This is a genomic window from Emergencia timonensis, from assembly GCF_900086585.1.
GTDB classification, from domain to species: Bacteria; Bacillota; Clostridia; order Peptostreptococcales; family Anaerovoracaceae; genus Senimuribacter; species Senimuribacter timonensis.
Genome location: NZ_FLKM01000008.1, coordinates 230,687 through 461,372 on the forward strand (window position 1 = coordinate 230,687; position 230,686 = coordinate 461,372).

The window sequence follows — 230,686 nt, forward strand, 5'->3', positions numbered from 1 at the left end:
TAATTTGCACATCAGTTTTCCGAACAAAACGCCGGCGGCTGTACCAAAGCAGAAGGCGGCAAGTCCCAAGATGACGATTTTAATCGTAGACCAATTGAGGAATGCCTCTGCACTGGTAGTAGCGCCAACGGAGGTTCCCAAAAGAATGACGACGATGTACATCAGCGCATTGGATGCAGTTTCTGTCAGCTGCCTTACGACGCCGCTTTCTCGAAAGAGATTGCCCAACATCAGCATGCCTACCAGTGGCGTGGTCGATGGCAGCAGACCGCAGACGATAATCGTGACAATGATGGGAAAAAGAATTCTTTCTCTCTTGGAAACCGCCCGCAGTTGCTCCATTTTTATCTGCCGCTCTTCCTTCGTAGTCAGCGCTTTCATAATAGGGGGCTGAATAATCGGTACCAGCGACATATAGGAGTAGGCCGCTACGGCGATAGGCCCCATGATGTCGGTCTGATGTAATTTCATAGCCAGATAAATAGATGTTGGTCCGTCGGCTCCGCCGATGATAGCAATCGCTGCTGCCGCCATGTCATTAAAACCAATTAACATGGCAATGATGTAAGCGCCAAAAATGCCAAACTGAGCGGCGGCTCCCAGGAGAAAGCTTTTGGGGTTAGCAATCAGGGGACCAAAGTCAGTCAACGCGCCGACTCCCAGAAAAATCAGAGAAGGCAGAATCGTCCATTCGTCTAACAGATAGAAATAATAGAGCAGACCACCGTCTTCCATAATGGGCGGGTATACGTTGACAAGGAGCATGCCAAAAGATATCGGCAAAAGCAGGAGCGGTTCATACTGCTTGCCAATTGCCAGATACAAAAAACCGCAGGCTACAACAATCATAATTAAATTGCCCAGGCTCAGATTAAAAAAGGCTGTCTGTTTCAACAAATTTTCAATGGTATTTACAACGTATTCCATTCTCTTCCCCCGTTAAGCTGTAGCTAGCTTTCCCTCACAGGCGACAACAGCTACCGGCTGACCTGCTTCTACACTGTCGCCTTCGGCAGCCAGTATGGTTTCTATGGTTCCATCAAAGGGAGAAATGATCGGAATTTCCATCTTCATGGCCTCCAAGATCATGATGGTGCCGCCCTTTTTCACCTGCGCGCCCTCTGTCTGTACAACTTTCCAAATTTTGCCCGATGTACCGCAGGTAACCTCCTGTCCCGATGCCATCTTCGATGGCGACGAGTTTTTTACCGGTTTGATGCTCTGCACCGCCTGCTCGCCTTGCTTCTCTACTTCTACTTCATAGGTCTTGCCGTTCACCTTAACAATATAAGTCTCCATTCTACGCCTCCTTTACCTGCGTTTAATTGATCTGACAACATACGGATACGCCTCGTCTTCTTCTGCCTCTTTCTTTGAAGCCGCCAGCACCGCCGCGATGATTGCCGGAATCAGTTCCGCATCAGCCGCCTGCGCTTCCCTTTCTGGCGCGGAAGCAGTCTCCTTAGGAATATACTTAAATAAAAATATGATTGCGCTGATTAGAATCAGCATGACGAAAACCGTTCCCATACCCAAACAAGTATTGACTGCCGCTCTTGATAAGATTTCACCGAAGGTCATTGCCGCACCTCCCTTGTATTTGCAAATGTCTCAAAAGCCCCAAGAATGAATTTCCTACTGTCTTCTGGTTTGATAATTTTGTCGACATAACCATGCCTGGCCAAAGCCATTGGACTGCAATGGGTTTTCCGGTAGTCCTCTGCCCTCTTTTGCAGGAATGCCAGTTCCGCTTGGGGATAAAGAATTTCTGCAGCCTGCAGGGGATCAATTAGACTCACCGCTCCACAATCCCATATGAATACATAATCTGCCCCCACGCCTTTACTGTTTAATATGCTATACCCACTTCCGAGTATTTCCCCGGCAATGAGGTTGATCTTTGGTACAGAAGCTGCGGTCAGCGCTTTTACCAGTCTCCCTGCCTGCTGTGATCCTTCAAAGCGCTTGGCGTCTGTCACCGTCAAAAGTGGGATGTGCAGCTTTCCACAAAGGTCAATAAAAGCTGCCGCTTTTTCAAAGCCCTCTGGCGAAATCTTACCCCCGCTGTCAATCGCCTGGGTTGCAATGCCGCCTACAGCTGTACCGTTGAGACGCATAAAGCCAATTATCATATCTCTGCCGCAGCTCTGTTTTAATTCAAAGAAAAAATTCATATCTGATAACGCTCTGAGAATCTCTCTGCCATCTCCCCGTTTTTTTTCCAGTCCCGATAACTGCCGATTTAAATCATCGCTGCAAGGTCCTTGTTCTGGATACTGGCTGGCATTTGCCGGCAGGAGATCTATCAAGGTGCGGATTTGATCTGATAGATGCTCCGAATCAGAGAGAACAATATCGGCCATATCAGCTACTACCGTCATTCCGCCGCTACAGCTTCCACAAATCGCCATAATCTGCAGGATCTGCCGGGAGGCCTCCGCCTCCAGGGCATACAATTGACCAAACGCGTCCAGGGAATCCAGCCCCTCTTCTACTCTGAGACCACTGCTGTCTAAAAAGCCGATCACCGGCGCCTTGGCTTTGATAGCTAACCGATAAAGACGATTAATCTTGCGGCCATGCATTTCGCCAAAGGAACCTCCCATCACTTCACCGTCCTGGCTAAAGACATATACCAGATGCCCGCCTATGGTGCCATATCCGGTAATGACACCATCCGAGGCCTCAACCTTTTCAGGCGTATAAAAATCTGTCAGCCGTGCTGTAATATGTTCGCCGATTTCCATGAAGCTGCCCGAATCTAAGATTTGGCGAATTCTTCGAAGTGCTTTAGTTGTAGAATTCCGTTCCGTTACGATCATCTTCTGTCCCCCATTCTTAAATTTTGCTATCATTTTAAGCGGCAGGGGCGCAGAGTACAAGAGCAGGCGATAAGTTGCTAATTATTTAAAGATTTTTTATGCTTCACTTTATATATAAAAAAATACAATGTCAAATTATTTTATTTCAAAACTGTATTTCAGCCAGAAAACAGCAAAACGGCTTTCCTCTTTTTGGAAAACCGTTTTACTTTTACTTTTTAATTTATTTTGATAAAGGATGGTTCGTGCTGTCTGAAGACAGCATAGTAGGAGAGACCATAGCTTTTTACCATCTGGCTGACTTCCTCAAAACCCTCGCCCAGACGCTCCGATATGTGAGCGTCAGATCCGAAGGTAATGATTTCGCCGCCTAGTTCCGCATATCTTTTGATGATCTCCTTGTTCGGATTGATCATGTTCTTCGCTTTATACTTGGAGGTGTTGCATTCGATGCCGCGGCCAGTCGTGATCAGCTCCTTCAATATCTCGTCTATGATATCGCCGTATTTTGAATAGGAGAAGGTCTCCCTTGCGCCGGGACCGTATCTGAGGACAAAGTCCATATGCCCTGCCACATCAAAGTGACGGAATCCTTTTACGTTTTTCAGTTCCTCTTCAAAATACTGCCTGACTGCCGTCTCAATATCCACGTCTTCATAGTGACGCTTATCTTCGGCATCCATCTTATGAAAAGTATGGGTGGAGCCGATGATAAAGTCAAATGGATACTTCGATGCATACTCGTTGAGTTTCTCTGTGATGTGCGGCTGAATGCCCAGCTCGATGCCAATCAGCAGTTCAATCTTGTCCTGGTACTTTTCTTTCAGTGCCGTCAAATCCGCTACATAGGCCGCCGTAGTATCATCGTCTCCCACATCGTTCAGAAGAAATTTGAAATAGTCCGGCGGAAACGGTGGTGCGTCAAAATCCTGGTGGTCTGTGATGCACAGACTCTTCATGCCCAGGTCGATGGCTCTCTCTATCTGCGCCTCCACAGGTGTCTTTGAGTCGCTTGACCATCTCGTATGTACGTGCATATCAGGTATCATTTATTTTGCCTCCTCCAATGGAGTTTCTTCAGCAGTTTCTTTTTCTAATGGCTTGATGCAGATGCCAGTTGCAGCATATACATAAGCGAGCACCCATACTGCGTAGCTCATGAAGCAGTACGGCAGATATTGAATGATAGGTACCCCCAGAACGGAAGGGTAGTAAACGCCGGATCCGGACCAAGGAATAAATCCAGCCAAACCAGTTCCAAAGTCTTCCATAGTTCTTGACAGGTTCAGTGTGGAAAGACCCATCTCTTTGTATTTCTCGCTGTACATTTCGCCGGTGAGGATCAAAGCCAGTGAAGAGCTTCCTCCGATAGCGACCAGCACGATAACGGAAATTGAGGTTGCAAAGATCAAGCCGAATCTCGTCTTTACAGAGGTCAGCAACTTACCAAGCAGCACTTCGATTGCGCCGATCTGTTCCATGATACCAGCAAAGTAGAAGCAGATGTAGATCAGGATAAAGGACTTGAGCATAGATGCCAGACCGCCTCTGTTCAGAAGAGCCATTGCATCGTCTCCTGCATTGGTTGCAGCAAAACCTTCTCTTGCATTTTCAACCATCTCCAAATTAAAACCATTGTAGAGGGCGGATACACCGTCCTGCAGGTCAAATCCCTGATAGAAGATACCGATGAGCAATGCTACCATAGCGGAAAGCATCATGACGACTGTGGACGGTTTCTTTGTAACAGCGCCGTAAACGACGATCACCAGCGGAATCAATACGATGATGTTCCAGTTAAAAGCTGTATCCAGCGTATTCAGGAGCTGCAGAGTATTTTCCGGCAGTCCTGCTCCTGTCGTCGTCGTGCTGATTCCCATGATGACATAGATAATCACGCCGACAGCTGCGGCAGGGACAACAGTCCTTGACATATGTCTGATGTGGTCAAAAATATCGTTTTTCGTGGATAAAGCAGCCAAAATTGTCGTGTCAGAAAGTGGTGACAGCTTGTCTCCAAAGATGGCTCCAGTGTAGCATGCGCCTGCTACAGCTGCGATATTGACATTCGGCATCGCGGTGGCAATACCCATCATGGCAATGCCCGCTGTTGCCGCAGAGCCCCACGAAGTACCTGTGCAGGTTGAAAAGATTGCACAGAGGGCAAAGGCTGATACTAAGATCCATTTTTCACTTACCAGCTGCACGCCATAGTAAATGAACATCGGAATGGTTCCGGAATACATCCAGGAACCCAGTAGGAAGCCTACCGCGATCAATACTGACATGGCAGGCGCTGCAGATTTGATCTTGTCGGCAGTATACTCTTCCATCTCAGCCCAGCTGTATCCGCAGCGCCATCCGATGAAGACGACCCAGCAAACCGCGACGCCGATCAGCGCTGGCGCCGACAGGTCTGCCAGAGAGCCAAAGAAGAAGATAACTAATAGTACGATGACAGCCGAAAGCGCCTCTAACATATTGGGCTTTCTTTTTACTCTTGTTGGTTTTTCCTTTTTTTTCATTTGCGTTCTCCTTAAAAGTGGAATAAATAAGTCCTGTGTCCTAGGATAGCTAAATTGTAGCAATTTTCTCTCATTTGATGTTTTGATAAAACTCAAAATTTAGGCCGCATTTTTTGTATTATTTGAAAATTTATATATTTTACAAAAAAAAATCCAGAAATTGAGTAATGCTACAAATCAAAAAAGAACGCGCAGCCTATATAATTTTGTTAAACACATGAAAGGTTAGGAATAATGATATGTTTTATTTTATGATAGGCATCGGCCTGATCTTCGCTTATATAAACGGTATGCATGACGGCGGCACTGTGGTCGCTACAACCATTTCTTCCAGGCTGATTTCTCCGGGAAGAGCAGTCTTTATTGCCGGCATTGCTAACTTTTTAGGCGCTATCGCCTTGGGAACTGCCGTCGCATATACTATCTCTGAAAACATCATCGATATATCTCCCGTCCTGGCAGGAAAGCCCGACGTCTGCTACACCTTTGTCGCTGCTGCCTTTGTCGGAAGTCTGGTATGGAATGTCTTTACCTGGATCGTCAAGCTGCCCTCCAGCGCCTCACATTCTATGATTGGGTCTATGATTGGAAGCGGCATTGCCGCCTATGGTTTTGCATATATAGAATGGTATGCCATTTTTATCAAAGTCATCCTGGCGATGCTGATTTCTCCGTTGGTCGGCTTTCTCTTCGGTTATCTCTTTCTTAAACTGCAAAATCGTCTGCTGAAGAATGCCACCATCGTTTGGAACAAGCGGATAATGATCCTTCATAAGCTGAGCAGCTTTTTTCTCGCCTTCAGTTATGGCAGCAACGACTCGCAGAAGGTCATGGGTCTCATCGCCATCGGACTTGCCGGTTTTTATTCCGCTGACATCATAATTCCGTTGTGGCTCATTCTCGCTTGTTCTATCGCCCTGGCTGTTGGCACCATAACCGGCGGATATAACATGATCAAAACTGTGGGGATGGATATCTGCAAGATCGATATTCACAATTCTTTTGCCTCTCAAATGGCAACCATCTTTGTCGTGACCATCGCGAACCTGACGGGACTTCCAATCAGCGCGACACAAGTCATCACTTCCTCTGTCATGGGCGTGGGTACCAGCGACACCCCAAAAGCCGTGAACTGGGGCATTACAAAGAAAATTATCTTAGCATGGTTGATTACGATTCCTGCTTCTGCCGTCATCGGCGCCGGAATCTTCTTCATCCTAAAGCAACTATAAAGGAAGGTAAGAAAATGAAAAAGACTCGTAAGAAAAATTTCTTTAAGAAAAAAGAACGTCCCGATTTTTACCACATGCTGACGAGACAGTGTGAAATCACCTCAAGGAGCATCTCCCTCCTGTTAAAATACATAAGCACCGGTGATATGCAGTTGGCAGAACAGATAGAAAGCTGTGAAAAGAATGCAGATAAGGTCCGGCGAGATTTGATTGATTACGTAGAAAACTCTTTCATTACACCCCTGGATCGCCACGACCTCTTCTCTGTTTCCCGAGACATTGACGATATCACTGACAAGATCAAGGATCTAAAAGATTTTTTGATCTTCTTCAACTACACGCCTACTGAAAAAAACATTGAAATGGCGAAGCTGATCGACTCCTCCATCTATTCCCTCACCTGCGCCATGAGCGAATGGTCGGAGGACAGCATCGAAAATTTCTGGGATTACCTGGTCAAGGCAAAGAAAAATGAAAATCAGATCAAGCGGCTCTACTGGGAGAACATCAACGACTTGGACAGATACAAAGCTTCTCTTCGGGACATCATCATCATCAGAGAGTTTTCCAAAGACTTGAATAAGCTGGCTAACAAGGTTGGCCAGGCCGCGGACAGTATCAGCGATATTAAAATCAAATCAATTAAATGAAAAAGCAGCCTTTAAAGGGCTGCTCGTTTTTTAAGCAGGTAGATTCTGACTGCTGTAGAAAGCTCAGCATAAAATTCAAATTCTGTTTTTTTACCGGCGCCAATCAACTCTCTGACCTTTGACAACCGGTAGCGAATGGTATTTTGATGACAGTTGCATTCCAATGCCGTGCTGGTAATGTCCCCATTGTTAATAACCAAGGTGATAACAGTATTGAGATACTCCTCCTTATCCAGTATTGGCAGCAGAATGCTTTCCGTGAACTCGTTCAGTGCATAACTGTCCTTCAGCGGAATCAGATATTTAAACGATCCGATGTTATTAAAATGCCCATAATCCCTGCAGTCTGTCACGCTGGCTGCAAAGGTATGGTAGGCCTCTCTCAGGCAGCGATCCAATTCCTCATATGGATGATAAATGTTCCCTCTCGCGATATATACTTTTTTTTCATTGATCGAAAGGCTCTCCATCGCTTCATTGAGAATTAACTCAAATTTCTCGTCCTCCTCATAAGCGCTGGTCAATATGATAAATAGCCCCTTATTATACTTACATAACATGGCTTTATTTTTCAAGCTTTTGTTGAGATAGAAATTTCGAAAGATCCTGGACATATCCAGCTTCGTCCCCGTCGCAAAGGGCTTTAAGTATATAGCCATAGCGTTTTTCTTGAAAAGAAGAGAAATACTCTTACTGATTCGCAAAACCTCTTCCTTTGGCAATTCATTCTCTATCATTTTCTTAATATTTGCTTCGGCCAGGATCTGTGTATCGTCCCGCTGTACAGCCTCCATAATTTCATAGATGATATTTTCAAAATACAGCTCTGGACCAAAGGAAAAGATTGGCAGATTATTTTCGTTAGAAAAAGCGAGGACTTCTGCCGGTAATTCATTATAAATCACGCTCTTATAAGCAAAGGCGGATATTCCCAATTCGTATAAATTCCGTACCGCATCCAAAATCCGGCTGCTGTCATTCTGTGCAAAGAGCAAGCTGGAAATCACAAAGCTGTCCTTGTCAAAGGCGTTATCATTGTGGTAATTCACATCTGGAGCGAACTCATAATCTGCAATCCCCGCTGAGCAGACAGCCTTATCCAAGCCTTTGTCTCCTGAAACCAGCTTAAACCCCTGTAGGCTCTGTAATTGTAGTAATTCTTTTACTTTCAGTGCCATATAGACCTACCTTTCTAAACTTATTGTGCCATGACGTTCCCTTGTCTATTATTATATCACTTATATAGAAAAAAACATCCGCGAATGTTCCTATCGCGGATGTCTTAATTATTTATCTTACAATTTATCGATTCCCTGTTTTAGCTCTTCCAGGCTGTCTGTCAGTTCCTTTGGAAGTTGTTCAAACTTGCTGTAGAAATTTTCAATATCCTGAATTTCGTGCTTCCAGGCATCTTTATCAACTCTCAGCAGTTTTTCCAAAGTCTCCGGCGTGATATTCAGTTCCTCAACATCGATATCTTCCGGCTTCGGCTCGTAGCCAAGGGGCGTTTCCACCGCGCCGACAGTGCCTTTGCATCTGTGGAGCATCCAAAGAATGACTCTCAAGTTGTCTCCGAATCCAGGCCACAAGAACTCGTCATTTTCATCTGTTCTAAACCAGTTTACGTGAAAGATCCTCGGCGGATTGGTCATTTTTTTGCCCATGTCAATCCAGTGCTGAAAGTATTCAGCCATGTTATATCCGCAGAACGGCAGCATTGCCATCGGATCGTGTCTTACTACGCCTACCTGGCCGTTGGCTGCAGCCGTGGTCTCAGAAGCCATAGCAGAACCGATAAATACGCCGTGATTCCAGTCCTTTGCCTCATATACCAGAGGTTCCGCTTTTGCTCTTCTGCCGCCAAAGATGATGGCCGAAATAGGCACACCCTCTCCCGTAAAGAACTCGTCAGCAATGGTAGGGCAATTCTCCGCCGGCGCAGTGAATCTGGAATTTGGATGTGCGCCCTTTTCGCTAGAAGTCTTACCGTTCCAAGGGTTTCCTAACCAGTCTTCTCCATTTTCTGGTGGATTTTTATCCAGCTTCTCCCACCAGACTGTATTATCATCAAGATTCCTTGCTACATTGGTAAAGATGGTTCCTTTTTTCGTAGTCTGCAGTGCGTTGGGGTTAGACTTTTGATTTGTTCCAGGTGCAACACCAAAGAATCCATTCTCAGGATTCACTGCATAAAGTTTGCCGTCTTTTCCGATACGCAGCCATGCGATATCGTCGCCGACTGTGGAAATCTTGTATCCTTTTTTCTTAAAATAATCAGGAGGCGTCAGCATAGCCAGATTGGTTTTGCCGCAAGCGCTCGGAAATGCACCGCAGACATACTTACTCTCTCCCGCTTCGTTTTCTATCTTCAGAATCAGCATGTGTTCCGCCATCCATCCTTCTTGTTTACCAAGATAGGAGCCGATTCGAAGTGCCAAACACTTCTTTCCCAGCAAAACGTTACCGCCGTAAGCTGAGTTGATAGACCAGATTGTATTATCCTCTGGAAAATGTGCAATATATTTTTCCTGCTCATTAATCTGCGCTTTAGAATGAAGGCATTTCGTAAAGTCAGCGCCGTGATTGAGCTGTTCGATAACCTCCTGACCAACACGAGTCATGATTGCCATACTCAGTACCACATAGATGGAGTCCGTAAGCTCAATACCGATTTTCGCAAATTCAGTACCGACAACTCCCATAGAAAAGGGAATGGCATACATCGTCCTTCCCTTCATAGAATCTTTGAAAAGCTTGCGCATCTTCGCATACATTTCATCAGGGCTGACCCAGTTATTCGTCGGTCCCGCATCCTCTCTTCTGCTGGTACAGATTACCGTTCGTTTTTCGTCTCTTGCAACATCTTTTGGGTTTGTGCGGTAGTACAGACACCCTGGCAGTTTCTCCTGGTTCAGTTCCAACATCTCACCAGTTTCCAAAGCAATCTGCTTGATCAGATCAAGCTGCTTTTCACTGCCGTCAATCCAGACAATTTCGTCCGGGTTGGTCATTTCCGCCATTTCTTTCACCCAATCGTTAACGGATTGGTTTGTTACCATTGTCATAAATTTTTCTCCTTTTCTCCTTTTTATAACAATTTCAGGCCGCTTCGGCGGAAGCAGTCTCCTATATGATTTTCATACAAGCACCATTCTATACCACTTTTCAGCTTTTGTCACGGAAATTTTTTGACCTATTACAGTTCCATATATTTACTCATCATACACACGCCGTATGCTCCCGCAACGATGCATTGCCAAGCGTTTTCTTCATTAATCCCTCCGATAGCATAGACGGGTACAGAAACGCTGCCACAAATTGAGCGTAACATAGCAAGGCCCCGCGGTGGAACACCTTTTTTACAGTCTGTCGCAAAAATATGCCCATATATAATATATGCTGCACCCATTTTTTGTGCCTCGACAGCTTCTTTTTTTGAATGTACGGAAATTCCCAAGCAAGGCAGTCTCATTCTATCCTCGCAGCTCATAGAGGCCGCCATCTTCAAGGGCAGATGGATGCCCTGCGCGTTTAATTTCACAGCCAGCTGCGGCTGTGAATGGAAATAACAGGCTACATCTGCCTCTCTGCAAATTGCCAAAACCTGCACAGCAAGCTCCTCATATGCTTCTTGTGTCAAATCCTTTTCTCTTAAAATAAGAGCTGTTGGCTTTGCAGCGGTTACCCTTTCTATTTGCCTAAGAAAGTCACCCTGAGCCAGATGGCGATTGGTAACACAGATTTTTCTATACATAGATATAGTCATTGATGACAGGCTGCAGCCCCTCTTCTTCTATATCTCTGTACATCTGTGCAAAGCTTCTGTCATCAGCAATTTCGAACTGCTCATCACCAGCGTCATCAATCTCCTTTCCTTTGTATTTGCCCTCATGATCCCCAATCCCAGTTGAAACACCGGCGGAAATCTTTGTCGCAGCAATTTTGACAATGCCGTTTCGAAAGGATTCCTTTTCTCTGGAAGAAACGGTAATCCCCACATATGGCAGGAAGATGCGATAAGCGCATAGAACCTGACAGAGCTGACGTTCACCTACGTCCATGGGACTGATTTGCTCGTTGTTGATAATTGGGCGCAGTCTGGGGCAGGAAAGAGAGAATTCGCCGTGGGGATATCTGCGCTGTAGATAGTACACATGAAGCGCAGTAGCCAGAGCATCCTTTCTGAAGTCAGACAGACCAAGCAGTGCTGAAAAGCCAACACCTCTGACACCGCCCATAAGCGCCCTTTCTTGGGCGTCAAAACGATAGGGGAAGACTCGCTTATGGCCCATCAAGTGCAGTGTTTCGTATTTGTCGGCATCGTAGGTCTCTTGAAATACGGTAACATAATCCACCCCGCATTCATGGAGAAACTGGTATTCGTCCACATTGACTGGGTAAATTTCCACCCCGATATTTCGAAAGTATTTGCGTGCGATCTTGCAAGCCTGACCGATGTATTCCACACTGCTGACCTTACGGCTCTCTCCTGTTAGAAGCAAAATCTCTTCCATTCCGGAGTCAGCAATGATTTTCATTTCTTTTTCCATTTCTTCATAAGTCAGCTTTTTCCTGTTGATATCGTTGTAGCAATTGAAGCCACAATAAATACAGTAATTTTCGCAATAATTTGCAATGTACAGAGGGGTAAAGATGTATACGGTGTTCCCAAAATGTCTGCTGGTTTCAGCCTTTGCTCTGTCCGCCATCTGTTCTAAGAACGGCAGGGCCGCCGGCGACAGCAGAACTTTAAAATCCGTGATTCCGCAACTTTCTTTGGCGAGAGCCCTTTTGACATCGTCAGCCGTATAATGGTTATAATCGTAGTCGTTCATCTCCGTCAGAACTTTGTCCATGATGTCAGAATGAATCTGTTCCATACCCTCCATATATTCCATATGGTTCGTTCTCGAGGAAGGATCATTTTCAATTCGATGTTTTTTCTTGAGTGCCTCGGCGCTTAGTTTTTTTGAATCGACAAAAAATAAATTATTTTCCATTCTTATTCCCCCTAATCTCTCAAGAAGCCTGTTAGCGGGTCTGAAGCGGATGCGCCTCTCTCTAAAACACGACCCAGCCCGGACAGATAAGCGTTTCTTCCAGCCTCAATGGCTTTGCGAAAAGCTGATGCCATGGCCGGAATATCACCAGCAGTAGCAATGGCAGTATTAGCCATGACGGCGGCTGCGCCCATCTCCATGACTTCACAAGCTTGTGACGGCTTTCCGATGCCAGCATCGACGATAATTGGCAGATCTATCTCGTCAATCAAAATCTGCAGAAAGGCTTTTGTCGCCAGACCTTTGTTCGATCCGATGGGGGCAGCCAGGGGCATAACGGCCGCTGCACCGGCATTGGCTAAGTCTCTCGCGGTGTAAAGATCCGGATACATATACGGCAACACTATAAAGCCCTCTTTTGCAAGTATTTCTGTCGCCTTTACGGTTTCTGCATTATCCGGCAGCAAATACTTGCTGTCCTTCATAATCTCTATTTTGACGAAATCTCCGCATCCCAGTTCTCTGGACATTCTGGCGATTCTAACGGCTTCCTCTGCACTTCTGGCTCCAGAGGTGTTAGGCAGCAGCGTTGCATTCTCTGGTATGTAATCCAAAATATTTTCACTTTCCCTGGTGTTGGTTCTTCTTACCGCTAAAGTTATGATTTCTGCACCGGCCTGCTCCACAGCCGCTTTGATCAGTTCCATAGAATATTTGCCTGAACCTAAAATAAATCGTGAAGAAAATTCTTTTCCTCCCAATAGAAACGTATCTCTTTTCATCTTTAATTTTCCTTTCCTAAGATTAATCCTATTACCGTGTTGGCCTGATGGGCTGCACAGATCATAACTCTTGGCGCCATCAGTCCGTATTCACTACATATTTCAGACCTTCCGTCGCCACACAGATAATAGGTGGACAGAATCTTCCTCGTCTGAATCGAATTGCTATCTCCGTATCCCGCCATGCCAGAGGCTCCGACTAGATATTTCCCGGGCAGTTTCTCTAAAATACAGTTGGTCAGCATAGCTTTTTCTTCTGCCGCGTCAAAGGCTTCACAGATATATTCGTCCTCTGACAAAAGGGAAGGAATGTTCTCCTCTGTCAATTTGACAAAATCTGTACGGATTTTGCAGTAAGGAGAAAACCGCAAAATCTCATCTCGCAGCGCTTCTGGCTTTGGCCTGTCTAAATCGCAGACGGCATATTGCTGGCGATTTAGATTTGCCAGATCCACCCGATCAAAGTCAATCAGATGCAGCTGACCTATGCCGGTTCTTGCAAGCGCAATTGCAATGGCAGAACCCAACCCGCCTAAACCGCAGACCGCAGCTTTAGCCGCAGACAGTTTGTCCTGCACTGTTTTCGTATGACGCTGCTCCAAGGTTCTTTGTATCTCTTCTTTTGTCGGTATCACAATCAACCACCTCCTACAAAGCTAACGATTTCAATTTTATCGCCATCACAGAGAACTTTTATCCCATACTGCGACTTAGGAACAATTAACCCATTGCATTCCACTGCAATCCGTTTAAGAGGATAATTACACTCTTGCAGATACTCTATCAGTATTTTCCCTGCAGCTTGGACTTCTTCGCCGTTAATTTTCACCACAATGCAAACCTCCAGTCAAATATTATTATAAATTTAAAAAGCCACACAAAGTTTCGCACCCGTGGTGGTACGCCCCTTCGTGTGGCTCAAAAGTCAACACTCTTTTATCATTTTATGATTCCTTTGACGGAAAGTCAAGTATCTTCTATTTTTATGATACCAATTCTCCCGCATCGGCCTTGGCTTGTTCCTCCGGCGTCATTTTCGTCACCGTGATGCCGATAAATGCCATCAATAGTGTAACGATTGGCATCGAATAGTTAAACACTGCCCATGGCAGATATGTACCGGCTGTAACACCTAAGGTTGCTGCAATGTACATTCCGCATGTGTTCCAAGGGATCAGACAGGAGGTTACTGTTCCAGCAGATTCCAATGCGTTGGATAATGACTTCGGATGAATGCCCGCTTTTCTATAAGCACCTGCATACATTCTTCCTGGGATCAGAATGGAGATGTACTGTTCCGGCATGACAGCATTAGATGCAATACAGGTGGCCTCTGTTGCTGCAATAAGTCCCGGTCCGCTTTTGACAACCTTCGTAATCTTGTTGATGATGACTTCCAGCTGCTTGGTTCCTTCCATAATTCCGCCAAACATCATAGCTATGATCGTCATTAAGATAGAAGAGGCCATATTCATCAGACCGCCTGTTGTCAACAGACTGTCTAAAGCCTCCAGTCCGGTGTTACAAGTAAATCCGTTTCTTGCTACAGAAAGGATATCTCCAAACGTTGCACCAGCGTGATCTATTACAAGAGCACCTGCATCATTTTCTACAAAGATATTTACATTGCCCTGAAAGATAGGTGCCAGAATTGCGCCTACGATAACGCCCAGGGTGATGCCCGGTATTGCAGGTACCTTGAATGCGATAGCAAGGATTACGACAACTGGCGGCAGCAGCAGAATTGGATTAATATTAAAGGTATCCTGCAGGCCGTTCATCAATTCAGTTACTTGTGATGTGTCCACATCAGAAGACGCAGCATGTTTAAACCCATAGATACCGAAGAAAATGAGAGCAATCGCATAAGCGACGATGGTCGCTTTAATCATGTATTTAACATGGGTAAATACGTCTGTGCCTGCCATGGCCGGCGCCAGATTTGTAGTATCTGACAGTGGCGATAGTTTATCGCCAAAATATGCACCCGCCAGGATTGCTCCTGCTGTCGGACCTATCGGCATGCCCAAACCTGACGCAATGCCCATCAGTGCAAGACCCATAGTTCCCATGGTTCCCCACGAAGTACCAGTAGCCAGGGATGTGATTGAGCAGATTAGGACGCTGGCAATCAAGAAAATAGATGGTGATAATAATTTGAGTCCGTAATAAATCATTGTAGGGATGGTACCTGACAGCAGCCATACGCCTACCATCATGCCGACAATTGCTAAGATTAAGATTGCCTGCATAGCACGGGAGATACCCGTAACCATCATTTCTTCAATCGCCTCCCACTTATAGCCTAGCTTAAGTGAAATCAATGCCGCAATAATGACGCCGACAAACATTGGGATATGCGGGTCAACTTTAAAAATAATAATACCGATGGACATTACGACAATAAGGCCCAGGAACGACACAATCGCTTCCCAGAAATGTGGTGCGCGAGGCTGTTTCGTTTTTGTTTCTTTTTCCATTATCTCTCTCCTTTTTTTATTTTGATGATGGATTCATCACCATTCATGATTATAGACTATTCGAAAAATTAATACAATAAAAATTATATATGTTTTCTAATAAATACATTTTTATGCACTATTGTATATACACTGTTATATAACTCTTAAAATTCTGTATCTTATATATTGTAAACAAAACCACGAATCATCAGCTTTTCAGCGATTTTCGTGGTTTTTATAATCATGCACTATTTTCTGAACTCTCTTCTTCCTTTGTGACCTTTTCATATCACTGAGTTACATTGTCTTTATCTTTTTTAACTTTTCACTGTGTTCACCGACAACCTTCTTGAGCAACTGTACATCCTCACAAACTACATCAACTTTATCTGCAGATTCCTGATAACGAATCGATGTGTCCAGATAGCAGGCCTCAATGTTGGACAATCTTGGAATCAATTTTGTTTCTTGGCAGACTCTCACCTGCTTTACATCACGCTTAATGAGTGCTAATTCAGAATGAAGAGATTTGGCATCCAACTCCAATTTGCTAACTCTGGTCTCTAAATTATTAACCTTTATTTCCAAATTATCTACCTTGGTCTCTAAATTATCTACCTTTATTTCCAGATTGTCTACCTTGGTTTCTAAATTATCTACCTTTATTTCCAGATTGTCTACCTTGGTTTCTAAATTATTAACCTTTATTTCCAAATTATCTACCTTGGTCTCTAAATCGTCCATCTTAGTCTCAACCCTTGTCAGTCTGTCCTCTATTCTGACAAGGTGTTTTTCGATAGGCTGCAGCTTTATATCCATCATCTGCGAAAGCGCTAATAAATCCTCATTAGTCAAAGTCATGGTATCCTCCCTTCCAAATGGCAGCACAACTATTTACGTTTACTTGAAAAAAGCATAGCACAATTGTAAGGGGAAATCCAGTTGTTTTTCGTCTCACAGAGAAGTAATACTATTTCGAAATTCCCCTTATAAAATCACCTATTTCTCAATGCACTGCAAAAGCAAAACCAGCTAAGTTTTACAAACTTAGCTGGTTTGTTTGCTTTCCTATTTTGAGAACTCTTTGTAAAAGTAGTCAGATTTCGTAATTGTCGTCCTCGGCGCAGGATCTAATTTTTCCCCCTCAATTCCTAGAATAACCTCTGGTTGTACCCAAGGTCTGTTTTGAATACCGCTGGTCTCCTCGTGAGTAAGGTAACCTTTATAAGCAGTCAGGCTTCTTCGCAGAAAACCGTTCTTCGCACAAGCGATCTCCAGTCCCTCATTCATAATAGACTGGAAGTGAGGCAGTACAGAAGCCGCATAAGCAACCGATGCGGAACCTGCAATAGCCCCTGGAATATTGCTTACGCAGTAGTGGACTACACCTTCATCAATATAGATCGGATCGTCATGAGTGGTTTCATGGAACGTTTCAATGCAGCCGTAATCGTTGCTTACGTCTACGATGACAGAACCCCTGCGCATAGATGCGACCATCTGGCGGTCAATCATAAAGTCTGATGCGTTTTTCGGCCACCTGACACAGTTGACGACCAAGTCTGTGGTTGGCAGTTCCTTTGCAATATTGTATCTGTTGGAAATGACAGTGTTTACTTTGCCATCATATTTTGTTGAAATTTCTCGCAGAGCCCCGATGTTTACATCTGCCACAGTAACCCAGGCTCCCATAGTCTGGAGCACTTCAATGGCCCCCTTTCCTACAGTTCCACAGCCGCACACTAACGCTTTGATGCCAGGTGCCGCTCCAAGCCCACTGACAAATTTACCGCTGCCCCCATTCGTGCTCATCATAGACCACAGGCCCATAAAGGCTCCAGCCTTGCCGGCTGCCTCACAATTAGGCGAACCATACCGATGGGAATCTTCCGCGGTGATTGCAATCACTTTTTTTTCTAATAGAGCATCGACCTCTGCCTTATGGGCTGCTGGATGAATACAGCAATAGATAATCTGTCCCTCTCTCATCAAATCGTATTCACTCTCTTCAATTTCTTTCACCTTTGCAACAAAATCGCAGTTCTGCCAAATTTCTTCATTTGATGCCGTCATTGTTGCACCTGCTTGTTCGTATTCTTCGTCATCAAAACCGGCAGCATAGCCAGCTTTCCTTGCTACATATACGTCGTGTCCGTCTTCTGTCAAAATGCTGACTTCAGCGGGTGTTGCTACAACGCGGTACTCTCCGTTTTTAATGTCTTTTAATACACCAAATTTCATTTCTTTCTACTTCCTTTCCGCTTGCTCCCGGTATGCAAGAAATGCTGCCGAAAGCGACAATAGACAAGATAATATCCAATTTTATATATTAACTGCAAGAGCTGTGCCATCGTAAAAAGGTTGAATCGTCAGCCATATTTTGATTATCATTCCGCATATACGCCAGTTTATGAGCGATTCAAGCCAACAAATGAGCGGTTAAATAATATCTCATTCCTTTGCCTTTCGGCTCAAGTTCTGTCTTGGAACTCCTAATACAGCTGCTGCCCTGGCAATATTGCCATCTGTCTTTTTGAAGGCCGATTTGATGAGACAGCGCGCATAACCAGAAAACCTCTCGGTCAGAGGCCGATCCATATTCTTAAAATATTTGCCTCCTTTTTACAACATTTGCAGTTTGTTTTCAATATGACCCAGCTCCAAAATGTCTGCATCGTCTTCCGCCATACCGACACCATATGCTATGGTATTCTCTAATTCCATTACATTCCCCTTCCATTGCAATTCGCTGAGTTCCTGGTAAAGCTTCTTAGAAACTTTATGAGTTTTCTCGCCATATAACTTATTATACAAGAAAAGTGTTCCCCCGTCGGCAAGCTCCAAAAGTCCCATATTATCTACTGCACCTGTAAATGCCCCTTTTGATGTGCCAAAAAGGATGCTTTCCATCAAGTTCGCCGGGATAGACGCGCAATTTTGAATTATAAAAGGTCCGTGCTGCCGTTTACTCGCATTGTGAAGAGAATGGGCTGCCAATTCTTTGCCCTTACCTGTCTCTCCGTAAATCAACACAGGCATGTCCGTCTGGGCCAGCCTCTCTCATACGAAGTGTCCTTCTTATTTCATTGTACTTCCTCTTAGGAAACGAGTCAAACAAAAGATGGAAGAGTCTGTATTCTCAGATTGCTTTTGCAGACATTAATTGATATAATGTGAACAAGCTTAAAAAATTGAAGAATGGTGAATCAATCATGGAAAATACATATATAAAACAGATAAACAAATGCCCAACCGCCGTTGACAGCCTCAATGTCAGCGTTATCTGCTGTTCGCTGGACAAAGATTTGACCATACGCTGGCATAACTCTTGTTTTTTTGAAAGCACTGGTTATTCCAGGGAAGACTTTGTTGCTCTTTTCAGCAGTCTGCGGCAGTTTTATGCAGAGTACCCCGCCGATTTTGAAACAATAACGGAACAAATATCCCACGCCGCAAGCCATGCTGCCGAAGCCTTCGCGGCCGTACGGCTGCCAAAAAAAGGCGGCGATTTCTTCTGGACACGCCTTTCATATACGATTACAGACAATACTGCCGAAGGGGAATCACTCCTACAGGTCGTCTTTACGGATATCGATGCTTTGATACAGGAAAACGAGCACCTATCGGCTTTACATACGCAAAAACTGCAGTACTTTTATTGGATGATGGACTTGTACACAGGAAATATCTATATCTCCGATATGGAGACTTATGAGCTGCTGTATCTGAATGAAACGTCCTGCCACACGTTAGGCTGTAAAAAAAATGAACTTTTAGGGAAAAAATGCTACGAAGTAATTCAAGGGCGATCATCCCCCTGTCCATTCTGCACTAATAAATATCTGACAGCCGATGCATTTTATGAGTGGGAATATGACAATCCAGTTTTAAGACGAACCTTTATGATAAAAAACCGTATGATTAATTGGAAGGGGCGAGCAGCCAGAATTGAACTTTCGCATGATATGTACAGCACCGAATATAAGCTGGCAAAGAAAGACCGTGAACGGGAAGCTTTACTGGCCTCAATATCCGGCGGTTTTGCACGTCTGGATGCCAGAGACTATTCTACAATCCTCTGGTATGGTTCAGAATTTCTTAATTTAATCGGTTACACCGCAGAGCAGTTTGAAAAGGAATTGCATTCTCAATGCAGTTACGTACATCCCGATGATCTAATGCGTATCCTTCCGATGATGCAGGCAGTTGATGAGACCGGGACAAACCTCATCACAGAAGCCAGAATTATCACTCGCAGCGGAAAAATAAAAATTTTTACGTTGACATTGTATTATATCAACGCAGAGGATAGTTGGGACGGAATCCCTTCTTTTTACAGTATCGGCATTGATGTAACCAAGGATAGAGAAGAACAGATGCGACAGCGCCAAGCATTAGAAGATGCCTACCAAGCTGCTCGTGTTGCAAACAATGCAAAGAGTAACTTCTTATCTGCCATGTCTCACGATATCCGCACACCTATGAACGCTATCATGGGCATGACCTCCATCGCACAGGCAAATCTGCATAGTCCGGAGAAAGTAGGTTCTTGTCTGGATAAGATCAACGTTGCCAGCCAACATCTTCTGACTCTGCTCAATGAGGTCTTAGACATGTCTAAAATTGAAAGCGGTAAAATTGATTTATCTGCCGAGGTAATCAGTCTGCCAGAATTGGTTCAGAATTTGATAGATATGTGCCAGCCACTCATTGCAGAGAAAAAGCAGGAATTGAAAGTAATTGCAAATCAAGTGCAGCATGAGACGGTCATTGCTGACGGCGGCCGTTTGCAGCAGGCCTTCATGAATTTGCTGACAAACGCGATGAAGTACACCCCTGAAGGAGGCAGTATCACGATAAAAATTCGAGAGCTACCATCCGTAATCAAAGGTAAAGGACAATATGAGTTCGACTTTCAGGATAACGGCATCGGTATGTCAGAAGATTTTATCACGCATATTTTCGAGCCCTTCACTAGAGCGGAGGATACGAGGATCAGTAAAATACCAGGCACCGGCCTTGGTATGGCCATCACAGAAAACATCATCAGCATGATGAATGGAACCATTCAAGTAAAGAGTCAATTGGGGAGAGGAAGTGAATTTACAGTAGCCGTTCCTCTGGAACTTCCTTTGGAAGAGGATGCATATGACGAAACGTTAGCAGGTCTTAGAGTCCTCATCGTTGACGACGATCAAACTGTATGTGAAAGTGTTGCTTCTCTTTTAAGTGAGCTGGGTCTGTGCGCCGATTGGGTGTTAAGTGGTGCAGAAGCCGTAGATCACATCATAGCGACCCACGGCGCAGGCAGCGATTACTATGCAATCATGCTGGACTGGCGGATGCCGGATATGAGCGGTCTCGAAACGCTGAAAGAAATTCGCAGGCGGCTAGACAGTCACATCCCCGTCATCGTTATTTCCTCCTATAATTACTCTTATATCGAGGAAGAATTTGTAGAAGCAGGTGCGGATGGATTTATAACAAAGCCGCTGTTCAAATCAAAACTGCACCATGTTCTGCAGGCCTTTTGTAAGCAGATGCCAGGACAGCCGCCTATCGGGCGAGAAGCGGAAGTAACCCCTATCTTAGCCGGTAAGCGGATTTTGCTGGTGGAAGACAACGATCTGAATCGTGAGATCGCCGTTGAACTGCTGCAAATGCATGGCGTTCTTGTAGATGCGGTGAGAAACGGACAAGAGGCAGTCAATAGGTTTTTAGACACGCCGTCTGGAACCTACGATTGTATCCTGATGGATATTCAAATGCCCATTATGAACGGCTATGAGGCGACACAAGCAATTCGTGCGCTAAATCGTAATGACGCCAAAAGAATTCCTATTCTTGCACTATCGGCCAATACCTTTACCTCCGACTTAGGCAAGGCCTTCAATGTCGGAATGAACGATCATATAGCCAAGCCAATTGACATTCAGCATTTAATTGAAGTTCTTCAAAAGTGGATGTAAAATGGAGTCTATGACGAAAGAAAATACCGATTCTGAAGGCTGATGCCATTAAGGAAGTATTGAGGAACCTTCTGATCGGGCAGTCGGCAAGCGGAATGTGACAACAGAAGACGGGCGGGGCTGTAAGCGCCGCTCATCTTGACCGTTGACTGGCTCGGCTTGCTTTGCTATTTCCCCAGTTATGCAGCTACGGCGTATCCCCCTACGCCCAATTATGATAAACATTTCACCAAAGTGGTTATTTGCCATTCCCTTTCCGCAATGACCGCTTCTTTGTTGTCTGGTTGCAGGATATTAACAACCTTGACTGCATAGTCAGAGGCCACCATCGCGTGTTCTCTCATATGACCAGTACCGACAGCCTGCCCAATAACTCTTAAAATAGCTATATGCAACACATCTTCAGTTGCTTTGCTTAATGCGTGAATTTTGAAACCGGCTTGTCTCACATCGTGCATTCGCGCTTGCCCATTCTGCCAAGCCTCATTGACGTCAAAACCGTTGAGGATCGTTTCGTTTTCTGCATCGGCAAACCCTGCAATATCCATGATGTGCTTTGCTAAAAGTATCGACCATTTTGCCAGTATTGTTTGTGAAGCAGTGTCATAAATTCCATCCAGTTTTTGACGCAATTCCACCGCGTCGTCTATTTTAATCTTTGTTTGTGTCGGCATACAACTCTCCTATTTCATCAGATGAAAGCCGTACTAATTAATTCTGTTGGCATTTTCTTGGCTCGCCATCTTAGTCAGCTTACGTTTTTTTCATTCTACCACAAAACCGAGTGCGTGGAAATAGTGTGTTTTAGCCGGATTTTCAACCTTTTGGATATACGGGACGGGCGATCAAAAAGTATAGACTTGTGTTAGTTTATCAATGGACAAGCAGAGTGAATGATCGTCCGAAAAAGATATCGCCGGATGGGGAAGTACCGCCATAAGGCCGCCACTTGTGGATAAAATGTCCAGCAGGCACTTTGGGTCCCCTTGGCCCGAAGCAGGTCAGCGTACTAACGCCGCAATACGGCGCAGGAATGGGGATGGATCGGCTTTCAGGGGGGAACGGGTGCAGCAGGTAGAAATCAGCTATAACTGTGTCGGCGTGATTGAACTACCGGGCATCAACAAAACGGCATAGCCAAAACTGACTATGCCGCTCGCTGTAATAATACTTCTTTTCAGATCTCATGCTACTTTTTTTATACCCTTGTCAAGTAAAATTCTCCTCTGCTTACTTGATGTAATCCTTCTCCACATATGGGCTGGTAGCCGTCTTCAGCATGCCGCCGTATCCCAGTTCGAACTCGACGATATCGCCTACCTTGTATTCTCTGTCACAGTGAGTCACGTCGAGGATGATATGGTCGGAACTGCCGCCCATGATTTCCACCTGGGGATCGCATGGCGTCATGCTGCCCAGATCTGTGTCCTGCTTACCGATGCCGATGATGGCCCTCTTCATGATTCCTCTGTCCTCATAGTATGGCTTTTCACCGAAGGCATCGACACCGACTTCTCCAATCGGGAGGGATGGTTTTTCTTTCAGTTCGATAATCTGTGCCTGCAGAATCAATCCGTCACTGACTGTTCCCGGCAGCTTTGTCTCGTAGGCCGTATCGTTACCCAGAAGGAAAGATTCTCCTAGACGCAGGTTATTGATACCTTCTGGCAGCTCACCTTTGTCGACTAGATAAATAGAGCTGGAATTTCCGCCAGACACCATTTCCAGTTTGATGCCGTACTTCGTTTCCAAATCCCTGGCGATGGCAACCAGCTGGGATAGGTTCTCGTTTTTCGGAATGATGGCGCCATAGCAGGTCAGATTGACACCGATGCCATAGAGATTGACGTTCTCCATCTTGAGGATTTCTTCCACTGCCTCATAAATCAACTCCTGATTCTGAAAGAAGATTCCTTCGCGCAGGTCGCCCAGGTCGATCATCAGCAAAATATCGTGTACTTTTCCAGCCTTGGCCGCCTCTTCATTGAGCAGTCTGATGGTGGACAGTTCTGAGTTAAAAGAAAGATCCACATATTTTACTACCTCTGCGACTTCACAGTGCATAGGAATGCGCAGCAAAACCGTCTTTTTGCCATTTGCTCTTGCTGTATCCGCAAAGCCAGCAATATTCTTCACTCTGGAGTCGGCAATAAAATCCACATTTGGATTCTCCGCTACCATCTTTACCATTTCTTTGTCTGCACAAAGGCCTTTGGTGACGATCATCAGAGAACACTTGCCGTGATTCTTTGTAATCGTCGCACAGGCGTTTAGGTTGTCTTCCAGTTTCTTTAAATTGATAATTAGTTTTGGATACATCATTTCTCTCCTTTTTATCTCTTTCTATTCTACTCTGTTTGGACAATTTCTTCTAGTACAGTGCTTGCAGTCGTGAGTGCAGTCTCCCATATACTGACCGCCGTTTTCCGTCTGTGCTGCCCATTTGCCTTTGATGCCGCCGCCTTTACGCATTGCAGTCTTTTCATCCGCTTCCGCCATCGCCGCCTTTCTTGCGGCTTCCAGTTCTTCTGCACTGGCGCCGCCGATTGCTTCCTCCTCTTTAAAGGCAGTCATATCGTAGCCCATGGCCTCACATTCTTCAATGTGTTTCCTGTACTCTTCTTCTTTTGCTTTTGCTTCTGCCAGTTCACGGTCTACATCAGCCATAAATTTAGCGTTGACCGCAATCTCCTGCTCTTTCTTTTCCGGGAACTGGAAGTCCAGGCTCTTTTCCAGAAGTCTGATCGCTGCTTCTCTGTATCTCTTCGATAAAACACCCAGGGAGGCCATGATATAATCGTTATCTACCAAAATCCTGGCGTGCTCTGTCGGGAACAGCATCATGCCTGTTTCGTTATGCTTCGCAATCCCCTCCATCAATTCGATTCTATGCGGCAGTCTTGTCAAAGCGCCTCCCGTACCAACGATGTATTTCACCTGTGTCAAGTCTTTTCCTTCTGCCACTGTGCTTCTGCCAGAAGGCCCATAGATGTATCTGATGATGCCGGCATGGCGTTCCACTGCTTTGAGAACCGCTTCTTTCGTCAGACGTTCTACCAGCTTAAATTCATCCTCTGTTTTCGGAATCGCCACATAGCTTTCCAAGGTTTTTTCTAAGTCGATGCCCATCTTCTCACAGTCTTTTTTCATCTGCTCTTCTCCGATGGACTCGATGACTTTCATCCTGTTGACATAGACGCCCAGATCCCCTTCCACCGTCCGCTTGGCCTTCGGTTCTGGTGCAATCATAATCCGGGCGATTTTATCGGACTCCGTTGCCACAGAATGCAGATCTGTAGTGGCTCCGCCCACGTCAAGAACGATCAAATCGCCTAGACAGTCGTACAAAAGCTTGGTACACTCCATGACTGCGCCTGGTGTCGGAATAATCGGTCCGTTGACCATATCTCTTACGTGCTCCATGCCCGGTGCATGGATGATATGTTCTTCAAAGGCATCTTGAATCACCTTTCTGCACGGTTCCACGTTAAGATCGTCAATCTTTGGATATACGTTCTCTACATTATATAACTTCTGTCCGCTTTCCTCATCGAAAATCAGCTTCATCTCTTCCTGGTTTTCGATATTTCCTGCGTAGATAATCGGGGTATTCAGCCCCAGAGCACGAATCTTTTCAGCATTATCCAGGGCCGTGTCTCTTTCTCCGTAATCGACACCGCCGGCAATCAAAATCAAATTCGGCTTGATTTCTTTAATCTTGGCTAAGTCTGTCCTTCTCAATTTACCCGCTGTAATGTAATGGATAATGCCGCCTGCGCCCAGGGCAGCTTCCTTGGCTGCTTTGGCAGTCATATCATATACGAGACCGTGTACCGTCATCTTTAGTCCACCTGCTGCCGAAGAGGTGGCTAGCATTTCGTCATATTCCAGACTATCGATATTCATCTTCTTGCAGAGATCGTCAACAGCGCCCTGCAGACCAATCCTCACATCTCCGTCAAGGACCGATGTTGGCGCCTGACCCTGTGCCCAAAATATGGGATTGTCGGTATTTAAATCTTTAAAAGCGTTAACAACTGTGGTTGTCGAGCCGATTTCGGCTACTAATACGTCTACTTTCATCTTATCACCTCTATTTATTGCATATTTTCTATGTTATAACTACAAAGGGAACCAGCTTCCAGTCGCAGTCGCGACCAGCTTTCCACTTTCTTCACAAATCATTTCTCCCCGCAGTCTGATGATACTCCGCCCATTCTTTACAATATAGGTATGTATGATGGCGTGAGAATCACCGTCAAGGGGCCGCAGAAAGGACACGTTCAGATCTATCGTAGTGGCTTCACGCCATCCGGCCGCAAAGATGGCCGTCAATCCGATAGCTGAATCAAACATGCTGCTGATAATGCCTCCATGCACGTCACCTCTCTCATTCTTTTGCCAGGGCTGGGCCGCAAATCGATGGGAAATTCTCTGTTCCTCGAAATTACATCCGTAAAATACCCGTTCCAGTTTTCTGTCAAAAGGACTGTCATCTTCATATTCTGCTTCAAATCTGAGAACTTCCTGTTCCCATTGTTCTTTGTTCATAGTTAACCTCTTCTAAAAATACTTCACATAAAAATACATCTCCGCCGGAGCGTATCCCACTGCCGTGTAAAACTCCCTCGCATTGGGGTTGGTTGCCTCGGAATGAAACTGAATCCGCTTGCATCCCAGTTCTTTGGCAAACGCTTCTATATATGCTAAGGCTTTTTTGCCATATCCTTTCCCACGATGCTCCTCTCTGATAAACAGGTCATCCAGGTAAAGGGCTTTGCCGTGAGACCAAACGCTGAAGATCGTCATCAGGTTGGCAAAACCAACGGGCGCTCCATCTTCTTCAAAAATCAGCAGACTGATCAGTTCCGGCGAGGAGAGGGCTTCTTCAAAAGTCTGGGCAAACCGCTGGTCGCTGACCCTGCTGACTCCGTTCCACAAACCATCATCCTGACTCTCATAGACGATGAATTCTCGGTTTAATTTAATCCACAGACTTGCATCCTTTTGCACACACTTCCTGTAGGTAAACATCTCACACCTCCGCAACGATTCTGCACGGCAGACCTGTCATTCCCTCGTAATTCATCGGATAGGTGTGAATGACAAACTCAGCACCCTTTGGCAAATCCTCCAAGTGGTCCATATTCTCAATGACAAAAGTGCCTTTTTCAGCGCACTTTTGATCCGTCGGGGTGTGTTCCGTCCCCCTTCGCACCCCAGCGAAGTCGATTCCGATCATCGAAACGCCCTTTGCCAGCAGCTGATCGATCAAATTCATTGAAAGCTGCGGATGCTCTGTAAAGTAGGTTCTGGAACCATATCCTTCTTTTCTCATATACCCGGAATAAAAGCAGACGAACATCTCTTTTTTTACCAAGGACAAATCCACAGCCTCTTCACCGATTTCTCTGCTCGCAGGGATATCACTCACATCAAAACAGAGCCCCCTGCGTCTAGTATAATCTAAAGGGAATTCTTTGTCCATCACATCAAAATGGGTTCCCAGATGACCGACCAGCGCTTTCTTCTCGTTGCCCTGGGCGTCAGTTGCCATTTTAGGCGTGATCTTTAGGGTTACATCAATTAACATGCTCCTGCTCCTTTCAAACAATCAATTTACACAATGGCCAAAAGCCCCTCTGTAAATCGATTAGAAAAGTGGCTTCGCCACTCCGCTAGGGAATCCTAACGCTCACTGTATTCGCTCCTCCAGTCGCAGCGCTCCTTTCGCTGTCCGTTTCGCCTAGCCAGCTGAAGCTGGGGCAAAAAGGCAGGTTCCCTTCGGTGCCTGCTACGCAGGCTGAACACCCTCCTGAAGACGGCGAGGGGAATCCCCTCTGCACACCCCCTTTTTAATATAATAGTAAATCGATATTTTCTATTATATTAAAAAGGGGCGGGCTTACTGCCCGCCCCAATTAGGCTTTTATGTTTTCTATGAAGTGATTGCTCGCTTCTGCCTAGTAAAAACGACGACTCCAGGCAAAAAGTCTGCAAAGCACTGTGGCGCAAATTACGCGAGCACCCATTGTATAAGCGCAAAAGACAAGCTTAAGCTTACTCTTCGCCGCGACGTCTCTTAGCCTCTTCACAGAGGAAAGTAGCTACGTCGATACCGTGGGAGTCTCTTCCAAATCCAGCGTCGATACCAGTCTTAACAGCGTCTTCAGGGATTACCTGCGTTCCGCCAGCACAGATGATAACCTTATCTCTGATACCTTTTTCTACTGCCAGATCGTTGATTCTCTTCATGTTCTTATAGTGGATGTTGTCGTGAGAGATGATCGTTGAAGCGAGGATTGCATCAGCGTTCAATTCTACAGCAGCGTCAACCAGCTTTTCTACTGGAACAGAAGTGCCGAGGTAATTAACCTTGATACCCCATTTTTCAATTCCGCCGTGCTTGATGTTGATGATCTCACGAAGTCCTACGGAGTGTTCGTCTTCGCCGACAGTTCCGCAAACGACTACCATGTCATGATTCTGGAATTCATCATACAGAGTCTTGTCGTCCAGGTGATGTGGTTCAGGTGGAATCTCCAGGTTGGAAGGATCTACGTCGAAGGTCAGTTTGCCCTTCATTTCGATTCTAGTTCCTTCTGCTTCCTGCATCACTTCTTTGCTTGTTACTACAGGCTCTTCCAGTCCTAACTTCTTACCGATTTCAACAGCGGCAGCTTCCGCAGTTCTTGCATTAGCCGGGATCATCATGGTAATCATGATGGTTCCGTCTGCACACCATTCCATTTCTGGCTTGATTGCTTCGCCGTCCAGGTATTTCTTAACTTTTTCAAGTCTTGTAGCTACATTGTCTTCATCATCCAGTTCGTCGATGAATACGATCTTGCTTCTGTCTTCGAAAGTACATCCGCCGATCAGAGCTGCCGGATCCGCAGGATCTCCGCCGTACTGCTCTACGTTGTTATATCCAAAGTGAGCTGTTACAGGAGCCATGTAGTCTTCTTCTCTCTCAAAGATGTATCCATAGCCGATACCGCCTTCTGGATTTCTAGCGATACCGTCGCCGTTTCTTTCCGGATATTTAGCGGAGTCAACGAAGAATCCTTCTTTGACAGCCTGGAAGTATCCGCCGACTTCGATGATTTCTTCCATGAACAGGCAAGCTCTCTCTTTGATGTCTCTGGCGTTTTCTCTCAGAGGACCATCTTTCTTCAGCTCGATCATTTCCATCAGACCGTCCATACCGATGAGAGCCTGTTTTGCATTGTCGCAGGCTTCCATGTTATAGATGTGCCAAGGAACGTTTCTTCCTTCGTCTGGTGTGATTGTGGACTGGATGTCAGCGCTGGTCAGTTTGGAGATGAACATGTTCATTACATGTGTAACGGTAGCTTCTCTTACTGATGAGCAGATATATTTTGTGTTCTGCTGTGCTCTCATCTTATATCTTCCGCAGATATCTCTCAGAGCTACTGCGTAAGGCAGATCCAGGTACATGCAAGGTGCCGGAGTAGCTGAAGGAGGTACTGTTGATAATGCGATGTTTTCTGGCTTGATGCCGACTTTTTCTGAGAACAAGGAGTTGATAGCATGCTGAACGATCAGTTCAGGCATTACCTTCCATGCTTCTCTTGCAGTTGCGTTAGCGTTATGTGCGCCGTCAATCTGCAGAATGTCAGCCCATGCTAAGATCTTCTTTGATTCGCAGGCGTCTACGAAAGATCTTACGCAGTTGATGTCTCTGTAAAGTACGTTGTACTGAGGGTCCTGGTGGGCGCCGTTGATGCCTTCTTCAGCAAACATAACAGCAACGTCAGGTCCTGCAACGCCAGAAACGTAGGAATGATAATTGATTGGACGGCCAACTTCATCTTCGATGATGTCCAGAGCTTTTCTCTGTGCTCTGACCTGTTTTCTAGTTACAGGAATACCGCCGATACCCTGTGGAGTACCTTCCATCAGTCCGTCGATATGGGACTGTCCCATATGTCTGATAACCATGATATGGTCAGCGCCGTGCCATGCTGCCATTCTCATTCTTCTGATATCGTCTTCAAATCTGCCGGAAGCGATTTCAGTGGTGATGACTGGAAGCGGCTGCGGGTCGATGTTCTCAAAGAACTTTGCAGGCGGCAGGCCAACACTGTTCTTCAGAGGTTCTGAAACATCATGGAACTCGAAAGGTCCCATCTTTAGATTTGGTGCAGGTTTTCTCCAAACCCATCCTTTTCTTCTCGGTTCATACTTGTCGAGGTCTTTCAAGATGTTACGAACATCCAATTTTTCATTTGGTTTTAAAATCATGTCTGCCATCTTTATTTACCTCCTTTGAACATTGCAGTTACTTCATCCCAGCATTCGCCTTTAGCCAGCAATTCACTTGCTTCTCTGATGGAGATGTTCTTCTCTTTTGATAATTTGTATACGACATGGCCAGTTCCGTGACCCATGAGTCCTCTGTCCATGCAGCCTTCTACGATTTTCTGTGTATCTAATGAGGATACGCCCATTCTCAGCAATACTGCTCTTTCTACGGAAGGAGTTGTGTTCTTTCTTCCGAGGTCAAGAAGCGGTTCAACAACCTGTTCTGTCAGTTCCCAGAATCTGTTGTAAAGTTCTTCGTCAGAAAGATTAGCAATATGCTTTCTTCTTTCTTGGAAATCGTCTGCTCTTTTCATTCTTTTTCTCCTTTATATCCTTTATGCGTATTAAAGTCCTAAAGTTTTCTTTACGAAATCTGCATTTGTCTTTGTTTCTTCAGCTAAGAACTGGATATCGGAATCGCTTGGGTTCGTGATGCCAGCTCTCTTGCAAGCCTTGTTAATCAAAGATCTTCTGAAGCGGTCGATATCAGCATCTTCGCACTTGATGAAGCTTGGGTCCTTAGGGAATACGATGTTTTCACCTGGTTTGTCTTCCTTCTGTGGATCACCGAATTTGAACTCGATTCCGTTCTCTCTTGCGAAGGAAAGCTGTGGCTGAATGTGCTTGCCAGCTCCTGTGTATTCCGTTTCACTGATTACGAGAACTGCATCTTCAGGAAGTTCCTGTGCCAGTGAGAATGCTGCTGCAAGTGCTGTATTTCCTGCAGGTCCTCTTTCGATACCTTCCAGGTTAGCCAGCGCTTCTGTCATGTACATAACTTCACCCTGTTTTACTGTAACGTAACGGTCCATGTAACGAAGCGGTCTTGCTGCTGAACGAGGAACGTCTGAGTGGTCAGGATCAGTTGCGTAAGGAACACCGAATCCAGTGTGTCCTGTTGTGCAGGATTTCTTGTTGAACTGTTCGTCAGAAGCCATATGTAATCCAGTCAGGTCGATAGAAGCAGAAACCATCTGTGTATCAACACAGCCTGCTTTCAGAAGTCCACGAGCTGTACCAGTCATCATACCGCCGCCAGCGTTTGTGCAGACAACCATATCCGGATCTTTGCCGACGATTTCACGGCACTGCATTGCGATTTCATATCCCAGTGTTTCAACACCTGCGATACCGAATGGTGAGTAAAGGGAAGCGTTGAAGTATCCTGTGTCTTCCAAAACGGAGAGGAAGGAGTAGAATAATTCAGGTCCTACAGTCAGCTGCAGAACTTCTGCACCGTAAGCTTCGCATTTTCTTGCCTTTTCAACGATTTCCGGCTGTCCAACTCCCTTGGAGTCGTAGCATTCCTGTACGATGATGCATTCCAGTCCCTGCATTGCTGCCTGGGATGCAACTGCTGCACCATAGTTGCCGGAAGTTGCAGCCATAACGCCTTTGTATCCTAACTTCTTCGCATGAGCAACTGCACAGGCAGCTCTTCTAGCCTTGAAGCTTCCAGAAGCGTTTGCAGCTTCGTCCTTTGCAAAAATTCTCGCACCATATCCCGGCTTTGCATACTTTCTGGAAAGTGCGGATAAATTTCTCAGCTCGATCAGCGGTGTGTTACCTACTGCTGTTCTGGACTGAATCTTTGCAACCTCTTCCAAAGTGTAACCAGTGGATTTCATCAGTGCTTCGTAATCGAATGCGATGGTACCGGATTCAAACTCGTTGTAGTCCAGTCCCAGTGCCTTTTTCATGATATCATTTGATCTCGCCATTACGGAATCGTAATCTTTTGCTAATGCCATTATTTGTCACCTCCAAACATAATCTCTCTCAGCTGCTTGTCGATCTCGATGATCTCAGGGACAAATTTGCCATAGCTATGAGTATAATAAGGACCAACTTCGATCAGAGTTCCTTTTTCAGTACGGTTCGCTGCAGTTACTACAGTTACTTCATCTCCGATTTCTGCATCTTCCTGCAGAGTGCCTTTGGTCCACATTTCTAAGTCACATTTCTGTGTATCTTCAGGGATTTTAGCAGTTCTTTCTGCAGCCTTTAAAACTACAGAGTGAATGCGCACCCAATCGCCTTTTTTTGCCATTTCTACCTCCAAATTTTATGGTTAGATTAGCAGGGCACCCCCAGCCTAAACCAAGCGTGCCCTGTTATCTTCTTAAAATACGTTCGTTATTATTTTACGATTTTCTTGTCTGGGCAGATTCTGTCTCTTACGTCACCCATTAAAGCTCTTGGAATAGGAAGAGTAATCATAGTGTGAAGTCCTGGTTCTGCGTTGATAACCTGCGGAATCATGTTTGCACACATAGCGATTGTTCCCAATCCGCCTTCAACCTCTGGGCTGTTAACCATGTTAACTGCTGGAGTTCCTTCGATGATGACATAGTCTCCAGTCTGAACGCCAACCTGCTCTGGTTCGATCTGCTGTGGATGCTCCATACGGATTTCCATACCATTGCAAAGTTTAGCGTCTGCAGTCATGGAAACGCCTGCGCATGATCCTGCAGCAGCAAATCCATAAGGGGATTTTCTGTCAACATCTGTTGCAATCGGATTCATATCCTGGGAGAAATCTTCAACGCAAAGGCCAAGACCTTCAGCCATCATGCCTACGGATTCAGCAAATCCAACGTGTCCAGCCATAGATCCGTCAGCTTTTCTCTTCATGAATTCATCAACGCTGATGCCGATTCCCTGTTCTTCCATTACAGCTGGTCCGAACGGTGACAGTGAGTTAACTCTTCTTGAAAGGATGTGTTTCACGTCTGTCATGCATCCTGTCATAACTAATACTAACAGATCCATGATGTGTCCTGGGTTGATACCAGTTCCAAGGCAAGATACGCCGTTTGCTTTTGCAATCTTGTCTAATTCTTCAGCCAGATCCGGGTTCTGTGCAGCAGGGTAAGCCATCTCTTCAGCAGAAGTGATTACGTTGATACCCTGTTCCATGATGAACTTCAGTCTAGGGAATGCGTTCTTTGTGAAGGAGTCTGTGCAAAGGATAACGATGTCAGCAGCACCTGGTTTGATTACATCTTCAGCAGCCTGAATTAAAACGTCTTCTCTGTCGCCTTTTTCAGTCTTTATGTAGTCATACATGGAAGTGCCAATTTTCTTGCCTCTTCCAGCAACGCCGACAATGTCAACACCTTTCTTAGTCAGAAGCATGTCTGCAACTCCGCCGCCCATTGCGCCAAGTCCCCAAATAATTACTTTTACATTTTCCATAAGTTTTCTCTCCTTTTTACATAAAAATTAATAAACATTAACCATTAGTTTTAAATTCTGCGTGGCTTTCACGCGATGCTCATATATAAAGCAACTTCCATGCCAACGCTTTTCCTGTATACAACATACTTAAATTCCCAGTTTTTAATAGAAAAACGCTAACTTTTAGTCCATTTTTTGGTAAAATTCACTAGATAACCAAAAAGTAATCACATAACTTTTTAGAATGCAAATTCTGGCATGGCTTAAACGCAAAATTATTTGCATTTTATGTGCCAAAATATTTGCATTTAATCTTTAATTCCGTACTTTTTTAGCTTATGCTGCAGCGTTTGCCTCTTTATCTTGAGAACTTCTGCAGTTTTAGAAATATTCCCCCCCTCTGTAATCATGACTTCACGAATGATTTCCTTTTCTAAGTTGGCCAAATACTGGTCCAGAGGTCCTTTCCTGTCCCATTTTTCAACGTCTGCACCAATGGCTTTTACCTGCATTGGCATCTGCAGTAATTTCTCCGTCAATACGTGTTCTGTATCTGCCATTGCGACAGACTGCATGATGACATTTTCCAATTCCCTGACATTTCCAGGGTAATCATACTCGCAGAGCCTGTCCATCGCTCCCTCAGACACCATCCAAACTTCTTTTCCAAACCGTTCATTGTGTTTTTCCAAAAGCTTCTCTGTTAGAAGCGGAATATCGTCCAGTCTGCTCCGTAAAGGTGGAATTGCAATGCTTACAACGTTTAAGCGATAATAGAGGTCCTTCCGCAGCTTTCCTTCGTCAATCAATTTTTCCGGAAATTCATTCACTGTACCGATGATTCTCACATCGATGGGAATATCCGTTGTACCGCCTACACGCCGGATATAATCCTCCTGCAGCACGCGAAGAAGCTTACTTTGCAGCTCATAAGGCATGGCGCTAATCTCATCCAGTAAGAGAGTACCTCCGTTTGCCTGTTCAAACAGGCCTGCACGATCTACCGCGCCAGTAAAGCCCCCCTTTGATGTCCCGAACAATATACCTTCCAGTAATGATTCCGGCAGAGCTGCGCAGTTCTGCGCGAGAAAAGGCTTGTTCTGCCTTCTGCTGGCGTAATGAATGCTCTGTGCAAACAGCTCTTTTCCAGTTCCCGTCTCACCATAAATGAAGACGGAAGCGTCGTTGTCAGCGGCCCGCTTTGCTCGCTCCAAAACGGAGACAAACTGGGGGTTGTTACCTATTATATTATCAAAGGTGTACTGTCTGATTTTCGGCTTTACTTTATGAGGTTCTATTTTCTTTTCCTGCAGTTTTAAAATCGTGTCGCTCATAGACCGGATATTTGTGATGTCCTTTGCTACCTCCACTGCCGCAATAGTCCTGCCGCCCTCTACAACAGGTACAGTACTGTTAATTGTGGTAATTTCTTTACCGTACAAGTTCTTATAGGACTGCTGCTTGTTCTTGGTAGCGACGTTTTTTTTGAGCGCCTGATACATGGTGCTTTCAGCTAATTTTACGCCTGGAAAGGCCTTGTGAAACTCTTTCCCTACTACGTCTTCTATGTTGATCTGCTCCATATCCGCCATGGCCCCGTTATAAAACATACCGATACCATCTTGGTCCACTACATATACACCTGCGTCGATTAGTTTGATCAATTCTTCAATGATTTTCTTATATCCTTCTGCATCCAATTGCTTGTACCTCCTGATGGTTCTGCACCAAGTCTTTGTTTGTATACCAAATTCTATTTTACACTATTTCTTCGTTATATGCAAATTTTTTTGCATCTACATTTTCATTGAAAAAATGACAAATTTATTGTATATTGGTATTTGACTATTTATTGTAATGGGAGGAATACTATGAGAATAAGAAAAGATCAAGAATTATTCGAAGAAAAAGACATAGAATTGATTGCAAGAGTTTCTGATGCCCTGGCCCACCCTGTCCGCTTGAAACTCTTCAGATATATTATGCAATGTAATAAGTCAATGGAAACAGTATGTAACAAAGATTTAGTAGCCAACTTCGATTATGCCCAGGCCACCATTTCTCAGCACGTCAAAAAACTTGTCGACGCGGGTCTGATCGAGGTGAAAAAGCAGGACAAATTTTCTTACTATTACGCAAATTTAGGAGTTTTGATGCAATATATTGACATTACAAAAAAATATTCTATAATAGGGTGAATACAACAATTCATACAGAAATTCGGAGGTACTTATGTCAAGACACATAAGATTATTTCCGGTTCAAATTCTGGCAATCGGTTTCGGCCTGATTATCTTAATCGGAAGCTTCATGCTCTCTTCGCCCCTGTGCAATAAGAGCGGAGAAAGCATTCCCTTTATCAACGGCTTGTTTACATCGACGTCGGCCACATGTGTAACCGGACTGGCAGTTTATGACACGTATACACAGTTCAACTTTTTAGGACAATTCATAATCATACTGCTCATACAAATTGGCGGCCTTGGATTTATGGGTATGGCGATGACCTTTTCCTTCCTGATTGGAAGCAAGATCACCATATTTCAGCGTTCCCTTTTGATGGAATCCATAGGCACACTCCATATTGGAGGCGTAGTAAAAACCATAAGGAGAATGCTCTTTGGTACTTTATTTTTTGAAGGACTGGGAGCATTAATTATTTCCTTCAAATTCATTCCCAAGGTGGGATTTTGGCAAGGGTTATGGTACGGCATCTTTCATTCCGTATCCTCTTTCTGCAACGCCGGGTTTGATTTACTTGGAAGATTTGATCCCGGAAGTTCTCTGACACGTTTTTCAGATGATCCGGTTCTGCTCATCACCGTCATGACACTGATTGCCACTGGCGGCATTGGCTTCATCGTCTGGGGTGACATTGTGGATCACAAATTTCACTTTAGGAAATACGCCCTTCACTCCAAGATCATGTTGTGCTTTACCTTCTTGATGATTTTGCTGGGCGCTGTGGCCTTCTATTTTATAGAAGGGCCTAACTCCTTTGGACAGATGCCAACGGATGAAAAGATTCTCAATTCATTCTTCGCATCTGTTTCACCGAGAACGGCAGGCTTTGCTTCTGTGGATTACGCAGATATGTCTACTGCCGGCAGATTTTTGACCATGTTTTTGATGTTTGTGGGAGCCGGTCCCGGATCTACAGGCGGTGGTATCAAACTGACCACCTTTGCGACATTGTTGCTTTCCATGTACTCTTATGCAAAGCATTATCAGGATTTGAGCATCTTTCGGCGCAGACTGCCTGCTGAAGCGCAGCGAAAAGCGTTCTCCAGCATTGCCTCTTACGTCATGGCAGTCTTGTTATGCACGTTCTGCCTGTTAGTTGCAAATCCGGCGATTACCGCGGAAAGCTGTCTCTTTGAGTCGTTGTCAGCCATGGGAACGGTGGGGCTGACGATGGGAATTACCTCTGATTTGGGCACCTTTTCAAAGCTTTGCCTCATCATTCTGATGTATTGCGGCAGACTTGGCAGTATCGCAGTCGCTATGGCTATCGCCAGAAGAAAGATTATACCGAAGATCAGTTATCCGGAAGAGAAGATCACAATCGGTTAATGATATAAAGGAGAGAATAAAATGCGTTCCATATTAATTATCGGCCTTGGACGTTTCGGCCGCCATCTGGCAACGAGCCTGGCAGATTTAGGCAATGAACTGATGGTTATCGATAAAAACGAAGCGGTAGTAAACAAAATAGCGCCTTATGTGACGTCAGCCCAAATCGGCGATTGTACAGATGAAATAGTACTCAAGGACTTAGGTGTTGCCAACTTTGATCTATGTTTCGTCTGCATCAGCAACGACCTGGAATCGTCATTGGTCATCACCATGACCTTAAAGGAATTAGGCGCTCACAAGGTGGTAACAAAGGTCAATCAAGATCTTCACGCTAAGTTTCTTTTACAGAATGGGGCCGACGACGTCATCTATCCAGAACGGGATATGGCGATTAGAACGGCTATGAAGTACAGCGCTCAAAATGCCTTTGACTATATTGAGCTGAGCAAGCATTATGGTATCTTTGAGATAGCCGCCCCAAAATCTTGGATTGGCCGTTCGCTGACTGAGATCAATGTAAGAAAAAAATACCACGTTAATGTCATCGCCTATAAGTGCCGCGATCAAATCATGCCCCTTGACAAAGAGGAGTATTACTTTTCGGAGGATCAGCACTTAATTGTAGCGGGAGACAAGAAAAATTTTCACGAGCTGATAGCAAAAAAATTGTAATGCCAAAGATAAATAAGGATAGCCATGGTAGTGACAATCACATGGCTATTTTTATTATAATAAAACTTTATTGATTTATCATTTTTTATAATTTTACATTATCATATTGTTGTTTTATAATGCTCTTACGATCAATTTTAGAAAGGAACAAAACACAATATGAATTTACTACGAAAGAACGGACCAGGCATTTCACTTTGCCTCGCCATCGCTGTGCCTTCATGGTTTCTAGGCGATGTGTTTCCAATCATCGGCGGCGCCGTCATCGCCATTCTCGCCGGCATGCTTGCCGCCTTATTTTTTAAGGATAAGGCCTCATACGAGCCAGGCATCAAAATCGTATCAAAAAAAGTTCTGCAATGGGCAGTCATTTTATTAGGCTTCGGGATGGACCTCAATATTGTTCTCCAAACGGGAAAACAATCTCTGCCGATTATCATATGCACGATATCAATTTCGCTGCTTATCGCTTATATTCTTCATAAGGCGATGAAGATTCCCACAAAAACCTCTGCCTTGATCGGCGTCGGTTCCTCCATCTGCGGCGGATCTGCTATCGCAGCGACAGCTCCCGTCATTGAAGCCGACGAAGAGGAGGTGGCCCAGGCGATTTCAGTCATCTTCTTTTTTAATGTCCTGGCTGCCCTGCTCTTTCCCACTTTTGGAAAGCTAGTCGGCTTCGACACCGGATCAGGTGAAGCCTTCGGCATCTTTGCCGGAACTGCTGTCAATGACACTTCGTCCGTCACAGCCACTGCTGCGACCTGGGACAGTATGTGGAACCTGGGGTCAGCTACCTTAGACAAAGCCGTAACTGTAAAGCTGACCAGAACGCTGGCCATCATTCCCATTACCCTGCTGCTAGGCTACCTGCGTGCGAGGAATGAGGAGAGTGAAAACAAAATAGATTTTAAACAGATTTTCCCATTCTTTATTTTGTTTTTTATCGGTGCGTCGATTATCACTACTGTCGCCATTCACTTTGGCGTTCCAGCCGCCTTCTTTACACCAATCAAAGAATTGAGCAAGTTTTTCATCGTGCTGGCTATGGCTGCAATCGGTTTGAATACTAACATCGTCAAGCTGGTTAAAAACGGCGGTAAACCCATTACCATGGGGGCCTGCTGCTGGGCTGGCATCACAATCGTCAGCCTCGGTCTGCAAAATTTTCTTGGACTCGTGTAAGATAAAGTTTTCATTATCTTTGTCAATAGAACATACCTTGCAAAGCGTCGCTCCTTGCTGGCGACATGAGTGCAGAGGCGCGACGCGACCTCATGCACTCTTTTTTTGCAATATCACTTTAAGTCGTATACCTGCGGCACACGATTCTCGTAGACGGCCAGCTCTCTTCTGATTTCAGATTGATAGGACTTATCGATGTACGAAAAGATCACATCCTCTTTATCTGATGCCTGTGCCAGCGGCAAACCGCAGGGATCTATAATCTGACTTCTGCCGAAACAATATTTGTTGTACTGGTTGGCAGCTGCCACGTAAAGCTGATGGTTCAGCGCTGCCCCTCTGACCAGAAGATCCCATTGATCCTGCCGCGGTCTATAAAACATGGCTGGAATCGCCAGCAGGTCGATGTCTTTCAAGGCCAAGGTCCTCAGATACTCACAAAACCGCACCTCATAACAGATTGCCACGCCCACCTTGCAGCAGTCAAACTGGAAAATGCCAAAATCTCTTCCGGCGGTCAGATAGTCGGATTCCTTTCGATCCGGAACATCGAACAGATGGACTTTGTCATACGTCCCTACCAAATTTCCCTGTCTGTCTATGGCGAGGCAGGTGTTGTAGAGCCTGCCCTCCTTCCTCTGCGGAAAGGTCCCTGTTACGATGTTGACTCCGTGTTCCCGAGCACAATGGGAAAAGGTTTGGCAGAAAGAACCCTCGAGAGGTTCGCCAACTGTATCCCTGTTTTTATATGTTGGGCTTTCGTAGAAAAACTCCGGCAGACAGATGAGATCTGCCTGGCCGTACTGCCGAATTCCCCTTTCAATGAGATCAATTGCCCGTCTCAGATTATCTTCTTTATCCGGCGTCCATCCAACCTGGACAGACATCACTCTGACCATACTCATTTTACATCTCCTCTGTTCCTACTCTATTTGCATCAGTGATACTTTTTCCGCTAAGGCTTTGTAGTTGCTGACCCGCATCCGGCCGCGTTCTCTATCAATCCAGCCGGCCTCGTCAAAGTGTTTGATGACGCGGGACAGATGGCGGTAACTGGTTCCCAGATACTGGGCGAGATCTGTCAAAGACACTCTGACCCAATTTCCTCTGCCCACTTCCCCCTCCTTTTCAAGGAGATAGGCCGCCATTCTGTTTTCCAACGGATAAGTCTGTGTCGCCACAAGCTTGCTCACACTGCGGAGCATTTTTTCTGCAATCAGCTTGCTCAGATTTCGCAGGAACACTGCATCAGAAAGAATCAAACTGCCGTGCTCTTGAAAAGACAATGCCAGGCAGACGGACGGTTCTACAGCCTGGATGGATTGAGACTGGGTGCGGATACCGAGAAATTCCAGTTCTCCCAGGATGTCTCCTGCCTCGTAATATTGAGCGAGAGAAACATTGCCGTCCTGATGAATCATATACAGTTTCACCTTCCCTTTTACCAGAAAATACAGCCGTTCAGGAGGCATCAATTCTTCACAGATGTATTCCCCTTTTTCAAAGACATGTACTTCCAGAAACTCTTCTATCGGCGCGGAAAACAACTGTTGAATGGGATATTTCGCAATATACTGCCGTCTCACCATCTCATCGTTGATCTTCATCTCTTTTGCCCCTTCCTATCTTTCTGTTCTCATTATGCCATATGTCCTATTTTTTCGCAATCCTCTTTGCTATACTAAGGACAAGAAAGGCGCCCCATCGGCCGCCTGTACAGGAGGATTTTATATGAACGCAAAACCTTACGTCGTCGGCGTGGGCGCTGTCAATGTGGATGTCATGGGACGGAGCAAAAGGTCTCTGGTATCCGAGGACTCCAATCCGGGACAGATCAAAATTTCCATCGGCGGCGCAACCCATAACGCCAGCGAAAATGCATGCCGCCTGGGTCTTCCAGTCAATTTCATCACCGCGACGGGAGATGATTATTTTGGCACGCTGATTCGCACGGCCTGCGAAAGTGCGGGTCTGTCTACAGAACATTTCTTTGCTTTTCCCGGACAGATCAGCTCCACCTATATGTCGATTCACGAGCCAGATGGTGAGATGAATATCGCAGTATCGGACATGAATGTACTGCAAAGTCTTTCGCCGGCTCATCTGAAGCAAAAAGGTGAATTGCTGGAAAATGCGGCAGCGATCACCTTTGATACTGGTCTTCCTCAAGAGACCATCAACTATCTCCTTCAGACATACTGCAGCAAAACGGCCGTCTTTGCTGATCCTGTATCCACCACCTATGCCGAAAAACTGGTCGGCCGCCTTGAAGGCATCCATACGCTGAAGCCCAACCTGCTGGAAGCGGAAGTGTTGTCAGGTGTGAAGATTCGCACCTTCGGCGACCTGCAGGAGGCTGCAGACCGCATCATCGACTGTGGAGTCAGACGTGTCTTTATCAGTCTGGGCAAAAACGGGGTCTATTACCGGGATCATTCAGGTACAGCAAAACATCGTCAGCCACGGCCTTTGGATCAGATTGCCAACGCAACAGGCGCTGGCGATGCTTTCCTGGGAGGACTTCTCTATGCCTACTTGCACGATCTCAATATCGATGAGACCCTGACGGCCGCTATGACCGTTTCGACGCTGGCCATACTCAGTGAGCAGACCATCAATCCACAGATGTCTGAATCACTGCTAAAAGAGACTATTTTACAAAATATATAAAGAGAGGTAAATGAAATGAACGAATATTTATGTATCACGGAAGAAGTGAAAGCTGCTCTGGAAGCAAAAAGACCGGTGGTAGCACTGGAGTCCACCATTCTTTCCCACGGCATGCCCTACCCGGAAAATCTGGAGTTTTCTCATAAAGTTGAGGAGATCATCCGTGCAGAAGGCGCCATTCCGGCAACCACTGCAATCATCGGCGGAAAACTACGGGTGGGTCTGACAGCAGAAGAACTGGAAATCATGTGCCGGGCAGAAAACGTCGCCAAGGTCAGCCGCCGAGATGTAGCGATCTGTCTGGCAACGGGCCAGACTGGCGCCACCACCGTAGCAACCACCATGATGCTGGCAGAAATGGCGGGCATCCGCTTCTTCGCTACAGGCGGCATCGGCGGCGTTCACCGCGGAGCGGAAACCACCATGGATATCTCTGCCGATCTGCAGGAACTGGCAAATACACCAGTAGCAGTTATCTGCGCCGGCGCGAAAAGTCTCTTAGACATCGGTCTGACGCTAGAATACTTAGAGACCATGGGTGTGCCTGTCATCGGTCTGAGGACAGATGACTTCCCTGCCTTCTACTGCAGGAAGAGCGGCTACAGCGTGGACTACAATGCCCCTGACGAAGAAACTGTAGCAAAAGTTATGAAGGCCAAATGGGATCTGGGTCTGAAAGGCGGCTCCGTGATTGCCAACCCGATTCCAAAAGAATACGAACTGGACTACGATGAAATGGAAGCGGTTATCAATAAGGCGCTGAAAGCCGCCCAGGAAGAAGGCATCCACGGCAAAGCGACGACACCGTTCCTTCTCGCTCACATTAAAGAATTTACAGACGGCGTGTCCCTGGCTTCTAACCTGCAGCTAGCCTATCACAATGCAAAAGAGGCGGCAAAAATTGCTGTGGCTTACAGTAAGATGTAACACGTGTTTATTTACACCAAATAACAGAAAGCGTAAAGGCAGAGTATAGAAACCCTATCTTTACGCTTTTTGTGTTTTCTGCGGTTTATTGGCTAATTCTGGTAATAGGCCTACTGTTTACTTATGCTGAAGTAATCTTTTTTTAGAGGCTTTAAACTTATATAAATACCGGTTCGTATATATTACTGCTATAATCAGTATACCGAAAGATCCACCACAGCAAAAGGATGCTATCGCTTCTGCAGTCCCACTATCGGCCAACCCCGAAGTTTCTAGCACAATAAAAATAGTAAATGTTACTACACCTATCCACGAAAAGAAGTGAGAAAAGTATTTTTTGCCATGATTAGACACGCCGTGTCTACCTGATAATTTTTAATTTACCGGACGCACCTCAGATCAGCAAACTTCTAATCTATGCTTTACTGGTGCTGCCGATTTCAAGCAAGTTTCCCTCCGGGTGCAACATAAAAGTTGCGGATGCCGAAAAAGAAAGTCATAGGTTCTCCTTCTGAAGTTTACACTCGACTTTGATAGTCGCGCATATTCTGCATCCACATCGGCAAAAGAGGGCGCTTGCCGTCTCAAACTCAGCAAAATTGCCGTTAGCCCACACCGTATGAAAGTCTAGGGTGTCTCTGTAAAGATGAACCATATGATCTATACCACCCACAATTATAATTTATTAAAGTTATTATACAGTGGTTTAATATTGTTGGCAGCCCAAACCCGTTTCCCTTTTATAGTCTTCTGCGTTTCAAGTACTGTAAGCCTGCTGCTGTAATCTCTGTGCCCCGGCGGCCTTTATTGACTTCCACTAGTCCCATCCCTTCTAAATTCTTCAATATAAAACGGATATCCTGTTCTGCAATTTTGCAACCATTTGTCAGCAGGTTGTCATGGAGATTTTTTCGTCCTGCCGGCTGACCGTCGCTATTAAATTTTGCCACAGCTGCAAGCACCGTCTCCTTTCTTTTGTCTAAGGAGAAGTCAATCCTCGGGTTAACTGCTCCAAAGTCACGAATATGCTCCGGTACGTCTTTCAGCATAATCTTTTCATCAGAGAGCTGGTACATGTATTCAATACAATTGTGCAATTCGCGAATATTCCCCGGCCAGGAATAAGCCTTGAGCACCTTGAGAATTTTCGGCGTTAATTGCTTTTCCCCGCCAAAATCCTGCAGAAAAGCCTCGACTAAAAGGGGAATATCCTCTTTCCTCTCTCTTAGGGGCGGCAATGGCAAGGGCAACACGTTAATTCGATAATACAAATCCTCACGAAATAGCCCTTCGCAGGCTAGCTGCAGCAGATTTTTATTGGTGGCAGCAATAACACGTACATCCACTTTAATCACATTGACACCACCGATGCGCATGACCTCCCGTTCCATCAATACGCGGAGCAGCTTTGCCTGCAGTTCGTAGGGCATTTCGCCAATTTCATCTAAAAAAATCGTGCCTTTCTCTGCTATTTCAAAGAGTCCCAGCTTGCCCCCCTTTTTCGCTCCGGTAAAGGCCCCCTCTTCATAACCGAACAGTTCCGATTCCAGCAAAGAAGCCGCTAGTGCGGAACAGTTAACTGCAATAAAGGCTTCCTTTGCTCTGCTAGAACCGTTGTGAATCGCCTGCGCAAAGACTTCTTTCCCTGTACCGCTTTCTCCCGTTATCAACACTGTGCTAGCGCTCCCAGCCATCTTTGCTGCGACTTTCTTCAGATCCTGAATGACTTTGCTGTCACCGAGAATGCTTTCCATCGTGTATTTGGCCACATGGCCGCGAGGAATTAATTTTGATTTTAATTGGTTTCGTTCATTCTCCAGCTCCATATACTTCTGACCAAAAATGACGATACCGACGAGCAGTCCCTCGTCACTATAGATGCCATACTTGTTGATTACGTAGGTAATATGGCGGATTGTAACCAGTTCGTTCGTCACAGCTTCTTTCCGCTCTATGATATCCTGAATGTGAATTTCTGGAAAAATTTCACTGATGTTTTTTCCAAGAACCGCCTTTTTCTTTATTCCAAAGTTTCGTTCACTTGCACCGTTATATTCTGTAATATAACCTGTGAGGTCGGTAGCAATGATGCTGTCGTTGGTAAAGTGTAAGATAGTTCGCAGTTGTTTTTTTATATCGCTGGAATCACTGAGCATCTGGCTAATACCATAATCAGCATAGACGATTTCTTTTTTATACGCATCTAATATCTGATAGAGTTTTCGGCTGGACAGTCCTAATATTGCTCCGATATCCGCAATTGTTGAAAGGTCGATGATTCTGTCACCAATATCGATGATCTCTTTAATAAATGCAGGAATACGCTCCGTTTTTCCAGCAATCACCGCGGTCTTAATTCCAGAGGGGCCTTCATCGTAAGGAGAATACGTGTTGTAAGGAATCAGTTTCAAATTTTTAATGCCCAGTTCGTATAGCTTTGACACACACTCCACAGCAATTTCATGAAAATTACTGACAAAGAAAATTTCACGTTCCTTGTCGATTCGTTTTAACTTCTCAAATCCTTCTTTTGTAAAGGTTCGCCTCATAACGATCGTCTCTACCTGGTGTCTGTTCAGCCGCTTCACGTGCTCGTATAAAATGTTAGAGGAAGTCACAATCAAATCGCCATCAAAATTCAGCTCCTGAGAATTGTTTTCAATATAATAATTTTCTATTTCCGCTAAACCTTCAAATATTCCCTTCAGATATTCACAATAATACTCGCTGATTCCCTTGTATAGCGCTACTACCATAATTCTCTTCATCGTTTTTCCCTTTCCACACTTTTCTTATATAATTACAATCGGATGTCGTGATTCAATGGTCCCTTCCCTGCGATGAAATCGTAAGATCGTGGAACCATTATACAACAAAGACGGCCGCCAGGGAAAGTTTCTGACGGCCGTCCCGTATGTTTTTTTCATACAGCCTTTTCTTTGACTGCTGTTTTTTCTTTAAAGATGGCAATCCCAGTGCAAGCATAAAAGATAGCGATTAATGGACAGAGAATTGCCAGAAACGCATAAGGTGCGTATTGTAAGACCTCCACACCCAGCACCCCGGAAACAAAAATACCGGTAGTAGACCACGGAATTAGGAAAGTAAATATGGTCCCGCCGTCCTCCAATGTTCGTGACAGAACTCTTTTCTCCACGCCCTGCTTGGTATAAGCTTCTTTCATCACTTGTCCAGGCAGCAGAATTGCAATATACTGACTAGCTGTCAACACGGTTGTGACCAAACAGGTCGCAAGAGTCGTCAGCACCAACGACCTTGGACTCCTGATAAAGATTTCCATTTTGCTGAGAATAACAGATAACACGCCCATTCTCTGCAGAATTTCGCCCAGTCCCAGAGCCAGCAGCGCTAGCGAAGATGTACTCATCATCCCCATAATACCTCCTCTATTCAGAAGCCGATCCACGTCTGCGTTGCCGCTTTCCAGGGAAAACCCATTGCCTAATGCATTGAGAATTACCTGATAATCGTAGTGTCCCATCTGAAAAATAAAGGCTGCAACAGTTCCAGCAACAGCACCCAGAAGCAAGGCAATCAGCGGCGGCATCTTCTTAATTGCCAGAACAATCGTAAGTAGCGGTACGATGAGAAGCAACGGATTAATATTAAAATGCATACGCAATGTATCGTTAATTGCGTCAATAGCTGATGTATCCATGGCTGCACCGCCGATTTGGATGCCGATGACGGTGTAGATAATAGCAGCAATAACTGTTGCAGGCACTGTCGTGTAGAGCATGGAGTTGATATGCTTAAAAATATCTGTTCCCGCAACTGCAGGCGCTAAATTCGTCGTATCAGAGAAAGGCGACATCTTATCACCGAAGATTGCCCCCGACACCACCATTCCCGCCGTCAAACCGGGATTAATATGCAGCCCCAGACCGATTCCCATAAAAGCGACCCCCAGAGTCGCAATGGCTGAATAAGAGCTGCCTACAAAGAAGGAAATGATACAGCAGATAAAAAAACCTACTACTAAAAATACCTTTGGCGACAGAATTTCCAAGCCATAATAGATAATTGTCGGCACAATTCCCGATACAATCCAGGAACCAATTACCGTTCCTACTGTCATCAGAATCAAGGCGACTAATACTGCATTTTTACAGCCTTCTATGAAGAAATCCTGTAAGTCCTCTTTGGTAAATCCACTGATTAATGCAATGATGCCCATTGCCAGGATTGCCAGCAGAAAAACCACATGGGTAGAAATCTGCAGGACGATGAATCCGCCTATCAGCACCAGGGCTAAAGCAATCATCGCTACCGCCGCCATGGCTACAGAAACTTTCTTTTCTTTTGTATTTTCCATTTTAGTTCCTCCCCTATTCAAGGTAATATACATCATTCATCTTTGCAATCTTCTTTTCAAAAGACATGATTTCTGTCAAAGGAAGATTCCTTTCAAATCCCGCCTTGTCAATTTCGTTGTATTGCTCATAGGTTTCAGCCAGCAAAATCAGCTTATCAGCAAAGTCATAGGGAATGACAACGATACCGTCGCCATTGGCCAAAATTAAATCACCGGGGCAGACCACCGTGCCGCCGCAGCAAATTGGCACATTGACGTCACCTTTGAACCCGCAAATCTTCGTTGTCAGATTGGACTGCCCTTTAGAGAACACGGGGAATCCGCAGGCTTTGATTTCTTCTGAATCTGTATTCGGTCCGTCCACAACGACAGCCGCTAAACCGAAACGTTTTGCTGTCAGGGTGGTCATTTCTCCCCAACAGGCGTGGCGCTTCTCTCCCTGCATGTCAATAACCAGTACGTCCCCCGGCTTAGAATAAGTCATGGCTTTATATACCATGGTCGAATCTGTAGCTGGAATGCGTGCGGTAATTGCCGTACCTACAACGTACATGCACTTTTCCTTATTCAAGGGAACAATGTCGTTATTCATAAAGCCGAATTCCAGGGCATGTCCCAGTTCACTAGGACTGATCTTTTTAAACCGGTCTATCAAAGTTTTGTCCAGCCGCCTTACTTTGGTGTTTATAATATTCATCTGTCAGCCTCCATCTTACCTGTAATATTCTTCTATAAATTGAACGATTCTATCGACGCTGCGCTCAACAATGATTTTTCCCTTTTCAGCAGTTCCCTTTGTCCCATCGCCCAACGTGCCCGTGTCCGTATATTTATCAAATTTAATATACTGCTTAAATTCCGGAAACTTGTCTTCAAAGAGTTCCGCAGTGTAAACAGCTTCTTCGTCGTGGACCAGCTCAGGGGTCAGATACTTCAGCACTGAAGTGCCCGCTTCGCTGGCATGGCCATGAGCCATCATGCCGCTATATTCGCACACCCCTTCACAGTAGGGCTGAATAAACCGCCACCAATCCATAGATGCACAGCGAATCTGGTACTTGTCTTCCAACTCCCAGCCCAGCTGTGTAATCATAAAGACATTGCTGACATGAGTATTGAGGAAGAAGAGTTTCTTAAAGTCCCAGCGTATCAGACTCAGGCAGACATCCTCCAGATAACCCTTAAAATGCTCCGGTTTTATGACCATCGTACCGGGAAATTCCGGGGTCAGCAGTGAAAGGGAGTCTCCCATCTCAATGGTTGGTGTCACTAGAAGATCCAGTTTCTCGCCGACCATGTCCGCTACTTTGTCGGCCACGATGGCGTCGCCGCCCATGGGCAGATGGGGTCCGTAAACCTCAATCGCGCCTGTGGGTATGATAACCGGTTTTTCTTTATCCAGCTCTTTAAATTGTTTCCAGCTCAGGTTTTTTAGCCTCATTTTATGCCTCCTTTACTTCACTTCATAGAGTTCAGGCCGCCTGTTTTGGTAGGTCGGCACCTGGCTTCTGACCGTCTGCTGATAGTTCATATCCAAGATGCCGTACATAATGCCTTCCTGGTCCGAAACCTTCGAAACTATCAGACCGCAAGGGTCAGCAATGCAGCTTCGTCCAAAAAAGTGTTCGTTATATTGGTTCAGTGCTACCACATAGAGCAGATTGTCAAGGGCCGCAGACTGCACCAAAACGTCCCATTGATCGTGGCGCGGCGTATAGAAGGCGGATGGCACAAACAGCACCTCGATGCCCTTTAGCGCAAGCGTACGTAAGTAGTCCGGAAAACGCAGCTCGTAGCAGATAGCGATTCCAGCTTTTCCAAAATCAAAATCAACAATGCCAATATCCGCCCCAGCATCTACAGTGTCCGACTCCTTTGATGTAAAGGCATCAAAAAGATGCGTTTTGCTGTAGTCACCAATCAACTGTCCCTCTCTGTCAATGCACAGACAGGTATTCAGCAGCTTATCCCCTTTTATCAGGGGATAACTTCCGGTGATGATATTCACATGATGCTTTTTTGCACATTTGGAAAACTCGTTAAAAAACTCTGAATCCAGCACTTCGCCAATATAGCTGCGATTCTCTTTTGTCGGATTGGAATAGTAAAGCTCCGGCAGGCAGATTACGTCAATCTTCTTGTATCTTTCAAAACCCTCTTCAATTAACTCCAAAGCCCGTCTCAAGTTGTCGTGTTTGTCCTCGGTCATCCCTATCTGGATGCCCATTACACTGATTTCTCTTTTCATCTCGACCTCCTCGTTGGTGAACTACTAATACTAATAGCAATCCTCGTGCCAAGATGAAAACAAAAGTCCGAAACGGCTGATTTGCAACAGTAATAGCAAGTAGCAACTTATGCAGACGCCAGCAGTTTTCTAGTTATTGAATACATTTAAGACAAATCTTGAAATTTCAACATTTATATTGGGTACATTTTATACAATTTGAACGCAGCAGCAAAAAAGGAGCTGTCCCATTAACGAAAGAACGGCGCAAAGCATTGTTTTTTAAGTGCTTTACGCCGTTTGAAATTAGATTCAGGAGTCAAATTCATCGTTTTTAATAGAATCTCAGGATTTATGGACGGTATTTTACTTCTAGAATGTCATCCTCTAAAGGTATCATTCATTATTTTTCTAATGTGTATAGTATAGTAAATTGCTTCGATTAAAATCGTTTTCATCAGCAAAAAAACGGCGTAACGGTCTCCAAAAATAGACGTTTACGCCGTTTAGGCTGATCCATCTGGTCTTTAAGGGCAGTTCACCTGGCTTTGTGCAACAATCTCTTTGATATCAATGTACTTTTATTTTAGTTGTCTTCTCCTTTCAGCAGCATTTTGATCGCCGCATCCAGTATATGAGGCGTTCTCTCGTAGAGGTCTTCTTTGTAGACTCTCTCTGTCAGCTTGTGGAAGTCCTTGCCCCACGGCCCGATGTTGATGCCCGCCATGGAGATCTCTTTGATTTCCTCAAATGGGATATCGTAGTATTGACCCAGCAGCGGCATGGAATCGGCCACAGAAGCCCTCTGCTTCTGTGGGTCGTCTATATTAATGTAGCTCAAGTCGCAGATGCCGGTATAGAAGTATTCTTTGGTGTATTCCTGATGATATACTTCCTGCGCATAGACTGACAGCTTTTCACTCATGCCGCGCGCTGCCGGCGCGATACCATCAAAATAGATGTTTGACACGTTAGGATAGTATGGAGGCAGCAAGCCGTAGACCACCCTCGGCGAAATATCCTCAATATAGTCGTAGATTTTTTCAATGAGACAGAAGTTCCCCTCTATCATATTGATTTTACCGGCTTCCATGTCTTTGAGAATTTCCTGCAACGCTGTCTCGTATTCTCTGACAAGGGACTCTCCGCCGTTTGCCTTCGCCTCTTCGTACAGCTCCTTAAAGTTGACCACTTTGGCAGACCATGGCAGTGGTTTCACCGTCTGCCCTGTCTTCTGGCAGAAGGCAGCATAATTGCGGTTCATCCTGTCGATGACTGTGCTGAATCCCTCCTGGCAGACTCTCTTCACCTCAGACAGCAGCTCAGAAGGCGTCTGCTTCAAGGTGAGAACGCTGAAGCAGCCGCGTGCTGTCAGCGGCATGGACACGTCGTAGCGGTCTTTACTGTCTTTCATGTAAAGCCAGGTCGGCGGGGGCGCCGCTTCCCCGTTTACTGCATCAGCAAAGTCCATGTTGATTTCTGTACGAGTCACGATTTCAGACAGAACTGATACCGGATTGAGGCCTTCGAAAACCTTGCCCGCATGGGAGAGAAATCCCCTCACATATACAAAGGGCATCATCTTGCCAACAGTTCCCTCAGAGAAAACGCCTTTGCTAAAGTCCTTTCTCTGATGAGGTTCAGAGTTTATCATCATGATATATTCTAAATCATATTTCTTTTTCAATTCTGCAAGCAGCTTTGCAGCAGCCCTCATTCCTGCAGAGAGGTTTTCCTCATCGGGTACGCCGATGACGATGACATTGCCGTCAAAGTCCGCAAGTTCGCTGTAGCTTTCCAATAAAGCATACTGAATGGAGCCCCCGGCTTTCATGTCGCAGCCTCCACGGCAGAACAAAAAAGTATCTTCCTCCAGATCCTTTTGTGCATCTTCAGGCAGCATATCCTTGTGGAGAAGCAGTTCTTTCCTGAGCTGGTCAGGGGAAAAGGCGAACGATTTAAGTGTTTTAAAATCTTCGATATCCACGATATCGTAATGATGAACGAGAGTTACTGTTCTTTTCCCTTTTCCCTTTACCATGGCCCAGCATACATTTCTTTTGAGAGGATCATTTTCAAGGGGATAGGTTCCCCAGAATTCATGATGTTCTCTGAAATAGGTAACTTGGTTAAAATGATTTTCGAAAAAGTTTTCTATTTCTCTTTCTTTTTCTGTATTTGTAAAGCTTTGAATTTTGACATATTCATAAAGTATTTCCTTAATTCTGCCGCCCAATACGGCAAAATCGATGTCGTGGTTTTTCATCGCATTACCTCGTATTCTTATTTTCTGCACACAGGACAAGTCAGGCAGGTCGGTCCGCCAGTTCCCCTATATGAGAGTTCTTTTCCTTCATATGTATATACGATAACACCAGCATCCTCGATTTTCTTTTGGATGTCGGGACAGCCCTCGATCAAAATGCACTTTCCGGGTTCCAACGCCAATAAGTTGGTGCCTAGGTAATCATATTCATCATCGTTGCACTCAATCAGCTGAATACCTCTGTCGATCAAGTATTCTCTGAAAAATACCGGCATGTATTTAGAATAGACTACCGCCTTATCAGTATCCACAAAGCTGATGATGCTCATCAAGTGCAGGCAGGCTTCTTCTCCGTCTCCATGAGGCATCGGCACGACAATGTATTCGTCGATAAAATCCTTCGTCAATTCTTTAAACTGTCTGATTCCTTCATCATTAGTTCTGTAACCGCGTCCGATCGCCACAGTCTTTTCGTCAATCCAGAGAACGTCGCCGCCTTCCATCTTTCCAGGAGCGGAGATATATCCGAGAGTCGGTACTCCGTTAGCTGTGAGAAATTCTTCTGTCGCCAGGCGTTCTTTGCTTCTCAACTCTTTGCCCATCGGAAAATAGATAGCGCCTTTGCTGGTCACCTTCAGAGAGTCGTGGGTATAGATGGAATCGAGACCCGTCCTCTCATCATAAGGCAGGTAGTATACATTTTCTACGTTGTCCTTGATGATTTTTTCAAACTCCGCGTATTCTTCTAATACTTTCTCATAATCAGGGCAGCCGTAATATTTAAATTTTTCCCAAGTCGCGTTTAGATTTTCCTGGCTGACAAAAGCAGCGTCCGGGCGTTTAATCATAATCGTATCGATTTTCTTTACCATACTCTGACATCCATAATTCATAATTCATATACCTCCATAATTTGTTTTTGATACGCAATCAAGGAATGCATTTCTACACTCCCTGATTATCACATGTGAACATGTTCTTTTCTATTTTAATAGCCTCGATAGGCCTTGTGGTCCGCCTTGATCTGCTGGAGCAGCTGCGGGTTGCCGTACATTTTTGCGGTCATGCAAAGGAGCAGAGACGCAGAGTTTTTGATGGCATCATGAGCGCCTTGTGTGGTCATCGCATCAGCAAACTCCTGGGTGTGGCAGTTTTCTTCTATACCGATTCCCATCATAGGATGAAATGCAGGACATCTGTAGTCCACATTTCCGATATCGGAGGAGCCTTTCATTCCCGACTGATTTGCACACGGAATCCCCAGTTCGTCATAGCTTTCACGCATCAGTTTTTCTCCCAATTTACTGATATACAGCTCGTGGAAGGGTTCCCCAACAGGAAACATCTCCACTTCTGTCCGTGTCGCCAAGGCTGCCGCTCTGGCACAGTCCTTCACCCAAGCCGTGATATCATTGAGGTCTTCTCTGCGGGGAGCTCTGGTTAAAAATTCAACTTCTGCAAACTCCGGCACGATATTGGACGCTTCGCCGCCGTTTTTGATAAAGCCGTGCATGCGCGCTTCTTCAATGACATGCTGCCGCATCATATCAGTTGCATCCAGGAATAACCTGGCGGCGTTGAGGGCGTTTCTGCCCTTTTCCGGCGCCGCGGCTGCATGAGCCGGCTGTCCATGCCATTTGAAGCCCAAGCCATCGAGAGCAATGAACTCTGACGTCGCTGTACTGAATGGTCCCATATGGACCATGGCGGCAAAATCATATCCGTCAAAGACGCCTTTGTCCGCCATCAAACACTTGGTACCGTTGATTTCTTCATCAGGTGTGCCGATGATGTCTACTCCAAAATCTAACTGGTCTCTCACCTCATTCAAGGCCAGAGCTGCGAGGACGCTGGAACTGCCGCTGGCACAGTGGCCGCAGGCATGCCCCAGACCTCTCAGTGCATCATACTCTGCAAGAAGCGCCATCCTTTCTTTTTTCTCTGGGTTGATAACACCCTTAAAGGCCGTATCAAATCCAGCAAAAGGATATTCTGTCTCTATACCGTGCTTTCTCAACAGGTCTACGATGGCGGCGGAGCTGTGAAACTCCGCGCTTCCGATTTCCGGGTTTTCCGCCATATAGTCGTTTAATGCATTGATCTCTTCTCTATAGCTGTCAATTTTCGGCAGCAACAGCTCCTTTAATTGCTTCTCGTCTAACATTTCCTCTATACCTTTCTATTAATGATACCCGATGAATACAGCCAGAATCACGAAGAACGACTGCAGCAGGAACATAATTCCAAAGATCGGCAGGAAGAATTTATACCATTTGCCCATTGGAATCTTAGCAATTCCGCACATGATGGCACAGGCGCCTGTAGGCCACAGAAGATTGGAGAATCCGTCTCCGAACTGATATGCCAGGACGGCAATCTGTCTGTTCAGCTCCGTCAAGTCTGCCAGCGGTATCATAATCGGCATAATGGCTGCGGCCTGACCGCTGCCCGAAGGAATGAAGAAGTTCAAGATGTTCTGAACTACCAGCATCATCTCGCCAGTTGCCCATGTAGGCAGTCCCTGCATCATTGAGTTCATTCCGTGGATAACGGTATCGATAATAACGCCGTTCTGCATGATGACCAGTATGGTTCTCGAAAGGCCAACCACTACCATTGCTACGGTCATTTCCGATATGGATGTTATGAGATCTGTGGCAATGCCTTCCGGTCTTTTTCCTCCGATAACGGATGATAAGATTCCCGAGATGATGAACACGCCGCTCATCTCGTTTATGTACCAGCCAAGTTTCAGTGAGCCGTATACGATGGTTATGACCGTTACAACCATACCGAGCATCAAAAGCTTGTGTTTTGCAGTAAACTCCATGTTTGCATCAGTCTCAACTTTGAATGCGGAATAGTCTTCCCCATAGACCAGACTCTTGGTCGGATCTTTTTTGACTTTCATCGCGTATCTCATGACCAGTGCCATGGAAACTAGGTAGAATACGCCAAAGATCACCCATCTGTAACCCAGCCCTGAAAACATCGGCAGATCACCGAAGGTCTGTGCAATACCGATGGTAAACGGATTTGTCGTTGCAGAGGCAAAACCGACTGCAACCGCCACACCAGACATGCACATGCCCACCAGGGCATCATAGCCTAAAGCAATTGCCAAGGCGACAAAGATTGGAATTAAACCGTAAACAGTTTCGAACTCGCCATATGTAGATCCTGCCAGTGAGAATACCAGCATTACAATCGGGATAAACAGCTTGCTGTCTCTCGCTTTGCTGCCGAGCAGTCTGTTAATCATCGCCGTAAAGGCGCCTGTCTGCATAACAGAATATACCCAGAAGTAGCCGAACAGAATCAGAAAGATAATCTGTGCGCCGTTGAGGAAGCCTTCCTGAATCGCTACGAAAACGCGAAACGGATTTACTGGGTTTTGCTCCACATACTGAAAACTGCTGCCGTCTACGACCTGAGTACCGCCCTGGTCTACGTAGGCGTACTGCCCTGCGGGCACAATATATGTCAGAATTGCGATGATGACGATGATACTGAACAGCATCAATGTACTGCTCGGAAACTTGAACTTTTTCTTTTTGTCATTAAGGGTTGGCATTTTGTGGTCCTCTCTTTCTTCATTTTATTGAAGCGACCTCTCCATTCTCTTTATGGAGTCTAATCGTGTTTTCCTAAAATCTCAGTGATAAGCAGCTTAAACCACCATCAAGTTTTCTATATTCCGATGTGTCAACTAAGATGGTCTTATAACCCAGGTCCTGTACCGCTTTCAGCACTGCAGGATAACCTTCCGGTACGATGACCGTGTCGTTGACCCAGATGCAGTTCGCTGCGTATGCTTCGTCCTCCGGAATCTGCACGCAGTTGTACTTCTGGAACTCCGGCTTCGTCACGAACTCGCCGGATACCAGCATGTTGTTGTCCTCCAGGTAGTTGACGCCCGTCTTCAGGTGGAGCACCTCTTCCAGCTTCACCTCGGAGCAGGTCATGTCGTACTTGGCCAGGATCTCTGTCAGCTGTCTGATGCCTTCCTCGTTGGTCCTTGCGGATCTTCCAACATAGAAGTGGTCGCCAACCATCATGACGTCGCCGCCTTCCAGAGTGCCAGGGGCCTTGATGTATTCGATCTGGTCGTCAGAGAAGAACTTCTTCACCGCGCCGATGATCTCGTCCTTCTCACCGTTTCTGGACTCTGCGCCCGGGTTGGTGATGATGGCGCACTTCCTTGTAATCAGGGCAGGGTCCTCGACGAAGCAGGAATCGGGATATCTCTCGTCAGCCTCTAATACGGTAACGTCTACATCGCACTGCTTCAGTGCCTCTATGTAAGTATCGTGCTGCTTCAGTGCCAGCTCAAAATCAGGCTTTCCCGGATACAGTCCGCTTGTGATGCCTTCTACCATTGCTTTGCACGGTCTTCTTACGATTACGTGATTAAACTTTTTCATTTTTCCTTACCTCCAAAGTATGTTTAAAATTTAAAATATAATATATCATTCCTTGTTTAAATATATTTTATATAATATATGCGCCATTGTCAATATAATTTTGATTTTTCTGCCAACTTTTTTAACGATAGGATCACCTGAGGAATTCACGTAAAAAGGACTGCCCATTGATGGCAGTCCTTTTATCACTCATATTTTTTACGATGTTTAAAACAGATAAGGTTCTTCCCATAAATTCAGTTTTGTACCGATTTCCATTTTAATGGCATTCTCATAAACAGTTTTACCCCATGCCACGTCCTCTACGGGCATGCCGCCGATGGAGTAAATAATAACCTGCTGATCGTTATCACGGCCCGGTAGTTTTCCATTTAAGATTGCTCCCAGATTCTCCATCCGCTGAAAGTCCAATTTTTTATCATGAATCATGTCTGTAAATTTACTTCCGATCAGAAACCAAGTGTCAAAGGTGGGATAAGGGTATTCCTCTGCCCACGTTTCGTATAAGCCAGTATAATCTACTACCAGCTTGGTGGCAGGGTCCATGACCATTTCGTCAGGTACGTTCAGCGCTCCCATACCACAGAGCAGGCAGCCAGGCTTAATCCATTCTCTCTCTACAAAAGGATAATTCTTTTGTCCTCCCGTCGGTGTTGAGGTGGCAAAGCTGAGAATATCTGCATCTCTTACACAGTCTTCTAAAGTATCACATACGATAAAGTCTTTAAACTGCGGGCATCTCTTCTTGACGTATTCGATGCATCTGTCAATAGAAGTCTTGCTGCGTCCATATATCTTTAGGGTTTCCAAACTTGGACGCATCGAAGCAAAGGTTTCGATCGTAATCGAATTGATTACACCCGGCCCTACCACGCCGAGGACTTTCGCGTTTTTGACTGCCAGATGCCTGACACCGACGCCGGGAACAGCTGCCGTTCTGTACGCACTGAGCAAGTTAGCCGACATATACGCAAGAGGCGCACCTGTTTGTTTATCGTTCAAGATAACCATCAAAATGGAACGAGGCAGACCGGCCGCCTTGTTTTCCACATTGGAGCCGTACCACTTTACGCCTGCAATATCAAACTGGCCTCCGAGATAGGCAGGCATAGCCATGAAACGTCTGTCCGGTCCATCCTTGGGCATATTAGGAAATTCAGGTTCTTCGGGAAAGCTGATCATAGAGCCGTGAGAGTTCGCATCTTCTCCTCCCATTCTGTAGTCTCCTTTGTCCAGCAGTTTCAGGACTTCTTCCATGCAGTCTGTACACTTTGCCACATCGTTTACCCCTGCGGCCAGCATGTCCTTCTCACTTAGATATAAAAAATCGATTCTTGGATATGCCATTGATTTTTCTCCTTCCCATATACCAATCTTTGTTAAGATTGTAATCCATAGTAATTACATAGTTGTATTATATATAACTTGCATATAATTGTCAATTAAGCCGAAAATTCTTCTGACAATCTTCATAAAGTGTAAATATCAGGTTGACGAATGTCGATTTTTTGTTCTATTATAATAAGTAATAGTCCGAGGGGAGAAAAGAATATGGAAAAGTTTAAAACACTGAAAGATCACGTATATGAATATATCGCAGACCAGATACGTGACGGTTCCCTGCTGCCGGAGCAGAGAGTCAACGAAAACGTCATCTGCGAAAGTCTCAATATCAGCCGCACTCCTGTGCGCGAAGCTTTAATTCAGCTGACTGCCGAAGGCGTTTTAGAGAATCGTGCGCGAAAAGGGTTCGTCATTAAATCCATATCCGAAAAAGATGTGGGAGAAATCTATGCAGTGATAGGCGTCCTCGATGGTTACGCCGCTAAATCTTCTTGCGATCACTTGACAAAACAGGATCTGGCGGATATGGCCTTTTATATTGAAACCATGGATCTGGCAATCAAAGCCGGTAACTTCGAAATGTATCACAAACAGCAAGTGGCTTTTCATCAGACCTATATAGATCAATGCGGCAATGACGCCCTCATCGATTCAATTGATAAGCTGAAGAATAAGCTGCTGAAGAAAAGCTATACCGAAGACGTAAGCGGAAGCACGCAAAAGGTTCTCTATGCTACCAATGACGAGCATCGTGAGATTCTGGAACTGTTTAAAGCTACGGATAAAGAAGGACTATTCCGTTATTTGTCAGAAAAGCACTGGACGCCGGCTTACGCGGCCTTCGATGCCATTATTTAATGAAGGAGGGGCTGATGCCCAATGTCATTAAGTTAGTGGAAAGTAAAAAAAGACTTCATACTAAAAAAAGTATGGGGTCTTTTTTTCTTTAGGCTATTGACAAACCTCGCAAAATGTGCGGCCGCTTTTACCAGCAAAGAAACGATGGTAAAAGCGGCCCTTGTAATTAGTAGATCATTCAAATCAAACAAAATTACAAGGAGGTTACATTATGAAAATCGATAGTATTTACCAGAAAATCGGGTCTTGCATCAAACAAATTGACGCAAGCAAAGAAAACCATGTGCATTGTCCTGCAAAGGACTTTACCCGCAGCAGAAAAATTTCTTTTTCTGACTGTATGATGTCCGTTGTCTGTATGCACGGCGGAACCCCCTTCTCTGAGATTTTGGAATATTTTCCCCGTAATATGGATGTGCCCACTGTGTCTGCATATTTGCAGCAACGGGCAAAGATTAAACAAAGTGCTTTCGAGGAACTGTTTAACGCCACCATAACCCTGCATCAGGAGGCAAAATCTTATCGGGGGTACAGGCTTTTAGCCGCTGACGGAAGTGATGTGCAAATCCCTACAAATCCTAATGATACGGACACATTTTTCCCCGGCACCAATGGGCAGAAACCATATAACCTTGTCCATCTTAATGCCCTTTACGATATTTTATCCAATACTTATCAGGACGCCGTGGTACAGGACAGACTCAAATTTGCCGAACATGAAGCGTTGAATCAAATGGTGGACCGCTCTCGGATAACGCGGGCCATTTTAACTGCAGACCGTGGATATGAGTCCTACAATATAATGGCACATCTGCAGGAAAAGCGCTGGCTCTACCTGATACGGGTGCGGGACATCGATAAAGGCGGAATCATCAGCAGACTTGATCTTCCTGGCGATGAAGAATTTGATCTCGATATCGATCTGCAGATGACAAGGAAAGCCTCGAAGAAGACGAAAGAACTTTTTGAGGATAGAAATCATTATCGGTATATACCGCCTAATTCAAGACTGGATTATCTTCCCCTACGCTCAGAATATACCCAGGATGCCGCTTTTTACCGGATTCCTTTTAGGGTGGTGAGATTTAAAATTACACATGGCCAATACGAAACCGTAGTAACAAACCTCTCGGCAAGTGAATTTCCAGCATTGGAACTGAAAAAGCTTTATGCTATGCGCTGGGGAATTGAAACCTCATTTAGAACATTGAAATACAATGTGGGGATGATTTACTTCCATTCTGTCAGAAAAGACCTGGTGCTGCAGGAACTTTTTTCAAGATTGGCTTTTTTCAATATTGTGGCGGTTGTATCAGAAGGACTTTGCAGCACGCACTCAAGCAGGAAATATCCATATAAGGTCAATGCGGCAAAAGCGGTCCTAATATGCAGAAAGCTATTCCTAAATCAGATTTCCCCACATTCCGCTTATCGGTTATTGTTAAAATCCGTAATACCAATACGGAAAGACCGCAGCTTTGAGAGAAAATCACATTCAAGAATAGCAATCAACTTCATTTACAGGATATCATAAATCCGGGCATCTGCATACTGGTTTTTCTGCCATCTGTGTGGCTTTTTTGGCATGCCGTAAAACGAGTATGCGGATTTGATTTTGCTAAAGTAAAAAGACCCCATACTTTTTTTAGTATGAAGTCTTTTTTTACTTTCCACTAACTTAATGACATTGGGCTGATGCCCCTCTTTTCTATCGCACCGCAATTATGGCTCCCTTATTTTTTACTTTTTGAAACCTCCAGAAATCCTGACGGTTGTGTTTTGTAGGTGACCAGGCTCACGCATACTAACGCGACAGCGCAGGCAATGGCACCGGGAACAGTCGCGCCCAGTCCAAATGGCAGTCCCGCCAGCTTCCAGCCGACGCAAACTGCAAAGCCGCTGACCATGCCTGCAATAATACCAGCTTTTGTCGCCTTCCGCCAGTATAGCGCCGCAAAGGCAGGCAATCCCGCCGCAGCCGCATAAAAGCTCCAGGCAAACATCAGAATGGAATAGGCATTTTTTATGTACAAAGCGATTACCAAAGCACCCAGAGGAAGGACGATTGCAAAAATACGAGAAAGGCGAATCTCGTTTTTCTCTCTTAGTCCCGGCTTGAAGGTTTTGACAATGTCGTGAACACAGGTCTGCACAGACACGAGCAAATAGCTGTCTGCCGTGGACATGATGACTGATAAAATTCCTGCCAGGGCCAGGCCCGTAAGTCCGACAGGCAGAACGGTAATAGCAAGAGCTGGAACGGTGGCATCTGTGGACCCGTACTGCGCTAGGATATCATCACCGATAATCTGGTGAGCGATGACACCCATGAAAAATACGAGAAAGATAGTGACTCCGTAGACAAGGGTGCCTAAGAACATGCCTCGCTTGGCCGATTTTCCGTCTTTGGCAGCAAAAGCCCGCTGCCACATTTCCGCACCTGCCAGAGTGAAGACCAGATAGGTTACAATGTCACCAAGAATATCACCGTCAATATACGGTTTAGCTAATGCAGGGTCCAGGTTGGCTGTGAAATTCGAAAAGCCCCCTACAGTATACAGAGAGGCAATCGGTATCAGGATATATACGAAAATCAGCAGCATAAAGAACTGCACTACATCTGTATATACCACGCCAAAGAGTCCCGATGTGGCAGTATAGATCATAAACACAATACAGGCAATCAACGCGCCCACCTCGTAGGAAAGTCCGATTTCTCCGCCTAGCATGCTGATAATCGTTGCCGTTGCCGTGACCTGAGACGCTACTGTCCCCATCATGGTGAAGGCAATCATGGCTCCCAAAATGATCTTTGCTGTCTTACCAAAACGTCGTTCGAACAGATCGGGCATAGAGGACACATTGTGCTGAAATCCTATGGCGGATATTCTGCCGGAGATGCCGGAGAAGATGAACATGCCTAATAAGTAAGGGAGGGCTGTCATGACAGCCTTAAACCCGTCAGAGTAAGCGACGCCTGCTCTCCCCATCAATCCGCTGCCGCCGATAATTGTTGCGCAGACGGTGGCCATCATAACAATAGGTCCAAAGGTACGACCGGCAATATAGTAATCGCCGATGTTTTTTACTTTTTTCATAAAATGCACGCCGATTAAAACAAGCGCGATTAAATAGGCGCCTATAATGACGAGGTCAATGGTCTGTAACTGATCGTGTGCCATAATGATATCCTCCTATCTTTATATCAGATGTGTCTAACAGTCTTCCGGATTAAGGAATGCTTTTACTTTATCTACTACATCAGGGGCGCCTACAAAGATTACATAGTCTCCTCCGTACAATTCGGCATGGGGCCCTGGTGAAATCATCGTATTGTAGCCGCGTCTAATCGCTACAATCGTTGCGCCAGTTGCCTGCCAGAACTGCAGAGAGGCCAGGCTTCTGCCGATTTTATCTGAGTCTTCGGATATGCGGACCTGATAATTAGGGAGTCTCTGCTCGGCTACTGTAGAAAAGGTCTCACTTTCCAGAACCTCCGTACAAACCTCCAAAATCCGCCGTCCAGTCTCATCATGTTCTTCCAGCAGATGTCTGAGTTTCGCAGCCTTCTCGCGGCGATCTAATTGTTCCTCCAAATTTTCAGCGCAGCGTCTTGCGTTGTCTGTAGACAGTACATAAACACCGCTCTGTCCCTTGACCTCTACTACCTTCATATCGGCAAGGATCTGCAATGCTCTGCGCATGGTTTCCGGAGAGACCTGATATTCTGATGATAACTTGGAGCGCCCCGACAATCTTTTGCCGATGGGAAAATCGCCTTCTGCGATTCGTGACGCTAAGAAGTATGCAATTCTTATGTATTGTGGAAAGGTATCGGCGCTCATGCTCGCACACTCCTATTCAGAATATTCTATATATTAATATTTTACAACTGACAACTTTATTTGTCAACAAGTATGTTAGTTACGAACGACCGAGTACCGTAAATAAAAAAAGCAGTCTGTACAAAGATGAACCCTTTGTTCAGACTACCCCTTTTATTTATTCCTAATCTTCTTCTACCCACTCTGCTTCGTCAGTGTAGACCACAAAACGGTCTTTGATATCTACATGACCGCCCTTGATGTCGATGATCTTCAAGTCCTTTGCGCCGGTCTCGCGAATCTTGACTCTGCCCTTCTCGGCAAGAAGCTTTACACACCAAACGTGGTGGGCCATAAAGCCTTCTTCCCCATCGGTGGTCGGCACGACGACCATTTCCACCTGGCCGGAGTAGAACATCTCTCTCGGCGTGATGACTTCAAGCAAAACGCCTTTGTCTGCATCAGTCATGAGCCTGCTCCTTAGATTCTTCGTACTTTGCCACCACATCGTCGATGCCGCCCGCAAAGAGGAAGAAAGACTCTGGAATGTCATCGTGCTTTCCTTCCAAAATCTCTTTGAAGCCACGTACCGTCTCGGCAATCGGAACATATTTACCTTTCATGCCAGTAAATTGTTCCGCTACGCTGAACGGCTGGGAAAGGAATCTCTGAATCTTTCTAGCTCTTGCAACCGTCTCTTTGTCTTCTTCAGAAAGTTCATCCATGCCCAGAATGGCTATGATATCCTGCAGATCTCTATATTTCTGCAGCACCTTCTGTACACCTCTGGCAACCTCATAATGCTCTTCGCCTAAAATCAACGGGTCGAGGATTCTGGAATTGGATGCCAGAGGATCGACTGCCGGATAGATGCCCAGTTCAGTAATGGAGCGGGAAAGAACAGTGGTCGCATCCAAGTGGGCGAAGGTCGTAGCTGGCGCTGGGTCTGTCAAGTCGTCGGCAGGCACATAGACCGCCTGAACAGAAGTAATAGACCCCTCTTTTGTAGAGGTAATTCGCTCCTGCAAGGCCCCCATCTCCGTAGCCAGCGTCGGCTGGTATCCAACGGCCGACGGCACACGGCCCAGCAAGGCAGAAACCTCTGATCCAGCCTGTGTAAATCTAAAAATATTATCGATAAACAGAAGTACATCCTGCTTCTCTTTGTCTCTGAAATATTCGGCCATTGTAAGACCCGTCAGTGCGACCCTCATTCTGGCTCCCGGCGGTTCGTTCATCTGACCGAACACCATGGCGGTCTTCTTCAGTACTCCCGATTCTGTCATTTCGTTGTAGAGGTCGTTTCCTTCTCTGGTCCTCTCTCCAACGCCGGCAAATACGGAAATGCCGCCGTGCTCTGTGGCGATGTTGTTGATCAGTTCCTGAATCAAAACCGTCTTTCCTACGCCAGCGCCGCCAAAGAGACCGACCTTTCCGCCTTTTGTATAAGGAGCGATTAAGTCGATAACCTTAATTCCTGTCTCAAAGATATGGGATGTCGTATCCTGATCTTCAAACTTCGGCGCCTGCCTGTGAATCGAACTCTTCACCTCTGTTGCAACTGGTCCCTTTTCATCGATGGGATCGCCTAAAACGTTGAACAGTCTCCCCAGGACTTCCTTGCCTACAGGGACTTTAATCGGTTCTCCGGTATCAATTGCTTCCATTCCTCTCGAAAGACCGTCTGTAGATGATAAAGCAACGCATCTGGCTTCATCATCCCCGATATGCTGATGAACCTCTGCCACAATGTTTTTCCCATCAACGGGTATTTCAATGGCATTGAGAAGTTCCGGCATTTCGTCGGGATGGAATCGGATATCTATAACAGGCCCAATAATCTGATGTATTGTTCCTTTATTCAATGATTTTCACCTCCTAATGGTTCTGCCCCGCAAGCAAAGCGAGCGGCTAGGCAGACCTTATGCTTTAAATCCCCAAGAGAACGAGCCTCTGGCGATGTTTGATTGGGTGGATTTTGTCGTACTAATGGTTCTGCCCCGCAAGCAGAGCGAGCGGCTAGGCAGACCTTATGCTGCGATTGCCTGGCTTCAGTCAGTTCGCAATCGATCATATTATTTTTATCTCTGGGCCTCTGCGCCTGCAACGATTTCTATAATTTCGTCCGTAATTGCAGACTGTCTTGCATGGTTATATTCAAGCTGCAAATCTGCCAAGATATCCTTAGCGTTATCGTTGGCGTTCTCCATGGCCGTTCGTCTTGCCGCATACTCACATGTGGCGGACTCAATACATGTGCTGAAAATCATCAGCTCAATATATTTCGGTATGAGATAACTGAAGACTGCTTCTGCAGACGGACCATATTCGATAGGATTCGTATAATCACCCACTTCGCCTTTACTGTGAATGTCGATAGGAAGCAATTTCTTTATGATCACTTCCTGCTTCAGTGTATTGATATAAGAGGTATATACGATGTCGATTTCGTCAATTTCTCCCTTTGCGTACAGCTCCATCAGCGGTCTGCTGATTTCTTTTGTCTCCTCAAAGGTCACCGTATCTGCCGGTGCGTCGTGCTCCATCAAAATCTCTACTCCATGATGCGCAAAGTATTCCCGCCCCTTAGAGCCGATGGTCACCATCCTCACATTGCTGTAGTCATTACCGTACTCAGAAAGTCTCTCCGTCATGGTTCTGATTACATTGCCGTTGAAGCTGCCGCAGAGACCGTTGCTGCTGGTAATCAAAACATAGCACTTGTTCTTAACGTCTCTGCTTCCTGCCAAAAAGCGCTGCGGTACATCTTCTACGTCATCCAAAGTCTCCTGAATGGATTCAAGCAGTCTGCCCAAATAGAGTCTGGAACTCTCAAAAGCAGACTTTGCTTTACGCAGTTTTGCTGCAGAAACCAGCTTCATAGCATTGGTAATTCTCTCTGTACTGCCAATGCTCTTGATTCTTCTCTGGATATTCTGCATTTGCTCAGCCATCGATAAAACCTACCTTCTTAAACTCCTTGATTCCTTTAATCAGAAGTTTTTCAGCGTCTGCGCTGTAGTCTCCCGTCGTGCGGATTTCTTTGCCGATTTCTGGGAAATGATCATCCATATATGGATAAAATTGTTTTTCAAATGACTTAATCTTATCGACGTCGATGTCGTCCAGGTATCCGTTAGAGGCCGCATAGAGAATCATCACCTGGTGCACTACGTCTACCGGTCCATACTGTCCCTGCTTAAGAATCTCCATGAGAATTTTTCCATGATCCAGCTGGCGTTTTGTATTGGCGTCTACGTCTGAACCGAATTGGGAGAAAGTCTGCAGTTCCCTGTACTGGGCCAGCATCAGCTTAATCTTGTTGGATACCTTCTTCATGGCTTTGATCTGCGCATTTCCGCCTACTCGAGAGACAGAGATTCCTGCGTTGATAGCTGGTCTCTGGCCGGAGAAGAACAGTTCTGTCTCCAGGAAGATCTGCCCGTCTGTAATGGAAATTACATTGGTCGGAATATAGGCGGATACGTCCCCTGCCTGTGTTTCAATCAGCGGAAGAGCAGTAATAGAGCCGCCGCCCAATTCATCTGACAGCTTTGCCGCTCTTTCGAGCAGACGGCTGTGAAGATAGAACACGTCACCCGGATATGCTTCTCTTCCTGGCGGTCTTCTCAGAAGCAGCGACATCGCTCTGTAGGCGACGGCGTGCTTTGATAAATCGTCGTAAATAATCAGAACATCTCTGCCTTTGTACATAAAATATTCTGCAATCGCACAGCCAGAATACGGTGCGACGTATTGCAGCGGCGCTACCTCACTGGCAGTTGCGGATACTACAATAGAGTATTTCATTGCGCCTTGATTCTCCAGGTTCTGCACCAGCTGCGCCACTGTCGATTTTTTCTGACCGATTGCTACATAAATACAAATGACATCTTTGTCTTTTTGATTTAATATCGTGTCAACTGCAATGGCTGTCTTACCAGTTTGTCTGTCGCCGATAATCAATTCACGCTGCCCTTTGCCAATCGGCATCATGGCGTCGATGGCCTTGATGCCCGTCTGCAGCGGCTCATTAACTGATTTTCTCTGCAGAACCCCTGGCGCCGGATATTCTACCGGTCTGTGTTCCGTAGTCTCGATGGCGCCTTTGCCGTCAATGGGCTGGCCTAAAGCGTCTACGACACGACCGATCATAGCGTCTCCAACGGGAACGTCTACCACGGTACCTGTAGGTTTTACAATATCGCCCTCACCGATTTCTCTATCGGAACCGAGAATAACCGCACCTACATTATCCTCTTCCAAGTTCAGAGCCATTCCATAGGTTTCGCCTGGAAATTCCAAAAGTTCTCCAGACATGCAGCGGTTCAGCCCATAAACTCTGGCAATGCCGTCTCCGACCTGCATAACCGTACCAAAATCAGAGATTTCCAGCTGCTTGCTGTAGTTTTTTATCTGTTCTTTTATCAGACCACTTATTTCGTCTGGTCTTAAATTCATAGAGGTTCCCCTCCCTTCTTATAGCTTTTTCAGTTTATAGTCCAAATCATTGAGGCAGGCGCGCAGAGACGCGTCTATCAGTTTTCCATCTACCAAAACCTTGACGCCGCCTAATAAGCTGCGGTCAATTTTATTTCTGAGTTTGACCTTTTCCCGGAGAAGCTTCCCTGCCTCAGCCTCAAATTTCACAAGTTGCTCTGGACTCAGTGGTACAGCGGAATAAATTTTGCCATAGGCCTCACCTCTGTACTCATCCATCAGCTTCAAATATTCCTTCACGATTCTGTGATAGTGGAACATTCTATCTTTATCTATCAGGATATAAAGAAAGGATAGTACTTCTTTACTGACCCTGCCTTTAAATACATTCCTGATCATGGCTTTCTTTTTTATAACAGGAATTGCTGGATTACACAGCAAGCTGACGTAGTCCTGTTCCTTTTTTAATATTCCATCAATCTGATCGATTTCTTCTTTTATTTCATCAATCTTATCAAGTTCAACTGCCGCGTCAAAGAGTGCCCTGCCATAGGTCATTGCTATCATTAACTCCATGGTTTTTCGTCAGCCTCCTCGATAATCTTGTTGATAATCTCTTCATGGGTCTCAGGGGAAAGTTCTTTCTCCAGAATCTGTTCTGCAGCCATCATTGCCAGGTTGCCGACTTCTTCTTTCAACTCTTTCCTTGCGTTATACTGCTCACGCCTAATTTCTTTCTGAGAGTGATCAATAAGATTTCTTGCTTTTTCATTGGCGCTGTCGACGATTTCCTTTGCTTGCACTTTCGCTTCGTCTCTGGCGGCTTTGAGCATCTGTCTGCTTTCCATCTCAACATTGGCTATCTTTGCTTCATAATTCTGCAGCTTCTCGTCTGCCAGCTTATTGACATTGTCAGCATTTTCAATTGAACTCCTAATCTCATTTTCTCTGTCCATCATAAATTTGTGAACTTTTTCAAAGAAGAATACCTTCAGGATGATGAATAAAACGATGATTGTTACGGCTGTGAACAACAGGTTCCAGTTGATCGTTAACAGCGGTTGATACATTTCCATGTCTTATCCGCCTCCTTCCTGCTCTCAATCTATTTAAAGCTTACTTACCAGCATAATCGCGATGACAAAGGCTAATACGCCGATGGTCTCCATGATGGCCATACCTACGATCATCGTCGTTCTGATGATACCACTGGCTTCCGGCTGTCTTGAAATCCCTTCCAGGCCGCCTCTCAGTCCAAAACCCTGACCGATACCGATACCTAATGCTGCCAGGCCGATTGCGATGCCTGCTCCTATTGCTATAATACCCATTTTTTTACCTCCATTTATTAATTATCATTTTTACTAACTCTTGATGACACGCCTTCCATGGCGGTAGTTAAGAATACCATGGTCAGCATGGTGAAGATGTAGGTCTGAATCGCCGGCTCAAACATATCGAAGAAACCGTTCAACGGCAATACAGTGATTGCCCGCAAAAACGGGACGTCCGTCAGCAAGCTGCTCAAAAACTCCATCAGGCTCATCCACAGGTCTACTACGATAACGCCTCCCAGAATATTTCCGAAAAGTCGCAGAGAGAGCGAAATTGGCAATGTCACATCTTCTAAAATCTTCAGCGGGAACATGAACGGATATGGATCACACATCTCCCGCAGTCTTCCTCTTACTCCGAGTTTCCTTATGCTGTTGGCCTGAATTAAAATAAAGGTCAGCCCGGATAAGGCAAAGGTCACATTCAAGTCTGCCGTAATCGGCCTCAGACCCAATAGGCCCAAAGAACTGCCGCAGACGATAAACGCAAAGATTGTTCCGATGTAAGGGGCAAAATGTTCATTTTCCTCTCCCATATTTTCACGGGTGTACTTGTAGATCCACCCGACGATGGTCTCTGCTACGATCTGCTTCCCTTTGGGGACAGTTTTGAGTCCGCTTCCCAGCCAGATTCCTACTGCCGCTAATATTACGGCAAGAATGAGGCCAAAGAGCGTGCTCTCTGTAATCAGCAGTTTCCCATCTGCGAGACTGAGGATAATACGAGATCCCAGCTCGTCAATGTTTATCATTCTATCCCTCCTTCACATATGTAATCACTGAAGCTACGGTCAGACCCAATACGCCGATTCCATATGCGGCTAATGCAATGATGTCAATCCTGTAACAAAGATAGCCAGTTACCCCAAAAAGTAAAAACCTCCCCATGTGAAGCAGGAAGGCCAACCATATTTGTTTTCCATCTATAGCACAATCAACAACTTTTTCCAAAGCCGTTAGATTAACGGTCACTGCACATATTCCCATTATTAAGCCAAAGGTAAATCTCCAGTCAAATCCAAAAACAAACAGGGAAAAGGCCTCACAAAGCAAACTGTAAACCACCATATAGAAGAAAATCTTCCATTTTTCTCTTGTAAACTTTTCCCTGTTCATTTTGAACTACACCTCATTATATGCTTTTTTTTTAAAATGTAAATAGTACTTTAGTATATTATTTGTGATACGTCTCATTTCGAATTATTTTGAAACTTCTGTATATCTGTTCTAGTAAAATGACCCTCATCATCTGATGAGGAAAGGTCATTTGAGAGAAAGATAACTGAAGGTCTGCCCGGCGGCTTACCGCCTCGCTGAGACCTAAACTTCCGCCGATGACAAAGGCAATATTGCTGATCCCATCAATCGTTAATTTCTCAATTTTCTCAGCTAGCTTTTCAGAGGACATTGCTCTGCCATTCACTTCTAACGTGACGACATATACGCCATCTTTTATCTTCTTGAGAATTTCTTCACCCTCAGTTTCCTTGACAGCCTTTTCTTCTGCAGGACCAGACTTATCTGGCAGCCTTGACTCTTTTAACTCTACAATTTCCAAATTGCAATAGCTTTTCAGTCGCTTGCAGTATTCAGCAATCGCCTCTGACCAGTATCTTTCCTTTAGTTTTCCAACACATATGACTGAAATATTCATAAAATTTTTACACTTCCACAAATGGACTTACTTCGTCCCTGTTTGCAATATCTAATTTTAAATCCTTGTCTATGTAAAAGTCTTCTTCAAATAATATGTTTCTGATGGTCAAGTAGGCCTGGCCCGGCGTATTGTTCTCTTTGCTCAGATGTGCAAGAACCACGTGAGGGATTTTGTCATGCACTCTTTTTTTTAACATTTGGCAAAGACAATGACCGGCCGCTTCGTTGGAGAGATGTCCCTCATCTCCTAAAATTCTTCTCTTTAAAGGATATGGATATGCCCCCATCTTCAAAATATTCACCTCGTGATTCGCCTCTAAAATCAGCAAGTCTGCTGATTCCACCTGGTGAAAAATCTCTTCAGAGACAAATCCCGTATCTGTAACGATCGTCACCTGTCTGCCGTCGTGGGCAAAAGAATATCCTGTCGGTTCTGCCGCATCGTGTGAGAGGTGAAAAGGATTCACCCGTATATCTCCAATATAAAAAGGGCTTTTATTCGGGACACCATAGGCTCTCTCTTCTGGAATTTTGTCTGCAATTACGTTCAAAGTTCCATTTGACGCAAAAACGCCTGCATTTGACGCCTTTTTGCTGACCATTCTCAGACTCCTCACATGGTCGATATGTTCGTGGGTAATCAGAATGCCGTCGATTTCTTCTGGTGTGACACCCCGTTCCTCCAGCCCGGCGAAGACCCGCTTCCCTGTAATCCCAACATCTACCAATAACGTTGTATGTTCACTTTTAACCATATAGCAGTTTCCAGAACTGCCGCTGGCAAAAGAGCAAAATTTTAGTGCCATAATTTACCTCGTATCCTTTTCCTAGATAATTTCTTCCGTTCGGCATCGCCGTTGTAATCGTGGAATCATTATACCATGAATATACCTTTAAAAATCCAATCGAGATTCATGATTCAATGAACGCTTCCTTGCAGCAAAGCTGTAGGATCGATGCGTTCATTATACCATGAATATTCCTTTGAGAATAGAATTGAAATTCATGATTCAATGATTCCTACATTGCGGCAACGCCGTGAGATTTTGGAATCATTATACCATGACAATTCCTTTGGAAATAGAATCGAACGTCATGATTCAATGATTCCTACTTTGCGGCAACGCCGTGAGATTTTGGAATCATTATAGCACAATTAAATACGAGGTTCCAGTTGTAAATCGGTTTGTCACACGGCAAAGGCATGAAAGTAAAATAGCGCACCTGCATCTTCCAAAACATTACAATAAATGCGAAAAATCTTTTCGTGCCTTTGCCGTGACATCCGCCATCACTCTTGTCTCTTTCTGTATTTAATGCCATAGTCGTTCAGCTTCTTATATAAATTTTTCCTGGCAATGCACATCTCCTCCGCCGCTTTTGCCACATTTCCATTATGCTTGTTTATCATCTCTGTGATATATTCTTTCTCAAAGGCCTTGGTCATATTCTTTAAGTCTGCCGGTACGGTCTCTATCTCTGCTGCTCCTCTAATTTCATCCGGCAAGTCTTCAATGTCTACTTCTCCGTCTACGGATAATACCACCAGCCGCTCAATAATATTGCGAAGCTCCCTCACATTGCCTGGCCAGTCGTAGTTTTCCAGCATTTTAATCAATTGGGAACCAAAGGAATTAATTTTTTTATTCATTTCTTTTGCATATTGTAACAAAAAACTTTCGCAGAGTACCGAAATATCTTGTCGACGCTCTCGCAGCGGAGGGATCTCAATGGGTATGATGTTAATCCTGTAATACAGATCTGCCCGAAATCGATTTGCCTCTACCTCTTTCTTTAAATCTCTATTGGTAGCCGTTATTAATCGAAAGTCACTCTTAATCGATTCTGATCCACCCACTCGTTCAAAAGATTTCTCCTGCAGCACCCTGAGTAATTTTACTTGCATGTTCATACTCAGTTCCCCAATTTCATCAAAAAAGATCGTACCGCCGTCTGCCGTTTCAAAGCGGCCTTTTCGCTGTTTTTCTGCTCCAGTATACGCTCCCCTCTCACTGCCGAACAGCTCGCTTTCAATTAGATTTTCATTCAGCGCCCCGCAGTTGACGCAGACAAAGGGTTTCCCCACCCTTTTGCTGTTCTTGTGAATCATATTGGCCAGGACTTCTTTGCCAGTGCCGGTCTCTCCCGTTATCAAGACTGCCGAGTCAGTTCTTCCAATTATCTCTGCTTTCTGACGCAGGTTTTCTGCAATGTGAGAAACGCCAATAAAATCCTTGCTGTCAGACAAACTGGCAATATGCTCTTTTAGGGTGTCGTTCTCCTCTTTTATATTGGCCAGCTCCTCCGCCTTTTTTACGCTGGATATCAGTTCTTCAATATCCGCCGGCTTGACAAAGTAGGAGAATGCACCTCTCTTTACAGCCTCTACCGCTCCCGAAATAGAGCCCTCAGCCGTAAGCATGATAACTTCCACTGCAGGACGTATTCTTTTGATGGCATGGAGAAGTTCCATTCCGTCCATTCTGGGCATAATGATATCTGAAATGACCACAGACACGTTATGCTCCTGCAGTATTGTCAATGCCGCTTCACTGTTATCACAGGACAGTACCTGGAAACCCTTCAGTCTGAATATTTTTTCGTATACTTCCAGAAGTTCTCTGTCATCATCTACTAGTAAAATGGGTATTTTGGTCATACTTACTCACTCCTGTTCTTTGGAATGGAGATTACAAACTCCGTCTCTCCATTTGTCGGTTCTGTGACTGCTATTTCGCCCTCTAGTGAGTCGACGAGCCTCTTCGTAATCCAAAGACCGATGCCGGTGCCTCGTTCTTTTGTCGTCATAAATGGTTCAAAGACTCGTTCTTTCGGCTCGATTCTAATCCCGCCTCCATTGTCTCTAATTCGGATTAACACCCTGCTGTCAATTTCGTGACAGCTGATTTCAATCCACCCGTCACAAGAAACTGCCTGAATTGCGTTAATGATAATATTTTGCAAAATTACCTTCAAAGCTTCTCTGCCGGAAGAATAAATATAGCAGCTGACGTCAACATCTAACCTTACATCGATATTTTTGCCGATGGTTTCTTTTTTAGATAGAAGTAGAATCTGATTGACCAGGGTCCCAATATGAATCATCTCACTGCCGCTGGAATCCCGTCTCGAAAAATCCAGCAGAGTCGTTATCACATTTTCTGCCTCCTCCACGGCTTTCATGATGGTGGCAATTTCCTTCGCACCCGTCTTCTTTTCGTCCAAAAGGTCCAGAATATAGGCTGCTCCCTTTATCAGCGCCAAGACGTTTTTCAGCTCATGAACTATGGCGGCGGACAACTGCCCTACGCCTGCCATCTTCTCGAGCTGCTGCATTTCTTTCTCCAATAAAATGCTCTTTGTAATGCATTCGCTGGATATAACAACCTGATCGACCAGGCCGGTTTCCTTCATGATCGGGTAATATACGTTCTTGTAAACTTCCCCGTCCACGATCAGCTGTTCGGTAAAATACTGTTTTTGTTCATTGACTTGTGCAATTGCCCGGGTAATATTCTCCTGCGTGATACCAGACGAAACTTTGGACTGAATCTTTATCATACCATCAATATCCACAATCATCAAAGTCCCTTCAATGGTATCCAGTATGGTATTAATCTGACGATTTTTATCCAGCAGCGTTTCAGTGTAGCTTTCGATGCTGTCGTTCATGGCCATAAAGGCCTGATTTAGCTGTGAAATTTCATAATAAGTGTCCTCACAGTCCTCCTGCTCTGCTTGGATGGAACTGTAATCCCCTTTAGAAATTCGGTTGGCGCTGTTGACTAGATCCTTCATGGGCCGAGAGAACTTATCATACAGCAAAAGTCCGAAGACCGCAGCCAAAAACAGGTCAATGATGATAAGAATGCCTGCCTTTTTCAGATCGAATTCGTTGGTAGTCTTATATTCCTTCATATCTATTTCGATGATTAGAGCAGAGTCGGTTCCCGGGACTTGAGAATGGACCATCATTTTCTGGCTATGATCTTCACCGAAGACTTCAATGCCGCTGTCCTCATCTAACGCTGCCTTCAGAGCATTTACTCTTTCAGACGACATTCTTCCTTCTGTAAAGATATTTTTTTCATATACCTGCCCCTGATCTGCTTTGACGTGGCTGAAATCTGTATGGTATAGGATATTGCCTTCATGATCCAGCCAATAGACTTTTCCTGATTCACCCAAAGAAAAGCCCTCAAAATACTTTTCTTTTATATTGTCAATAGCCAGATCGAGACAGATGACGCCGTATAGCTGGTCATTCGCATCATAAACTGGCTGTGAGCAGGTCATGGTCCATCCCGTTCCCAGGTAATCGGTATAAGGCGGCGTCCAGACCGGCTTACGCTGGGGATTGTTTTCTTCGTTAGCCATTGTATAGAAAATATCTTTAATTTGGCTATGGTCGCTGGTGAAGTCATCCTGCAGCTTTCTATAAGGACTGCACCTTAATAAATTATCCTTTGTAGCAATATACGCCCATGTCACGTCTTCTTTCTCCAGAATCTGTGCAAATGCTTCATCTAATTCCTCGGTCAAATTGATTTCCTTCATTAGTTCAGCCGTTTTCACCGTTGTTTTTGGCACCATGATGTTGCTCTGTGCCGTAATAGACACAGATTCATCCCGTTTTCGTACGATGGTGCCATCCTTTCGAAGCACATATTCTGCTGATAAATCCTGGGAGATCGTCTCGTCCTGCAGCAGCTTTTCCGTCCATATGCCCAGCAGACCGACCTGAGTCTTAATTCGATCAAAGGTAATTGCAATCAGTTCGCTCTTTTCGTCAACGATTTCCTGCATGCTCTTTTTCGCATATTCTGTTGATTTGCTCTCTTCTTTTATCGTCACATAATATGTAAACAGAACAATAGAAAGGATGTTAAAAACCATAAAGATCACGATTATATTTGTCGCTAGTGATTTTCTAAATTTCACTTTTTTCATGCTGTTCCTTTCTATATCGTTCCTATTATTTTAACATCAGCCCAGGGAATTGTCCCTAGGCTGAAAAAAGTGGTATCTACATATTATGCGTCTCGTTGATTTGTATCACCGGAATCAACGGTGTCTGGAGACAGTTCTACCGGCGCCCAGCCAATTGGATCTATCTTCTGATGATACTTTGCATAACCCCAGAGAACGACTCCCAGTGCTCCATAGATCGCCAGAACAATCCAGGCGCCTATATCCATGGCAGTAATTGACGAATATAGAACCCATAAGCAAAAGATGATGCCTATAACGCCCATTAAAGTTCCCGCTTTTACCTTATATGGTCTCGGCCAGTCTGGATGTAGTTTTCTCGTCCTCAGGAACGACAGTGTCACCATCATGTATACCGCCCCTGCAGCGACGCCGTAAATGGTATAGATGTAGTTAATCCAAGCGTCTGGCGCAAAGACAGTAAAGTAAACGGATAGGATTCCCACGATTACATTTGCAAACTGTGGCTGTCCCTGCTTATTTAATTTGCCGAATCTCGGCGACATCTGGTGCTGCTTTGCCGCACCGTACAGAATTCTGGATGCGCTGAGCCAGAAAGAGGACAGCGTCGTAATACAGGTCAAGGATCCCATAATTACAATAATCAGTCCCAGCCAATGCATACCGAGGATGTCAGCGACCCTCGGGTCTACAATGTCCGTCTCTGCAACCCATTGATTTGAAACAATGCCGCCAACCGCCACTACCGCTAAGCCATAGATTAGGACTGTACAGCCAAGGGAACCCACAAAGGCTTTCCACAGGTCCTTCTTAGGAAATTTTGCTTCTTCAGATAGCTGTGGAATCAGATCAAATCCTACAAACTTCATAATCAATAATCCTATTGCAGCGGTGTAACCGGCAGTGCCATTGGAGAACCACGGGGTTATATTAGAATAATGCCACTTGCCGCTGAGAATAAAGATTGACGAGGCGACGACGCTAATGACCAGCGTACTCCAAAACAGGATATTTTGTAGTCGTGCCAACACCTTTAATTCCCTGTTGGTTAAGAAAAACCACAGCACCAAGATGACGGCTGCAATAATCTTCACCTGCAATGCCGTAACTGGAAAAATGTACCCCAGCATACTGGCAATGCCGTAGGCTACTGTCGGCATGGCCATGACATAAAGCAGCATAATCAGCCAGCAGGATGCAAACCCGGTATTCCAGCCAAAAGCGTTGGTAATCCAAATGTTTTGCCCTCCCGCATAAGGCATCATACTCGTCATTTCTGAATAAATAAAACATAAAGGTAAGATTAAAATTGCACATGTAATTAGGGAAAATACCGCGCCTGGTCCACTGAGTTCGAACCAGTATTTGATTTCGACCATCCAGGCTGCAATCATGCCGCCAGCGGCCATAGCTATCATGCCAGATAGCTTCAGTTCCTTTCTTAAACCGTTTTCCATGTCGTCCTCCTCTTATAAATTCTTTTTAATTAACGCAATTGTTTCGTCAGTGGACAGGACATCACAATAGATGACACTCATAATTTTCAGCTCTGCATCGTGAAGTTCCTGACTGCCGGCAGCACAGGCATCTTCTACACAGATGACTTTTAAGCCTGCGTCTGCCAAACCTCTGACAGTGCTTGCTACGCATTGATCGGTTACAATTCCTGTTACGACAACTGTCTCAATGCCCATAAACTGCAGCAGTGTCAGGTAGTTCGTACCTGTGGTCACACTATCTGTCGTCTTGTTTACGACAATCTCATTTTCCAGTGGAGCCAGTTCCTCTATCATCTGTGCGGCGTAGCTATTGACCGGAATCAGCATGCCGTTCCAGCCTTCTGACTTCTGCACCGGGGATCGATCCTCCCCGTCCTCTCGCAAACAGGCAATTCTTCCGTAAGTTACCATCAAATTATTTGATCTGAAGAAATCTAAAAGCTTTTTGTTGTTGGGAATTACAATATCGTCCAGTCTGTCGTGAAATGGAATCCATCGCTCCCACTCTCCTGCTTCTTTAAACTGTAGAGCCTCTCCAAAATCTCTGAGTACAAACTCATTTTGCAGATCGACTAGCAAAAGGGCCGTCTTTCTCGGATCTATCTTGGGCTCTTCAACCTGACCAATCGTCTCATAATAGAAATTCAAATATTTCTCTTTCACTTGCATGTATCTAACCTCCTGTATTTTGGTACTGACATAATTGCGATTCTCATGCCAAAGTTTTGTATTTTTCAAATAATTTTGTCATATTTCCTCTATCCTTTGAAATTTCAATGTTTAAAAATGTAATTTACGTTACAAAATTTATTGATAATTGCTAGCTCGATCTAAGGTTGTTACCTTTTCGTAACGAAACACCAAGGAAAGATTACCTTTTCGTAACAATCGGCGAATATATTATTAACCACAAAATTTTCCAATCTTTGTTGTACTTTCCGGTAAAATAAGGCATAATATATATGTTAAAAATTTCAACAAAGGGGAAAAAGATGACGATTTTGAGAATTTATACAGATGGAGCCTGTTCAGGTAATCAGAGCAGCGAAAATGTCGGCGGATGGGGATCTATTTTAGAATTTGGCGAACACAAAAGAGAAATGTTCGGCGGAGAAGCCAATACGACTAACAACCGCATGGAACTGACTGCAGTAATAGAAGCTTTTAAGGCATTGAATCAAGGGGGACAGACTGTAGAGGTGTTTACGGACAGCGCCTATGTCGCCAATTGTTTCAGAGAAAAGTGGTATGAGAGCTGGGAGAAGAACAAATGGAAAAACGCTGCCAGGAAATCTGTGGAAAATCAAGAACTTTGGCGAGAATTACTTGCATTAGTGAGGCAACATGATGTAAAATTCTATAGGGTAAAAGGCCATGTCAATCTGAAAAGCAAATCTACAGATTTTGATAAGCTTTACGAGAAGTTTGTAAGCTGGAACGGAAGTCGTTTCACTTTTGAAGATTTTGAATATATAACAACCATGAATAATCGTGCCGATGAATTGGCGAACATGGGCATAGATCGAATAAAAGGAGAGATGTAACATGGAAAGAAAAGTAGGAACTGTATCAAGAGGACTGAGAGCTCCTATCATAAAAGAAGGCGAGGATCTTTCACAGATTGTCATCGACACTGTTATGGATGCCGCCAATTCTGGAGAGTTTACAATTCAGGATAGAGATGTTTTGGCAGTTACAGAATCGATATTGGCCAGATCGCAGGCGAATTACGCTACCAAAGAACAGATTGCGGCTGATGTGAAAGCAAAACTTGGCGGAGAGACCATCGGTGTTATTTTCCCAATTCTCAGCAGAAACAGATTTGCCATTTGCCTTCGCGGTATTGCAAAGGGCGCAAAGAAGGTCATTCTGATGCTCAGCTATCCGGCAGACGAGGTAGGAAATCACTTGGTAGACTTAGATTTATTAGATGCCAAGAACATCAATCCATATTCAGATGTTTTGTCTCAGGAAACGTTCGAAGAACTCTTCGGTAAATCAAACCATACTTTTACTGGCATGGATTACGTGAATTACTACAAGGGCATTATCGAAGAAGAAGGGGCTGAAGCAGAGGTCATCTTCTCCAACAACCCTAGAACCATTTTGAATTATACGAAGAGAGTTCTGACTTGTGATATTCATACGAGAGTGAGAACAAAGAGATTGCTCAAGGAAGCTGGTGCTGAAATTGTCTGCGGCATGGACGACATATTGACAGCAAGCGTAGACGGCAGTGGCTATAACGACAAATATGGACTTCTGGGCTCCAATAAATCTACGGAAGACTCCATCAAGCTGTTTCCGATTCACTGCCAGGAGTTTGTCGACGGAATCCAGAAGAAGATCAATATACTGACAGGAAAGACCATCGAAGTCATGGTCTATGGAGACGGTGCATTCAAGGACCCTGTAGGTAAGATCTGGGAGTTAGCTGACCCTGTGGTTTCCCCAGGCTATACAAAAGGTCTGGAGGGAACTCCAAATGAAGTAAAGCTCAAATACCTGGCAGACAACGAATTCGCAGATCTCAAGGGCGAAGAACTGCAGGCTGCAATCAGCGAGTACATAAAACACAAGGACGAAGAGCTTGGTGATTCTATGGTCGCGCAGGGGACGACACCGAGAAGACTTACCGACCTGATCGGCTCCTTATGCGATTTGACCAGCGGCAGCGGCGACAAAGGAACACCGTTCATCTATATCCAAGGATATTTCGACAACTATACAAAATAAGCAAAGATCCTGCAGCAGTGGCAATCATCCACGCTGCAGGATTTTTTCATTCATATTTGAAAGTTCATAAATGGTGTCGGCTCTGTGGAGACATCATAGAAATGCCACCATTCATTCTTGTAAGCTTGAAATCCTACACGTTCCATAACCGCTTTCATGTATGCCGCATTTTTTCTGCCCTGTTCCGAGGTTTCCTGGCACAGCAGGCTGGCTTTCTCAGAAAAGTCATCAAAAGCTGACGGCATCTCGAGTTCTTTTCCAGTCATATCTGTTAACGTAACGTCAACGCATAGCCCATTAAGGTGTGTAGGCCGAAAGACTTTCAGCTTCGCCATGTCCGGAGGTCTGGCCACAAAGTTATCGTCGGGCAGAATCTGCCAAAACTTCTCCTGAGCGCTGATTGGCCGGTAGGCATCCATCACTTTAACACGATAGCCGTCCTTAGTGAAAATATTTTTCGCACGTATCAAAATCTCCGCCGTGTGCCGGTCCATATAACAGTCGTTGGAGTTATAGATCTTCTGTCCTGTAAAATTATCTGCTGTCGCATATTTTAAATCGATGATAAAATCATCGTCCAAATCCAAGAGTCTTACTAAATTACCTTTTTCGTTCATTTTTCGCCTCCTTCGCTCTATTATCCTATGATTTCGCCAGTTTCCCCTTCTGCCACGATGACGGCGGGACCGCTTAAATACAAATCAGTAATGCGGCCTTTGTCCTTTACTACGTCAATCAGCAAATCTCCCCCTGTCATGGAAACTTTGACGTTTTTGCCGCTGCATAGGCCTTTTTCTGTTAGAACCGCAACGACAGACCCAGTACCCGTTCCACAGGCATAGGTAAAGTCTTCTACTCCTCTTTCAAAGGTCCGTTCAAAGACCTGGTCTTCTCCTGTGATCTCGTAAAAATTCACATTGGCTCCCTTTGGCAGTGCCGGATGACAACGCAAAGCGCTGCCCAAAGTCCAGAGCTGCGCAGGTGTAAGGGTTCTCAGGCCTTTCATTTCCAATCCTAGATGGGGAATCCCCGGGTCTCCCAGTTCCACATAGGCACATGAGTATACCTGGCCGCAGGCCTCTAATTCCATGTTCAATTCCAATCTGCTCACATCGTTCAGCCTAACTTTATAGTTGATCCGGTCTAGCTTCCAAGCTTTGACCATTCCGGCAGTCGTTTCAATATTGATCGTCTGGCCAGCCAGATGATTTTCAAATCCATATTTGGCGATACATCTGGCGCCGTTCCCACACATTTCTCCCAGACTGCCATCAGCATTGTAAAAAAGCATCTTAAAGTCTCCGCCTTCGACTGGCTTTTCCACAACCATCAGGCCATCGGCGCCAATTGCCATGCGACGTTGGCAAAGTTTCTTCGCCAATCCGCTAAAATCCTCTGTTGACAACTGCTCCTCTATATTGTTAATCACGATAAAATCGTTTCCTGCTCCCTGCATCTTTGTAAATTTCATTCTCGTCACTCCTATTTATGTTTCGCGCCTGCTTATTTCCATTGATATTGTATGTCATCTCTCTGCCCTTTTTCAAGGTTTTGAAGAAGAAAGCACAACTCATTTATAAAGTTGTGCTTTCTTCTCTGCTATATGATTTCGTTCCGTAACAAGTCTTCATATGTCTGAGGTTTCACAATTAAGCGGTCCTCTCCTTTGCTGACCATAATCACTGCCGGTATCAGGTTTTTATTATAGTTGCTGGCCATGCTGTAACCATATGCACCAGTGGAAAAGATAGCAAAGATATCCTCCCTTTCTGGATGGGCGATTTTAAGATCCTTAATTAAAATATCACCTGACTCACAGCATTTCCCACAGATCGTCACCGTTTCTGTTTTCTCCTCATTAGCCTTATTTGCAATCAAGCCCGTGTACTCTGCTTGATACAATGCCGGTCTGATATTATCCGTCATGCCGCCGTCTACAGAGACGTATTTCCTAATATCTTTGATGTCTTTGATACTGCCTATAGTATAAAGAGAAATGCCCGCCTCCGCAATAATACTTCTTCCTGGCTCAATGACCACATTCGGCCTTTGCAGATTCTTTTCGTCATAGTAATTATCAATTTTTTTCATAATTGGGTCCAGGTAATAACTAAATGGCGGTCTCTTTTCCTCCACATACGTGACGCCAAAGCCGCCGCCAACGTTAAGCTCCTTCACATCGCAGTCAAACTCGACTTTGATCTTTGTGACCAGGTCGAGCATAACATCAAGGGCCTGCAGATGAGAATCATTGTTTAAAATCTGTGATCCTACGTGAAAGTGCAGTCCATAAAATTCAACGAACTCAGAGTCAATGGCCGCTTTAACCTGCGGCAGAATCACTTCATCATCTAGGGGTATACCAAATTTTGAGTCCTTCTTCCCCGTGACAATGTAGTCATGGCTGCTGCTTTTTACGCCCGGTGTGATTCTAAAAAGAATTTTCATCTTCTTTCCCTTTTCACGGCATACATCTTCTATCAAAGTCAATTCCTGCAGACTGTCGACAATGATTCTGCCGATTCCATATTCCACAGCCATCGTGATCTCCGCCCTCTGTTTATTATTGCCGTTAAATTCAATTTTCTCTGCGGGGAAACCGGCTTTGATCGCCGTATACAGTTCGCCGCCAGATACGACGTCCACGCACATTCCCTCTCTAGCTACCAGTTTGGCCATGGCTACTGGAAAAAACGCTTTGGCGGCATAAGCGACTCGCGTACAGGGATATTTCTCAAGAAAGCACGTCTTTAATTCGTTAAATCTTCCTATGATATCTCTTTCCGAATAAACGTATAGGGGCGTGCCATATTTTCTCGCAAGCTCTACAGTATTACATCCGTCAAAATACAACGTATTGTCTCTTACTTCTCTAAACATTTTTTAATCTCCTAATTCGTATTCTTCTTTTGCATGAATTTATATTTGATGCCCAAAGGGCTGCTTATTTTCGTTCTTATTGGGCGGTAAGAGAATTTACCGCCCTAAATGATTCTTATCGTTCTACTTCAAAAGTAATCTTCTTTGAAGCAGTGTCCATGCTGCAGACTGCACCCATGGGCAGAGTCATCATTGGATTTCCATGTCCCGACTGTATATTATACATGACTGGTATATCCAAGCCCTCAAAAATATCTGTTAAGCATTTTATTACGTCATATTCTGGACACTCTTTGTTTTCACAATGAGTAAACTGCCCTAAAATAATGCCGCTGCATTCTCTCAATTTGCCAGAATTCCTCAAGTGGTAAGTCCACTTCTCTATTTTGCTCATCTGTTCTAAGACTTCTTCAATGAAAAGGATATTCCCCTTCGTATCCACTTCGTATGGCGTCCCTATGCTTGCTGAAAGCAGCGATAAGTTGCCGCCAATCAGTTTGCCAGAGGCCCTGCCTTCGTGAAGGACTTCTAAAGCAAAGCCCTTTGGGTTCTTAAACTCGTAAGCGCCGTCAGCGTTGATTGCCTCGTATAGGGATTTTTTGGTGTCATCGTCAAAATCGTCTACGATATTAGATGACACCATGGGGCCGTGAAAAGTGACAAATCCACAGTTCTGCGTAATTGCCAGGTGCATACTGGTTACATCGCTGTAGCCGACAAAGATTTTGGGGTTATTCTTTATTACCTCATAATCCAGATATTCCATAGCGCGGCTGCCGCCGTCTCCTCCTCTGATACAGAAGATCGCCTTTACTTCTGGATCGGCAAACATCTTATTAATCCATTCTCCGCGTACTTTTCCGCTGCCGGCCATATATCCGGCATAATCCGTGTCCAGATTATCCGCGGTTTTCACTATGTACCCCAGGTCTTCCATCGCTTTGACGCACTGCCCAATTCTCTCAGTCTTAATTGCAGAGCAAGGACAGATCAAGCCTACGGTATCGCCCTTATTTAGTTTGTTTGGATATTTCATTTCTAGTTTCCTATCTGTTAAAACCACATGACGTTTACAATTACCGTAGCCGCAATCAGGGATGCTAGGTCTCCCAACAGCCCAGCTGCTACAGACTGTCTTGCATTTGTAATGCCGACTGCACCATAGTACACTGCTACGATATAGAATGTGGTCTCTGTTGATCCAAGGGCTACAGATGCAATTCTGCCGATTTGTGACTGTGTGCCATAAGTTTGAAGCAACTCTGCCATCATGCCTTCAGCGCCGCCGCCAGAGAAGGATCTCATGATACCCATTGGAAGAACCTCTGCCGGCATGTTGATTAAGTTTGTTAACGGCTGCAGCAGACTGCACAGCCAATCCATAGCGCCTGACGCTCTGAACATACCGATCGCACAGAGCATGGCTACCAGGTAAGGTATAATCATAATTGCTGTAGAAAAGCCTTCCTTCGCCCCTTCCGTAAATACTGCATAGACGGGAACCTTCTTGCAGATTGCATATAAACAAACTGCTGCTACGACCACTGGTATGGCCCATACGGATATTGTTTCTAATGCTGCTGTCATGACCTTACCTCCTTACCATGCGACTTTTTCTTCTTCAGCGTTAACGGATTTATAACTTTCTGGCAGTACGATCGGATCGTCTCCAATGTAGTCTTCATTGATTTCTAAAGTTCCTGCCGCAATTTCTTTTTCAATAATAGCGTCGTATTTAAATCTCTTCATCTTGCCAAATACAATTGTAAAGAAAATTCCCGTAACTGTAGAAATTGTCGTTGCGATGATAACTGGTGCAATAATTTCAGCAGCGCCTGCAGTCTGTACACTAGCGCGCAGTCCAATAGCAGTTACAGGTATCAGCGTAATGGAAGTTGTAGCTACTGCTAACAGCATGACCTGGGCATCTGTCGCTATGTTCTTCGTCTTGTTCAAGGTCTGCAATTCCTGCATCGCTTTAATTCCGAACGGGGTTGCGGCATTGCCGATTCCCAGGATATTAGCTGCAAAGTACAGCGCCATGGCTGAGTTTGCCGGATGGTCTTTCGGTACGCCGGGAAACAGAAGCCGCATAACTGGAGAAATGGCCTTGCCCAGCTTTTCGCAGAGACCGGCTCTTTCCATGACCTTCATCAGCCCGCAGAAAAACGCCATAATGCCAATCAGGCCAATAGCTATATTGACAGCTTCACCCGCAAACTTAAAAAGGTTATCCAACAGCCCCTGCATATTTCCAGTAACGCCGCCGGCGACTACTGCGATGACAACCAGTGCCACCCAAATATAATTCATCATATATCGTGTCCTCCTTAAAATATTTTCACCTATATAATTGCGTAAAAGTTAATTCCGACAATGCTATGTGGAATCTCTACCTCCTTTCCATAAATAATCTAAAAATTGTAAATTTATCAGGATAACATCTATAGAGCAATATCTATGCCAATTATAACTGGGTTTATTTTAGCGGATTTTGCCAGGCTTGAGGATTTTATCGTTAATTTCGTCCTATTTTACGGACCATTGATCCCGTTTTTAGGATTATATTGAACAATATGTACGAAAAATCCCCCTTGTAGAAAGGCATATTTCTTGCTTTAATAATTATATGTGCAATCATCTGGTAAAAGGAGAACATTCTATGAATAAAATACAATATCATTACACCAATCTAGCGAAACAAATATTTATACTTATTTGCTTTCTCTACATCCTGTTGAGATTCATCATCATGGTGGAAATCATAGTCTTTAAAATTGAAGGATACTATGAAGCCACCAACATTCCCCTTACCTTACTGCTTTACGGCGTATTATTTACGTTTCTTATCTGTCTGTTCAGAGGACATAAGTTCTGCTACAGTACCTATGATGAAAGCAAACTAATTTATCACAACACTCTGCTGAGGACAAAAAAAACGTTGCATTTGGAGAATGCAAAGCTAGCGGTCTTAGATACCTTTGGCGTAAAGTTCTTCGCCTCACAGAACGCAGATCCAAAAACAGAACAGCCAATTTTTTTCCTCCCCTTTTTCCGAGACGGGATAGTAGAAGCCGTTCAGATTGATAAGTTCTATAAGATGCTGAAGGCAAACGAAGATATTAGGGTTGTTAAAAAGTTCAAGGTACTGCCTGGATACAGCAACAAATGGAAGTTCGTCACAATTGCCTACGGTTTTCTTGCTGTTATCTTTTTTATGAGCTGTGCTACACCAATTACAGTCATCATCGTCTTATTTCAAAATCACTAAAGTAATGAATCGCATAAAGCAGCCCTGTTGGTCTGAGCACCAACAGGGCCTGAAAAGATGGTTATTTATTTTGATTGGATTCATCTGTTTTTTCTTCTCGCTTACCTTGTCTTCTTTTTGCCATCAGAGCATCCATAAGGCTTTGTTTTGGATTCTTCATGATATATATAAAAGACAGAATGATGATGAGAATGCCAGCAATTGTAATGATTGTCCTCATTCTTATGTTCCTTTCTTTTTCTGCCATAGTCAGTTGGCAAGTTTTATGCAGTAAAATACTGCAGCTATTATTATGATGACTCCTGTTGCCAGCAAGGCTTTGTGCCATGTCTTAAGTTTTGCTGTCGGCACAGCTTTCAGATGGATGGTGTCTTTCTGGTCTTCACTGATCAGCCCTTCTCGCCTTTGCCTGCGGTTTTCTTTTGCCACATATTCCGCGACCGATTCTTTTGTAGATGCCTTATAAGCACCGTATTATTCCAGATAATCGCCTATGGCTTTCAATGGATCTTTCGACATTTCTTCCACCACTTTTCATCAGTTCCTAGCTTGCAATTTTCATGCACGCAAGAATCGCGATGACCACAATCGCAACAATGATGGCAATTCCCCAAGCGTTTATTTTGAGCCTGGCCTTCTTTGTTTCATTATCCGGTTTTTCTTTCAAATTGATTGAATGAAAATTGTCTTTATCTACGACACCGTCAGCTCTCTGCTGTTGGTTCTTCTGCTTTACATAAGACTCCATCTCCTCTTCTGACGATACACCGTAAAATTTTCCTTTTTTATATTATCCAATATTTCTTTGTTCGGGTCTTTTTCCATAGAAACTCACCTCTTATCCTAAGTTAAATACTAAGCTATCTTGTATAAACATATTATATATTATATAATATGTTTACAGAAAATACAATTTATTTCCCAATTACATCTTTGATTACTCTCAAAGCATTGAGACTGCATATTTTATCAATTTCGTCATATGTAAAAGTTTTCTCCATCTCAGCCAGCAATCTGGAAAATCCGCTGTAATTGACTAGTTCGCCGTTGTCGTCGATGCCGTCAAAATCGGACCCAAAGCCGATTGCCTCAATGCCCGCTTTGTTTTTCATATATGCCAAATGCTGAATAATCTGCTCTATGGTCGCATGCTCCGAGCCCTCCTGCAAGAAGGAGCATTCAAAGTTAATGCCCACCATCCCGCCTGTATTGCCCAGGGTTTTCAGCTGATCATCGGTCAAATTCCGCTTATTGTTGCATAGCGCCCTAGCACAGGAATGAGAAGCGACAAAAGGTTTTTTGCTGTATTTTGCTACGTCGTAAAAACCGCCTTCCGACATATGCGATACATCGATGATCATGCCCAGTTCATTCATGCGCTCCACTACCTCGATGCCAAATGGCTTGAGACCTTTTTGATGTATCTCGGGATCGTCGCTGCACGGATAGCCGACAGAATTTTCATAGCCCCAGAGAAGCGTCAGCAGTCTGACGCCCATATCGTACACCTCTTCCACTCGTTCCATTTTGCCGTCAATAAAAACACCGTCTTCCACGGTCAAAAAAGCAGATAAAATACCAGCCTCTCTGTTTTTTTCAATATCCTGGACGCTAAACACTGGCTTGATTGCATCCCGGTTGTCCTCCATGACCTTTGTATAGTAAGCGTAAATACCTTTTAGTATATCATAAGGGTCTATCGTCGCCATCTCTTGCCTGGAAAGGTACATGGCAAAAAACTGCACCAGGGAATCGTTTTCTTTCAATAGCTTCAGGTTAATGGAGGTGTCTCCATCAACGAAACTCCGCTCTGGATGCCTCCACCCTTCGATCAATGTATCGCAGTGCATATCTATGATTCTCATATTCTCATCCTCCTCATTTTATATATAATTATATAAAAGCAATATTTATGCCAAGATATTCTGACTTTGGCATGGTAATTGCATTATAATATAGCAAAGATATCAAATCAACTAGATGGAGGTAACGATGACATATCATGTACAAGAACTAAAAAAGAAAGTAGATGAAATCTTTGAGCAGGTAGTCGCTTTCCGCAGGGAACTGCACATGTATCCTGAGCGCAGTGAGCAAGAGGAAAACACCAGCACCATGATTCAGGCTGAGCTGAACAGGCTTGGAATTCCATATCAAAGTAACATCGCCGGACACGGCGTCTGCGCCACGATCTATGGAAAAGTCAGATCTCGCGGCGTCGGTGTTCGAGCGGACATGGACGCCCTGCCGCTGACAGAACTGGCCGACGTGCCCTTCAAATCCCGGAAGCCAGGCATTATGCATGGCTGTGGACATGATATCCATACTGCCATTCTCTTAGGCACTGCCCGCATTTTAAATGAGTTAAAAGAGGATTTATCCGGTTCCGTCCGCCTTTTATTTCAGCCTTCTGAGGAGACCATTGGCGGCGCAAAGCAGATGATCGATGCAGGCTGCCTGGAAAATCCCTTGATTTCCAGTGTCATCGGTCTGCATGTGGATACTGCTGTCGATGCAGGTTCCATTCAGTTCATTCCAGGCGCTATGAATGCGGCTTCCTGTGAGTTCTACGTTACAGTTACAGGAAAATCGTGCCACGGCGCCCATCCTTCTGACGGCATTGACTCCCTGCTGCCGGCCTGTGCCATGGTCGGCGCTCTGCAATCGATTATCACCAGGAAAATTGATCCGGCAGAGGCAGCTTTAATTACTGTAGGCCAGTTCCACAGCGGTACGAAAAATAACATTATTTCCGGTGAGACAAAGTTCTCCGGCATTATCCGCACGCTGAACATGGAACATCGCAGCTTTATCAAGGAACAGATAGAAGGAATCTGCCTGTCCACCGCTAAGGCCTATGGCGCTGCCTGCCGTGTAGAATTCCATGATAGCTACCCCTCGCTGGAAAACGACGAGCAGTTGCTTGCCTGGGTCAAACCTGTCTGCGAAGAAGCTTTAGGCAGTGACCACGTGCACCTTTGCACAAAACCCAGCTTGGGAGCCGACGACTTCGCTTACTTCTGCCACGGTACAAGGGGACTCTACTATAACATCGGTGCACGCAGACCAGGCGAACAAGCGGCCTACCCGATTCACAGCGATCGATTTAATCCGGACGAAGAATGCATCAGAGTGGGCATCTTAACGGAGGTGTTGGCAGTTTTAAAGATATTAGAGGAGGAGAACAGTTAATGACAGAACAACGAGAAGAGCTTCGCGACACACAGGTTATCGTGGACTTAGACAAAATTGAAGAAAATATGAAACTAATTAGCAGAATGGCGGGGACAGAAATTTCTGTCATGGCGGTAATCAAAGCTAACGGCTACGGCCATGGCGCCGTCTCCATTGCACCGACTCTGATGAAATGCGGCGTTAAATATCTGGCAGTAGCAACTTTGACTGAGGCTCTGGAGCTGAGAGAAATCTTCCCCAGCTACCCTCTCTTTATTCTGGGGTACACCCCTGACAGATTACTGCACCACGTGGTAGAAAAAAATATTACGCAAACGGTATTCTCCTTAGAGCAGGCTCAGCTTCTGGGCTCTCTGGCCAAAGGACTGAACAAGCCTGCCCGAGTACATATCAAGGTGGATACAGGCTTTCATCGACTAGGTAAAGAGCCTTCCGCCGCCTATGCAGATGAAATCTGCAAAATCTGTGCTGTAGAACATGTAGAAGTGGAGGGTATTTTCAGTCACCTGGCTTTGGTCAATGAAGAAGAAAATGAGAAACAGTATCAGACTTTCTGCAATTTTATAGAAGTCCTGGAACACCGGGGCTGTGAATTCAAATACAAACATATCGCTGACAGCATTGCCACCGTAGATTATCCCCGTTATCGCATGAATATGGTGAGACCTGGTGCTCTGATTTACGGAATGCGCGGTTTTCACATCGGTTTCCTGCCAGTCCAGCAGGCCCTGACTTTCCGCACAGCAATCGCTCAGCTGCACACTGTTCCAAAAGGTGAAGGGGTCAGCTACGATTATCTATGGAAAGCCTCCCGTAACAGCATTGTCGCCACCCTGCCTTTCGGCTATGCCGACGGTTATCCCCGCAATCTGCGGGACAAGGGCTATGTAATCGTAAACGGCATCAAAGCCCCTATTGTCGGCGTCATCTGCATGGATCAGTGCATGGCCGATGTGACCGACGTACCTAATGTGGCGGTGGGAATGGAAGCAATCATTTACGGCAACGGGCAGGACGGTTCCATGACGATAGAAGAAGCGGCCAAATTGGCAGGAACCAATAAAAACGATATCATCGCTCGTATTCCTGCCCGGCCGCCAAGAAAATACATATCAAAGAATCGTTTTTAGAATAAAGGATTATAGAAGCCGGCGGCGGCGTTAAAAAGCACCTGTCTGACTGCCATCAGCTGTTCCATATCAGCAGCTTTGACAGCCACAGTCATGGCATCAGCCCGCCTGGTGCCGGTCACTCTCATGGCTCCATCGGCAAGATTAACCTGCTGAAAGGTAATCTCCATTTCCAGAGAGTCCGGCACAGCTACAGGCTTCTTTTCTTTTGCCTGCCTTACTGCCTTCTCGGCCGTCTCCACCAGCATATCCTGGGTCTTGATTCTCGGCAGACATCTGGCGCAAAATCTTCCCTCCGCATATTTTACGACGACCGTTTCTACCTCCTGGTAAAAATCCTTCGCTTCTTTTTCTAAGGACTGGTCTCCTGTAGCCATAATCAAAGGAACACCTTTTTCTGCCGCAAACAGGGCGTTAAATCCCAACTCGCCGACGCTTACACCATTGACCCTCAAATCCCGAATCATAGACGGGCTGAAGGTGTGATCCAAGATAGCATTCTGCGTGCCGAACTTTGCATGATAGCCCAAAAGAATCAAACCGTCAAAGCTTTCATCGAGACCGTGAACCATGGAATTAGCACGGGTATCTCCTCGCAGCAGCTGGGCTCTGTCATCTAACTGCTCTACTTTGATGTTGGCTGCGACATTGTGAGAATCGCAAACGACGACTTCCGTCGCACCGCCGGCAAATGCGCCGCTGACGACCGCATTGACCTCTTCCGTCATAAAGACTCTGGCCTGCTGATAACCGCTGCCTGTTTCTTCTACGTCTTCTGGCGCTGCAACACCATTAATGCCTTCTAAATCCGCTGATATAAAAATTTTCATCTTATTTCCTCCGCCTTTCTAATATTTTATGTTGTACCTTTTCAGCTTATCGTAAAATACGGTCCGCGACATATCGAGCTCTTCCATTGCTTTCAGTTTGTCACCGTTGTATTTAATCATGGTCATTTCCAGTATTCGCTCCTCTTCCTTTGCCAGCATCTCCTTCATGGTCGTTGGAATGGAACCTTTGCCGATGCGCAGATGTTCTGAGTAAATAATATTGGACTCACAAAGCGTAATGGCTCTCTCTATTGCATTCTCCAGCTCTCTAACATTACCCGGCCAGTTATAGGAAATCAGCTTCTGCAGCGCTTCGCCGGAAAACTGTTTTGTTTCCAGTCCATAAGTGTCACAGGCTTTTTTCAGAATCTGGTTAATCAGCAGATACAAGTCCGCCTTTCGTTCCCTGATCGGCGGAATGTCGATAGGGAAAACATTGATGCGGTAGAACAGATCCTGCCGAAAATGCCCCAGCGCCACTTCCTCTTCAAGGTTTTTATTTGTGGCTGCAATCACCCTGACGTCTACTTTAATCGGTTTCGACGAACCAACCCGGTAGATAATCTTGTTCTGCAAAACGTGAAGAAGCTTTACCTGGATATCGAGAGGGATTTCCCCAATCTCGTCCAGAAAGATGGTTCCCCGGTTGGCAGCTTCAAAAAAACCGACCTTGCCCTCCGTCTTAGCGCCCGTAAAGGCTCCGCCCACATAGCCAAAGAGCTCACTCTCAAAAAGAGTCGGTGCAATGGCGTTGCAGTTGACCTCCACAAAGGGAGCGCCTGGATTCCCCATCAAATGGATTTCCTTTGCCAGTTTTGATTTTCCCGTTCCGCTCTCCCCTGTGATGATGACGTTAAAACGATTCTTCGAGGCCTTATAAGCCATATACTTGACTTCCCTCGCTTTGTGACTTTTCCCCACAAACCCTTCAAAGGCGTTTTCCGGATAGGACATTTCTATTTCTGTCGTGTCCTCGTTTTTGGCCTCAATCTGTTTGATAATCTCGTTTCTGTCGTCCAGCAGGTTTTCCAGATGTTCTGCATCTTGAATCAGCAAAAAGACCCCTTCGATGCTTTGCTTCTCTGCCTTACACCAGGGCACAATGTTGCAGATAAACGGTCTTTTATTGATTTCATAGAGATGATTACTGATTTGTTCTTCCTGCCCCGCAAGCACCGCAAAAAGGCGTTCTGATAATGCCGACTGGTCGAAGAGATCTAAAAAACGCCGCCCTGTCACGTCCAAATCGGTATCCTCCGGGTCTTTGCCAAAGTAGCGCTGCCCGCGCAGCAGATTTCCAGCATCTTCATTCCTGATGCTGTATCCTTTGGCTTGAAAGAATTTAATGTCTCCCGTGGTTCCATCGATGATAACCATGTTCCCTACAGAAGAGTAATAATTCAGCTTATACCCGATGTCGTTGACAACAATCAAGGTCTCTTTCTTTTCAGTGTCAATGGAGGCTGCAATATGAAAACCAAAATAGTTAACATCCAGGCACATGGGTATATTTAGCTGGTGTTCCCGGAGGTACTTGAATTCCGGTTCAATCTTTTTATTCTTGTAAACGCCCACCGCTACCAGCATATCTCCACTGCGAATATCCAGGTCATTAATATTCAGTAGTGCCAGTTCTTCTCTGCCTAAATTGCCGTCATCGTCCCCCAGCTTATTGTCTGCAATAATGACGATATCTCCTTCCGTGATCTGTCCGGCATCGTGGCTTGCATGGGTATCTATCACGATCCCCGTAATTTCCTTCGCCTTTCTGTTGCAGATTTGAATCTTCTGCGCGGCATCTACATAGACGATACCTTGATTCATACTGTCCATCAATAATTCAATTGCTTTTGCATCGTAGTTGTCCATCTCCACCTCGCCTTATAAAAAATCATACGGTTCATTGTACCATGACGATTCCTCTGGAAATAGAATCGAACGTCATGATTCAAGGGTTCCCGCCTCTCGATAACGTCGTAAAATTACGGAATCATTATACCATGTGCATTCCTCTGAAAATAGAATCGCAGCACATGATTCAAGGGTTCCTACATTGCGGCAACGCCGTTAGATTGTGGAACCATTATACCATGTGCATTCCTCTGAATATAGAATCGCAGCACATGATTCAAGGGTTCCTACATTGCGGCAACGCCGTTAGATTGTGGAACCATTATACCATGTGCATTCCTCTGAATATAGAATCGCAGCACATGATTCAAGGGTTCCTACATTGCGGCAACGCCGTTAGATTGTGGAACCATTATACCATATATTAAAATACAGAAAAAGTACACGAATAGGTTAATGCAAGAAGCGGACCAACATATTTTCTACTTTCTATGCGCATCTATCACATGGTTCTTAAATGCCAGGTAAGCGCCTGACAGCCGCCGCTTTCTTGGATAGGCCAGGAAGGTTAGAATTTCCTGCTTCGGTTCGATGGGAATTGCGGCGATTTCTTCATTTTCATAAGCCCTGCCTACACTGTCAGTCACCAGGCTGATCCCAATGTTGTCTTTCACCATGTCCAGCATCATATCCACTTCGCCTGTGTTGAGAAACGCTACGTTAAAGTCAATGTGATTCTTCTCATAAAGTTCCCTCATCTCATTGTAGAAATGAGAGTCCTGGTCGCCAGTCAAAAGCGAAAACTGTCCCAGTTCTGACAGTTCTATTACTTTTCGCTGGGCATAAGGATTTTTCCGGCTGATGAGCACGTTTAAATTCTCACTGCGCAGCACCTCATACTTCACCCAGGATTTTTGGATATTTTCCAGGCGAGATTTTATAATAGCAAAATTCAACTCCCCGGTTTCCAGTTTTTCATAGGCCCTATAGTTTTCTTCTACTTTAATGCTGCCGATGACATTGTGATTGGCTGCAAAAAAAGAGTTGATAATTGATGTCAAACCTGCGGCCTTGTAAAAGGGAAACACACCCACTTTGATAACCGTTTTGTCTTTTGTTGTACTCTGGTGAAAAGCAGCCATCAATCTGTCGATAGATTCTGCCACATCTTTTGCATATGCACAAAATTTCTCTCCCTCTTTTGTCAAAACCACACTGTGGGTGTCTCGCTTAAATAGCTTGACCTGCAATTCTTCTTCCAGAGCGCTGATCTGCTGTGATATGGCTGGCTGGGTAATAAACTGTGCATTTGCTGCTTTTGAAAAGCTGTTGCATTTGGCTACTTCCAATACGTAATATAATTGTCTGATTTCCACGGGTCTACCTCCCTCTTGTTAACGGTTATTAGCTGTCCTTATCACAGTATTATATCTAATTATTTCCCTCCTCGCAATTCATCACGTACAATAAATTCAGAAAATTTAATTAGAAAGGTGGTGAAATCATGAATTTATTCCTAAAAGAAGCCTTTGCCATGAAGGATAACATCATTGAAAATCGCCGTTACATTCACGAGAATGCCGAGTTAGGCTTTGACCTGCCCAAGACGAGAGCTTTCGTCATAAAGCAGCTTACGTCTCTCGGTTACGCCCCAATCCTGTTAGGTGAAGGAATCACCTGCACCATAGGCAGCGGCCAGCCGGTTATCTTGCTCAGAGCAGATATGGATGCCCTGCCGCAGACGGAGACCTCCGGTCTTGACTTTGCCTGTCAGACCGGCGCCTGTCACTCCTGCGGACACGATGCGCATACCGCTATGCTCCTTGCTGCTGCGGCCTTGCTGCGTAAACACGCTGACTTGTTAAAGGGCACGGTAAAATTAATGTTTCAAGCGGGAGAAGAAACGCTGCTCGGTTCCCGTAAGATGCTGGATGCAGGTATTTTAGATTATCCAAAAGTAGACGCGGCCATGGCTCTTCACATGAACTTCGGTCCCTGCGGCGACTATGATATGCACGCGCGCAGTCTGGCCTACAGCGCACATACGATGATGCCTTCGGCCGACGAATTCCGCATTACAATCAAAGGAAAAGCATCCCACGGCAGCACCCCCTATCTCGGCGTCTCCGCTGCCAGCGCCGCAGCGAACATCGTCGTTGCGCTCCAGCAGCTGATTTCCCTGGAGATCCCCTGCGATGAGCCGGTCATCCTGTCTATCGGTAAATTGACATCCGGCACTGCTTCGAATATCATACCGGAAGAAGCAGAAATCATGGGAAGCTTCAGAGCATTCACAAGAGAAAACAGAGAATACCTCAGGAGACGGCTTCCAGAGGTTGCAACATCCATTGCCGAAAGCTGGCGCGCAAACGCAAAGACCGAGTTTCTGGGCGGCGTTGCTCCGAACATCAACGATCCCGAACTGGCAAAAGAAATGGCAGGCTACTGCAGCCAGATCATGGAAAAGGTGCAGGTGATTCCTCCTGTAAAGGGTTCGGAAGACTTTGCCAATCTATGCGAGTATGTCCCGACCTTCTTTGCCAATGTCTGTGCGGGCAGCATTGAAGAAGGTTACTCCTACTCCATGCATAATCCAAGTGCCCGTTTAGATGAAAACGCCCTGCCCTATGGCAGTGCTGTCTACGCCTTCTGTGCCGTTAAGTGGCTGGAAAATCATAGTATAGCGCAAAGAGAGAATGAATCTGGAAAGGAATTATTATGAACGGATTATACGCTTTGACGATAATCATGATCGTCTACGCAGTCGGTGATATCATCGCCACAAAGACCAAGGCAATTATTTCTATGCTATTTGTCGCATCTGTCGTCTTTGCAGTCGGTTTCTGGAACGGCCTGCCTGCTACCATCTTTGACGACGCATCCTTAAAGCTGTTCGCAAGTGTAACCGTAGGCCTGCTCCTGGTACATATGGGAACGACGATTAAAATGCAGGATTTGTTAAAAGAATGGAAGACCGTCGTCATTGTCCTGTGCTCCACCGTGGCAATCTGCTTGGGCGTATATTTTATCGGCGGCCTGATAATTGACCAATCTATGGCCCTCATTGGCGCACCAATTCTAGGCGGCGGCGTGGTTGCTTTTCTAGTCATGTCAGAAGCGCTGAAAAATGCTGGCGAAAACACCATCGTCTTTGGTTCTCTGATCCTAGTCATCCAAGGCGTTGTCGGTTTCCCAATTGCCTCCATTCTTTGCAAGAAAGAAGCTTTACGCCTTAAGGGGCAGATTGCCTCTGGATCGCTGACTTTAAACAAACCTTTGGAGACTGCAGAGAATAAACCCGCCTGGCGAATCTTTCCGCAGATGCCGGCAGATTACAACGGGGATAACTTTGTCATTGCTAAGCTGGCGGTCGTCGCCTGCCTGGCACAATGGCTGTCAAATCTCACTGACGGCAGCGTCAATACGCTGGTAATCTGTTTGATTCTCGGCGTCATAGCCCGGGAAATCGGCTTTCTTGAAGAAGGGTCACTGACCAAAGCCAACGGTTTTACCTTTGTCATTGGGGCGGTCTTAGTGAATGTGTTCGCCAGCCTGGCCAATACGACGCCGTCTATGGTATTGTCCATGATAAAACCTCTGCTTATCGTGGTTGTCGTAGGACTAACCTGCTGCGCTCTAATTTCCATCCTCGTGGGCAAGATTTTTAAACTCAGCTGGTACATGGCCTTTGCTCTGGGTGTCACCGCCCTTTTTGGCTTCCCAGGGACCTTTATTGTTCCAAACGAGGTGGCCAAGGCTGTCGGTGAAACCGTGGAAGAGAAGGAAATTCTTCTGCAGAACATCATGCCAAAGATGATTATCGCCGGTATGGTGTCGGTCTCCATCGTATCTGTAGTCTTTGCCGGCCTCATGGCAAGCTGGGTGTAATACTTGGTCGTCCCAGATTTTGTCCCATCTGCGTAACTGCGCTGCCTGATTCCCCTGCCCGTTACGCAGACTGGCTGTCAGCCCCCCTATTTTCTTAACTGATTTGCTGATTTTCATTCTATCTGCGTAACTGCGCTGCCTAATTCCCCTGCCCGTTACGCAGACTGGCTGTCAGCCCCCCTATTTTCTTAACTGATTTGCTGATTTCATTCTATCTGCGTAACTGCGCTGCCTGATTCCCCTGCCCGTTACGCAGACTGGCTGTCAGCCCCCCTATTTTCTTAACCGATTTGCTGATTTTCATTCTATCTGCGTAACTGCGCTGCTCCATTCTCCTGCCCGTTACGCAGACTGGCTGTCAGCCCCCCTATTTTCTTAACTCATTTGCTGATTTTCATTCTATCTGCGTAACTGTGCTGCCTGATTCCCCTGCCCGTTACGCAGACTGGCTGTCAGCCCCCCTATTTTCTTAACTGATTTGCTGATTTTCATTCTATCTGCGTAACTGCGCTGTCTGATTCCCCAGGCTGCTCGATTCTTCGGGCTACCTGCTTCTTGGATTCCTTATCCTCTTCTATATCTCATCGTGCAGCATATTATATTGACTGCAATGCCAAAAAATAGCGGATTGAAGGACAGTCCAGCCAAGTTCCCTGCAATAACGGCAGCCGGGCCGGCAATGATTGAGCCCACAATAGCTTCTCTTTTAATGCGCCCGATCAGAAATAGCGCGCAGCTGAATGGAAGTAACACCACTGCGCCGCATAGTCCCATGGATAAAAATCCCATGTCGTCAGAATCAAGGCACTGGCGAACAACCTAAGAAATGATACTGATGATAATTCCAATGGAACTGAGTGCGCATCCCAGATGTTCTGCCCGCGGCCCATATACATCAGAAATAACCTTCATCAATGTTGTAGCTCCCGATTGCTGCATAGCCTTAGCATACCCCTTGCCAATATGGCACAGCCTATGCCAGATCCTAATGTAAACCCCTACGCCGATGATTAAAGCAATCGTCATGACAATTCCAACAATCACCTGTTGACTGGTGCATAAAAGTGGCTGCTGTCACCCCACTTTTCATTGCATGGGAAATTTTAAAAAAGTAATTATCACGCATCAAAAAACAGGGCATACCGGATTCCGGTATGCCCTGTATATTGCATGCAAGGCTAAGCCTTAAACAACCTTGATTTCCATTACAAAATATTAATTGTCTTCCTTACGTTTGGTAAAATTTCTGTAGCTGTAGCCTCTTCACTGTGCTCTTCAATCTCTTCTGCGGCATCATTATAGCGGACCAGATTTCCGGAACCGCCGACACAACCGCCGATACAAGCCATGCCTTCAATAAAGTTATTCGGCAGCACCCCTTTATCCGCTCTGGCTAATGCTTGTTTACACTTATCGATACCGTCACAGACGATAGGATTGAATTCAAAATCGTGTATATCTAACTCTTTCAGCGCCTGGGTCACTGCCTCGGCAAGTCCGCCTGACTTGGCGAAAATTCTTCCATAATAGGACGCCTGGTTCCATTCTGTCTCTTCCTGTTCACGCAGAATAATATCTCTGCTGTCAAAGAGGGCCTGCAGCTCCTCAAAGGTAATCGCATAGTCGATGTACTTACGTACTTCTGGCTTTCTAACCTCAGCCTTCTTCGCGATACAAGGACCGATAAAGACAATTGTAGCCTCCGGATGGCCTTCTTTAATAAATTTAGCTAGCTCTACCATCGGCGAGAAATTGTGGGATATCTTCTCCTTCAGTCCAGGATATTTGGTTTCTATATATTTGACGAAAGCAGGGCAGCAAGAGGAAGTTAAGAATCCCTTTTCCACCAACTCCTGTGCTTCTTTTGTCGCTACCATATCTGCACCCAGGGCCACCTCAAGGACCTGCGCAAATCCCAGCTTCTTGATACCTGTGATGACCTGTCCCAGATTAGCGTATAGGAACTGGCTGGCGATAGACGGCGCCACGATGGCAATCGTCGGATTGTTCGCATCCTTGCGAGTGCTCTCCTTGAGGGAGTTGATGACGTCCACGATGCTGGATACGTCAACTGTCGCTCCAAACGGGCAGTGGTACACACAGGTGCCGCAGCTGATGCACTTCTCATAATCTATGGATGCCTCACCGCCAGGACCCATGGAGATTGCCTTGACCTTGCAGGCATTTTCACACGGTCTCTGAAAGTTATGTATCGCACTATATTTGCAGGCTGTGGCACATCTGCCGCAGTCCACGCACTTGTTCTTGTCGATATGGGCATGATGCTTAGAATCAATCGTAATGGCCCCCAATTTGCAGGCGTCGATGCACCCGTGGGCCAGACAGCCCCTGCAAAGGTCTGTTACAACGTATCCCGCCTCTGGACATTCGTCACAAGCAATGTCGATGACCTGTACGACACCACTGGCTTTCCGGCTGCCGCCAATGGCAAGTCTGATACGTTCCGCGATGACTGCTCTGTCTTTATAGATGCAGCACCTCTGCGGCGGTTCATCCTTTGGAATGACCTTGCTGGAAATTTCGTTAAACTCTGCAAAAACATCGTTGCCGCGCCAAGTCTGAATGGCAACTTCGCGAAGGACATTATACTTCCTTTCTTGAACTTTGTTGTCAAATAATTTCACTCTCTATGACCTCCAAATTAAATATTACTGATATCCAGATCTTCATCTGAAAGGTGTTTATACTCCTCGCCGTTCATTATATCATAAATGATCGGAACAATATAGAGCGTTAATAAAGTTGCATAAATTAATCCGCCGATGCAGACTAAGGCCACTGGCCGCATCATATCTGTGCCTGACGAACTGCCGAAAGCCATCACAATCAGACCGAGTATCGTGGTCAGAGACGTCATCAAAATCGGTCTCATTCTCGTCATGCCCGCTTCTATAATCGCTTCTTTCTTTGGCGTGCCTGCCGCTCTCAGCTGATTGATATAGTCGACTAAAACGATACCGTTGTTTACAATGATACCCGTCAGCATGACCATGCCGATCATGGCGATGACACTGATTTCTTTCCCCGTAATCAGCAGCGCCAGCAGACCGCCTGTGAAGGCCAGCGGTATGGTGAACATGATGATGAACGGTGATTTCAACGACTGGAACTGGGCCACCATGATCAAGTAGACAAAGACGATGCCTAGAATCAACATCAGGACCAGATCTTCCATCGCATCCATGATGGTCTCATTCTCCCCTGTAAACTCTATGGTTGTGCCCTTTGGCAGGTCATATTTCTCAATCGCTTTCTCCGCTGCTGAAGTTACCTTTGTTACATTGTAACCTTCTTTCAAAGTGCCCGTCACATTGAGATACCTGCTCTGATTATCGCGGCCGATGGATTTCAGGGTCTCTTTTTCCTCCAGCTTTGCAATGTCGTTGAGTTTAATCTTCTGCTCTTTGCCGTCTGCATCTTTGACGGTCAAAGTTAGATTTTTCATCTCCTTTGGCGTCAAAGCTTCCTTCTGTTCAGAAGAAACCACCACGTCATAGTCGTTGTCCTGCCATGTCACTGTCGTCGCCTTGTCCTCATAGGTCATGGCATCTACAATGGCCGTATAAACCTGGGCCACCGTCAGACCTCGTTTCATGGCGGCCGTCTTTTTTACGACAAAGTGGTATTCTTTGTCAGACTCCTGGATGCCGCTCTCAACTTCGTCGATGCCTTTTACCTTTGCCAGCTCTGCGCTGATTCCCTTTGCTGTCTCCTGCAGGTGATCCAGGTCAGCGCTGTATACGTTGATGGACACGCCGGAGCCGCCAAGGGCAGTAGTAAAATCTCCTGTAGAAGATCCAGCAGCGGTCACAAGACCTTTCAGATCTTTACATACATCGTTAATTTTATCGGCTACCCAAGTGCTCGTGTGTTCCATCTTTTCATTAAGCATGATGTAGAAGGAAACGGAGGCTTGTGTAGTGCCGCCGCCCATCATGCCGCCTGTAGACAAAATCGCGCCTACTGTATCGACATCCTTGATCGTTTCTATCTTTTTGATGGCTGCGTCGGCTGTTTCCTTTGTCTCTTCCAGGCTGCTGCCCTTCGGCATTTCCATTGTCGCCTGAATCTGCGGTGAACTCATCTCTGGCATAAAGATGAATCCCTTTTGTAAGCTGAAATATATACTGCCTAGCAGCAGAATCACTGCCAGCAGCAAAATTGGCACCTTGTGTTTGAGCACATAACTAATTGAAGTTTTGTACTTATCCAACAGGGCCATGTAGTATTTGCCTTCCGTCTCTTTCGTGTTGGCCAGCAGTTTTGACGACATGGCCGGTACAAGAGTCAGGGCGATAATCAAGCTGGCAATCAGCGTGTATGCCACAGTCAATGCCATATCAGTAAACAGCTGTCTAGTCAATCCATCCGTAAATATGATGGGTACGAATACGCAGATTGTCGTAAGGGTAGAGGCTGTAATTGCTGCACTGACCTGCTTTGCGCCTGCCACTGCCGCTTTCGGCGCCGGAACGCCCTGCCTGCGCAGTCTGACTGTGTTTTCAATGACGACTACGGAGTTATCGACCAGCATACCGACAGATACAGCAAGACCCGACATCGAAATCAGATTGATGCTGATCCCTGAGAAATACATCAGTAAAATAGCAAAGATAATACTGATTGGAATACTGCACAAGGTAATGATCGTCGGTTTGATGCCTCTGAGGAAGAGGAACAGAATCAAGATCGCAAACAGTGCTCCCCACAATAAGCTGCTGAGTATGGAGTTAACTACGAGTCTTATGTAATCACCCTGATCCATCAGACTGGTAAAGTGCAGGCCGTCGTGCTCCTTGCTCAGTTCTGTAAATTTATTCTGTATGTTTTCACAGACCTCCGCTGTGGCATAGTTTGACTGCTTTGAAAAGGATAAGACAACGCCGTCCTCTCCGTTGATCTTTGCGTAGAGGTTGTCAGCATTATCGCTCATAAATACATCTGCCACATCTTTCAAATAAATCTTGCCTACACTGTCCACGCCGGAGTCAAAGAGGAAGAGATTTCTCGCCTGCTGCTCGGTTGACACATCGTCACCTACGCTGACCAGGTAGTTCGTTCCGCCCTCCTCCACATAGCCAGCAGGCATGGAGAAATTCTGTCCCTGCAGAATACCTGAAATCATATCAGTAGTAATCTTGTCGCCAATCTTCGCCTGCTCTCTTGCCGACTGTGCCTGGGAATCAAGCTGTGCCTGGGCTGTTTTCAACTGTCCTTCTGCCTGAGAGATTTCACTTTTCGCTGTCTTTATTTTTCCCTCGGCGGTGGATAACTGCTTCTGTGTCTTTGCAAGTTTTTGTGCCTGTTCCTTGTACTGCTCTTCTGGAAGGAACGGCTTTCCTTCTTCCAACTGGGCTTTCGCTTTCTCAAGCTGTGCCTTTCCGTCGTCAATTTTCTTCTGCTGATCGGCTAGCTGGCTTTTGCCCTGCTGTACCTTTCCCTTCTGCGCATCCAGCTCACTCTGGGCGCTGGCAAGCTGGCTGTTGACGCTGGCGAGAATTTTGTTGTTGATCTTGTCGATCTTGTCCTGGCTGATCACCACATTGACTTTCTCTTCCAAGATACCAGAAGTGTCGATGCTGGCTACCCCAGTGATGCCCTCCAACTGGTTCATCAAAGTATCGCTGACAAAAGAAGAAAGCTCCGCCCTGTCCTTTCCTTTGTAGTCGACTGCAGCTACACTGACTGGAATCATGTTGGGATTGAGCTTCATGATGGTCGGTGTGCCGACGGCGTCTTCCCAATTGCCTTCTACCAAATTGATCTTCTGTAAAATATCCGAGGATACTGTATCCATATTGACACTGTCTTCAAACTCCAGCATCACCATAGAGTAGTTGGCGTTAGAAACAGACTGCAGGTCCTTGATATCCGTCAAAGTCGCCAGCCTCTGTTCCAAAGGCTTTGTGACATTGTTTTCTACTTTTTCTGGCGTCGCTCCGGCATATGGGGTCACGACGATAACATATGGCATGTCGATATTCGGAAATAAATCTGGTGTCATCTTGGTATAGGACACAATTCCTGTAACCAGGATGATGACGACAGCCACAAATACAGTAAACGGCTTTTTCACACTAAATTTAGACATCAATTCCTCCTCTTTCTGTTCCTCGCTTGATTAATTCCTGCTGACCTAAAAATTCTGCTCTCACTCTATCTGCGTACCTGATATCGTGCAGGCATTCCGCCGCTGCATTCTTCAGTAATAGAAAGAGCAGCCGGGCCAATAAAATCAGTTCATCATCGGTTTCGTTCTTCAGCAGGGTTCTATCCGTTCCCTCCACAAGAATCTTCACTATTTCATCTTGAAGGTTCAATATAAAATCCAAAGTGCATTCGTTCTTATCCGCTTCTCCGATGATATTTTTCATGCCCTTCTGATTTCTCTCATCTCTGCCCAGGGCGATCACACCGTCCAGCACCCGGCTGACCGCGGCAAAGATATCGCCTTTGCAGATTCGCAGGCTGTCTCTGATTCCATCTTTTAAGATGTTTATGTAGTCAGAAAGCATGTACTGAATCAGGTCGTGCTTGTCGTCAAAATACTGATAAAAGCTTCCCCTGGAAATATCCGCTTTCTGTATGATTTTGTTGATGGACATCTCGCTGGCCGGCACGCGTACAATTTCCTCCGCTGCGGCGTCGAGAATCCGTTTTTTCTTATCCTCTGGTAGGTTATAAAAGGTTTCTTTCGGCATAATCTGCTCCTAAATTTCGACACAAAATGACACCCTGTCACATGGTAATTATTATATGCGACTAAGGTGTCTCCTGTCAATACGATTCGGTTTAGATATCACTGCATCTTTTTACCTATCTTCCATACAGCATCAACTGCCCTGTCAATCTCTCTGCGGGTGTTAAACGGTCCTACACTGAGCCTCACTGCGCCGGTTTCCCAAGTGCCGATGGTCTTGTGTGCCAGACCTGCGCAGTGGTATCCTCCGCGCACTGCAATTCCATAGTCTCTGTTCAGCAGTGCCGTAACTTCCTCACATTCCACATTTCTGATGTTGAACAAACTGATGCCCGTCTTTCCAGCTGGCACAGGTCCGTACATATCGACAAAGTCCATATTTCTGATTCTATCGTCAAATCGTTTAATCAGTTCTCTCTCGTAAAACTCTATGGTCTGGATGCCCACCTTTTCAATAAATCTGGCGCTGTATCCCAGCCCGATGATGCCAGGCGCGTTGATCGTGCCGGACTCATAACCTTCTGGGAAGTCAAAAGGCTGTACGCGGCTTCTGGATTCTGTGCCGGTACCGCCACAGATCAGAGGCTTGATTTCAACACCTGGCGCAACATAAAGGGCACCTGTGCCCAGAGGGCCTAGAAGGCCTTTATGTCCCGGAAAAGCCAGCATAGATACATTGCATTTTTCCACGTCGACGGGCGTGCAGCCGCCGCATTGTGCCGCGTCTAACATAAACGGTATATTATTTCGCGCCGCTAGTCTGCCGATTTGCTCAATAGGCATAATCGTTCCCGTCACATTAGAGGCGCCTGTAACCACAATTAATCTTGTACTCTCTGTAATCGCAGATTGAATTGCCTCTGCCGAAACAAAACCTTCCTCGTCTCCTTTGACAATTGTATGACTGACACCTGCTTCTTCCAGTTGTTTAAGAGGCCTTAACACAGAATTGTGTTCCATAGAAGTCGTTACTACGTGATCCCCCTCTTTTAAAAAACCGATCAGGCCTGCGTTTAATGCTTCCGTCGTATTCTTTGTAAACGTCAGCCGTCCCGGATCTTTGATGTTAAAAACCTTGGCGATGCTCTTTCTCGCTTCGTATACTTTTTCTCCCGTCTTCATGGACATATAATGTCCCGATCTGCCTGGATTTCCGCAGTAATTCAGTATGCAGTCCTCCATTTCCGCACTCATGCCTCTGGGCTTTGGAAAAGAAGTTGCGCCGTTATCGAAATATATCATCTACTTCACCTCATATTAAAAACAAAATGGAGGACCACTGGCCCTCCATTATTTTATTCAGCGTCCTATTAAATTGTGCCTCGTTTTTTAAATAGCATCATCTTTGAAATGCCCTCGATAAACTGTGATGCAAAATACAGCCAGAAGAGAATTAAGAAAGCAAAGTGGATCCACGGAGAGATACTCCTGATTATCGCAGTGAGCACCGTGTTCAGATGACAGACCAGAATAACACTGCCAGCGCCCATGAGCAGCGGGTGATACCAGCGAAATGCGAGCAGCTTTCCGCCGCAGAGTCCATTGACACAGCCCATCACTACAATTTCTAAAATCGTGCCGATAAGCAGTCCTGCTAAAAAGGCTGTCAGTGGCACATTGTACTGAGTCAGATAACTCATTGCAAAAAGAATGACAAGCGCTCCTAATCCATAGGATGGACAATACGGTCCTTTACAAATACCGTGATTTTCATAGATTCCTTTTGTCAGTGCAGAACCGCAGACCCCTATCATCCATCCTATTATTGAATAGATGGAAAACAAAAGCAGCAACTCATAAAATTGATATCCCATTTCCCTTACTCCCCATGGCTTGAAATGCCGCTGCCGTTAATCGGTATGACTTCTCCGCCTAAAATTGATTTTGATTTAATCATGACTTTAAATACGTCTTTGACCCTGGCAAGGACCTCCCTAACTTCTCGTGCCGGCTGTCCCGCATATTTCATCTGATCCGATGCTATGCCCATAACGTTTAACCCCAGTTTTTCTCCTATGTATAAGGATCGGTATTCATGGTAAGTCTGGGTTACGACGATTAAATTACTGACCTGAAATATTTTTTTAGCACGATACATGGAATCATAGGTGGAGAATCCCGCATGGTCACAGAAGATATCTTCCTCCGGCACGCCTGCCTCTTTTACGTAATTCAGCATAACATGTATTTCGTTGTGTTCCTTTGAACCATTATCCCCCGTGAGGAGAATCTTTGACGCGGCTCCCGCCTGGTACAGCATCAGTCCCGTGTCCAGCCGGTCTTTCAGCATCGGCGTCGGCGTCTCGTCATCTTTGATGCCTGCACCCAGTATCATAATACAGTCTGCACCAAATCCCTTTATTTTATTTATTTCAGAATTTGAAAAGGTGTTTTTGTTCTCATTGATCGCATAGGCAATCTTGTCCTTTTCTTCTTTCACAACATAATTGTTGATCATCATTCCCACTACCCCTAAAAAAACTGCGAGAAAGATCATCCAAAAAAATAGTCTTCCCAATAACTTCTTAATCTGTTCCACCCCCGTCGTATGATTTTTGCAAATTGATAGAAAATATGTTACAATTTGATTATTCGCTAGTGTATAGTATAACATAGAAGGAAATTTTTTTGTTATGGAATTATTGGCTTCACGGAAAAAACATCCACAAAATACAATCGTAAATATTGGCAAGGTTCATTTCGGTGACGGAAACCTAACAGCCATTGCCGGCCCCTGCACCATCGAATCGAAAGAACAGCTCTTTGCCATTGCCGAGGCGGTGAAAGCCTCTGGCGCTGATTTGCTCCGGGGCGGCGCATATAAGCCAAGAACTTCTCCCTATACCTTCCGCGGTCTGGGACCTAAAGGCCTCGAATATCTGTTGGAAGCCGGACAGAAAACCGGACTTCCCGTCGTATCAGAAATCATGGAAATCGCGGATATTCCACTCTTCAAAGATGTGGATCTAATCCAAGTCGGTGCTAAAAATATGCAAAACTATCCTTTGCTTGAAGCCTTGGGAAAATTGGACAAACCGGTTTTGTTAAAACGTGGAAGCGGAAATACGATTGAAGAACTGTTATATAGTGCAGAATATATATTGTCTAACGGAAATCCAAACGTCATTTTGTGTGAAAGAGGCATCCGTACTTTTGAACCGATGACTCGCAACACTTTTGATATCAATGCGATTCCCCTGCTCAAGGAGCTGAGCCATCTGCCAGTGGTGGCAGATCCCAGCCATGGTACGGGAATTTCATCCATCGTCACACCAGTTACCCATGCCGCCATCGCCTCCGGCTGTGACGGTATCATGGTGGAAGTGCACAACGATCCGGCTTGCGCATTGTGCGACGGCCAGCAGGCTGTGGACTTAAACGGCTTTGCCCAGTTAATGTTAGGAGCAAGAGAATATGAAAAAATTCGTTGTATCTACAACAACCCCCTATGATATCATAATCGGAAAAGATTTAATCAAGGATGCCGGCGTCTATATTCATACCTGCATCCCTCCCTGCAAGGTCTGCGTCATCACCGACAGTACAGTCAACAATATCTACGCACAGGTACTTTTGACCTCACTGATGGAGCACGGATACCAGACTTCCAAAATCGTGTTTCCTTCAGGCGAACATTCCAAAAACCTGAGCACATATTCTAATATCTTGGAGGCCTTAGCTGACGAAGGGCTGACCAGATCAGACGCCATTATCGCTCTTGGCGGCGGTGTCGTCGGCGATATGGCAGGCTTTGTTGCGGCTACTTACATGCGCGGCATTCCCTATGTACAGATTCCAACCACTTATATGTCGGCAATTGACGCGTCCGTCGGCGGGAAAACGGGAATCAATCTGCTCTGCGGCAAAAACTTAGCCGGCGCCTTTTGGCAGCCAGCTATGGTTCTCTGCGATTATAAGACCTTTGACAGTCTGCCGCCGGTCAAATTAATGGACGGCATTGCGGAAGCGGTCAAAAGCGCCGTCGTCTCTGAAGAGACTTTGATAGAGCATATCAAAGCCAATAATTATGAATATGTAATCGCCAGGTGCGTCTCCATAAAGAAGTCCGTGGTCGAGGCTGATGAAAGAGATATCGGTCTCAGGCAGCTTCTCAACTTCGGGCACACCGTGGGGCATGGCATCGAAAAGCTCAGCGCTTTCTCTATCTCCCATGGTCAGGCAGTAGCAAAGGGAATGGTAGTCGAGGCCAGAGCCGCATATAAATCAAATTTAACTAATGTAGATATCAGTGCATCTCTGACGGAAATCCTAACAGAGATGGGGTTTGATCTTTCTGTAACTTATACGGCAGACGATCTTTATCACTATGCATTGATGGACAAGAAAATATCGGGAGATAAGATCACAATGGTGGTTCCTGAATTCATTGGTAAATGCAGACTGCAGAAAATTTCCCTTTCGGAACTGCGCAAGTTTATTGAATTAGGGTTAGAAAAATAAAGGAGATACAAAAATGAGAAAAATTGTTGCAACTGAAAAAGCGCCTGCTGCTATCGGGCCTTATGCACAGGCAAATATTGTAGACGGCTTCATCTTTACATCCGGCCAGGTACCTATCGCCCCAGCAACTGGTGAACTGGTGGAAGGCGGCATCGAAGAACAGACAAAGCAGTCCCTTGAGAATATCAAAGCAATATTAGAAGAAGCAGGCTCCGGTATGGATAAGGTCGTCAAGACGACTTGCTTCTTAACAGATATGAATAACTTCGCAAAGATGAACGAGGTATACGCTGCCTACTTTACCGAAGGCGCATATCCTTCCAGATCCGCATTCCAAGTCGGCGCGTTGCCAAAAGGCGCTATGGTAGAAATCGAAGTCATTGCGATGAAAGAATAAGCTTGAGATCTGAAAAGAGAATGGATATTCCATTCTCTTTTTATATGGCACGAATCTTTATAACGTAATAACCCGCTTTGCCATCTGTTTAATTCTTTCATCGTGGGTTACAAGAATGATTGTTTTTCCTCTTTGATTTAAGTCAAACAAAATGTCCATAACAATCTGCGCATTATGTCGGTCTAAAGACCCTGTCGGCTCATCAGCCAAAATAATATTGCATTTCTTTAGAAACAGGCGTGCTAAAGCAATGCGCTGCTGCTCTCCTCCTGACAGCGTATAGACCTTGCTGTGGAGTTTCTCCTGCAGTCCCACTCTTTCCAGAGCTTCCATAATGCTAAACTCCGTACGGTTCTGTTTCGAAACAATCTCCAAGTTCTGTTCCACCGTCTTATTTTCTATCAATGCAAAATTTTGAAAGAGAAACCCGACTTCCGTGCGAAAATATTGGAGCCTCTGCCTGCTGGTCTTGTATTCGATGCCGTTAATCAGCAATTCTCCCCCATCCAAAGGTTCAAGGAGACCAATGATATTCAAGAGGGTCGTTTTCCCTGCCCCACTGACACCGGAGAAGCAGACAAACTCCCCGTCTTCAATAGCAAAATTGTAACCGTCAAATAAGACCTGATTGCCGAATTGCTTTGTGATATTCTTCCCCTCTATCATATCTTTTCCCCTTTCAAAATAGATGATATGGTTGTTTTCTCGATTCTCTTTGCTCGCCAGAGAATATAACTTAGTTCCAGGAACATCATCAGCAGACCGGCCAAAACCAGCGGAACGCCGCCTGGCATTTGTAGCACAATGCTGAGGAAAAGCGCCGTCAGTATACCGACAAGAGCGCCGTAAACGGTGGTTTTTAAAATGCGCCAGTTTCTGTTCAGCAATGTGTAGCCGTGAACCTTCTTTAGAGCCATTTCCACCGCATTGAACTGATATTCCAACCGTATGATGAACATAATCAAAACCATTTCCAAAAATAGCAAAAAGACGGAGAGCACCAGCAACATCCGCATATTGCGTGAAGCTATGGCCCAACTGTGGTTATAGACATCAAGGACGTTGGACTTGGAAATAATTTCATCTTCTAGCTGGAACTCCTCTATAAATGACTGCCATTCCTCAGTTGTAATACGGTACATGACGTCACAAGGTTCAAGCCAGTCAAAAGAAGTTGCGATTTCATCCGTTGAAGCAACAGTGTTATTAAATAAAATGATTGGATCCTGATAGGACTTCATCTCGTATTCATCATTCCGATGTATTCCCGTTAAAGAAATCCCCTCTTCATAAATAAGTATTTCTTTTTCTCCATAATCTTCATATCCAAAAGAAATATCACCCAGGGATTCTGCAAATTCATATTCTGGTGAATCTACAGAAATACATGACGGCACCATTATATATACCTTCCCCTCCACGACTCCCTTGATGGCTTCTGCGATGGATGGCCACTGACGTTTCACTTCCTCCATAGCCGCCTGATTGCTTAAGACAGCTGGATAAGCACTCTCTAAATGCCGAGACACATCCATGTAGCTCAGCGCACGGTCTTGAAAACGCCCATAAAAACGCCCATTTATTAGAAGTTCATCATCAAATGACTTCTCCGAATGACTATCCGGTCTATAGCTCATCTGATAATAGCTGTAATCTCTATGATCCTCAAAAAAATCCTTTTGCTGATAGAGGTTATAGGCATCTCTGATAATCACTACGTTCCCTGCCAGCACAAGTGTTACCAGCACCGTTGTTACGACCTTTAACAGATAGCTTGCCAGAAGAAGTCCGTGTCCATCATGACTGCCAGCGATGTCTTTCTTGTAATTGACACGGAGGATTAGTGCATGAAGCAATATATTAAGAATCAAGTATATACAAAGCAGCAGAAAAACAAAGGACATTTTAAACTGTACGTTGGAGAAGTTATTTAAAAACTGCGGTATCAGGAAAAACAACAAAGAAAATGTTATCGTGTCAAGCAATACGTTTCTTGCAAACATCCTTGTCAGACTTTCTCCCAATATGATACGAACCATGGTTTCTTTCTTATAGTACAGTATGCTGTATAGTGTCACCATCAGCATTAGCCCGAAGATGATTCCCCATACGGATAACAAATTGAGCCAGGTTTCCCGTTCAGAGCCCATCAGCCTCGGAAAACCTCCACTGTACTGGTCGATTAAGTCGGCCTTAAAGGAACGGATATCTTCCAGCTTTGATTCATCTCCGACGAAATAGTAGGTGTCAAATTTCGTAACATCCTTGACGTCTTTGAAAGCCTCGCAATGTACTACAGCTTCTCCAAAGAAGAGACTTTTATTCTTCCCATCCTTGATTCCCATAGAGGATAAATGCTGCAGCGCACCCTTTGTCCCATATATGGTAACCTTCGTTTCATATGCCGAATGAATTTTTTGATCTACCACAAAGAAATCGACGTCGTGTTTTTTACCCGTCTCCACAAAATCTTGCCTAATTCTATCATCTGATACCTCCATAGTCGGAATATCAGTATAAAAGTTTGCCTGATAGCAGCTTTCTTGAAAATTGTCCAGGTAAAGCATGTAAAGTTCGCCGTTGAATAGAAATCCGACGGACAGCAGTACAATAAATATCAGTATTTTGATTCTCTTCATAAATAACACTCCTCTGTCCTAATACACCACATTTACCGAACAATGTTTCTATTTAGGGAAAAACAAAAGACGGAGCTGTTTGCTCCGTCTTTCACCAAAGATTAGTGTTGTGGTACCGTAAACGATGCATTATTGTAGAACCACTGTATACACACAGAAGTTCGTGCGCCGCCTTGTGATGCAAAGGTCTTTACTTCACACATAGACCAAAGCTTTGTAGCAGGGTCTTGCTGCCTGATTCTAATCCAGTGCATTTCTTGTGATTGACTGTATACCGTATCGTCTAATACGACTCTAGTCGTAATTTGTGTATTATTCAGAGTCTGTGATTCAATGGCCGCCCCGTCATAAATGCTTGTGCGACGAATATCTGCTAACACTGGTGTCGCTGCATTTGCCGCTTTTATAGAAAGACGGATAGCAGATGAGGACGCATACTCAACCGTATAAATTAAATTTTGCAGAGGGATGTCAATATAACTTCCCGATGCTGAAAGATCTGCATTATAGGCGTCTATCACGGATTTAAGATTTGGACTTGTAATATCCTGGCCTGCTGTCTTAAAGTTCACTTTATAGCTGGTCGGGGTCTCCTCTGCAACAGTAATTTCTGGCGCAGGTCCCGTACCTCCCGTCGGACCTTGCACCCCTTGTGCTCCTGTTGGTCCAGTCGGACCAATGGGCAGGACAAAGTTTAATGCGGTTCCTCCTTCTACAGGATTTGCCGTTATATTTGCTGCTTCTCCAGTTTCAACGGTTCCGACATTAACGACCGGCGTCGCTCCTGTCGGGCCAGTTGCTCCGTCTGCTCCTGTGTTTCCCGTCGCTCCTGTCGGGCCAGTTGCTCCATCTGCGCCTGTATTTCCTGTCGCTCCCGTCGGTCCGGTCGCTCCATCTGCTCCATCTGCGCCTGTATTTCCCGTTGCTCCTGTCGGGCCGGTTGCTCCATCTGCTCCTGTGTTTCCCGTCGCTCCTGTCGGACCGGTTGCTCCGTCTGCTCCTGTGTTTCCTGTCGCTCCTGTCGGACCGGTTGCTCCATCTGCTCCATCTGGGCCAGTATTCCCCGTTGCTCCTGTCGGGCCAGTCGCTCCATCTGCTCCCGTGTATCCTGTCGCTCCCGTCGGACCGGTCGCTCCATCTGCCCCCGTGTTTCCTGTTGCTCCTGTCGGACCAGTTGCTCCGTCTGCTCCATCTGGACCAGTATCTCCTGTTGGTCCCGTCGGACCGGTTACGCCATCTGCGCCTGTATTTCCCGTCGCCCCTGTCGGGCCGGTTGCTCCAATAATCCCCTGCATGCCCTGTTCACCCTGTGCGCCTGTTGGGCCAATTGGCAGGATAAAGTCCAGCGCAACTCCCGTTTCTGTTGTATTCTCCGTCACAGAGGCACTATCTCCAGTATTAACGCTTCCAATGGTGACAGTTGGAACGGCGCCTGTAGCGCCTGTCGGACCTTGCGGTACAGTGAAATCGAGGGCAATACCCGTGTCAGTACTGTTGGCGGTGACGAGGGCTGTGCCATCTACACTTGTATTCACTGTTCCTACTGCAATTGTAGGGACAGCTCCAGTTGGCCCTGTAGGACCAGTTGGACCAGTTAACCCGCGATCCCCCTGAATACCCTGTTCACCCTGAGGACCCTGGCAGCCTATTTCTCCCTGCAGACCCTGCGGGCCAGTTGCACCCTGCAGACCTTGTTCTCCCTGAGGGCCCTGCAGGCCCTGCGGACCGGCCGGCCCCATGTCGCCAAACTCACCTTTTGGACCTGCCGGCCCCACATCACCAGGATCCCCCTTTGGACCAATTGGTCCACGTTCACCTTGTATTCCTTGTGGGCCGGGATTTCCCCGTACGCCTTGCGGCCCCATTGCACCGTGGTCTCCCTTTGGACCTGCATCACCGCGAACACCCTGCGGACCTTGTGGACCGGTCGGGCCGTACATACCTCTTGGTCCTGCAGGTCCAGGACAGCCCGGATCACCTTTTTGTCCTCGGGGACCCTGTGCCCCTCTCTCGCCTCTTGGACCCTGCGGGCCTTGCGGACCAGGGTTCCCCTGTGGTCCCTGATAATACACAGTATCTTCACTATTATCTGATACACAGCCACACGGCGTATTCATGTTGGCAAAATTATTCTTATATGAAATCATTTCTTTCAATTCCTTTCATGCTTTCAGGCAATCTACTGCCATACTATATACTATGTGTTCCGCCTGGTTTTGACCATTTGCATAATAAAGCTGCCACTGGCAGCAGGATCCCTCTCCTGCCGTCATGTGGCAGCTTCTGAATTTTGATAATATTTTATGTGTCTTATCAAAAACCCTTCTGTATGGTTCTCTGAATGATATTGTCCTGAATTTCTTTGCCCAGTTCCACGAAGTACGCCGAATAACCGGCTACGCGGACAATGATGTTCTTGTATTTCTCCGGCTCTTTCTGTGCCGCCAGGAGGGTCTCATCGTCCAAGACGTTGATCTGGATATGGTATCCCCCCTGTGCAAAGTGAGCGCGGAATACACTTTCTATGATATCAAGCCCCTTTTCCCCGGCAGCGATGGTCGGATCGAACCTTTGATTGAGCAGCATCCCGCTCTGCGGTATCTGTTCGTCGCAGGCGGCGAGAGAATTTACGACTGCTGTCGGGCCGTTGACGTCCATGCCGATCATCGGGGAGGCGTTGTCCGCAAGAGGACTGAACGCCAGCCTGCCGTCAGGCATCGCGCCGACGTTCTTGCCCATTTCCACGTTATAGACCACGGTAGCATGCAGGCTGGTCCACTGGCCGCCGTGGGCATCTTTGAAGCGCTTCATGGATCTGTCAATTCTATCCACGAACCATTCTCCGTATTTGTCTGCCTGCTCGATATTATTTCCGTATTTCGGCGCCTTGTTGATCAAAAGCTGACGCATATTTTCTTTTCCCTCAAAATTCGTATCCAGCAATTGCAGCAGCTCATCCATACTGAGATAACCCTTGTTGAATACGCATTCCTCCATGGCGGCAAAGGAATCGATCAGGTTCGCCATGCTTGCGATCGATACGGTGGTGTAGTGATGGTCTGAACCCTTCTGTTGGAGCATCTTGCCTTTTTCGATACAGCCCCTGGAGAAGCAGGAAGCCGTAATCGTAGGCAGTGTAAAGGCATGGCCGCCCAGGGTCGCATTGGCAAGCTTGATCATCTTCTCCATGAAGAAATCTAGCTGCGCTTCGAAAGCTTCCATCACATCCCCGATACAGGTAAACTTTCGCGGATCCCCGGTTTTGATGCCCAGCTGCTTCTTCGTAAGTGGATCGTAGCCGTTGTGCAAGGTGATTTCCAGTATCTTATTGACATTGAAATTACTGGAGTTCGTCTGAAAATCCGTAATCCCTAAGACCACCGGCTCGATGCAGCCACAGATGCCCCAGTTGCGCGCCTCTTTGAGGGTAAATCCCAGGCTCAGCAGGTAGGTGATCGCCGCAGTGTCGTTATAGAACGCCGGATGGCCGCCGGAATCTCTCGCTGCCTGAATCGCCAGGCGAAAGGTCTCCTCGTTGACCCCCGGGTGAAACCGGAAGGAAATACAAGGTTCGTCGGTCTGCAGGTCGAGCAGGCAGCGAAGAAATACATTGGTCAGCTCGTTGCAGGCATCTCTTCCGTTCTCTTTCACGCCGCCCAGCATGACGTGCATCCACAGCGGGCAGCCCGGGACTGCAATGGATTCTTTGTACTGGCGGATATTCCACAACTCAGCAATCTTCAGCTTGAACTCGTGGATGATTTCCTGGAAATAGCCCTCGTCCTTTCCCTCTGCGGTTTCTTTTTCAAAGAACGGATACATGTACTGGTCAAAACGGCCCAGGCAGTGGTCTCCTCCCGCCGCTTCCAGCACGATGGCAAGATGGGTGAACCATACCAGCTGCGCCGCCTGCAGGAAGGTTTTCGGGGCAAATTCCGGCACTGTCCTGCAGTTTTCCGCCATAGTCAAAAGCTCCTGCCTGCGGGCTGCATCTGTGCATTCTGCTGCCTGCTGTTCTGCCAGGTCGGCATAGCGATGGGCAAAACTGATAATCCCTTCCATGACGATGATCATGGCTTCCCAGTTGATCCTCTGCTCCATATCATAGACGTCCTTGCAGACAAAGGACGCCAGGTTTTCTTTGCATTCGTCAATATAGTGGCGGTATCCGTATTTGATCAGGTTATCGTAGTCCGGCGTGTGGTTCATAGTGGACTGGTTGGAAACGCCGTGGGTGAAGACCAGCGCGTCTATCATATCCTTCACGTCGTCGTCTTCCAGCTTTGCGGCAAAGTCTCCGAAGGTGTTCCCATGCCACTTCTCGACAATCTCTCTGAGCTCCTCTTTTTCTTCTTCGCTCCTGAAGTGGAGGTGGTCGGAGACCCTCTGATCCAGCGTTTCAAAATCGTCATATAACCACTTTGTCACGTCCGGATGCAGTGGCACTGCCTGAATACGATCTCCCGCATGGCCTGCGATCTGTGAATCCGGGTCGATAAAAATCCTCTTGTTTTCTAAGAAATAACAGAAAGCCTTTGCCCTTCTCAAGATATAGTTGTCCATTGAAGGCCGGCTGTAGAACTCTGTGATCAGCCTGGCCCGGTCCAGATCAATGGTCGGATCGGTGTTTCGAACCTTGTCATTTAATCTGATAATTCTCTGCGTTAACATTAGATACCCTCCTTTTTGTTATCTTTCATAAAAAAGCTATATTTCCCATGTTTATTTAAAACAGTATTTGCGATTCCGGTAAGCTCCAGCATTTCTTCATCTGACGGCGGCTGGACGCCTTTCAGATCATAGGTCTTCCCCAGCGCCGCATACTTGGATTCTCCAAAATTATGGTACCGCAGCAGCTCATATTCTGTCACAGTATCCAGTCCGCTGACGAATTCTGCAATACCCCTAACATTTTCCTCTGTATCGGTATAGCCCGGTACGATGGGCGTCCTGATCGTCAGGGGGACTCCGTATTCCGAGATGCGCCTGATATTATCCAGTATCAGCTGGTTGCTCCTGCCCGTGACTTCCTCGTGTTTCTGCGGATTGATGATTTTGATGTCCATGAACATCGAATTTATGTAGGGCAGCGCCCCCTTAAAACTGTCGAAGGAACTATATCCGCAGCTTTCAATGCACACGTCGATGCGGTTTTCTCTGCACTTTCTCGCTATCTGCTCCAGATAAGCGCCGTAGGTCAGCGGCTCGCCGCCGGAAAAAGTCACGCCGCCCCCTTTGATGTCGTAAAAGATCTTGTCCTTGTTGATTTCCTCAAATAGCTCGTCGATGGTATATTCTTTTCCTACCAGCTTTTTCGCCTCTGCGTAGCAGATGTCCGTGCATTCTGTACACTCGTCCGGACAAAATGATCTATCGATGCGCCCGTCTTCCCCAATCGCCTGCCCGGGGCAGCGCTCCATACAAAGGCCGCAGCCGATGCATTTTGACGGGTACTCCGTGATCTCGTGGTGGTAAGACTGGGATTCAGGATTGGCACACCACGGACACCGCAGGGGGCAGCCCTTAAAGAACACCAGGGTGCGGATGCCGCAGCCGTCGTGAATAGAACATTTTTGAACATTAAATATCATAGCTATGTCTCCTTCTGTCTTGATTGCCGCTTCGCTACCCCAGATACATGCCGCCGTTTGCGTGAATGACCTGGCCTGTAATGTAGCTCGCTTTTTCAGAGGCCAGGAATACGATGGCGTCTGCGATCTCCTTCGGCTGGCCGATATGCCCCACAGGCAGTTTTTCCAGGTAGCTTTCCCTTCCGTCTGCAATTCTCTCTCTTGTCATTTCGGTTTCAGTAATGCCCGGCGCTACGCAGTTGAGCCTGACGCCAGAAGGCCCCAGTTCGCGGGCAAGGGTCCTGGTCAAACCGACCACCGCCGCCTTGCTTGCGCTGTAATGGCTGTATCCCGGGCAGCCGTAAAATGCGTCCTGCGACACTACGCTTACCACGGAGCCCTTCGCTTTGATGATGTAGGGAATTGCGGAATGAATCACGTTATAGGCTCCGTTCAAATCTATGGAAATCGTCCGCTGCCATTGCTTCGGCGTCATGTCCGTGAAAAATGCCTCTTCAAAAATCGCCGCGCAATGTACCAGGATATCGATTCCTCCGGATTCTTCTGCCAGGGCATCGATGGCCTGTTTTGACATATCGTAGTCAGCAATGTCCATCGTCGCGATATAGGATCGGCCGCCCAGCTGCTGCACTTGTTCCGCCATTTCCAAAAGCGGCGTCTGTCTGCGCCCTGCTCCCAGGATTACAGCGCCTTCCTTTGCCATCTCTATGGCAGTCTGCCTGCCGATTCCCCGGCCCGCGCCGGTAATCAGGACTTTTTTGTTTTCTAACAGCATCGTAATACCTCCTTGCGGGGAGAGCGCAAGAGGCAGCGCTGTACCGCCTCTTGTGTTTCCTGTATCTGTTTTATACGGTTGCCTGAACCGTCCTGTCGATAATGTTTTCTTGAATGCTCTTCTCTAAGTCTACGAAAAATGCAGAGTATCCCGCTACGCGAACCAACAGGTTTCTGTAGTTTTCCGGATGTTCTTGTGCATCACGCAATGTTTCATTATCCACAACATTAATCTGGATGTGCTCTCCCTCGTTTGCAAAGTGTGCTCGTAGAACAGTCTCCAAAACGTCGATTCCTTTTTCTCCTTTTACGATATGAGGATCAAATCTCTGATTCAGCAGATAGCCTCCCTGCGCATTGCAACGCTTACCGGAATCCACTGATTTTACGACAGCGGTAGGTCCGCAGACATCCATGCCGATCATAGGTGACGCATTATCGGCCACAGGTGTAAATGCTTTGCGCCCGTCAGGTGTCGCCCCGATGATTTTGCCGAGAACCATATTATAGGACTGCGTAGCAAAGACGATATCAAATTCTCCTCCGCGTGCGTCACGATACTTTTTTATCTCATCATTGATCGCTTTTGCGACAAACTCCGTAAACTTATCCACCTGCTCTATATCATTTCCATATTTTGGAGCCCTATTGATAAGCATTTGACGCAGTTCTTCTTTTCCTGCAAAGTTTGTTTCAAGCAAATCCAGTAACTGGCTCATGGTCAGATCCTTTTTGTTGAACACGCACTCTTCAATTGCAGCAAAGGAATCTACTAGATTTGCCAAGCCCGTTACGCCAACTGCGCCCCAGCGATGCGGACATCCTCCCTGCTGCATGACCCTTCCGTTATCAATGCAGCCCTCTACAAAGCAGGAACCGGTAATCGTCGGGCATGCATACGCATGGCAAGACACCACTTTATCAAACATCTTCACAAACATCTTTACAAAGTATTCCTGCTGAACCAGGTAAGATTTTTTCAGTTCCTCCAGCGACGTAAAGGTTCTGGCGTCGCCCGTATGCGGCCCGATCTGTTTTCCAGTTACAGGGTCTCTGCCGTCGTTTAACGCGAGTTCAAAGACTTTGAGTGTATTGAAAAACCCTGTATTGGATTGGTAGTCTGACTTCCCGGCGACGATTGCCTCGGTACATCCCACAAGGCTGTAATCCCTCGCCTCTTCCAGCGAAAAGCCAAGTTCCTGCAGGCTGGTCACGTTGGCGCCATCATTGAAGAACGCCGGATGGCTGTCACCATTTAAGGCGATCTTCATCGCAAGTCTGAAGGTCTCTTCATCTACATCCTCATGAAATCTGAATGAAATGCACGGTTCCTTTGTTTGCAAGTCCTCCATGCCTCGCAAAATCAATCTTGTCAGATCATTACAAGCATCCGTGCCATCAGGCTTCATCCCGCCGAGAACGATATGCATATAAAGTGCACAGCCTGGGTAAGCTTCCGCTTCCCCAGCACTTCTGAGATACCACATCTCCTCGAATCTCAGCTTGAATTCATGAATGAGGTCTGTCAGATATTCTTCGGACTGTCCCTCCGCCAATGCCTTTTTGTAAAACGGATACAGATATTGGTCGAGACGCCCGATTGGATGGTGATACCCGTTGTTTTCTATCATGATTGCACAGTGGGTCAGAAGCACTAGCTGCAGCACCTGCCTGAATGTCTGCGGCGGGTTTTCCGGAACAACTCTGCAGTCGTGCGCCATAGTCAAAAGCTCTGCTTTTCTCTTTTCATCAGCACATGCAGCAGCCGTTTTCTCTGCCAGATCGGCATATCTATGGGCAAAGTCAATGATGGCTTCCATTGCGATAATCATCGCTTCCCAAGTATACCTCTGGTTCATCTTCTCCAGCGTCATTTCTTCCTGCTCCAGAGCTGCTAATTTCTCCTTGCATTCGGCGATATAGTGACGATATCCCACCTTTATCATTTCAGGATAATCCGGGTTCATACACATGGTTGATTGCTTTGAGACGCCCTTTGTCATAACGCCTATTTCTAAAGCGTCCAATTCCTCCTCGGAATATTGACTTGCTGTCAAGTCTTCAAAGGTACGTCCTTCCCATTCCTGTAACATCGACGCCAGTTCCGTCTTTTCTTCTGGTGAAACAAATTGGAAATTGTCAAACTCCCGTTTGTCAAGAATTTTCCACTCATCTCTGAGCCACCCGGACATTTCCGGAAAAATGTTTACCGCTCGCAGCCGGGAAGTTGTGTGCCCAGCTAGAAGCCAGTCGTCATCGATAAAAATCTTTTTGTTTTCCAGCACATACTTAAAGAGCTTTGCCCTGTTCAGTAAAAGCGGTTCAACAGACGGCTTTCTGCAAAACTCCGTTACCAGTCTTGCGCGGTCTAAACAGACAGTAGGCGTAGTGTCACGCGCTTTGTCTACCAATCTTTGAATTCTTTCTGATACCATTTCAAATCCTTCTTTCCTTTGATTAATCGCTTAGGTGATACTTTTTTTCTTATTTCTATCCGATTGCAGAACCTTGATCAAGCCGTATACAAAACCGCCGACAAAGAATCCATAGCTCAAAATAGCCATGATAATTGCATCAATACTCATCGTTTGCCTCCTTATTGCTCATCATAGTGTTCCGGCGGGATTTCAGGGAAGGTCTCGCCGTTAAAGTACTTGTTTTTGATTCTATTGGCGACTTTATCATTAAACAGAATTGTCACCAGTAAGATCAGGCCGCCCTGTAATATCAGTGAGCCTACCGTTCCACTTCCGAAAAAGTCGAATGCACCGGCAGGATCTGCGGATACAGATTGATATATCCATCCACCCAATACGAAGAGGGTAAGAATTGGCGCAATCACCGTAATCGACCACTCATACCAACGTCCAATCGGGAACTCATCGTAAGGAGTATTGAGAAATCTTTCTCTAAATTTTCTTGCCCCAAACTTCCATACACCAAAACAAACGAACAACGCACCGAACACAAGCAATGTACCTGATACCCAGTCTTCTCTGCCCATGATATCCATGCTCCAGGTAGAAGGTATTCCAATGATGCAGGTCACGATCCCGGCGTACCATACAGCTTTTTTCTTCGATATTCCCAACTCTTGTATTGCAAGGGAAACCACTGCAATATGTCCAAAATTAGAAGTCAAAACTGCCATAAAGAGTGCCGTAAAGAAGCATATTCCCAGGATATATCCACCATCCATCGTTGCAAACAGATTTGGAAGCGCTATAAAGCATAGCCCGTTGCTTCCTGATCCCATAACTTCATACGCAGCCTCTGAACCCAGGGTTGCGAACAAGGAGCAGCATATAGCAGTCGATGCTATGAGTGCGACTGCCGTGTCTGACAGTCCCTGCGTGACCGTCGTAAGTGTAATATCGGATTTTGCCTGTGTGTAAACAGCATAAGAAAGTATTAATCCAAATCCAGGTCCCATGGACCATGCAGTCTGGCCCAGTGCCTCAAGCCAGGTATTTGCTTTCAGCAGATACGAACTGTCAATATGGAACAAATACTGTAGCCCTTCTGTTGCGCCGGGCAGTGTTACTGACTTCACAGCAATGATAATCGTACAGATACCTAAAATAGGGATCATAAACTTCATACTTTTTTCTATTCCGCCGCTAATGCCTTTTGATACTACAAAACAACAGAATAGCAGAATGAGGAAGAAAAATACCATTGTAATCGGATCTTTTTCTGCTGTTTGTGAAAATAACGATACCGTATCTGCACCTGAAAAACTATTTGTAACTGCATAAATTAAGTAGCGAAGTACCCAGGCACAAACCGTTGTGAACGTTGACATGATCATAATAACGATAACAGTCATGAACATCCCCATCCATGTACACTTTTTGCTGATGAAATCCTTAAAAGCTCCGGGCAGGCCATGTCTTGTGGACCTTCCAATTGCATGCTCAGACCACATAATAGGAATTGCAAAGCAGAAGAAGATCACTGCATAAGCGATGATGAAGGCTCCGCCTCCGTTAAGCGTGACAACTCTTGGGAATCTCCAGAAATTTCCTGCGCCGATAGCTGCGCCGATTAAGGTTAGCAAAAGTCCAATGCGGCTGCTGAAACCCTGTCCCTTTTTTACTTTTGTTTCCATTATTTCTACTATCTCCTTTCTTAACTTCATTACAACTTCTGGTCTCTCACATGCATGCTTCCTCCCACGTAGTTATACCGTAATCTGCGCAAATCACCTTTTCATATCTAAATGAATCTATGTGGGTAAAAGACAATCATATATTTTGCAATTTATGTGCCAAAAATACTCGGCCTCGCCTTTCATATTTTACAGCAATGCGGTCAATATTCTCTAAAAAGTCCTTTTGTTTTTTACACACAAAACTTCAAAGCAGTGCCGTTATGCATTATATGTGTAAAAAATGACGCACTTTTTCCGGTTTAATCACTTAATTGATTAGGGTTTTACAGTGTGTATAATATATTACACACAGGTTCGCGACATCTGAGTAATTTTTTACACATTTTTCTGCAAATCGGGTATCACAGCACCGATTAAAAAAGGAAACCTGGTTTTCAAGGTTTCCTTTTGTTGATTTCTTTTACGCTTCTCTCAAAACATTTTTTACATACTCTACGCTGGTATTCGTGTCTTGCGCCAGAAACTCCAGGTCTTCCCGGGTAGGCCTGCTGCCATTTGCGCGCAGCGCCGCCCTCTCAATCATCTTCTTCCGCATGTGGTCGAGATCGGCGTCCTTACACCGCAACATGCTGAGATCATCCGGCAGGATGATATTTTGACCCGGCACATCCTCGGCGGAAGGATCGCCAAATCTGATTTCGATCCCGTTTTCCCGGGCAAAGGAGAGCTGCGGCTGGATATGCTTGCCCGCGCCGGTGTACTCCGTTTCCGTCACGACCACGATTTCGTCCTCCGGCAGGGATTGTGCCAGAGAGAATGCGCAGGCCAGCGCGGTGTTGCCCGCCGGTCCCCGTTCAATGCCTTCGAGAATTGCAAGCATCTCGGTCATGTACATGACCTCACCCTGTGTGATCGTAACATAGCGGTCCATGTACCGCAGCGGCCGGGCGGCGCTTCTCGGGATGTCGCCGCTGTCCGGGTTCATCGCATGAGGAATGCCAAAACCCGTATGGCCTGTCGTGCAGGACTTTCTGTTGAACTGAACATCCGACGCCATGTGAAGCCCCGTCAGATCGATGGAGGCGCCGATGATCTCTGTAGATCTGCAGCCGCATTTGTCAAGGCCCCTCGCAGTTCCTGTCACCATACCGCCGCCTGCATACGTGCACACTGCCATAGCAGGTTCCTTCCCGTAGCGCTCCAGGACTTCTCTGCCGATCTCGTAACCCAGCGTCTCCACACCCGCCATGCCGAATGGAGAATAGAGCGAAGCGTTGAAATATCCGCTATCCTCCATGAGGGAAAGATGCTCGTAGAAAAGCTCCGGACCGACGGTCAGCTGCAGAACCTCCGCCCCCAGCGCCTCGCATTTTCTCGCTTTTTCTATGATCTCCGGCTGGCCCACGCCTTTGGAATCATAACATTCCTGGACGATGATGGCCTTTAAGCCCCGCATAGCGGCCTGGGAGGCGACTGCCGCCCCGTAGTTTCCGGAGGTTGCAGCGATGACGCCCTCATAACCCAGCTTTTTCGCCTGTGCGACGGCGATGGAAGCCCGCCTGTCCTTGAAAGAGCCGGACGGATTGGCGGCCTCGTCCTTTATGAGGATTCTGGCTCCGTAACCGGGTTTGGCGTACTTTCTGGCAAAGGCTGTGATATTTCTGAGCTCCAGCAAAGGCGTCCCGCCTACACCTGTTTCTTTCTGCATTGCGATGACTTCCTGCAGATCATATCCCGCCGCGGCCATCAGCTTTTCGTAGTCAAATGCGATAGAGCCGCTTTCAAACTGGCTGTAATCCAGTCCCAGGGCCTTTTTCATGATTTCTTCCGATCTTGCCATAACAGCATGATACTCTTTTGATACAGCCATTATCTTTCACCTCCCGCCATGATTTTCCTAAGCCGGTTGTCAATTTCGATGATTTCCGGAACGAAGTCCCCATAACTGTGGGTGTAGTGAGGCTTTTCTTCCAAAAGCACGCCGCTCTCCACTCTTCCGGCGGCAGTTTCAACATGCACCACATCGCCGCATTCTGCGCTGTCCTCGAGCAAAGCACCCTTGACCCACATTTCCAGATCGCACTTCTTCGTGTCCTCCGGAATTTTTGCTGTCCGTTCTTCCGCCTTTAACACGATACTGTGTATGCGGATCCAATCTCCTTTTTTTGCCATTCGAAACTCTCCTTTTCTTTTTTTTAATACATTTCTGTATAAATAAGCAAAGTTCATGCCATTCTATAAGCCGGTCTTGGCACAAAACTTGCGCTATCTTTTGTATCACATAACGATACGAGGAGGTTTACTAATGAATGCAAAAAAAGTTTTTAGAACGATTGAAACCCATACACTGGGCCAGCCTACGCGCAATATCGTGGGAGGATTCCCCTGCGTGCCCGGCAAAACGATGGCAGAAAAATTCATTTATATGAAGGAAAACGAGGATTGGTTCCGCAGGTTATTATCCTATGAACCCAGGGGGAACGACTACATGTCCTGCACTTTGATTACAGAGCCTTGTACGCCGGGTACGGACGTAGGCGTACTCTATTTTGAAACCAGCGGCTGGCTGCCGATGTGCGGCCACGATACCATCGGCGTTTCTGTCGCCCTGATTGAAACGGGAATGGTAAAGGTAACGGAACCGGTTACGGTGATCAGGCTGGATACCGCCGCAGGGGTCATCACGGTCGAGGCCAAGGTCGAACGCGGCGCGGTGCAGGAGGTCTCCTTTACCAATGCGCCCGCCTTTGTGCTCAGAGAAGATCTTACGGTGGAAACGGAGGACTTTGGCGCTTTGACCATGGACGTTTCCTGGGGCGGCAATCTTTACGCCATCCTGCCGGCAGCATCCGTCGGCATTCCGATCTGCCCCGAAAACAGCGCAAAGCTGGTGGAAGCCGCCCAGTCCATCGCCAGAGACGTCAACGCGCAGGCTGACTTCCGCCATCCCGATCTGCAGTTTGTGACAGAAGTGACCCACATCGAATTCTACGGGGAGCCAAAGGAGCCCGGCGCCGATATCAAGAACTGCGTCGTCGCGCTGCCGAAGACCGTCGATCGTTCACCTTGCGGCACGGGCACCTCTGCAAAATCCGCCGTATTGTATAACAAAGGGAAATTAAAGGTCGGAGAGAGCTTCGTCCATGAGAGCATCATCGGTTCCTGCTTCACATGCGAAATCGTCGGCGAAACAACAGTGGCGGGCTTTCCTGCCGTCATTCCAAAGGTTACAGGCAACGCCTGTATCCAGGGGTTTGCCACCTGGATTCTCGATCCGAAGGACGAATTTCCGGAAGGCTTTCTACTGGGGTAATTTTTAACGATATGAAGACATCAGACAAAGACAATTCCATCATGCACTTTGAGATAAAGGTGAACAGCGACAGCGAGGATAAAACATTTAAAGACGTCAATACCATTGCAAAGATGATCTTCGACTTTTTGGTACAGGAAAAAGGGCTGCAGGACGAGAACATCACTCTCTGTATCGAAGATGGCTTTATCATTACCGCTGACTCTCATTCCTCCAGGCTAAAAGAGATCGAGGCCCTGCAAGAGAGCTTCACACGCTTTTTTTCGATATTCTATCATAACGAACAGCTGCGTCATTTCATCTTCGACGGACTGGACGCCTTGCCCAACTCCCTTTTCATTTATGACGAGAAGCTGCGGCTGCTCTACGCCAACGCCGACACCTGCAGCTATATCCACATCAAAGACAGAGAGCTTGAATTGGGCAAACCGATCAAGGAAATTCTCGAAGAATGCGGCGTCCAGTTCAGGTCGGTAAAAAAGCCCCACGACTATTTGAAGGTGAACGACGTCATAAAATACGCAAGGCCCGTCATTGACTGGGAGGTTGAAGTGACCAACGTCAAAGATCCCAGTGACCATATGATCGCCTCCAACGATATGTATCCCTTATTTGATGCCGATGGAAAGGTAAGCGGCGTAGCCGAGATCTCCCGCTCACGAAACACGAGAATCAAGCAGGTCAGGGATACGCTGGGGCTGACTGCCGACTATACCTTCGAAGACATCATGGGCGACAGCAAGCCGATGGCGGACGCGAAGAACCTCTCCATGTCCTTTGCCGCCAGTCCCTACAACGTTTTGATCTACGGGGAGAGCGGCGTCGGCAAGGAGTTGTTTGCCCAGTCCATTCACAATTACAGCGTGCGCAGGAACAAGCCCTTTGTCGCCATCAACTGCGCCAGCATTTCACCGGAGCTGATCGACAGTGAATTGTTCGGATACGAAAGCGGCGCGTTTACCGGCGCAGCGAAAAACGGCCATGTGGGAAAGTTCGAACTGTCAAACGGCGGCACCCTGTTTCTCGACGAGGTTGCCGAGCTGCCCCTCCACGCGCAGACAAAGCTGCTGCGGACGCTGGAAACCAATCAGATTACCAGGATTGGCGGCACCAAGAACATCTCGGTAGATGTCAGAGTCATCGCCGCCACCAATCGTTCCCTTGAGAAGATGATCGAGGAAGGACTTTTCAGAGAAGACCTCTATTACCGGCTGATGGTCCTCAATCTGACGATTCCGCCTCTGCGGGAACGCCCGGAGGACATCATGCCCTGCTGCGATTTTTTCATGAAACAGGCGATGCGCATCAACAATGCTGAACGCAAGACCATCGACAGCGAGGCCAGAAAGCTGCTGTCCAACTACGATTGGCCCGGCAATGTCAGAGAACTCAGAAACGTGATCAACCGCGTTTATGTGATGTCCAGCTCTGCGGTCATCACAAGTGAGACCCTGGTCAGCGCCTTTCAATCGAGCAAAATCCACTACAACAGCTTTTCAGAAACAAAATCCCCCGAGGAGCTGCTTCGCGAAAAACGGCGCATGGTCGATCACGCCTATGGCGAACTGCTGAAAGAAGCCCTGTTGCTGACAAACGGCAATAAAAAAGACGCCGCGGAACTGCTGGGCGTCTCCAGAAAAACGATCTATAATATGTTAGAAAAATATAAAGACTCCATGTGAGACAGACCTTCTCGGATCCCGGTACTGTGCGCCGTCCTGAACGGTCCGCAGTACCGGGGTTGAAGGTGTCTGTATCCTAATCTTACAAGGAAGAGGAAAACAATTTGATCGCATTCTCCCTTTTGATATTGTCATAAACGGCGCCTGTATGATACGCTTCGATTTCCTCGACAAATTTCTTTGCCGAATCCAGTGCCGCATAGAAGGAGTCGCTGCCGAACAGGGTATGGTTTGGCGCCAGCTTTTCCACGGCTGAGAACGCGATATCATGGCACGATAATGCCGCGTCATAATAGAATCTGCCAAAGTATTCATATAATGAATCCGAAAGACTGCACCAGCCGTCATAAACATACTCCGGCAGCACCTGTTTCTCTTTTTCCGGTCTTTTGTTGCCCGGGAAACAGCGGTTTAGACGCCAGGACAGGTACGGAAGGGTTCCGCCCATATGCGCCAGAATCGGTTTGATGTTTTTGCACCGTTCAAGGGTTCCGCTGAAGATCAGATTTGTCGCGGCCCTGGTGGTATTGAAGCAGAATTCCTGAAGGTAATCATAGGGCACGAACTCCGGACGTTTGAATACGCTTTCGTCTGGTGGAATGCTCGGATGAATGTATATGACAGCCTTTCTCTGATCCAGTTCGTCGAACAATTTATCAAACATGCGGTTGCCTAGAAATTCGTTCCTATAATTTGACAGCATCCCCACTCCGTCCAGTTTGAGGATGTCCAGGGCATACTTTGCCTCTTCGATCGCTCCCTCCACATCCGGCAGAGGAAGAACCGCGAATGCCCCGAATCTGCCCGGATAGTCTTCGCATAACTTCGCCATGTATTCGTTTAACATGCGTGCCTTTTGCCGTCCCATCGCAAGATCTTTTTCCACGATCGGATATAATGCCGGCTCAGACAATGAGCAGTAGGCCTTCTCAACACCCAGGGTATCCATGTGCGCGAGACTCATTTCCGGACTCCATCTGCCGATGGACTTCCCGCCGGATTTCCTGACGCCAAACTCGGCGAGAGCCTCCCTGTATGCGTCGGGGATGATATGATGATGTACGTCTATATACCCGTTTTTCATAATAATCTCCTTTTTATGTCACTCATTGATATAAGCCGAACAGGCTTAATAATTTCTGCCAGAAGGTCAGCGTTGTCTCTTCTTTGGAATCATCCGCGGGAGCTTCTGCCTTTTCAATTGCCTCGGTTTTGATGACAAACTGCACAGAATCCACCTTTGTATTCTTCTCGGATACAAAGGATACCGTTTCCGTTTCTTCGCCGCCTATATTGCCCAGGATTTCCTCAATTTCCTCCTGGATTTTTTTATCCATCCCGGAGGTCTCATCGTAGAGTTCCTTCGTTCCATCGTTCAACGACGATACTCCGTCGCAGTAGGCTGCAATGCCGCCGGCAAGCTTTCCGGCGCCGTCATGCAGAGCGTCACTTCCGGAAAGCAGCTTCTCGCTTCCCTTTGTCAGCGACGAGACGCCGTCCACGATCTTTGCGTAGCCCAGGGCCACCTGGGTGACGCCGCCGGTATATTCATTGATGCCGGTATCCAGAAGTGCATAATTGGTTACGAGCTGGTCGATTCCCTTTGACAGGGCTGTCAATTGCGCCGGCATTTCGTCAAGAGTTTTTACCAGTTCCGCAATTTCTGCATCGAAGCGTTCGTACTGTGCTTTCAAAGTTCCCAAATTCACATACAGGGAATTTGCGCCGCCAGCAAGATTGTCAAGATAACTCTCTGTGCCGTCAATTGCGGCGTTATTTCCAGACAGGAGCTTTACGGTCTTCTCTAAGGCTGCAATCTGTGCCTCTAGCTCCGCTTTTTGTTTTTGGTCTGTAATAGAAGACAAAGTGCTCCGCAGGGACGAGATTTGTGCCGAAAGGTCCTTGATTGCCTGTGTATTCCCCGCCTGCAGCGCGTCTATATCTAACCCCTTTTGCGCCATTACAGCCTTGTATTGTGCGGCTCCAAGGTTTTGATGCAAAGCAGCCGCGCAGTCATACAGATCGCTGATTCCCTTTTTGATGCTGCCAGAGGCGCTGGTAAGCTCTTTGAGCTGTCCTGCGGATGCCGCCACCGGTGAGAGGCTCTTCTGAATCGTCTCCAGTGCCGCCTTGATCTGTGCGGAACTCCCTGTCAGGTCATCGGACTTCTCATTCAAGCTGTTCAGTGCTCCCTGTACGGACGAAACGCCTTGTTCCAGCGCCACGACGCCGTTATCCAAATTCACAACACCATCGTGTACAGAGGAAATGCCGGAATCCAGTCTGCCGCTTTCCGTTTTTAAAGTATTCGAGTTTGCGTCAAGCTTCGCAGCGCCGTCATTCAGTTTCTTTGTCGCGTCCATCAAAGCGCGCACCTGCTTCATCAGTTCTGCATCGTCAATCTCAATGTTTAGGTTAAGCCTGATTCCATTGATCGATATCGACTCCATCTCAAAGTCCTTTACGTCGGCTTTGATGCTCGTAGCAAGGCCCTTGCCCGGAAGAACGGTATAAGTGAGCTGTTTGTCAGAGCCGACGTTTGCTATCGTCGCGTCCGGCGCGCCGATATTTTCACAAATTTCAGTATCCAGCGTAAGACTTGCCTGCAAAACATACCGGTCATAAAAATCGCCTTTACATGCTGTATTTTCCTTTATGGAAAGGTGAATTTCCAGCTTCCCGCTTTTTCCGGCTATTTCCGAAGCCTCGTATTCTTTTCCATCCAGATAATATCTGACGGAAATATCCCATGGCGTTTCTACCTGCTCCATGGCGCCCTGATAATAGGCCTTTTTATCATCGGTGCGGAACGTGATTTTATCGCCATTCTGTGTGATCTTCTCTGTGCTGGTCAGCAGCTTCACGTCAGAGTAATCTCCGTAATCGACCACATCGCCGCTTCCGAAGATGTTCACTGCGTTTACACTTGTCGTATTGCCGCCCCCGTCAGTGGTGATATAGATGACCTCCTCCTTTTCACTGGCAGCTTCTGATGCAAAGGCGCAGGCAGGAGCGAAAGCCATGGCAACAGCAAGCGATGCGGCAATCCACCTAGTATGTCTTTTCATTTCCTTTTTTCTCCTTTTCCATTTTTAAAAAGCTGATGCCTCTTGTCGTTTTCTGAATTACACCGTCAAACAGATAGAGCAGCCCCGGCAGTACAAAGAGTACGATTGCAAGGGAGCACAAGGTTCCCACGCCCAGGAAATAACCGAACTGTGACAGAAGCCCGTGTGTGGAAAATACTCCGAGCAAAAATCCGACGACAGTCAGCACACTTGCGGATGTCATAATTGAAACGGTCACGGCAGAGACGGTTGCAAGCACAGCCTGCCTCTTGGGAAGCCTTTCTCTATATTCCTTGTATCTGTCGGTAAACAGAATGGCATAATCCACTGTTGCCCCAAGCTGAATGGAACTGATGATCAAGTAAGCGACGTAGAAAATTTTGTTCCCAGCAAAATAGGGAATCGCCAGATTCAGCCAGACTGCCGTCTCAATCCCCAGCACCAGAATCGCCGGAATACAGATAGACTTCATCGTCAAGAGAAGTACCGTAAATACGGCGGCAATGGCAATGAGGTTTACCTTCATCATGTCGGCGGTGACGGTGCGCATCAGATCATAGGTGGAAACGCCCTCCCCTGCGAGAAGCCACGCGCCGGGATAATATTCTTCTGCCGTATTCTGTACTTTTTTAACCAAATCGAAGGTTTCTTCTCCCTCATAATCCGCATCAATGGTCAGGGCCATCCGCGTATAGCGGTCTGAATTCAGTTTTGACAGTGTGCCTGTGTCAAGATACGCTTCCGGAATGGTTTCTCCCACCGCGTCTACATAAGAAAGAATACTTTTTACCTGCGGCAGGCCATGCAGCGCCTCGGACAGTTCTTTCTGCGTCGCGGTACTGTCTTTCGGCACCATCAAAACGTAAGTATCACTTTTTCCAAAGGTTTTTTCGATTTTTTCAGTATCCGCACCCAGCTTTGTTTCCTCTCCGAAAATATGAGAGGCTCCATAGTAGAAGCTGTTGCTGTTTGACGCAAGGTAGCTCGGCACGATGATCAGGACAAAGATGCAGACAAAGGGTATCATCATTTTGCATACGACCTTTCCAAACCGCTCAAAGGACGGAAGGAATGGCCGATGATGGGTCTTGTCAATCCACTTGTAGGTTGCAAGCACAAAGACTGGCATAAACACAAAGACCGTGACAAGGCTGATCGCGACACCCTTTGCCAGCGCCAGGCCGAGGTCAGGGCCGATTTGAAAGCGCATCAGGCAAAGTGCAAGAAAACCGATTACCGTGGTCATTCCGCTGGACAAGATGGACGTCGTCGAGCTTGAGAGCGCCTGCACCATTGCTGCCTTCGGATCGGGGATTTCTTTGCGGTATTCAGCAAAGCGGTGCAGCAGGAACACCGTGTAGTCCAGAGAGACCGCCAGCTGTAATATGCTTCCGGCAGCATTGGTAACAAAGGATATTTCTCCAAACAGCAGATTACTTCCGCTGTTGATGATGACGGCAACCCCCAGGCCCGCCAGAATCACTGCCGGTTCTACATAGGATGTCGTAGTCAGAATCAGCACGAGAAAAGCAAATAAGATGGCAAATGCCGCAATCACAGGAATCTGCGATACCGTACTTTCTGTAGCCGTCGCAATCGCCACAGCGCTTCCCGTCATGGCATTATGATCCCCGATGATGCTGCGGACTTCGTCAAGAGCCTCCATTCTTTTATCCTCTGAAACCGTCACGGAAAGCAATGCGTTTCCGTCTTTATAATAGGTGTCCAGCGTGTCGGCATCAATCAATCCGAGGGGTTCTGTGATGCTTGCTGCATCATCAAGCCAGGTGACTTCGGTTACGCCGTCTACTTTCTCTATTTTTCCCTTATATTCCAGCGCTTTTGCCACAGACACATCCTCTATCATGACGCGGGCATTAGGGATGCCTCCTTCATACTCTTTTTCCATGGTGTCAAGTGCAACCGTGGAAGCAGTATCGGCAGGCAGATAGTCATTCATATCATAATTGACCGGTATCAACGGCTTGCAGGCAAGACAGATTAGAAAGATGACAGCAAAACCCATCAGTATCAGCTTTGGATGGTTTACTATTTTTTCATAAAATCGTTTCACAGGGTTACCTCCTCGCCGGTGATGGAAAAAGTATTGCGGTCTCCGGATACGTGCAGTCTGATTTTCGTACCGTCAATCCGGCCGTATGCCTGATATAAAAATGTCCTTGTCAGCGTCACCATCTGGCCCGCAAAAGTAATTTCTCCGTCATCCGCCAGCTTCCCTCTGAACGTCGTTTCGTTCTGGAACAGGCAGAGCGCCCCTTCTATTTTCTGATCGTCTTTTTTTGTAAACGATAATGTGCCATCCCGGTATCCGAGTGGAACATGCATCCGTATCTTGAATATTCGTTCCATATTGCGTTCTCCTCTTTGTTCTTACAACTGACAGTATAACGGGCAGGCCGAGCAAAATACATGGTCAAATGACAGGTCTTTGAGTAAATACGGACAAATGCACCCACATTGACGGTCAAATTTGCCGGACAAATGTCCGGCTGGTGTCCATTGTAGTCATCGGGACAAAGAGGTATAATAAGAGAAAGGAGATTTTGCAGATATGAAACATGAAGAAAGTACCCTTCTTACAAAAAAGGCGCTGGCGGCTTCCCTGAAAAAGTGCATGGAAAAGAAGCCCCTTAAAAAAATTACAGTCAGCGAAATCATCACTGACTGTAATGTAAATAGAAAGACTTTTTATTATCACTTTGAGGATATCTACGCCCTGCTCAAATGGATGCTGGAGCAGGAAGCGGTTGAAGTGGTCAAACAATTCGATTTGCTCATCGATTATCAGGACGCCATTTTATTCGTAATCGACTATGTTGAAACCAACGCGCATATCCTGAACTGCGCTTACGACAGCATGGGCAGAGACGAGATGAAGCGATTCTTCTGTAACGATTTCAATGAAATCATCCGCCGGATCATCGATGATATGGAGAAATCCCTGCATTTAACTGTTCCCGAAGATTTTAAGCAGTTTATCTGCAATTTATATATGGAGGGCCTGGCCGGCACTCTGATCGACTGCTTTAAAAACCAGGGCAGCAATGACAGAGAGAAGATACTCAGCTACCTCTCCCTGGCGCTGCACTCCTCGCTGCCCGAAACCCTGCGTCAGGCGGCGGCAACCTTGAGTTAACGTCAAGCCTCTTATTTGATCTGTTTCCAAAGTTCTTCTATCTCTGCTATGGCATCTGCATTCTCTGCCAGGTCGCCGGCATCATAGGCTGAATAGGCATTATAGAAAGCGATATCCCATCCGAGATAATCAGAAATGCACTCGAACTGTTTACGGATGAGCGCATACTGCGTATCTTCTACTGGCATCTGGCCGACAACGATGATGCCCACCTGTTTTTTACATTCCATCAATTGGCTGCTGCGTGAATAGAATTTATCGATGATCAGTTTCAACTGGGCTGTGATGCCCCACCAATACACAGGTGTTGCGAAGACGATGACATCAGCGCTGACAATATCATCCATAATTTCGTTGGTATCGTCGTCAAAGACGCACATCCCACTGTCGTGGCAAACCTCACATGCGAGACAGGGTGAAACGGAGACATCGCCTGCGGCAATCTCTTCAATAACCAGATCTTCAATATTAGCGAATCCTTTCTTTAGGGCTGCAAGGGCGGTGTAGCTATTCCCTTCTCTGGGGCTTCCGTTTAACAATACTGCTTTCATTTTTTACCTCCACGATTCCATTTTTCTTATCATCATTCTATCACGCGGACTTCTTTTTTACCACGGCTATTTCAAGAAAGCCTCGTATTTTTCTAACATGCGATAAAAGGTTTTCCTGGATACGCCAAGCAGTTCCGCCGCTTTACGCTTATTTCCTTTTGAAATAGAAAGGACTTCTTTTATGAGATCTGCATTAGATCGGTCAATTGCGATTTTCTTTTCGTTTATGCGCATTTCTGCGGTCTTTTCCTCTGCTTCACTGATGCTGAAGCTCCCAGGCTGTAGAGATGCTGCCAGGATTTCCCGGGTGATGATAGTTGACTTGGAAAGGATGCTGACCCTGTTCATCACATTACGCAGTTCCCTGATATTTCCAGGCCACCTGTATTCCGTCATCAGTTTTCTCGCGTCTGCATCTATCCTTTTCTTTTCCAGATTGTTCTGCTGTGCCGACTGCTGCAGAAAAAACTCTGCACACAGCGATATATCCTCCGGATGCTCCCTTAGGGGCGGAATCGTGATATTCAGCACCATCAGCCGGTAATAAAGGTCTTCTCTGAATAGCCCTTCCTCGATCATCTTCTCCAAAGAACAGTTGGTAGCAGCGATAATCCTGACATCAACCGGGATGTTTTTTGATCCTCCGATCCTGGTAATCTGATTGGTTTCCAGGGTACGGAGCAGCTTTGTCTGGAAATGCAGCGGCAGCTCCGCTACTTCATCTAAGAATAGCGTGCCGCCGTTTGCCAGCTCAAATTTACCAATCTGTCCGTTCTTGGACGCGCCTGTAAACGCGCCCCCTTCATATCCGAACAGTTCGCTGTCGATCAGCTCCGGTGCGATGCTGGCGCAATTGATTGCGACAAAGGGGTTGTTTTTTCGTTGGCTGCAATTGTGAATGGACTGGGCAAACAACTCCTTGCCGACACCGCTTTCCCCATAGATCAAAATATTATATGCGCTGCCCGCGAAGGTAGCCGCAAGCTGCTTTGTTTCCGCCATGAGCCTGCTTTCACCGATGATATCGTCAAAAGTATAATCAGCAGTGAGTCCGAGAGCACTTCTCACTTCCCTGATTGTCTTATTCCGTAATCTGGCTATTTCTACCACTCCGTTGACCTTGCCCTCTTTATCAAAGATGGGATACATATCGTTGGTTGCGAGAATATTCTCTTTCTGTGATTTTGTATAGATCACTTCTACTTCCCAATTGACAATCGCTTTTCCGTATTTGAGTATCTCCTTCACCTTCAACTGGTCATGTGGTTTTTTGACGGAAGAAATTTTAACTCCCATGGCTTTCAGCATGTCGTCAAGACGCATCCCATAGACAGCTTCACGATCCTTGATCTGTACATAGTCGCAGAAGTCAGCATTGGCATAAACCAATCGTGTGTTTTTGTCGTAGATGCAGATGGAAACCGGCAGCGAATCGAGTCCGCAAAAGATGTAATCCCGGACTTGTTCGTTGTGGCAGAAAATAGAGAGGAAATCAGTAAATTGGCACTGGAGATCACTGATCTCAGTCAGTCGTTCACTTTTCGAAGAAGCTAAGATGATAAAGTCCGCCTCTTTCCCATTAGAATCGACCTTTTCATGCACGATTTTCTGTATGGATTGCCCAGGAAAAGAAGACAGCACAAATCCCTCATCCGTGCAGAGAGTCAGCTTCTCTTCTGTCAGACCCTTCTCGCTGCACAAAAATTCAAATAATTTCTTTGCAACCATGTTCAGATTATATAAATATTTTTTGTTATCCTGCTGTAGTATGATATGAAAGCAGGCAGTCGTATTCATTTTATCAGATGTCAACATATTAATTGGTTTTTCATATAAACAAAAAAGAAACGAATAGCGAGAACTTGTTTTTATGTTTTAGATAAGAATGTTTAATTATGTATTGTGTAATTGAAACATACTATTAGTTTGGTTCATTATAATCAATGCCGTAAAAAATGTCAATCATGTTATCACACGCCAAAATTTGGTAAATTATTTCGCTTACAAAAAAATTGCTGCATCTGGGAGGATTTCTCTCCTTCCAGGTGCAGCAGCATCTTATTGTTCTTCCTTTTCCTTCATTGCTTCGTACTCTTCTTTCAGCAAAGAGTACACCATAGAATCGCGAAGTGTTCCGTCATAAATCTTGTACGTTCTGCGAATCGTTCCTTCATATTTGAATCCACATTTTCTGATAACGCTCTGTGAACGAATATTTGCCGTTCCCGTACAGATCCCGATCTGCTCCAACGCCAGTTCCTCAAATCCAAATCGTATGACTTCCTTAGCAGCTTCTGTCATGATACCCTGGCGCCAAAATTCTTCGGCCAGGGAATAGCCCAATTCCTTGCTGTTTGCATCCGGCCTGTATTTATCATGTTCCAGGCCGATACTGCCTATCACTCTGTCCTGGTCTTTCAGGCGGATCGCCCAAGTCTCTACCGGTATAAATAACTGCTTGATGATCTCTTTCGACTCATGCACGCTTTTGTGCGGTGACCAGCCTGCATGAGGGCCCACGTTGGGATTTCTGGCATAGGCGTAAAGCTCTTCTGCATCCTCAAGGGTGAACATTTTTAATGTCAATCTTTCTGTTTCAAGGCTCTTCATAGGACATACCTCCTTATTACCGTGGCGATCCTTCTCCATATACAATTGAAAATTGCGGCATTTTTATTCCGTCGTACTGATAATTTCTTTATTCGATTTGTCAATCTGGCTGACTTTCATATTAACGGCATCCGCCGGATCTACTTCTTCCAAAAGACCAAGCAGACTTGGCCCCAGATAGATGGTCTTTAAGGTTTCACCGTTTAGAGTAACTTTACTGTACTCTGTAAAGTTTTGTCCTTTGATATAATATTTACCGCCTATATTGACAACCTTATCAATTTTGATGCTCTTTACGCCCATTTTCATGCCGCTTTGTTTGAATGGATTGCTGCCGCCGTAAATATAATCCTTGCCGTATAGCATATCGTATCCCAGCATTTTAAGGTTAGACAAGTAATCCTTCGACTTGTGGTCTACTGTCTGGTGATACTTAATCGTCGTACCCGTATGAATGCCAATACGATCAAACACTTCCGCCGCCAACTGATACGTAGTCAGATTTGCATCCTTCTTATCCATATCAAAGTTGCTCCAAATCACATATTGGGTCTGGTACAGATTCTTTGCGTCATAAGAGCTTTCTGTCACGTCCAGTGCTGGAATGTGGTCGCCATACATGACGAGAATCACGTCTTCATCATAATTGTAGAGGGCTTCTGTCAGTTGCTTAATGAACTGATCCATCTCGTAAACCTGATTTACATAGTATTCGTATTTCCACTTTAATTCCTCAGACGGAGCATCGGTAACCGTAATTTTCGGATTCTTAATTATCTGTTCTGTCGGATATTTCCCGTGTCCCTGTACAGAAATTGTGTAGATATAGTCTCTTTCTTTCGTAGAGTTCATCGCGTCGAGGATCTGTCTTGTCAGAATCGTATCCTTAGCCCAGTTCTTCGGCGTCTTAGGAACGTCACTCATATATTCTAAGGAAGTAAAGGTATCATAGCCTATGTTGTTGAACACTTCATTTCTGTTATAAAACAGCGCTCTGTGATTGTGGATAGCATGGGTCGAATATCCCATGCTTTTTAAATCAAATGCGATACTCTCGCCTGTCTTTTCCTTGAGAACCGATTTAAATGGATATTCTCCTGGTCCGAAAAACTTGACGGACAGACCGGTCATCACCTCAAATTCCGTATTCGCTGTGCCTGCGCCGCAAGCCGGTACAGTTAAGCTTCCGGAGGAATAGTTTCTCATCAGTTTTCTAAAGGTCGGAATTGCATCCGCTGATAGCTTTATGTTGTTAAACAGATCCGGATCGACGAAAGACTCCAACTGCAAAAAGAGGATGTTCGGATACTCTTGATCCACATCTGTCTGTTCTAGCTTCATTGTACCATCTTTATTATACTGATCTTTATTAAAAATACTTTTCACTGCTTCTTCCGAATAGCCCTTTGGTTTATTAATACCCGTGTTCAGCCACGTGTTTATAAAGCAATAGGGAACCCCGTAGTAATCATATGCATAAGCCAGATTTCCAAAGAATGTACTGAGTACGTTTACTTTGATTAAGCCAAAGGTTGCTCCGAACGTAAAAGCGATTACCAAGACAACCGCTGCTACGTTGCGTTTCCAATTGATGTGTTCCTTTTTCTTCGGCGCTTTAATCCACAGGAGAATCAATCCGATTATACCTGCTAAAATTCCCACGCCGATGAGCACAATCTCCGTCATCGAAAAGTAATTGGTAATAATCGTAGCTCCGTCAGTGATAGCGCTGAGGTCTTTCACCGTAAACGGCGTCATTCTTTCAATCAGAATGATTCCATTCGTTATACCGATGGCCATCCATATAATCGTAACCACTGTCACAAAAAAAACTCTTCTCCTGAACAGCGTAGCAATGACCAAGGTGGCAAAAATAATTAATGTGTTATAGAAGAACACCAGCGGGCTGTCAAACAAAAACAAAAAACCGCCAAACCCTTTCCTTGCTAATGTTTCAATAATTAAATTCAAAATAAATGCCCAGACAAGGCAAAAGAAAAAACTGTTCTTCAAGTACTTCTTGTAAAATGCCCTTACTTTTTCCATTGTTTCTCTTCCTCTTTCTATTCCCTTTTGCTGAAATAATTTGCTAAACTTGCAAATTCGTCTAAAGATAGTGTCTCAGCTCTTCTTTTCTCATCAATACCTGCATGAGAAAGACAATCTTTCACTTCCTCTTTTGTCACATCGCCAATTCCCATTAAGGAATTTGATAAGGTTTTTCTTCTCTGTCCGAACCCGGCCTTGATACAGCGGAAAAACATCCTCTCGTTTATCAGCTCCACCGGCTTGTCCTTGCGGATATCCAATCTGAGTACTGTTGAATCAACTTTGGGGACTGGAAAAAAAACTTCTTTCGGAACAACAGCCACTGTCTGTACTGTGCAGTAATATTGAACAGCAACAGAGAGCGCCCCATAAACTTTTGAACCTGGCTGTGACTTGATTCTGTCCGCTACCTCCTTCTGCATCATAATCGTGATGCTGTCGGCATGGACACCGCTTTCTAATATTGCCATGATAATCGGCGTAGTGATGTAATAAGGCAGATTCCCAATAATCTTTGCACTTCTGCATCCCGAATCATCAATAATCCTGTTTAAATCTGTCTTTAGAACATCCTGATTCACGATATCTACATTATCAAAATCATGAAGAGTATCTTCTAAAATGGGAATCAGGTTCTTGTCAATTTCTATTGCCGTAACCTGTTTAGCCCTTTGGGCAGCTTCATAGGTGAGAACTCCGATTCCTGGTCCAATTTCAATAACCAGATCCTCATCTGTTATCTCTGTAGCCGCTATAATTTTATCGATAATATTTTTATCTGTCAAAAAGTTCTGTCCTAAACTCTTTGACAGCCTGAACCCATATCTGTCTTTTATCTCTTTAATGGTCGAGGGTGCGTATAGCTTCATTATAATTCCTTTACTTTATCATAAAAATCTTCTTTCTTAATGTTAAACTGATTGAGTTTTTTTAAGAAAGTTTTACTGTTGCCATATCCGATAGACAGCAAATTTCCTAATCGTTCTCTTCTCTCTTTTGCTTCAGGACAACCGATCAGCCCACAGTTAAAAAGATCTTCTTCTGTAAAAGAATCTTTCCTATCACTAGTGGTGCAGTGGGCATGCCCCAGCGCTTCGATGATATCTTCCGGCGTAGCATTTTCTACGCCGACATTTCCGTTTTTTAAAGCCTTACCTTTCGGCAAAAATGCCTGTTTGCAGTCTGGGAATCGGTCTGCAATTTTTCGCCTGATTTTATTGCCTGCGTAATCGGGGTCTGTAAAGATGATGATACCCTGATTTTCATATGCCTTCTTTATGATTCCCCACATTGATTCCGGCATACCAAAACCATGGGTTTCAATCGTCAAGGCTGATACCGCACGATTGATTGCAGCCGTATCGTCTCGTCCCTCAACAATGATCGCTTCTTTAATTATTATCTTGTCCATTGCTGTCTGTTCCCTCGTCGTCAAGCACATAGAGGATTTCTCCCGGCCTGATTAATTTCAATTGTATTCTCGCCTGCTCTTCTATGTAATCGTAATCGTTGACATTTTTCAGTTCCTCTCGCAGAGAAGCCTTTTCTGAGGCAAGCTGTTTGTTTTTTTCCCGCAGATCGTTTTGCTCCGCTCTCAGGTCAAAGACATTTTTTACGGACACGCCAACGACCGCTATAAGTACGACTACTATAACGGTCACAACAATTCTCACTCTATTGATTTTAACTCTTTTTTTCTTTTTTGTGCTTTTTTTTCTTTCTTCGCGAAATTCTTCCAGGTCGTTTTGCGTGTTCCTCTGTTCGAATTCCTGAAGTCTCCCTTTTGTCCTCTTCTTCATAATTGTTACCCCTGTCAATTATAATACCATAAATGACCTTTTTCCACAATAATACGCCTGCACAGAGGGAAAAAATTCCATATAATGTGATTACTCCATGAGAACCTTTATAGAGAAACTGACAAAATAAAAAAGCTGCACAAAGCCAGGACCCAAAATAGATAAAAATTGAAACCCTTGACTTTACGCCAAACCGTCTCATAAGTGTATCTCTGACTTCAAAGATCATCATCATCGCCAGACCACAATAAAACATGATAAAGAGTTGAAACAGCTCTCTCTGTATCAGTGCTGTCATTTTCTAAACCTGTCAATAAACTTTGTCTTTGCTTTTTTCTTCGTATATGTCAGCGCCTCAATTTCTCCCTCAGCGACTAATTTTCCGTCCTCCAGATCCAATACTTCGATATGAAGATTCTTTCCTGTAATCACAAGGCCTTCATCTGCCAGATTCGCCAAAATAGTTTCTTCATCAAAGCCTTCAACTGAAGTTACTTCTGTAATGGTAATTTTCTTTTTATTTTCCATTTGGATATAATGATTTTCCATAGCCTACCTCCCATACAAACATTTCTGCTTATGAAAGTATATGCCGCAGAATCTAAATTCTTCCTACAAAGAAGTATATAGACAGGCCAAAAATGGCCTGCCTCATATTAGGATTACACATAATCAAATGGATTTTTCGGTGATCCGTTAATTCTGACTTCGAAATGGCAGTGGGAGCCGAAACTGTTTCCGGTATTGCCAACCTCACCAATTTTCTGTCCTTGGTACACTTTTTGCCCAACGCTTACGTTAACCGCACTGCAGTGTCCGTACCTGGTCATCTTACCGCCTCCATGATCTATATCTATGCATAAGCCATATCCGCTGTACCAGCCGGCACGGATGACAGTTCCTCCGTCAGCCGCCCTGATGGTTGTCCCTGTTGCACAGGCCAAATCCACACCTTCGTGCATTCTGCCCCAGCGCCATCCGAATGGTGATGTCATAGTATAGCCCGATACCGGTATAATTAATTTACCGGTCGGTGCTGTCTTCGGCACCGCTTTTGTGCCTTTAATGACTATTTTCTTTACTGCTTTTTTTATCGTCTTAGTTTCCAGCACATCTTTTTTGACCACTTCTCCATTGACCTTGGTAATCCTCGCTGTTACGACTCGTTTACCGTTGGAACCCTTTTGCTCCACTTTCGTATCACCTTTATACATAGAGCTGGATTTCTTGTAAACCGTCTTATATTTTACCTTTTCAGCGTAAGTGGACTTTTCTACAGTTACAACGGTCAATGCCGATGTGGCTTTGTCAATGATAATCTCATCCCCTGGAACCAAGGAGTTCATCTTCAGATCCGGGTTATTTTCCTTCAGTGTATCAAAATCCGTATTAAACTTTTCAAAGATCTCCCAATAGGTATCGCCAGGTTTTACTTCATAGGCTATTTCCTCAGAACCACCCTTCATAATCGACTTTGCAGCTTTTTTTACACTGCTGATATAGGCCAGCTTCGTATTGACTTTTTTAATTTCAACCTTTTCCTGAAAACCGACTTTCTCGTACTCTGTATTCTTTTCGTCTTCTTCGATGAATGTTTGCTGCACTTCCTTCAGAGCCTGCTGGGCAGATTTCTTGCTTTCACAGGTTACAAAATGTTGTCCATCGATATAGATTCCGTAGGCCTCTGCTTCCATATCGGACATATAAGTCAGCCTTTGCAGTACGGTGTCCACCTCGTCTACGTCTTTATCTAAAATGACGACGTTCTTAAATGTGATATCGTTGTCCTTGTCAATCTGTATTTTTGATCCGTATTCTTTAGACAACTCATCGCTGACCAAATCGAGAATCTTGATGACGTCTTCTTGATTTTTCACATACCCTAACGCCTTGCCATTGTACGAATATTCAAAACCTGTGGCATGATTAAAGAGCGCTACAACGGCGACGGCAACCAAGATAGCGCCGGCAAAATGTCCGAGCACGCTTTTCTTTTTGCCGGCCAAGTTTTTTCTGGTTCTGTGAATGTAGCTGGCTATCATATACTGAACGATCAGCGCCAGCCTGTCCACCCTGGTCTGTACTCTGTCATGCCAGTTGATAACACCTGCCGCTGCATCGACTATTTTGTTTCTAAACTTTTTTTCTTTACCCATATTTCCGCCTCTTCTGTACGCTGCTTAATGCATGAACACCGTTCCCCCAGATCGGTGATGCCGGTATCATTACATTTTTCACATGCATACTTTATATCGGTGTAGTCCATCTCAAAATTGTTTTCTGTAAGGATCACTGCCCTCTCTGCGGCCAGCTCGTCCATCACAGAATTAATTCGCTTACTTTCGTTTTCCGATGAACCCATGATCAACGCTTTAGAAAGCTGAGAACTCATTTTTCTGATTTCCTCATCAATCTCTTTGATTCTTGGAATCTTTTCATAAATCTCCCGTTTCTTTTGTTCCGCCTCTTTTTCAGCCTTTTCGCGCAGATAATCGTAGTACTGGTTCAGCACGCCCTGTGTTACTACGATGGTCTTATTGACGTCTACGCCTTTGCTGTCGGCCTCATTTCTCCAGTTTTCTAAAACTTTGTTTACGTAATTGAAGTTTGGACTCGATATACCTGCCGTTTTATTGCAGGCTTCCAGCACCCGCTCCATAGTATATCCCATCTGGTCAAACCAGGCGTCCATCATTTCCCTTTCAGCTTCTGTGGCATTTCTAGTAAAACCCAGCGCCTTTAAAACTCTTCTATACTTATAATATTTTTCATCTAGTTCCTGCAGCCGCTCGTTGACCTGGTCTACAGTTGCCAGTCCGTCGCTGGCCCATTCTTTTACCACCTTCTCTATGTACTTTAAACTAGTCTTATTCTTTTCTGTACAATATTTTATGGCAAAGAGAACAACCTCCGGCGTGGCATTGTAATCGCCAAGCCATTCGAGTATCTGACTGATTTCTGTCGAACTCAGTCCTCTGCCAAAGATCTGTTCAATTTCGTTGAACATAATCTTTACCGCTTTGTTTCCAAAGACATTGTCTCTTTCTTCTTTCTTTGTCTCGCCCTTTGCCGGTCCTGTGTTCTTTCCGTATAACAGCTCTTTAAGATTGGTAAATTCAACAATAAAATCGACGTTACCCTCACTATCCAAATAACGCTTTTTAATGGCTCCCATTTTTTCCCAGTAGTCCCAAGCTTCCAAAGTCTTTTTCTCTGTCAACCCCAGCTGTTTAGCCATGGTTTCGTTATTCATGTCCAATCCATGTTCAGCATACATGCTGGCATACAGGAACACCTTAACAAAATCACCCGGTGCCGCAGGCATATATTCGTTGATAAAAATATTTTCGACCTTTGAATCTAACAGATAAAAGTCTTTCATCTTTTCTTTGATAAAATTCATAGAAATTTCCTTATGCTTCTTTATTTAAGTCTTCAAGCAGCGCGGTGATATCGATATCGTGGCCGTCAGCTGCCTCTCTCAGCGTTTCTTGAACTGCTCCTGGACATCCAGAACAGGGCAGCCCATGGTTTTCGAATAGGACTTCCAGTCTATCGTCCAGATCCAAAATCTCACATACTTTCATGTCTTCCGTAATCTTCATTGTATTCACCCTTCTTACGCTTTATCGCTGAACTTGGTATATCTGGCGACCCAGGTTAAATCAAAGGTTTCTGTGGAACCACTTCTGTGTTTCGCCAAATTGACTTCACATACGCCCGGTTTTTCTGAATCCTCCGGGTTATAGTAATCATCTCGGTACAGGAACATGACCATGTCAGCATCCTGCTCTATGGAGCCGGATTCTCTAAGGTCAGAGAGAACCGGTCTATGGTTTGGCCTCTGTTCTGGCGCTCGGGATAGCTGAGACAATACGATAACGGGACAATCCATTTCCCTGGCCAACAATTTCAGATATCTGGATAACGTACTGATTTCCTGCTGCCTGCTGTCCGACTTGCCGTCAGCCTTCATCAGCTGCAGATAGTCAATAATGACCAAATCTAAGCCCTTCTCCGCTTTCAGCCGTCTGCACTTATTCTTCATCTCCAGAATGCTGACGCCAGGGGTATCGTCAATATGTATGTTGGTTTTGGAAAGAGAGTCCAACGCCATGTTAATTCTCTCCCAATCATTCCTCTCTATATTGCCAGTTTTCAATTTCTGCATTTCTACTCTCGACTCCATAGCAAGGAGTCTCTGGCCCAGCTGTGCTTTTGCCATCTCCAAGCTGAAAATCAAAACAGTAGCTCCCGATTTAACGGCCGCATTTTGCGCGATGTTCAATACGAAAGCAGTCTTACCCATAGCAGGTCTGGCCGCTACGATTACTAAGTCGGATTTTTGAAAACCAGAAGTCAACTCGTCAAGACGTTTAAAGCCCGTTGCCAATCCGATTACCTGCCCCTGTGTCTGAATCGCTTTGTCTATCATAGCCACATTTTCAAGAAGTACTTCTTTAATCGGCGCATAATCACTGCCCTGCCTCTGCTGTGCGATTTCAAAGATTCCCTTTTCAGCATAGTCAAGGATTTCTGATGGAGCCATTTCTTCTTCGAAACTTTTTTCCCTAATGTCTTCTGCAGTTTTAATCAGCTGCCGCATCGAAGCCTTCTCTGCAACGATTTTAGCATATTCCGCTGCGTTCGCCGTTGAAGGCGCTTCTGAAGACAGTGTGGCAACATAGGCTCTGCCTCCTACCATCTCCAAAGACTTTCTCTTTTTCAGATCTTCGCAGACTGTAACAATGTCGACGGAGACGTTGTTTCGAAAGAGGTCCATCATGACGGTAAAAATTTCTTTATGGGCGGCATCATAAAAATCGTCCGGTTTCACGACATCAATCACGTCCGCTAGGGCGTCTTTACTCAGCATCGCTGATCCTAAAACTGATTTTTCAGCCTCTGTATTATGTGGTGGAATTTTTTCAACCATTATTTGACTCCCTTAGCCTAATCTGTGATTTCCACACTCAGCTTTCCCACCACCTCGGGATAAAGCTTAACATCTACAGTAAATTTTCCTATATTTTTAATCGGATTGCCGATTTGAATTTTCTTCTTATCGAGGGTAATCCCGGTCTGTTCTTTTGCAGCCTCCGCGATGTCTTTTGAGGTAATCGAGCCGAACAGTTTGCCGCCCTCCCCTGACTTGGTCTTGATGACAACTTTTGCATTTTCTAATGCAGCCGCTACTTTTTCTGCCGCAGCTTTGTCGTCCGCTTTTTTCTGCGCTTGTAGTTCTTTCTGTTTTTCCAGATTTCTGATGTTGCCGTCGGTAGCCTCTGTGGCATAACCTTTCGGCAGCAGCATATTTCTCGCATAACCGTCACTGACCTTAACTACTTCACCAGCTTTGCCAGTGCCTTTTACGTCTCTATTTAAAATTACAATCATCTTATTACCTCCTATTTGTTATTTACGATCTCTAATACTTTCTCTATCACTTCCTCAGGGCTGCAGTTTACTTGCGCCCCGGCTGTCGTTAGATGGCCGCCGCCGCCCAGTTTCTCCATGATGACTTGTACATTCAGTTCACCGAGGGATCTGGCACTGATGACAGTCTGGCCCTTTTCCGTTCGCCCTGCAACAAAGGATGCCTTTACATCTTTGATATTCAGCAGTTCGTCGGCAACCTGAGAGTTAATGACTTGAGCGTCTTCGTTCCAGCCTTCGCAGACTGACGTTGCAATGCCATTGCCGCAGAATTCTGCTGCCGCAATACACTTTGCCCGCACTTTAAAGGTTTCCATATCTGTCTGAAAAAATCTTTTTACTTCTGTTGTATCTGCTCCAGCCCTGCGGAGCCAAGCTGCTGCTTCAAAGGTTCTGACGCCTGTTTTTACTGCAAATCTGTTGGTATCTATGGTAATGCCGCCAAGCAAAGCCTCCGCCTCTAATTTAATCAGCGTCTTTTTTGGCGCGGCATATTGCAATATTTCGCTCACTAATTCTGACGCGGAAGACGCATAAGATTCTATATAGGATAAAACAGGATTAGCCACGCAGTCTTCTGCCCGCCGGTGGTGATCGATCACAACGATCCTGTCGGTCAGTTCTAATAAATTCGCATTCTCTGCATAACTAGGTCTGTGCGTATCCACCATAATCACCAGTGTGTCTTTATCTGTCAGACTCTCTGCTTTTTTGTGGTTGATGAAATTATAATTTTCGCTTTCCTTTGCCTGTTTATAAATAGCCTGTAAGGAATCATTGATATCATTGAGTACAATATACGCATCACGTCCATACATAACGCACATACGATAAATGCCGAGAGATGCGCCAAAGCAGTCCATATCCGGATGGGCATGACCCATAATTATGACTCGATTTGATTGATCGATCAACTGTTTTAACGCATGGGCAACTACTCTGGACTTGCCTTTATTGCCCTTCTCAACAGTCTGCATCTTTCCGCCGTAATACTCGATCTTGCTCATTCTTTTGATGACCGCCTGATCCCCGCCCCGGCCCAAAGCCAGGTCCAAAGCTGCAGTGGCATATTCTTCTGTTGTCACAAGATTTTTCCCGCCTATGCCGATTCCAATACTCAGGCTCATTGGAAAATCTGCTTCTGTCTCAATCTGTCTTACATCGTCCAATATAGAAAATTTGCTTTCGATCATACCGTCCACATATGCATTTTGAAAGTACATGATATACTGGGTGTCTTTCATCTTATTGATTGATGCGTTGATTTTCGCTGCCCACTTTCTGATGGTCTTATCTACTTCTGCAGAAATGGTCATGCTCTTCTCTGGGGACGTGCTGGCAATTAATTCGTCATAATTGTCAATATTGATTTTCCCCACACAGGTTTTTTCATCATTATATCGATCTTTCAGATTTTCATAGTTGGTCACGTCATAGAAGAAGACCAGTAAATTGGCTTCTTCATCCTCCCCTACTTTGTTGATTAACAATCTGAATTGTTTTCCGTTTCTCTCCAGCATATAATACATGTCGTTTTCAACATCTGCATAGATATCCGATACTTTGATGCCTGTGAGAGCAAAAAAATCCGCATCTTCAATTCCATCATAAATAAACACTTCGCTGATGTGATCATTTGCTCTGACAACTTTGCCATTGCTGTTGACGATGCACATCGGCAGTGGAATGTATGACGATATTAACTTCCCAAATAATGTTTCTGACATTTTTTATTCCTCTTAATTAAACAGCTGTTCATAGCAATCATTTATAATATACCACGAAAGCCGCAGACTTAAGTGTAGTTTTTGTGATAATACAGTGCAGTCTATTCCTATAGTATACCATATTTTCGCTCTAATTCCAAAAGCTTTTCTCTTTTACGGAGAGCTGTCCTCCGCATTTTGAACACCTGTAGTTTCCTGGTTCTTTTACGACCCTGCTTTTTTTCATTCTATACCCAGTATTCCCGCATTTGGTACATCTTATTTCGTATCTATATGGCTTCTCTCGTCCATCGTCAAGTGTCGGTATTTCTGCCGTCGTCCTGATATGGTAGCCATAAATATTGTTTACCCTGGCAGCGAGAGATTTCCATTTCTGTCCATGATTGAGACAGCCTTTGCAGGTATGCAATAACTCGTGATGAATGATTTCTTTAATTCTTTGATCGGTTTCACCTTCTAGTATCGTCGAGATTTCTATTTCAAACTTTTCAACGCCCCGATTTACTGTTCTTTTACAACAGCCCAATCTGCGTTTTGCCCTACTGTTGGCTTTAATGCCTGTAATGCTTTCTGCGGGAAAAATATTAATTTTATGTAGTTCTTCTATTGCTTCCCGCATCAATTTTTCTAATCTGTCATGATATGTGTTTTTCATTTTTACTTCTCATATAATACTTGTCTATATCGTGAGACAAGTAATGCCCCTTGGCAGAGGCATTAAATAATCTGTTTATGTTTCATGTGAAACAACTTCTATAGTTCCACTGATTTCAACAGTTCGATCAAACGGTTCAGTTCATCGACACTGTAATATTCTAGTTGAATCGTTCCCTTCTTGCCTTTTTGATTGATTGAGACTTTCGTACCATATAGGTTCTTCAGTTCACTCTCAACGTGTATGGTATCGGGGCTTTTTGCTTTTTTTGCAGCTTTCTTTTTTGGCTTTCCTGCTGCCGCCGCCAACTCTTCTACTTTTCTAACAGATAGACCTTCTTCGATAATTTTTCGGCAAAGGTCTGCCTGCAGTTTTTTATCTTCAATGTTAATCAACGCTCGCGCATGACCTGTAGTCATCTTACCTTCTGTAACGAAGTTCTGAATTTCCTTCGGTAATTTTAGAAGCCGCAGGGCGTTAGTGATGTATGGTCTGCTTTTACTGACGCTTTTCGATACCTCTTCCTGTGTTAAGCCGTAGGTTTTAATCATCTGATTCAGCCCTTCCGCCTCTTCGATAGGATTTAGGTCTTCTCTCTGCATATTTTCAATAATAGCAATGAGCATATTTTCCTCATCAGTAAAATCTCTGATCAAGCAAGGGACTTCTTTTAGTTCTGCCTTTCTCGCAGCGCGCCATCTTCGCTCCCCTGCGACAATTTCATATCCTACTCTGTTTTTCCTAACAACTAAAGGTTGTATGATGCCGTGTTCGATGATAGATGCCGATAACTCCGCAATCTTTTCTTCATCAAACACCTTTCGCGGTTGATTTTCATTTGGTTTGATATTATTGATATCGATATATATTACAGAATTTCCTTCAACCGGTTTTTCCGCAATCACTTCTTTTTCTGGTTCCACCACTGGAGCTTGATCTGCGAACAAAGCATCTAAGCCTCTGCCTAACCCTCTGTTCTTTGCTTTTGCCGCTGCCATTATTTATCTTCCTCCCATTCAAGAAACTCCTCAGCAAAATCCTTATATGCCTCCGCACCTTTTGATTTAGGATCGTACTCAGTAATGGCCATACCAAAACTCGGCGCCTCTGCCAATCGAATATTTCTCGGGATAACAGTGGAATACACCTTTGAACCAAAGTATTTTTTCACCTCTTGTACAACTTGCACAGAAAGGTTCGTTCTGCCGTCAAACATACTCAGTATGACGCCTTCTATCTCAAGTTCTTTATTTAAATTCTTCTTTACCAATTCTATGGTGCTGACCAACTGGCTTACCCCTTCCAGCGCATAAAATTCACACTGAATCGGTATGAGCACGCTTTCCACTGCGGTCAGAGAATTAATAGTCAATAAACCCAAAGAAGGAGGACAATCAATAAATATGTAGTCGTAATCATCTTTTACCTTCTGTATGGATTTTCTCAATCTTGCTTCTCTGCCCTCTATCTCCACCATTTCAATTTCCGCACCAGCCAGGTCTACACTTGCCGGTATAATGTCCAGATTATCTATTCCCGTATGCATTACTGCTTTTTTTGTATCAAAATTATCCTCAATCAGCAAGTCATACACCGTGTAAGGAAGATCTTTTTTTGAAATTCCTATACCACTAGTCGTATTACCTTGGGGATCGATATCAAGCATTAATATTTTTTTATTCTTCATCGCCAGGCTAGCACCTAAATTTATATTAGTTGTCGTTTTTCCTACTCCGCCCTTTTGATTGAATATTGCTATTGCCTTTCCCAATGTTTTTCCTCCTGCTAAATTTTTTGCTACAATTTATTATATATTATTACGACACATTTTACCACAGTTTTGACAAAAATAAAGGATGTTTCACGTGAAACATCCTTTATTTTTAGGAATAACAATTTTTACTTCCATATATTCGCCTTTGTCCTCTTCGAATATTTTGGTATTTTCTTCCATTTCATGAATTTGAGCAAAGGCTTTTTTAATTGTGTTCATGTATATCTTGTAGCTTATGTAATTGATTTTGTGGCTCCTCCGAACCTCTGCCTCTTCTCTGCTGAGAAATTCTTCAACCAGCTTTTCTGTCTGTTTGACATTGAGATTATTTGCAATGACTCTTTGGAGCACTTTTTCCCTAATGTTTGCATCCTCAATTTTTAATAACGCTCGCGCGTGGCGTTCTGTCAACTTTGCTTCTATCAGTTTTTCTTGAATATCAGGCGGTAAAGTCAAAATCCGCAGTTTATTTGATATGGTCGACTGCCTTTTGCCAATTTTTGATGCTAACTCCCCTTGCGTCAAACCAAAGTCATCAATTAACCTCTTATAGGCGTAAGCTTCTTCAATAAAACTGAGATTTTCTCTCTGCACATTTTCAACCACTGCTATTAGCGCAGCATCTTTATCTCCAAAATCCTTAATCAGAGCTGGAATCTTTGACAGCCCGGCTAACCTTGCAGCTCTCAGCCTTCTCTCTCCTGCAATCAGGAAATAGCATCCGTTCTTATCTTTTTTGACAATAATCGGCTGTAAAACACCATATTCTGCAATAGAATTTTTTAAATCCATCAGCTCCTCTTCTGCAAAAAACTTTCTAGGCTGATCTGGATTTGCACACACTGAGTCTATTGGTAACTCAATACTTTTCCTTTGTAACATATAATCCCCCCTGCACCTTTTCTTAAATACAGAATAACACTTTTCCCGGGTAATTGAACACAAAAAATCCTACAAAAAAACCCATAAATATTCAATTTATGGGCTCTTTCGCTGGAGTTCCTGCTTTTCTAGGATATTTCGCAGGTGTTTCCTTTATTTTTTCAATTACTATGATATTATGATCAAAATCAACAAGATTTACTGCTTCAATTCTGCGTAGCTTACCGCCTAATATCTTTATGGCCTTTTCCGCCTGTCCCATCTCTTTTTCTGCATCTGGACCCTTATAGGCCAGGAGAAAACCTCCGACTCTGACAAAAGGCAGACAGTATTCAGTTAAAACACTCATATTTGCCACTGCTCTGGATACACAAAGATCAAACTTTTCCCGATAATCTCTGTTTCTAGCTAGTTCCTCTGCTCTGCCATGAACAGTAGTGACGTTATCCAGCCCTATAGAGGCCGTCAAATCGTCTATCACCTTCAGCCGTTTATGAAGAGAATCTGCTAACACAAATTCCTTGTCCTGCCCTATGATCGCTAGAGGCACTCCCGGAAAACCCGCTCCTGTTCCGATATCAATGACCGATTCTGCATTGACGTATTCGGGAAAATTGCAGCAGAGAATAGAATCAACAAAGTGTTTGATAATAAAGTCTTCACGCTCCTTGATTGCCGTCAAATTTATCTTTTCATTCCAGAGCAGAATGCCTTCCATATATTTTTCATACTGTTCTAAAATAGCTTCATCTTCTGGTATATGCAGTTTGCCAAATGCTTCTTTTAACTTTTTCATTTTACTTCTTTCTTCTCATCTTTTCCAAATATACTAACAATACATTAATATCCGCCGGGGATACACCGGAAATTCTCGATGCCTGTCCAACTGATCTAGGCTTTATTTGATTTAACTTTTGTGCTGCCTCAATCCTCAGACCTTCAATTGATTCGTAGTCCATAGCTTCATTTAGAGTTTTATTTTCTAACTTTTTAAATCTCTCTATCTGATGCATCTGCTTTGTTATATAACCTTCGTATTTAATCTGTACTTCCAATTGATTTTTTTCGTGAGACGAAAGCTGGGGTCTGTTTTGATCTATCTGAATGAGATTATCATAGGTCACTTCTGGTCTTTTTAAAAGCTCAGCTAAAGACGCTTTATTTTGAATCGGTGAACTGCCAATCTTCTCTAAATACGCCTTTGCATCTTTAGGGCTGACGAAGGTTTCCTCCATTCTGATTCTTTCTTTCTCAACAATCTGTTTTTTCTGTACATATCTCTGATAACGCTCTTCCGTTGCCAAACCCAACCTGTAAGATTTTTCCGTCAGACGCAAATCTGCATTGTCTTGCCTCAGAACCAGTCTATATTCCGCTCTGCTGGTCATAATTCTGTAAGGTTCATTAGTACCTTTTGTCACTAAATCGTCGATGAGAACACCAATATAAGCCTCGCTTCTGTCCAACACAAAGGGTTCTTTTCCATTTATTAACAGTGCAGCGTTAATTCCTGCCATTAATCCCTGGGCTGCAGCTTCTTCATATCCAGAACTACCATTAAATTGCCCTGCACAAAACAAATTACGAATATATCTACTTTCTAAATTAGGTTTTAAATCTAAAGGATCAATACAATCATATTCTATCGCATATGCAGGTCTCGTTATAATTATATTTTCTAAACCAGGTATAGTATGATAAAACTGTTCTTGCACATCTTCAGGCAAACTTGATGACATACCTTGTATATACATTTCCTCAGTATCTAGTCCTTCTGGTTCGATAAATGTTTGATGTCTCTTCTTATCTGCGAATCTATTAACTTTGTCTTCTATAGATGGACAATATCTAGGGCCTATGCCTTCTATCTGTCCTCCAAATAATGCAGACCTATGAAAGTTATTTCTAATAACAGTATGTGTGTCTTCATTTGTATAAGTCAACCAACATGAAATTTGTTCTTTCTCCAAATAATCATTCATAAAAGAGAAAGGAACAATTTCCGCATCACCCTTTTGTTCCGTCATCTTTGCGTAATCAAAAGAAGAGGCCAATGCTCTAGCCGGTGTCCCCGTCTTAAATCTTCTCAGTTTCATGCCGTGGGTCTTTAGGTTTTCTGCTAAATCAACAGACGGCGCTAATCCATTTGGCCCGCTGGAATAACAACTGTCGCCTATAAAAATTTTACCTCTCAGAAATGTTCCTGTGGCGAGAATGACTGCCTTTGCTCTGTAAAGAGTATGGTTTTTCGTTACAATCCCACATACCTGTCCTTCTTCCACTAAAAGTTCGACGACTTCCGCCTGCTTCATATCTAAATTTGGCTGTTTCTCTATGGTCTTCTTCATCTCTAAATGATATTTGTCTTTATCCGCTTGCGCCCGCAGCGAATGTACAGCCGGACCCTTTGCCGTATTGAGCATCCTGCTCTGAATAAAGGTCTTATCAATATTCTTTCCCATCTCTCCGCCGAGAGCATCAATTTCTCTCACCAAGTGACCTTTACCGGTCCCTCCAATGGATGGATTACAGGGCATCATTGCAATTGCCTCTAAATTGATGGAAAACAGTAAGGTTCGATTACCCAGACGAGCAGCGGCAAGTGCAGCCTCACAGCCGGCGTGACCAGCGCCGACTACAATGACATCATATTTTCCCATCAGTATTTTTTCCATAGTTCTTACCAACCCTATTTTCCTAAACAAAATCTCGCAAAGACTTCGTTTATAATATCATCCTGCACTGTTTCTCCGATGATCTCACCCAGCGCCTCATAACTGCTGTTCACGTCAATTTCAATAAACTCCAAAGCTTCTTTCTTTTTTGTCATCTCTATAGCGTCATCAACTGATTTTTCTGCCGACATTAAAAGGTTCTTATGCCTCACATTGGTGACCATGACACTGTCACTCTGACTGACTTTTCCGCCATAGACCATATCCACAATCTTATCTTCAATCAAATCAATACCCTGTTGTTTTTCCATTGAAGTTTCAATAATGACCGCCTTTGGCAGCATCTCAGCAATCTGTTCACAAAAAACGACCTGTTTTAAATCGATCTTATTTAACACGATGATGGCTTTCTGCCGCTCAATATGTTCTATAATTTCCAAATCTTCTTGACTCAATTCTCTACTCGAATCTATGATGAAAATAACCAGATCTGCATGGTTAAAAGACTCTTTTGACTTTTCAATTCCCATCTTTTCTATGAGGTCGTCTGTCTCTCTGATACCCGCAGTATCAGTCAATCTTACGGGTATTCCTTTTATGCTGAGATGTTCCTCAATTGTATCTCTCGTCGTTCCCGGTATCTCTGTAACGATGGCTCTCGCCTCGTTGAGCAGATTGTTCATCAGAGAAGATTTTCCTACATTTGGTTTGCCGATAATTGCGACATTTAATCCTTCCTGCAAAATACGGCCCGTATCTGCACTCTCGATCAGTCCTGCAACAGCTTTTCTCACCAACCTCAAATCTTGTTCTAATTTATCATATGTGATTTCTTCGATATCCTCATCAGGATAATCTATATTTACAGTGATATTTACCAAAACATCCACTAATTGTTTTCTAATTTCTTTTATTTTCTTAGAAAAAATGCCCTCTAATTGATTCAGCGCAACATCAAAAGTCTTGTCCGTCTTTGCTTTAATCACATCGATTACTGCCTCCGCTTGTGACAAATCCAAACGTCCATTTAAAAATGCCCGCTTCGTAAATTCTCCTGGTTCAGCCATTCTGGCGCCGTGTTTCAGCACCAATTCCAGCGTTCTGCGAAGTGGTACCATGCCTCCATGACAATTGATTTCAACTACATCTTCAACGGTGTAAGTCTTCGGACCCTTCATATAAACAGAGAGTACTTCATCTATGACCTTTTGAGAAAACGGATCTACAATCGTCCCATATGACATCTTTCGATTCTCAACTATAGTTGAATTAGCTGGCGCAAAGACTGTATCTAAAATCTTCTTTGCATTCTCTCCGCTGATTCTAATAATTCCAATGCCACCCTCTCCTGGAGGGGTTGCAATTGCAGCAATTGTATCTTCCATAATAATTCTCCTGCTAACCAGAATGAAAATAAGCCCGCAAATATTGCGGGCACATGCACTCGTTTTTTACTTCAGCTCTATGATTACCCTTCTATACGGATCCTGTCCCTCGCTTCTTGTCGTTACGCGGGGATTGTTCTGAAGAGTTGCATGAATCACCTTACGTTCATAAGGATTCATCGGTTCAAGCCTTACGCTTCTCTTTGTTTTTACAACTTTATCAGCAAGCCTGTTTGCTAATTTTTCAAGAGTCTTTTCTCTCTTTGATCTATAATTCTCAGCATCTACAACGACTCTTATGTAGTTTTCCTGATCTTTGTTTACTACAAGACTTGTCAGATACTGAATCGCATCCAAAGTCTGTCCTCTTTTACCGATAATAGTGCCGGAATCTTTACCCTGGATGTTAACAAATACGTTGTCGTCATTTGCTTTAGCCGAAATATCGATATCCAGTCCCATCTGCTCCGTTACTTCCTTTAGGAATACAAGGGCCGAATGGTCTTTGACTGCAGACAGATCTGCAGTTTCTGCTGCAGGGACAACAGCTGGTGCAGCAGATTTTTTAGGTTCCGGTTCAGGCTTTTTCTCTGGTTTATCTATCTTTTCCTTTTTCTGTGCCTTCACAGGTTCCGGTTTTGTCTTGACCTTTTCTTTTACTTCTTCTGCCTTTACCTTTTCAACTGGTTTCTTCTTCTCAACTCTGACTAAGGCCAATTTTGATCCAATTCCGAAAAATCCTCTTGATGGTTCTTCGAGAACTGTAACATCAACTTCATCTATCGTTAACTTCAGTTCAGCCAATGCAAGATTTACAGCGGTATCCACATCGGTTCCCCATTTTTCAGAAACATCCATATTAATTTTTCCTCCAATAGCTCTTACTTTTTCTTCTTTTTCGCTGGTTTATCCTTCGCTTTCAGAGCTTTTCTGATTTGATTGAAACGCAAATTAAAGAAAATCTGCATGAACTGGCTTATAAACCAATAAATTGCCAGACCAGATGGATAAGTTCTTGCAAGCCACACGATCATGATCGGGAAGAAATATTGCATCGCCTTCATCATGAAGTTTCCAGTCTGTGGATTTGGATTCGTCTGTTGATTCAGCCAGAAAGAGAAGAATGTTGCTACTCCAGCCAAGATAGGTAAAATCCATAAGTCTGGCTGACTGAGATCCTGAATCCATAAAAAACCTTCATGAATTGCAAAATACATCTCGTCAGAAGACACATATACCATAGGGTTTCTCAGCAAGGCAAATAAACCCATGATAACGATCATCTGCACGATCATCGGCAGACATCCTCCCATCGGGTTAAATCCTTCTTCCTTATACAATTCGGCCATCTTTTCGTTAAGCTTTTCTTTATCGTTTGCGTATTTTCTTTGAAGTTCCTGCATCCTCGGCTGCATATCAGACATGCCGGCTGTAGATAATATTTGCTTTTTATAAACTGGATATAAAGCAAACTTTACAATTACAGTTACGATTACCAGCGTGATACCGTAGTTTCCAACTATACTGTACAGCTGAGTCAGCAGCCAACCCAAAGGTTTAGCTATTATTCCAAACATTCATTTTCCTCCGTCATTTCAAAGGATCATAACCGCCAGGGTTTCCTGGGTGACACTTCAAAATTCGTTTTATTCCTAAGTAACTACCTTTAAATACTCCATACTTTTGCAGAGCCTGAATAAAGTAAGTGGAGCAGGTAGGATAAAACCTACAGGTAGGTGGAAATAGGGGTGAAATACAGCGTTGATAAACCTTAATCAGGAAAATCATTATATTCTTAAAGAATTTACTGATATATTTCATTATTTCTTCGTTACCCCGGTTCTTCTAAGCGCGGACTGCAGAGATTTTTTGACCTCTGCGCACTTAGCATTAGCAATAGTATTTCTGGCAATAAAAATAAAATCATAGCCTTCTGGAAGTTTCATCTCAGTAAGTCTGTAACTCTCTTTCATCAATCTTCTTGCTCTATTCCGTTTGACACTATTGCCGACTTTTTTGCTCGCTAAAAAAGCCATTCTGTTATAGGGAAGATTATTCTTTCTGAAAAACAGAACAACATATCTATCACCTATTGATTTACCCCTATTATAGATAGCAGTAAAATCTTTTTTTCGCCTTAGTACGTTTTTCCTAAGCATCGCAAATTAAGCAGATAATCTTTTTCTGCCCTTAGTTCTTCTTCTCTTAAGAACGTTTCTGCCATTTTTGCTGCTCATTCTTTTTCTAAAGCCATGCTCTTTCATTCTCTGTCTTTTCTTTGGCTGATAAGTCTGTTTCATTATCTTTTACCTCCTCAATGTAAATTTGCCGCATAATCTAAATTTCAATCTATGCACACATGTCTTACCATTATACTTTTAAAGACTTTGCTTGTCAACATTTTTGTCTTTTTTTGTTTTTTATTTAGGACAAAAAGGCTTTGAAGGAAGATATGCACAAAGTTATCCACATTGTATGGATAACTCTGAGGAAAATTTATTTTTCAGCCTTTTAAATTAACACTTGTATATGGATAACTTATTATGTACAATGTGATTAGAATTGTTATAACAAAAAGATGAAGGTGAAGTATGAAGAACATTCAAGAGATTTGGAACCAAGTTTTAAAAATAATTGAAGAAAATACGACCTCAATTAGTTATAATACCTGGTTTAAACCGATTAAAATTAATAGCATAGATAATAATGTAAAGATTGCCTACTTAGAATCTGAGGAAGACTTCATCATAAAAGTCCTAAAAGACAGGTATTTGCAGTTGATAGAGTCCAGCTTTAAAACTGTAACAGGAGAAGACTATCGTGTCGTCATCAAAAACAGCGAAGACTACGAGCAGGTAAAGGAAGAGGAAGCAGAAACAAATCAGCCGGTTTTAATGGATCCAAAACTCCGCAAGCAAAAGATTTTTAATCCCAGATATACTTTTGACAACTTTGTCGTCGGTAACAGCAATAAATATGCACACGCAGCATCTCTTGCTGTCGCCGAGTCTCCTTCCGAAGCGTATAATCCCCTCTTTATTTACGGCGGTTCTGGGCTGGGAAAAACCCATCTGATGAATGCAATCGGTATTTATCTATTAGAAAATAATGAAAATCTCAACGTTTTATACGTTTCATCTGAGATGTTTACCAATGAATTCATTAAAGCTCTGGGAGAGAATAAGACGAGGGAGTTTAAAAACAAATATAGAAAAGTCGACGTTCTATTGATTGACGATATACAATTTCTCGAAGGAAAAGATACCATGCAGGAAGAGTTCTTCCATACCTTTAACTCTCTGTACGATCTCAATAAACAGATTGTCATCTCCAGTGACAGAGCGCCCAATAAGTTAGTAAAATTGGAGGAACGACTGAGATCCAGATTTATGTGGAATCTGATTGCAGACCTGCAGCCGGCGGATTACGAAACACGAGTCGCAATTTTGATGAAAAAAGCGGAAAACGCCAATATTGAAATCGATGACGATTTATACGAGGTAATCTGTCTGATTGCTGAAAAAATCAAGGACAACATCAGAGAACTGGAAGGCGCTTTTAACAGAATCGTCAGCTTTTCAACCTTGATGGACGAAAAGATTGATAAAGTCTTCGCAAAGAGAATTTTGAAAGACATCATTCAAAACAGCGGTACTTCGGCTACCCCTGAAAAAATTAAGACCATCGTCAGCAGGTACTTTAACATCAAGGTTTCTGATATGGAAAGTTCTAAACGAACCAACAGTATTGCATTTCCTCGCCAGGTCGCCATGTTTCTCTGCAGAGACATGACAGATTATTCTCTTCCTAAGATAGGAAACCTCTTTGGAGGCAGACATTATACGACGGTCATGCATGCCTGTGAAAAGATTCAGGCTGAGATACATAACAACGATTCAGTTAAAGAGGTAATAGAAAACCTAAAGAAGGAAATTTCTGAATAAAAATCGAAAGTTATCCACATAAAACGAACATTAAGTTTTGACGTAATTGCAAAGGGTCTGAAAGTTATCCACAGATTCAACAGCCCCTACTACTATTACTACTAAATTCTTATAAGAAAAAGATGGCATTTTGGAGGTTAAAAATGAGATTTGAATGCAACCAACAATTATTAACGAAAGCGTTAAATATAGTTTCAAAAGCAGTAACATCAAGAACAACCATTCCTATTTTGAAAGGAATCCTTTTAGAAGTATCAGAAGACGGCAAATTAAAAATGTCAGCATCAGACCTTGATATTACTATAGAAGAAACCGTAGAAATAGAAGCGGGTGTCAGCGGAAGCATTGTTGTACAGTCTAAACTGTTTGGCGATATCATAAGAAAGCTTCCAAACGCTACAGTATCTATCGAACTTATTGATACAAACGTCGTCATCAAATGTATGAATTCGGAATTCAGTATCATCGGTCTATCAGCTGATGAGTTCCCTAGCATTAAAAATATAGAAGAAAACCCAGATTACATTACTTTCGACAAGACGATCCTCAAAGAGATGATTAGAAAGACCTCTTTTGCAGCCAGTGTAGATGAGTCAAAGGGTGTTATCACAGGTATTTTAATTGAATTATTAAACGACGAAATCAATATGGTTGCTATTGACGGCTACAGAATGGCCATCACTAGAGAAGCGATGGTAAATCTGGAAGAAAAAAATGTCATTATATCAGCCAAGATTATGAATGAAATCAGCAAAATCTTAAGCGAAGCTTCAGAGGAAGAGGAAAATGTAAAACTTCTATTAAATGACAAGAAAGCTATTTTCATTATCGGTAATGTCAAAGTCGTTTTGAGACTTCTCGACGGCGAATTCATTAAATATAAGGATGTCTTACCGAAGGATAATAAGATAAAAGTAAAAGTAAGCAGAAGTGATTTGATGGAAAGTATTGAGAGAGCTTCCCTGCTTTCAAAAGAAGGAAAGAATAATCTCATTAAATTTGCCATCAAGGACACCATTGTCACCATTACTTCAAAATCTGAAGAAGGTAATGTAAGAGAAGAAGTCCTTATCAATAAGGAAGGCGACGATTTGGACATCGGATTTAATGCAAAATATGTCTTAGATGTGTTGAAATCCATCGATGATGAAGAAATCTACATGTTATTCAATACCAGCATTACGCCGTGTCTTGTAGAACCGATCAGCGGAGATTCTTTTGAATATCTGATCCTGCCAGTCAGAATCACTAATAATTAATATGTTTATCAAAGACATTGAACTGACAAATTTTAGAAATTATGACATACTGAAAACTGATTTTAATCAGAATGTCAACTTAATACTGGGAAACAATGCACAAGGAAAGACCAATCTGCTGGAAGGTATCTACCTCACATCGATTGGTCGATCTTTTCGTACAAATAAAGACAGCGATTTAGTCAATTTTCAAAAAGAGATGGCTCGAATTAAAGTCAATGCGGAAAAAGCCTATTTTGATACCTCCGTGGAGATCACCATAAAGAAGGATTCAAAGAAATCTATTAAGAAAGACGGTACGACGATAAAGAAGACTTCGGAGCTTTTAGAAAACATTTTAATCGTCATCTTTTCACCGGAGGACTTAAAAATTGTAAAGGACGAGCCGGAGAAGCGAAGAAAGTTTATTGATAGGGAGTTATGTCAGATACAGCCGCTCTATTACGACAGCCTCAGCAATTATAAGAAAACTTTGGCGCAGAGGAATACCTATCTAAAAGAAGAAGCCATTGACAACAGTATTTTGGATTTATGGGACGTGCAGCTCGCGCAATATGGGGCAAGGATTATAACGATTAGAGATCAGTTTGTACGGAAAATTAGCGGTTATAGCGGAAAGATACACAGCAGCATCACCAACGAAAAGGAAAGTCTTTTTTTAGAGTATAATCCCAACATCGATTTAAAAGATGATATAGAGGAACAAGAGGGTTATTTCTATGACGAGATAAAAAAATCTTTTAAAAATGACTTAAGACAGAGAACGACAACAAAAGGGCCTCATAAAGATGACATTTCTTTTTATGTCAACGGCATCAACATGAGAAGTTTCGGTTCTCAAGGGCAGCAGCGAACCTGTGCCCTTGCATTAAAACTGGCTGAATTGAATTTGATCAAAGAAGAGACGGAAGAAGATGCAATCCTTTTGCTGGATGATGTGATGAGTGAGCTAGATATTGAAAGACAAAAATATCTGATTAAGACATTGAAGGAAAATCAGCTTTTTATCACGACGACAGATATCGACAAAAATTTAATGACCTCTTTTCCAGATGCGAAATTGATATACATTCACAATGGGAAAATTACAGAAAATTAAACCTATTAAAATTTACGACATATATCGGCAATTTTTAATAGGTTTTTTGGTGTCAAATTTTCGTTTTTACGGATTTTTACGCGCTATGATGAGAAAAATCATAAAATGTTCGTATTTTCTTGTCAAATCGAAGATTTTGATATATAATGTTAAAGTATGTTAAAAGGCAAATTTATACAAAGGTGGGTGTAATATGAGTACAGAAGAAAAAAATAACAATCAATATGATGCCGCCCAAATACAAGTACTGGAAGGTCTGGAAGCTGTCAGAAAAAGACCGGGTATGTATATAGGAAGTACAGGTCCGAGAGGGCTTCATCATTTGGTTTACGAAGTTGTAGATAACAGTGTCGACGAAGCGTTAGCCGGTTACTGTAAGAAGATAGATGTAACGATTCAAAAAGACAATTCCATCATGGTTGAAGACGACGGAAGAGGTATGCCAGTCGATAACCACCCGAAATTAGGGATACCTGCAGTCGAAGTCATTCACACCGTGCTTCATGCAGGCGGTAAGTTCGGCGGCGGCGGATATAAAGTGTCCGGCGGTCTTCACGGTGTAGGCGCATCTGTCGTCAATGCCCTTTCCACGAAGATGGAAGTAGAGATCAAAAGAAATGGCAAAATCTACAGACAGGAGTACAGACAGGGTAAGACCGTCATGCCCCTGACTGAAGTGGGAGAATCAAAGAAAACTGGTTCCAAAAGTATTTTCTGGCCAGATCCTGAAATTTTTCAAGAGTCAGTAGAATTTGATTATGAAACCCTTCAGCACAGGCTGAGAGAAATGGCATTTCTCAACAAAGGAATCAAGATCACTCTGACAGATGAAAGAGACGGCAAAAAGAAAAAAGACGTCTTCCATTTTGAAGGCGGATTGAAAGAGTTTGTAAAATTCCTCAATAACAACAAAGATGCGTTACATGAAGAAGCCATCTACTTTGAGATCAGTAAAAAAGACATGGAATTGGAAGTTGCCATGCAGTATACTGACCGGTATAACGAACTGATTCTCTCTTATGCCAATAATATCAGTACGACAGAAGGCGGCACCCATATGGCCGGCTTTAAATCAGCACTCACCAGAGTTTTTAATGAATATTCAAGAAAAAATAAAATCTTAAAAGATAATGACGATTCCCTTGCCGGTGAAGATGTAAGGGAAGGTTTGACTGCCATTATTTCCGTCAAGCTGACAGAACCGCAGTTTGAAGGACAGACGAAAACAAAGCTTGGAAATACTGAGATGCGAGGTTTTGTTGAAACATCGACCAGCGAAAATCTCATGGCTTTCTTAGAGGAGCATCCCAATGAAGCAAGAATCATCGTCGACAAATGTTTAAGAGCTTCTCGCGCCAGAGAAGCCGCCAGAAAAGCGAGAGAACTGACGAGAAGAAAGAGCGCACTGGATAGTATCGCTTTGCCAGGCAAATTGGCCGACTGTTCAGAAAAGGACCCGGCTAAATCAGAAATCTTCTTAGTCGAGGGTGACTCCGCCGGCGGAAGTGCAAAACAGGGACGAGACAGAATGAGACAAGCCATCCTGCCTCTTAGAGGTAAGATCCTCAATGTAGAGAAAGCAAGACTGGACAGAATTCTCAATTCTGACGAAATTAAAAACATGATTACCGCCTTTGGCTGCGGAATCGGCAACGAATTTGATGAGACCAAACTGAGGTATCACAAAATCATCATCATGACCGATGCCGACGTTGACGGCGCCCATATCAGAACACTGCTATTGACTTTTTTCTTCAGATATATGACACCGCTCATTGAAGGAGGTTATGTTTATGCTGCGAAACCGCCTCTCTTTATGACGAAGAGAAACAAGGAAGTATATTACACTTACAGTGAACCAGAGCAAGACAGACTGTTAGAAAAGCTGAGCGGCGAAGGGAAAGCCGGAAAGATTGATATTCAGAGATATAAGGGTCTGGGAGAAATGGACTTCCATCAGCTTTGGGAGACTACCATGGACTACAACAACAGGACGTTAATTCAAATTACGATAGATGATGCTGCAGCAGCAGATGAAATCTTCACCATCTTGATGGGCGATAAAGTACCGCCGAGAAAGAAGTTCATAGAAGATAATGCTGACTTAGCAGATATTGATATTTAAGGAAGGAGGGCAAAAAATTGAGTACACTATTAGAAGATACAAGACTAGAACAACATGAGATAGCGAAAGAAATGAAAAAGTCATATATTGACTATTCCATGAGCGTTATCGTCGGACGTGCCCTTCCTGATGTAAGAGACGGCATGAAGCCGGTACACAGAAGAATCCTATATGGTATGCATCAGCTGGGCGTGACACCGGAGAAACCCCATAAGAAATCTGCCCGTATCGTGGGAGAAGTCATGGGTAAGTATCATCCTCACGGTGACAGTTCTATTTATGATGCCATGGTTAGAATGGCACAGGATTTTTCAACTAGATATATGCTGGTAGACGGTCACGGTAACTTTGGTTCCGTCGATGGAGACGGCGCTGCTGCTATGCGTTATACAGAAGCAAAGATGACGCCGTTTTCTCTGCAGATGATCAGAGATATCGAAAAAGAAACGGTAGACTTTATAGATAACTTCGACGGAGAAGAAAAAGAACCGGTGGTATTGCCGAGCAGATATCCTAATCTTCTCGTAAATGGTTCCAACGGTATTGCCGTCGGCATGGCTACATCCATTCCGCCTCATAATTTAGGCGAGGTAATCGACGCTACAGTCAAGTTAATTGACGATGAAGAAGCTACTGTAGAGGATCTGATGAAAATCGTCAAAGGTCCGGACTTCCCTACTGGCGCAATGATTCTCGGAAAAAATGGCATTAGAGACGCCTATAGAACGGGTATCGGCAAAGTAAAAGCAAGATCTTGCTGTGAAATTGAAGAAACCGACAGAGGAAGATCACAGATTATTGTCACTGAAATTCCTTATCAGGTGAATAAAGCAAGACTCATCGAAAAGATGGCAGAGCTGGTGAAAGATAAGAGAGTGGAAGGTATTTCTGCTATTCGTGACGAATCCAACCGAAATGGAATGCGTATCGTCATCGAATTAAAGAGAGATGCAAATCCACAGATCACTTTGAATCGATTGTACAAGCACACCCAGCTACAGGACAGCTACAGCATGATTATGATTGCTTTAGTTGATGGTAAACCGAAAGTCCTCAATCTATATGAGATACTTTCTGAATATCTGAAATTCCAGAAAGAAGTTGTTACAAGAAGAACACAGTTCGATCTTAAAAAGGCAGAGGCGAGAGCGCACATCTTAGAAGGTCTGCGTATTGCCCTCGATAATATCGATGAAATCATCAAAATTATCAGAAGCGCTTATAACGATGCGAAAGAAAAACTGATGGAAAGCTTTGGTCTTTCTGATATCCAGGCACAAGCAATCCTCGACATGAGACTTGCCAGACTGCAGGGATTGGAAAGAGAGAAAATCGATAAAGAATATGCTGAACTGATGGAAAAAATCGCATATTATAACTCCCTGCTGGCGGATGAAAAACTTTTGATGGGCGTCATCAAAGATGAACTTCTGGAAGTGAGAGAAAAATATGCTGACAGCAGAAGAACAAAATTGGTAGCAGATGTGGATGAATTCGACGATGAAGATCTGGTGGAAGAAGAAAAAGTTGCCATCACTCTGACACATCTGGGGTATATCAAGAGAGTTCCATCCGATACCTATAAAGCACAAAAACGCGGGGGTAAAGGTATTACAGGTATTACTACGCGAGAAAACGATTTTGTAAAGGATCTGATTATGACCTCTACTCATGATCATCTGATGTTCTTTACGAATACAGGAAAGGCCCACAAGATTAAAGCCTTTGAAGTTCCAGAAGCGACGAGAACCGCTAAGGGAACGCCTGCAGTCAATTTCCTCAATTTGATGCAGCGTGAAAGAATCACAGCGATTATTCCAGTACAGGAGTTTTCTGACGACAGATATCTGATTGCTGTGACCAAAGACGGTATCATCAAAAAGACACCTCTATCTCAGTTTGATACCCAGAGAAAGACGGGACTGATTGCCATCAATCTGAAGGAAGACGACCAGTTAATCGGCATCAAAGAGACTTCTGGCAGAAATAATGTCATTATCGTTACAAAACACGGCAAGTGTATCTGTTTCTCTGAGGAAGACGTCAGAAGCATGGGCAGAATTGCCGGTGGTGTCAGAGCCATCAAGCTAGAGAAGGGTGACGAAGTTGTCGCAATGGAACTGGTTGAACCGGATCAGGAACTGCTGGTCGTAACCGAAAACGGATACGGAAAGAGAACTTCTGTCAAGGATTATAAGATTCAGGTTAGAGGCGGTAAAGGTCTGCTGACTTATGATAAAACAAAGTTCAAGAAAACTGGCGCTTTGATCGGAGCTATGGTTGTGGATGAAGATGATGAAATTCTGATGATCAACTCAGAAGGTATTATTATCAGAATCAGAGCCGGTGAAGTATCTAAGCTTGGCAGAGCAACTCAGGGAGTAAAAATTATGAAGGTCGGTGATGATACGAAGATTGTCGCCATGGCAAAGGTCATTAAAGAAGATGACGAAGAAGAGGATGACGAAACCGAGCCAAAACCAAAAAAAGCAGAAAAAAATAGCGATGAGCAGATGACACTATAGAAAAACAAATGGCGTATTTATGATAATACGCCATTTTCATTTTGATATTTTGAGGTATATATAGATATAGTAAATAAAAATGCTTGCAATTTGCATGAAGTAAAGCTATTCTATATAGAGAATGCGAAGCAGGCAGATCAGTTTGTTTTGAAGGAGAGAATTTAAATGGATAATTTGAGATTTACAATACCGGGAAAACCGGAATATCTGACTATGGTGAGATTGGCTATTGCTTCTATTGCAACGACTGCTGGTTTTGATCTGGACGCGGCTGAAGACATTAAGAATGCGGTTTCTGAGGCGTGTAAAAACGTATCATGTCACGGTTTTGATGGTTTTTCAGATAAATATGAAGTAGAATGTAATGTTGAGAAGTCGAAGATTGAGATTATCGTAAAGGACGACTGTGAGGCGCATACCTTGGAGAAACTGTCAAAGCCTTGTCAGAACTGCCCAAAGGAAGGCGATATCGGTATTTATATTATTCAATCCCTGATGAATGAAGTTGAATTTGGCAAAGGAAAAGACGGACATAAGTCTATTAGAATGGTGAAGAATTTATGATGGAACAAGAATTGTTTATCAAGTATAAAAACAATCCAAACATAGAGCTCAGAAATGAAATAGTGGAAAAACATCTTTATATGGTAGACATTCTAATTAGAAAATATCTAGGGAAAGGTGTAGAATACGACGACCTTTATCAGGTCGGTGCGTTGGCGCTTGTTTCTGCTGTTGAGAGATTTGACCCGGATAAGGGCTTTGAATTCAGCTCCTTTGCTACCCCGACAATTCTCGGAGAAATCAAGAAGTATTTCAGGGATAAGCAATGGAGTCTTAAAGTGCCCAGAAGACTGAAAGAAATTGCGGCTAAGGTACAAGAAACAAAGGATGCTCTATATACAGAATATCACAGAAAGCCGTCAGTAGAAGAGATTGCAGAAGCTACAGGGTTTAGTGAGGAGCAGATTATTGAGGCCATGGAAGGTTCCCAGGCATATGGGACCTATTCTTTGGACAAGACCTTTGATGATATGGGTGAGGATGGCGAAAGCTCTTTTCTTGAGAAATATACAGGTTTTGACGAAAAGGGCTACGAAAGAATTGAAACTTCAGAAATCATCAATAAGGTTATAGATGGATTTAACGATCAATATCGATATATTTTTAAAGAAAGATTTATCTATAACAGATCGCAGGCTGAAATCGCGAAAACACTTGGTGTTTCGCAGATGACAGTATCAAGAGCAGAAAGAAACATTATCAATCAATTTAGGAGCGAATTGTATAAATAGAGATGGATAGAAGTGATCAAGCGGCTTCTCTATTTAGAGAAGGTTATAACTGTGCACAAGCAGTGTTGTTGGCTTTTGCAGACGTGCTTTCCATTGATAAAAAAACTGCTGCCATGCTCAGTTCCTCTTTTGGCGGCGGCATGGGCAGGCTGAGAGAGGTCTGCGGTGCGGTCAGCAGTATGTTTCTCATTGCAGGCCTGGTCAAGGGATATGACAGGCCAGATGATGATGAGGCAAAAGCGGCGCACTATCAATTGATTCAGACGCTGGCATATAAATTCAAAGAAGAGAATGGTTCCATCATCTGTCGAGAACTTTTAGGTTTGGCAGAAGGAGCCGATTTTTTTATGCCAGCAAAAAGGACGGAAAGCTATTACGCCGACCGTCCCTGTGAAAAACTCGTCGCTGATGCCGCAGAGATTATGGAGAACTATCTTAGAGAATTACGGTAAATTCACTGCCCTCCCCTAGTTCGCTTTTGACTGATACTTCCCCATTATGCGCTTCTGCAATCCATTTTACCATGGCAAGACCGAGACCAAAGCTGTTTTCCTCCGCTGTTCTGGATTTATCCACCTTATAGAACCGGCGGAAGATATTTGCCTGGTCTTCTTTTTTGATACCAATGCCATTGTCTTTTATGACGATTTTTATGCGATCTTCTTTTGTTAAGGAAAGTTCCACCTTAGGATTGCTGCATGAACGGCTGTATTTAATAGCGTTGGTCAACAAATTGATAATCATTCTCATAATCAATGTTTCATCTGCGTCGATTTCAATATCCTTTTGAATGTTGCTGCTTAAACGTACACCGTTGTCTTCGGCCATCAAAGTCAGTTCATCAATAATGCTTTCACATAAAAGAGATAGATTGAAATCCTCCTTGTCTAATGCTTTTTCTTTGTCTATGGTTCTGGAAACTTGCAGGAGCTGCTGAATCAAGGACATCGTTCTCATACATTGCTTCTGAATGATTTCAAGAGATTCGATGTAGACTGCCGTCTGACGATTTTCCTGCAGTGTATATTCGCATTCCGCTAAAATAACGGAAATCGGCGTTTTTAATTCATGGGAAACGTCAGAAGAAAATTCTTTTTCTGATTGGAACGCATTTTCCAGTCTTTCTATCATTTGGTTCAGGGTTTCCGTCAGATAATAAAGCTCGTCTTTATTTTCTCCCTGTGGTAACCGCTTTGAAAGATCGCTGCCGTTGTTGATGGAATTTGCTGCATTGGTAATTCTGGCAACTGGTTCAAAGGCTCTCTTTGTAATTCTTCTGCCTGCAAGGATAGCAATAATCAGAATGATTGGCAGAATGATAATCATGATACTCATGATGGACTTTAACGTTGCTGCCGCATTGTCCATGTCGTAGATGCCTCGGACCCAAATCCCCTGCCCGTTCTCATAGGTATTATACAGGTCATAAACAAGCCAGGTGTTCTCTTCTGCCTTTATCTCTTCGTAATCTCCCTGTGTCAAAGGTGTATAGGAGGGAAAATCTCTTGGAACAGAGCCCTTAATTAACTTTCCGTCTTCACTGTAAACCAGCAGAGTTACGCCTCGATAGTAGGAATCAAAATCATTGTCTATTTCGATAATATCATTTTCATATTCTATATCATCGAAGGAATTCTGAACTGCTTTCATTACCGTATCCTTGGACACAACGGTGGTCTGCCTGCTGGCAGTAAACAGAAAGACTCCAAAAACTAAAACGGTAATAACAACTAAAACCAGGGAATAGTAGAGAGTCACTCTTTTTCTTATTGAACTGTTTTTCATCATGATTTACTCTTCACTCTTTATCACATAACCCAGTCCCCGAACCGTTTGGATCAGTTTCTGATCGAATTTAGCGTCAATTTTATTCCGTAGTGTACGTATATACACGTCTATGATATTGCTGCCGCCCTCGTAATCATAATTCCAAATATGCTGCTGAATTTTTTCTCTGGAGAGTACGATTTCTTTATTGTGCATTAAGTATTCCAGAATCGAGTATTCTTTGGCGGTCAAGGTAATCTCTTTCCCCTCTCTTATGGCGACCTTCTTATCGGTATCTAAAGTCAGCGGTCCCACAGTCAGAAAATTATCCACCCTTTCTACCCCGCTTCGTCTGATCATGACCCGAATTCTAGCAGAAAGCTCCTCCAGGGAAAAAGGTTTGGTCAAATAATCATCCGCTCCGCTGTCAAGTCCGGTAACTTTGTCTTCAACTGTATTCTTTGCAGTTAGCAGCAAAACCGGCGTTTTTAATTTTTTTGACCTCACTTTTTTTAAAACTGCAATGCCGTCAATACCGGGAAGCATGATATCCAAAATAATGGCGTCGTATTCCGTCCCTTCTATGTAATCAATGGCATCACTTCCATTGTAACAAGTATCTATGGTATAACCCTCTGCTTTTAAATGCTTGGCTATAGTCTGGCAAAGTCTCTTTTCATCTTCTACTATCAGTAATTTCATAATTTCACCCCTTTTCTTGATGTTAGTTTAATGATATATCAAAAAAATTAATTTTCAATGAAATTTTTCATTTTAATTTCATTTTGAATGTTTATTATATGGATACACTCAAAGAATAATACTTGAAAGACAAATATATGAGGAGGAAAGAACAATGTCAAAATTCATAAACAAAAGAAACGGCATCATAGCCGCCATCGCTGTTGTCTTAGTTATAGCAGCAATTATCTTTTCCACAACCTTCACTCAAGCCATGACGCTGGATGAAGCAAAAGAAATCGCACAGAAGTATGTACCTTCTACTGCAACTTTTGTAACAAGTGAAGAAGAGGAAAACAAATTTGAAGTGATGTTCCACGACGATAAGAATGAAGAAGGATTTGAAGTGGAAATCAATAAGGAAACAAAACAGGTTAAAAAAGTAGAGTCTCAATTGGATAACGATTTGGGCAGCAAAACCGTAAAGTTAAGTGAGAGTGAAGTAAAAGATGTCGTAAAAAAAGCATTTGAAGGCATCACCAGCATCTCTGTCAATTTGACAAAGGATAATGGTCTGTACGAGTATGAAGTGGATTTTAAGTCCAATGATTTCTATGGAAACGCAGATGTAAATCCTGAAACAGGCGCAATTTTGGAAAGCACCATTAAATATGGCACGGCCATAACAATTCCAACAGACGACCAAAATAAAGGCGATATCCTGAGCTATAAAGAAGCTGAAAAAGCAGCCATTAAAGAAGCAGGCGGCGGCTTTGTAAAGGACATCGACCTTGAAAGAAAAAATGGAAACTATTATTACGAGATTGAATTGGTCAAGGATAACGTAGAGTATGACTATATTGTCGATGCAAAGACTGGAAAGGTTACCCTTGAACATGAACATGACAGTTACTTTGATTATGACGATGATGATGACTGGGATGATGATGACGAATACCATCCTGGTACCACAGGCGGCAATAGTGGAAACAATACCGCAAGTGGAAATACCGGAAACTCTGGTTCCACTTCAGGCAGCACGACTAGCGGAAACAGCGGACTGATTTCTGTAGAAAAAGCTAAGAGTATTGTTTTAGCAAAAATTCCTGGGGCCACAATCGTTAAGATTCATTTGGAAAAAGATGACGGAATTTATATCTACGAAGGTGAGGCCAGACTGGGAAATTACGAATATGATTTCGAGATTAACGCATCCTCTGGTGTAATCATTGACTGGGATAAAGACCGTATCGATCATGACGATGACGATGATGATGATTGGGACGACGAATGGGACGATTAAATTAAAAATAAAAAGACGGCGAATAGCCGTTTTTTTTATGCAAAAAAACTGGAACTTGACAGATGAAAATTGTAATATAAAAATAGTATATGAAAATAAAAATATTTAATTTATTATGATAACTTTAGGTGTGAAATGTAAATTATATTTATTTGAGCTATTGCAGAAAGGAGAGATTTTTAAATGAAAGAAAAAATTTTAATTATTGATGATGAAGTGAATATATGCACTTCTCTTGTTCTAGCTCTCAAAACCAAATATGAAGTTATGATTGTTGATAATGCGTCAGATGGGCTATTTTGTTTTCAAGCTGACCATTTTTCTGTTTGCTTAATGGATTTAAATGTAGACAGCAGGAATGAAATGGAATTAATAAAAGAGATAAAAGAAATTGATGACAAGGTAATTATTATAATTATGACAGCTTATACTTCTGTCAGCGACTCTATGGAAGCTATAAAAAATGGCGCCTATACATATTTAATTAAACCTCTTGACATACAGGAACTATTTTTAGTTATTAAGAGGGCTTTGAAATATCGCTATCTCGATGAAAGAGTGGAGTATTTGAGCCAAAAACTGGAGGAAAAAAACACTTATCATGGAATTATTGGTAAGAGCCCCCAAATGCAGGACGTATTTCAAATGATTGAAAAAGTGAAAAATCTGACAACTAGTGTATTGGTTACAGGCAAAAGTGGTACAGGTAAAGAATTAGCAGCAAGAGCCCTTCACTATTCTAGTGGAAGAAAACAATATCATTTTGAAGATGTAAACTGTGCCGCTATACCAGAAAGCCTATTAGAAGAAGAATTATTTGGCCATAAAAAAGGTTCTTTTACTGGCGCTATAGCGAATAAGATGGGCAGATTTGAATACGCAGATAATGGAACGATATTTTTAGATGAAATTGGTGATATGTCATTATCTTTACAGGCAAAGCTGCTTAGGGTCTTGCAGCAACGTGAAGTGACGCCAATAGGAAGTAATATAACAAAGAAATTAAACATTAGGGTTATTGCTGCTACAAACAAGGATTTAAAAAAAATGGTTGAAGAAGGAAGCTTTAGAAGTGATCTTTATTTTAGATTGAAAGTAATCGAAATTAAAATGCCAGAATTAAAAGCGCACAGACAGGATATTCCTCTTTTATGCAGTCACTTTATTCACCACTATAACCAGCAACAGGGAAAAAACGTACAATACTTAACGAAAGAAGCAGAAAAAATTCTTATGACATACCATTTCCCTGGTAATATTCGTGAACTATCCAATATTTTGGAATATGCTATGATTATGTGTGATGGAAAAATAATCAAAACGGGAGATTTACCTGAGGAAGTACAAGCTGTAAATAACAGAGGATTTACAGTAAATCGTATTTTTAAAGAAGATCTGTCAGGATTGACATTAAAAGAGGCAGAAAAGAAAATTATCTTGCAGGCGCTTGAAGAAAATCAGTGGAATCGCAGAGTTACAGCAGAAAAATTGGGAATTAGTGATAAGGGATTAAGAAATAAAATAACAGAATATGAATTAGTTAAAACAAAAAAGTCGGTAAATAATACCTAGTCGGTAGAATTTACCGACTTTTTTAATTTGAAGGAAATATCTATGAAGTCGATATTGACGGAATAGATTCTGTCATTTCCACGTTTTTTATTTTGCTAACAGTTAAAAAATGCAGAAAGCAAAGCAGTCTAAATTGGCACCATATTTGCATTTATATTATAAAAAAGAAAGGTTGTGAAACTATGCAGAATGTAAAAGATCAGTTTCTACAGTTAGTTGATGATTATAAAGAGCAAGCGATCCGCATGCGACGATATCTCCATCAATACCCTGAAACTGCGGGATGCGAAAAAAATACAACTAATTATATAAAGGAACGGCTGCAGGAAAGCGATATTCAAGTCGTCGACAGCCCCTTTCATACAGGCTTAGTTGCTAAAGTGAATGGCAAAACAGGAGGCAAAAACATCTGTATCCGAGTAGGAATAGACGCTTTACCTGTGAAAGAAGAAAGTGATGTCGACTTTATATCAAAAAATGAGGGCGCCTGTCATTGCTGCGGCCACGATCTTCATATGGCCGCAGCTATCATTTGTGCTAAAATTTTGCATGAAACAAGAAACACCTGGAATGGAAGTGTCGGGTTTATTTTTCAACCTGCGACGGAAACCGGAAAAGGCGCAGAGTATATGATTAGACAGCAGGTCTTAAAAATTTTACGTCCAGATGTAATTCTCGGTTTTCATTGCTGGCCTGAGCTTATGGTAGGAAGCGTCGGGGTGCGTCGGGGGCCAATGATGGCAGCATCAGATTCTATAAAAATCATAATTGAGGGCAAAAGTGGTTCAGCAGCACATCCTCATAAGTGTGTAGATCCCATTTTAATTTCTACCTATGTTATGCAGCTGTTACAAAATATTGTTTCCCGTGAATGCAGCCCAGTTGAACCAGTGGTAATTACAATTGGTAAAATAATCGGCGGTACTGGAGGTGATTCGATTCCTAATATAGTAGAAATGGAAGGAACTGTTCGCACTTTACGGGCTGCACAACGTATCTGTATTAGAAAGGCCATTTCACGTACCGTAGAACATACCGCGGCAGCAATGGGAGGTACAGGTCATGTAACCTTTATAGAGAATGGAGATTCTGTGATTTGTGATGAAATAGTAGCCTCTTATTTGGAAGAAGCTGCTGCTTATGTCGCGACAGGGCCTATAGATCAATTACAAAAACCTTCTATGGGTATGGAAGATTTTTCTTATTATTTGCGAGACCTGCCAGGTGCTTACTTCAGAATCGGTACTGCCAACAAGCAGTCCGCCTCAAAACTGCCCCTTCACAACCCGGCGCTCATCTTTGATGAGGATGCTATTTTAGTTGCATGTAAAATTCTCCTGCAGTTTACGGCCATCTATAACACTTGATTTATATTACAGATACAGTATAATGATGTTATAAATAAGGGGGTGAAGCAGTGGAAGAAAGTATGAAGGGGCTGAATGCAGCGCAGGAGGAAGCGGTTACCTCCACAGAAGGTTTTATTCGCGTCATAGCCGGAGCCGGTTCCGGTAAGACGCGGGCTCTTTCACAGCGATTCGCCTATTTGGTTAACGAAATTGGGATTTTGCCAGGCAACATTCTCTGTGTAACTTTTACCAATAAGTCGGCCAACGAGATGCGCCAGCGTATCCATCATCTGACGGGAGATAATGATACCGGTTATATCTGCACCTTTCACAGTTTCTGCGTCTCGATTTTACAGGAAGACAGCAATGCTGTCCAATATCCGAAAAGCTTTTTGGTATTAGATAATTCCGATATCGACGCTATGCTAAAGATTATTTATGAGGAACGGAATCTGACGCTGCGAAATATGACCTTCAGCAAAGCGCGGGACATGATTGAAATCCGCAAGATCAGCAAGGAACCGGAATACTATTTGGACATGATTACTATGTCATTGGATACTCTCAGGCAGAAATATGAGGAAGCTGTCAATCCATCGGACATCATCTTCTACGGGTACCTCTATCAAGAAAAGAAATGTTTTGGCTTAGATTATAATGACTTAATCAAATTTTCCCTCTATATCTTTCAAGAAGAGGAAGAAATCCGTCTCAAGTGGCAGAGGCGGCTGGAATATATTATGATTGATGAGTTTCAGGATATTGATGATTTGCAATACAGACTAATGGAAGTTCTGTGCAATCATCACAAAAATCTGTTCATCGTAGGCGACCCTGACCAAACAATCTATACTTGGCGTGGAGCAAACGTCAAGTATTTATTGGATTTTGACAAGGTATTTCCCCATGTTAAAACCATCATGATGATGCAGAATTATCGCTCCACGCCACAGATCCTTTCTGCAGCCAATTCTCTAATAGAAAAGAATCAAAGCCGTATCAAGAAGGAACTTTTACCTACTCTGCCTGGCGGTTTGCCCGTTCTCTGTCATCACGCCGATCATTCCAGGGCAGAGGCCGTTTTTATTGCCGCTAAAATTCAGGAGCTTCACGAAAAAGGAACGCCATATCGGGACATGACCATACTATATCGAGCTCATTACATCACGAGAACCATCGAAGAGATATTTTTGAAAGAAAAAATTCCCTATACGATTTATAGCGGCGTCCAGTTTTTTGGTCGTATGGAAATCAAGGATGCCCTCTCCTACCTGCGAATGATCGCCTACAAAGACGATCTTTCTTTTCTGCGTATCGCCAATGTGCCTAAGCGCAACATCGGGCAACGGCGCTTGGCCTTCTTGCAAGAATACGCAGCGGAGAAAAATTGCACACTGTATGATGCTTTGATTAAAAATATAGAAAACGATATCTTTAAGGGAACAAAAGCCGCCAGTTTTGTTGCACTGATAGAGTCCTTTGCTGCTGACTACGCAGAGCGGCCGATTTCTGAAGTGCTGTCTGCCATTCTCAATGAGAGCGGTTATGAAAGGATGCTGCGCACCGAGGGCAGCCAGGAGCGCCTTGATAATTTAGCGGAGCTAAAGCAGTCTGTCTATGAATATGAGACCTCCTGCGGTGAGGAAAGTACCTTGGAACATTATTTGACGCACATCGCGTTGTTCACAAACAGTGATGCAGAAGATCGCAGTGATAAAGTCAAGCTGATGACTGTCCACACCGCCAAAGGCTTGGAATTTCCATATGTCTTTCTCTGTGCTATGAATGAGGGAATCTTTCCATCAAAGAAAACAAACACACTGCAAGCTATGGAAGAGGAACGCCGTTTGGCTTTTGTGGCTATGACCCGAGCAGAAAAACGGTTGTACCTCACAGAAGCGGAGGGGCGTAATTTTGACGGTTCTCCTCGTTACCCTTCCCGCTTTTTGCTGGATATCGATGAAACACTCCTGGCCTATACCCAAAAGCCGCAGGATCATCTGATTGCGAAGGCACAGGACTATATCAACTTCAACAGCCGTTATCTCTTGGATCACTCACAGGGTCAGCATTTTGCCAGGGGTCAGAGAATCAAACACAGTATCTTTGGACCAGGGACCATTGTTGAAGTGGACATGGAAAAAGCAGCCTATACGATTCAATTTGAAAAGATAGAAACGCCGCGAACCATTACTTTTCGAGCGAAACTGGAAGTCCTCCAAGGATAAGAGAAAAGAGAGTTTTTTATGATTATTTACTTAGGCAATAAAGCGACAGAACGAGACACTCTGGATTTTCTGACAGATATGTTAGCCGATGGTTATAGCTTTAGAGGACTTACCATGGGTTATGGCAAGTTAAAATATACAGGACATCACGATCGCAGCAATAAGATCGGCGTCATGTCAAAGGATGATTACGATAAATTGTCAGAGCAGGAGAAGAAGGACTTTAAATATATAGACGAGACAGGCGAAAACGTCTTTTATCAGACGAAGAAAACCATTGGGGATAACAACTTCTATCGAAATAAAAAAGAAGAGAAAGAACGAAATCCTTCAAATTACATCATTGGAGGACTAGTCGTCCTTGCCGTTATGGCGGTAATCGTAAAAGTGCTACTATCCATGGACACACAGGGCGTCTTCAAAACATTAGGTGAAATTTTTCTGCAGCCGATCGTTTTTTTTATGGTATTTCTGCCTGCTCTGATCTGGATTTTAGCTTGGATCGCACATAAATTAATCATAAAAACCATTGAAGCAGATGACAACAGAGAAAACCGAAAAAAGGCCAGAAAAACCAAACTACTCTACAATACGGTGATGCAGATTGCCGCTTTTCTGATACAGATCGGTGTTGCTTTGGCTCCACTGCTGCATCATTGAATGCAGCAATTTTCATCTTTTGCTTCTTTTTTAAAGCAGTATCGAAGATATTTGACAAAATCTTGACTTTTTAGTGTTACACTTCTTTAGAAAGGAGGCAGGACGATGAAACAGAAATTATTGATTATAGATGACGAAACGATACTGACTGAATTACTTTATGACCATTTTAATACCTGTGGGTATCTGGTATATACGGCGAATAATGGCCGAGAGGCAGCTTCACTTCTCTCTGTGCAGCCCGATTTGATTTTGCTGGATATAAATATGCCAGATTTGGACGGTATGACTTTGTGCAAGCAGATTCGCAGATCTGTAATTTGTCCTATTCTGTTTTTAACTGCCAGAATCACAGAGCAGGATAAAGTTAACGGGTTTGCCAGCGGCGGCGACGATTATATTACAAAACCGTTCAGTTTACAGGAGCTGACTGCCAGGGTGGAAGCTCATCTCCGCCGGGATGCCAGAAACAGAATTGCCCCGAAGCTGCTGTCATCGCAAGGGTTGATTGTCAATTTGTCCGAGAGAACTGTCAGCTATGAAGGAAAGGAGATTCCTTTTTCTAAAAGAGAGTTTGACATCATAGAATTTCTTCTTTCCAATGGCAATCACGTCTTTGACAAAGAACATATTTATGAAGGCGCGTGGGGATTTGATGCTGAAGGCGACAGCAGCGTAGTAAAGGAACATGTGCGGAAGATTCGCACAAAATTATATGAGACGACAGGTAAAGAATACATTGAAACAGTTTGGGGGATGGGATACAAATGGAACAAATAAAAAGGAAAAGAGCAGAATCTTTGAAAAGTTCCTTTACTTATGCCATGCTATTCACCGTATTTATGATTATCCTTCTTTCAGTTTTGTCTGTATGGGGCTGCGCCGCCTTGCAGAAGTGGGTTATGCCAGACAAGAATGAGGCTTATCTTCATCTGACAACGACGTATTTTGACGGTACGCAGACCACGTCTACCCAGTTGGTGACCTTTGGCAAGGAAGATAACATTCCGCTTATAGAAGGAAATAATGAACTCAGCCCTTCTATCAAAGAAATATCTAACTATTCCATAGATAAAATTGAAAACAGCTTTGATTCTTTAACGCCAAAACGAAAAGCAGCTTACACTCTGCTCTCTGCCGCCATGGTAGGCCTGCCGGCAGTCTATTCAATTGCAGGCGTCCTGCTTTGTGCGCTTTGGTTCTATCGAAAAAAATTAGAAAAACCAATTGAAATCTTGTCCAATGCGACAGAAAATATAGCGAAAGAAGATTTGGATTTTACCGTCTCTTACGAAGGCGGAGACGAAATGGCCAAGTTATGCGATTCTTTTGAAATGATGAGACAGACCTTGTATACAAATAACCAGAAAGTCTGGAATATGTTAGAAGAACGACGAATGCTGCAGGCCTCTGTCGCTCACGATCTGCGCAATCCAATTTCTATCATCGAAGGATACACGGAATATCTACAACAAAATATCCCGCAGGGCACCTTGTCAGAGGAGAAACTTCTGCACACTGTAGAAAACCTATCCACAGCGGCAAAGCGATTGGAACGTTATACCGATTCTATTCAGGATATCCAAAGTATGGAGGACCTCGAGATTACACCGAAGGAAACCAATTTGCCGGATACCCTGCTGGAAATGATAGAGGATTTTTCCCACGTTGCAAGGCAGAAAGACCTATCGCTGGAAGTTCATGCTGATATTGCGGCAAGTCAGGTTATGATTGACGGACAAATATTGTACCGCATCCTGGAAAACCTGTTTACCAATGCACTTCGCTTTGCCGTCAGCAAAATAGAAATCACATTTTTGTTAGAGGGTACCAGCCTCCTTGTTTTCATAGATGACGATGGAAAAGGATTTCCAGAAAAAATATTAAAAAACCAGGAACGCTATGCCATTACATCTACTACCACAGACAGACACATGGGCATGGGACTCATTATCAGTCGTATTTTAAGTAAAAAACACGGCGGTTCTCTGCGGTTATCTAACGGCAGCCCTAGTGGAGGCGCACGGGCTGAAGTAAAAATTTGTATCAGATAAATCCAAGGTCTTGACGAATTTTTGACCTCTCTCTCTTATAATCTCCTTATCAAATAACAGGTAAGGAGATTATTTTTATGAAAAAGTTAGTCGTTACGCTTTGTCTGCTGACAGTTTTGTTATCATTTGCCGGCTGCGGGGAAAACAGCAGTAAACAGGACGGCACCGGTGCCGCTGAAAAAGCAAAGGATCTGACCATGATTACACAAGGCCGGCTGCGCTGCACAAGTGACCAGGGATATTACTATATTGGCGAGGACAGCATTGCGCTCAAGGAGAATACTTTTGGTTTTCGGATGATGTATGTTGACTATGAGACACAAAAGGAAATCTTTCTTTGCAACCGGCCAGGCTGTGAACACGATTCCGAAGAATGTCCGGCCGTTTTTAATGACACAGATTTAAAAATGGGCAGCAGCCTGCTGTTCTATAATGGATACTTATACCTTTTTTCACACGACCAGGATTTAGGCGGAGGTTCAATGACAGACCATTCAGCAGGCAGTAATCCAATGGAGGATGATGGTGCTTCCTTTACGGCAGATTCTGCCTGCCTATATCGCATGAATCCAGATGGGACTGACCGCAAAAAGGTTTTTACCTTTGATGAAGGACTTTCTCTGGAAGATCAAGTCTTTGCCTCAAGAGATACGCTTTACTTTATTACAAAAAAGGTTACAAGTGAGAAAGTAAACAATCAGACCACTTATTATGCTTCCTCTCAAAGAAGGTTAGTTGCAGTCAATACACAGGACTGGAAATCTTCCACGATATGCGAGCTGGATACAGACGTAAATGTGATTGGCGCCTTTGATAACCAATTGGTTTTTTATCAGACAATCTTTGACCATAAAATGTCAAGAGAAGAGATGTTAGATGACAATCAGTATTTGGACGCGCTGAATAAATCCTATAACTCTTATTGTGTTTTAGATCTTGCAGGGGGCAAAAGCGAGGAGGTCGCGAAATTATCCAATAAAAAAATACACACCTACGCAGTGAAAGGCAAAAAGCTGTATCTCTCAACAGAGGGAAAAGGAAAAATCGAGGAAATTGATTTAGTTTCTAAAGAAAAGAAAACCTTTGCAGAGACAGCCGACAGCTGTATTGATCGAGCCTATGACGACGTCCTCTCTTGTTCCTCCTGGGGGAAGAATGGAGAGATCAGCGATAACAGCAGGCTCTACATCCATTTAAACGACGGCAGTATAGATAAATCTAAAATGCAGATGAAGTCCATGGAGGGCGCTATCGAAATTCTAGGAGAACGAAAAGACCAGTTTCTAGTGCTCTACGATTACGATGCTAAGAAAGACCCTGTATATGAAGGTCAGTATAATATCAATGGGGCAAAGTACGCTCTGATAAATAAAGAAGATTTGTATAAGGGTAATGAGAATTATCATACGATCAAGCTGATTAGTTCTGGTCTGGGATTGTGAGGTGAAGGAAGATGCTAGAATTAAAGACGATTACAAAAAAGTATGACGATAAATACGCGCTGCAGGATATTTCTCTAACTCTTTCAGAAGGCATCTATGGTATTCTAGGTCCCAATGGTGCGGGAAAATCGACGTTGATGAATATCATTACAGAGAATCTTCAGGCAGACGAAGGGCAAGTTTTATGGGACGGTAAATCAATACAGGAGTGGGGAGCGGAATATCGGGCGATTTTAGGCTACGCTCCTCAGCAGCAAGGCCTCTATGATACTTTTACAGGCCGTCGTTTTCTCAGTTATATGGGAGCATTAAAAGAAATTCCCAAAGATCGGATAAAAAGTGAGATAGAAGAATCAGCGGCTTATGTAAATTTGCTGGAAAAACTGGATCGCCCGATTGGTACCTATTCTGGCGGCATGAAGCAGCGGCTTCTGATTGCCCAGGCAATGATGGGCAGCCCAAAATTAATTGTTTTGGATGAGCCGACTGCAGGTCTCGATCCCAAGGAACGAGTCAGTATTCGCGAAAAAATTAAAGAGCTGGCAGAGGGTAAAATCATTTTGATGGCCACACATGTGGTTTCTGATATCCAGTCTATCGCAAAAGAAATTATCATTCTGCAGTCAGGCAAAATCGCGGCAAAAGACAGCGTAGAAGCCTTGTGTTCTCAATTTGGAGAGGCGAAGGATTTAGAAGCAGTGTATATGGCAATCTTTGGTGAGGAGGCTTCGTATGTATAGGCTGATGTGTTTCGAGCTGGATAAAGTGTGGAGAAAACGAAGCTTTCTGCTGTCCGTTGCCGTTTTGCTGGCGATAAACATCTTTTTACTCTGGTATACCAACTTGCCAAATAACGAGACCCCTCCCCTATCCGCCTACAAGGCGGTAGAAAAAGATTTGCAGCACCTGTCTGAGGCAGAGAAAAAGAGTTTTATTGAAGATCTTTATGAAGACAGCAAAGGCGTAATGTTGGTCAACGACATACTGAATATGCAGAACAGCGCAACAGAGATGGGAAAAGAGTTAGGAAAAAAAACAATGGCGGAAAATCCTGGTGTCTTTGAAAAGTATTACAAGACCTTTACTTCCGGAAAATATTTAAAGTATACTGATTCTTTAGAACAGGAAATGTCGCTGATAAAGGAGATTTATGAGGAGTCAGAGAAGGTATCTTCTTATGGAAAATACCTAAAGGATATCAAAGATCGTAAAAAGACCCTGGAAAGCGTTTCTGTTTTTCAGGCTGCAGATCAGAACAGTTTTTCTGCGAGGAATATCACAAAAGAGGCTGCAGACTACCAGGACTTATCTGCCATCAAAACGGAGTTTTATCCGTCAAAGGGTCTGACGTCGGCCGTCTCAGCCCAGGCGACAGATCTGCTGCTGCTGTTATTGCTGTTTCTCTTTGCCGGCACATTAATCTATGAAGAGAAGGAGAAGAAATTATTTCTGATTACCAGAGTTACGCCGGCCGGCAGAGAAAAAAGTATCATTGCAAAATTAACCGCCTTACTTATTCAATGTTTTGCCATGACCTTCTTATTTTATGGTGTGAACGTCATCTTTTTCTCTGCCTCTGCAGGTGTGGGAAATCTGCTGCGAAGCCTGCAGTCTGTTGCACCCTACATGGGAAGTGACTTGCAGATTTCCCTCCTCGCTTATTTGCTGCTGACAGTTGTCACAAAAGCTATTTTGCTGTTTTCCCTGGGAGCATTCCTGGTATTCATTGCGATTATCGGAAAACAAAGCTTCTTACCTTACCTTGCTGGTACGGGACTATTGGCGATCAGTTCGTTGCTGTATCTATTCGTTCCAGCGAGTTCGTCGGTAAATTGGCTTAAGTATTTAAACCCAATTGGATTATTGCAGACAGACACGATTTATGGCGGCTACTTAAATTTTAACTTGTTTGGTTATCCCCTATCACGACTGCTGACGTCCTGGGTGATTTTAGGGTTATATGCGGCATACAGCTGTTTCTTGGCCGTTAAGGCATTCCTGACTAGCCGCAGCCTGGAAATCAGCAAACTGCGCTTGCCGACACTGCGGTCTTTTCACCCTCATGTAAATCTCTGCAGACATGAAGGCTACAAGATTTTTATCATGAACCGCGCGCTGCTTATTCTGCTGACCTTTGCAATACTCTTCGGATATCAGCATCTGTCAAAGACGTATACCCTGACGCCGGCAGAGACTTACTATCAAAATATCATGACTGAACTTTCAGGGGACTTGACAGAAGAAAAAACCTCTTTAATTGAACAGGAAAGGAAACGATACGAAGAAGCCTTTGCAAAGATAAAGAGCATTGACGAAATGGTCGCAAAAGGAAAGATCAGTATGGAAGAAGGAGAAAATATAAAATCACCATACTACAGCGAAACCGCCTTTTACCCATCTTTTCAGCGGGTACTGCAGCAGTACGATTATGTGGTAGATTCAGGCGGTAAATTTGTATACGATACAGGATATCTGCTGATTTTCGGCCTGTCTCAAAGCAGCCGTTCGCCAGATTTGATTCTGTTTACGGTCTGCATCATTTTCGCTTTCAGCGCCTTATTTTCCATGGAATACAGGGATAAATCCTGGAATCTGCTGGCCGCGACAAGGCGTGGGAAGAGAGACATATACAAGAGCAAACTTCTGCTTGCTATGGCAGCAACGACAGCTGTTTTTGCATCAGGATGGGTCTGTCAGATAATCCAAGTTGCCAGAAGCTGCCCTCTTAGGGAGATTACCTCGTCGACGATGGCTCTTGCACAATTGCGAGAAATGAAACTGGATATGCCTTTAGCAGTACTGCTGCTTTTGATGGCTCTGCTGCAGATATTGAGCCTGTTTGCAGTATTGATGGTTACAGTGTGCCTGTCTGACAGGCTGAAAAACCATATTCAGACGCTGTCTGTTTCAGTTTTGCTTTTGATTGTACCGCTGATTTTAAATGAAATGGGTCTGACCTTTGGAAAGTGGGTTTCTCTGCTGCCGCTTTATGATTGTGTCAACAGTGTTTTGATAAACCACGGCCTGGCTATAAACGCAGGCTATTTGGCTGCTGCAGCTGTATTGCTCGCAGGCGGTATTTTGACCCTTCGAAAATCTGCGTCAAAGTGAAAATAAGATTTAGGGAGAATCTTGCGCATGTGATGCGTTTTTGAAAATGTCCCAGAAAGTTCAATATAAGACAGCCAGACACGGACGACAGAATATACGGTATAAGGGTATACAACTGCACCATCTACGATAGATTTGTGCCTATTGAGATTTTTTTGGTAATCTGACCTAAAACCTGACATATTCACAAGTCGTTCCTCTCAAAAAAGCCTGCACCAGTTTATCGGATTTGCAAATATACTGTGTATGGTTACTTTTGCGGACTGCGAAAAGGAATTGGAATGCAGAAATTCACATAAAACTAACCAGAATGAGAAATATACCCGGACAAATCCTCCCACATGGTAATCGTTTTAGGTCAAAACGAGAAAAATACGCCAAAAAGCATAAAACCATCATATCAGCAGGTCAGCCTGGAACATTTTATCTTACGATCACTTAAGACATTATCATTTATGAAGCGCAAACTAAGATTTAGGGAGAATCTTGCGCATTGACACCTTCGCTGCATTGGATTAAACTATAACAGATGCCGGATGTCCTCAGCTTCCGGCATCTGCTGCAAGTCTCCTTGTCTAAGACAAAAGAAGCTTGCCGGGAGCTACGCTCCGCTTTCAATCAAATTGCAAAAGGGAGATTATACGGTGAAAAAGAATTTCAAGATGGGAATGATTGCAGGGATTTTGGTCGGCGTCCTTGTAACAGCAGGAATCGGCAGTGCTGCATTTTTTGCAACAGACGGATTTACAAATCTGACCAGAGAGAAAAATCGGTTGGATTTGATGACGATAAACAAAAGCATACGTGAATTAGAGACGATGATTGATGAGAACTATCTCAATAAAAAAGATAATCAGAAGCTAGAGCAATACATCTATAAGGGCCTTTTCGCAGGTTTGGGAGATCCCTATTCTGAATATTACACTGCATCTGAATACAAGTCTCTAAAGACGGAGACCACAGGCAGTTATTGTGGTATCGGGGTCAGAATTGTTCAAGATAACCAGACGCTGGAGACCAGCGTAGTGGAATTGTTTAAAAATAGCCCGGCAGTAAAGGCTGGTATGAAGGAACAGGATATTATTAAAGGGGTGGATGGCGTAGATGTTACGACGATGGACCTGGACAGTATTGTAAACGACCATATTATCGGTAAAGAAGGCACAAAGGTAAAAATAAAAATCTACAGACCTACGACGAAAGACACGCTGACGCTGGAGATCACCAGGCGCCAAGTGGAAGCTGAATACATAAAATCAGAAATGCTAGAGAATAAAACTGGCTATATCAACGTCTCCTCCTTTGCGGTTGCAACGACGAAGCAGTTTACAACTGCGGTGGAGAATCTGAAGAAAGAGGGAGCGAAAAGCCTGATTATTGATTTGCGCAATAATCCAGGCGGCGTTCTCAACAGCGCCGTCGATATGCTTGCAAGCATTTTGCCGGACGGAAAATTGGTTTATACAAAAGACAAGAATGGCAAAGGGGAAGAATACTATTCAAAAGACGGTCAAATTCGTTATAAGAGTAATGACGGTTACAGGGATAAAGCCTATCCAAAAAAGGATAGCGGTCAGTTGGATCTTCCTATGGTAGTGCTGATAAACCAAAATTCTGCTAGCGCTTCAGAAGTATTTGCGCAATCCATGAAGGATTATAAGCGGGCGATCATCATCGGAACCAAGAGTTTCGGAAAGGGCATTGTTCAGAACTTGATTCCGCGGGCGGACGGTTCCGCAGTCAAGTTAACGGTATCCAGCTATTTTACGAAAAATGGCAATGTCATCCAGGATAAAGGTGTTACACCAGATATTGAAATAAAGCAAAGTGGAAAGTGGAAGCGATCTACCCTGCTTCCCCCTCATAATGAGGATCGGCAACTACAGCGTGCCATAAAAGAACTGAAAGATAAATAAAGTGGGGCCGCTCCTATTAACAGATTCATAATCCGTTAATAAGTAGTGCCTGAAAGCAAGCAAAAGATAAGCTTTTAGGGGAGATTTTGCCGTTCAGAGGCAAAATCTCCTCTTTGCTTACAAGGCCGTTCCAACGCAACCGTGATTTTATGTTAATGCGGACAGCCCGCTCTTCTATTCTTTGACCAATTGGCGGCGATCCAGAGCGTCGTTGACTGCCCTCTTAATCACCTGACTGGATATGGTAGCACTGCTCACCGCATCAACGTCATAAGTATTGTTCTTTATCATCGTTTTAACGATTTTTTCGGCTTTCTGCCCCAGTCCATTGTCGTGTTCAATAAGCGTGATATTTTGGATTTGGTGGTCTTTGACAGTGACTGTAACTGCGGCCTTTACCAAGGTCGTCTGTTCTTCGCCGCAGTAGGTACCGTCCGCTATTTGCGTCATATCGACAGCAGTAAATTGTAAATGATCGATTTCATTTTTCTGTTTTATGAGCAGAAATGCGAAAAAAAACAGGAGCACCACAATAACGATACTCATATATTTAAGTACTTTTTTCTTTATCATCTGTGTTATCCTCGTTGTTCGTTGCCATTGATATATGCCAGCAAAGGCTTCAGCGCCTCTTTTGACGTATGGTCAAAGGAAAGGCGGAGAATCTGGTAAGTTTGGGGATTCTTTGTCTTCAGCATTTTGCAGAACATTTTCATCATCAATTTGTGCTTAAAGGCCATCTTTTCGTAACATAGACCGCTGTGAAGAAAAAAAGATTTAACCTGAGCAGCTTCTGCTTCGGTAAAGTTTTTTTCCATGGCTTCTTTGGTTTCCGGTGCATCAGCAGGCATGGCGCCTGTAGCATAGACGACCACTTTTTTGTTCTTCAATTCTGGCAGTTTAGATTTCAACCAATCGATGCCGTTGATGGAACCGGCATAGATACCGCCTCCGTAAATAACTGCCTCATAATCAGACCAGTTTATTGTATTTCGGTTTTCATAGTTTAGCAGGTCGCAGTTCAGTTCTTCGCTAAGCCACTTAGCATATTTTTCTGCAAATCCGGTATTACTTTTATAAATTACCAATGTCTTTTCCATGTGTTTCCCCTTTCAATTGTGCAAGAAATGTATTGTAAGCCATATCCAGCTGATTCTGAATATCCTCTCCTTCGACGTCTATGTTGGTTGACGCTGCCATGGCTGAGATTCCCATAACGTAAATAATCATATGCAGATGAAGGGCTTTAGCCTGTTCTATGCTGATGCCCAGTGATTCAGCAATGAAAATGCCGACCTGTTGACTGCTTTCTTTTCGGTAAAGATCATCAAGGGTGTAAACGTCAGGCTGCTGCCGTAAGAAATAAAGCTGAAACAAATTGGGCTCGTCTTTTGCAAATTTCAAGTAGGACCGCCCCGTACTGCGAAAATAGTCCTTCTTATTGATGCGGGCAGCGACGTATTCCCTGATAAATTTAGCAGTTCGGGCAACCAGTTCTTGTTTTACTCCCTCCATGTTGGCACAATAGCTGTAAATGGGCTGTACAGAGCAATTCAGCTTTGCGGCGATATTTTTTACCAATAAGTTTTCAAGTCCTTCCTTTCGAACAATCTCAAAGGCAGTCTCAATAATCATCTCTTTTGTAATCTTCTGTTTTGGCATGACTCACTCCTATATAATCATTTTATATAAATAGTTTATATAAAATGATTATATACTAAACTAAAAAATTGTCAAGGAAGTTTTGCACAGGTGTGGATGAATATGTGGATAGAATTTAGACGTATATGCATAATACTTTTCTCTCAAGTTCCTGCACCATAGGTAGTACTAAAGTATGCTTTTGCTGGACAGCTATTTACAATGATTCTAGTAAATATTAAAGTGAGACTACAGTAACAAATAGCCAAGTACAGGGTATTAGAGGATAAGGAAAGGAGATTTTTAAATCATGTTAAAAATTTTTGTTGGCATCGTACTGCTATGTTTTTCTTTTGGCGATTATCTGCAGTTTTTAGTGCCGCTTGCAGGCGCAGTCGTCATAGCTCGTCAGTTAATTCAGATGCGGAGATTGGACGATAGCTTTAACACTGCAATTGTAGGCGCAGTTGTATTTGCAGCCTATGAGGTAATCAGCATGGTGCTTTATCTATTGCCGATTTATGAGACGGGTAACTTCAGCAGTTATTTATATACAGGAAAAATTATAATTAGTTCTCTTCTGCTGCTAGCTCTTTATGTTGCATTTCATAGAGGGTATAGCCGGAAGGTCTTTGGCATCTTTGGCATTATCTGTATGAATGTGGGTACCGCGGCAGTCGTCTTAGTGACACCTGTTTTCAATCTGGGATATGACGAGATTACCAAAGCCATGGCGGTACTAGTTTACGCCTTTATTTTTGGTTATATCGGGTCAGATATGAGGATGATGCATCTATCAGAAGCATAATATGCCTTTTCTTTCATAAGTTAAAATAAAAAACAAGGGAATGCTCAAGTGCGAGGCATTCCCTTGTTTTTGTTTGTGTTAGCATAATTTATAAAACAGGGTATTGCCGTACTGATAGAGGATAATCTTGAAAACGAGAAGACAAAGGAACAGATCCGCGACAAGTTGCAGCGCTGTTTTGATCTGAATCAAAATAAGCAGAATACTTTTTTTCTCAAAAAGCAGTTTTCCCTCAAAGTTTTACACATCTGTGGATAGAGATGTGGATAAAAATTCTGCAGGTGCAGGCTTCTTATGAATCTGCTTCTACAGTCAAGAACTTCCCCGAATAGTACCGGCTCCGTAGATCATTCGTGCCTTGGCTATACGGCGCAGCTCCCTTTTTGTGGACTGGCGTCTTTCTGCCATCCCGAATCCAGGTATAGCTGAGGGGTCTTTTCCCGAAGAAATCCGCCTTTACTGACACACCATCATCATGGAGCCGGATAACTCGCAGTTGCTTCCCATTTTATGGCGAGCCAGCCCACCAACTACGCCACGATGCTGACCACAGACCCCGGGCTGCTCCGAGCGATGGAATCTGAGTTTCAGTCCTGTCTCGCCCTGTGCAGACCTACATTGTTAACTTTCTTATTCTGCCATTCTCTGGAGCAGGCTCCCCCTTAAAGTGAGTAAGTTTGCAACAGAATATATACTTTTTGTCATTTAAAATGACGCTAAAATGTCATTGTCAATTGTGGATATGCCCTTGAATTTTGTTTGAAGATGAAGTATTCTATAAGCCAAGAATATTACAGTTTGGAATTTGTCATTATAAATGACAAATATGTGTCATTTGCAATTAAAATTAGATGCATGTATAAATGTGAAGGATTGAGTGTGAGCAATGTTATTCAAGAGAAAAATTTTAGTGGTTGAAGACAATGAGATCAATCGGGCGACGCTGTGTGTCATCCTGTCTTCTCAATATACGGTTTTGGAGGCAGAAAATGGGGAGCAGGCCCTGTCGCTGCTGGAGAAATACAGAGAGGGAATCTCTCTGATCTTGTTGGATATTGTTATGCCGGTTATGGATGGCTACACCTTTCTGAAACATCTGAAAGCAGATAACAGGCTGAACTCAATCCCGGTCATAGTCACAACTTCCAACAACAGTGAGGCAGATGAGGTGACCGCGCTTTCCAACGGGGCCACAGACTTCATTACCAAGCCCTACCGCGCCCAGGTCATTTTACACCGGGCAGCCGGCATCATCCGCCTGCGGGAGACTTCCACCCTCATCCATCAGATCCAGTATGACCGGGTCACCGGGGTGTACAGTAAGGAATATTTCTGCCAGCAGGTCCGAGAAATCTTATTTCGAAATCCGGATGTGAAATATGATGTCCTTTGTTCAGACATTGAGGACTTTAAACTGATCAACGACACCTTTGGCATGGCTGCAGGGGATCGTCTGCTGCGGCAGGTGGCGGCGCTCTGTACTCAGCGGCTGGGGGATCGCGGGATCTGTGGCCGCTTGAACGCGGACCAGTTCGCCTGTCTCCTGGAGCATCGCGAGGACTATGCGGATGAGATGTTCACCCAGTCCGACAGCAAGATCAACAGCGGCTTCGGCGATCTGAATGTGATCATGAAATACGGCATCTACACGGTGGAGGACCGGGAGGTTTCCGTTGAGCAGATGTGTGACCGGGCGCTGCTGGCGGCGCATAGCATCAAGGGAAAGTATGGCAAGCACTTTGCCCTCTACGACGATAAGCTGCGGGGCACCCTGCTGCGCCGGCAGGCCATCACGGACGGTATGGAAACGGCCCTGGCCAAGGGGCAGTTTGAGGTCTACCTGCAGCCAAAGTACCAGATCCGGGATGGCCGGTTGGCGGGGGCCGAGGCGCTGGTGCGCTGGAACCACCCGGAATGGGGTCTGCAGCCACCTGGGGAGTTTATCCCCCTCTTTGAGCGCAACGGCTTTATCACGAAGCTGGACCAATATGTCTGGGAGCGGGTCTGCGCTCTGCTCCAGGAATGGGACCGAAAGGGCTATCCCAGCATCAACATATCTGTCAACGTCTCCCGCTTGGATATCTACAACACGGATTTGGCGGACGTCCTGACGAGTCTCGTTCGGCGGTACGGTCTTTCCCCCGACCGCCTGCACCTGGAAATCACGGAGAGCGCATACACGGATACCTCAAGGCAGCTCATCGAGACCCTGGGCACTCTGCGCAGGCTGGGTTTCGTCATTGAAATGGATGATTTTGGAAGCGGTTACTCTTCGCTGAATATGCTTGCGGAAATGCCCATCGATGTGTTGAAGCTGGATATGAAGTTTATTCAAACAGAGATTACGAGACCCACCGGCCAGGGCATCCTGCGCTTTATCGTGGACCTGGCCCGTTGGATGAAATTGAGAGTGGTGGCGGAGGGTGTAGAGACCCGGGAACAGTTGGAGCGGCTTCAAAACGACGGGTGTGACTACGCTCAGGGCTATTATTTTGCAAAGCCTATGCCTGTGGAAAGTTTTGTTTCGGTATTGACAGTGCAGGACCCTCCCGCAGATATGGAAAACAGCCGATCTGATGACTCTGCGGACCGCATGGACAGGGCTCTGCTGGTGGTCGATGAGGACGAGGAATATCGTGCTCAGGTGCATCGGAGCTTCTCAGACTGTTTTAAGGTACTGGAGGCGGCCAGTTATGAAGAGGCAGTTAAAATCCTAGGAAGCCATCCGTATCAGATGTCGGCCGTGATTCTCAGTTTGACACTCCAAGGTGGTGCTGATATCCTGACTGCGATTCAAAAGGAGCGGGGAGCCTGGGTGACACCATGTGTCGCCACGGGACCTCTGGACATGGAACTGGAGCGCAGCGCCATGGAGCTGGGCGCCGACGACTATGCGGTTAAGCCCCACAGTCAGGAGTCGCTGCGCAGGCGGGTCCTGCGGGTGATGAGTTTCCACACTCTTCAAGAACGGATACGGTCTCAGCAGGATGAGGCCTGCAGAGACTCCATGACCGGCCTGCTTAACCGCCAGGGGCTGTATACCATAGCCGAATCACTGCGGCATGCGTCTTTTTCCGCTGTTTATCTGTTTGAACTAGACGACTTGAAAAAGTTCAACGAGAAGTATGGCTATGTGGAGGGAGATCATTTGATCTTCCACTTCGCCTCCCTTCTACGTGCCCACACCCGGATGGACGATGTGCTGGTCCGGCTGGGCGGAGATGAATTTCTGGTTGTGATGTGCCACATGAGCTCCATGGAAGATGTCAATAAGAAAAAAACGGCTATTCTCCGGGCTTATCATGAGAGCCGTTACGCGGAACCAGATTTGGTGGCCTGCTTTGCCGGCACAGCGTTCTGGAATGCAGAGGAACCATTGGATGAAATCATACGCCGGGCTCGCGAGGTCATGTATGCTGCAAAGGCCGGCGGTAAGGACGAGTGCCTTATACGGAAAGGGTGAGCATGTGATGAGTAAATATACAAATTTAGAAGTAATATACGTCTCTCCGTCCAGCAAGCTGCTGCGCGGAAAGGAGGGCAGTACCGGCAACCGGGTAGTACTTAAGACCGGAGGCCAGGAGCCCATGACGCAGGAGCAAACAGCCCGGCTGCGACGAGAATATCAGATCATGCAGAGGATAGACAGCCCTCATGTGGTAAAGGCTTTTGGCGAGGTCACGCTGGACGGGCGCTACTATCTGGTGGAGGAATTCTGTCCGGGGATTACGCTGAGCAGGCTGCTGAAACAGGGCGCCCTGGATATGCCGGATTTCTACCGGATCGCGGAACAGCTGGTAATGGGCCTGCGGGACATCCACAAGGCTGGCGTCATCCACAAAGATGTGAACCCATCCAATATCATGTACGACGCAGAGTCCGGCCGGGTGGCGCTGCTGGACTTCGGTATCTCTTCCATGTTTATGCATGAACAGATGTCGGGAACCAGACTTGAAAATATTGAGGGGACCCTCCGCTACATCGCCCCGGAGCAGACCGGACGGATGAATACGGAGTTGGATTATCGCGCAGATTTTTATTCTCTGGGCATAACCTTGTATCAAATGCTGACGGGGCGTCATCCATTTGATGCGGAGACCCCCACAGAGCTGGTTTTTTCTCATATTGCGAAGACGCCGCCGGATCTTCGCGTGATTTTGCCCAATGTGCCGCCTATGCTTGCAGCCGTCGTAGACAAGCTCCTGGCCAAGATGGCAAAAGACCGCTATTTAAGCAGTGAAGGCCTTCTTTATGATCTGACGCGTTGCCAAAGGGAAAAGGAATTTGTCCTTGGCGAAAAGGATTTCAGCCGGCGCTTTGAATTCACCCACCAGCTGTATGGGCGGGAAGATGAAATCACCCAGTTGGAGAATGACTTCAAGGAAGTGGCGTCCGGTTCCAAGATTCTTGTCTCCGTCAGCGGTTATTCCGGCATTGGCAAGACCTCGCTGGTCAATCAGCTTCAGGAGGAAGCTCATCGGACCAGCGGTATGTTTCTACAAGGGAAGTTTGACCAGTATCACGCCAACGTACCTTACTTTGCCTTTTTCGAGGCCATCAAGCAATTTTGCAGCATGATCTTTATGGAGCCGGAGGAAAGTATCGGTAAGTGGAAGCAGACACTGTCAGAGCACTTGGGCGACGACGCGGCTTTGCTGACCGGTAAGGTGGCGGAGCTGGCCCTGCTGACCGGCACTCAGCCAACCCCTGAGGACATGGGGCCTCTGGAGGAGCGAACCAGGTTCAAATCCGTATTGGAACAGCTCTTGTCCCTGCTGGCTGCGCCGGAGCATCCTCTAGTTCTGTTTTTGGACGATGTGCACCGGGCGGATATGGGCTCCCTGGAAATGCTGGAAGAACTGTTCAAAAATGAGGATATCCACGATTTAATGATTATCGTATGCTATCGCGACAATGAAGTAAGCAGCGAACATCCCCTCACCCTCAGCCTGAATAAAATCATACAGCGGGGCGGCCGGGTCACACAGCTCAACCTGAAAGGGCTGGACCCGGAGAGCACCGCTCAGATGCTGGGAGACATATTCAAAACGGAAGCGGATACGACTTCTGTGCTGGCGGATATCCTTTATAGGAAGACAAAGGGAAATCCGTTTTACATCAAGCAGTTTCTGCGGCTGTGCCATTCAAAAGGCTACCTGAATCTGGATATGGACACCGGAAGCTGGAGCTGGAAGGAGGCGGAGATCCGGGCCTGCCCTGCCCAGGAGAATGTAGTGGACTTCCTGACGGAAAATCTAAACCAGTTTTCGGAGGAGACCATATCTCTGCTGTCTTTTGGCGCCTGTATCGGTCAAAGCTTTTCTGTGGAGGATCTGTCCGCTGTCTGCGGCCTGCCAGAACGTGAAATCAACCGCAGACTGATTACGGCGGTGGTACAGGAGGCGGTATATCCCATAGAGAAGGATGGGAAAATCGGCCTGCAGACCATGTATCAGTTTGCACACGACCGGTTCCAGCAGGTGTTCTATACTACCTTGTCAGAGAAGACGCGGGCAAGTGTCCATTACCTACTTGGAAAGCGGTATGAGGAATATTCGCGCGCCGCAGGCGTTCTGGACGAACGGGCGTTTGAAATCGCGGACCACTATGCAATGGGGCTTGGGGAGGCGGAGGATCAGGAAGAAAGGCGCCGGATTCAGGAATTCCTGCTGGGTACGGCCCACCGGTGCGGGCTGGTATCCGCCTTCGACACGGCGGAGCGGTACCTGAACCTCCTGCTCTCCCAGCCGGAGCTGAAGCGACCGGAAAACCGTCCCTTCCTCACCAAAGTCTACATGGAATATCATACGGCTCTGTGCAATCTGGTTAAGGAGGAGGAATGCGACCGGATCTACGGGATGCTCTGCAATCTGGTGACGGAGCCCACTGAGCTGGTAGATAACTGCCGCCTGCAGATATCCAGCTTCTCCAACCGGGGCCGGTATGAGGACGCCTTTGAGATCGGGCGCACCCTGCTTGGACAGCTTGGAGTCACCTTCCCCGGCGAAAATATGCAGCTGACCCTGGAACAGGAGATCGCATCCTTTTATCAGGAGCGGGAGGCCCTTGGATCGGAAGATATTCTGAATCTCAAAGAAGCTGAGGACCCGGTGGAGGCCGGGATCAGTAAATTGCTCTGCCGCCTGTGCGGCCCGACCTTTTTCTTTCGTCCAGATTATTCCTACTGGACGGTATTTACGGCTGTGCGGCGCATGTTCCAGCATGGTTATACGCCGCATGCCCTGCAGATGTATTCCAATCTGATGATGCCTCTGGGAGAACTGCGCAGGGATTACCGGACGTCCTACGCGGCTGGCAGGTCAGCTATGCGCCTGGCCGAAAAGCACCAGTACAAGGAAGTCATCCACTCCATCTACTGTATGTTTGCTCTCCATTCCGGCCATTGGTTCGAAGATGTGGTCAATGAGATTCCCTATGCAAAGGAGTCCATCAAGGGAAACGCCCAGATGGGAGACTTTGAGTACGCCTGCTATGGCTATTATGGTCTCATGATGGCGGTCATGGAAAGTGCGGCCCATGTGGAAGAACTGTGGAACGAGGCGCAGGCTGGAGTAAAGTTTGCGGAGAAGACCGGTAGCGACCATGCTTTGGGCAGCTTTTTGAGCTTTCAGCAGCTGTGCAGGAGTATCCGCGGGGAGCTCTCCCTCACCGGAAGTTTTGATGGGGACGGATTTTCTGAACAGGTCCATCTGGAGCAGTTTTCCCACAACCTGCAGGCAATCAGCTATTACCATGTCATTCGGGCCCTGTCGGCTGTGATCTACCGGGATTATTCCACGGCCTACCGGCTGTGCAGGGACGCTGTGCCCCTGCTCCCGTATGTCTCCAGCTTTTACAACGTGGCGCTCCACAATTTTCTGTATTCCCTGTCCATTTGCCAGGTACTGGAGACAGGGGACTGTGAGCCGGAGGCAAGGCCGGAGCTTCTGCGTGTCCTGGAGGAAAACCAGGATTGGCTGAAGGAACGCAGCAACGACGCGTTCTGCAATTATGGACATCTCTATCTTGTAATCGAGGCGGAGCGGAAAACGGCGGAAGGCTGTACCGAAGAGGCCCTGCAGCTTTACGAAGAGGCGCTGGGGGCCGCGAAAAAGCATGACCGCAGCCTTCATCATGCCATCCTCTGCGATGTGGCCGCGCTGCGCTATGAGAGGCTGGGGATCAAGTCGGCAGCCAGGCATTACCTGACGGATACCTACCGGCTGTACAGCCATTGGGGGGCGGAGGGAAAGTGCGCTCGCATGCGGCAGGACTACCCTGAACTGGCGGGCCTATGGAAGAACGATAACCGGCAGAGTACCCTGTCGGAAGCTTCCATCCGTACCACCGCATCGCTGGATATGCGCTCTGTGCTGAAAGCGTCCCAGGCCATTTCGGAGGAACTTGAACTGGAAGGCATCCTGGAAAAGCTGATTCACAGTCTTCTGGAATGCGCGGGAGCACAGCATATCTACTATCTGAGCCAGGCGGATTCCGGGTATGAGCTCCAGGCGGAGGGCCATTCCGGGGCCAAGGACGTATGCATCGTATCAAAGCGGCCGGCGGAGGGCCGGGATGTTCCGCTGAGCATCGTGTCGTATGTGGAGAGAACACTGGAAGCCGTAATCCTGGAAGACGGAGAGAACTCCAGAGTTTTTGGCAAGGACATCCATATCAAAGAGAATCACTGCAAGTCGGTCCTGTGCATGCCGATTCTCAGTAAGGGGGAGCTAAAGGGCATCCTCTACTTGGAAAACAACCTGGCCGCGGGTGTCTTTGACCAGCGGAGAAAAGAAAACCTCATGCCCATTGCGGCACAGCTGGCCATTTCTCTTGAAAACGCCTATTTATATGAGCATCTGCGCTTTTTGGTAGACGAACGAACGAAGGCCCTGCTGGAGGAGATCAAGGTGCGTAAGCGGGCGGAGGAAAAGTTGGCCCATATGGCAAACTACGACGCACTCACCGGACTTCCCAACCGCAGGCTGTTTCACAAACTCCTGTCCCGGCTGCTCCTGGAGGCAGAAGCCAGCGGGCAGCTGCTGGCTGTCCTCTACATGGATTTGGATGGATTCAAAGAGGTCAATGACACCTATGGCCATGAAAAGGGTGACCTGGTATTGGAGGAGACAGCCAGGCGGCTGATCCGTGCTGTGCGCGGCAGCGATATCGTGTCCCGTCTGGGCGGCGACGAGTTCGTCCTGCTGCTGAGCCGGATTATGGCGGACGAAGAGATCCGGCATGTCTGTGAACGGATTCTCTCTGAGATCAGGCAGCCTTTCCGGCTCTCAGAGGACCTGATTGTTGAAATGACAGCAAGTATCGGGGTCAGCGTCTATCCCAGAGATGGTAAGGACGAGAAGGAGCTTCTCTCCTGCGCCGACCAGGCCATGTACAAGATCAAAAAAAGTGACAAAAACTTTTACTCGTTTACAGAGCCTCTTTCTGACTCGCAGGAGAAGTTTTAAAAGAAAATACCATACCCAGCCGCGGCCGGCGCGAACGAAACCATTGCTGGTCATGGAAAGGATGAGATCGATGGAAAAAACAATGCCCGGGATATCCAGGAAATCCCCGAGCCCTTCACAGTGGATACGGCGGCCGATAACATCCGCCATATGAGCAATTCTGATGCCAAAACCATCCCTTTCATCGCCATGACCGCCAACGCGTTTGACGATGACATGGAAAAGAGCAAGGCTGCCGGCATGAATGCGCATTTGGCCAAACCGATTGAACCTGAGAGGCTGTATCAGGTCCTCTATGACTTTATTTTGAGGCAGGAGGAATAAAGAATGTGGGCAGCCATAGAAGACTGCGACGAGTTCCTATCAAGAGCAGTAGAATTAGAATAAGGCAAAACAGAAACAGCCGCCCTTGACGTATTGTCTTAGGCGGCTGTTTCTTACGAATCTACGTCTCACTGTGGGAACTTGCCTGAATAGTACCTGCTCTGCAGATAACTAGTGCCTTGGCTATACGGCGCAGCTCCCTTTTTATAGACTGGCGTCTTTTTGCCATCCCGAATCCAGGTATAGCTGAGGGGCCTTTTCCCGAAAAAATCTGCCTTCCCTGCTGTCACGGTGATTCTGCCGGCTTCCCCATTGCTGCCGTCCAGGAGGATCAGGCTGCCTTTGCCGTCATACCTGCACAGATACATGGTAGTCTTAGTTCCGGACTCCTCATCATACTGGCTGCTATACGGACGGTTGATATAATAATAGTTGAACCCTTCGAATGTCCCTTTCTTTTCGTTTGCAAAGGTCAGATTCTTTTCATCGTAATCCAGGTTTTCATTACTGAAAAAAACGCAGATGTCATGTCCTGATGTGCCGTCCGCCTTCAGATCCTTTGCAGTATTGAAAACACCGTGAAAAAGGACTGCAGGCCTGCGCAGCTTCTCATCCAGCGCTTTTTCATTATCCCCTCTGATACGGATTAGCAAAAATACCAAGGCAACGATAAAACAGAGAACAACAATTATCGCGCTGATAACGGTTTTCTTTCTACTCTTCATTGGAACCCTCCCTTTGATTATATGTAGAAGTATATCGTAAACAAATTATATCATTTCACATTACCTAATTCAATAAAAACATTTTTGACATATATATAGTCTGCTCCCAAAATGCTAATGTCTTGGGGAAACATAAAGAAAACTGTCCCACGATGACATTCTGTTACAATAACGTTATGCTTTTTGAGAATATCTGCACATTCTCGCGTAACTGACTCACAGTCAGACGGTTTTGACAGGGGGTATAGCAGATTCCGGCTACTTTTTCTATCAATTTTTCCGCCGCATAGGGCTTCCACAATCCGTAAAAGTAACGGAGCACAGCATATTCGTAAATTCTTCATAGAATCATGTCCTATCTCGAAGTCTATGGAGAGCTATGGCGTCTGCTACCGCCGTAGTGTTACGCGAAACCTTTTGGACAGGACCAAAAAACCTAACTTTATTGTAAAGAATGCTCGCTCTATACCCCCGTCCCGTATACGTTGCGCCAGGCAATTGCTTTACACAACCCTCTTTTTACCGTATATATAAAAACGGAATGCCATTCAACCGAACAGTATCCCGCATTATTTTATTTTAATTTACTCATATAGTTTTGCTCTTTGCTGATCTTCTCTTCCTCTGTCAGGTCGAATCCCAGAGTTCCACCCGGGTTCATGATGCCGTCCGGATCAAAGTGCTCTTTGAGGGTGCGGAAGACTTCGTATTCGTTATGACCGATAGACCCCTCCAGCCAAGGCGCGAACATCTTGCCGATGCCGTGGTGGTGGCTCATGGATGCGCCGCTCTTCTGGATCGCATCGAGAATACCTGCGTGATAAGCCTTGAACTCCGCCGGATCGTGCATCCGCGTGATGAAAATCCAGTACAGGTTGGCTCCCTGAGGATAGACGTGTGACATGTGGGTCATACAGATGGTGTGCGGTCTGGATTTGACAAACTTCCTCACTTCTGCATGGACTTTGCTCATGTTGCTCCAGTTGACGGAGCATTCCATGGTGTCCATGACCAGGCCGAAATCCTGCATGGTATCGCGCATGTAAGGGTCGTTGAATCTGCCCTTCTCCCAACTCTTTGTCACATAACCGGTCAACGTCAGGCCGCCGTACTTGCGGCACACCCGCTTTGTATGTTTTGCCAGGTTCTTTGAAAATCCTTTTTCGCCGTTGGTAAAGCTAAGGAACAGGCACATCTTGCCCTCCTCAAAGCCTTTTAGTTTGAACAGATGACGAACCGGTGAGTCGATGACGTTGTACATGTGCAGCATGATGTTAGTTTCCTCCGGATCGGAGAGACGGAACACCGATGGGTAACCGGCTTCGGACTGCATAATTTCCTTTGCCGCTGCCTGCGCCGTCTCCCAGTCCTTGAACATATAGGAGAATCGTTTGACCGTTTCCGGCGTGTGGCGGAAAATCTTTAAGGTGACGTGTGTCAATACGCCAAAGGTTCCTTCACTGCCCATCATGATCTGGTCCAGATCCGGTCCGCAGGCTTTGCGCGGGTAAGTGTCTGTTTTGATGGGGCCGATCGGCGTTGCATATTCCTGGGCTATGACGATGTCCGAAATGCAGCCGTAGTAAGTAGAGTTTTGACCGGCGCCGCGAGTGACCACCCAGCCGCCCACAGAGGAATATTCGAAGCTCTGAGGGAAATGGCCGCAGGTGTAGGCTCTTTTTGCTCCAAAGAGTTCCATTGCATTGTTCAGCACTTTTTCTAGCTGCGGGCCGCTCATGCCTGCCTGCACCGTGATTGTCTGATCTTTTTCGTTGAACTCGATGACCTTATCAAAACGAAGGCGCATATCGAGAGAGATACCGCCTTTCATACATTCCACGCCCCGGGTGACGGAAGAACCGCCGCCGTAGACATAGACAGGAATTTTTTCCTGCTGACAGTAGGCGACAATCTGCTCCACCTGCTCTTTGGTGTCGGGATAAGCTACTACATCTGGCACATTTTCCACGATTTTGTTGCGCAGACGCATGATATCGTACATGGTCTTGCCGTAGGCCACGGACAGCCGGGCGTAATTGTCAGTTCTGACAAATTCGTCGCCGCAGATTTCCCTGAACTTGGTGATATGTTTTTCTTCCAGCTTTACAGGAATGTCAAAATCCACCTCGTCTAACCCCAGGTCTTCGGTGTAGCCTTTGAAATCGTCGTCTGTCAATTCGAAGACGTCTTTGATCATCTTGTAAAGGGATTCCCGAGGGGCTTTGATCTGTCTCTTTTCTCCCCATTTAAAAATTGAGCGATAGCTTTTGTCTGAATAGTCGTCGTCGAACCATTTCGGTTCAAATTCTTTATACGGATGTGACATTGTTCTCCTCCATCTCCCTGCTAATGTTATATAACGGTTTTAATTTATCAAATATTTTTACAAAGATTTCGTTGTAAATTCTGTCATAGATTTTGTGCACTTCCATGTTCGGTTGAAACTTATCTTTGATGTGGACCATGGATGCCGTTGCCTGGTCCAGGTCGTCAAAACGGCCGATGGCCGTAAAGGCAATCATGGAGCTGCCGATGACGGCTGCTTCGTAGGTCTGAATGCGGCAGACGGGAACGCCGAACATGTCAGCGGAAATTTGGCAGATTTCATCGCTGCGGGAACCGCCTCCTGCCACATAAACTTCGTTCGTTTTTGTACCCATGCGCCTTTCCAGGGTTTTCATTCCTTCCATCAAAGCAAAGTTAATGCCTTCAATAATGGCTCTGTAAATATGTATCCTGGTGTGAACGTCAGAAAAGCCGATAATAGAACCGCGGGCGTTTGGCATGGATACCCCCGGCGTAAAATATGGCTGAAAGACCAGACCTTCGCAGCCAGGCGGTATCTCCGCCAGCCGTTGGTTCAGCAGCTCTTCTGCACTGACCCCTTTGCTCTGGGCCTCTCGTTCCTCCTTCTCAGCGAATTCCTTTTTAAACCAGGAAATCAGCCAATATCCTCTGTATATTTCGATTTCCGGATTATATCGTCCTTTATAAGCAGAAACATATGGCGGGAAGAAACGCTGGGGTTCCACATAGCGGTCTATGGTATACTGCACCGTAGCTGTGGTGCCGAAGCTGACGGCTGCTTTTTCCGGTGTGGTGCAGGACAGGCCGATGGTCTCACAGCCTTTATCGGAGCCGGTGGCGATCAAAGGCAGACCTGCCAGGATGCCTGTCTCAAGGGACGCCTTAGCTGTGATTTCTCCCAGCACCTCACCGGGGTGCTTTAGCGCACAGAGCTTCTCTGGAGGGATGGGGAACACACAATTGGTCAGGTCCTTACTGGTCTGCCAGCGCGCATTTTTATTGTCATAAGGTACGTGGCCGATAATATTTGCGGTGGAATCCACCATTTTGCCGGTGAAGCAGTAGTTCATGTAGCCGGACAGCATCAGATACTTATACGTTCTCTGCCAAATTCCCGGCTCGTTTTTCATAATCCAGTTACAGTGGCAGATTTTGCGGATAAAATTAGCGGTGCCAGTCATGCCGGCAGCTTTAAAAAGCATCTGATTTTTTGCTGGAAAGGATTCTGTCATTTCTACTTCCCGTTTGTCCAGCCACAGAATAGCGGGACGTAAGGGAATGCCGTCTTTGCCTACGCAGATATCCGTATCGCGAATCGTCGTAATACTGACGGCCTTTATGCGGTTCCAGAGATCACCTGACGTCGCCTTCAGCTCTAAAGAAGCCTTACAGATTCCGTCCCAGTAAAATTCTCCCCTTTGCTCTGCCCAGCCAGGGCTTTGGGAAAAATACGGCTTCTCAAAGTGAATCTGTCTTTTTGAAAGCAAGTTTCCCGACGCGTCTACGAGTACAGCCCGCAGGCTCTGGGTCCCGATGTCAAATGTTAGTACCAAAGGTTCCATTTCGCACCTCCTTAATGGTTCTGCTCCCAATTTACAAAGCAAATGTTGGACAGAACTTATGCTTTATCAAATTGTCATTGTTGCAATGATGTTTACACCTGTTTCTGCAGCATTTTCAAGAACAACATCGCCGCAGACCATTCTCTTCGTTACCACTAGCCTCTGCAATTCCTCTAAAACCGCGGCGACAGCATATTTGGGGACCTCTCCATTTGTCCGTACAGGCAGGAAAGGAAAATCCTCAAAGACTGTTTTGACCGTGGTGGTAATCGAGCGAGTTGGATTGGTCAGTTCCGTGCCGGCAAAAGCGTTGCCTCTAATACAGCGATTTCCCGTTACCTCCAGTTCTCCCTCCTCTGTCAGTACACCGTGAAGGCGACAACCATTTGGGCAGACAATACAGATTAAATCTTTTTCTATTCGCTTACTCATGGGCTGCTTCCTCCATAACAAAGTATAAATCTTCTTTTAATTCTAGTTGCGCAAAATCAATTTCAACTTTCTCCATCTCAGGGGGCCTCAAACCGCCATACTTTTTCCTAAATATTTCCTCATTGCCTAAATACAGTTTGACGGTAATCGTATCCCGCGTTGCCTTTGAGCGAAAGAAAAACTGTACCTTTTTGTTGGTCTCTGCCTCAAGGCGGGAGGGAACAATGTAGGCAAAATCACTGCTGCCTTTTACAGAAACGTAATTAGACGATGTAAAAGGCCTGGCAGCCTGTTTCGCAGCAGCGGCACCTGCTTTTTCACCGCTTTCTGACACATAATCGACCAGATCGTTAACATGTAATGCGTTGCCGCAGCTAAATACGCCGGCAACGGTGGTCTGATAGTCCTGATCGGATAATGGGCCTTTGGTCTCAGGGAGGATGGCGATCCCCAGCGTTTCGGCCAGCTCGTTTTCTGGAATGAGTCCCACCGATACAATTAACGTATCGCAAGGAATGTATTCTTCCGTGCCTGAAATGGGCTGCATCCTTTGATCTACAGCACAGACAGTGACACCGGAAAGCCGCTCACGGCCGTGAACTTCTATCACTGTATGGGAAAGATGAAGAGGAATGTCAAAGTCCACCAGACATTGATAGATGTTCCTTGAAAGTCCGCTTGGTTCTGACTTTGCTTCATATACGCCGAGCACCTTAGCGCCTTCCAGGGTCAGGCGCCTGGCCATAATCAATCCGATGTCGCCGGAACCGAGAATGACGCAGTTTTTTCCAGGCAGCTGGCCTAAAACATTGACGAAGTATTGCGCTGCCCCGGCTGTCAAGACGCCGGCGGGACGAGTGCCGTGAATCGCCACTTGTTTTGCTGTTCTTTCCCGACAGCCTGTAGCTAAAATCAGTGTTTTAGAAAATACCCTTTCGTAGCCATTGTTCTGCGTAAGAGAAAGCTCAAAACCACCAGATATATTGCTTATTTGCGATGCAAATGTCAAAGTTCTGATTTCAACATCTGTTTTTTCAATTTCCTCGATAAAGCGGCAGGCATATTCACAGCCAGACAATTTTTCTCCGAATCTAATGAGACCGAATCCATCGTGAATACATTGCTTGAGTACGCCGCCGAGCCGTTCTTCACGCTCTATCAGTAGAACCTTGGCTTCAGCTTTTGATGCGGAAATTGCAGCGGCCAGACCTGCCGGTCCCCCGCCGATTACGGTAACATCATAAGAATTCACGGCTGCCTCCCTTCTCCCCAAAGAGAATTTCACTGCCGGGATATCCCTTGCGAACCTGCATTAGCGGAATCTGCTTTTCTTCCGCAATCAGTCTGATGACCTGCTGTCCGCAGAAACTGCCCTGACATCTTCCCATGCCGGGCCGCACCCGCCGTTTGATGCCGTCTACTGTGTCGCATGGCAAGCTTCTTCTCATGGCGTCGAGAACTTCCCCTTTGCTGACTTCTTCACAGCGGCATACAATTTGGCCGTAGTCGGGATTTTCCTTAATCAGATTTGCACGTTCTTCGTCTGTCAGTTCCTTTGGCCGTATAATTGCCTTGCGGATCGGGTTAAATTTTGGGTTCTTGTTTTTTTCTCCTAAAAGCTCTGTAACCAAAGACTCCACTTGAAGCCCTATGGCTGGCGCCGCTGTGAGGCCGGGAGATTGGATACCTGCTGCATGGACGATATTATCGGTCAGTCTCCCCTTTTCTATAATGAAATCTTCTTCATAAGTCGCAGCTCTGATACCGGTGAAATAGGTAATGATATCGCCTGTAGTCAGCCATTGTCCTGCGTGGCTGTGTTTCTCAAAGGTAGACTCTATACTCTCTTTGTGCGTTGCAAAATCCTCTTTTTCTATGGTTTCCGCCGCATCAGGTCCGACCAAAACATTGCCGTCTACGGTACCCACGATGCCGCCTCCTTTGGTGTGTCCGCTCTTAGACTGTGTGCCCATGAGGGTATAAATGGTTTTAATATGTCGGCGGGCTTTTTTATCGAGAATGGCGTTGGTGCCTTTCCGCGGATGAATGGAGAAAAAACGATCCCCTGCCATCTGCGCAATATCTTCTGCAAAGACGCCGGCGGCGTTGACGACAATTTTAGGATAAATGGTGCCGCGGTTCGTAGAAACACTTTTAATGCGGCCGTCTTTGACTTCCATCTTTGAGACTGCGGTATTCAGTGCAATTTCGGCTCCATTGTCTACGGCGTTTTCTGCAAAGGCAATGGTGAGACCGTATGGGCATACTGTTCCCGCGCCGTCAAAGTAAAGGGCGCATTTTGCTTCTGGTGAAATGCCAGGCTCCAATCTGCGCAGTGTTTTTCCTGTGATGACATGAGCTTTGCCGGCTGCCGTCAGGTTCCAATAAGGAATTGTCAAAATGAGCAGCGGCAGATAGGATATTTTCTTAAAACAGAGAAATTGACCGCTGCGCACAAAAGGAACGTCAAGTTCTTTGCAGACTTTGTCGTAGAGGGCATTGCCCAGATTATTCATCTTCTTTTTGAGAAGGCCCGGCCTGATATCGATTCCGGGGTGAACCATGCCATCGTTTCTCGACGAAGCATGCAGGGCAACATCGTATTCTTTGTCAATCAGTAAAATTTCCATTTTTTCTTTGGTCAGCTCTCTGGCAATGGCACAGCCGACAACTCCGCCGCCGATGACGAGCACATCAGGGCGTCTTCCCTCTAAAGCAGCGTCGCTGATCTTTGGCTGTATAACGCAAGGTTTTTCTAAGCCGGGCACCGTAATATCGTTTACGATATGCTTTTTACTCCCGCTTTTTGCACACATAAGCCCCGCTTCGACCACCTGATTCCAGGTATCAACGGTACCAGTCAACCGAAAACTGTATCCAGTGTCTGCGATGTGCACGTTCCCGCCAAAACGAATATCGAGGCGCTTCTGCACTTTTTTGATGTTCAAAAAAACCCCACCTCCCCGAAAAAGGTTTTATTCTAAGTCAGCCATACGGCTAACTCTTTCTTACGTTTATTTTACCATTGAAATTCTCGTTGGTCAATGCTATCCTAGATAAGAAAGAAAATACTGGCCGGTTCCATATCCCTCAATCGATAAAGTGTGTATCATGGCGTACCTTAAGAAAGAACACACAGAATACGGATTTATGATAGGACTTTATAGATATTGCAAGGAACCCCTTACAAATACAGGTTAATCTACATCATCATAAGGAAGAACTAGCCGAAACAGCGTAACGGCGTCCCAAGCAGAGGGCTGTGATTAAGCAGGAGCTGGCGTTCGGAAAGAATCTGCGTAACAAAACAGCGGAAACCAGCCGAAACAGCGTAACGGCGTCCCAAGCAGAGGGCTGTGATTAAGCAGGAACTGGTGTTTGGAAAGAATCTGCGTAACAAAACAGCGGAAACTAGCTAAAACTGCGTAACGGTGCCCCAAGCAGAGGACTGTGATTAAGCAGGAGCTGGTGTTTGGAAAGAATCTGCGTAACGAAACAGCGGAAATCAGCCAAAACAGCGTAACGGCGCCCCAAGCAGAGGGCTGTGATTAAGCAGGAGCTGGTGTTTGGAAGGAATCTGCGTAACGAAACAGCGGAAACTAGCCAAAACAGCGTAACAGCACTCCAAGCAGAGGGCTGTGATTAAGCAGGAGCTGGTGTTTGGAAAGAATCTGCGTAACGAAACAGCGGAAACTAGCCAAAACAGCGTAACGGCCCCTATACCAATAGCGGCAGGAATCAAACCTGCTGTCTGGCGATTAATGAAAGGACAACGATTTATGGCGGCACCACATAATGATAATATAAAAGAAAAGATTTTAGATGCGGCGACAGCCTTGCTTGCGGAGAAATCCTTTAACGAGATATCCCTTTCTGAAATTGCAAAGAAATCCGGCGTTTCAAAAGGCAGCGTCTATTATTACTATAAAAACAAGGACGATATATTATATGATGTTGCAGATGGATATCTGCAGCAAATGTATGACCAATTAATTGCCTGGGTGGAGAATAAGGAAAAAGACACCTCCCTGCCGAGGCTTCTGCATTATGTTCTTTCGCGGGGAATCGATGATCCCGGGAAGAACCTGAGACTCCATCTTACTGCGGATGCCATAGCGGGGAATGACCAGATCAGGGAGAAGTTGATTAATCGCTACCGGACCTTCCGAAAAGTAATTGGCGAAAAGATTGCGCAGCGAAAACCTGATGCGGATGCGCAGTATTACGGCTGGCTGGTACTTACCGTCATCGACGGATTGATGATACAAAACCTTCTGGGAAACACAGAAATAGATACGGAAATGTTTATAAAAGACTTTATTAGAGAAACAGAAAGGTAAATGCAGATGTTACAATATTTGATCGTATGTCCCCTGCTCTTTTTAGCAGGGTTTATTGATGCCATTGGCGGTGGCGGCGGATTGATTTCGATACCTGCCTATATTATTTCAGGCGTACCTGTTCATAACGCCATAGCGACTAATAAACTCAGTTCCTGTATGGGGACAGGGCTGACCACCTGGCAATATTGGGTTAACGGCTATATTAGGCCAAAACTGGCGCTGCTCTGTGTGGCTGCGGCTCTTGTTGGTTCCCCTATCGGCGCAGAAATTGCACTGCGAATTGACGCCGATGTATTTAAACTGTTAATGCTGGTCATATTGCCGGTAACGGCTTTTTATGTCCTAAAGAAAAAAGACATTGGAAAAAATGAAGAAGAACTTTCTTTTAAAAAGACTGCCGTTATTTCTGTAGCCGCCGCGTTGATTGTAGGTATGTACGACGGTTTCTACGGTCCGGGTACTGGTACATTTTTAATGCTGCTGCTGACCGGGGCGGCGAAGCTGGATATTTACACAGCTGCCGGCACGACAAAAGCAATCAATCTGACAACAAATATTGGCAGTATGATGATCTATCTTCTCAATGGGAAAGTGATCTTTTTACTCGGTCTTGCGGCAGGAGTATTTAACATGGCAGGAAATTTCTTAGGAGCCAGGTTCTTTCGTGACAAAGGCAGTGATATTGTCAGACCTATTATCATGGTTGTGCTCGTTATTTTCTTTATCAAAATTCTCATAGAAATGGTCGGCTAAAGGATTGGGCTGTGAATTGGATGTGTTATAATCATGTCCGAAAACAGCGAGATTTTTACTATTAGTGTGTTATACTCAATCTATTATTTACAATCACAGTGCAGAGAAGGAGCCGAGACGTAGATGATTACAGAAAGACAGAAGGAAAAAGCGCGCATTTTTTCAACGATGCACAAGGAGGATAAGATGTTTGTTCTGCCTAACGCATGGGATGCTGGCAGCGCGTATATATTTGAAAAACAGGGATTCCAAGCTGTTGCAACTTCCAGTGCAGGGATGGCGTATGACTTGGGTTATCCAGATGGGGAAAATATCTGTTTTGACGATCTTTTATATGCAGTGAGGAAAATTGCAAAACGCATTGACATTCCGCTTTCCGTGGACTTTGAAAGAGGATATGGCAAAACCGTCTGTGAAGTAAAAGAAAATGCCAAGAAGCTGATTGTGGCCGGCGCTGTCGGATTCAACATTGAAGACGGTTTGCCTGATGGCACATTAAATCCGCTGGATCAGCAGCTTGATAAGATCAAAGGCCTTTGTCAGCTCAAACAGGAATTAGACATTGATTTTGTTATCAACGCCAGAACCTGTGCATATTGGCTCAATGTGGCAGGAGAGGAAGAAAAACTGCAGATGGCCATTGAACGCGGCAACGCTTTCGCAGAAGCAGGAGCAGATTGCGTTTTTGTTCCTGGCGCAATGGACAAAACAACTGTGGAAAAGCTTACAGCAGGAATAAAAGCACCGATTAACATTATTCTCAACGGTGTATTTCATGATTATGCCCAGCTGGAGGAACTTGGCGTGCGCAGATTAAGTCTCGGTTCCGGACCTGTTCGTTATATCTACGGCCAGACGATTTCTTTAGCAAATCATCTGTATAACGGAGAGATAGACGAAATGCTGAACAGCCCTTTCGTTTATGCAGAGGCAAACGCATACTTTAAAAAATAGTATTGTTTCGCGTCACTCTCAAAAGGTCTAACGTACTCTATACAATCGCACAAAATACTAGAAAGCCGTATGAACACTGGGTTTGTGCGACTTTTCTTTTTCTTTCCCGCCATTGTTTTATGTGGGATTATCGAGGTCAAATCGTGAAATGGTGCCCGAATTTTATAAGGGGTTGTAAGGACTTTTAAGTAAAGATAAGGGCTGCCGTCCGCTTGGCTTTCCAGCATAGTAAAAAGAGCCTCCTATCCAAGGTTGTACATGCGGCATTGAGGCACAGTCCCCCAAAGATAAAAGACGTTATGGAGCTGCCGAAACGATGGTGTTTAGAGAAAAAATTTCAAAAAGTTTGGGCCTCCCCGCAAGTGCAGGGAGGCCCGCCCAGTTATGCGTCTATCAGCCCCGGAAATATTTGAGATTTACCTGAATCCGCAGGTAAATGAATTGCTGCAAGTCTTCGTCAATGCGGCCATGAATCCGGCTATGCCGGTCAATCATCGGCTGATAGAGCAACAGCAGCTTTTCCAGAGCCAGCTTGTCCCCGCACTGGGCACGGGTAATCAAATCGTCGTAGTTTGCCATATCAAAATCCCTCCTTCTCCATCATGGCTTTCCGCAGCTTGTCCAGTGCGCGGTTCTTCACTTGCCGCACCCAAACGACGGACAGCCCCATGAGCCAGGCCGCCTCCTTCGGGGGCATATCCTCTACGTATGTATGAAACAAGACTTCCTTTTCCAGCGGGGACAGGGTGAGAATTGCGGCGTACAAATCTTCGCCTGTGGCGATCTGCTCCAACGTCACGGCCCGGATAGCTTCAAACAAAAAATCGTCGGACATAGAGGGCAGTTCCCCATGTTCGACGATATTCGACATATCTTCGGCCAGTTCTTCCCGGACATTCAGTTTTTCCATGTGGCGCAGATAATCAATCTTCGCGTGAGTGACGACCTTCTCCAGATAGTCCGTAAACTTCGCAGTTCGTTCAGCTGCACTAAATAATTCATATTCACGGGTGGACGATTCCGCCGCAGCTTTTTCAGCAAATTTTCGAGTTCTTTCATTCTGTTTTTCCATTGAGCTTGCCTCCATGACGCGCCGCCCACAGCGACACGCCATGAACGGCGTGTTTCAATGTTGTTGATTTAGGTTTACGAGTGTCGGATTTTACGGCAGCCAAAAGAGGCTTTTCAAGTAGCCCAATGGAATCACCCCCTTTCCCATGGAATAGGGGGATATGAAAAGAACCGGCCTCCGCCAAAGCGGAGATCGGTCCATACCCGCAAGCGCAGGAAAGCGCGGTGGAGGGCACCCCATTTACTGGCTGGAAACGGAATGAGAAATCACTATGCGGTTGTGCGAAAGTTACGGCATAGGCTCCCGGCATGTGGCGTCCTCCTTGTGCTGCCGTTGCCGTTGGGGTCTAAAAAGGGGCGCAATTACCACGTTCCCCGTAAGTCCTTTTTCAAAAAAGAAAACGGCGGTTGATTGGCCGCCGCTGAAAGCTCAATACCCGCCAAAGCAGCGGAATTTTCACTTTTTCGTTTTGTTAGTACCGGAAGAAAATTTATTCAACACCCTGTTCTAATTTCTTAATGATTTTTGCCGGTACGCCTGCCACGACGCAATTATCCGGCACATCTTTTGCTACAACCGCTCCGGCGGCAACGACCACATTGTTTCCAATCGTAACGCCGGGGAGTATCGTACAGTTACCACCAATCTACACGTCATTTCCTATCGTCACAGGCTTGCTATATGCCTTTTTCTCCCGTCTGCCCCTTGGCGTGAGTGGGTGGCCAACAGTCGTGATTAGCATGCAATAATCGCCAATATGCACCGGTGCAATATCCAAAATCGTTACATTGTAGTTCGTCAAAAAATCCTCTCTGACGTGGATATTTTTACCGCTGTCACAGTTGAAATTAGGCTGGATATAAACATTTTCTCCGGTGGAGCCGAACAGCTCCTTCATTGCCGCAAGCTGGGCCGCGTAGTCGGCGGGGTTAATGGCGTTAAATTTCTCACAGCCCTTTAAGGCGTTCTCTTTGCGGGCGACAACATCAGCGTCAAAAAAGCAGTATTCCGGCCCGGCGTCTAATTTTTCAAGTTCTGTCATTTCTCACCACCCACCCTTTCCGTACTGTTGAATCATATTTGTAACCGTTGCAGATATGTCTTTTATCTCTATGGACGTTGTATTGATACACAGATCGTAGAATGATTTCTCTCCCCATGTCTGCCCCGTATGGAATTGGTAATACTTCGCCCTATGTTTATCAATGGATTTTATTTTTTGTCTCAATTCGTCGTCCGTTAAACGCTCTGTCAACTCGCTCTTTTTTAGACACCGTGCAATCTTAAACGCCATATCTGCATAAACAAAAATGCGCAACGGTTTTTTATCACTCAAAAGATAATCAGCACAACGGCCCACAATGACGCAATCCGACTTTTCCGCCATTTCTTTTATGATGGTATTCTGTTTGAGAAATGCGGATTGATTTGGTTCCATAGCTTGATAAAATTGGGAGGAAAAAGTTCGCCCTATCGTGATGGGAAGTAGGGGTATGAAATTGCTTTCTTCAATTTGTTCTAAATACCCTTTTGTATAACTCGTCCGTTTGGCAAGCTCGTTGATGATCTCCTGATCGTAGTAAGCAATTTGCAGCATATCTGCAATTCGCCTGCCGAGTTCTCGCCCTCCACTTCCAAATTCCCGACTAATCGTGATTATTTTGTTCACCTTTATACCTCCGCACTTTATCTTGTGATATTCTTTAACCAACCGTATTTCCGATAATGGATCACGGCGGCGGGTAGCTTGACAACTTCATCTAAATTGATAATCAGGAACACAACGACAACGGGAAGATTCCAATAAAACGCCGCAAGGAAACCGGCTGGAACAGCAAAAATCCACATGGTAATTGCGTCGCAAATCAAGCCAAACTTAGAATCACCGCCAGCAGGGAAAATCCCGGCTATCGTCGTCATGTTAATTGCTTTTGCAACCATATAGCAGGCACAGAATAGTAACATCCACTTTAAGTATTCGGTCGCTTGGGAACTTAAAACCGTTACATTCAAAATCAAAGGTGACAGCGCAAGCAAGAGCAGGCCGGACGCCACGCCCCCGATAATCGCCATTTTCCAGAGCAAGCCGCCGTACTGCTTTGCTCGGTTCAAATCTCCCATGCCCAATTCGTTGCCCACAATAATGCCGCCGCCGTTGGCAAGGCCGGTACAAAAACTAACAATCAAATTCTTTACAATATTTGCAATAGAATTAGCAGCCACGGCGTCGCTGCCTAAGTGTCCCATAATGACGGAATACATAGTGAAGCCACACCCCCACACCAGATAATCCCCCATCATAGGCACTGTATATTTCCAGTAGTCCCGAACTAAAAGCCGATCTGCTGCAAAGCAATACTTCATACCCAGCCGGATTCGATTTTTCCGCAAGGATTCCACATAGGCCCAAAGTATTTCAATGAGCTTTGAAATAGAGGTGGCAAGTGCAGCGCCTGCAATACCCATTTTAGGAAAAAAGAGCAGCCCAAAGATCAGCGCGGCATTTAAGAAAATATTGATAACAACGGCGCTTGACCCAATCACCATGCTTTTCATGGCATACCCTGTATTTTTCAAGATACAAAGGTAAATTTGCGAAATGCCGGTGAACAGATAAGACCCTGCTACAATGCGAAGATAAACGCTGCCGCCCGCGATCAGTTGCGGTTCTGGAGTAAAAATTCGCATTAACAAATTGGGCGTGAAAAGGGACGCCAAAAAGAACACCGCTGAAATCAAGAAAGAAACTCTTGTGACATACGCAAATATTTTTTCGATAGCGGTTACGTCACCTTTTCCGTAGTATTGTGCGGCTAAAATGCTTGTTCCCATTGTCAACCCACCCATAAACAGGTTGAACACAAAGGTAATCTGCCCGGCCAGCGATACCGCCGACAGGGAATCCTGATTGACAAATCCGAGCATGAGCGCGTCCGAAGCACTCACCGCCGCCAGCATAAATTGTTGAAATGCGATTGGCAGCACAAGGGAAAACAGCTTCTTATAAAAGATTGTTTTCCCACCACCTAACTCTTTTTCTTCCATTGAATAACCTCCTGTCTGTTTTTCATAACAATCTTTAGTATAGAAGAAAGCGGCCAAATAGACAGCGCCAAATCTTAATATATACAGTGGCATTTTCTCATGTAGCATGATATAATGAAAACAAAAATCGTGTGCTTTTGGAGTAAAGGAGTAGCAAGGTGGGACAAGAAATTTTATGTGCAGCAGTCGAAAAATTGCGGGAAGAATTTGGGGTGTTGGACTGGACGTATCATAATTGCCCCGGTGAAAATCAAGAGGAAAAAATGTTCTATTGGCCCGGTGCGACGGAAGACGAAATTATGATCGTCGTCCATCAGAGCAGAGGGCAGCAAGAGCTGTTTCATCGGCACGATTATTTTTATTTTAATTACACCTATCAAGGCGAATACGATTCCATTAGCTTTAAGTACGATAACCGTATTACGATTCGGGAGGGGGAGCTATATGCGGGTCAGCCCTTTGCCGGTCACGCTCTTTGTGTCCATGACGACAAGGAAACAACGATTATTGGCGTACTGATTCAAAAAGACACTTTTTGCAGGGCCTTTCTGCCAATGCTTTCTGCAAATACAAAACTATTTCATTTTCTGCTTGACCCATCAACCAATCAATTTTCTGATGAATATATCCATTACAAAGTTGAGGACGACTGTAACATACGGACGCTTCTTGAAATGATGGTGATAGAGTATGCCAACAGGCAGGAGGACACACAGGTTGTATTGAAGTCGCTTACATTGTCGTTTCTCATTCAGATTGCACGTCAGTATGTCAATACGAATCGGGAGCCTGCAAACAAAAGTCTTTCGGAAAAGATCGTACAGTATATAGGGGAACACGTTGATACCGTGACACTCAAAGAAATTGCAAAGCATTTTTCATATCACCCCAATTATGTTTCAACCTTGTTGCACCGAGAAGTTGGGAAATCCTTTTCAGAAATTTTATTAGAGTTACGAATGGAACGGGCGGTAATCCTTTTGGAAGGGACAAAATTGCCGGTTGAAGAAATTTCCTCGGTATTGGGTTATAGCAACAGCAGCAATTTTTACAAAGCCTTTCGGGACTACTACCATGTTTCCCCGAGAGAATACATAAAGGTCAGGTAATCGTTTGAAAGACAAGGAATGGAAGTCTCTATCGACCTTGATTTTTCACGCCTCTTCGGAGAGCTGGAAATGAAGTACGACAAAGTGGCAAGCAATGCCCCGTGGTACTCACGGGGCCATTTTTCGATTTTTCGCTGCCGCTCAAAACTGAAAAAGTTGCTTGTTGGTGGCCCGCCCCCAATCCTCCGGACAAGTGCGCTACGCGCCCCTGTCGAAACGCCCCCTGTGGGGCGGCTGCGTGTCCTGCGGACGCTTTGAGCGGTATAGAACGATGATTCGTGTCTATAGGCAAAAAAATAGCGGTTCGCTCCAGACATAAATCGGACTACTTTTCCAGTATAGGAAAAGATACCGACTACCCCAAAAAGGGGAGACCTGCTCGGAGTGAACCGCCTAAAATTTGATTGTTATGGAGTTTGCTAGAATCAATTTGTGGTGCCCAAATGGTGCCCGACCTGATGAAAAAGTCCAATAAGAAGATATTGTGCCCATTGATAGAGTTATGAGAAAACCTAGATTTCATGCGGGTTTGCGATGTACCTATATAAGACGGTAAGAGACGATATGAGCCGTTTTCGTTGCTATTATCAATAAAAAATAGTTTGTGGAGGTTGTTATAAACCCGAAAAATCTGGATGACATACAGGAATCCTTTACCGTGCAGGCAGAAAATTTTGCAACCAAAGGTATGAGCTTTCCCAAGCAGTATCTGGATTACACTGTGCAGAATATGAATTAAAAATAGGAACGGAATACATTTGCGGCATACAGTCGCAATTTTTTTTGAAAAATCTGCAAATATCATCTTGACTATTTTCTAAATTGTGAGATAATTAGACTATAGTCAAATTGGACTGCTGTCCAATTTTAGAAAGGCAAATAGGAAAGCCTATGGAAATCGGAAAGAAAGAATTGACGAGACGCACCATCATGCGTGCAGCCAGGGGGGTTTATGAGGAGAAAGGGGTTGAAAACACGAATTTTCGCGATGTTGCCGAGGCAGCTGGCGTTTCCCGCAGTACGGTGTTCAACTATTTTGCAGGCAGCAATGAACTTTTAACGGCGCTCTGCAGACGGGAAATTGACGAGCTGGAGAGAGCGTATTGTGAGAGTGGCCACCGCGGAAAAGAGGGCATCGTCATCATATTTGACAAATTTATTGAAGACACTGCCCGTTACCCTCAGCTTGTGACCCAGCTCATCTACAATACAATTACAAGTGATAACGAAAATAATCCACTGAAGTCCATTGAAGGACTCATTGCCAGGAATCTGGATTATGATCCTTCTGGAGAGACGACGATGCTTCTCATGGGAGCGTATTATGGATTAATTAATCATTATCACCTATACGGCAAGCCTTTTATTGGAAAACAGATGAAGATGGAAATGCGAAGGATGATAGACAGGATAATAGGGGAACCACAATACGACTAAATTCACCCAATCCAGCGGCATGAATGCTTGCTCTTTTGGGAATTGTCCGTCAAGTGCCACGGAGCATAGCTCCTGCACTTTTGGCTGGGGACCTATCAGCGAGTAGACATCGCTAAATCTGGTTAGGTCTCCCAAAGCATAAGGTCTGCCTAGCTAAAAAAGTTTTAGGGCAGAGCTGTTAGGAGGAATGAAAATGGCAGTGAAAGTAATTACTTACGACGTTGGAACTACTGGCATGAAAGCCTGCATGTTCAATATTTCTGCCGAAGACAGCGTGCAGTATATTGCAGGCGAAACCGAAAGTTATGAACTCCATGTGTTAAAAAACGGCGGTGTTGAGCAGGAACCGGATGACTGGTGGCAGTCTATGGCTGCGGCTACGAAAATACTTCTGAAAAAAACCGGTGTCGCAAAAGAGGATATCAAAGGGATTTCCTTTTGCTCCCAGTTCCAAACTGTGGTCATGGTGGATGAAAACGGCACGCCGCTGCACAGAGGCATGAGCTGCATGGACAGCCGAGCCGACAAACAGTTAAAGGCCTGCATGAACACAGGAATTAAAGTTGAGGGTTTGAACATCTTCAAGGTGCTCAAGTATATGAAAATTACCGGCGCGGTTTCTGCCAGCGCCAAGGATCCCGCCTGGAAATACCTCTGGCTCAAAGAAAATGAACCGGAGACTTTTGAAAAGACATACAAATGGCTGGATGCGAAGGAGTATCTGACCTGCAGAGCGACAGGAAAGATGATTGCCAGCAAAGATGATGCGGCAGGAACCTTCCTATACGATGTTCATAACAATTGTTGGAGTCCAACATTATGTAAAATGCTGGGAATCAATATGGACCACCTGCCAGAAATCTGTGATTCCACAGACGAGGTAGGAAAACTTCTGCCAAAAGCGGCGGAAGAACTGGGGTTAGCTCCAGGAATTCCGGTTATTTCCGGCGGCAGCGACGTCAGCCTTTGTTCCGTCGGCGCTGGATGTGTAAATGTCGGAGATGTCTTGATTTACTCCGGAACCAGCGGCTGGGTAGCAACGACAGTTGACAGACTGCATCTGGATCTGGGCAACCTGATTGGCGCATTGGTAGGAGCAGACCCGACTACATATAATTACATTGCTGAAGTTGAAACTTCCGGGAAGTGTATCGAGTGGGTGAAGGACCGCATGGATCAGCTGCACATGTCCTACGAGGAGATGATTGAGTACATCAAGGAGTCTCCGGCGGGCAGCAACGGCGTAATTTTCTCGCCGTGGATGCACGGCAATCGCTGTCCATTTGACGATGCCAATTCCAGAGGAGTATTCTTCAATTTGGATATCACTACCAAGGGCAGTGATTTGATGAAGGCTGTCATAGAGGGTGTGTGCATGCATATGCTCTGGCTTTTGGAAGCCACAGAAACAAAGTTCAAAACCAACCCTGTTATTCGGTTTTCTGGTGGCAGCGCCATAGCGCCGTTTATCTGTCAGATCATGGCGGACGTTCTCGGCCGTGACGTAGAAACGATTGAAAATCCAAGACAAGTGGGAGCTATGGGAGCCGCTGCCCTGATGGCTGTCAGCTTCGGCATGCTGGATGATATCAAAGATATCAAGAAAATCATCAAAGTCAGTTCTACATATAAGCCGAATCCCGAAAACCACGCAGTATACCAAAAACTGCTGCCAGTGTTTAAGGATTTATATAAAGATAACAAAAAGAGTTTTGCCGCTTTAAACGGCTAAAAATGGAGGTAAGAAAATGGAAGCAAAATACGGTGTATCTCGTTGGCCGGACGAAAAAGAGATTTTTAAGAAGATGGAGAGACTGGTCAATGAACCGCTTCATCACATCAAGCCAGAGGCAATGGCCAGATACATGAAGCATTTTGATGAGAAATGCAAAGGCTCCAAGGCGATGATCGAAGAAGCAAAAAAGGTCATACCAGGAGGCGTTCAGCATAACCTGGCGTTTAACTATCCGTTCCCTCTCGTCGTAGAAAAAGCGGAGGGCGCATATCTTTACGATATCGACGGCAACCGCTACATAGATTATTTACAGGCAGGAGGTCCGACTCTCTTGGGCAGCAATTATGAGCCTGTAAACCAGAAGGTATGGGAGGTTGTAAAAGAATCCGGTCCTGTTACCGGCCTGTTCCATCCATACGAGATGAAACTGGCAGAGAAAATACACGAATGTATGCCATGGGTAGAGATGTACAGATGCCTTGCCAGCGGTACAGAAGCCGACATGGTGGCCATCAGAATTGCCCGTACCTACACAGGCAAACAGAACATTGTAAAAGTTGGCGGCGCATATCACGGCTGGAGTGATCAGTTGGTATATTCTCTGCACATTCCATATACACAGACCTTCGAGGCGCACGGTATTCCGAAAGAAGCGACCCAGAACACCAAGGAATTCTTCCCTGGCGATGTGGATGGACTGCGCAAGGTTTTGGAAGAAAACGAAAAGAACGGCGGAACGGCAGCAGTCATCATTGAACCGTTTGGACCAGAGAGCGGCACACGTCCAATCGCTATGGATTTCGCAGCGAAAGCTAGAGAACTCTGTGACGAATTTGGCGCACTGCTGATCTTTGACGAAGTTGTAACTGCCTTCCGTGTAGGACCTGGCGGTGCACAAGGCTTCTTCAATGTAAGACCTGACCTGACTGTTTTCGGCAAGATCGTTGCAGGCGGTTATCCGATGGCTGGCGGTGTCGGCGGCAGTGAAGAAATCATGTCTTGCGTTGCAGCAGGCGTCAAAGCCGGCAAAAAGAAGGCATATGTAGGCGGCACATTGACAGCAAATCCACTGAGCTGTGCAGCAGGCTACTTTGCTATCGATGAGATCATCAGGCAGGATGCAGCGAGAAAAGCCGGAGAAAACGGCGACAAACTCTGCGACGGCATTCAGGCACTGATTGACAAGTACGACCTGCCGTTTGTAACTTGGAATACAGGTTCCATCGTGCACTTTGAGGTTTCCGGCGTCATGTACTTAAGCGTAACAGACCCTGACATTTTCAAGAAGATTCCGGAACGCCAGCACTATATCGAAGAGTTTGGCGCAGCGCTGACAGCAAACGGCGTCATCACCCTGGCAGGCAGCAGAATTTACACCAGCATGGCGGATAACGACGACACCATCGCTGAAACACTGGCTGCATTTGAAGAAGTATTCTCTAACGTTGAAAAATAAAGTGATTTTACCACGAATTTAGGAGGTATATTATGATTCGTAAATTAGACATGGAAAACCTGACATACGCATTCCCAGAAGTAGCCTTTTCCGAGGATTATGTCATCGCAACTTACCAGGCAAAGGTGCAGACTTCCAACATCGAGAAGCTGGCTATGGCTATCGCTGCAGAGCAGACAACCGGTACCTGGATCAAAGTAGGCGCTGATTCCCTTGACAAGACGAAACGCTTCGGCTCCAAGCTGGTAGCCATCTACGAAGTTCCGGATATCGGCTGCGACTACAATTCAGATGAACCGCCAATGTACATCATCCAGGTGGCTTATCCGATGGAAAACTTCTCAACCAGCATGTCTGCTATTGAGACAATTTTGTTCGGAAATATTTCCGCTTCCGGCATGATCCGCCTCATCGACGTTGCATTCCCGAAGAAGTTCATCGAGAAGTTCCAGGGACCAAAGTTCGGCGTAGAAGGCATGAGAGAAGTTCTTGGTGTCAAAGAGAGACCGCTGCTCAATGCGATGATCAAACCGAACATCGGCTGGACGCCTGACGAAGGTGCAGAACTCTTCTATAACGCCTGCAAGGGCGGCGTAGACGTCATCAAAGACGACGAACTGATGCTGGCTGACAGTCCATTCTGCCCATTGGAAGAGCGTGTTTCCAAGTTTATGGCGATGGAAAAGAAGGTTTATGAAGAAACTGGTGAACACAGCTTATATGCTGTTAACATCTCTGACAATACAGATAAGGTAAAAGAAAATGCCTACAGAGCATTGGAAGCAGGCGGAAACTGTCTCATGGTCAACGTTTACACTACTGGACATGACACTCTGAAGATGCTGGCTGACGACCCTAACATCAACGTACCAATCCTTGCTCACGTAAACTTTGCAGGAACCATGGCAGCTTCTACTTATACAGGTATCGCTGCGCCGGTAATCGTCGGCAAGCTGACACGTCTGGCAGGCGGAGACTTCCAGATCAACGGTCATCCGTTCGGCAAGTTCCCTGTATCCCACAAGGTATTCTACCGCTGCTTCAAGTTCTTTACGCAGCCATGGTGGAACATCAAACCGATGATGTACGCATGCTCCGGCGGAACCACACAGTTGGCTGTCGAGAAGATCATCAAAGAAATCGGTACGGATATCATGCTGGCTGCAGGCGGCGGTGTACACGGTCATCCAAATGGCAGTGAAGAAGGCGCAAAATCCATGCGCCAGGCAATCGATGCCGCAATGAAGGGAATCCCTGTTCTGGAATACGCAAAGGATCATGGAGAACTGGCAAGAATGCTGGCATTCCTCAATCCTGACCTTATGAAGAACTTTGACTTAATGCAGTAATTTCAACGTTAAAAAAGTGGGGCTGTTATTACAGCCCCATTTTGGTAAGAATAAGACGAAAAGAGAGGTGAAAGCATTGTACAAAAATATCGTATTCGTCGATTTTGACGGAACCATTACGACAGAAGATACTTTGACAGGCGCGATTCTTCCCTTTGTAGATCATAAGGAATTTCTGGAGTATAACGGCAAATTGGAAAAGGGAGAGATGACCTTGAGCGAGGTTGTTCGTTATGCTTATGATGACAGGCCGGCGGAGTGGATCCCCAAGATGTTGGAATATATCGATACGGTCAAAATCCGTCCCGGCTTTGAAGAATTTCTCGATAAGATGGCGGAAAAAGAAATCCCCGTCGTGGTCATTTCGGGCGGTTTCCGGCAGTTTTCATCGCGGAAGCTGGCGCCATATATGGACAAAATTGCAGCCCTTCATACGGTGGAGATGACTGTGGAGGGGGATAAGATCAAATTGGTGTCCCAGCACGATGACGGCAACGAACTGCTCAAGAAGACCGACGTCATGAAAAAATACGAGTATGCGCATGCTATCGGCATCGGCGACAGCTATACGGATAAAAATATGGCCCAGGCAGTGGATACCTGCTTTGCCCGTGACGTGCTGGCAAAATACCTGGACCAGATCGGCAAGGAGTATCGTCCTTATGAGGACTTTTATGATGTGCTGAAAGGTATTGAAGAAATATTATAAAATGCGAGACTGCTATGGCCTGATCAGAAGTTCCAGATAGGATTTCCTGGTCAGGTTTTCTTTTGGGACGCCCAGATCGCTCAAGAACTGCAGCAGAGTTTCCACGGCTGCTTCCCGCTGGTCCTCTGATTCTGCCAAAGTCTCCAGCTCCAGATAGTCTCCGAGGCCTGCCACGCTGTCGAGACAGAGGGTGACGTTGGCAGATTTATGCTTCCACTCCTGGCGAGTCTTATCGACAGTAAATACTTCTTTGTAGCCCAGGGCGGCGAGCAAATTTTTCATGACGGCGAGATCGCCTACAGCAGTTTCGAACTCCATCCTTGTGCTGGACGCCTGATCCAGCTTGGGGCCTTTGTAGGTGATGAAGGTTTCGCAGGTTCCCGCATCGAGGTCGCGCACGCTGCGAAGGCGCAGCGCCTCGTCAGTTTTCATAAAGTTGCGGTCGTTGCCGTTAAAGTACACGTCGATTTCCTGCAAGGTGCCTCCTTTGATAAACCCCAGCTTCTCGGCGGCTTTTTTAAATTGTTCTTTTGTGTGCCCCGTCAGGGCAGCTTTGATTTCTACTTCTAACATACGATCCTCCTGATTATTTCTATTCACCGTATTTTTCCAACATCCGATAGAACGTGTTCCTTGAAACACCGATCAGCTCTGCCGCTTCTTTTTTGTTCCCGGCAGTGAGTTCCAAAGCCTCCTTTAACAGGCTGGTATAAGCATTGTCTATTTCGGTCAATTTTTGTTTCACCCGTTCTGCAGGCGTATCTGTAGAGATCGCTTTCAGCATATAACCTTTTGATGCGATGGACTCTTCAAGCGTTTCTTTGCTGATAATTTTTGATTTCGAAAGAACAGTGGCTCTGGTGATGACATTACGCAGCTCCCGTACGTTTCCCGGCCAATCGTAGGTCATGAGGACTTTCTTTGCCTGACTGCTCAAAATCTTCGGCGTGTCGAGATAAGGTGCTGCTGCCTGGTTGAGAAAGCTGTCAGAGAGCAAGGCCAAGTCGTCTTTTCTCTCTCGAAGAGGCGGGATTTCTAAGGTCAGCACCTGCAAACGATAGTAGAGATCCTGGCGAAACAGACCTTCTTCTACCATTTCTGCCAGATTCCTGTTTGTGGCGGTGATGAGCCTGACGTTGACCGGAATCTGCTTGGAACTTCCGATTCTCGTAACCATCCAGGTTTCCAGGACCCGCAGCAGCTTTGACTGAAAATGAAGAGGCAGCTCCCCTACTTCGTCGAGGAACAGCGTGCCGCCGTCAGCCAGTTCAAACTTACCGATTTGCCCGTTTTTGGACGCGCCGGTAAAGGCGCCGCCTACGTAGCCGAAGAGTTCGCTTTCGATCAAACCGTCAGAGAAGTTGGCACAGTTTAACGCGACGAAGGGACCCTTGTGCCGGGGGCTGTAATTGTGAATGGACTGGGCAAATAATTCTTTGCCGACACCACTTTCGCCGGTAATCAAAAAGTTAAAGGGACTGTTAGCATATTCCTTGGCAGTGCGGATTTTCTCTTTGATCGCTTTGCTCGTTCCCACGATATCATCGAAGGTATATTCTGCAGCAAACCCCATGATTTTCCTGGTACGCTTGATATCCTGCTGGCGGGAATGGGTGAGTTCTACCATCCCCGTCACTTTGCCAGTTTCATCAACCACGGGATACATGTCGTTAGAGACCAGTTTGGATTCTTTTTGTCCCTCCGTGGACTCGATGCGAATCTCCCAGTCAATCACCTCTTCTCCATTTTTGAGCACATCCATCATTTTCAGGCTGCTGCTGTTGTCTTCCATAGAATGAATCTTTGCACCGATGTCTCTGATCACATCATTGATGTTGCGACCCAGAGCGTCTTCTAAATTTGGGATTGATAGATCTTTACAAAAACTTGTATTTGCATATAGCAGGGTCGCATTTTCGTCATAGATGGAAATGGCATTTTTGACAGAGTTCAGGCAGTGAAGAAGATGACGGCTGCTTGTTTCGTCCTGCTCGATGATTCCAAGCAGGGTTTGGAAATCCTTTTGAAGATCTGATAGAACGGCGCTTTTTTCTCTAGGGCACACTGCGGCAATGATGTAGTCGTCCGATGCCTTGAAAAGGCACAGTTCTTCAAAGTTTTTCAATGTATCCAGATCAAGGGTATGGCCGGATAAATCATCGCCAAGTGATGCAACCCTGCAGCTGAGGATCATGCCGTCTTTTCTGCACAGGAGGATCAGATCGATTGGGCAGCCGCTCTGATTGCACAAGAACAAAAAAAGGTTTTTTACAAGGAGAGATGTACCAGTAATTTGCTGGACCTCACCGGGCAGCGCCATTTTCTTTATCTGTGTAATCAAAGTGTTTGTCGTTTCCATAAAAATCTTCTCCTTCTGCCCTGTGCAAGGCGCGTCGTTTCTACACAAAGGATACCACGGGTATAGAAAAAAAACAAGAACAGAGATTAGTAAAAATATTGATATTATAACGGATAACCGTTATAATAATAAAGAGGTGATAATGATGAAATTATGCGATTTAATACAAGAAAAGAATCTTTCAATATATCGATTGTCGAAGAACAGTGGAATCCCTTATGCGACACTAAATGATATTGTAAATGACAAAGCCCGCCTAGAAAAATGCAAGGCGGAAACTGTTTATCGATTGGCAAAAGAACTAGATACTTCAATGGAGGATTTACTTGCGCCATATATTTCAAAGCGATGTGACTTTGACCTATTCAAAAGCAATGTTTGCCATAGTCTGAAAGACCTTGGCGACATAGATTTTATTGTAGAAACCTTGGAAAAAGACGAAATTAGGGAGTATTACAACAGACAGTGGTATCGTGAAGCCTTTTACCTTCTTGCAATGCTCGATTATATTAGTCGAATTAATAATGTTCCGGCCTGTGAAGAATATGAGGATATTCGCTGCAAAAAACTACAGTCAATCATTTACCCCAAAAGTATTCTTGCATTGTCAGCAGTATCAAAAGACGAGAGTGTAAAGGAACTCGCCAAAAAAGAGTCCATACCTGAATTTATGCGATTCAATATTGTTGAAAACGAGGTGCGTAATGTCGTCTGAAGATACAAATACCATCAATAAGGAAAAACTTGATGTATACCTAAAAGAGTTGGCAAAAGAATATCGCAGGATGGGAGGAAAAGCAATGCCGGCAGAATTGATTTTAATTGGCGGGGCTGCTATAATTGTCAATTACGGTTTTAGGGAAATGACAACTGATATTGACGCAATCATTCATGCCGCTTCAACGATGAAGGACGCTATTCATCATGTCAGCGATAAAATGAACCTGCCCAACCGCTGGCTGAATGCGGATTTCATGCATACCTTGTCGTACTCTCCCAAATTAGAGCAGTATTCCGTTTATTATAAAAACTTTTATGGAGTGCTGGATGTTCGAACGATTGCTGCAGAATATCTGATTGCAATGAAGTTATGTTCAGGAAGAAGATACAAAAATGATCTGTCAGATATTATTGGTATTTTAGCTGAACATGAAAAACATGGAGCACCTATATCGATGAAACAAATCGATACAGCAGTGAGAAACCTTTATGGAAATTGGGACAAAATTCCGCTTGTGTCGATTTCCTTTATTGACGATACAATGTTAACTGATGATTTTGCAAAGGCATATGCCAAAGTAAAGTCCGAAGAAAAACGTGCAAAAGATATACTTTTGGATTTTGAGCAAGCATATCCTGGGACAGCAAATATGCAGAGTATAGAGTCCATTTTAGATAATCTTAAGAAAAAGCAGAAGAAGCGAGAGGAGATTCTGCGTGAACTGAAAACTGGAAAGCAAGATGATTAGATGAAAAAGTGATATACTTAAAAAGACCCTGGGAGAATTTATATTCTTGCAGGGTCTTCTTTGTCTTATGTGGGTCTCTACACGTCCAGTAAAAATCCTTCTGGGAACGGATCTTTCGGGTCGAGAACCCAGGTGGCGAATCCGATGACACAGGCGTTTCCGGTTATCTTCGGTACGATGGCTTTGATGCCGCCCACTTCTGTCTCTTCTACGATCTCACATTTGAATTTTGATCCGATGACACTCTCATGAACAAAAGACTCCCCGACTGCGAGTTTTCCTTCTGCATATAAGAGCGCGGCTTTTGCTGAGGTTCCCGTACCGCAAGGGGAACGGTCGATGACTTTCGGCAGTGCGACGACCACATTTTGGATATCGGCATCCGCACTCTTGGCAGGACCTGAGAACTCGACATGAGTAACCTGGTCTACAAATGGCAGTTCCGGATGGCGGACGATGACCTGTTCGTTGATGTCTTTGGCGATGGAACGAGCGATCCTCGTAAACTCACCGCAGTTTTCCGGCGTAATTGCAAGTCCGACTTTTTCCGCAGGCAGGATGGCGTAAACATTTCCTCCCCACGAGATGTCCATATTCAGCTTTCCGAATTCAGCAGTCTCTACCTCTACGTTTCTATTGAGAACCAGGGCTGGCGCGTTGACAAAGGAAACTTCTTCTACCACGCCGTCTATGACTTTGGCTTCTACTGTAACGACACCGGCGGGGGTGTCCAGTTTGATCTCTGTAATTGGCTCGGTCACGTCGACGAGTCCGGCTTCGATGAGGGCCACGGATACACCCATAGTGTCGTGCCCGCACATCGGCATCCAGCAGCTGGCTTCAAAATACAGCACGCCTACGTCTGTCCCTGGCGTGCAGGGTTCCGTAATCAGAGTGCCGGACATGATTTCGCTGCCCCTGGGTTCGAACATCAAAACCTTACGGAACCAGTCTTCATTTTCCCTCATATATTCAAATTTTTCCTGCATGGTTTTTCCCGGGACATGACGGAATCCGCTCACGACGTTGCGTGTAGGCTGTCCCAGCGTATGTGTCTCGATGGTTCTAAAAAGTTTTCTAGCTTTCAAGTTCACACATCCTTTCTATTAAACGATTTCTTTACCAATAATATTAAGCAAAAAATATGCCAATGGGAGTTTGGGTGGAACCTATGAAAATCAAATCATAAACAAAGTCAGTTCTGCTGGTTACTATATGGAACCCATTTGTGAAAATTTCCAATAGATACTCTGCGTTATTGCATAAATAGGATAAAAAGAGCATAAAGGCACTCCGAATCTGACTTAATCAGTTTTTTATGCGTTAGTCGTGTATGTAAGGTGGCAACCCCAGCTTTTTAACTGTAAAATTGAAAAAGTGTCATAAATTTGAAACACTACGGCAAAAGCGTGTTTCAAATTTATGACACAAGAAGAAATTGCACGGTGACAGGCAGGCTTTTCCTTCCTGTGTGACGGCGATGTGTACCAAAAAAGCAACACGATGATTCGATGTAATGCTGCGCTGTCTGTGAAAACCTTTCTCAAATGACCGCTGTTTGCCCCAATTTTAGCATAAAAATGTGCAGCAGGCAATGGTAAACACTTGGCACGGGTTTTGCTTTTACATATAGCATCGAAAGAAAAAAGAAGGGAGGTGTCAAGGTGATATTCAATATACAGAAATGTTCCATACATGATGGGGAGGGGCTCCGCACCCTGGTGTTTTTTAAGGGATGTCCTTTGAAATGTAAATGGTGCGCAAACCCGGAATCACAGAATTATGATGAGGAAATCATGGAATCTCCTGTCAGATGCGTCGGCTGCGGCGCCTGCAGAGATGCCTGTCCGAAGGGAGCAATTTTGGAGGATGGATCCATCGACAGAACCCTCTGTGATAACTGTATGAAATGTATAGACGTATGCTATGCAGAAGCAAAGAAGATAACAGGCAGAGCGTATACGACAGAGGAATTATATAAGGAAATAGAAAAGGATCGGCCTTTTTACTCCAGATTTGGAGGCGGCGTGACTTTTTCCGGCGGAGAACCTCTGACCCATGGGCAGCAGCTCCGAGACATTGCCGAGATGTGTCATGAAAAAGGGATTCACGTTGTCGTAGAGAGCTGTGGTTATGGAGACTTTGAAAAGTTTAAGATGGCACTTCCTTACATAGATGCCATGTTCATGGATATCAAGCACATCGATACGGCTGTTCACAAGGAGCTGACAGGCGCTGGTAATGCGCTGATACTGAACAATATTAAAAAAATCTCGGAATACGGGATTCCACTTACCATCAGGACGCCCATTGTGCCCGGGATGACGGATAGAGAGGAAAACATCGCGGGAATTGCAAAGTTTGTGGCAGAACTTCCTACCGCAAAAGAATATGAACTCTTAGCTTACCATAGCTTTGGCGAATCGAAGTACAAGGCGCTGGGCAGAAAATATTTGCTAGAGGGTACAGAAACCCCCAGCGACGAAAAAATGAGAGAACTTGTAAAGGCTGGCAATCGCATCCTTTCCGAATATGGGAAGCAGTGCTGCTGGACGAAAAACAACAATAAGGAGGTAGTGAAATGATTTCAGAAAGAATAATTAGATTAAGCGAAAAGGTGCGCGATACGCCGGTTACAATCTGTTTGGACCGCGCCAAGCTGGTCACGAATTTTTACAGCGAGCCGTCAATGGAACCGTTCATCTTGAGAAGAGCAAAGGTCTTTGCACACGTCTTAGACAACAAGAAGATCTTTATCGACGACGATTCCATCATTGCAGGGCACCTGGCGTCCAGACTTCACGCGGCACCACTGTATCCGGAAATGACAGCATGGCTGCGCGATGACCTGGAGGAACTGGACACTAGAGAATCAGACAACCTGCAGTTCATGCCGGGAGAAAAAGACGAGCTGAGAGAAATCGTCAAAAAATGGGAAGGCAGAACCTTTGGCGATATGACGGCTGAGCTGGCGGACGAGGATATGGACATCATGGTGGATATCGGAATCTTCACCAAAGGCGTATCCAACAAATCCACCATGAACCACGCGCCATTCTACGACGAGATGGTGACAAAGGGTTATCGCTACTATATCGATCAGTGCAAAGCAAACATCGCATCTCTCGACAGAATGAATATCGAGAACATGGAAAAACAGCAGACCTGGCAGGCTATGATCATCGTCATGGAAGCCATCATCAGATTTGCGCACAGATATGCGGATCTTGCTGAAGAGATGGCAGAAGACTGCAAGGACAACGAACGCAAGATGCAGCTTCTCACTATGGCGGCTAACTGCAGAGTTGTTCCTGAACATGCGCCGCAGAACTTCTATCAGGCAGCACAGTTCGTATGGTTTACCCACCTGGCGCTGCAGATGGAATACAACAGTAACGATAACTGCCTGGGCCGTTTTGACCAATATATGTATCCTTTCTACAAGCAGGATATGGAAAACGGAATCAGTGAAGCCTTTATCGCAGATGTCATTCACGAGTTCAAGCTGAAAATTGCTGAGCTCTGGGAAGTGCGGACAAAGAGGGAGTCCATTGCCTATCCGGGATGCCCTCTGTGGATTCATATGATGATCGGCGGCGTTCTGCCTGACGGCACTGACGGCTGCAATGAACTGACCAGACTGATTCTCCACTGCATGGAGGATCTGCAGACAAAAGAACCTTGTGTCTCCTTCCGCTATCATGATGGTGTGGACGAAGAGACCTTCAGACTGGCACTTTCTGTCGCCAGAAAAGGAGGAAGCCATCCGGCGTTCTTCAATGACAGCACCAATATTTCTCATCTGCTCTCTTTGGGACACACCTTGGAGGAAGCCAGGAACTGGGGCATCTGCGGATGTATCGAACCGAGCGTTCCCGGTATGACGGACTTCCAGTCCAATGCGGGATACTTCAACCCGAGCAAGGTGCTCGAAATCACGCTGAACAACGGAAAGGATCCGCTGACTGGAAAGCAGATCGGCCCGGAAACGGGAGATGTGAGAAGCTTCACATCTGTGCAGCAGATCATGGACGCTTATGCGGTTCAGCAGGATTACTTCATGGATAAGTTCTGCGAACTCTTTGACAGAATCGTATCCTGCCATGCATGGGCGACACCGACCATTACAGGGTCCTGCTTCACCCATGGTTGTATGGAAAAAGGCCAGGTTCTTCAGCGAAAGGGTGCAGACCACCGCTATTCCGCGGTAGCAATTACAGGCATTGCAAATATTGCAGACTCTCTGGCAGCAATCGAAGAGTGCGTATTCAATCAAAAGTATCTGTCCATGGATGAACTGATGGATCTTCTTGCTACAGACTTTGAAGGAAAAGAAAATATGCGTCAGCTTTTGATCAACAAAGCGCCGAAGTACGGCAACGACATTGAAAGCGTAGACAGATATGCCCACTGGCTGACAAAGCTCTGCAACGACCAGATCTGCAAGCATACAGACGGCCGCGATGCAAAATATACCATGGTCATCTCCACCCAGTCCTATAACGTGGTACTGGGGCAGCTGATTGGCGCACTGCCTGACGGCAGAAAGGCTTATACGGCTCTTGCGGATAACGCATCGCCGATGATCGGCATGGATACCAATGGACCGACGGCTGTGGTGAAATCACTGGGCAGAATTGACCCATTGCTCGCACAGAGCGGCGTTTTGGTCAACCAGAGATTTGACCCGACCATCGTAAAAGGTGAAAAAGGACTGAACATCATCGAAACAGTTATTCGTACTTACTTCGATACGCAGCATGGGCAGCACATTCAGCTCAACGTGGTGGATAATGAGACACTCTGTGCCGCGCAGAAGGAACCACAGAAATATCGCAACATTTTGGTGAGAGTGGCAGGTTATTCTGCATATTTCGTCGATTTGGAGAAGGATATTCAGGATAATATCATCGCAAGAACGCTGCAGCAGTCGCTGTAAGAAAGATTTTCACTCTGCTTCCCTGTCCCTGCCTCCTGCAGGCTGGGGCGCAGAGTTGAAATAAAAAACGAGTACATGACGGAGCGTTGCTCAGCCGTAAACGCCAACCAGCTAAAGCTGGGGCGTTCTGGCATGAGACCTGCATCAGCGATGGCTTCGCCAATCGCTGTGCTAGGGCTTCATATGCACTCATGTCGCCCGCAAGAGGCGACGCTTCGTAATGTACGTTCTTTGAAACATACGGAAATACGTCCTGCGGACGATATTTTCTATGTTATAAAAAACAAACTTGAAGGGAGGCGGATAAACTTAGGGAATATGTCATAGAGGGGATTTGGAGATAGTGAGATGATAAAATGTTAATATCTTTGACTATGACTAAAAAGGAGAGAAAAATGTCTGGAATTACAATCGTAATGCTGATTGTATATGCTGTCGTATTTGGTGGCGGCAGTATTTTCTTGGTGGCGAAATCCATGTCCAAGAAAAACAATACAAAAGGCGAAATTGTAGAAAACAAACAGAGCGATGGATTTGGCTCTAGGATTGGATTTATCTTATCAACGATAGGTATGGCCGTCGGCGTTGGCGCAATGTGGAGATTTCCAATGATGTGCGCACAATGGGGCGGCGGAGCCTTTGTACTGGCATTCATCACAGTCTGTGTCGTAATCGTGATTCCTGCGGGCTGGGCAGAAATCGCTTATGGCAGACACTTCAGAAAAGGCACCGTAGGCTGCGGTGCGGATGCTGCAGGTAAACCGGGAAAGCTTTTGGGCTGGTTTATGAGTTTGGACCAGGTGGCTGTCTGGGCCTACTATCCTGCAATTATGGCAATTGTTATCTGTTATATCTTTAAATCTTTTGGCGGTATTGACTACGCGTCAAATGCAGAGGCTGTTTATGAGACGACCAATGACAACAGGCTTGTCATTTACTTGATCGTAGTGGCAGTGCTGGCAGTTGTAGCGCTGATCGGCGCCAGAGGAATTCAGAACGGTATTGAAAAAGTTTGTAAAGTGTTGCTTCCACTGTTGTTCATCATCCTGGTGGTTTTGATTGTACGTGTGTGCATGATCCCGGGAATTGCAACAGGAATTGAGTTCTACCTGAAGCCCGACTGGGCACAGCTGGCAAATCCACAGATGTGGGCCGCTGCTGCTGGTATGGCGCTCTTTGCAGTAGGTCTTGGGCCTGGCTGTCTGCTGGTATACGGCAGATATGTAGATGATAAACAGGACGTGGCAACAGATTTTATTACAGTAAATGTAGTTCAGCTCTTTATCTGCCTGCTGTCTGGTTTCGTAATTATTCCGGCAGTAGCAACCTTCGGACTTGACCCTCTGATGGGGAAAGGTGTCATGTTCGTGGCGCTGCCGAAAGTATTTGCAACCATTCCGGGAGGTGCGTTTTTCCTGATTCTGTTCTTTGTCGCACTGCTCTTTGCAGGGATTTCATCTTCACTCAACCAGGTGGAGATTGCGACTTCTGCTTTCATGGACAAGGAAGGCTTCGGGATGAGCAGGAAGAAAGCGACGATGGTATGCTATGCCATTGCAATCCTCGTTGCCATTCCCTGTGTCTGGAACGACGCATTCTTTGCGGTCTTTGACAACGTCTTTGGAAATATCGGGTATTGTATCTGCGCCTTGGGCCTGGCAATTATCCTGGCGTGGAAAATCGGTGCAAAGAAGGTCAGAGAAGAATGGTACCTGCCTACTTCGGCAATCAAGTGGGGATCATGGGTTGACTTTTTGTATAAATACGTTGTAGTAATAGCTTTAGGTTACTTCACAATCACTGCAGTGTTATCACTGTTTTAAGAAATAACATCATCGCTGGTCACAAGGTACAATCTGTGACCAGCGTATTCAATGAATGATTCTATTTTGTACATATGACATTGATTTTATTTCACTACCGAACAATCTGATGTTAGTGTAAAATATAGTCAAATACATGCATCTGGAGGAAGACCTTGAGGTACGCGATTTTATTGGATTTTGGAAGCACTTATACGAAGATTGTATGTGTGGATTTGTCGGAAAAGCGAGTCGTTTTGACGGACAAATTCCCATCTACAGTACATACAGATGCTGGAATCAGCCTGCAGCAGTGCTTTGAAGCTGCAAAGTGCGTTATCGGAGACGATGATTTTGGCTCTGCGCTGAAGCTGTCTACCAGCAGCGCTGCCGGAGGTCTCAGAATCGCTGTATCGGGTCTGACAAAGTCTCTCAGCATCGAGGCGGGGAGAAACGCCAGCTTTGGTGCAGGCGGCAAGATTGTATACACCGCTTCAGGGCTGATCTCAGAGAAGGGCCTGCAAGGGATAGAAGGCTCTCAGGCGGAAATTTTGCTCCTGTGCGGCGGCTATGAAGGCGGAAACAGCAAAGCCGTTCTTCACAATGCAGAGGTTCTGGCTGACAGCAGTCTGAATATTCCAATCATCTATGCTGGGAATTCCCGTGTCGCAAAGGATGTGCGGATGCTCTTTGCAGGCAGAGGGAAAGAATGCTTTATGGCAGAGAATATCATCCCGGACGTGGGTGTTTTGAACATTGAGCCTACTGTAGCCATTATGAGAGATCTATTTATGAACCGAATCACCAACATGAAGGGCGTGGGAAAGGTCAAGAAACTGCTGGACGGGCCGATCATACCGACACCTGCCGCAGTCCTGGCTGCGGGGCAGCTGCTCTGCCTGGGAACAGAAACGGAACCCGGCATCGGACCCTACATGATGGCAGATATTGGCGGCGCCACCACAGATATTTATTCCTTCATAGAGAATCGAAGTTACGAAGGAGCAAAGCAGGTTGGCTCGCCTGAGCCTTTTGCCAAGAGAACGGTAGAAGGCGATATGGGAATGCGGGAGTCCTCCGTCTGCCTCGTAAAAGAAGTGGGCGAAGAGAACTTTGCCAGAAAATGCTGCATCACGAAAGAACACTTGCGCGATGCCATAGAGAATCGTATTACCGATAGAAAATATATTGCAGAGATAGAAACTGAAAAAGAAATTGACCTGCAGATTGCCTGCAGCGCGGTAGAGATTTCGGCGAGACGTCATGCTGGTTATGCCGCCAAAGAGTTTCACGACGGCTGCCGCCTGGTGCAGCACGGCAAGAACCTGACAGAGATCAAAACCGTCATTGGAACCGGCGGCATCTTAGTAAACAACCTGCAGGCGGCGCCGCGAATTTTGCAGAATGTAAGGGCAAGACCGTCAAAGGCGGAAACCGTCCTGCTGCCATCAGATGTGAAGACTTTTGTGGATGAGGACTATGTCTTCTTTGCAGCGGGATTGCTCTCAGATTATGATCAGGAAGCAGCCCTGGCAATCATGAAAAATAGTATCGGAACAGGAGAAAAGAATGGATATCAAAATCAACAGACGATTTAACGAAAAAGAACTGCCAGATATGAAGACCATCAAGGCAGATGCAAAGAAAATTGCCTCGAATATTACCATCGGCGAAACCCTTTTCATGAAAAAATACGGCGTCAGATCAGAGGCGGAATATAAGCGCAAAATGATGGATGCCGGCAAAATTATGAAACACAGCGTCATCGGCTGGAATTCATGGACCGTAACGGAAGAAGGCATTCGGAAGGTATATGACTCGTTGGTTGAAGCCGGTTCTTCCATAGACCGTCTGGGCATCTGCTGCGACTGGATTATGGGTGTGCCGGAAGAATACAGAGACCGATTCCAGGCCAGCGGCAGTCTGATTTTTCATTCACAAGAGGAATGGAATGCCATCGGACAGGTGGTTCCGGTGAACCCGCATCTGGGAGACCACATGATCGGCTCCCTGAACAGTGTGGAAAACGTCACCAATGGCCTGACTGCCGGAGTGACTACCATCGGCAACCTGGCGCAGTATTTTACTTACGAATATCCCGGTCTTGATATGGAAGCCTATCGGACAGAAGATTACGTGAAAGCAATGGCGATCATGGGAGAATTTAAAGATAGAGGCGTTTGCATGCACTGCAACCTGGATGACGGCTATGGCGCCCAGTTCCACGACGTCGCAAACCTTCTGGGCTGGGCAAAATTAGAACGATATATCGCGGAAGACTTGATGGGCGGCAGGGTGGCCCACTGCTATGGAAATCTGTTCAGCGATTCCATGCTCCGGGTAGTATTTAACAGAGCGATTACCATGATTGACAAGTATCACACACCGGGAACCTTTGTCAACGGCAACACCATCGACTACGGCGCCAGCCTGCCGAGAAACTATGCGGCGCTGACATCCTATGCTATCGCCGATGTGGCTTGCCAGCTGACTTATCCTAGCGGCTACGCGGTGGCGCCGGTTCCGTATACCGAGGCGATTAGAATTCCGGCTCCGGAAGAAATCGTAGAAGCACAGCTTTCCATGGATATGGTCATTGAGAAAGCGCCGTATTACGCAAGGTATATAGACTGGGATAAGATCAATGCAGATGCAGAGCTTTTGGCGACAGGAGCGAACGTCTTCTTTGAGAGAGTCATGAACGCTTTAGATGACCTGGGCGTGGACACTTGCCATGCAGGCGAGATTGCGGCCGTACTCAAAGCCATCGGACCAGAGCAGCTGGAGGTTGCCTTTGGTGCAGGCGGCAGAGAAAAAGAGGCCATGAGAGGCAGAGTGCCAATCAGGCCGACCAGCATCGTCCAGACGATCAAAAAAATCGAGAACGACGCTTTGTCAAAACAGAAATTTGAAAACGAGGGGCCGCTGCAGGGCGTTAACGTCGTCGTCGGCTCCACAGACGTTCACGAGTTCGGCAAAGAGGTCATCAGAAATGTACTCCGTAAAGCTGGGGCTGCGGTGTTTGACTTAGGTACCTCCGTATCTATTTCTGAAATCGCCGATACTTTGATAGAGACAGGCAGCAGCATCGTATGCATGAGTACCTACAACGGCATGGCCTATAGTTTTGCAAGAGATCTGACAGCCGCTCTGAAGGATGCAGGCCTTGCGGATACTCA

The 230,686-nt window shown here is 45.1% G+C and carries 208 protein-coding genes (2 of these 208 cut by a window edge); 64 read left to right on the forward strand and 144 right to left on the reverse strand.

Annotated features, from left to right (window positions below):
- The 6 genes from BN6539_RS02355 to nhaC (BN6539_RS02380) all read right to left on the reverse strand — a co-directional run.
- Positions 1 to 927 carry the 5' portion of a sodium ion-translocating decarboxylase subunit beta gene (locus BN6539_RS02355; protein WP_067533335.1) on the reverse strand. It extends 198 nt beyond the left edge of the window, so 927 of the gene's 1,125 nt are visible here — the first part of the coding sequence; its start codon is at positions 925 to 927; the stop codon falls past the left edge of the window.
- A 12-nt stretch (positions 928 to 939) separates the two neighbouring features.
- Positions 940 to 1,299, reverse strand: coding sequence for a biotin/lipoyl-containing protein (locus BN6539_RS02360; protein WP_067533338.1), 360 nt, complete (start codon positions 1,297 to 1,299; stop codon positions 940 to 942).
- 12 nt (positions 1,300 to 1,311) lie between these two features.
- A complete protein-coding gene (locus BN6539_RS02365; protein WP_067533341.1) occupies positions 1,312 to 1,581 on the reverse strand; it encodes an OadG family protein in 270 nt (89 codons plus the stop codon).
- Positions 1,578 to 2,855 carry a carboxyl transferase domain-containing protein gene (locus tag BN6539_RS02370; protein ID WP_082907313.1) on the reverse strand — a complete coding sequence of 426 codons (1,278 nt, stop codon included), beginning with the start codon at positions 2,853 to 2,855 and terminating at the stop codon, positions 1,578 to 1,580. Before BN6539_RS02370 ends, BN6539_RS02365 begins: the two co-directional genes overlap by 4 nt.
- Before the next feature lie 185 nt (positions 2,856 to 3,040).
- The gene (locus BN6539_RS02375; protein ID WP_067533347.1) at positions 3,041 to 3,871 is read right to left on the reverse strand and encodes a histidinol-phosphatase HisJ family protein; all 831 of its coding nucleotides are present in this window, start codon (positions 3,869 to 3,871) and stop codon (positions 3,041 to 3,043) included.
- Positions 3,872 to 5,347, reverse strand: a complete 1,476-nt coding sequence (gene nhaC / locus BN6539_RS02380) for a Na+/H+ antiporter NhaC (RefSeq protein ID WP_067533350.1) — start codon at positions 5,345 to 5,347, stop codon at positions 3,872 to 3,874.
- A gap of 239 nt (positions 5,348 to 5,586) precedes the next feature.
- Between nhaC (BN6539_RS02380) and BN6539_RS02385 the strand changes: the two genes are divergently transcribed.
- Both BN6539_RS02385 and BN6539_RS02390 read left to right on the forward strand, forming a co-directional pair.
- Positions 5,587 to 6,579 (forward strand): inorganic phosphate transporter, encoded by a 993-nt coding sequence (locus BN6539_RS02385; RefSeq protein WP_067533353.1) that lies wholly within the window; start codon positions 5,587 to 5,589, stop codon positions 6,577 to 6,579.
- A 14-nt stretch (positions 6,580 to 6,593) separates the two neighbouring features.
- Positions 6,594 to 7,229: a DUF47 domain-containing protein gene (locus tag BN6539_RS02390; RefSeq protein WP_067533356.1), complete on the forward strand. Its 636-nt coding sequence runs from the start codon at positions 6,594 to 6,596 to the stop codon at positions 7,227 to 7,229.
- 11 nt (positions 7,230 to 7,240) lie between these two features.
- Here BN6539_RS02390 and BN6539_RS02395 read toward each other — a convergent pair whose 3' ends face one another.
- The 12 genes from BN6539_RS02395 to BN6539_RS23535 form a co-directional block, all read right to left on the reverse strand.
- Positions 7,241 to 8,407 (reverse strand): PucR family transcriptional regulator, encoded by a 1,167-nt coding sequence (locus BN6539_RS02395; RefSeq protein WP_067533359.1) that lies wholly within the window; start codon positions 8,405 to 8,407, stop codon positions 7,241 to 7,243.
- 117 nt (positions 8,408 to 8,524) lie between these two features.
- Complete coding sequence (locus tag BN6539_RS02400; RefSeq protein WP_197492872.1) at positions 8,525 to 10,294, reverse strand: phosphoenolpyruvate carboxykinase (GTP); 1,770 nt, start codon at positions 10,292 to 10,294, stop codon at positions 8,525 to 8,527.
- A gap of 131 nt (positions 10,295 to 10,425) precedes the next feature.
- Complete coding sequence (locus BN6539_RS02405) at positions 10,426 to 10,995, reverse strand: thiamine phosphate synthase (RefSeq protein WP_330385049.1); 570 nt, start codon at positions 10,993 to 10,995, stop codon at positions 10,426 to 10,428.
- Positions 10,976 to 12,229, reverse strand: a complete 1,254-nt coding sequence (gene thiH / locus BN6539_RS02410) for a 2-iminoacetate synthase ThiH (RefSeq protein ID WP_067533366.1) — start codon at positions 12,227 to 12,229, stop codon at positions 10,976 to 10,978. The genes BN6539_RS02405 and thiH overlap by 20 nt, the downstream gene beginning before the upstream one ends.
- An 11-nt stretch (positions 12,230 to 12,240) precedes the next feature.
- On the reverse strand, positions 12,241 to 13,011 hold the full coding sequence (locus BN6539_RS02415; protein ID WP_067533369.1) for a thiazole synthase: 771 nt from the start codon (positions 13,009 to 13,011) through the stop codon (positions 12,241 to 12,243).
- 2 nt (positions 13,012 to 13,013) lie between these two features.
- Positions 13,014 to 13,646 (reverse strand): thiamine biosynthesis protein ThiF, encoded by a 633-nt coding sequence (gene thiF / locus BN6539_RS02420; protein ID WP_317870050.1) that lies wholly within the window; start codon positions 13,644 to 13,646, stop codon positions 13,014 to 13,016.
- 2 nt (positions 13,647 to 13,648) lie between these two features.
- Positions 13,649 to 13,843 (reverse strand): sulfur carrier protein ThiS, encoded by a 195-nt coding sequence (gene thiS / locus BN6539_RS02425; protein ID WP_067533372.1) that lies wholly within the window; start codon positions 13,841 to 13,843, stop codon positions 13,649 to 13,651.
- A gap of 151 nt (positions 13,844 to 13,994) precedes the next feature.
- Positions 13,995 to 15,491 (reverse strand): Na+/H+ antiporter NhaC, encoded by a 1,497-nt coding sequence (gene nhaC / locus BN6539_RS02430; protein WP_067533375.1) that lies wholly within the window; start codon positions 15,489 to 15,491, stop codon positions 13,995 to 13,997.
- A gap of 279 nt (positions 15,492 to 15,770) precedes the next feature.
- Entirely contained in the window at positions 15,771 to 16,334 is a 564-nt protein-coding gene (locus tag BN6539_RS02435; RefSeq protein ID WP_067533378.1) for a hypothetical protein, read from the reverse strand.
- 207 nt (positions 16,335 to 16,541) lie between these two features.
- Positions 16,542 to 17,714, reverse strand: coding sequence for an alanine dehydrogenase (locus tag BN6539_RS02440; RefSeq protein ID WP_067533381.1), 1,173 nt, complete (start codon positions 17,712 to 17,714; stop codon positions 16,542 to 16,544).
- A gap of 210 nt (positions 17,715 to 17,924) precedes the next feature.
- The gene (locus BN6539_RS23385) at positions 17,925 to 18,071 is read right to left on the reverse strand and encodes a helix-turn-helix domain-containing protein (protein WP_082907315.1); all 147 of its coding nucleotides are present in this window, start codon (positions 18,069 to 18,071) and stop codon (positions 17,925 to 17,927) included.
- A gap of 24 nt (positions 18,072 to 18,095) precedes the next feature.
- Entirely contained in the window at positions 18,096 to 18,527 is a 432-nt protein-coding gene (locus BN6539_RS23535) for a sigma 54-interacting transcriptional regulator (protein ID WP_330385074.1), read from the reverse strand.
- Between the two features lie 158 nt (positions 18,528 to 18,685).
- On the opposite strand from BN6539_RS23535, the gene BN6539_RS02450 reads away from it, so the two are divergent.
- Positions 18,686 to 21,442 carry a hybrid sensor histidine kinase/response regulator gene (locus tag BN6539_RS02450; protein ID WP_067533387.1) on the forward strand — a complete coding sequence of 919 codons (2,757 nt, stop codon included), beginning with the start codon at positions 18,686 to 18,688 and terminating at the stop codon, positions 21,440 to 21,442.
- 212 nt (positions 21,443 to 21,654) lie between these two features.
- On the opposite strand, the gene BN6539_RS02455 is transcribed toward BN6539_RS02450, so the two are convergent.
- Entirely contained in the window at positions 21,655 to 22,116 is a 462-nt protein-coding gene (locus BN6539_RS02455) for a putative immunity protein (RefSeq protein WP_067533391.1), read from the reverse strand.
- Between the two features lie 277 nt (positions 22,117 to 22,393).
- Here BN6539_RS02455 and BN6539_RS22235 point away from each other — a divergent pair, with 277 nt between their 5' ends.
- A complete protein-coding gene (locus tag BN6539_RS22235) occupies positions 22,394 to 22,579 on the forward strand; it encodes a hypothetical protein (RefSeq protein ID WP_148484445.1) in 186 nt (61 codons plus the stop codon).
- A 93-nt stretch (positions 22,580 to 22,672) separates the two neighbouring features.
- Here BN6539_RS22235 and orr read toward each other — a convergent pair whose 3' ends face one another.
- The 11 genes from orr to BN6539_RS02510 all read right to left on the reverse strand — a co-directional run bounded on the left by orr (position 22,673) and on the right by BN6539_RS02510 (position 34,650).
- Positions 22,673 to 23,764: an ornithine racemase Orr gene (gene orr, locus BN6539_RS02460; protein ID WP_317870051.1), complete on the reverse strand. Its 1,092-nt coding sequence runs from the start codon at positions 23,762 to 23,764 to the stop codon at positions 22,673 to 22,675.
- 21 nt (positions 23,765 to 23,785) lie between these two features.
- Positions 23,786 to 25,525 (reverse strand): GlmL-related ornithine degradation protein, encoded by a 1,740-nt coding sequence (locus BN6539_RS02465; RefSeq protein WP_082907316.1) that lies wholly within the window; start codon positions 25,523 to 25,525, stop codon positions 23,786 to 23,788.
- Between the two features lie 39 nt (positions 25,526 to 25,564).
- Positions 25,565 to 25,993 (reverse strand): PaaI family thioesterase, encoded by a 429-nt coding sequence (locus tag BN6539_RS02470; protein WP_067533397.1) that lies wholly within the window; start codon positions 25,991 to 25,993, stop codon positions 25,565 to 25,567.
- A 12-nt stretch (positions 25,994 to 26,005) separates the two neighbouring features.
- Positions 26,006 to 26,476, reverse strand: a complete 471-nt coding sequence (locus BN6539_RS02475) for a GNAT family N-acetyltransferase (RefSeq protein WP_067533400.1) — start codon at positions 26,474 to 26,476, stop codon at positions 26,006 to 26,008.
- 1 nt (position 26,477) lies between these two features.
- Positions 26,478 to 27,035 carry a cyclase family protein gene (locus tag BN6539_RS02480; protein ID WP_067533403.1) on the reverse strand — a complete coding sequence of 186 codons (558 nt, stop codon included), beginning with the start codon at positions 27,033 to 27,035 and terminating at the stop codon, positions 26,478 to 26,480.
- A 467-nt stretch (positions 27,036 to 27,502) separates the two neighbouring features.
- Positions 27,503 to 29,719 (reverse strand): D-ornithine 4,5-aminomutase subunit OraE, encoded by a 2,217-nt coding sequence (oraE, locus tag BN6539_RS02485; protein ID WP_067533406.1) that lies wholly within the window; start codon positions 29,717 to 29,719, stop codon positions 27,503 to 27,505.
- A 2-nt stretch (positions 29,720 to 29,721) separates the two neighbouring features.
- Entirely contained in the window at positions 29,722 to 30,084 is a 363-nt protein-coding gene (locus BN6539_RS02490) for an ornithine aminomutase subunit alpha (RefSeq protein WP_067533409.1), read from the reverse strand.
- A 30-nt stretch (positions 30,085 to 30,114) separates the two neighbouring features.
- Positions 30,115 to 31,521: a 2-amino-4-oxopentanoate thiolase subunit OrtB gene (gene ortB, locus BN6539_RS02495; protein ID WP_067533412.1), complete on the reverse strand. Its 1,407-nt coding sequence runs from the start codon at positions 31,519 to 31,521 to the stop codon at positions 30,115 to 30,117.
- Positions 31,521 to 31,820: a 2-amino-4-oxopentanoate thiolase subunit OrtA gene (gene ortA, locus BN6539_RS02500; RefSeq protein ID WP_067533415.1), complete on the reverse strand. Its 300-nt coding sequence runs from the start codon at positions 31,818 to 31,820 to the stop codon at positions 31,521 to 31,523. Before ortA (BN6539_RS02500) ends, ortB (BN6539_RS02495) begins: the two co-directional genes overlap by 1 nt.
- Positions 31,821 to 31,909: 89 nt before the next feature.
- Positions 31,910 to 32,968 (reverse strand): 2,4-diaminopentanoate dehydrogenase, encoded by a 1,059-nt coding sequence (gene ord, locus BN6539_RS02505; RefSeq protein WP_067533418.1) that lies wholly within the window; start codon positions 32,966 to 32,968, stop codon positions 31,910 to 31,912.
- Positions 32,969 to 33,258: 290 nt separating this feature from the next.
- A complete protein-coding gene (locus BN6539_RS02510; protein WP_067533421.1) occupies positions 33,259 to 34,650 on the reverse strand; it encodes a sigma-54 interaction domain-containing protein in 1,392 nt (463 codons plus the stop codon).
- Between the two features lie 171 nt (positions 34,651 to 34,821).
- Between BN6539_RS02510 and BN6539_RS02515 the strand changes: the two genes are divergently transcribed.
- From BN6539_RS02515 to BN6539_RS02530, 4 genes are all read left to right on the forward strand, one after another.
- Positions 34,822 to 35,148 carry an ArsR/SmtB family transcription factor gene (locus BN6539_RS02515; RefSeq protein ID WP_067533424.1) on the forward strand — a complete coding sequence of 109 codons (327 nt, stop codon included), beginning with the start codon at positions 34,822 to 34,824 and terminating at the stop codon, positions 35,146 to 35,148.
- 34 nt (positions 35,149 to 35,182) lie between these two features.
- Complete coding sequence (locus BN6539_RS02520) at positions 35,183 to 36,523, forward strand: TrkH family potassium uptake protein (protein ID WP_067533427.1); 1,341 nt, start codon at positions 35,183 to 35,185, stop codon at positions 36,521 to 36,523.
- A 21-nt stretch (positions 36,524 to 36,544) separates the two neighbouring features.
- A complete protein-coding gene (locus tag BN6539_RS02525; protein ID WP_067533430.1) occupies positions 36,545 to 37,198 on the forward strand; it encodes a potassium channel family protein in 654 nt (217 codons plus the stop codon).
- A gap of 159 nt (positions 37,199 to 37,357) precedes the next feature.
- Positions 37,358 to 38,383, forward strand: a complete 1,026-nt coding sequence (locus BN6539_RS02530) for a YeiH family protein (protein WP_067533434.1) — start codon at positions 37,358 to 37,360, stop codon at positions 38,381 to 38,383.
- 113 nt (positions 38,384 to 38,496) lie between these two features.
- On the opposite strand, the gene BN6539_RS02535 is transcribed toward BN6539_RS02530, so the two are convergent.
- The gene (locus BN6539_RS02535; RefSeq protein ID WP_067533437.1) at positions 38,497 to 39,288 is read right to left on the reverse strand and encodes a nitrilase-related carbon-nitrogen hydrolase; all 792 of its coding nucleotides are present in this window, start codon (positions 39,286 to 39,288) and stop codon (positions 38,497 to 38,499) included.
- A gap of 18 nt (positions 39,289 to 39,306) precedes the next feature.
- Positions 39,307 to 39,990 (reverse strand): cyclic nucleotide-binding domain-containing protein, encoded by a 684-nt coding sequence (locus BN6539_RS02540; protein ID WP_067533440.1) that lies wholly within the window; start codon positions 39,988 to 39,990, stop codon positions 39,307 to 39,309.
- Between the two features lie 124 nt (positions 39,991 to 40,114).
- Here BN6539_RS02540 and BN6539_RS02545 point away from each other — a divergent pair, with 124 nt between their 5' ends.
- The gene (locus BN6539_RS02545) at positions 40,115 to 41,053 is read left to right on the forward strand and encodes a carbohydrate kinase family protein (RefSeq protein ID WP_067533443.1); all 939 of its coding nucleotides are present in this window, start codon (positions 40,115 to 40,117) and stop codon (positions 41,051 to 41,053) included.
- A gap of 15 nt (positions 41,054 to 41,068) precedes the next feature.
- Complete coding sequence (locus BN6539_RS02550; protein WP_067533446.1) at positions 41,069 to 41,980, forward strand: pseudouridine-5'-phosphate glycosidase; 912 nt, start codon at positions 41,069 to 41,071, stop codon at positions 41,978 to 41,980.
- A 740-nt stretch (positions 41,981 to 42,720) separates the two neighbouring features.
- On the opposite strand, the gene BN6539_RS02555 is transcribed toward BN6539_RS02550, so the two are convergent.
- From BN6539_RS02555 to BN6539_RS02605, 11 genes are all read right to left on the reverse strand, one after another.
- A complete protein-coding gene (locus BN6539_RS02555) occupies positions 42,721 to 44,748 on the reverse strand; it encodes a sigma 54-interacting transcriptional regulator (protein WP_067533448.1) in 2,028 nt (675 codons plus the stop codon).
- A gap of 155 nt (positions 44,749 to 44,903) precedes the next feature.
- A complete protein-coding gene (gene nhaC, locus BN6539_RS02560) occupies positions 44,904 to 46,316 on the reverse strand; it encodes a Na+/H+ antiporter NhaC (protein ID WP_067533451.1) in 1,413 nt (470 codons plus the stop codon).
- A 13-nt stretch (positions 46,317 to 46,329) separates the two neighbouring features.
- Positions 46,330 to 47,013: an RraA family protein gene (locus tag BN6539_RS02565; protein ID WP_067533453.1), complete on the reverse strand. Its 684-nt coding sequence runs from the start codon at positions 47,011 to 47,013 to the stop codon at positions 46,330 to 46,332.
- A 15-nt stretch (positions 47,014 to 47,028) separates the two neighbouring features.
- The gene (locus BN6539_RS02570) at positions 47,029 to 47,757 is read right to left on the reverse strand and encodes a creatininase family protein (protein WP_067533456.1); all 729 of its coding nucleotides are present in this window, start codon (positions 47,755 to 47,757) and stop codon (positions 47,029 to 47,031) included.
- 12 nt (positions 47,758 to 47,769) lie between these two features.
- Positions 47,770 to 48,564, reverse strand: a complete 795-nt coding sequence (locus BN6539_RS02575; protein WP_067533459.1) for a carbon-nitrogen hydrolase family protein — start codon at positions 48,562 to 48,564, stop codon at positions 47,770 to 47,772.
- Positions 48,565 to 49,129: 565 nt separating this feature from the next.
- Positions 49,130 to 50,809 (reverse strand): M20/M25/M40 family metallo-hydrolase, encoded by a 1,680-nt coding sequence (locus tag BN6539_RS02580; RefSeq protein ID WP_067533462.1) that lies wholly within the window; start codon positions 50,807 to 50,809, stop codon positions 49,130 to 49,132.
- Positions 50,810 to 50,826: 17 nt separating this feature from the next.
- Positions 50,827 to 51,702, reverse strand: a complete 876-nt coding sequence (locus tag BN6539_RS02585; protein WP_067533465.1) for a dimethylarginine dimethylaminohydrolase family protein — start codon at positions 51,700 to 51,702, stop codon at positions 50,827 to 50,829.
- A 95-nt stretch (positions 51,703 to 51,797) separates the two neighbouring features.
- Positions 51,798 to 52,973, reverse strand: a complete 1,176-nt coding sequence (locus BN6539_RS02590; RefSeq protein ID WP_067533468.1) for an amidohydrolase — start codon at positions 52,971 to 52,973, stop codon at positions 51,798 to 51,800.
- 18 nt (positions 52,974 to 52,991) lie between these two features.
- A complete protein-coding gene (locus BN6539_RS02595) occupies positions 52,992 to 54,383 on the reverse strand; it encodes a YfcC family protein (protein WP_067533471.1) in 1,392 nt (463 codons plus the stop codon).
- 73 nt (positions 54,384 to 54,456) lie between these two features.
- Positions 54,457 to 55,233 (reverse strand): dimethylarginine dimethylaminohydrolase family protein, encoded by a 777-nt coding sequence (locus BN6539_RS02600; protein WP_067533474.1) that lies wholly within the window; start codon positions 55,231 to 55,233, stop codon positions 54,457 to 54,459.
- 207 nt (positions 55,234 to 55,440) lie between these two features.
- Positions 55,441 to 56,580 carry a tyramine oxidase subunit B gene (locus BN6539_RS02605; protein ID WP_067533478.1) on the reverse strand — a complete coding sequence of 380 codons (1,140 nt, stop codon included), beginning with the start codon at positions 56,578 to 56,580 and terminating at the stop codon, positions 55,441 to 55,443.
- A 204-nt stretch (positions 56,581 to 56,784) separates the two neighbouring features.
- Here BN6539_RS02605 and BN6539_RS02610 point away from each other — a divergent pair, with 204 nt between their 5' ends.
- Entirely contained in the window at positions 56,785 to 57,435 is a 651-nt protein-coding gene (locus BN6539_RS02610) for a GntR family transcriptional regulator (RefSeq protein ID WP_067533481.1), read from the forward strand.
- Positions 57,436 to 57,646: 211 nt separating this feature from the next.
- Complete coding sequence (locus tag BN6539_RS02615; protein WP_067533484.1) at positions 57,647 to 58,969, forward strand: IS4 family transposase; 1,323 nt, start codon at positions 57,647 to 57,649, stop codon at positions 58,967 to 58,969.
- A gap of 199 nt (positions 58,970 to 59,168) precedes the next feature.
- Here BN6539_RS02615 and BN6539_RS02625 read toward each other — a convergent pair whose 3' ends face one another.
- The 18 genes from BN6539_RS02625 to BN6539_RS02710 form a co-directional block, all read right to left on the reverse strand.
- Complete coding sequence (locus tag BN6539_RS02625) at positions 59,169 to 60,617, reverse strand: sodium:solute symporter family protein (RefSeq protein ID WP_067533490.1); 1,449 nt, start codon at positions 60,615 to 60,617, stop codon at positions 59,169 to 59,171.
- Between the two features lie 33 nt (positions 60,618 to 60,650).
- The gene (locus BN6539_RS02630) at positions 60,651 to 61,280 is read right to left on the reverse strand and encodes a TrkA C-terminal domain-containing protein (protein ID WP_067533493.1); all 630 of its coding nucleotides are present in this window, start codon (positions 61,278 to 61,280) and stop codon (positions 60,651 to 60,653) included.
- A gap of 163 nt (positions 61,281 to 61,443) precedes the next feature.
- Positions 61,444 to 61,728, reverse strand: a complete 285-nt coding sequence (locus BN6539_RS02635; protein WP_067533496.1) for a F0F1 ATP synthase subunit epsilon — start codon at positions 61,726 to 61,728, stop codon at positions 61,444 to 61,446.
- Entirely contained in the window at positions 61,721 to 63,124 is a 1,404-nt protein-coding gene (atpD, locus tag BN6539_RS02640; RefSeq protein ID WP_067533499.1) for a F0F1 ATP synthase subunit beta, read from the reverse strand. Before atpD ends, BN6539_RS02635 begins: the two co-directional genes overlap by 8 nt.
- A gap of 216 nt (positions 63,125 to 63,340) precedes the next feature.
- On the reverse strand, positions 63,341 to 64,213 hold the full coding sequence (gene atpG, locus BN6539_RS02645) for an ATP synthase F1 subunit gamma (RefSeq protein ID WP_067533502.1): 873 nt from the start codon (positions 64,211 to 64,213) through the stop codon (positions 63,341 to 63,343).
- Complete coding sequence (atpA, locus tag BN6539_RS02650; protein WP_067533505.1) at positions 64,206 to 65,720, reverse strand: F0F1 ATP synthase subunit alpha; 1,515 nt, start codon at positions 65,718 to 65,720, stop codon at positions 64,206 to 64,208. The genes atpG and atpA overlap by 8 nt, the downstream gene beginning before the upstream one ends.
- A gap of 18 nt (positions 65,721 to 65,738) precedes the next feature.
- Positions 65,739 to 66,275 carry an ATP synthase F1 subunit delta gene (atpH, locus tag BN6539_RS02655; RefSeq protein ID WP_067533507.1) on the reverse strand — a complete coding sequence of 179 codons (537 nt, stop codon included), beginning with the start codon at positions 66,273 to 66,275 and terminating at the stop codon, positions 65,739 to 65,741.
- Positions 66,266 to 66,775 carry a F0F1 ATP synthase subunit B gene (atpF, locus tag BN6539_RS02660; protein ID WP_067533509.1) on the reverse strand — a complete coding sequence of 170 codons (510 nt, stop codon included), beginning with the start codon at positions 66,773 to 66,775 and terminating at the stop codon, positions 66,266 to 66,268. Before atpF ends, atpH begins: the two co-directional genes overlap by 10 nt.
- Positions 66,776 to 66,808: 33 nt before the next feature.
- Entirely contained in the window at positions 66,809 to 67,030 is a 222-nt protein-coding gene (gene atpE, locus BN6539_RS02665; protein ID WP_067533511.1) for an ATP synthase F0 subunit C, read from the reverse strand.
- A 17-nt stretch (positions 67,031 to 67,047) separates the two neighbouring features.
- Positions 67,048 to 67,785: a F0F1 ATP synthase subunit A gene (atpB, locus tag BN6539_RS02670; protein WP_067533513.1), complete on the reverse strand. Its 738-nt coding sequence runs from the start codon at positions 67,783 to 67,785 to the stop codon at positions 67,048 to 67,050.
- Between the two features lies 1 nt (position 67,786).
- Positions 67,787 to 68,149, reverse strand: a complete 363-nt coding sequence (locus BN6539_RS02675) for a hypothetical protein (RefSeq protein ID WP_067533515.1) — start codon at positions 68,147 to 68,149, stop codon at positions 67,787 to 67,789.
- A gap of 58 nt (positions 68,150 to 68,207) precedes the next feature.
- On the reverse strand, positions 68,208 to 68,687 hold the full coding sequence (rlmH, locus tag BN6539_RS02680; protein ID WP_067533518.1) for a 23S rRNA (pseudouridine(1915)-N(3))-methyltransferase RlmH: 480 nt from the start codon (positions 68,685 to 68,687) through the stop codon (positions 68,208 to 68,210).
- A 7-nt stretch (positions 68,688 to 68,694) separates the two neighbouring features.
- A complete protein-coding gene (locus BN6539_RS02685) occupies positions 68,695 to 69,495 on the reverse strand; it encodes an MBL fold metallo-hydrolase (RefSeq protein WP_067533521.1) in 801 nt (266 codons plus the stop codon).
- Positions 69,496 to 69,799: 304 nt separating this feature from the next.
- On the reverse strand, positions 69,800 to 70,012 hold the full coding sequence (locus BN6539_RS22690) for a hypothetical protein (protein ID WP_067533524.1): 213 nt from the start codon (positions 70,010 to 70,012) through the stop codon (positions 69,800 to 69,802).
- Positions 69,981 to 71,348 (reverse strand): sigma-54-dependent transcriptional regulator, encoded by a 1,368-nt coding sequence (locus tag BN6539_RS02695; protein WP_067533527.1) that lies wholly within the window; start codon positions 71,346 to 71,348, stop codon positions 69,981 to 69,983. Before BN6539_RS02695 ends, BN6539_RS22690 begins: the two co-directional genes overlap by 32 nt.
- A gap of 2 nt (positions 71,349 to 71,350) precedes the next feature.
- Positions 71,351 to 73,639, reverse strand: a complete 2,289-nt coding sequence (locus BN6539_RS02700) for an ATP-binding protein (RefSeq protein ID WP_067533531.1) — start codon at positions 73,637 to 73,639, stop codon at positions 71,351 to 71,353.
- Between the two features lie 83 nt (positions 73,640 to 73,722).
- On the reverse strand, positions 73,723 to 75,096 hold the full coding sequence (locus BN6539_RS02705; protein WP_067533534.1) for an APC family permease: 1,374 nt from the start codon (positions 75,094 to 75,096) through the stop codon (positions 73,723 to 73,725).
- 12 nt (positions 75,097 to 75,108) lie between these two features.
- A complete protein-coding gene (locus tag BN6539_RS02710) occupies positions 75,109 to 75,807 on the reverse strand; it encodes a cysteine hydrolase family protein (RefSeq protein WP_067533537.1) in 699 nt (232 codons plus the stop codon).
- 323 nt (positions 75,808 to 76,130) lie between these two features.
- Between BN6539_RS02710 and BN6539_RS02715 the strand changes: the two genes are divergently transcribed.
- Together BN6539_RS02715 and BN6539_RS02720 are read left to right on the forward strand one after the other, a co-directional pair.
- Complete coding sequence (locus BN6539_RS02715) at positions 76,131 to 76,682, forward strand: RNase H family protein (RefSeq protein ID WP_067533540.1); 552 nt, start codon at positions 76,131 to 76,133, stop codon at positions 76,680 to 76,682.
- Position 76,683: 1 nt separating this feature from the next.
- A complete protein-coding gene (locus BN6539_RS02720) occupies positions 76,684 to 77,874 on the forward strand; it encodes a coenzyme F420-0:L-glutamate ligase (RefSeq protein ID WP_067533543.1) in 1,191 nt (396 codons plus the stop codon).
- Between the two features lie 50 nt (positions 77,875 to 77,924).
- Here BN6539_RS02720 and BN6539_RS02725 read toward each other — a convergent pair whose 3' ends face one another.
- The 6 genes from BN6539_RS02725 to BN6539_RS02750 all read right to left on the reverse strand — a co-directional run bounded on the left by BN6539_RS02725 (position 77,925) and on the right by BN6539_RS02750 (position 83,070).
- The gene (locus BN6539_RS02725; RefSeq protein ID WP_067533546.1) at positions 77,925 to 78,491 is read right to left on the reverse strand and encodes a M15 family metallopeptidase; all 567 of its coding nucleotides are present in this window, start codon (positions 78,489 to 78,491) and stop codon (positions 77,925 to 77,927) included.
- A gap of 20 nt (positions 78,492 to 78,511) precedes the next feature.
- Positions 78,512 to 79,345 (reverse strand): diaminopimelate epimerase, encoded by an 834-nt coding sequence (gene dapF / locus BN6539_RS02730; protein WP_067533549.1) that lies wholly within the window; start codon positions 79,343 to 79,345, stop codon positions 78,512 to 78,514.
- A 128-nt stretch (positions 79,346 to 79,473) separates the two neighbouring features.
- The gene (gene lysA / locus BN6539_RS02735; protein ID WP_067533552.1) at positions 79,474 to 80,754 is read right to left on the reverse strand and encodes a diaminopimelate decarboxylase; all 1,281 of its coding nucleotides are present in this window, start codon (positions 80,752 to 80,754) and stop codon (positions 79,474 to 79,476) included.
- Between the two features lie 115 nt (positions 80,755 to 80,869).
- A complete protein-coding gene (locus tag BN6539_RS02740; RefSeq protein ID WP_067533555.1) occupies positions 80,870 to 81,790 on the reverse strand; it encodes a S66 peptidase family protein in 921 nt (306 codons plus the stop codon).
- Positions 81,791 to 81,807: 17 nt separating this feature from the next.
- Positions 81,808 to 82,341: a spore maturation protein gene (locus tag BN6539_RS02745; RefSeq protein ID WP_067533558.1), complete on the reverse strand. Its 534-nt coding sequence runs from the start codon at positions 82,339 to 82,341 to the stop codon at positions 81,808 to 81,810.
- Between the two features lie 12 nt (positions 82,342 to 82,353).
- Positions 82,354 to 83,070, reverse strand: a complete 717-nt coding sequence (locus BN6539_RS02750; RefSeq protein WP_067533561.1) for a nucleoside recognition domain-containing protein — start codon at positions 83,068 to 83,070, stop codon at positions 82,354 to 82,356.
- A 346-nt stretch (positions 83,071 to 83,416) separates the two neighbouring features.
- Here BN6539_RS02750 and BN6539_RS02755 point away from each other — a divergent pair, with 346 nt between their 5' ends.
- Positions 83,417 to 84,025 (forward strand): hypothetical protein, encoded by a 609-nt coding sequence (locus BN6539_RS02755; RefSeq protein WP_067533564.1) that lies wholly within the window; start codon positions 83,417 to 83,419, stop codon positions 84,023 to 84,025.
- A 61-nt stretch (positions 84,026 to 84,086) separates the two neighbouring features.
- On the opposite strand, the gene BN6539_RS22240 is transcribed toward BN6539_RS02755, so the two are convergent.
- The 4 genes from BN6539_RS22240 to BN6539_RS02770 form a co-directional block, all read right to left on the reverse strand.
- On the reverse strand, positions 84,087 to 84,272 hold the full coding sequence (locus BN6539_RS22240; protein WP_207645069.1) for a hypothetical protein: 186 nt from the start codon (positions 84,270 to 84,272) through the stop codon (positions 84,087 to 84,089).
- Positions 84,273 to 84,274: 2 nt separating this feature from the next.
- Positions 84,275 to 84,454, reverse strand: coding sequence for a hypothetical protein (locus tag BN6539_RS02760; RefSeq protein WP_067533567.1), 180 nt, complete (start codon positions 84,452 to 84,454; stop codon positions 84,275 to 84,277).
- Between the two features lie 115 nt (positions 84,455 to 84,569).
- A complete protein-coding gene (locus tag BN6539_RS02765) occupies positions 84,570 to 84,773 on the reverse strand; it encodes a hypothetical protein (protein ID WP_067533570.1) in 204 nt (67 codons plus the stop codon).
- A gap of 166 nt (positions 84,774 to 84,939) precedes the next feature.
- Positions 84,940 to 85,890, reverse strand: a complete 951-nt coding sequence (locus tag BN6539_RS02770) for a dipeptidase (protein WP_067533573.1) — start codon at positions 85,888 to 85,890, stop codon at positions 84,940 to 84,942.
- 127 nt (positions 85,891 to 86,017) lie between these two features.
- On the opposite strand from BN6539_RS02770, the gene BN6539_RS02775 reads away from it, so the two are divergent.
- Positions 86,018 to 87,217, forward strand: a complete 1,200-nt coding sequence (locus BN6539_RS02775; RefSeq protein WP_067533576.1) for a M20 metallopeptidase family protein — start codon at positions 86,018 to 86,020, stop codon at positions 87,215 to 87,217.
- Positions 87,217 to 88,350 carry an alanine racemase gene (alr, locus tag BN6539_RS02780; protein WP_067533579.1) on the forward strand — a complete coding sequence of 378 codons (1,134 nt, stop codon included), beginning with the start codon at positions 87,217 to 87,219 and terminating at the stop codon, positions 88,348 to 88,350. The genes BN6539_RS02775 and alr overlap by 1 nt, the downstream gene beginning before the upstream one ends.
- Here the strand turns inward: alr and BN6539_RS02785 are convergent.
- From BN6539_RS02785 to BN6539_RS02795, 3 genes are all read right to left on the reverse strand, one after another.
- On the reverse strand, positions 88,347 to 89,180 hold the full coding sequence (locus tag BN6539_RS02785) for a M55 family metallopeptidase (RefSeq protein ID WP_067533581.1): 834 nt from the start codon (positions 89,178 to 89,180) through the stop codon (positions 88,347 to 88,349). The genes alr and BN6539_RS02785 overlap by 4 nt on opposite strands.
- Positions 89,181 to 89,198: 18 nt before the next feature.
- Complete coding sequence (locus BN6539_RS02790) at positions 89,199 to 91,049, reverse strand: sigma-54 interaction domain-containing protein (protein WP_067533585.1); 1,851 nt, start codon at positions 91,047 to 91,049, stop codon at positions 89,199 to 89,201.
- Between the two features lie 464 nt (positions 91,050 to 91,513).
- Positions 91,514 to 92,407, reverse strand: coding sequence for a LysR family transcriptional regulator (locus BN6539_RS02795; RefSeq protein WP_067533588.1), 894 nt, complete (start codon positions 92,405 to 92,407; stop codon positions 91,514 to 91,516).
- A 128-nt stretch (positions 92,408 to 92,535) separates the two neighbouring features.
- Here BN6539_RS02795 and BN6539_RS02800 point away from each other — a divergent pair, with 128 nt between their 5' ends.
- Together BN6539_RS02800 and BN6539_RS02805 are read left to right on the forward strand one after the other, a co-directional pair.
- The gene (locus tag BN6539_RS02800; protein WP_067533590.1) at positions 92,536 to 93,753 is read left to right on the forward strand and encodes a M20 metallopeptidase family protein; all 1,218 of its coding nucleotides are present in this window, start codon (positions 92,536 to 92,538) and stop codon (positions 93,751 to 93,753) included.
- A complete protein-coding gene (locus BN6539_RS02805) occupies positions 93,750 to 94,919 on the forward strand; it encodes a hypothetical protein (protein WP_067533593.1) in 1,170 nt (389 codons plus the stop codon). The genes BN6539_RS02800 and BN6539_RS02805 overlap by 4 nt, the downstream gene beginning before the upstream one ends.
- Positions 94,920 to 95,483: 564 nt before the next feature.
- Here BN6539_RS02805 and BN6539_RS22695 read toward each other — a convergent pair.
- From BN6539_RS22695 to BN6539_RS02845, 8 genes are all read right to left on the reverse strand, one after another.
- A complete protein-coding gene (locus BN6539_RS22695) occupies positions 95,484 to 95,708 on the reverse strand; it encodes a hypothetical protein (RefSeq protein WP_207645070.1) in 225 nt (74 codons plus the stop codon).
- Positions 95,709 to 95,738: 30 nt separating this feature from the next.
- Positions 95,739 to 95,963, reverse strand: coding sequence for a hypothetical protein (locus tag BN6539_RS02815; RefSeq protein ID WP_207645071.1), 225 nt, complete (start codon positions 95,961 to 95,963; stop codon positions 95,739 to 95,741).
- A gap of 161 nt (positions 95,964 to 96,124) precedes the next feature.
- Positions 96,125 to 97,564 (reverse strand): 4Fe-4S dicluster domain-containing protein, encoded by a 1,440-nt coding sequence (locus BN6539_RS02820; protein ID WP_067533601.1) that lies wholly within the window; start codon positions 97,562 to 97,564, stop codon positions 96,125 to 96,127.
- Positions 97,565 to 97,581: 17 nt separating this feature from the next.
- Complete coding sequence (locus tag BN6539_RS02825; protein ID WP_082907320.1) at positions 97,582 to 101,031, reverse strand: efflux RND transporter permease subunit; 3,450 nt, start codon at positions 101,029 to 101,031, stop codon at positions 97,582 to 97,584.
- Positions 101,024 to 101,641, reverse strand: coding sequence for a TetR/AcrR family transcriptional regulator (locus BN6539_RS02830; RefSeq protein WP_067533609.1), 618 nt, complete (start codon positions 101,639 to 101,641; stop codon positions 101,024 to 101,026). Before BN6539_RS02830 ends, BN6539_RS02825 begins: the two co-directional genes overlap by 8 nt.
- 98 nt (positions 101,642 to 101,739) lie before the next feature.
- Positions 101,740 to 102,882: an aminotransferase class V-fold PLP-dependent enzyme gene (locus BN6539_RS02835; RefSeq protein ID WP_067533611.1), complete on the reverse strand. Its 1,143-nt coding sequence runs from the start codon at positions 102,880 to 102,882 to the stop codon at positions 101,740 to 101,742.
- A gap of 68 nt (positions 102,883 to 102,950) precedes the next feature.
- Positions 102,951 to 103,454: a putative ABC transporter permease gene (locus tag BN6539_RS02840; RefSeq protein ID WP_067533614.1), complete on the reverse strand. Its 504-nt coding sequence runs from the start codon at positions 103,452 to 103,454 to the stop codon at positions 102,951 to 102,953.
- A 5-nt stretch (positions 103,455 to 103,459) separates the two neighbouring features.
- Entirely contained in the window at positions 103,460 to 104,101 is a 642-nt protein-coding gene (locus BN6539_RS02845; protein WP_227142535.1) for a SanA/YdcF family protein, read from the reverse strand.
- A 172-nt stretch (positions 104,102 to 104,273) separates the two neighbouring features.
- Between BN6539_RS02845 and aroF the strand changes: the two genes are divergently transcribed.
- The 3 genes from aroF to BN6539_RS02860 are packed head-to-tail and all read left to right on the forward strand — an operon-like array spanning position 104,274 to position 106,498.
- A complete protein-coding gene (gene aroF / locus BN6539_RS02850; RefSeq protein WP_067533620.1) occupies positions 104,274 to 105,092 on the forward strand; it encodes a 3-deoxy-7-phosphoheptulonate synthase in 819 nt (272 codons plus the stop codon).
- Positions 105,055 to 106,101 (forward strand): 3-dehydroquinate synthase, encoded by a 1,047-nt coding sequence (gene aroB, locus BN6539_RS02855; protein WP_067533623.1) that lies wholly within the window; start codon positions 105,055 to 105,057, stop codon positions 106,099 to 106,101. The genes aroF and aroB overlap by 38 nt, the downstream gene beginning before the upstream one ends.
- Before the next feature lie 13 nt (positions 106,102 to 106,114).
- Positions 106,115 to 106,498 carry a RidA family protein gene (locus BN6539_RS02860; protein WP_067533626.1) on the forward strand — a complete coding sequence of 128 codons (384 nt, stop codon included), beginning with the start codon at positions 106,115 to 106,117 and terminating at the stop codon, positions 106,496 to 106,498.
- 57 nt (positions 106,499 to 106,555) lie between these two features.
- Here BN6539_RS02860 and BN6539_RS02865 read toward each other — a convergent pair whose 3' ends face one another.
- From BN6539_RS02865 to ortA (BN6539_RS02910), 10 genes are all read right to left on the reverse strand, one after another.
- Positions 106,556 to 107,164 carry an ATP-binding cassette domain-containing protein gene (locus tag BN6539_RS02865; protein ID WP_067533629.1) on the reverse strand — a complete coding sequence of 203 codons (609 nt, stop codon included), beginning with the start codon at positions 107,162 to 107,164 and terminating at the stop codon, positions 106,556 to 106,558.
- On the reverse strand, positions 107,161 to 109,137 hold the full coding sequence (locus BN6539_RS02870) for a hypothetical protein (RefSeq protein ID WP_067533632.1): 1,977 nt from the start codon (positions 109,135 to 109,137) through the stop codon (positions 107,161 to 107,163). The genes BN6539_RS02865 and BN6539_RS02870 overlap by 4 nt, the downstream gene beginning before the upstream one ends.
- Positions 109,138 to 109,238: 101 nt before the next feature.
- On the reverse strand, positions 109,239 to 111,284 hold the full coding sequence (locus tag BN6539_RS23090; RefSeq protein ID WP_067533635.1) for a collagen-like domain-containing protein: 2,046 nt from the start codon (positions 111,282 to 111,284) through the stop codon (positions 109,239 to 109,241).
- Positions 111,285 to 111,450: 166 nt separating this feature from the next.
- Positions 111,451 to 113,808, reverse strand: coding sequence for a glycyl radical protein (locus BN6539_RS02880; protein ID WP_067533638.1), 2,358 nt, complete (start codon positions 113,806 to 113,808; stop codon positions 111,451 to 111,453).
- A complete protein-coding gene (locus tag BN6539_RS02885) occupies positions 113,808 to 114,728 on the reverse strand; it encodes a glycyl-radical enzyme activating protein (protein WP_067533641.1) in 921 nt (306 codons plus the stop codon). Before BN6539_RS02885 ends, BN6539_RS02880 begins: the two co-directional genes overlap by 1 nt.
- A gap of 34 nt (positions 114,729 to 114,762) precedes the next feature.
- Positions 114,763 to 115,503, reverse strand: a complete 741-nt coding sequence (locus BN6539_RS02890) for an SDR family oxidoreductase (RefSeq protein WP_082907322.1) — start codon at positions 115,501 to 115,503, stop codon at positions 114,763 to 114,765.
- A gap of 70 nt (positions 115,504 to 115,573) precedes the next feature.
- Positions 115,574 to 117,937 carry a glycyl radical protein gene (locus tag BN6539_RS02895; protein WP_067533644.1) on the reverse strand — a complete coding sequence of 788 codons (2,364 nt, stop codon included), beginning with the start codon at positions 117,935 to 117,937 and terminating at the stop codon, positions 115,574 to 115,576.
- 161 nt (positions 117,938 to 118,098) lie between these two features.
- On the reverse strand, positions 118,099 to 119,613 hold the full coding sequence (locus tag BN6539_RS02900) for a sodium-dependent transporter (protein ID WP_067533647.1): 1,515 nt from the start codon (positions 119,611 to 119,613) through the stop codon (positions 118,099 to 118,101).
- Positions 119,614 to 120,076: 463 nt separating this feature from the next.
- Positions 120,077 to 121,486, reverse strand: a complete 1,410-nt coding sequence (gene ortB / locus BN6539_RS02905) for a 2-amino-4-oxopentanoate thiolase subunit OrtB (protein ID WP_067533650.1) — start codon at positions 121,484 to 121,486, stop codon at positions 120,077 to 120,079.
- Positions 121,486 to 121,788, reverse strand: a complete 303-nt coding sequence (ortA, locus tag BN6539_RS02910) for a 2-amino-4-oxopentanoate thiolase subunit OrtA (protein ID WP_067533653.1) — start codon at positions 121,786 to 121,788, stop codon at positions 121,486 to 121,488. The genes ortB (BN6539_RS02905) and ortA (BN6539_RS02910) overlap by 1 nt, the downstream gene beginning before the upstream one ends.
- 133 nt (positions 121,789 to 121,921) lie before the next feature.
- Here ortA (BN6539_RS02910) and BN6539_RS02915 point away from each other — a divergent pair, with 133 nt between their 5' ends.
- Both BN6539_RS02915 and BN6539_RS02920 read left to right on the forward strand, forming a co-directional pair.
- Positions 121,922 to 122,929, forward strand: a complete 1,008-nt coding sequence (locus BN6539_RS02915; protein WP_067533656.1) for a proline racemase family protein — start codon at positions 121,922 to 121,924, stop codon at positions 122,927 to 122,929.
- A gap of 11 nt (positions 122,930 to 122,940) precedes the next feature.
- Complete coding sequence (locus BN6539_RS02920) at positions 122,941 to 124,611, forward strand: sigma-54 interaction domain-containing protein (protein ID WP_067533660.1); 1,671 nt, start codon at positions 122,941 to 122,943, stop codon at positions 124,609 to 124,611.
- Between the two features lie 82 nt (positions 124,612 to 124,693).
- Here BN6539_RS02920 and BN6539_RS02925 read toward each other — a convergent pair whose 3' ends face one another.
- The 4 genes from BN6539_RS02925 to BN6539_RS02940 are packed head-to-tail and all read right to left on the reverse strand — an operon-like array spanning position 124,694 to position 130,049.
- Positions 124,694 to 125,695, reverse strand: a complete 1,002-nt coding sequence (locus BN6539_RS02925) for an amidohydrolase family protein (protein WP_148484446.1) — start codon at positions 125,693 to 125,695, stop codon at positions 124,694 to 124,696.
- Between the two features lie 22 nt (positions 125,696 to 125,717).
- A complete protein-coding gene (locus tag BN6539_RS22080) occupies positions 125,718 to 127,679 on the reverse strand; it encodes a YhgE/Pip domain-containing protein (RefSeq protein ID WP_082907324.1) in 1,962 nt (653 codons plus the stop codon).
- Positions 127,663 to 129,753, reverse strand: a complete 2,091-nt coding sequence (locus BN6539_RS02935; RefSeq protein ID WP_082907325.1) for an efflux RND transporter permease subunit — start codon at positions 129,751 to 129,753, stop codon at positions 127,663 to 127,665. Before BN6539_RS02935 ends, BN6539_RS22080 begins: the two co-directional genes overlap by 17 nt.
- The gene (locus BN6539_RS02940; RefSeq protein WP_067533667.1) at positions 129,750 to 130,049 is read right to left on the reverse strand and encodes a hypothetical protein; all 300 of its coding nucleotides are present in this window, start codon (positions 130,047 to 130,049) and stop codon (positions 129,750 to 129,752) included. Before BN6539_RS02940 ends, BN6539_RS02935 begins: the two co-directional genes overlap by 4 nt.
- A gap of 202 nt (positions 130,050 to 130,251) precedes the next feature.
- On the opposite strand from BN6539_RS02940, the gene BN6539_RS02945 reads away from it, so the two are divergent.
- Positions 130,252 to 130,836, forward strand: coding sequence for a TetR/AcrR family transcriptional regulator C-terminal domain-containing protein (locus BN6539_RS02945; protein ID WP_067533670.1), 585 nt, complete (start codon positions 130,252 to 130,254; stop codon positions 130,834 to 130,836).
- Positions 130,837 to 130,847: 11 nt separating this feature from the next.
- Here the strand turns inward: BN6539_RS02945 and BN6539_RS02950 are convergent, their stop codons facing one another.
- The 27 genes from BN6539_RS02950 to rpmH all read right to left on the reverse strand — a co-directional run bounded on the left by BN6539_RS02950 (position 130,848) and on the right by rpmH (position 154,679).
- Entirely contained in the window at positions 130,848 to 131,387 is a 540-nt protein-coding gene (locus BN6539_RS02950; RefSeq protein ID WP_067533673.1) for a flavodoxin family protein, read from the reverse strand.
- Between the two features lie 66 nt (positions 131,388 to 131,453).
- On the reverse strand, positions 131,454 to 133,115 hold the full coding sequence (locus BN6539_RS02955) for a sigma-54 interaction domain-containing protein (RefSeq protein WP_207645072.1): 1,662 nt from the start codon (positions 133,113 to 133,115) through the stop codon (positions 131,454 to 131,456).
- Between the two features lie 330 nt (positions 133,116 to 133,445).
- Positions 133,446 to 133,997 (reverse strand): GNAT family N-acetyltransferase, encoded by a 552-nt coding sequence (locus tag BN6539_RS02960; RefSeq protein ID WP_067533679.1) that lies wholly within the window; start codon positions 133,995 to 133,997, stop codon positions 133,446 to 133,448.
- Between the two features lie 63 nt (positions 133,998 to 134,060).
- On the reverse strand, positions 134,061 to 136,043 hold the full coding sequence (locus tag BN6539_RS02965) for an LTA synthase family protein (RefSeq protein ID WP_067533682.1): 1,983 nt from the start codon (positions 136,041 to 136,043) through the stop codon (positions 134,061 to 134,063).
- 17 nt (positions 136,044 to 136,060) lie between these two features.
- Positions 136,061 to 136,918 carry a 16S rRNA (adenine(1518)-N(6)/adenine(1519)-N(6))-dimethyltransferase RsmA gene (gene rsmA / locus BN6539_RS02970; protein ID WP_440135581.1) on the reverse strand — a complete coding sequence of 286 codons (858 nt, stop codon included), beginning with the start codon at positions 136,916 to 136,918 and terminating at the stop codon, positions 136,061 to 136,063.
- Positions 136,915 to 137,457 (reverse strand): ribonuclease M5, encoded by a 543-nt coding sequence (rnmV, locus tag BN6539_RS02975; RefSeq protein ID WP_242869367.1) that lies wholly within the window; start codon positions 137,455 to 137,457, stop codon positions 136,915 to 136,917. Before rnmV ends, rsmA begins: the two co-directional genes overlap by 4 nt.
- Positions 137,438 to 137,845, reverse strand: coding sequence for an FtsB family cell division protein (locus BN6539_RS02980; RefSeq protein WP_082907327.1), 408 nt, complete (start codon positions 137,843 to 137,845; stop codon positions 137,438 to 137,440). The genes rnmV and BN6539_RS02980 overlap by 20 nt, the downstream gene beginning before the upstream one ends.
- Positions 137,730 to 138,143 (reverse strand): spore cortex biosynthesis protein YabQ, encoded by a 414-nt coding sequence (gene yabQ / locus BN6539_RS23395; RefSeq protein ID WP_067533691.1) that lies wholly within the window; start codon positions 138,141 to 138,143, stop codon positions 137,730 to 137,732. Before yabQ ends, BN6539_RS02980 begins: the two co-directional genes overlap by 116 nt.
- Positions 138,140 to 138,394: a YabP/YqfC family sporulation protein gene (locus tag BN6539_RS02990; protein ID WP_067533694.1), complete on the reverse strand. Its 255-nt coding sequence runs from the start codon at positions 138,392 to 138,394 to the stop codon at positions 138,140 to 138,142. The genes yabQ and BN6539_RS02990 overlap by 4 nt, the downstream gene beginning before the upstream one ends.
- Before the next feature lie 113 nt (positions 138,395 to 138,507).
- Positions 138,508 to 140,001, reverse strand: a complete 1,494-nt coding sequence (locus tag BN6539_RS02995; protein WP_067533697.1) for a M23 family metallopeptidase — start codon at positions 139,999 to 140,001, stop codon at positions 138,508 to 138,510.
- The gene (locus BN6539_RS03000) at positions 139,968 to 141,248 is read right to left on the reverse strand and encodes a DnaD domain protein (protein WP_067533700.1); all 1,281 of its coding nucleotides are present in this window, start codon (positions 141,246 to 141,248) and stop codon (positions 139,968 to 139,970) included. Before BN6539_RS03000 ends, BN6539_RS02995 begins: the two co-directional genes overlap by 34 nt.
- Before the next feature lie 10 nt (positions 141,249 to 141,258).
- Positions 141,259 to 141,450, reverse strand: a complete 192-nt coding sequence (locus BN6539_RS03005; RefSeq protein WP_067533703.1) for a DUF1858 domain-containing protein — start codon at positions 141,448 to 141,450, stop codon at positions 141,259 to 141,261.
- 14 nt (positions 141,451 to 141,464) lie between these two features.
- On the reverse strand, positions 141,465 to 142,781 hold the full coding sequence (gene dnaB / locus BN6539_RS03010) for a replicative DNA helicase (protein WP_067533706.1): 1,317 nt from the start codon (positions 142,779 to 142,781) through the stop codon (positions 141,465 to 141,467).
- A gap of 17 nt (positions 142,782 to 142,798) precedes the next feature.
- Entirely contained in the window at positions 142,799 to 143,242 is a 444-nt protein-coding gene (gene rplI / locus BN6539_RS03015) for a 50S ribosomal protein L9 (protein ID WP_067533709.1), read from the reverse strand.
- An 11-nt stretch (positions 143,243 to 143,253) separates the two neighbouring features.
- Entirely contained in the window at positions 143,254 to 145,008 is a 1,755-nt protein-coding gene (locus BN6539_RS03020; RefSeq protein ID WP_067533712.1) for a DHH family phosphoesterase, read from the reverse strand.
- Between the two features lie 130 nt (positions 145,009 to 145,138).
- Positions 145,139 to 145,663 (reverse strand): SprT-like domain-containing protein, encoded by a 525-nt coding sequence (locus tag BN6539_RS03025; protein ID WP_067533715.1) that lies wholly within the window; start codon positions 145,661 to 145,663, stop codon positions 145,139 to 145,141.
- Positions 145,664 to 145,761: 98 nt separating this feature from the next.
- A complete protein-coding gene (locus BN6539_RS03030) occupies positions 145,762 to 146,661 on the reverse strand; it encodes a ParB/RepB/Spo0J family partition protein (protein ID WP_067533718.1) in 900 nt (299 codons plus the stop codon).
- Positions 146,661 to 147,434 carry a ParA family protein gene (locus BN6539_RS03035; RefSeq protein WP_067533721.1) on the reverse strand — a complete coding sequence of 258 codons (774 nt, stop codon included), beginning with the start codon at positions 147,432 to 147,434 and terminating at the stop codon, positions 146,661 to 146,663. The genes BN6539_RS03030 and BN6539_RS03035 overlap by 1 nt, the downstream gene beginning before the upstream one ends.
- Positions 147,435 to 147,524: 90 nt before the next feature.
- A complete protein-coding gene (locus BN6539_RS03040; protein ID WP_067533724.1) occupies positions 147,525 to 148,319 on the reverse strand; it encodes a ParB/RepB/Spo0J family partition protein in 795 nt (264 codons plus the stop codon).
- A gap of 91 nt (positions 148,320 to 148,410) precedes the next feature.
- The gene (rsmG, locus tag BN6539_RS03045) at positions 148,411 to 149,115 is read right to left on the reverse strand and encodes a 16S rRNA (guanine(527)-N(7))-methyltransferase RsmG (RefSeq protein ID WP_067533727.1); all 705 of its coding nucleotides are present in this window, start codon (positions 149,113 to 149,115) and stop codon (positions 148,411 to 148,413) included.
- Between the two features lies 1 nt (position 149,116).
- Positions 149,117 to 150,994 (reverse strand): tRNA uridine-5-carboxymethylaminomethyl(34) synthesis enzyme MnmG, encoded by a 1,878-nt coding sequence (gene mnmG / locus BN6539_RS03050; protein WP_067538021.1) that lies wholly within the window; start codon positions 150,992 to 150,994, stop codon positions 149,117 to 149,119.
- 14 nt (positions 150,995 to 151,008) lie between these two features.
- A complete protein-coding gene (gene mnmE / locus BN6539_RS03055) occupies positions 151,009 to 152,385 on the reverse strand; it encodes a tRNA uridine-5-carboxymethylaminomethyl(34) synthesis GTPase MnmE (protein WP_067533730.1) in 1,377 nt (458 codons plus the stop codon).
- Between the two features lie 60 nt (positions 152,386 to 152,445).
- Positions 152,446 to 153,237, reverse strand: coding sequence for an RNA-binding cell elongation regulator Jag/EloR (gene jag, locus BN6539_RS03060; RefSeq protein WP_067533733.1), 792 nt, complete (start codon positions 153,235 to 153,237; stop codon positions 152,446 to 152,448).
- A gap of 23 nt (positions 153,238 to 153,260) precedes the next feature.
- Entirely contained in the window at positions 153,261 to 153,956 is a 696-nt protein-coding gene (locus BN6539_RS03065) for a YidC/Oxa1 family membrane protein insertase (protein ID WP_067533735.1), read from the reverse strand.
- A 13-nt stretch (positions 153,957 to 153,969) separates the two neighbouring features.
- Positions 153,970 to 154,200: a membrane protein insertion efficiency factor YidD gene (gene yidD, locus BN6539_RS21750; RefSeq protein ID WP_074038057.1), complete on the reverse strand. Its 231-nt coding sequence runs from the start codon at positions 154,198 to 154,200 to the stop codon at positions 153,970 to 153,972.
- Positions 154,200 to 154,538 carry a ribonuclease P protein component gene (rnpA, locus tag BN6539_RS03070; protein ID WP_067533738.1) on the reverse strand — a complete coding sequence of 113 codons (339 nt, stop codon included), beginning with the start codon at positions 154,536 to 154,538 and terminating at the stop codon, positions 154,200 to 154,202. Before rnpA ends, yidD begins: the two co-directional genes overlap by 1 nt.
- A gap of 6 nt (positions 154,539 to 154,544) precedes the next feature.
- The gene (gene rpmH, locus BN6539_RS03075; RefSeq protein ID WP_067533743.1) at positions 154,545 to 154,679 is read right to left on the reverse strand and encodes a 50S ribosomal protein L34; all 135 of its coding nucleotides are present in this window, start codon (positions 154,677 to 154,679) and stop codon (positions 154,545 to 154,547) included.
- A 291-nt stretch (positions 154,680 to 154,970) separates the two neighbouring features.
- Between rpmH and dnaA the strand changes: the two genes are divergently transcribed.
- From dnaA to BN6539_RS03115, 8 genes are all read left to right on the forward strand, one after another.
- Positions 154,971 to 156,323: a chromosomal replication initiator protein DnaA gene (dnaA, locus tag BN6539_RS03080; RefSeq protein ID WP_067533746.1), complete on the forward strand. Its 1,353-nt coding sequence runs from the start codon at positions 154,971 to 154,973 to the stop codon at positions 156,321 to 156,323.
- A 143-nt stretch (positions 156,324 to 156,466) separates the two neighbouring features.
- Entirely contained in the window at positions 156,467 to 157,582 is a 1,116-nt protein-coding gene (gene dnaN / locus BN6539_RS03085; protein WP_067533749.1) for a DNA polymerase III subunit beta, read from the forward strand.
- A 1-nt stretch (position 157,583) separates the two neighbouring features.
- Positions 157,584 to 158,681 (forward strand): DNA replication/repair protein RecF, encoded by a 1,098-nt coding sequence (recF, locus tag BN6539_RS03090; RefSeq protein ID WP_067533752.1) that lies wholly within the window; start codon positions 157,584 to 157,586, stop codon positions 158,679 to 158,681.
- Positions 158,682 to 158,874: 193 nt separating this feature from the next.
- A complete protein-coding gene (gene gyrB / locus BN6539_RS03095) occupies positions 158,875 to 160,806 on the forward strand; it encodes a DNA topoisomerase (ATP-hydrolyzing) subunit B (RefSeq protein WP_067533755.1) in 1,932 nt (643 codons plus the stop codon).
- 17 nt (positions 160,807 to 160,823) lie between these two features.
- Complete coding sequence (gene gyrA, locus BN6539_RS03100) at positions 160,824 to 163,331, forward strand: DNA gyrase subunit A (RefSeq protein ID WP_067533758.1); 2,508 nt, start codon at positions 160,824 to 160,826, stop codon at positions 163,329 to 163,331.
- 165 nt (positions 163,332 to 163,496) lie between these two features.
- The gene (locus tag BN6539_RS03105) at positions 163,497 to 163,895 is read left to right on the forward strand and encodes an ATP-binding protein (RefSeq protein ID WP_067533761.1); all 399 of its coding nucleotides are present in this window, start codon (positions 163,497 to 163,499) and stop codon (positions 163,893 to 163,895) included.
- The gene (locus BN6539_RS03110) at positions 163,892 to 164,626 is read left to right on the forward strand and encodes a SigB/SigF/SigG family RNA polymerase sigma factor (RefSeq protein WP_067533764.1); all 735 of its coding nucleotides are present in this window, start codon (positions 163,892 to 163,894) and stop codon (positions 164,624 to 164,626) included. Before BN6539_RS03105 ends, BN6539_RS03110 begins: the two co-directional genes overlap by 4 nt.
- Positions 164,627 to 164,628: 2 nt before the next feature.
- Positions 164,629 to 165,078: a C-GCAxxG-C-C family protein gene (locus tag BN6539_RS03115; protein WP_067533767.1), complete on the forward strand. Its 450-nt coding sequence runs from the start codon at positions 164,629 to 164,631 to the stop codon at positions 165,076 to 165,078.
- On the opposite strand, the gene BN6539_RS03120 is transcribed toward BN6539_RS03115, so the two are convergent.
- Positions 165,062 to 166,414, reverse strand: a complete 1,353-nt coding sequence (locus tag BN6539_RS03120) for a HAMP domain-containing sensor histidine kinase (protein WP_082907329.1) — start codon at positions 166,412 to 166,414, stop codon at positions 165,062 to 165,064. The genes BN6539_RS03115 and BN6539_RS03120 overlap by 17 nt on opposite strands.
- Before the next feature lie 3 nt (positions 166,415 to 166,417).
- Positions 166,418 to 167,095, reverse strand: a complete 678-nt coding sequence (locus tag BN6539_RS03125; RefSeq protein ID WP_067533770.1) for a response regulator transcription factor — start codon at positions 167,093 to 167,095, stop codon at positions 166,418 to 166,420.
- Between the two features lie 154 nt (positions 167,096 to 167,249).
- On the opposite strand from BN6539_RS03125, the gene BN6539_RS03130 reads away from it, so the two are divergent.
- The 11 genes from BN6539_RS03130 to BN6539_RS03180 all read left to right on the forward strand — a co-directional run bounded on the left by BN6539_RS03130 (position 167,250) and on the right by BN6539_RS03180 (position 182,709).
- A complete protein-coding gene (locus BN6539_RS03130; protein WP_067533773.1) occupies positions 167,250 to 168,377 on the forward strand; it encodes a PepSY domain-containing protein in 1,128 nt (375 codons plus the stop codon).
- A 183-nt stretch (positions 168,378 to 168,560) separates the two neighbouring features.
- Positions 168,561 to 169,949: a sigma-54-dependent transcriptional regulator gene (locus BN6539_RS03135; protein ID WP_067533776.1), complete on the forward strand. Its 1,389-nt coding sequence runs from the start codon at positions 168,561 to 168,563 to the stop codon at positions 169,947 to 169,949.
- 182 nt (positions 169,950 to 170,131) lie between these two features.
- Complete coding sequence (locus tag BN6539_RS03140; RefSeq protein WP_067533779.1) at positions 170,132 to 171,316, forward strand: M20 metallopeptidase family protein; 1,185 nt, start codon at positions 170,132 to 170,134, stop codon at positions 171,314 to 171,316.
- A 50-nt stretch (positions 171,317 to 171,366) separates the two neighbouring features.
- Positions 171,367 to 173,526, forward strand: a complete 2,160-nt coding sequence (locus BN6539_RS03145) for an ATP-dependent helicase (protein ID WP_067533782.1) — start codon at positions 171,367 to 171,369, stop codon at positions 173,524 to 173,526.
- A gap of 18 nt (positions 173,527 to 173,544) precedes the next feature.
- The gene (locus BN6539_RS03150; RefSeq protein ID WP_067533785.1) at positions 173,545 to 174,186 is read left to right on the forward strand and encodes a hypothetical protein; all 642 of its coding nucleotides are present in this window, start codon (positions 173,545 to 173,547) and stop codon (positions 174,184 to 174,186) included.
- Between the two features lie 105 nt (positions 174,187 to 174,291).
- Positions 174,292 to 174,966, forward strand: coding sequence for a response regulator transcription factor (locus BN6539_RS03155; RefSeq protein ID WP_067533788.1), 675 nt, complete (start codon positions 174,292 to 174,294; stop codon positions 174,964 to 174,966).
- On the forward strand, positions 174,954 to 176,240 hold the full coding sequence (locus BN6539_RS03160) for a HAMP domain-containing sensor histidine kinase (protein WP_067533791.1): 1,287 nt from the start codon (positions 174,954 to 174,956) through the stop codon (positions 176,238 to 176,240). The genes BN6539_RS03155 and BN6539_RS03160 overlap by 13 nt, the downstream gene beginning before the upstream one ends.
- A gap of 77 nt (positions 176,241 to 176,317) precedes the next feature.
- On the forward strand, positions 176,318 to 177,682 hold the full coding sequence (locus tag BN6539_RS03165) for a hypothetical protein (protein WP_067533794.1): 1,365 nt from the start codon (positions 176,318 to 176,320) through the stop codon (positions 177,680 to 177,682).
- Positions 177,683 to 177,693: 11 nt separating this feature from the next.
- Positions 177,694 to 178,422 carry an ABC transporter ATP-binding protein gene (locus tag BN6539_RS03170; RefSeq protein WP_067533797.1) on the forward strand — a complete coding sequence of 243 codons (729 nt, stop codon included), beginning with the start codon at positions 177,694 to 177,696 and terminating at the stop codon, positions 178,420 to 178,422.
- Positions 178,415 to 180,793, forward strand: coding sequence for an ABC transporter permease subunit (locus tag BN6539_RS03175; RefSeq protein WP_067533800.1), 2,379 nt, complete (start codon positions 178,415 to 178,417; stop codon positions 180,791 to 180,793). The genes BN6539_RS03170 and BN6539_RS03175 overlap by 8 nt, the downstream gene beginning before the upstream one ends.
- A gap of 644 nt (positions 180,794 to 181,437) precedes the next feature.
- Positions 181,438 to 182,709: a S41 family peptidase gene (locus tag BN6539_RS03180; RefSeq protein ID WP_187375448.1), complete on the forward strand. Its 1,272-nt coding sequence runs from the start codon at positions 181,438 to 181,440 to the stop codon at positions 182,707 to 182,709.
- 174 nt (positions 182,710 to 182,883) lie between these two features.
- Here BN6539_RS03180 and BN6539_RS03185 read toward each other — a convergent pair whose 3' ends face one another.
- The 3 genes from BN6539_RS03185 to BN6539_RS03195 are packed head-to-tail and all read right to left on the reverse strand — an operon-like array spanning position 182,884 to position 184,371.
- Positions 182,884 to 183,282: an FMN-binding protein gene (locus BN6539_RS03185; protein ID WP_082907330.1), complete on the reverse strand. Its 399-nt coding sequence runs from the start codon at positions 183,280 to 183,282 to the stop codon at positions 182,884 to 182,886.
- Between the two features lie 5 nt (positions 183,283 to 183,287).
- Positions 183,288 to 183,809, reverse strand: coding sequence for a flavodoxin domain-containing protein (locus BN6539_RS03190; RefSeq protein ID WP_067533805.1), 522 nt, complete (start codon positions 183,807 to 183,809; stop codon positions 183,288 to 183,290).
- Positions 183,784 to 184,371 carry a TetR/AcrR family transcriptional regulator gene (locus tag BN6539_RS03195; RefSeq protein WP_067533807.1) on the reverse strand — a complete coding sequence of 196 codons (588 nt, stop codon included), beginning with the start codon at positions 184,369 to 184,371 and terminating at the stop codon, positions 183,784 to 183,786. The genes BN6539_RS03190 and BN6539_RS03195 overlap by 26 nt, the downstream gene beginning before the upstream one ends.
- A 289-nt stretch (positions 184,372 to 184,660) precedes the next feature.
- Between BN6539_RS03195 and BN6539_RS03200 the strand changes: the two genes are divergently transcribed.
- The 4 genes from BN6539_RS03200 (at position 184,661) to BN6539_RS03215 (ending at position 193,950) form a co-directional block, all read left to right on the forward strand.
- Positions 184,661 to 185,158 (forward strand): hypothetical protein, encoded by a 498-nt coding sequence (locus BN6539_RS03200; RefSeq protein ID WP_067533810.1) that lies wholly within the window; start codon positions 184,661 to 184,663, stop codon positions 185,156 to 185,158.
- An 886-nt stretch (positions 185,159 to 186,044) separates the two neighbouring features.
- Positions 186,045 to 188,621 (forward strand): EAL domain-containing protein, encoded by a 2,577-nt coding sequence (locus tag BN6539_RS03205; protein WP_067533813.1) that lies wholly within the window; start codon positions 186,045 to 186,047, stop codon positions 188,619 to 188,621.
- Positions 188,622 to 188,628: 7 nt separating this feature from the next.
- The gene (locus BN6539_RS03210; RefSeq protein ID WP_067533816.1) at positions 188,629 to 193,626 is read left to right on the forward strand and encodes a diguanylate cyclase domain-containing protein; all 4,998 of its coding nucleotides are present in this window, start codon (positions 188,629 to 188,631) and stop codon (positions 193,624 to 193,626) included.
- A 120-nt stretch (positions 193,627 to 193,746) separates the two neighbouring features.
- The gene (locus BN6539_RS03215; protein ID WP_067533819.1) at positions 193,747 to 193,950 is read left to right on the forward strand and encodes a response regulator; all 204 of its coding nucleotides are present in this window, start codon (positions 193,747 to 193,749) and stop codon (positions 193,948 to 193,950) included.
- Positions 193,951 to 194,078: 128 nt separating this feature from the next.
- Here the strand turns inward: BN6539_RS03215 and BN6539_RS03220 are convergent, their stop codons facing one another.
- The 6 genes from BN6539_RS03220 to BN6539_RS03245 all read right to left on the reverse strand — a co-directional run bounded on the left by BN6539_RS03220 (position 194,079) and on the right by BN6539_RS03245 (position 201,924).
- Positions 194,079 to 194,675 (reverse strand): hypothetical protein, encoded by a 597-nt coding sequence (locus BN6539_RS03220; RefSeq protein WP_067533822.1) that lies wholly within the window; start codon positions 194,673 to 194,675, stop codon positions 194,079 to 194,081.
- A 574-nt stretch (positions 194,676 to 195,249) separates the two neighbouring features.
- Positions 195,250 to 197,001 (reverse strand): FAD-binding oxidoreductase, encoded by a 1,752-nt coding sequence (locus BN6539_RS03225; RefSeq protein WP_067533825.1) that lies wholly within the window; start codon positions 196,999 to 197,001, stop codon positions 195,250 to 195,252.
- Positions 196,985 to 198,544 carry an FGGY-family carbohydrate kinase gene (locus BN6539_RS03230; protein WP_067533828.1) on the reverse strand — a complete coding sequence of 520 codons (1,560 nt, stop codon included), beginning with the start codon at positions 198,542 to 198,544 and terminating at the stop codon, positions 196,985 to 196,987. The genes BN6539_RS03225 and BN6539_RS03230 overlap by 17 nt, the downstream gene beginning before the upstream one ends.
- Before the next feature lie 66 nt (positions 198,545 to 198,610).
- The gene (locus BN6539_RS03235; protein WP_067533831.1) at positions 198,611 to 198,976 is read right to left on the reverse strand and encodes a DUF1667 domain-containing protein; all 366 of its coding nucleotides are present in this window, start codon (positions 198,974 to 198,976) and stop codon (positions 198,611 to 198,613) included.
- Positions 198,969 to 200,228: an NAD(P)/FAD-dependent oxidoreductase gene (locus BN6539_RS03240; protein ID WP_067533834.1), complete on the reverse strand. Its 1,260-nt coding sequence runs from the start codon at positions 200,226 to 200,228 to the stop codon at positions 198,969 to 198,971. Before BN6539_RS03240 ends, BN6539_RS03235 begins: the two co-directional genes overlap by 8 nt.
- Positions 200,215 to 201,924, reverse strand: coding sequence for an NAD(P)/FAD-dependent oxidoreductase (locus BN6539_RS03245; RefSeq protein WP_067533837.1), 1,710 nt, complete (start codon positions 201,922 to 201,924; stop codon positions 200,215 to 200,217). Before BN6539_RS03245 ends, BN6539_RS03240 begins: the two co-directional genes overlap by 14 nt.
- Before the next feature lie 813 nt (positions 201,925 to 202,737).
- On the opposite strand from BN6539_RS03245, the gene BN6539_RS03250 reads away from it, so the two are divergent.
- The 3 genes from BN6539_RS03250 (at position 202,738) to BN6539_RS03260 (ending at position 205,026) form a co-directional block, all read left to right on the forward strand.
- On the forward strand, positions 202,738 to 203,316 hold the full coding sequence (locus tag BN6539_RS03250) for a TetR/AcrR family transcriptional regulator (RefSeq protein WP_147363158.1): 579 nt from the start codon (positions 202,738 to 202,740) through the stop codon (positions 203,314 to 203,316).
- Positions 203,317 to 204,072 (forward strand): sulfite exporter TauE/SafE family protein, encoded by a 756-nt coding sequence (locus BN6539_RS03255; protein WP_330385051.1) that lies wholly within the window; start codon positions 203,317 to 203,319, stop codon positions 204,070 to 204,072. It abuts the gene before it with no gap.
- Positions 204,073 to 204,195: 123 nt separating this feature from the next.
- Complete coding sequence (locus BN6539_RS03260) at positions 204,196 to 205,026, forward strand: isocitrate lyase/PEP mutase family protein (protein ID WP_067533841.1); 831 nt, start codon at positions 204,196 to 204,198, stop codon at positions 205,024 to 205,026.
- A gap of 393 nt (positions 205,027 to 205,419) precedes the next feature.
- Here BN6539_RS03260 and BN6539_RS03265 read toward each other — a convergent pair whose 3' ends face one another.
- From BN6539_RS03265 to BN6539_RS03290, 7 genes are all read right to left on the reverse strand, one after another.
- Positions 205,420 to 205,605 (reverse strand): helix-turn-helix domain-containing protein, encoded by a 186-nt coding sequence (locus tag BN6539_RS03265; protein ID WP_067533844.1) that lies wholly within the window; start codon positions 205,603 to 205,605, stop codon positions 205,420 to 205,422.
- Position 205,606: 1 nt separating this feature from the next.
- Positions 205,607 to 206,098 carry a sigma-70 family RNA polymerase sigma factor gene (locus BN6539_RS03270; protein WP_067533847.1) on the reverse strand — a complete coding sequence of 164 codons (492 nt, stop codon included), beginning with the start codon at positions 206,096 to 206,098 and terminating at the stop codon, positions 205,607 to 205,609.
- Positions 206,082 to 206,408 (reverse strand): hypothetical protein, encoded by a 327-nt coding sequence (locus BN6539_RS22545; protein ID WP_067533849.1) that lies wholly within the window; start codon positions 206,406 to 206,408, stop codon positions 206,082 to 206,084. Before BN6539_RS22545 ends, BN6539_RS03270 begins: the two co-directional genes overlap by 17 nt.
- A 180-nt stretch (positions 206,409 to 206,588) precedes the next feature.
- Complete coding sequence (locus tag BN6539_RS23400) at positions 206,589 to 206,744, reverse strand: DapH/DapD/GlmU-related protein (protein WP_369907440.1); 156 nt, start codon at positions 206,742 to 206,744, stop codon at positions 206,589 to 206,591.
- On the reverse strand, positions 206,745 to 207,140 hold the full coding sequence (locus tag BN6539_RS03280; RefSeq protein ID WP_242869368.1) for a maltose acetyltransferase domain-containing protein: 396 nt from the start codon (positions 207,138 to 207,140) through the stop codon (positions 206,745 to 206,747).
- Positions 207,141 to 207,143: 3 nt separating this feature from the next.
- A complete protein-coding gene (locus BN6539_RS03285) occupies positions 207,144 to 207,767 on the reverse strand; it encodes a cytidylate kinase-like family protein (RefSeq protein ID WP_067533853.1) in 624 nt (207 codons plus the stop codon).
- A gap of 17 nt (positions 207,768 to 207,784) precedes the next feature.
- Positions 207,785 to 209,143: an MATE family efflux transporter gene (locus BN6539_RS03290; RefSeq protein ID WP_067533856.1), complete on the reverse strand. Its 1,359-nt coding sequence runs from the start codon at positions 209,141 to 209,143 to the stop codon at positions 207,785 to 207,787.
- A gap of 158 nt (positions 209,144 to 209,301) precedes the next feature.
- Here BN6539_RS03290 and BN6539_RS03295 point away from each other — a divergent pair, with 158 nt between their 5' ends.
- The 6 genes from BN6539_RS03295 to BN6539_RS03320 all read left to right on the forward strand — a co-directional run bounded on the left by BN6539_RS03295 (position 209,302) and on the right by BN6539_RS03320 (position 216,938).
- Positions 209,302 to 210,252, forward strand: coding sequence for a helix-turn-helix transcriptional regulator (locus BN6539_RS03295; protein WP_067533859.1), 951 nt, complete (start codon positions 209,302 to 209,304; stop codon positions 210,250 to 210,252).
- Between the two features lie 891 nt (positions 210,253 to 211,143).
- A complete protein-coding gene (locus BN6539_RS03300; RefSeq protein WP_067533861.1) occupies positions 211,144 to 211,689 on the forward strand; it encodes a TetR/AcrR family transcriptional regulator in 546 nt (181 codons plus the stop codon).
- A gap of 193 nt (positions 211,690 to 211,882) precedes the next feature.
- Positions 211,883 to 213,421: a xylulokinase gene (locus BN6539_RS03305; RefSeq protein WP_082907334.1), complete on the forward strand. Its 1,539-nt coding sequence runs from the start codon at positions 211,883 to 211,885 to the stop codon at positions 213,419 to 213,421.
- Positions 213,422 to 213,437: 16 nt separating this feature from the next.
- Complete coding sequence (locus tag BN6539_RS03310) at positions 213,438 to 214,880, forward strand: aspartate aminotransferase family protein (protein WP_067533867.1); 1,443 nt, start codon at positions 213,438 to 213,440, stop codon at positions 214,878 to 214,880.
- 32 nt (positions 214,881 to 214,912) lie between these two features.
- On the forward strand, positions 214,913 to 216,229 hold the full coding sequence (locus BN6539_RS03315) for a RuBisCO large subunit C-terminal-like domain-containing protein (protein ID WP_082907335.1): 1,317 nt from the start codon (positions 214,913 to 214,915) through the stop codon (positions 216,227 to 216,229).
- Positions 216,230 to 216,245: 16 nt separating this feature from the next.
- Positions 216,246 to 216,938, forward strand: coding sequence for an HAD-IB family phosphatase (locus BN6539_RS03320; RefSeq protein WP_082907336.1), 693 nt, complete (start codon positions 216,246 to 216,248; stop codon positions 216,936 to 216,938).
- 12 nt (positions 216,939 to 216,950) lie between these two features.
- On the opposite strand, the gene cyaB is transcribed toward BN6539_RS03320, so the two are convergent.
- Together cyaB and BN6539_RS03330 are read right to left on the reverse strand one after the other, a co-directional pair.
- Positions 216,951 to 217,511: a class IV adenylate cyclase gene (gene cyaB, locus BN6539_RS03325; RefSeq protein ID WP_067533874.1), complete on the reverse strand. Its 561-nt coding sequence runs from the start codon at positions 217,509 to 217,511 to the stop codon at positions 216,951 to 216,953.
- A gap of 19 nt (positions 217,512 to 217,530) precedes the next feature.
- On the reverse strand, positions 217,531 to 219,297 hold the full coding sequence (locus BN6539_RS03330; protein WP_067533876.1) for a sigma-54 interaction domain-containing protein: 1,767 nt from the start codon (positions 219,295 to 219,297) through the stop codon (positions 217,531 to 217,533).
- Positions 219,298 to 219,439: 142 nt separating this feature from the next.
- On the opposite strand from BN6539_RS03330, the gene BN6539_RS03335 reads away from it, so the two are divergent.
- Positions 219,440 to 220,012, forward strand: coding sequence for a helix-turn-helix transcriptional regulator (locus tag BN6539_RS03335; protein ID WP_242869369.1), 573 nt, complete (start codon positions 219,440 to 219,442; stop codon positions 220,010 to 220,012).
- On the forward strand, positions 220,002 to 220,766 hold the full coding sequence (locus BN6539_RS03340) for a DUF6036 family nucleotidyltransferase (protein ID WP_067533879.1): 765 nt from the start codon (positions 220,002 to 220,004) through the stop codon (positions 220,764 to 220,766). Before BN6539_RS03335 ends, BN6539_RS03340 begins: the two co-directional genes overlap by 11 nt.
- Before the next feature lie 77 nt (positions 220,767 to 220,843).
- Here the strand turns inward: BN6539_RS03340 and BN6539_RS03345 are convergent, their stop codons facing one another.
- Entirely contained in the window at positions 220,844 to 221,854 is a 1,011-nt protein-coding gene (locus BN6539_RS03345; protein WP_067533882.1) for a proline racemase family protein, read from the reverse strand.
- Positions 221,855 to 222,430: 576 nt separating this feature from the next.
- Between BN6539_RS03345 and BN6539_RS03350 the strand changes: the two genes are divergently transcribed.
- The 5 genes from BN6539_RS03350 to BN6539_RS03370 form a co-directional block, all read left to right on the forward strand.
- Positions 222,431 to 223,351: a glycyl-radical enzyme activating protein gene (locus BN6539_RS03350; RefSeq protein WP_187375450.1), complete on the forward strand. Its 921-nt coding sequence runs from the start codon at positions 222,431 to 222,433 to the stop codon at positions 223,349 to 223,351.
- Positions 223,348 to 225,705, forward strand: a complete 2,358-nt coding sequence (locus BN6539_RS03355; RefSeq protein ID WP_067533888.1) for a glycyl radical protein — start codon at positions 223,348 to 223,350, stop codon at positions 225,703 to 225,705. The genes BN6539_RS03350 and BN6539_RS03355 overlap by 4 nt, the downstream gene beginning before the upstream one ends.
- A gap of 395 nt (positions 225,706 to 226,100) precedes the next feature.
- Positions 226,101 to 227,528: a sodium-dependent transporter gene (locus BN6539_RS03360; RefSeq protein WP_067533891.1), complete on the forward strand. Its 1,428-nt coding sequence runs from the start codon at positions 226,101 to 226,103 to the stop codon at positions 227,526 to 227,528.
- Positions 227,529 to 227,683: 155 nt separating this feature from the next.
- Positions 227,684 to 229,105 (forward strand): glutamate mutase L, encoded by a 1,422-nt coding sequence (locus tag BN6539_RS03365; protein WP_067533894.1) that lies wholly within the window; start codon positions 227,684 to 227,686, stop codon positions 229,103 to 229,105.
- Positions 229,077 to 230,686 carry the 5' portion of a cobalamin B12-binding domain-containing protein gene (locus BN6539_RS03370; RefSeq protein ID WP_067533898.1) on the forward strand. 163 nt of this gene lie beyond the right edge of the window, so 1,610 of the gene's 1,773 nt are visible here — the first part of the coding sequence; it begins with the start codon at positions 229,077 to 229,079; its stop codon lies beyond the right edge, outside the window. The genes BN6539_RS03365 and BN6539_RS03370 overlap by 29 nt, the downstream gene beginning before the upstream one ends.

Excerpts from the sequence above, each read along its gene's own strand:
- BN6539_RS03220 (WP_067533822.1), bottom strand. The coding sequence starts at position 194,675 with ATGAAGAGTAGAAAGAAAACCGTTATCAGCGCGATAATTGTTGTTCTC.
- aroB (WP_067533623.1), top strand. The coding sequence starts at position 105,055 with ATGAAAAAATTCGTTGTATCTACAACAACCCCCTATGATATCATAATC.
- nhaC (WP_067533451.1), bottom strand. The coding sequence starts at position 46,316 with ATGGAAAATACAAAAGAAAAGAAAGTTTCTGTAGCCATGGCGGCGGTA.
- BN6539_RS02415 (WP_067533369.1), bottom strand. The coding sequence starts at position 13,011 with ATGAAAAGAGATACGTTTCTATTGGGAGGAAAAGAATTTTCTTCACGA.
- BN6539_RS03165 (WP_067533794.1), top strand. The coding sequence starts at position 176,318 with ATGAAAAAGTTAGTCGTTACGCTTTGTCTGCTGACAGTTTTGTTATCA.
- BN6539_RS02995 (WP_067533697.1), bottom strand. The coding sequence starts at position 140,001 with ATGGGTAAAGAAAAAAAGTTTAGAAACAAAATAGTCGATGCAGCGGCA.
- BN6539_RS02545 (WP_067533443.1), top strand. The coding sequence starts at position 40,115 with ATGAACGCAAAACCTTACGTCGTCGGCGTGGGCGCTGTCAATGTGGAT.
- BN6539_RS02685 (WP_067533521.1), bottom strand. The coding sequence starts at position 69,495 with ATGGCACTAAAATTTTGCTCTTTTGCCAGCGGCAGTTCTGGAAACTGC.
- BN6539_RS03230 (WP_067533828.1), bottom strand. The coding sequence starts at position 198,544 with ATGGAACCTTTGGTACTAACATTTGACATCGGGACCCAGAGCCTGCGG.
- BN6539_RS02475 (WP_067533400.1), bottom strand. The coding sequence starts at position 26,476 with ATGTTTACCTACAGGAAGTGTGTGCAAAAGGATGCAAGTCTGTGGATT.
- BN6539_RS02965 (WP_067533682.1), bottom strand. The coding sequence starts at position 136,043 with ATGGAAAAAGTAAGGGCATTTTACAAGAAGTACTTGAAGAACAGTTTT.
- BN6539_RS02465 (WP_082907316.1), bottom strand. The coding sequence starts at position 25,525 with ATGAAAGTAGACGTATTAGTAGCCGAAATCGGCTCGACAACCACAGTT.
- BN6539_RS02940 (WP_067533667.1), bottom strand. The coding sequence starts at position 130,049 with ATGGAACGAATATTCAAGATACGGATGCATGTTCCACTCGGATACCGG.
- BN6539_RS02960 (WP_067533679.1), bottom strand. The coding sequence starts at position 133,997 with ATGAAGAGCCTTGAAACAGAAAGATTGACATTAAAAATGTTCACCCTT.
- BN6539_RS03140 (WP_067533779.1), top strand. The coding sequence starts at position 170,132 with ATGCAGAATGTAAAAGATCAGTTTCTACAGTTAGTTGATGATTATAAA.
- thiH (WP_067533366.1), bottom strand. The coding sequence starts at position 12,229 with ATGGAAAATAATTTATTTTTTGTCGATTCAAAAAAACTAAGCGCCGAG.
- BN6539_RS02515 (WP_067533424.1), top strand. The coding sequence starts at position 34,822 with ATGAGAATAAGAAAAGATCAAGAATTATTCGAAGAAAAAGACATAGAA.
- mnmG (WP_067538021.1), bottom strand. The coding sequence starts at position 150,994 with ATGGAAAAAATACTGATGGGAAAATATGATGTCATTGTAGTCGGCGCT.
- recF (WP_067533752.1), top strand. The coding sequence starts at position 157,584 with ATGTTTATCAAAGACATTGAACTGACAAATTTTAGAAATTATGACATA.
- BN6539_RS02590 (WP_067533468.1), bottom strand. The coding sequence starts at position 52,973 with ATGTTAGACGAGAAGCAATTAAAGGAGCTGTTGCTGCCGAAAATTGAC.
- oraE (WP_067533406.1), bottom strand. The coding sequence starts at position 29,719 with ATGGCAGACATGATTTTAAAACCAAATGAAAAATTGGATGTTCGTAAC.
- BN6539_RS02435 (WP_067533378.1), bottom strand. The coding sequence starts at position 16,334 with ATGACTTTGACTAATGAGGATTTATTAGCGCTTTCGCAGATGATGGAT.
- BN6539_RS02375 (WP_067533347.1), bottom strand. The coding sequence starts at position 3,871 with ATGATACCTGATATGCACGTACATACGAGATGGTCAAGCGACTCAAAG.
- BN6539_RS03210 (WP_067533816.1), top strand. The coding sequence starts at position 188,629 with ATGAGTAAATATACAAATTTAGAAGTAATATACGTCTCTCCGTCCAGC.
- atpA (WP_067533505.1), bottom strand. The coding sequence starts at position 65,720 with ATGAATTTAAGACCAGACGAAATAAGTGGTCTGATAAAAGAACAGATA.
- BN6539_RS02765 (WP_067533570.1), bottom strand. The coding sequence starts at position 84,773 with ATGGAGTCTTATGTAAAGCAGAAGAACCAACAGCAGAGAGCTGACGGT.
- BN6539_RS02580 (WP_067533462.1), bottom strand. The coding sequence starts at position 50,809 with ATGAAAAACCACGACATCGATTTTGCCGTATTGGGCGGCAGAATTAAG.
- BN6539_RS02370 (WP_082907313.1), bottom strand. The coding sequence starts at position 2,855 with ATGATAGCAAAATTTAAGAATGGGGGACAGAAGATGATCGTAACGGAA.
- atpH (WP_067533507.1), bottom strand. The coding sequence starts at position 66,275 with ATGGAGTTAATGATAGCAATGACCTATGGCAGGGCACTCTTTGACGCG.
- BN6539_RS02770 (WP_067533573.1), bottom strand. The coding sequence starts at position 85,890 with ATGAGAATCATAGATATGCACTGCGATACATTGATCGAAGGGTGGAGG.
- BN6539_RS02950 (WP_067533673.1), bottom strand. The coding sequence starts at position 131,387 with ATGAAAGCAGTATTGTTAAACGGAAGCCCCAGAGAAGGGAATAGCTAC.
- BN6539_RS02470 (WP_067533397.1), bottom strand. The coding sequence starts at position 25,993 with ATGAACAAAGAACAATGGGAACAGGAAGTTCTCAGATTTGAAGCAGAA.
- BN6539_RS03125 (WP_067533770.1), bottom strand. The coding sequence starts at position 167,095 with ATGAAATTACTGATAGTAGAAGATGAAAAGAGACTTTGCCAGACTATA.
- rsmG (WP_067533727.1), bottom strand. The coding sequence starts at position 149,115 with ATGAAAAAGTTAAAAGAAGCATTTGGCAAACTGCATATACCAGAAGAT.
- BN6539_RS03155 (WP_067533788.1), top strand. The coding sequence starts at position 174,292 with ATGAAACAGAAATTATTGATTATAGATGACGAAACGATACTGACTGAA.
- BN6539_RS02555 (WP_067533448.1), bottom strand. The coding sequence starts at position 44,748 with ATGAAGAGAATTATGGTAGTAGCGCTATACAAGGGAATCAGCGAGTAT.
- ortB (WP_067533650.1), bottom strand. The coding sequence starts at position 121,486 with ATGGCTGTATCAAAAGAGTATCATGCTGTTATGGCAAGATCGGAAGAA.
- BN6539_RS02945 (WP_067533670.1), top strand. The coding sequence starts at position 130,252 with ATGAAACATGAAGAAAGTACCCTTCTTACAAAAAAGGCGCTGGCGGCT.
- BN6539_RS02860 (WP_067533626.1), top strand. The coding sequence starts at position 106,115 with ATGAGAAAAATTGTTGCAACTGAAAAAGCGCCTGCTGCTATCGGGCCT.
- BN6539_RS03190 (WP_067533805.1), bottom strand. The coding sequence starts at position 183,809 with ATGGAAAAGACATTGGTAATTTATAAAAGTAATACCGGATTTGCAGAA.
- BN6539_RS23385 (WP_082907315.1), bottom strand. The coding sequence starts at position 18,071 with ATGGATCGGCCTCTGACCGAGAGGTTTTCTGGTTATGCGCGCTGTCTC.
- BN6539_RS02585 (WP_067533465.1), bottom strand. The coding sequence starts at position 51,702 with ATGAATTATGGATGTCAGAGTATGGTAAAGAAAATCGATACGATTATG.
- BN6539_RS02825 (WP_082907320.1), bottom strand. The coding sequence starts at position 101,031 with ATGTCTAAATTTAGTGTGAAAAAGCCGTTTACTGTATTTGTGGCTGTC.
- BN6539_RS02705 (WP_067533534.1), bottom strand. The coding sequence starts at position 75,096 with ATGGAAAACGGTTTAAGAAAGGAACTGAAGCTATCTGGCATGATAGCT.
- BN6539_RS02535 (WP_067533437.1), bottom strand. The coding sequence starts at position 39,288 with ATGAGTATGGTCAGAGTGATGTCTGTCCAGGTTGGATGGACGCCGGAT.
- BN6539_RS02480 (WP_067533403.1), bottom strand. The coding sequence starts at position 27,035 with ATGTTAATTGATGTAACCCTAAAGATCACGCCTAAAATGGCAACTGAC.
- BN6539_RS03150 (WP_067533785.1), top strand. The coding sequence starts at position 173,545 with ATGATTATTTACTTAGGCAATAAAGCGACAGAACGAGACACTCTGGAT.
- BN6539_RS03255 (WP_330385051.1), top strand. The coding sequence starts at position 203,317 with ATGCAGATGTTACAATATTTGATCGTATGTCCCCTGCTCTTTTTAGCA.
- BN6539_RS02540 (WP_067533440.1), bottom strand. The coding sequence starts at position 39,990 with ATGAAGATCAACGATGAGATGGTGAGACGGCAGTATATTGCGAAATAT.
- ord (WP_067533418.1), bottom strand. The coding sequence starts at position 32,968 with ATGGAAAATGTAAAAGTAATTATTTGGGGACTTGGCGCAATGGGCGGC.
- BN6539_RS02605 (WP_067533478.1), bottom strand. The coding sequence starts at position 56,580 with ATGGCATATCCAAGAATCGATTTTTTATATCTAAGTGAGAAGGACATG.
- BN6539_RS03235 (WP_067533831.1), bottom strand. The coding sequence starts at position 198,976 with ATGAGTAAGCGAATAGAAAAAGATTTAATCTGTATTGTCTGCCCAAAT.
- BN6539_RS02790 (WP_067533585.1), bottom strand. The coding sequence starts at position 91,049 with ATGGACAACTACGATGCAAAAGCAATTGAATTATTGATGGACAGTATG.
- ortB (WP_067533412.1), bottom strand. The coding sequence starts at position 31,521 with ATGGCATTAGCAAAAGATTACGATTCCGTAATGGCGAGATCAAATGAT.
- BN6539_RS02450 (WP_067533387.1), top strand. The coding sequence starts at position 18,686 with ATGGAAAATACATATATAAAACAGATAAACAAATGCCCAACCGCCGTT.
- BN6539_RS22080 (WP_082907324.1), bottom strand. The coding sequence starts at position 127,679 with ATGAAAAGACATACTAGGTGGATTGCCGCATCGCTTGCTGTTGCCATG.
- BN6539_RS02385 (WP_067533353.1), top strand. The coding sequence starts at position 5,587 with ATGTTTTATTTTATGATAGGCATCGGCCTGATCTTCGCTTATATAAAC.
- BN6539_RS03040 (WP_067533724.1), bottom strand. The coding sequence starts at position 148,319 with ATGTTACAAAGGAAAAGTATTGAGTTACCAATAGACTCAGTGTGTGCA.
- aroF (WP_067533620.1), top strand. The coding sequence starts at position 104,274 with ATGGAATTATTGGCTTCACGGAAAAAACATCCACAAAATACAATCGTA.
- BN6539_RS02870 (WP_067533632.1), bottom strand. The coding sequence starts at position 109,137 with ATGAAGAGAATCAAAATACTGATATTTATTGTACTGCTGTCCGTCGGA.
- BN6539_RS02835 (WP_067533611.1), bottom strand. The coding sequence starts at position 102,882 with ATGATATATTTCGATAACGGCGCAACTTCTTTTCCAAAGCCCAGAGGC.
- BN6539_RS02400 (WP_197492872.1), bottom strand. The coding sequence starts at position 10,294 with ATGACAATGGTAACAAACCAATCCGTTAACGATTGGGTGAAAGAAATG.
- rnmV (WP_242869367.1), bottom strand. The coding sequence starts at position 137,457 with ATGGACAAGATAATAATTAAAGAAGCGATCATTGTTGAGGGACGAGAC.
- BN6539_RS02360 (WP_067533338.1), bottom strand. The coding sequence starts at position 1,299 with ATGGAGACTTATATTGTTAAGGTGAACGGCAAGACCTATGAAGTAGAA.
- rpmH (WP_067533743.1), bottom strand. The coding sequence starts at position 154,679 with ATGAAACAGACTTATCAGCCAAAGAAAAGACAGAGAATGAAAGAGCAT.
- BN6539_RS03175 (WP_067533800.1), top strand. The coding sequence starts at position 178,415 with ATGTATAGGCTGATGTGTTTCGAGCTGGATAAAGTGTGGAGAAAACGA.
- BN6539_RS03000 (WP_067533700.1), bottom strand. The coding sequence starts at position 141,248 with ATGAATTTTATCAAAGAAAAGATGAAAGACTTTTATCTGTTAGATTCA.
- BN6539_RS02900 (WP_067533647.1), bottom strand. The coding sequence starts at position 119,613 with ATGGAAACAAAAGTAAAAAAGGGACAGGGTTTCAGCAGCCGCATTGGA.
- BN6539_RS03355 (WP_067533888.1), top strand. The coding sequence starts at position 223,348 with ATGATTTCAGAAAGAATAATTAGATTAAGCGAAAAGGTGCGCGATACG.
- BN6539_RS03135 (WP_067533776.1), top strand. The coding sequence starts at position 168,561 with ATGAAAGAAAAAATTTTAATTATTGATGATGAAGTGAATATATGCACT.
- BN6539_RS02455 (WP_067533391.1), bottom strand. The coding sequence starts at position 22,116 with ATGCCGACACAAACAAAGATTAAAATAGACGACGCGGTGGAATTGCGT.
- BN6539_RS02740 (WP_067533555.1), bottom strand. The coding sequence starts at position 81,790 with ATGAAATATCCAAACAAACTAAATAAGGGCGATACCGTAGGCTTGATC.
- BN6539_RS02700 (WP_067533531.1), bottom strand. The coding sequence starts at position 73,639 with ATGAAAAAAGTGAAATTTAGAAAATCACTAGCGACAAATATAATCGTG.
- rlmH (WP_067533518.1), bottom strand. The coding sequence starts at position 68,687 with ATGAATATTTCAGTCATATGTGTTGGAAAACTAAAGGAAAGATACTGG.
- BN6539_RS02710 (WP_067533537.1), bottom strand. The coding sequence starts at position 75,807 with ATGCAAGTGAAAGAGAAATATTTGAATTTCTATTATGAGACGATTGGT.
- BN6539_RS02635 (WP_067533496.1), bottom strand. The coding sequence starts at position 61,728 with ATGACTGATGCAGACAAAGGCGTTTTGCTTGAAGTCATCACGCCGAGA.
- BN6539_RS03115 (WP_067533767.1), top strand. The coding sequence starts at position 164,629 with ATGGATAGAAGTGATCAAGCGGCTTCTCTATTTAGAGAAGGTTATAAC.
- BN6539_RS03260 (WP_067533841.1), top strand. The coding sequence starts at position 204,196 with ATGATTACAGAAAGACAGAAGGAAAAAGCGCGCATTTTTTCAACGATG.
- BN6539_RS02920 (WP_067533660.1), top strand. The coding sequence starts at position 122,941 with ATGAAGACATCAGACAAAGACAATTCCATCATGCACTTTGAGATAAAG.
- nhaC (WP_067533375.1), bottom strand. The coding sequence starts at position 15,491 with ATGGAAAAAGAAACAAAAACGAAACAGCCTCGCGCACCACATTTCTGG.
- dnaA (WP_067533746.1), top strand. The coding sequence starts at position 154,971 with ATGAAGAACATTCAAGAGATTTGGAACCAAGTTTTAAAAATAATTGAA.
- BN6539_RS02525 (WP_067533430.1), top strand. The coding sequence starts at position 36,545 with ATGCGTTCCATATTAATTATCGGCCTTGGACGTTTCGGCCGCCATCTG.
- BN6539_RS02925 (WP_148484446.1), bottom strand. The coding sequence starts at position 125,695 with ATGAAAAACGGGTATATAGACGTACATCATCATATCATCCCCGACGCA.
- BN6539_RS02675 (WP_067533515.1), bottom strand. The coding sequence starts at position 68,149 with ATGAACAGGGAAAAGTTTACAAGAGAAAAATGGAAGATTTTCTTCTAT.
- BN6539_RS02615 (WP_067533484.1), top strand. The coding sequence starts at position 57,647 with ATGAAAATCGATAGTATTTACCAGAAAATCGGGTCTTGCATCAAACAA.
- ortA (WP_067533415.1), bottom strand. The coding sequence starts at position 31,820 with ATGGCAAAAAAAGGCGATTGGGTGCGCATTCACTCTGTAGTTTTAAAG.
- BN6539_RS22545 (WP_067533849.1), bottom strand. The coding sequence starts at position 206,408 with ATGCCGGGAGCCTATGCCGTAACTTTCGCACAACCGCATAGTGATTTC.
- BN6539_RS02720 (WP_067533543.1), top strand. The coding sequence starts at position 76,684 with ATGGAAAGAAAAGTAGGAACTGTATCAAGAGGACTGAGAGCTCCTATC.
- BN6539_RS03335 (WP_242869369.1), top strand. The coding sequence starts at position 219,440 with ATGATGAAATTATGCGATTTAATACAAGAAAAGAATCTTTCAATATAT.
- BN6539_RS02565 (WP_067533453.1), bottom strand. The coding sequence starts at position 47,013 with ATGAATATTATAAACACCAAAGTAAGGCGGCTGGACAAAACTTTGATA.
- dnaB (WP_067533706.1), bottom strand. The coding sequence starts at position 142,781 with ATGGTTGAAAAAATTCCACCACATAATACAGAGGCTGAAAAATCAGTT.
- BN6539_RS03130 (WP_067533773.1), top strand. The coding sequence starts at position 167,250 with ATGTCAAAATTCATAAACAAAAGAAACGGCATCATAGCCGCCATCGCT.
- BN6539_RS02405 (WP_330385049.1), bottom strand. The coding sequence starts at position 10,995 with ATGACTATATCTATGTATAGAAAAATCTGTGTTACCAATCGCCATCTG.
- BN6539_RS03250 (WP_147363158.1), top strand. The coding sequence starts at position 202,738 with ATGAAAGGACAACGATTTATGGCGGCACCACATAATGATAATATAAAA.
- BN6539_RS03290 (WP_067533856.1), bottom strand. The coding sequence starts at position 209,143 with ATGGAAGAAAAAGAGTTAGGTGGTGGGAAAACAATCTTTTATAAGAAG.
- ortA (WP_067533653.1), bottom strand. The coding sequence starts at position 121,788 with ATGGCAAAAAAAGGAGATTGGATCCGCATACACAGTATCGTGTTAAAG.
- BN6539_RS03170 (WP_067533797.1), top strand. The coding sequence starts at position 177,694 with ATGCTAGAATTAAAGACGATTACAAAAAAGTATGACGATAAATACGCG.
- yidD (WP_074038057.1), bottom strand. The coding sequence starts at position 154,200 with ATGAAATATATCAGTAAATTCTTTAAGAATATAATGATTTTCCTGATT.
- BN6539_RS02570 (WP_067533456.1), bottom strand. The coding sequence starts at position 47,757 with ATGAGGCTAAAAAACCTGAGCTGGAAACAATTTAAAGAGCTGGATAAA.
- cyaB (WP_067533874.1), bottom strand. The coding sequence starts at position 217,511 with ATGTTAGAAGTAGAAATCAAAGCTGCCCTGACGGGGCACACAAAAGAA.
- BN6539_RS03270 (WP_067533847.1), bottom strand. The coding sequence starts at position 206,098 with ATGGAAAAACAGAATGAAAGAACTCGAAAATTTGCTGAAAAAGCTGCG.
- BN6539_RS02630 (WP_067533493.1), bottom strand. The coding sequence starts at position 61,280 with ATGAGCGCCGATACCTTTCCACAATACATAAGAATTGCATACTTCTTA.
- BN6539_RS02980 (WP_082907327.1), bottom strand. The coding sequence starts at position 137,845 with ATGAAGAAGAGGACAAAAGGGAGACTTCAGGAATTCGAACAGAGGAAC.
- BN6539_RS02520 (WP_067533427.1), top strand. The coding sequence starts at position 35,183 with ATGTCAAGACACATAAGATTATTTCCGGTTCAAATTCTGGCAATCGGT.
- BN6539_RS02775 (WP_067533576.1), top strand. The coding sequence starts at position 86,018 with ATGACATATCATGTACAAGAACTAAAAAAGAAAGTAGATGAAATCTTT.
- BN6539_RS03065 (WP_067533735.1), bottom strand. The coding sequence starts at position 153,956 with ATGTTTGGAATAATAGCTAAACCTTTGGGTTGGCTGCTGACTCAGCTG.
- BN6539_RS02490 (WP_067533409.1), bottom strand. The coding sequence starts at position 30,084 with ATGAAAAGAGCAGACGATTTCCAAGAAAGAAGAAAGCATATTGCTAAT.
- BN6539_RS03280 (WP_242869368.1), bottom strand. The coding sequence starts at position 207,140 with ATGACAGAACTTGAAAAATTAGACGCCGGGCCGGAATACTGCTTTTTT.
- dnaN (WP_067533749.1), top strand. The coding sequence starts at position 156,467 with ATGAGATTTGAATGCAACCAACAATTATTAACGAAAGCGTTAAATATA.
- BN6539_RS02610 (WP_067533481.1), top strand. The coding sequence starts at position 56,785 with ATGGAAAAGTTTAAAACACTGAAAGATCACGTATATGAATATATCGCA.
- BN6539_RS02440 (WP_067533381.1), bottom strand. The coding sequence starts at position 17,714 with ATGAAATTTGGTGTATTAAAAGACATTAAAAACGGAGAGTACCGCGTT.
- BN6539_RS03030 (WP_067533718.1), bottom strand. The coding sequence starts at position 146,661 with ATGGCAGCGGCAAAAGCAAAGAACAGAGGGTTAGGCAGAGGCTTAGAT.
- BN6539_RS03195 (WP_067533807.1), bottom strand. The coding sequence starts at position 184,371 with ATGCCAAAACAGAAGATTACAAAAGAGATGATTATTGAGACTGCCTTT.
- BN6539_RS02530 (WP_067533434.1), top strand. The coding sequence starts at position 37,358 with ATGAATTTACTACGAAAGAACGGACCAGGCATTTCACTTTGCCTCGCC.
- alr (WP_067533579.1), top strand. The coding sequence starts at position 87,217 with ATGACAGAACAACGAGAAGAGCTTCGCGACACACAGGTTATCGTGGAC.
- BN6539_RS02725 (WP_067533546.1), bottom strand. The coding sequence starts at position 78,491 with ATGAACGAAAAAGGTAATTTAGTAAGACTCTTGGATTTGGACGATGAT.
- BN6539_RS03310 (WP_067533867.1), top strand. The coding sequence starts at position 213,438 with ATGGAAGCAAAATACGGTGTATCTCGTTGGCCGGACGAAAAAGAGATT.
- BN6539_RS02715 (WP_067533540.1), top strand. The coding sequence starts at position 76,131 with ATGACGATTTTGAGAATTTATACAGATGGAGCCTGTTCAGGTAATCAG.
- BN6539_RS03300 (WP_067533861.1), top strand. The coding sequence starts at position 211,144 with ATGGAAATCGGAAAGAAAGAATTGACGAGACGCACCATCATGCGTGCA.
- atpE (WP_067533511.1), bottom strand. The coding sequence starts at position 67,030 with ATGGGTATTATAGCAATAGGAGCAGGCATCGCAATCGGCCTGGCAGCA.
- BN6539_RS02550 (WP_067533446.1), top strand. The coding sequence starts at position 41,069 with ATGAACGAATATTTATGTATCACGGAAGAAGTGAAAGCTGCTCTGGAA.
- BN6539_RS02885 (WP_067533641.1), bottom strand. The coding sequence starts at position 114,728 with ATGATATTTAATGTTCAAAAATGTTCTATTCACGACGGCTGCGGCATC.
- BN6539_RS02865 (WP_067533629.1), bottom strand. The coding sequence starts at position 107,164 with ATGATAGAGGGGAAGAATATCACAAAGCAATTCGGCAATCAGGTCTTA.
- rplI (WP_067533709.1), bottom strand. The coding sequence starts at position 143,242 with ATGATTGTAATTTTAAATAGAGACGTAAAAGGCACTGGCAAAGCTGGT.
- yabQ (WP_067533691.1), bottom strand. The coding sequence starts at position 138,143 with ATGACAGCACTGATACAGAGAGAGCTGTTTCAACTCTTTATCATGTTT.
- BN6539_RS03020 (WP_067533712.1), bottom strand. The coding sequence starts at position 145,008 with ATGTCAGAAACATTATTTGGGAAGTTAATATCGTCATACATTCCACTG.
- BN6539_RS02625 (WP_067533490.1), bottom strand. The coding sequence starts at position 60,617 with ATGGCACACGATCAGTTACAGACCATTGACCTCGTCATTATAGGCGCC.
- BN6539_RS22690 (WP_067533524.1), bottom strand. The coding sequence starts at position 70,012 with ATGGCATTAAATACAGAAAGAGACAAGAGTGATGGCGGATGTCACGGC.
- BN6539_RS02600 (WP_067533474.1), bottom strand. The coding sequence starts at position 55,233 with ATGAAAAAGTTTAATCACGTAATCGTAAGAAGACCGTGCAAAGCAATG.
- nhaC (WP_067533350.1), bottom strand. The coding sequence starts at position 5,347 with ATGAAAAAAAAGGAAAAACCAACAAGAGTAAAAAGAAAGCCCAATATG.
- jag (WP_067533733.1), bottom strand. The coding sequence starts at position 153,237 with ATGGATGTTTCTGAAAAATGGGGAACCGATGTGGATACCGCTGTAAAT.
- BN6539_RS02805 (WP_067533593.1), top strand. The coding sequence starts at position 93,750 with ATGAACGGATTATACGCTTTGACGATAATCATGATCGTCTACGCAGTC.
- BN6539_RS02745 (WP_067533558.1), bottom strand. The coding sequence starts at position 82,341 with ATGACAGCAGCATTAGAAACAATATCCGTATGGGCCATACCAGTGGTC.
- gyrB (WP_067533755.1), top strand. The coding sequence starts at position 158,875 with ATGAGTACAGAAGAAAAAAATAACAATCAATATGATGCCGCCCAAATA.
- BN6539_RS03360 (WP_067533891.1), top strand. The coding sequence starts at position 226,101 with ATGTCTGGAATTACAATCGTAATGCTGATTGTATATGCTGTCGTATTT.
- BN6539_RS02595 (WP_067533471.1), bottom strand. The coding sequence starts at position 54,383 with ATGCCAACCCTTAATGACAAAAAGAAAAAGTTCAAGTTTCCGAGCAGT.
- lysA (WP_067533552.1), bottom strand. The coding sequence starts at position 80,754 with ATGTTTAGAGAAGTAAGAGACAATACGTTGTATTTTGACGGATGTAAT.
- BN6539_RS02695 (WP_067533527.1), bottom strand. The coding sequence starts at position 71,348 with ATGACCAAAATACCCATTTTACTAGTAGATGATGACAGAGAACTTCTG.
- BN6539_RS02755 (WP_067533564.1), top strand. The coding sequence starts at position 83,417 with ATGAATAAAATACAATATCATTACACCAATCTAGCGAAACAAATATTT.
- BN6539_RS02390 (WP_067533356.1), top strand. The coding sequence starts at position 6,594 with ATGAAAAAGACTCGTAAGAAAAATTTCTTTAAGAAAAAAGAACGTCCC.
- orr (WP_317870051.1), bottom strand. The coding sequence starts at position 23,764 with ATGATGTATCCAAAACTAATTATCAATTTAAAGAAACTGGAAGACAAC.
- BN6539_RS02575 (WP_067533459.1), bottom strand. The coding sequence starts at position 48,564 with ATGAAAAGAGAAATCAGTGTAATGGGCATCCAGATAGGGATGACCGAG.
- atpF (WP_067533509.1), bottom strand. The coding sequence starts at position 66,775 with ATGGAAATGTATCAACCGCTGTTAACGATCAACTGGAACCTGTTGTTC.
- BN6539_RS02990 (WP_067533694.1), bottom strand. The coding sequence starts at position 138,394 with ATGGAAAATCATTATATCCAAATGGAAAATAAAAAGAAAATTACCATT.
- BN6539_RS03185 (WP_082907330.1), bottom strand. The coding sequence starts at position 183,282 with ATGATAAAGAAAAAAGTACTTAAATATATGAGTATCGTTATTGTGGTG.
- BN6539_RS22240 (WP_207645069.1), bottom strand. The coding sequence starts at position 84,272 with ATGGCAGAAAAAGAAAGGAACATAAGAATGAGGACAATCATTACAATT.
- BN6539_RS02915 (WP_067533656.1), top strand. The coding sequence starts at position 121,922 with ATGAATGCAAAAAAAGTTTTTAGAACGATTGAAACCCATACACTGGGC.
- BN6539_RS03330 (WP_067533876.1), bottom strand. The coding sequence starts at position 219,297 with ATGGAAACGACAAACACTTTGATTACACAGATAAAGAAAATGGCGCTG.
- BN6539_RS02955 (WP_207645072.1), bottom strand. The coding sequence starts at position 133,115 with ATGGTTGCAAAGAAATTATTTGAATTTTTGTGCAGCGAGAAGGGTCTG.
- BN6539_RS03105 (WP_067533761.1), top strand. The coding sequence starts at position 163,497 with ATGGATAATTTGAGATTTACAATACCGGGAAAACCGGAATATCTGACT.
- atpB (WP_067533513.1), bottom strand. The coding sequence starts at position 67,785 with ATGATAAACATTGACGAGCTGGGATCTCGTATTATCCTCAGTCTCGCA.
- BN6539_RS03340 (WP_067533879.1), top strand. The coding sequence starts at position 220,002 with ATGTCGTCTGAAGATACAAATACCATCAATAAGGAAAAACTTGATGTA.
- rnpA (WP_067533738.1), bottom strand. The coding sequence starts at position 154,538 with ATGCTTAGGAAAAACGTACTAAGGCGAAAAAAAGATTTTACTGCTATC.
- BN6539_RS02785 (WP_067533581.1), bottom strand. The coding sequence starts at position 89,180 with ATGAAAATTTTTATATCAGCGGATTTAGAAGGCATTAATGGTGTTGCA.
- BN6539_RS03225 (WP_067533825.1), bottom strand. The coding sequence starts at position 197,001 with ATGTCACATCCGTATAAAGAATTTGAACCGAAATGGTTCGACGACGAC.
- BN6539_RS03315 (WP_082907335.1), top strand. The coding sequence starts at position 214,913 with ATGATTCGTAAATTAGACATGGAAAACCTGACATACGCATTCCCAGAA.
- BN6539_RS22695 (WP_207645070.1), bottom strand. The coding sequence starts at position 95,708 with ATGGGATTTTTATCCATGGGACTATGCGGCGCAGTGGTGTTACTTCCA.
- BN6539_RS03200 (WP_067533810.1), top strand. The coding sequence starts at position 184,661 with ATGTTAAAAATTTTTGTTGGCATCGTACTGCTATGTTTTTCTTTTGGC.
- BN6539_RS02895 (WP_067533644.1), bottom strand. The coding sequence starts at position 117,937 with ATGGTATCAGAAAGAATTCAAAGATTGGTAGACAAAGCGCGTGACACT.
- atpG (WP_067533502.1), bottom strand. The coding sequence starts at position 64,213 with ATGGCTGAGCAAATGCAGAATATCCAGAGAAGAATCAAGAGCATTGGC.
- BN6539_RS02750 (WP_067533561.1), bottom strand. The coding sequence starts at position 83,070 with ATGATGAATTATATTTGGGTGGCACTGGTTGTCATCGCAGTAGTCGCC.
- BN6539_RS02845 (WP_227142535.1), bottom strand. The coding sequence starts at position 104,101 with ATGATGATCAACAATTATGTTGTGAAAGAAGAAAAGGACAAGATTGCC.
- BN6539_RS02800 (WP_067533590.1), top strand. The coding sequence starts at position 92,536 with ATGAATTTATTCCTAAAAGAAGCCTTTGCCATGAAGGATAACATCATT.
- dapF (WP_067533549.1), bottom strand. The coding sequence starts at position 79,345 with ATGAAATTTACAAAGATGCAGGGAGCAGGAAACGATTTTATCGTGATT.
- BN6539_RS23090 (WP_067533635.1), bottom strand. The coding sequence starts at position 111,284 with ATGATTTCATATAAGAATAATTTTGCCAACATGAATACGCCGTGTGGC.
- BN6539_RS03265 (WP_067533844.1), bottom strand. The coding sequence starts at position 205,605 with ATGGCAAACTACGACGATTTGATTACCCGTGCCCAGTGCGGGGACAAG.
- BN6539_RS02890 (WP_082907322.1), bottom strand. The coding sequence starts at position 115,503 with ATGCTGTTAGAAAACAAAAAAGTCCTGATTACCGGCGCGGGCCGGGGA.
- BN6539_RS03305 (WP_082907334.1), top strand. The coding sequence starts at position 211,883 with ATGGCAGTGAAAGTAATTACTTACGACGTTGGAACTACTGGCATGAAA.
- BN6539_RS03205 (WP_067533813.1), top strand. The coding sequence starts at position 186,045 with ATGTTATTCAAGAGAAAAATTTTAGTGGTTGAAGACAATGAGATCAAT.
- BN6539_RS02840 (WP_067533614.1), bottom strand. The coding sequence starts at position 103,454 with ATGGGATATCAATTTTATGAGTTGCTGCTTTTGTTTTCCATCTATTCA.
- BN6539_RS03120 (WP_082907329.1), bottom strand. The coding sequence starts at position 166,414 with ATGATGAAAAACAGTTCAATAAGAAAAAGAGTGACTCTCTACTATTCC.
- BN6539_RS02365 (WP_067533341.1), bottom strand. The coding sequence starts at position 1,581 with ATGACCTTCGGTGAAATCTTATCAAGAGCGGCAGTCAATACTTGTTTG.
- BN6539_RS02880 (WP_067533638.1), bottom strand. The coding sequence starts at position 113,808 with ATGTTAACGCAGAGAATTATCAGATTAAATGACAAGGTTCGAAACACC.
- BN6539_RS03005 (WP_067533703.1), bottom strand. The coding sequence starts at position 141,450 with ATGAAGATTACGGAAGACATGAAAGTATGTGAGATTTTGGATCTGGAC.
- BN6539_RS02830 (WP_067533609.1), bottom strand. The coding sequence starts at position 101,641 with ATGCCGAAAGAAACCTTTTATAACCTACCAGAGGATAAGAAAAAACGG.
- BN6539_RS03025 (WP_067533715.1), bottom strand. The coding sequence starts at position 145,663 with ATGAAAAACACATATCATGACAGATTAGAAAAATTGATGCGGGAAGCA.
- BN6539_RS03110 (WP_067533764.1), top strand. The coding sequence starts at position 163,892 with ATGATGGAACAAGAATTGTTTATCAAGTATAAAAACAATCCAAACATA.
- BN6539_RS02395 (WP_067533359.1), bottom strand. The coding sequence starts at position 8,407 with ATGGCACTGAAAGTAAAAGAATTACTACAATTACAGAGCCTACAGGGG.
- BN6539_RS03160 (WP_067533791.1), top strand. The coding sequence starts at position 174,954 with ATGGAACAAATAAAAAGGAAAAGAGCAGAATCTTTGAAAAGTTCCTTT.